The following is a 230,686-nucleotide window of genomic DNA, read 5'->3' as shown; positions in this document are numbered from 1 at the left end:
AGGGCCCTGCTTTGCAGGGTTTTTTTATTTGTCTACTTTTCATTTAAAAAGTGAGGTGGTACAGTAAAAGAAAGAGGAGGAAAAAATATGATTCAACGCTTTATAGAACTCGGAGAAGGCTACTCTGACTTATATGAATTACTTGAAATTGCCAAAACAAACCAAGAACGTGTAACACATATGTTACAATTCGAAACTGTAAAAAACGAAAAAAAAGTGTGTTCACTTGTTGTAATACTAAAACCGACAACTACTGGTGATTTCCAACCATTATACATATGTCGTGAAGGCATTCCTGTACTTGAAAATAAAAAAAGTAAACGTGTCGTTTTATTTGAAGAAATGGCGGAACAAATAGGGAAAAAAGTTACTCCCTTTACTGTAAAACCATCAACAACTTTCCCTGAAAAAGAACTATTTTTTAATCATCTAATCGGTATTTTACGAATGAACAATTTCATTCCTCCAATGAAATAACACGTTATTTCAAGTAAAAAAAATCCCCTGCTAAATTTAGCAGGGGATTTTTTTACTTAGCTATAATCGTATTCTTTTGCCCGATCAGGACGCGAATTTTCGAATTCCGTTTTTAAAAATGGGCGATACGACTGTTCTACTTTTTTTACAAAAGGAAGTTTATTCAATTTTTGCATCATATGCTCAATTTGTTCCATATCACAATATACAACGGCATATTTCAAACGTTTTGATATGTAATGAATGTTACCATATTTCCTTAAAATCTTGGCATGTTTCAATGAATGTAAATAAACAATCATACTTTGTCGTTGCCCGAACATAATCTTCTCCATCTTCTCCTTTTAAAAACTTATATTCTTATATTTTATGAAAACCAATCATAAATTTATGACATTAAAGAACAAACTCTGTATACGTTTTCTTCTATATTCTAAAAAACGGGGTAAATTACCCCGTTTTTTTACAACCACAACCGCCTCCGGTACCACAACCACCGCCACAGCCACCCGCATCAAAAAACGGATTTCCTGTTGGAACTTTAACGGAAGAAGATACCTCAGAACCAATTGCTACACTAACTTCATCTAATAACTTCTGTAAAGCTGTTTCTGCTCTTTTAAAAGTTGCAACCTTATCATGCATATCTACAGAACGCTTTAATTCCCTCATTTTCGTCGAAACGAAAGTATAATCAGGATGATATTTACCAAAACGTTGCACTTCTTCGTATCGCTCTTTCATCGCTGTAAATTGCTGAATTAGCGTCTGGACTTCTATATCTTCTTGTAAATCCTTATAATACTTACGGTAATCTTCTGCTATATCTGAACAGATGATCGCTTTTGCAAGCTGCTCTGCCTTATCTAAAATCAATACGCTTTCCAGCGTCGCTACAATCATGAGAGACACCTCCGAGTATTCATCATAACACATTTGGAACAGAACTACTAATTGAAGTGTCTCACCTAAAAGAAAGATATGATTCTAATTACTTTTCATACAATCTCCTTGCACTCTTATACACTAATATGCTCCGCAATATTATATTTAAGAACATCCCATTTCCCGCTATTCTCTTTCACGTAGCTAATACATGCGTTTTTTAACGGCGTTTTAAATGTAATTTCATTTGGTGCAATTGCGTGTAAAATAGCTTTTATTGCATGTGAATGCGCAACAATGATAATACGTTTATCTCCATGTGCTGCTGCAACCTGTTGTAAAGCCGTAAAACAGCGCTCTACGATTTCTTCATCCTGTTCCATTCCTTCTACATTACCTTCTGTAATTAACTCTCTAACGGCCGCAACTGGTTTCCCAGAAGCTTCCCCAAAATTACGTTCCATAAATCGCTCATCTAATAAAATAGATGGTAATCCAATAGCCCCAGCAATTTCCTTAGCTGTTTCTTGCGCTCTAATTAACGGGCTACTTATAATTATATCCCACGATTCCGCTTGCAAGGCAGCTGCACTTTGACTCGCTTGCTTCTTCCCAACTTCATTGAGTGGAATATCTTCGCGCCCTTGAATAATCTCTTGAAAGTTCCAATCAGTTTGTCCATGTCGTACTAAACAAATTTCCGTCATGCTGCAACTCCTTTTTTAAATAATCCGATTCTATTGTAACAAAAGTTTTGCATAACGGACATAGTTTTCCCTTCCAATTACGTCGTATTTTGCTGCTTCATATACTGGAACATATCAATCATAATTGAAGCAACGGCCAATTGATTTTGAAATTTTTCCACTTTATCTGGTATCGTTTTTTTGAAATGCTGCATGGCAGCTAACTCAAAAGCTTCTTTTTCTTCTGGGTTACGCGTCAATTTCCGGTACCAGTATGGCTGTTCCCGAATATAGCGAGCTAAATCCTCATCAGCTTTTATAAACTCCATAAGCTCTGCTCTCATTCTCTTTCCCCCTAATCCTTTTGAAAGAAAAAAGGATTATTTTCAGAAGTACTTTGTTCTTGCTGCGCACGGTTTCCTTGAAATTGTTGAATAACTTGTTGCACGCTACCAATCGCACTCGTTACATTTGCTAAATGATGTTGCATTTGTTCTACGTCTAGCTTTTTAAAGAAAGAAAGCATTTGCCCCATCACATCAGCAGTTTTTTCCTCTTCTGTTCGATTTTCTTTTTCTTCTTTATTTTCTTTTGCCGAAGAAAAAGCAGGTGCTCCATCAGGTCTATATGCTGTCCATATTTGATCTTCTTCACCAAGTAAGTACCATTCTTCATAAAATTGCTGCCAAGTTTTTTGACCACCTCTAACCTCATGAACCATTTTAGGGTGATGGTTTACAAACTCTTTAAACTGTTGAACCGATGGATGTAACGGCCCTTTTGTTGTTGGCATAATCCTCACCTCTTCATGTATATCTACTATATTGTAAGAAAAAAAAGGCACATGGTTCGCCTATTTTTAGACGATTCATGCACCTTTTTATCTTCCTATTTGTGGACAATTAAAGCCCGATTGGTGAAGACTAATAATCAATGAAGGATGCCCCGACTGATTAAAGTTTCATTTTATTTTCGGATAAAGTTTTGAGTATAAAATTTATCATATACCCCAACACCTAATCCAGTAAATTGTTCGTTTAATAAATTCTTTCTATGCCCCTCACTATTTAACCAACCCTGTACCGCCGCAATTCCATCACTATGTTGCGCCGCTATATTCTCACCAGCAAGTTGAAAAGCCACTTGCCCACGTTGCAAGCGATCTCCTAACGTACCAAAAGTAGGTGAATCGTGCGAAAAATAATTATTATCCTTCATATCTTTACTATGGCCAAATGCAACATCTGCAGTTTGTTGATCCAATGTTAACAACGGTAATTGATGACGACTCCGAATAATATTTGTTAAATCGAGAATTTGTTGCATATTTCCATTTTCTACTTGCTTCATTTTTTCTGGCGTCAGCGGCTGTTCCGCTATTAATTCACCTGAATAAACAAGTTGATATGGTCTTTGTCGTAATAACGTTTCATCATCCATATAACGAAGACCAACAAGCTCATGTGTAAAGTGATCAAAGTATAATTGTGCCCATCCATCTTCTACAGGTACTAGCGGTTGTTCCATTACTTCCGTATCAGATAACTCAAATTGATAACTATTCTTTCCTCTTTTTAATGAAATCTCATGTGAAAGTGGATTCTTTTTATATACCTCTTCATACTTTTCATTTATATAATAGGGAGCCACCTTAACTTGCTCACCAGCAACATACGCCGTTACAACTTTACGTTCAGCAACTCCAAATTGAACATACTGAGCTAAATCTTGATTATACACCCACCATTCATATCCATAAGCAGACGGCTCTATTCGAGATGGTTCGCCCCACTTCGCTAATAAATTCTCAGAGTCCCCGCCAAGCATATTTAAAACAGTGTCTGTGGATTCTTCATTTACTTGCTTCTTCTTTTTCACAATTTTATTTTCTTGCTTAGAGTGAGATGGGGTTAATATATATTGTGACACGAGTAACTTCCCGTATAAATCAACAGCTAAAATTAAAAATGTAATCATTACGATACGCAATAATTTCTTCAAACGATATACCTCCTGAACAAAGCATAAAATCGAGATATACACAAATCCTTTTATTTCCTTTTTTTGTGTGTACCGTACTCTTTTCACTATATCATATTTTCACGAAAAAAGTCTGGATTATCCCTTTTCTCGCAATACGAATTGCACTTTCTTATTATTCGTACTATTATAAAAATAATGAACTAACATTAAAATAAGGAGGTATTCTATGCAATTTACAAATACAAACTTTACTGATGCAGTCGTTGATCTAACTCTTTTAACTGAGATTATGGAAAACAATCATTTTGTACTTGCCGGACAATGGGATTACGAACGCGTTACATATGATTATAAATTTGAAATATTAAAGGATATTTATTATTTACGTGTACAAGGATTTGCTGTTGAAGGTGACATCGGCGGCAGACACGCTCAAGTAAAACTATTGCCACCCTTATTAGGAAAACATTATTATCCTCATGGCGTTGAATATGGCGATGATGAGATTTTCCCAACGAATGTACTTCAAAAAAGCGAACAACTCCTACAAAATATTGAAAAAGAGTTGAAAGAATTTCAAATTATTGAGTAAATAGAACAAGCGCATCATATCGATGCGCTTGTTCTATTTCTCTTACCTAAGAATGAATCGTCTTTTTGACTGGATACCCATAAATGGATCCATCTTTTACTTTAATCTCATCTTCCCAAGGAACCTTATATTTACCTTCAGCTAAATCTTTTACAAACGTATACGGGTTTTCTTTCACCCCACCAGGAGTCGCTACATATCCCCTTGAACCTAAATTATATATATTATTTTCGAGACCCCATCCTAATCTAGCCTGATCTGCTAGCTCCGGATATACTTCGGCAGTAACAATCTCCCAAGGGTTTCGGTGTCCCTGCACTAAAGTAGTCCCATCAAAATTACATACTTGTCCTTCACCAAAGTAATAAAATACACCATCATAACCCGCTAAGTTCACTGACAATGTATACATTAAATTTTGCCATGCATTTGAACGATTAGTTAACATCCATTGTTCACTAACTTGTGTGCTATATCCGGAAATACGAATCAAGACATTTGCACCTTTATAGGCCGCTTCACGGGCTACTTCAGGGAACATACCATCATGACAAATACAAACAGCTAATTTACTTCCTCCAGGTCCATCACAAACAGGTAAGCCTAAATCTCCAGCTTTCCAAGGCTCGACTGGCACCCAAGGATTTAACTTACGATACTTCAAAATCATTTCACCCTGTGGATCAATAATAATTGCTGTATTATACGGTTCTCCACCATCAGGATTTCTTTCCATTATAGAAAAAACACCATATACTTCAGATTCTTTACATGCCTCAGCAAATAAGTCTGTTTCTGGTCCAGGAACTGTACATAAAAACTCTTCTGTAGTCCATTTTTTTGTATTGAGCCCCTGTGTACTATATTCGGGAAATACTATCAATTCTAATCCAGGATAACCTGATTTCGTTGAATGAATTGTTTTTATGATCTGTTTAATTTGTTTATCAATGTCTGCACGCGACTCTACTACCGGTACTGGATATTGAATTAACGCTGTTAAAAAACCACTAATCGGCTTTACCATGCTTCCACTACTACCCATTTAAATTCCCCCTTAAAATAGTTCATGTTTATTAAAGATAACAATATAAAGTGAAACTTTAATCAGTGGGGGTTTTGTCCATCCCCCACTGATTATTAGCCTACACCAATCGGGCTTTTACGGGGAGTTGATCTCCCGCCTAACTCCCTCGCAGTCGCCAAATTTCGAGGTGGGAGTCTTACTGCCCCTTAATGCGGGATAAATTTGTAATTCTCTAAAAAACTTGCACTACATATGGAATTATTACGTATTAAAGCTAGTAGTAAGTTTTATATCCACTTTAGTACATGCCTACACTAACTTAACATGAAAAGTTTGAAAATTCAATCTTTTATAATTAGCTAAAACCAAAGAAGAAAAAAGTGTATGGAATCCCACACACTTTTTTACTTAGTCTGTAAATACGGCGGCAATTGTTGCAACTGCTCTTTATCCTTTTCACGCTCTCTACGTGCCCATTTAAAGAACACATAACCGATAATCGTACCGTACACTATTTCCTGGACAATTTTCATAATGATACCGCCTGTTTGTTGGTCTTCTACTACCGGCATCCAATGTAAAAATTCTGGTCCAGTTATATTTAAATCTGATAAAGTCCCCGCCGGTACACAGAGCTCCATTGCCTTCATCCAAGCGGCCGGATCTGTATATGTTGCAAATAATGGTGCAGTCGCAAAAATTATTAACGCACAAGCTGGCGTTAATAAAATACCATTAGCAAACATATAACCAAGCTTCTTAATATCACTTAAAGTTTGATATTCTGGTAGCGGATTTAACATCGGCCACCACATCATCATTGCTGCAAAAAACAATATAGCAAGGCAAATAGGATGCGCTATTTGACTTTGTTTTACTGTATCAAAAACAACTGGCAAATGATAAAAGGAAAACAGACCGTTAAATACCAACAACGCAATAAGTGGCTTTCCAAAAACCTTTAGCACAATTTGAACGAACTTAAAAGAAGTAATATATTGATATAACCATACGGGTATACCAAGCAGTAATAACGGAGGCACCGCAATATACATTACTGCCATCTCAAGCATATGTGCACTAAATATAATATGACCAATTAAATCAATAGGTCCTCCCTTTACAAAATACAAAAGAACAATCCCGGTCGTAAAATAAAAAATTTGCTTCTTACTTACCTTCGTCGCATTTTCAAATCGCGTTCTATATGGTCCAATAACTAAAAAATAACTAATAAGAATCGAGATCATAAATAATAAAAAAATCGGACTCCATAAAGCTTGAAAACCAAATACCCATAAGTTTTCCATTTCCACACCTACCTTTTCAAAATCCTTATATTTCATATACAAAGAGGGCTATGATAAATCAGAGCCCCCTACTATCACTGTTTAAATCCACACAATTGTCATAAAGGCTAATATTGTTAATAAACCAATTAACAATCCAGAGTATAAGAAGAAACTCGCCGCTTCATGCCCTTTATGACTCATATGCATGAAATAATATAACTGAAATATAACTTGAATGACTGCTAACAATAATATAAATGGAACCGAAAAAATCGGGCTAAATGTTTTCGGATATGCCACCGCTGCAAATGCAACTAATGTTAAAAAAATCATTAGTGAAAATGTAACAACTTGGTGCTTCATTTCCTCTGCACTTTTTCTCTTCCGATAAACAAGATCCACCTTAGGATTATTCGTTTGCTTAACCGCCATTGTTTATCCCACCATTCCCATCAAATATACTACAGTGAAAATAAACACCCAAACTACGTCAATAAAGTGCCAATAAATTGATGCAACATAAAACTTTGGTGCGTTGTATAAATTCAAGCCTCTCTTCGCGTTTCTAAAGATTAATGTTAAAATCCAACATAATCCAAACAACACGTGGAGCCCGTGTGTACCAACAAGAGCATAAAATGCAGAACCAAACGCACTACTTCTCATAGTATGCTTAAATTCATGCGTATAATGATAAAACTCATATATTTCAAACCCCAAAAATCCTAAGCCAAGCAACACTGTTATAAGTAACCAAAGTTGCATTTTCTTAAAGTTAAAATTTTTCATATGATACATTGCGTATACACTCGTTAAACTACTTGTTAACAAAAGCATCGTCATAATGAAAACGAGTGGCATTTGAAACATCTCTTGAGATGTTGGTCCACCATTTGTAGAGTTCTTTAACGCTAAATATGTGCCAAATAATGAAGCGAACAACACTGTTTCGCCTCCAAGAAATAACCAAAAACCAACAAACTTATTTTTCCCCTCAAGGGTTGCTTTTTCAGGCTCTGCTGGAAATGTTTCATTCGTTAATTTCTCATCTACATGCATTACGCCTTGCCCCCCTTATCATCTAAATCTTCCTTATGAATATGATATCCATGATCATCAATTACTGAACGAAGGAACATTGTACCAAACGTAATGATTAAACCGATAATCGCTACTAATAACCAAAATTTATCTTTGCCACCCTGCATATACATCGCACCAAAAGCAGCTATAAATAGACCTAGAGAAATAATAAACGGTGAAAATGAAGAATTTGGCATATGGATATCACCGACCGGTTCCGCTGCTGTCATCTCTTTATTACCCTCACGCTTTTCAATCCAAAACGGATCTAATCCACGAACAAATGGTAACTGTTTGAAATTATATTCCGGTGTAGGTGCTGGCATTGTCCACTCTAATGTACGTCCATCCCACGGATCACGACCAGCCTTCTCTTTTGATACCGTTGTTTTTATTACATTGAATAAAAGAACAATCGTTCCAAGAGCCATAAACACTGCTCCAATAGAACTAATCATATTCCCCATTTCCAATCCTTGCCCCTCTAGATATGTGTAGTAACGACGCGGCATACCGATTAGACCTAGGAAATGCTGAATAAAGAACGTTAAATGGAAACCGATAAAGAATAACCAAAATGTTATCTTTCCTAACGTTTCATTTAATACTTTATTAAACATAAGTGGCCAATAATAATGCGCACCTGCAAGTAAACCAAATACAACACCACCAACAATTACATAATGAAAGTGTGCTACTACGAAATAATTATCATGAAACTGATAATCAGCTGGTGCAGAAGCAAGCATAACACCTGTAACTCCACCCATAACGAAGGATGGAATAAAAGCTACCGCCCACATCATTGGTGTTGTAAACCTAATACTTCCACCCCACATTGTAAAGAGCCAGTTAAATATTTTAATACCCGTTGGAACTGCAATCGCCATTGTTGCAACCGAGAAGATAGCATTTGCAACAGGCCCAAGACCAACAGTAAACATATGATGCGCCCATACCATAAATCCTAAAAACCCTATTAATACTGTCGCGAACACCATAGAAGAATAACCGAATAATCGTTTTTTCGAAAATGTGGCGAAGATTTCTGAGAATATTCCGAAAGCTGGGAGTATAAGAATGTATACTTCCGGATGACCGAAGATCCAGAATAAATGCTCCCATATAATCGTGTTCCCACCTAGTGCCGGATTAAAGAAACTTGTGCCAAATAAACGATCTAACATTAAAAGTCCTAATCCTACAGTTAATGGTGGAAATGCAAATAAAATAAGTGAAGATGTTACAAATGTTGTCCATGTAAACATCGGCATGCGCATGTACGTCATCCCTGGCGCACGCATATTAATAATTGTAACAAGGAAGTTAATACCTCCAATTAATGTACCAATACCTGATATTTGCAAGCCGAGTACATAAAAATCAACACCATGTCCTTTAGAGGCTAAAGCTAAAGATGCATATGATGTCCACCCTGCATCAGGCGCTCCTCCTAAAAACCAACTTAAATTTAAAAATAATCCACCAAAGAAAAATAACCAAAATCCGAGCGAATTCAAAAACGGGAACGCCACATCACGTGCTCCAATTTGAAGTGGTACAGCGGCGTTCATAAATGCAAACACGAGTGGCATAGCTGCGAGGAAAATCATTGTTGTACCGTGCATCGTTAATACTTGATTATAAGCATCCCCAACAAGAAAAGCATTGTTAGGAATCGCTAACTGCAGGCGAATAAATAGTGCTTCTATTCCACCTATTACAAAAAACAATCCACCTGCAATTAAATAGAGAATGGCAATCTTTTTATGGTCTACTGTCGTTAAATAATCCCATATGACAGCACCCATCCCCTGTTTTTTTGCTACAGAACTCACGTTTTCAACCTCCCCTTCGCAAATGATCCCTCTTTATTTTTCAATCTTTAACGTTTGTAAATATGCATTTAATGCATTAATTTGATCATCCGTTAAGTTGCCATATTTACCAGTCATTTTATTACCTGGTTTCATATTTTCAGGATCTTTGAGCCATTTTTTTAAGTTCTCTTCATTATTTTCGGCAATACCAGCAACCATATCGCGATCTGCAAAGTTTGCTAAGTTCGGTGCGATACGAGCAGAAGGTGGTCTACTATCATTTGATCCAACTGCATGACAACCAATACAGCTTTTATTAAATATTTCTTGACCCTCTTGCGCCTTTGTAGAAGCTACTTCTTTTTTTCCATCAATCTTCTTCATGTCAGCAAGCCACTTTTTGTACTCGCTTTCATCCAGAGCTTTCACTTTGAACTGCATTAAAGAATGTGATGGGCCACAAAATTCTGTACAAAAACCATTATAAGTGCCCGATTTATCTGCCTTTAACCACATTTTGTTTACATTATCTGTATTTGTATCCATTTTCCCAGCTAAAGATGGAACCCAAAACGAATGTTTAATATCGGCACCCTTCAAATTCAAATACACTTTCTTACCTGTGGGGATAACTAAATCTTGAGAAGTTACTATTTTTTCTGATTTATAAGAAAATTCCCACCAATAAAGATTCGCTGTTACATCAACAACGATAGTATCTTTATCAATATTCTTTTTCTCCATCGCACTTACATCAGCAAGCTTGAATGTATATGTAACAGTCGGAACAGCCAAGATTAACAAAAGAATAATCGGAATGACTGTCCATATAATTTCTAGTTTGTGATTTCCTTCAACTTGCTCTGGAATATAATCTTCCTCACCCTTTTTTTGTCGGAAACGCACAATTACATATAAGAAAATAATAGTAACTACAAGTACTACTCCTACCATGATTGCACTCGCTAGTAAGAGCAAATCATATTGCATTTTTGCTACTTCCCCTTGCGGAATTAAAGTAGACTGAAAAGCTTTACCGCATCCCCCTAACAGTAAAGCCAGCAGTGAAACGAACGAAAGCAGTCGCCACTGTTTCTTCATACAAACAACCCCCACTTTCTTTGTGAATTAGATTGTACTTTATAGTTAAGTAAAGTAAATCTCAACGTAAAGAAATCCAATCATGTCGTTGTCTTAGAAGAATGTAACTACAATCATTGACACAAATAAGATTGTTAAGTAATTCAGGGAATAAACAAACATTTTTACGGACCACTTGATGTCATCTTGCTGACGGAAGCCATAAAGCCCTAATGCGATCCATCCGATGTTAAGCAATGTTGCAATTACCATGAATGTTATTCCAAGTCCACTCATATAAAATGGTAGTGGTAATAAACATACTGTCCAAATCATAATCTGACGTTTCGTAATATCAAATCCCTGTACAACAGGAAGCATTGGGATTCCTGCATTTCGATATTCATCAACACGCTTCATCGCTAATGCGAGGAAATGTGGGATTTGCCAAATAAACATAATTAAAAATAACATCCAAGCAATTGGATGATTTAAAGACGGATCAATTGCCGCCCATCCAATTAAAGGTGGAACTGCTCCTGATATACTACCTACAACAGTATTTAACGTATATTTTCTCTTCGTCCATAACGTATATAAAACAACATATGTGAAGGCACCAATAAATGAGATTAACACTGCCATCGGTGTAGTAAGTAATAAAAATACAAAGCCAAGAAGTAAAATTACAAGTCCAAATGCAAGTGCAAAGCCAGGTTTATATTTACCTGTTACCGTTGGACGGTTTTTTGTTCTTTCCATTAATGGATCGATATCTCGGTCAATGTAGTTATTTAAACAACATACCCCTGCCATAATTAATGCCGAACCAACGATTGTGAAAAATAACTTATCTAGATTGTCCATAACACTCAATCCATTAAAATGTAAAGCCAACCAAAATCCTGTAAATACAGTAAGTGTATTTGAGTTTACAATCCCCATTTTAACGAGCGCTGATAAATCTTGTAACCGAGTTGTTTCCGGTACAATTGAAACAGCTGACTCATCATGCAGCTCACTTGTTGCATGGTTCATCACTTTAACCCCCTCTTAAACCTATCATCTTTCTAAGCATATATTTCATGTGAAATATTCCGCTTCTATATAGCAATATTATTACAGTAGAAATATTGTTAACCCATTCTACTACTAATCTACGCCCATACTCCAATATATTAAATCACATTTCCCGAACATTTTGTGAAGAAAACATGAACTTTTTGTGTCGAACGTTAAAAAACTTTATTCTAATTTATCCTTATCATAACATGATGTTATCTTCTATAATAAACTATTTTGTCATATTTAGCATGTATTCTCCCCATTTCTTTTCAAAATAGCCCGAATTCCTCCTAAAATATGTATTTTGAATCCCATTTTTTTCTTTATAATACGTACGTTGTCCTCGCCCTCCATTTCTTTGCTATTTTATTATTTTTTATATATCATAGGACTGTAGCACGTTTTATTCTATACATAATGGAATGAAAATATTTCGCAATAACTTCATAGCAGAAAGATGGTGAAAGAGATTGCAACGCTTTATTAAATGGTTAGCAGTCATTACAAGTCTCGATTTATTAGTAGTTTTACTAGGAGGCGCTTTAGTTACAAAAACGGGTTCAGGCCAAGGATGCGGCAAATCATGGCCTCTTTGTAACGGTGAATTTGTTCCATCTAATTTATCAATGGAGACTATTATTGAGCTAAGTCACCGCTTAACATCTGGATCAGCAGGAATCCTTGTTACTCTTCTTTGTATCTTGTCCTGGAAATATTATAAACATGTGCGCGAAACAAAGACGTTAGCAATTTTATCCTTCGTATTTTTAGTTGCACAAGCATTAATGGGGGCGGCGGCGGTTGTTTGGGGTCAAATGCCTGCTGTATTAGCTATTCATTTCGGTATTTCCTTAATTTCATTTGCTTCTGTCATCTTGTTAACGTGTCTTATTTTTGAAATTGATCAGAAATTTGATGCACGTTCACTTATTATGGACAAAAAAATGAAATTTCATATTTATGGTGTAACAATTTACAGTTATATCGTTGTCTACACAGGAGCTTTAGTACGTCACGAACGAGCTACCTTAGCCTGTCCAGACTTCCCTTTATGTAGCAAAAATAGACCTATGCCAACTCAACTACATGAGTGGGTTCAAATGGGGCATAGAGTTGCAGCGATGTTAATTTTCGCTTGGATACTATATGCGATGATTATCGCTATTCGCCATTACAAGCAGCAGCGTGTAGTATACTGGGGATGGATTATTTCATTTATCCTTGTTACACTTCAAGCTATAGTAGGGATTTTAGTCGTATTTACAAATGCTAGTTTAGCAATGGCATTATTACATTCGCTCTTCATTTCTTGCCTGTTTGCTGTACTATGCTATTTAGTTATGATAGGTACAAGAAGTACAGTCAATGCAAAAGAAACTGAATCAACTTCTAAGCAAACAAAATAAAGTAAAACTTTAATACCTTGCCAATTCGGCAAGGTATTATTTACACACAAAAAAGAGCTGCTTTCGCACAGCTCTTTTTCTTTATTTTAATGATCTAATTCAATGAGTAAATCTCCCGTTTGAATTGCATCCCCATCATTTACATATACTTTTTTCACTTTACCACTAAATGGCGCTTGAACCGTCGTTTCCATTTTCATAGCTTCTGTAATTGCCATGGAATCACCTTTTTTCACTTCATCGCCTTCTTTTACAACTACTTTAATAACAGTTCCCGGCATCGTTGCGCTAATATGATTTGGATTTTCACGATTCCCCTTCACACGCTGTGCAACAGTTGATTTCACGCTTTCATCTTTCACTACGATTTCACGCGGTTGTCCATTAAACTCCAGGTAAAGCACACGATTTCCATCTGGCTGTGGCTCCCCAATGGAAACTAGTTTAACCATCAATGTTTTACCTTGCTCGATTTCCACATCAATTTCTTCACCAAGTCTCATACCATAGAAGAATGTCGGTGTATCAAGCACAGATACATTTCCATAAATCCCGGCAACTTTTTCGTAGTCCATAAATACTTTTGGATACAATGCATATGCGACTACATCAAAAATTGTTACTTCGCGTCCAAGTTTGTGGAATAACTCTTCTTTTAAAGCATCGAAATCTACTGGTTCTAATAATTCACCCGGTCTTACTGTTAATGGCTCTTTCCCTTTTAAAATAATTTTTTGTAATTCTTTCGGGAAACCACCATATGGTTGTCCTAAATCTCCAGAGAACATTTCAACAACAGATCCTGGGAAGTCCATAGCATGTCCACGTTCTAAAATATCTTGTTCTGTTAGGTGATTTTGAACCATAAATAATGCCATATCACCGACAACTTTAGATGATGGTGTTACTTTTACAATATCGCCAAACATATCATTAACACGGCGATACATCACTTTAACTTCATCAAAGCGATCTCCTAAGCCAACTGCTTTTGCTTGTTGTTGAAGATTACTATACTGTCCACCCGGCATTTCATGCATATATACCTCTGTGTGAGGAGCATTCATACCACTTTCAAATGGAGCATAGTATTTACGTACATCTTCCCAATAATGAGATAGTTTTTCTAATGAGTCTATATTAACATCTGGCTGTCTTTCGTTTCCACCCAACGCATAGTATAGTGTATTCGCACTTGGTTGTGACGTTTGACCAGCCATTGAACTCACCGCTACATCGACAATATCAACACCTGCTTCAATTGCCTTTGTATACGTTAAAATACCATTTCCGCTCGTATCGTGTGTGTGCAGGTGAATTGGAATCGACACCGTCTCTTTTAATGCTGAAACTAAATCATATGCTGCGTTTGGCTTTAGTAAGCCCGCCATATCTTTAATTCCTAAAATGTGAGCTCCTGATGCTTCCAACTCTTTTGCTAAGTTTTTATAATAATTTAAATCGTATTTACTACGTAACGGGTCATGAATATCTCCTGTGTAACACATTGTCGCTTCTGCAATTTTACCAGTATCTCGTACAGCATCAATTGCAACTCTCATGCCTTCTACCCAGTTTAAGCTATCAAAAATACGGAACACATCAATTCCAGCTTGAGCAGAACATTCCACAAATTTTTGAATTAAATTATCTGGATAGTTTTTGTAACCTACTGCGTTTGAAGAGCGAAGTAACATTTGGAATAAAACGTTTGGCATTTTCTCACGAAGATCTAGTAATCGTTCCCATGGATCTTCTTTCAAGAAACGATATGCAACATCAAACGTTGCACCGCCCCACATTTCCGCTGAGAATAAGTTTGGTAACATTCTCGCTGTCGGCTCTGCAATGTGATGTAAATCTTTTGTACGAACACGAGTTGCAAGTAATGACTGATGTGCATCACGGAATGTTGTATCAGTTAAAAGTACACGCTTTTGATCTTGTACCCACTTTACTAATCCATCCGCTCCACGCTCATCCAAAATTTGTTTCGTTCCATTTTGCATTGGCTCTGAGTGTATCACATTTGGTATACGAGCATCTGGGAAAATTGGTTTCTCTTTTTTCCCTACTCCTGGGAAGCCATTTACTGTTACTGTACCAATATAATTTAACATTTTTGTTCCGCGGTCTTTACGTTTCGGGAACAAGAATAGTTCAGGTGACGCGTCAATAAATGAAGTATCATACTCTCCCGATAAGAAGTTTCTATGTTTTACTACATTCTCTAAGAATGGAATATTTGTTTTAATACCACGAATACGGAATTCTTTTAAGTTACGTTCCATTTTTGCAGCGGCTTGTTCAAAAGTAAGTGCCCAAGTAGTAACTTTTACAAGTAAAGAATCGTAGTACGGTGTAATAACTGCACCTTGGAAACTATTACCTGTATCAAGACGAACACCAAAACCACCGCCTGATCGGTACGCCATAATTTTCCCTGTATCCGGCATGAAATTATTTAGTGGGTCTTCAGTCGTTACACGAGATTGGATTGCAAATCCATGCACAACCACTTCCTCTTGCTTAGGAACACCTACCATTTTGCTATGTAATGCATGTCCATCAGCTATTAAAATTTGCGATTGAACGATATCCACTCCTGTAATCATCTCTGTAATCGTATGTTCAACTTGAACACGTGGGTTTACTTCAATGAAGTAAAACTCATCACCTTTTACAAGGAATTCTACCGTTCCAGCATTTAAATAATTTACATTTTTCGTTAACTTTACTGCAGCATCACAAATACGCTGACGCAAATCATCTGAAAGCGACACGCTCGGTGCAATTTCAACTACTTTTTGATGGCGTCGTTGTACAGAGCAATCACGCTCATACAAATGAACAACATTACCTTCTTCATCTGCTAAAATTTGTACTTCTATATGTTTAGGTTTTTCAACGAATTTTTCAACGTACACTTCATCATTACCAAAGGCTGCTTTTGCTTCTGATTTCGCGCGATTATACGATTCTCTTAATTCTTCACTAGTACGTACAATACGCATACCGCGACCGCCGCCACCAAGGGATGCTTTAATAATAATCGGGTAATCATACTTTTCAGCAAACTCTTCAACTTCTTCTATTGAATTTACTGGACCATCACTACCAGGAATAATTGGAATTTGTGCTAGCTGCGCTTGTGTTCTTGCTTTAACTTTATCTCCAAACATGTCTAAATGCTTACTTTTTGGACCGATAAAGATAATCTCTTCTTCTTCACAACGTTTTGCAAATTGAATATTTTCTGACAAGAAACCATATCCAGGGTGGATTGCATCTACATGATTACTTTTCGCAATCTCAATAATGCCTTCAATATCTAGATAAGCATCAATTGGCTTTTTCCCTTCCCCAACTAAATAGGACTCATCGGCTTTATAGCGATGATAAGAACCGCTATCCTCTTTAGAATAAATCGCAACTGTGTTTAGTCCAAGTTCTGAACATGCTCGGAACACACGAATTGCTATCTCTCCACGGTTAGCTACCAATACTTTTTGAATACGTTGCAGCTTTGTCATGATTTTCCCCCTCTATTTTCCTACCACTCTAGAGATAAAATACATACACACTCTACAGAGCGTGAAGTTCTTCACTTTCTACATTATATTATACTTAGAAAGCTTCACTTTATTTTTATCCATCATACCTTATTTTTCAACAAATGATAAGTTTTCTGTTCAATTTGTTTCACAAAAATAGTATAGCATACCTCTTCCTTTTCTAACAACAATATTGTATATCACATTCACTTAAATGTAATATACTTTTTGTTTCAAGAGAATTAATATTGTATCACATTTAAAACCTAAAAAAATAAAAAACACATTGAACTCTAGAGCTCAATGCGTTTTTTATTTTACAACAACAAGATGCGGTCCACCTTGTTCTATTTCATTAGTCAACTCGTTTTGTTGTTTCTCTTGTCGTTTTACATAACTAGCAATATTTAACAGTATACCCATTGCAAGTAAATTAGCCAATAAAGAACTACCACCATAACTTACAAACGGTAATGGTACCCCTGTAAGCGGTATTAACCCAGACATACCACCAACATTTATAAAAGTTTGAACTCCAAACAAACTTGCAATTCCAATTGCTATTAAACTTCCAAACGGATCTTTGCACTTTTGTGCAATCCTAAATGCTCGAACAATAATAAGTAACAAACAGATTAAAATGACAGCTACACCTATAAAACCAAGCTCCTCAGATATAATTGCCATAATAAAATCTGTTTGCGGTTCTGGTAAGTATCCATATTTTTGCACACTGTTCCCTAACCCTCGACCATTTAGCCCTCCTGAAGCAATTCCAATAAAAGAATTTATTAATTGGAACCCATCATTTTGAGGATCGTTAAATGGATCAAGAAAAACTGAAAACCGTGCCTTTTGATATGGATTTAATGCATAATTACCGAGAATATATAGTGCCGGAACCCATACTATGGAAGTTAAAACAATTCGTTTAATCCATAAATTAATCCGCACTCCCGAACAAAGAAACATAATTCCTACTGTTCCTGCAATTAACAAATCGGTACCTAAATCATTTTGCTTTAAAATTAAAACCATGATTAAACCAACACCAAAAAGTACCGGTCCCGATCCTTTCAAAACAGGCGTATTCGTTTCTTGCCTTTTCGCAAAAAAATGAGCCAATACGAGGATAACAGTTATCTTCACAAATTCTGCAGGCTGTATTCCAAATATCCATCCATTTGCGCCGTTTACTGTCTTAGTGAAAAATGCAGCTGCCGCTAATAATGCAATGCTAATACCATAACTCCCCAATAAAAAAATTCGTTTCCTCCACACTTTATATGGGATAGTAGCGATAATTATTAATATGATTGTCCCAGCAGCCAAAGTCATTAATTGTCTTTTAAAAAAGAAATTTGCTGGTTTATCAAACCTCGAAATCGCAACAATGGAACTAGAACTATATACCATTATAACTCCCAGCACACATAAGATAACAAGAGGAAGTAATAAGGAATAATCCATCGATTTCCATACTTTTTTCATTTCATTTCCTCTTTCTGTTTCAATTTAATTATTGTTGTATTCCATATGTATATAGGTTCTTCCTTCTTTATTATACAAATAAAAAGCCCAAACTATTTCAGTTTGAGCCCCCTTATTTGAACCCGTTATTGTTGTTTGTTTGTAAATGCTTCATGAAGTGCAGACAACTCACGTTCGAGCTCTCCTAACATTGCTTTCCCTTGTTCTTCTCCAATAAGACCAAGGCGAACCGCAAAATCGACCTCGCGGGATAGTCCAAACATTTGTGTGTCTAAAACTTCTTCATATAATGGACATTGCGGCATTGTAAGATTGTCCATTTGTACCTTAATAAGTCTTAAAATCTTCTCTGCATCCGCTTGTAGAAGGGCTAGTGCCTTTTCCTGATGATTTGATACTGTCTCAGACGCCAAATTGATTCCCTCCGTTTCCGTCCTACTCTCTCATATCTATTAATATTAGCGATAGTTTTAATAAATTGCAATAGAAACATTTTTTGTGACAACAGTGCCTAATACTATTATACTGAAAAGTGGGAGTATAACACAAATGGGGGAACAACAATGAGCGAAATTTTATTTATTAATGGAAAAGTTCGTTTTCCAATCACTATCGATCCAACTGTATGGATTTTCGATGATCGAAAAATAGATTTGACAACTTACTTTGATGAAACTAGAGAAGACTCATCCGAATTAGAAACATACTTAAAACATACTTCAGAGCATTGGGATCGCGAAATCCGTGATGGTGCTGCCTTCCCGCCAATACAACAAAGTGTAAAGAAATATAAAAAAGAACAGCTTATTAACGGGACATTTGGCATACCACTTCATCCATTTCTAAAAAATGCTGAAATTTTAGAAGATGCTACTCATGTCGAAATAGAAACAACAGACAATACAATTACACTTCCGTTAGAAACAGCCCATAAAGCTATTCTCGGTTTTTCAAAAGAAGGTAAACCATTACGAGAAGACGGGCCTGTTCATCTATATTTCCATGATGGATCTAATAGACAAAATCCGATTCGTAACATCCGTAAATTTACAATCATTTAAATTGTATAATTAAAAGGCAAAAAAGGAGTGAGCTTAAGCTCACTCCTTTTTATAATAAATCCGCTGCTAGTTGTGCTAAATTAGAACGCTCTCCTTTAACAAACTTTACATGACCACTAATACGTTGTTCTTTAAACTTCTCTACGACATATGTTAAACCGTTATTATATTCATCTAAATACGGATGATCAATTTGCTGAGGATCCCCCATTAATACAATCTTACTTTTTTCGCCTACCCTTGTTAATATCGTCTTCACTTCATGCTTCGTTAAATTTTGTGCCTCGTCAATTATAATGAACTGGTCTGGAATACTTCTCCCGCGTATATAGGTAAGCGCTTCTACTTCAATCGAACCCATCCCAGCTAAAATAGCATCTAGCTCCCCAGGCTTTTTCGTGTTGAATAAATACTCTAGATTATCAAAAATCGGCTGCATCCACGGTCTTAATTTTTCCTCTTTCTCTCCTGGTAAATAACCTATATCTTTTCCTACCGGTACAATTGGTCTCGCGACAAGTAGTTTTTTATATAAACCTAAATCTTCCGTTTGCATTAGTCCCGAAGCTAATGCAAGTAACGTTTTTCCTGTACCTGCTTTTCCTGTTAACGTTACAAGTGGAATATCTTCCCGAAGTAGCAATTCTAATCCCATAATTTGCTGCACGTTTCGTGGGCGTATCCCCCACACTTGTTCATTGTGAAAAATAAGTTTTTTTACCTTCTTACCTAAATGATCCACAATCCCAAGTGCAGAACTAGAACCCCCTAGTGCATCTTTCATTACAACAAACTGATTTGGATAAAAAGGATGATTTGCGATTTCAGATAAAGGTAGTTCACCTTTTTCATAAAAATAATCTAACTGTTCTTTTGATATATACCCTTCTAAAAATCCTGAATATATATTTTCCACTTCGATTACTCGGTCACTTAAATAATCTTCGGCCTGCAATCCGATTGCATCAGCTTTTACCCTTACGAGTACATCTTTACTTACTAAAATAACTGATTTCCCGTCCTCTTTTTCTTGTTCTTCTAAAGAGAGGTTTTTCGCTACCGCTAAAATTCGATTATCATTTGTTTTTTCTACAAAAATATCTTGCAGTTGAACAAATGAGCGATGATTTAATTCAATACGAAATGTACCGCCGTTTTCTAACGGAATACTTTCATGCAGCTTTCCTATTTCGCGAAATTTGTCGATTAACTTAGATACATAGCGAGCATTTCGTCCTACTTCATCCATATAACGTTTTTTCGAATCAACCTCTTCTAATACAACTGCTGGAATCACTACTTCATTTGTTGCAAATGAAAAAATAGATAAAGGATCCTGCAAAAGTACATTCGTATCTAACACATAAATTTTATCCAACCTGTTACCCCCTGACTCCACTTTTAAATTTGTAGAACAAGGGTTTCATCCATAAAATATGGACGAACCATTGTTATAATTATATGTACCGTAAAAACGAGGTAGAATCGAAATTCATAGAAATTAAACCTTTTCTTTATTTTTTATTCATTTCTATTCAATATATTACTTTTTATTATAATTTTTCACATTAAATCACAATACTCACTTGTAAAAGTTTATGAACGATGTTCCTATTCATCTTCTTTATAATTCTTTCATTCCTACTAATACTTGGTTATCAAGCTTTTTAGCAGCTCGAAGATCATATGTTTTTTCATATGTTGGTTCAGTAGCAAGTTTCGCACCATAAAACATAACATCACGAACTTCTTGTACATTCACTTCTACTACCGTTAATTTTAGAGGAATCCCTTCCATTCTATCTGTTAAAATTTCACTTTCACCACTTATGGAAAATACGGATTCATTCGCCATTATAGTCAATACAACCCCTGCACTATGCCGTATATTCCCCACAATACGTGAGCGTTGATCTACCGCAAATCGAATACTAGTTTCACTCACTGCATATACCCAAGAAATAGCACTTACGTTAGGAATTTGTTTTTCGAAATCTGTTGTTGCTATCATAACGATACACTCTTTACGCAAAGATTGTACTAAATCACCTGTCAATGTAGGCTCAACTACATTCGCCATATTTCCACCTCCAAATATTATTTATATATCCTTATCATAACCTATTTTTCGAATTGCGAAAATATTATTTTTTCCCGCTATTATTCAAAAACATTATACTTCCATGATATACTTATACTGATAGAATTCGTATTGAGGTGACGAAATGAGAGTCAAATGTATGATTTGTGATAAAAAAGATATGTTAGATGACGAAAATCCTATGGCAAAAAAACTGCGTAATCGCCCTATTCATACATATATGTGCATGGAATGTACGGAACGAATTGCAGAGCGTACTACGGAACGCCATGCGAGTGGTAATTTCCGATTATATCGTGATAAAAAAGTAGAAGACGATTGGTAAACCGGAAATAAGTCCTTAATCATATAGATAAGGACTTATTTGTATTTTTCTGGTTCACGATTCATCTGATCCAAAAAACAATCAATGGCTTCTACCGGAAATCTTGCACACCTTATTTCTCCATCAATTTCATATGTAATCAAATACATTTCCTCGTTCTTTTCAACTTCTACATTTCGTAATTTATGCTCTTCATATATCATATTTTGAAATAATACATACGTTTCTTGTGCAGCTCTATCATCTGGACGTGCTTCCGCAACCGTTTTAATTGTTAACCAATTATATAATGCATCTTGTACTGAGCGCATGAAAGCCCCTCCTTTTTTCACCCTGTTTTTTGTTGTTTAGCTTGACGTAAACGCAGTCTATAAATTCCAAGTACAATTGCCGCTACAACGAGCCCCTCTCCAACGGGTAAAAAAACTGCAAAAAAAGTTAATACCGTGCATCCAATTGCTAAAGAAATATATATCACTATATTTTTTAGTACCGATAGCTTCCTTGCAAATCCTAAATTATATACAAGTGCACTTAATAAAATTATTGTTCCATAAAGCAACCACATCCCTAACTCTGGATTTTCATCAACTTTACAAAGTTTCGCGAAAAATGACATTCTTTCTAACACTATCTTTCACCCCTTCTCATGAAACAAATTCTCTTTATGTACTTAATACAAGAGTAACTCGCAAAAAAAATACTGTCCACAAAAAAGAGTAAATATTCTAAAAAAATAAACAAAAAACAAAAAAACAGCTACCTTCATAAAAGGTAGCTGTTCTATTATTTTATGCTTCAACAGATTTCTTTTTCTTAGCAGCTCTTTCGCGCTCACTCTTATCAAGAATCTTTTTACGTAGACGAATTGATTCTGGAGTTACTTCACAGAACTCATCATCGTTTAAGTACTCTAATGACTCTTCTAAAGTCATTAAGCGTGGTTTTTTCATTGATGAAGTTTGATCTTTCGTCGCAGAACGAATGTTAGTTTGTTGTTTCATTTTTACAACGTTAACTGTTAAATCATTCTCACGTGTATGTTCTCCAACGATCATACCAGCATATACTTCTGTACCTGGTTCAACGAAGATTACACCGCGATCTTCAACTTGCATAATACCATATTGTGATGCTTTTCCTGTGTCAAGTGAAACTAGAACACCTTGGCGACGTCCACCCACTTGTCCAGCATGTACTGGTTGGTAGCAATCAAATGTATGGTTTAAAATACCGTAACCACGAGTTAATGTTAGGAATTCTGTTGTGTAACCAATTAAACCACGTGCCGGAACCATGAAAGTAAGGCGAACTTGACCATTTCCATTATTCACCATATCTAACATTTCACCTTTACGTGCGCCCATTGATTCCATAATAGAACCAGTGTATTCTTCAGGCACATCGATTTGTACGCGCTCTACAGGCTCGCTTCTTACGCCATCAACATCTTTAATAATTACTTCTGGCTTAGATACTTGTAGTTCATAACCTTCACGACGCATGTTTTCAATTAAGATAGATAAATGTAACTCTCCGCGTCCAGATACGATCCATGCATCAGGAGAATCTGTATTATCTACACGTAAACTTACATCTGTCTCTAATTGTGAACGAAGACGCTCTTCAATTTTACGAGAAGTAATGAATTTACCTTCACGACCTGCAAACGGGCTATTATTTACAAGGAATGTCATTTGTAGTGTTGGCTCATCAATACGTAATAATGGTAAAGCCTCTTCATGCTCAACCGGACATACCGTTTCACCTACGTTAATGTCTTCCATACCTGAAACAGCTACTAAATCTCCAGCTTTTGCTTCTTCAATTTCTTGACGTTTTAATCCAATATAACCAAATAATTTAGTTACACGGAATTGTTTTACACTTCCGTCAACTTTCATTAATGCAACTTGTTGTCCTACTTTCATTGTACCACGGAATATGCGTCCAACCCCGATACGACCAACATAGTCATTGTAATCAAGAAGTGCTACTTGGAATTGAAGTGGCTCTTCGCTGTTATCAATTGGTGCTGGAATATGTTCAATAATTGTGTCAAACAATGATTTCATATTCTCTTCTTGATTTGCTGGATTTGAATCTAAGCTTGCTGTTCCGTTCATTGCTGATGCAAATACAACTGGGAACTCTAATTGATCTTCGTTTGCACCAAGTTCGATGAATAAGTCGACTACTTCATCAACTACTTCATCAGGGCGAGCGAAGTCACGGTCAATTTTGTTTACAACAACGATTGGAGTTAAGTTTTGCTCAAGAGCTTTCTTTAAAACAAATCGTGTTTGTGGCATACAACCTTCATATGCATCAACAACAAGTAGAACACCATCAACCATTTTCATGATACGTTCTACTTCTCCACCGAAGTCAGCGTGACCAGGTGTATCTAAAATGTTAATTCTTTTATCTTCATAGTGAATCGCAGTATTCTTCGCTAAAATTGTAATACCACGTTCTCTTTCTAGATCATTTGAGTCCATTGCGCGTTCTTCAATATGTTCATTCGCACGGAACGTCCCCGCTTGACGTAATAACTGGTCAACAAGTGTTGTTTTACCATGGTCAACGTGGGCAATAATTGCTATATTTCGTAAATCTTGTCGTTTTTTCAACATGTCCAACTCCTAATGTCTTTTTAATCCTTCTCTATTATAAGAGCGAAGGGGATACAATGGCAATCAAAATAAAATCAAGAATGAAAATATAGTTGTATTCTTACTTTTGTGAAAGTAAAATAAGATTGGAGGGTGAAGAAATGGAACACATTCAATATCGCTTTTTATTAACAGCAATTATCGGTGTTATCTTCTTAATTGGTATCGGAATTATGGTTGCTGAAAATAGTCCCATCGGCATTATTATTTGCATTATCGGCACATTTGTTACAGTTGGATACGGTTTTGTAACAAAAAGAAAAATGCGTAAATCGCAATAACATTAAAAAGTAAGAAGCTTCTTTATGCCTCTTACTTTTTTTCATTATTGCGATACAAATGGTAATAATTCTTCGTATACTCCTGGTTTTGCAACTAACACACTGCTTTTCTCTACAATAGAAAGAGGCGTTCCCAAGAACGTTGTCACTTTACCGCCAACTTCTTCTACAATAATCTGTCCCCCGCCAAAGTCCCATGGTGATAAGCGCGGTGTCACATATGCATCTAATCTTCCGGTTGCAACATATACCATTTCTAACGCTGCACAACCATATGACCTCGTACCTCTCGCCTTCTTAACGAGCATCATCATTTTTTCCATATTAAGCAATGGATTATCAGTAAGCCATATCGCATTCAAAGCTATAACTCCATGCTCTACCGTTCCTTTTTCCAACATGGGAATAGCTAAATCATTGCAAAAAGCCCCTTCTCCCTTTACCGCATGATATAGTTCGTCATGAACTGGATCATAAATAAGACCAATCTTTCCGATACCGTTCTCATAAATCCCGATTGAGATTGCGAAATTTCTTTTTTGATGAACAAAGTTCATCGTGCCGTCAATTGGATCAATTAACCAAACAACCCCATTAGAAGAGGTAATCTCATCTCCGTAGCCTTCTTCTCCTAAAATATTATGATGTGGGAATGTTTCTTTAATTTTCCCAATTAAAAACTGCTCCGTTTCTCGATCCATATTTGTTACTAGATCAGCTGCATTTGACTTTGTTTCTATAATAAGTGTTTTTTTCAGTGACGCCATTAAATGTTCTCCAGCTTCTCGAATCCACTGTTTCGCGTGTGTATCGATGTCTTTCCATACTTCTTGCATGTTTAAACACTCCGATCTATACTGTTCACAGAAAAAACGAACCCTTTATAAGGTTCGCACCAACTAATTATTTATACATATACTATTATTACGCTTCTAAACGGATCATTTCAAGTCTTAACACTTCTAATTTTTGTACGCACTCTTCTTTTTTCTGTTTGTCGTTATCCATCATCGCATCATATAAAGTTGCTAATTCATAATCTAGCTCCAAACGTAGTACCGGAATTCTCTTTTCAGCATCTGTTCTCTTTAACGCATTAATCACCTGTCTCATTTTTTTGCCTCCTCCCAATATTCGTCTGCCCTCGGACTAGAATTGATTCAATTTTCTGATTTTTTGTTTTATACTATACTATGTTGGATAAATCATCTATGCAACACAATTATATTTTTTTATTTAAATTTTTTTGTGCTGTTTTTTTTATGAATAGTACAAGCTATGCTAAAATTAAAACAAAATAGGAGTTGGAGGAACAATCATGACACTACAAACATTCACATCAACTGATTTTGAAGTCTTTACTGTTGATGGTCTTGAAGAACGAATGAGCGCAATTAAAACGAATATTCATCCTAAGCTAGAAGCTTTAGGGGAACAATTTGCAGAATATTTATCACAACAAACTGATGAAAACTTTTTCTACCATGTAGCAAAACATGCACGCCGCAAAGTCAATCCACCAAACGATACTTGGGTTGCTTTTTCAACAAATAAACGTGGATATAAAATGTTACCACACTTTCAAATTGGTTTATGGGGTACTCACGCCTTCATATACTTTGGTTTAATCTATGAGTGTCCACAAAAAGTGGAGACGGCTCACGCCTTCTTAGAACATTTAAATGATTTAAAAACAAATATTCCAAATGACTTCGTTTGGTCCATTGACCATACTAAACCAGGTGTAAAACTACATAAAACGCTTGAAACGGAAGACTTACAAAAGATGATTGAACGTTTAGCTACTGTGAAAAAAGCAGAGTTATTAGTCGGTATTCATATATCACCAGAGGAGTTTTCAGCAATGACCAACGAACAATTCCTTGCTAAGATTGAATCTACGATGCAACCACTCCTTCCTTTATATGCACTTTGTAATCGATAGTAGAAAACGGACAATTTATATTGTCCGTTTTTAGTTGTTATCACATTATAGCACTTCATATTTTATTTTTCAAAATATTTTTACATTTTAACAATCTTTTTTTCTGCTACTTCCTTTGCTTTTTGAATCGTACGATATATAGAATATCCACTTACTTCTTGAAATTCTTTATCAATTTTTTTCTCCGCTGCCTTCGATGGCACAATCTCTTTAAAACGACGATATAATTCCATCAAATCTTCTCTCAAAACTCCTTTTTCGTATACCTTTTCAATCGCTTCATAAAACTTTACAACTGCTACCATTTCTTCATTTGACCAATTGTAATCAAGTGGATATTGATATTCCATTTTTGCACCTCATTCAGTATTCTTTCTTTTTCCATTATGCTACCTTTAAGACAGCCTTTTATTCTTCACTATAACCACTCTGCATTATACACCATTTATCCATTTCAATGGAATTGTCTTCCTCTTTGCAGTATTTAAAATATAACTATTAAACATACTCACCTTGAAAATGCGATTTTTCTATACATCTATAATTATTGGTGATATAATGCTTTTGTTTTATAGAGAATAAAGTGAGACTACCATCCCCAAAAAGGCTTTTGCGAATGGCAGAAAAACAAGTCAAGTTCTAAAAGTTTGTCATCTTAATTTCCTTTTAGAATGAGATGAAATCATATAAAACAAACTCTAATAAATATTACGAAGAAGAAGGGGTGTATAGATTGTCCCAATACGAAACACCATTGTTTACCGCTTTAGTTGAGCACAGTAAGCGAAATCCAGTTCAATTCCATATTCCTGGTCATAAAAAAGGACAGGGCATGGATCCTACATTTCGCGAATTTATTGGGCATAATGCATTAGCAATTGATTTAATTAATATTGCACCGCTCGATGATTTACATCATCCAAAAGGTATGATTAAAGAAGCACAGGATTTAGCAGCCGCTGCTTTCGGTGCAGATCATACGTTCTTTTCTATTCAAGGTACAAGTGGTGCAATTATGACAATGGTGATGAGCGTGTGCGGTCCTGGGGATAAAATCCTCGTGCCACGGAATGTGCATAAATCAGTAATGTCCGCTATTATTTTCTCAGGTGCAAAACCAATTTTCATGCATCCTGAGATTGATCCGAAGCTCGGTATTTCACATGGGATCACAATTCAATCTGTCAAAAAGGCTCTTGAAGAGCACTCAGATGCGAAAGGCTTACTTGTTATAAATCCAACATATTTTGGGTTTGCTGCAGATTTAGAGCAGATTGTAGAATTAGCTCATTCTTACGATATTCCTGTACTTGTTGATGAGGCTCACGGTGTTCATATCCATTTTCATGATGAACTACCAATATCAGCTATGCAAGCAGGTGCAGATATGGCAGCAACAAGTGTTCACAAATTAGGTGGGTCTTTAACCCAAAGCTCTATTCTTAATGTAAAAGAAGGTCTTGTGAACGTAAAGCATGTCCAATCCATTATTAGCATGCTTACGACTACATCAACTTCTTACATTTTGTTAGCATCCCTTGATGTTGCTAGAAAACGTCTTGCTACAGAAGGAACAGCTCTCATAGGACAAACAATACAATTAGCTGAGCATGTTCGTGATGCTATAAATGTTATTGAGCATCTTTATTGTCCTGGAAAAGAAATGCTAGGAACAGATGCTACTTTTAACTATGATCCTACAAAGATAATTGTATCTGTAAAAGATTTAGGTATTACAGGCCATCAGGCTGAAGTATGGCTTAGAGAACATTACAACATTGAAGTAGAACTCTCTGATTTATATAACATACTTTGTCTTATCACATTTGGAGATACAGAAAGTGAAACAGATACACTTATTACAGCATTACAAGATTTAGCAGCAACATATAGAAATAGAGCAGACAAAGGTGTTCAAGTACAAGTAGAAATACCTGAAATACCTGTGCTAGCACTTTCTCCTAGAGATGCTTTTTATTCAGAAACAGAAGTCATTCCATTTGAAAACGCAGCAGGTCGTATTATAGCTGATTTTGTTATGGTTTATCCGCCAGGGATTCCAATCTTTACTCCGGGGGAAATTATTACACAAGATAACTTAGAGTATATTCTTAAAAATTTAGAAGCTGGGTTACCTGTACAAGGTCCTGAAGATATGACATTACAAACATTACGTGTTATTAAAGAGTACAAGCCTATCAGTTGATAGGCTTTTCTTTCACCTTTTTTCTCTTTTTTTCATACGATACTAAAGAATTTGACATTCCCACCCTAATGGGGCAAGCTGACTAACATCAGTGGGATTCTTGCTACCTAAGGCGAAATCCATTTCTGGTATCGCTGACGTGCAAGATTGCGGTGTGCCATCACCACTCTCACAACAGATCGTATAGGTTCGTGAGCTACGGTACTATACCATACCGTACAGATTCGTGTTCAGGTGTTTTAGCGTCTTGTTCTTGACGACACATATCATTTTACCGATAGCTTGAATTCGGCTATCGAACTCCCTATGCTATCTTTATTCAAAGAACACATTGGCGTTTTAAAGACTTGTACTTGTCTGTAGTTAAAGTCTACCAAAATATAAAGTGAAACTTTAATCAGTGGGGTTTTGTTCATCCCCACTGATTATTAGCCTTCACCAATCGGGCGTTTACGGGCAGCAGGGCTCCAGCCGAATTTTGAGGCGGAATTCTTACTGCCCGCAAATAGCGGGATAAATGTTTTTCTATGAAAAAGCGATACTTTCATCCTATGTCTAAAGGCGGACTAAAGTCCAATATAGGCTTTCCCGTATCGCGAAATCTGTAACGTATAGGTGGGGATACCATTATGATTGTGATAGGCCGTTCTATTGTACACCCTTATATCACAAATGAATATGAGCCATTTGCAGCTGAAAAACAACAGATTTTATCCATAATGGCGGGAAATCAAGAAGTTTATTCCTTCCGAACAGCCGATGAACTCAGCTTTGATCTTAATTTACGAGTTAATATTATTACTTCTGCGCTAGAACTTTTTCAAAGTGGATTTCAGTTTCGTACGTTTCAACAATCTTTTTGCAACCCTCAGTTTTGGGAAAGAACATCACTTGGCGGATTTCAACTACTCCCAAACATAGCCCCTTCCATTGCCATCCAAGATATTTTTAAAAACGGAAAACTATATGGAACTGAATGTGCCACCGCAATGATTATCATTTTTTACAAAGCATTACTATCATTATATGAGGAAAAAACTTTCAACCGTCTATTCGCAAACCTCTTACTTTATACATGGGACTACGATCGCGACTTAAAGCTCATAACAAAAACGAGTGGCGATATCGTTCCAGGTGACCTCGTTTACTTTAAAAACCCACAAGTTAATCCAGCTACGATTGAGTGGCAAGGAGAAAATACAATCTATCTAGGAAACTTCTTTTTTTACGGACATGGCGTAGGCGTAAAAACGAAAGAGGAAATTATTTATTCATTAAATGAACGAAGGATTCCTTATGCTTTTATTTCAGCTTATTTAACCGATTTTATTACTCGTATTGATAGCCGTATGATGAGTCAATACGCCCCTCCTAACACGCCACAAACATCAATAGGATTTATTCCTATTAGAGATGATGCAATCGTTGCAACAGTCGGACATACAACTACAATCTATTAAAAAAACGCCTACATGTGTAGGCGTTTTTTCTTAATTATTAAGCTTTTGTATGTTCTTTATGGTCACATTCGCAATGAGATCCACATTTCCCATAAAGTACTGTTGATTTTTCATCTTCAAAATGTGCGATTGTTCCTTCACAAACTTGGCATACGATTGTTCCCATCTTCATTTCCCCCTGAGTTTTAAGAATAATCTACTTATATATGATTAAGCTTTCGCATTGTCTCTACTAGCACAGTCACAATTGGAACCACATTTCCCATAAAGTACTGTCGTTTTCTCATCCTCAAAATGTCCGATTGTTCCTTCGCAAACTTGACATACGATTGTTCCCATTTTTCATTTCCCCCTAAGTTTATGGTCCTAAAAACTTTTAGCTGTCAATTTCCTATCAATTATTGGGCTTTTGTATGTTCTGTGTGATCACATCCGCAAGATCCACATTTCCCGTAAAGTACCGTTACTTTCTCATCCTCGAAGTGTGCAATTGTACCTTCACAATCTTGACATACGATTGTTCCCATTTTTCATTTCCCCCTAAGTTTATAATCCCAAAAACTTTTGTAACCGCTTAACTTTCTGTCTTCATTTTAATATGTTATACTTTTTACGTCAATAGGTTTTTAGTATAACACATTAAATATTTTAAAATTAAATTAGTATGCGATATTAACACAAAAAAACAGCCATATCTCATACGTACGACTGTTTCTTGTTAATTATTCTTCATACTCCGCATGCAAAGAAGTAGACGGAACAAGAAATTTAAAAAACTGAGCTAACTCCTCCGCCTCCTCTTCCGATCCTAACTTAAAAGTTTCCTGTATATATGGAACATTTTCTACATCATCTCTCCCAAGCAAAGTAGATCTCCCTGTTTGCATACAAACAATAAGTGGCTTTCCAAAAAACATATTTGTATAAATAACTCCAAAATCATAACGTGTATCATGCGTCATAAATCCTAAAAATCGTACCTTCACACTTTCATGCTCATCATACAATTTTTCAAACATGAGTTTCCACCTTTCTAAATAACACTTCCTACTCATTAATATATTAAACAAAAAAAGTAATACTCCTTTTAATTGTCAAAAAATTCAGTAGGATGTAGAATGATATTATTCTACTAAGTTAAGGGGGAATTTGTATGCAACACGCCTTTATCACACTTGTACCTAAATCCAATCAACAATCTGTTTCAATAGAAGATGTTAAACACCTTTTTCATAACTATAAAACCGTTACTTCCAAGACTGGTGATCAAATTAATTATGCTTATACAAATACAGCTTTTCCTTATGAAATATTAGATACATCAGCAACAACATTAAAACTCCAATCGAGTCACGATCGATATGATTCTATTTATGTTGGGATTGGAATAGAAAAGGAACAATCTTTTATTCAGGTTTCTTTGCCTACTACAGCAACATTTGGTGATAAAGGAAAAGCAAATGAATTTAGCCGTTTTCTAGCGAAGAAATTAGAAGGAGAGTTACAACTATTTAATGGAAGAACAATGTATTTCTATAAACGTTAATTTAAAAAATAGAGAATATGATTAAAAAAAGTATGCAATTTGAACACGTAAGGAATAACGCCTGCTTTCTTACGTGTAATACAAAACATGCAATCACATATGCCAAATAAAGAAATACGAAAAAGAGAATTACTTTATAATGAAACTTATCACCATTCGATAATGTTAATACAATGGAAAAACCACTCCATAATAGAAAATGATAAAATATAACATGTAATATTCTCATGGAACCTTCTCCTTTGACATGCTCTATTTTATTAATATATGGGATTAAGTTTGAATCAATTACATATTATATAACGGCATATATGCTAACGGTTCATTTAAAGTATTATATATTCATTCGACAAGTACATATAAAGACCTTGCAAGTCATTTCATGAAAATAAAAATACCCCATCTCTTTAAATAAGAGATGGGGTATTTACATTACTTAAATTATTTTACAATGTGAATTGGCATTCCAAGAGCAACTTCAGCTGCTTCCATTGTGATTTCACCTAATGTTGGGTGAGCATGGATTGTTTGAGCGATATCTTCAGCTGTCATTCCAGCTTCGATAGCTAAACCAATCTCAGAGATAATATCAGAAGCACCTGCACCTGCAACTTGTGCACCTACAAGAAGACCATCTTCTTTACGCGTTACAAGTTGTAAGAAACCTTCAGTGCTGTTTAATGATAACGCACGACCATTTGCAGCGAATGGGAACTTAGATACAGCTACTGTCATTCCTGCTTCTTCAGCTTGTTTCTTAGTGTAACCAACAGATGCTAATTCTGGATCAGTGAAGCATACTGCAGGAATTCCGATGTAATCGATTGCTGATGCATGGCCACTAATTACTTCAACAGCTACTTTACCTTCGTAAGAAGCTTTGTGAGCTAATGGTGGTCCAGGAACGATATCACCGATTGCATAGATGTTTGAAATATTTGTACGGCATTGCTCATCAATTTCGATAATGCCACGGTCAGTCATTTTAATTCCAACTTGCTCAAGACCGATTTCTTGAGTGTTTGGACGACGACCTACAGTTACTAATACGTAATCTGCTTCTACAGTTTGGATTTCACCGTTAACTTCAAAGCTAACTTTTACGCCAGTTTCTGTTTCTTCAACGCCTTTAGCCATAGCTTTTGTATGGATATTTACGTTACCTTTTTTCTGTAGAGCACGTTTAACAACAGAGCTCATAGCTTTTTCGAAACCAGCTAAGATTTCGTCGCCAGCTTCTACTACAGTAACTTCTGTACCGAAGTTAGCATATGCAGTACCTAATTCCATACCGATGTAACCGCCGCCGATTACAACAAGTTTTTTAGGAATTTCAGGTAAGCTTAAAGCGCCTGTAGAGTTGATAACACGTTTAGAGTATTTGAATCCTGGAATTTCGATTGGTGTAGAACCAGTTGCAAGAACAGCATTTTTAAACGTATAAGTTTGTGCTGCATCTTCAGTCATTACGCGTAATGTGTTAGCATCTACGAAGTAAGCTTCACCGCGAATGATTTCAACTTTGTTACCTTTAAGAAGGCCTTCAACACCGCCAGTTAATTTCTTAACTACGCCGTTTTTCCATTCTTGAACTTTTGTAAAGTCAACTTTTACGTTCTCTGCAGTGATACCCATGTCATCAGAATGCATTGCATTCTCATAACGATGACCTGCATTGATTAACGCTTTTGAAGGAATACATCCAACGTTTAAGCATACGCCACCAAGGTTAGATTTTTCAATAATCGCTACCTTTTGACCTAATTGTGCTGCACGAATTGCCGCAACGTATCCACCAGGACCTGCACCAACAACGACTGTATCTAATTCAATTGGGAAATCTCCTACTACCATTGTTATTACGCCTCCATTACTAATAATTGTGGGTCATTCAATAGACGTTTAATTTGGTTTAATGCTTTTTGAGCAGTTGCGCCGTCAATTAAACGATGGTCAAAGCTTAGAGATAATGCTAATACTGGAGCTGCAACGATTTCACCGTTTTTCACAACTGGTTTCTCAGCGATACGGCCGATACCAAGGATTGCTACTTCTGGGTGATTGATAACTGGAGTGAACCATTGTCCACCTGCAGAACCAATGTTTGTAATTGTGCAAGAAGCACCTTTCATTTCAGTTGGAGCTAAACGACCATCACGTGCTTTACCAGCAAGTTCATTGATCTCGTTAGAGATAGTAAAGATAGATTTACGATCTGTATCTTTAACAACTGGTACTAATAGACCTTTGTCTGTATCAGCTGCGATACCGATGTTGAAGTAATGTTTATGAACGATTTCTTGAGAAGCATCGTCTAAAGCAGTATTCAACATTGGGAATTCACGTAATGCAGATGTTAAAGCTTTTACAACGTATGGAAGGTAAGTTAATTTAATACCTTTGTCAGCTGCAACAGCTTTGAACTTCTTACGGTGAGCAACAAGTTCTGTTACATCTACTTCATCCATTAATGTTACGTGAGGAGCTGTATGCTTAGAGTTAACCATTGCTTTCGCAATCGCTTTACGGATACCACTCATTTTCTCACGAGTTTCTGGATATTCACCAGCTGGGATTGGTTGTGCTTTTGGTGCTTCTTCTTTCGCTGCTGCTGGAGTAGCTTCTACTGCTGCTGGAGCCTCAGTTGCTGCTACAGTTTGTCCACCATTTGCAAATGCCTCGATGTCAGTTTTCACAACACGGCCGTTCTTACCAGAACCAGCTACTTTATGAATATCTACACCTTTTTCACGAGCATATTTACGAACAGATGGCATAGCGATTACACGCTCATTTACTACTTCTGCAGTTGCTGCTGGAGTAGTTTCCGCTGCTGGAGCTTCTACTGCTGCTTCTTCAGCTTTTGGAGCTTCATCATGATCGTCACCTTTAAATTTAAGGTTTTCGTATCCAGGAGCATCAAATTTAATTAATGTATCTCCTACAATTGCAACTGTTCCTTCTTCTACAAGTACTTCAAGTACTTTACCTTTAACAGGAGAAGGGATTTCTACTACTGCTTTATCATTTTGTACTTCAAGAAGTACATCGTCTTCATTTACTTCATCGCCTGGTTTAATAAACCATTTTACGATTTCACCTTCGTGGATACCTTCACCGATATCTGGTAGTTTAAATTCAAATGCCACGGAATTCAGCCCCCTGATTCATTTCATTATTATGGAATATGTACAAAAGAAACCAGCATGTGCTGATTTCTTTTGCACATGAAAAACTAAAAATTAGAAGTTCATTACTTTGTTAACAGCTTCAACAATATCTTTATGGTTTGGTAACCATACGCTCTCAGCTTGAGAGAATGGGAATACTGTATCAGCAGCTGCAACACGTACAACTGGAGCTTCTAAGTTTAAGATTGCACGGTCGTTAATTTCCGCTACAACGTTAGCTGCAATACCAGCTTGTTTTTGAGCTTCTTGAACTACAACTACGCGGCCTGTTTTTTCAACAGAAGCGATGATTGTTTCGATATCTAATGGTTGAACTGTACGTAAGTCAACAACCTCTAAAGAGATACCTTCTTTTTCAAGTTCTTCAGCAGCTTTTAATGCAGCATGAACCATAGCACCATAAGCGATAACAGATACATCTGTACCTTCACGTTTGATGTCAGCTTTGCCTAAATCAATTGTGTAATCACCTTCTGGTACATCTTGACGGAATGAACGGTACAATTTCATATGCTCTAAGTAGATAACTGGATCGTTGTCACGAATCGCAGAGATTAAAAGACCTTTTGCATCGTATGGAGTAGATGGAATAACAACTTTTAGACCAGGTTGTTGTGCCACTAATCCTTCTAAGCTATCAGCATGTAGTTCAGGAGTATGAACACCACCACCGAATGGAGAACGAATTGTTACTGGAGCAGTCCAACGTCCACCAGAACGGTAACGCATACGAGCTAATTGACCAGAAACTGAATCCATTACTTCATAAATGAAACCGAAGAATTGGATTTCTGGAACTGGACGGAAGCCTTCAAGTGCAAGTCCAACTGCAAGTCCACCAATACCAGACTCTGCAAGTGGAGTATCCATTACACGATCTTCACCGAATTCAGCTTGTAAACCTTCAGTAGCACGGAATACTCCGCCGTTTACACCAACGTCTTCACCAAACACAAGTACGTTAGGATCATTTTTCATTTCAACGCGTAAAGCATCAGTGATTGCTTGAATCATTGTCATTTGAGCCATGGCTTACTTCGACTCCTTTTCTTTGTAAATTTCATATTGTTCAGCTAAGTTGTAAGGCATTTTTTCGTACATGATTTCCATTAAATCAGTAACTTTTTGTTTTGGAGCTTGGTCAGCCTTAGCAATTGCTTGTTTGATATCTTCTTTTGCTTCTTCGATAACTTTCTCTTCAACTTCTTGAGACCATAGGCCTTTGTTTTCTAAGAATGCACGGAAGCGTACGATTGGATCTTTTTGTTCCCATTCGTTTTCGATATCTTTTGTACGGTAACGAGTTGGGTCATCACCAGCCATTGTATGTGGACCATAACGGAATGTTAAAGTCTCGATTAAAGTAGGACCTTCGCCATTTACTGCGCGCTCACGAGCGAAAGCAGTTGCTGCGTATACAGCTAATGGATCCATACCGTCTACTTGAATTCCGTAAATACCTGCTGCTACTGCTTTTTGTGCTACAGTTTTAGCTGCAGATTGCTTTTCTACTGGAGTAGAGATTGCATAACGGTTGTTTTGTACAACGAAGATTGCTGGAGCTTTGAATGCACCCGCAAAGTTCATACCTTCGTAGAAGTCACCTTGTGAAGCACCACCGTCACCAGTGTAAGTAATTGCAACAGATTTTTTACCACGTAATTTCATACCTAACGCAACACCAGCAGTTTGGATGATTTGCGCACCGATAATGATTTGTGGAGCAAGTGCATTTACATTCTCAGGCATTTGGTTACCCATGAAATGTCCACGAGAGAATAAGAATGCTTGGTATAATGGTAGACCGTGCCACACTAATTGTGGAACGTCACGATATCCTGGTAAGATGAAATCTTCTGCTTCAAGTGCGAAATGACTTGCTAATTGAGAAGCCTCTTGTCCAGCAGTTGGTGCGTAGAAACCTAAACGTCCTTGACGGTTTAAAGAAATAGAACGTTGATCTAGTACGCGAGTATACACCATACGGCGCATTAATTCTTTTAATTGATCATCAGATAATTCAGGCATAGCTGCTTCATTCACAACTTCGCCTTTTTCATTTAAAATTTGTAATGTTTCAAATTGAGCTGCGATAGCTTTCATTTGCTCATCAACATTAAATAGGGTCTTTTTTGTTTTAGTACCCATTCCGTTCACCTCTTCCTCTCTTGAACCATATTCTGAAACGCTTTCACTATCTATTAGCTAGACTGAAAGCGCAACAATGTAAACCAACAAATTTGTTTGTCGGTTGAGAATAATTTTGTGTACCTAACAATCTGTACTAATGTTTTTTCAAAAACATATTAATACAATCTTGATCACGTTTTTTAGTTTACAACTATTCTAATTACGATGTCAATTACTTTGAATACGTTTTTTTATAAATAATATGCCGGTTTCCTCTACACAAACGTGTTTTTATTTTTCACATCTGTATTAGTAAGCAATAACCTGCTGTTATATTATTCCCTTTTTAACTTATTTTTTCTCTTAGAATAATATGTAAACGATTTAATTCTCCTTAGTTTTTCTCTCTTCTCAAGAAAATTATACAAACACTTCTTCCTTTTATAGGTAAATACCTATACATTTCTGATCATTCCTCCATACATTATAGTAACCGCAGTATTAGCGGGAAATGATAAAGGAGGTCATCTCATGTACGGATACTCATATTGCTATCCAACAACTTGTTCATATCCTTCCTACGGTTATGGCGGTTCTTGTGGCGGATCTGGAAGCGGCTTCGCCTTAATCGTTGTGTTGTTTATCCTTTTAATTATCGTTGGTGCTGCTTGCATTCGCTAATTAATGTAAAATGAAACAACTATGGAAAGAAACAGACGGCTTTGCCGTCTTTTCTTTTTATTACATAACTTATCTGTAGAAGATTTGTTTCCAAGTAGCTCTTCCTTACTTGCCGATGACTTTTTTTATCTCCTTTGGTAGACTAAAGGAGAAAGGAGAGATTACATATGCTTACAATGAATGAGGTAATTCGTGAAGGAAATCCTATTTTGCGCGACGTCGCAGAAGAGGTCTTCTTACCTGCTAGCGAGGAAGATACAAATACTCTTAAAGAAATGATTGAATTTGTAATAAATAGCCAGGACCCTGAAATGGCTGAAAAATATAATTTACGCCCCGGAATCGGATTAGCGGCTCCGCAAATCGGTATTTCAAAGAAAATGATTGCGGTTCATGTAACTGATACGAACGATACGTTATATAGCTACGCATTATTTAACCCAAAAATCATTAGTCATTCTGTTGAACGTACATATTTACAAAATGGTGAAGGCTGTCTATCTGTAGACCGTGAAGTACCTGGTTATGTCCCTCGTTACACGAGAATTACAGTAAAGGCAACAACGATTAACGGTGAAGACGTAAAACTGCGATTAAAAGGTTTACCAGCAATTGTATTCCAACATGAAATCGACCATTTAAACGGTGTTATGTTCTATGACCATATTAATAAAGACAATCCATTTGTGGCTCCCGATGATTCAAAACCTCTCGAGCGCTAATAGTAAAAAGGCGGAAGTTAACCTTCCGCCTTTTTATTATATGAAATGGGTTCCACACTTACTTATAACAAGCCAGCCCACTTTAATCCGTGATAAATACCGTCTTCATTAACATCTTTTGTCACATAATTAGCAAGTTTTTTCAAATCCTCATGACCATTCCCCATCACAATGCCCGTTCCTACTGCTTCAATCATTTCTAAATCATTTAATCCGTCCCCAAATGCATATACTTGTTCACGATTAAATCCTATTTTCTCAATAAACTTCTCAATCCCTTTTGCCTTAGAACCACCATTAGGAATAATATCCATTGAATATGCATGCCAGCGTATAAAATGAAAATCTGGATAATGATGAATAAACTTTTCTTCTTCGTTTACTTCACAAAAAAGAAGTGTTTGATAAATATCGCGTTTCTCATAAAAATCAGGTTCATATGCCGGATGCTCGAATTGTAAGCTTCCAAAACCTTCTTTTACATAATCATGATATTCCACTGACGCTCTCATTTCTTGATGGTCAAGATATACAAGTGGATATCCTTCTTGTTTTGCAAACTGAGTAAACTTATGTAGAGCATCCGGATGTAATGGATTATTAAATAATACCTCATCCTCAAATACAACATACTGCCCGTTAAAACTAACATAATTATGTATATTGAGTTCCTCACGAATATCTTCAAACATAAATGGCGCACGCCCTGTCGCAATCGCTACATGCACACCTTTTTCTTGTAAATCTCTTACTGCATCTCTTGTAGATTGCGGAATTTTCTTATCATGATCTAATAATGTTCCATCAATATCAAAAAAGACAATTTTATCATTCATTTGTCAAAATCCTTTCTGGCACTCTATATTCCTATTTTGATTATCACTTTTCAAATTTCAAAAAAAAGTATAACATATTAAACATCTGTGAAGAAAGCGTTCACTTTCTGACCTTATTTATGAAATGTGCATATACTATTAGTGAAAAAATGTGGATACTTGTTCGGATGAATTTTCTTTTCTATTCTTCCTCATACTATATCTATAACTAACGGCTACTAATCGTTACTACAAGATAACTTACACTATACTAAAAAGAACAAGATTCACTATTCACTTCTAATCTTCTTTCTTGTATGAGAGACGGAGTTATCATTAGTAATATGCATGTTTAAAATAAGGAAAGGAAGGAGTAATCATGCTGAAGAAGCTGAAGAAAAAGCTCAAGCGTTATTTAAACGATTTAGTCCGTAAGAAGACAATCGCTTAAATTGTGCCCATTTCGGGCTTTTTCTTCATTCTCATTCGAAAAAACATGAAAATCATGACTGTTTGCTTTATAATAAGTAACAGATAATGCAAAACATAGACAAGGAGAGGTTTTCCCAATGATTTTTAAAGTATTTTATCAAGAAAAATTAACTGAGGTCCCAGTACGTGAAAATACAAAAGTTTTATATTTAGAGGCTACGTCTCAAAAGGATGTTCGTAAAAAATTAAATAAGTTCGCATATAATATCGAGTTCGTTCAGTCTGTTACTGGTGCTCATCTTGAATATGAAAAACAAAACGCTGATTTAATATTAGCGGAGATCGTATAGTCATATGAAATTCCTAAAAAATGATCAAGCTGCCGTTTTTGCCCTCGGTGGTCTTGGTGAAATCGGTAAAAATACATATGCTGTTCAATTTCAAGATGAAATTATTATAATTGATGCTGGAATTAAATTTCCAGAAGACGAACTCCTAGGGATCGATTATGTAATACCAGATTACACTTATTTTGTGCGAAACGAAGATAAAATTAAAGGGTTATTCATTACACATGGTCACGAAGATCATATCGGTGGAATTCCCTATCTATTACGTCAAGTAAACATTCCAATTTACGGCGGAAAATTAGCAATTGCCCTAATAAAAAACAAATTAGAAGAGCACGGATTACTTCGTAAAGCAAAACTTTATGAAATTCAAGAAGATGATGTTATTAAATTTAAAAAGACATCTGTTTCCTTCTTCCGTACAACTCACAGTATTCCGGATTCATACGGAGTTGTTGTGAAAACACCTCAAGGACAAGTCGTTCATACAGGTGATTTCAAATTTGATTTCACACCAGTAGGTGAGCCAGCAGATTTAACAAAAATGGCCGAAATCGGAAAAGACGGTGTACTTTGTCTCTTATCTGATAGTACAAACAGTGAAGTGCCAAACTTTACGATGTCTGAGCGCCGCGTTGGTGATAGTATTCAAGATATATTCCGCAAAGTAGACGGTCGTATTATATTCGCAACCTTTGCATCGAATATCCATCGCTTACAACAAGTTGTTGAGGCTGCTGTTGAAAACAATCGTAAAGTAGCTGTATTCGGTCGAAGTATGGAAGCGGCTATTGAAATCGGACAAAACCTTGGTTATATCCGGTGTCCAAAGGATACATTCATAGACACAGCTCAGCTAAACCGCCTACCAGCTAATAAAGTTGTTATGTTATGTACAGGTAGTCAAGGGGAGCCGATGGCAGCACTTTCACGTATTGCCAATGGTACACATCGTCAAATTCAAATTATCCCTGGCGATACAGTTGTTTTCTCTTCTTCACCAATCCCAGGCAATACAATTAGTGTAAGTCGTACAATTAACATGTTGTACCGCGCTGGTGCTGATGTAATCCATGGTAAACTCTCAAATATTCATACGAGTGGACACGGTGGACAAGAAGAACAAAAGTTAATGCTACGTCTTATTAAGCCGAAATATTTCATGCCAATTCATGGTGAATATCGTATGCAACGTATGCATATGAAATTAGCGAATGATTGTGGTATTCCAGAAGAAAATTGTTTCATTATGGATAATGGAGATGTTCTTGCTTTACGTTCTGATGAAGCAAGTGTAGCTGGGAAAATCCCATCTGGCTCTGTCTATATCGATGGAAATGGTATTGGAGATATCGGTAATATCGTATTACGTGATCGTCGCATTCTTTCTGAAGAAGGACTTGTTATTGTAGTTGTAAGCATTGATATGAAAGAATTTAAAGTTGCAGCAGGACCTGATATCATCTCGCGTGGTTTCGTTTATATGCGTGAAAGCAGCGATTTAATCAACGATGCTCAAACATTAATTACAACACATTTAGAAAAAGTAATGGAGCGAAAAACAACACAATGGTCTGAAATTAAAAATGAGATTACAGACACATTAGCACCATTCCTATACGAAAAAACGAAACGTCGTCCAATGATTTTACCAATCATTATGGAAATATAAGAAAAAGGACAATGCCTCCTCGGCATTGTCCTTTTCTCTTATCTTAAAAAATGCTTAAAACGATCTACTTCATCGTCATGACCAATTACAATTAATATATCTCCCGCCTGAACGTTTTCTGTAGCTCGAGGAGATACGATAACTTCTTTTCCACGTTTAATTGCTACAATGTTCAAACCAAACTTCGCACGAATATCTAATTCAATTAAAGAGTGCCCATCAATTTTTTTATTTGCGATAATCTCTACAATACTATGCTCATCTGAAAGCTCTAGGTAATCTAACACATTACTTGATGCGATATTATTAGCAATCCTTTTTCCCATATCTCGTTCTGGATGCACAATATGATCTGCCCCTATTTTACTTAACACTTTTTCATGATAGTCATTTTGAGCTTTTACAGTAATATTTTTCACACCTAATTCTTTCAAAATTAACGTTGTTAAAATACTTGAATTCAAATTATCTCCAATAGCAACGACTACATGATCAAAATTACGAATACCAAGACTTTTTAATACCATCTCATCTGTTGAATCTGCAATTACAGCATGCGAAGCTATATTTGCAAACTCATTAATTTTATCCTCATCTGAGTCAATTGCCATTACTTCCATACCTAATTGAGCTAATTCACGGCAAATACTTCCACCAAAACGGCCAAGCCCAATAACAGCAAATTCTTTCTCTTTTTCGCCCACAGGAATTCCTCCAATAACATCAAATACTATGTACTTTTATTGTAACATACTTTAAATTCGCTACAAAAACCTGTATATACTTCTTATTTTTGTTTTTGCATATAAAAATACTGTTGTAAATAAAACGCGATACCGAAAATTAACATACCAAATACAAATATATTTCCAAATGAACTAAATGTTTCAAAAACGAACAATAGCGTTTCTTGTCCGAAAAAAGCAAATAAAAGTTGTGTAAATGCGAATAACAGTGCCAATATGTAATGATGTTGATGGAATAAATAATGTGTTGCGCCTAAAAAAGCTACAAGCGAAACAATGAAGATCCACCAAGTTTCTAAAAACAATTGCCAATTAGTAAATTGATATCCATTTACTAATATCGCAATAATTCCTATAACTGCCATCGTCGGCACACTCCATAATAATGCACGCCCTCTAAAGAAGTGCGCACCTTTTGCATCTCCTTTTTCATTTGCGATGTATGTTAGCACGACAGTACTTATATACAAAACAGAGAGGATTGTTAAAACAATGATAAGCCAAAAATGTAATTGATAATATTCATGTTCTATATTCGTCACAATTGCAGCTAACATACATGGAATAAACATCCCTGTCCAACCATCTATTTTTCTTTCGTTCCAAAACACCGTATTACCAATCCGAATTCCTAATAGCATAAAAATAATGATACCTAGTACAAATAACGTAGTCTTATTCCCTACTAAACTCGTTGAGAAAGCAATTAATCCAATAAATAAAAAAAGAACAAATCCATTCATAATTTCTAGTACAGGTGACAAATATCTTTTCACCCATTTGTATGTTTCTTCATATTCACTATTATTTGCTAAACGATAGGCGTAAAAACTTATCCCAAAATAAACCGCCGCAATAATAACATATGCATATAAGACGAAACATAAAATCGCACTGCTAATTTGCACGTAATTCCCCACCCTTTTTTCTATGTATCACATTGATTTTACACACTTTTCATACTAAAAGTAAACATATATAGGGTAGTTAAATAATTATCTTCCCTATTAGCAATAATTAATAATGAGCAGTGGCTAAAAAACCCCTGCTCATTATTAAGACGTCAAATTTAACTTTACTCATTTGTATGAAGATGTCTAACACTAACGAATACGAAAGATGTTTTCGTCTCTGAACTAAGAAGTCCCCACTCTAAACTATTGCACAATTAGCGAGTAAGTTCACTTTCTATTTCCCTTCCACTTCACATATTGATTTAAAAATACAATTGCTTTCTCAATAACCTCTTCGTCTGGTTTTAATTTCGCATGATGTAAACCATATTCTGAATTTACTCCAAGCCAAAACATAAATCCAGGTATCTCTCGAAGCATATAACCAAAGTCTTCACCTGTCATTGCCTCCGTACACGTAATTACGTCCATAGTCGTTTGTTCACGTGTAAATTGCATAAACTCTCTCGTTAGCTCCTCATGGTTATACACTTGATGATACATCGCTCCGTAGTCAATAACAGCTTCACATTGAAAAGAAGCTTCTATTCCCGCAACAATTGCCTCAATTCGGCTTTTAACACGTTTCATTGATTCCACTGATAGCGTTCGAATTGTTCCTTCTAAACGAGACTTTTCTGCGATAATGTTTTGAACTGTACCACCTGTAATTTTCCCAATTGTAATTACCGCACTGTCAAGAGGGTTCACATTACGACTAATAACTGATTGAAGTTGTGTAACGAGATGACTCGCTGCAACAATCATATCATTTGCTGTATGCGGATATGCAGCATGTCCACCTTTTCCTTTTAAATCAACGTATAGCTCTGATGTATTCGCAAATAATAAACCTTCTTTTGTCGCAATTGTTCCCACAGAGTATTCAGGCGCAATATGAAGTCCAAGAATCATATTCGGCTTCCATTCTTTTAACTCATCGCTTTCTAACATAGGAAGTGCACCACCTGGACCTTCTTCAGCTGGTTGGAATATAAACACAAGATCATCATCTATTCTTTCGCTTACAGCCGCTGTTAGAAGTCCTAAACCGATTGTTGCATGCAAATCATGTCCACATGCATGCATCATTCCTTCATGGACAGAAGAGAATTCATATCCAGTTTCCTCTGTAATTGGTAGACCGTCTATATCTGCACGATAACCTATTATTTTTTCTGGATTTTTTCCATTTACTTTAACAATTACACCTGTTTTCCATGTTTTCACTTCCAAATATTCATTAGGAAGCGTTCCTATATAATCTAAAATATACTGTTGTGTTTTCCACTCTTTAAATCCGATCTCCGGAATTTTATGTAAATCTCTACGAACTTGGACAAATTTGCTTACTGTCATTTTTGCACCTCTATCTATAAAAAGCGTAAGAGCACATTCATGCTCTTACGCTTTTTATTTTTTATTTCTCTGGGTTTAATTGACGAAGCTCTTGTTTAATTTCAGTTTTTGCTTTTGTCTTCTCATCAATTTCTTTAATTACACGTGCCGGAGTCCCCGCAACAACTGTATATGGAGGCACATCTTCTGTTACAACAGCTCCTGCTGCTACAACTGCACCTTTACCTACTGTAACGCCTTCTAGAACAACTACATTTGCACCAATTACAACATCATCTTCAACGATAACTGGTTTTGCAGAAGGTGGCTCAATAACACCGGCAAGTACAGCACCTGCACCTACGTGACAGTTCTTACCAACTGTTGCACGTCCACCAAGCACTGCATTCATGTCGATCATAGTACCTTCACCAATTACAGCACCGATGTTAATTGTTGCATTCATCATGATAACAGCGTTGTCACCAATTTCTACATGGTCACGAATAATCGCGCCTGGCTCAATACGAGCTTTAATACCTTTTAAATCAAGCATTGGAATTGCAGAATTACGACGGTCATTCTCAACTACATAGTCAACAATGTGCTTGTTATTTTCATCAAGAATTGTCTTAATTTCAGACCATTCTCCGAATAATACACCAGATTTTTTATTTACAAATGCTTGTACTGTTTCAGGGAATGTTACCTCTTTTAGATCCCCTTTTATGTATACCTTTACAGGAGTTTTCTTTTCACTGTTTTGAATAAACGAAATAATTTCGTTAGCGTCCATCATTTTCATTCTTGTTGCCTCCTAAATCCATTTATAATGTTACTCTACCAAACGATAGAGCCAGTAGCAAGACAATAATCTTATTTTTCCATTTGAATTTCTTCTATAATTTCTAAAAATGCTTGTACTTGCTTCAACTGCCTTGCCGAGTCACTCGTCAATAACCATGTTTCTCTCGTTAATTGAACAGGTGTTTTATACATATTTTCCTGCACTTCTTTTAAAACAGTCGAAGGTAAAAGAGCATAACCTATTCCATTTAAAACAAGCTGTTTGCACGTTTCAATTTGGTCAACTACAATCGTTCGCTTAGGTGGATTTGAAAATAATCCATACCACCAATTTTGTATTTGTCCATAGTAGGTCGAATCACTTTTAAATTGAATAAATGGTCTATTTGTCTCTTTTAACATCGAAATATCTTTTATTTCTTTATCGACTAAATATAATTCATCTTCAAATAATTGTTGTTTCTGCCCTTTGTATTCTTGTGATCCTCTCAGTATAGCAACATGAACGTCTCCTTCATAAAATTGCTTTTGCACTTCACTACTCCAGCCAGTAAACAGAGATATCTTCACAGAAGGATACTTATGCACAAATTTTTTCAAAACAGGTGGAAGCCAATATTGCCCAATGACTGATGCAACAGCTATTTTTAACGTACCGTATGTTTCGGTTCTAAAAAGAGCCAGTTCACTTTTAATACCCTCTTCCCGTTGTAACATTTCTTTTGCATAATTTGCAACTTTTTCCCCTTCAGGTGTAATTGTTAATCCTTTTTGTGAACGAATAAAAAATTTCATTCCCCATTGTTTCTCCATAGATTGTAATCGTTGACTAAGCGCAGGTTGGGAAACAAATAAACGTTCCGCCGCTTTTCTCATATTTGATTCCTGAGCTAACACAACCATCATTTGAAAATCATCAATTTGCAACTTTCTCCCTCTTTCCTTAGCTTCCATACACCTAATTTTAATAAGCATTTCATCCTTAATTTAATTGCATACTTTTATACATTAGAACGGTTTGTTAGTTCAAACTTTTCTTATGCTTTATGTCTTTTTAAATATAATACATACACAACTGATATGCACGAAAAAAAGTGACTTCGCCTTTTCTGTGAAGTCACTTTCCCTACGTTATCGATTATGCTGTCTCACTTTTTTATTCAACAATTTTAAAATAGCCCGCCGTGTTAAAATACCCTCGAAGTAACCTTCTTCATTGACAGCGCAAATAAAAGGATGATCAATTGTCATTTCTAAAGCTTTTGCAAAAGAATCTTCTAACATAAGAACTGGAATCTCTTCCTTCATCACTTGTTCCACTTTCATATTCTCAAGCCTTTCAAACTCAATGCGCTCTAATCCTAAAATACCATCTAAAATCATAGCAGTACTAATTAACCCATGTAGTTTATACATAGGGTCTAAAACAGGAATCGCCGAATATCCAGATTTCACAAGAACGAGTAAAGCATGTTCTAGACCATTCCCTATTTGTACATGTGCTACTTTATCTGATGAAATCATTAAATCCTTCACAAGAATTTGTTGAAACTCGTCTTTCGGAATACTAATCATGTTACATCCCCCATTTTCCCTTTTTCCTGCTAATATTCTCCGATCCTATTCACATTTTATGATAGCGTTTTCATATTATTATTTTGTCCTGACATTCTTCTAATAAAAATAAAAATACATAACTATTTTAGCATATAACATAAAAAAAAGACTACCATTCCGGTAGTGCTTAATACCCTTTATTTTTTAATCGGTAAAACAATCTTGTGATTTTTTTATATTGCGTCACATCTGTCTGTTTTAAACCATTCTCAATGTCTGTAAGCTCCACCGCTAAAATTTCGCTCGCGTAATTTTGCTGAAACAGAATATCCAACAATAAATTTTCTTCTTCTCTTGTTAAAACAAATTCCTTTTCCATATGCTCCTCTCCTTGCACTCGCATCATCACTCTCATTATATAAATTTTTCAGTCTATTTAACAGATGTAATATTCAGTTTTTGTTAGAAACACTTAACGACTGCGAATATATAGACATCATTTCACATTATTTTGTATATCTGTTTGCGTAACTAAATGCCGCATAAGCATCTGGTTTAATTTTTGCTGTTAATCCCATTGCTTGAATTTTCATCGTCATATCTAAAATAAATTCTTTTGTTAAACCATCATTCCCGATATCTAAATGAATTTCCATTATGAATCCTGCTCCATCTTGAGCGTATGGGTGCAATAAATCCCATATCGCTTGTATATGATTGGGAGTAAATAGATAGGCGATTTCTTGACTAAACTGTGTTTCTAAATATATTTTCTCTCGCAACGTTGCTGGCTTATTTTTCACTGATTTATGATGCAAACATCCCCATGCTCCTTTTCCAACACGATGAATATGTATCGCTGTAATAAACCTCGTATCCTTTTGATGCGCTTGTGAGTCTGTCCCAATAGATAATCGATATAAATTTCGCGGATCCTTTTCAATGAAACTACAAATACGGTTAAATACCATATCAAAATTCAAATGTCTCTCTGAAACATTATAAAATGTATACTCACCGTCCACATAGTCACGTCCTTTCAATTAGACAGACTTTTCGTATTCTCATTGTATGGGACAAAAACAAAAATTATAACTTACTACCCTTTATTCGTTTCAATATTTCGAATTACATAATTACAAAACCTACATGTATAAATTACATTTTGATTAGACTGGGCGGTTAATACGTGATTAATTTCAGCATGACTGTGACAATTAGGACAAATAACAATCGGTAAGCGTTCCATCCTTTGCACCTCCTATTAATATTTACTATCATTGTAGGAAAAATAAAAAATTCCTATACATATACATTTGTAAAAACTCTTTTATTTAATCGTGACTTAAATTACAACTTCTACTACTTATATAGCCCATTAATTAATATAACTAAAAAAGGTACCGCCATTTGGCAGTACCTTTTTTATATGTATCAAGAAATGATATCGTAAATCTCAATTGCAACCATATCGATGTTATCGAATTGATACACTTGAGGTTTTTCACCTTGTTGATACACTTCTAACTCATACATTTCACTTTTATCGAAAAATTTCACGCTACATTTGCGCTCACCGTTCACTTCAAAATAGCGTTGTGCTACTTCACCGCTTTCAGCTTGTTCTTGTAGACTAACAAGTCGAGTTAAAATTCCTTGGAGTAGAGACATGAAATCTCTCCTTTCTCTGATCTTCCTACCAATAGGTTTTACAGCTATACTCATTCTATCCGTCATAACAGAAAAAACGTTCCACAATCTAGGATAAAGGTTCTTGGCAAGAAACTCAACTAAAATTTGTCGAAATAAGAAGTAAAAAGATGAAAGAGCATCTTTTTACTTCTTTATTGCGCTTTTTATACTGGCAGAATATAATAAACAACAGAAAAAGGGAGGAATTACAATGAAAAAAATTGAGGTTTATACACAACCTGATTGTCCACCTTGTACCATTGTAAAAGAATTTTTAAAACATAATAACGTTGTATATGAAGAATTTGACATAAAAAAAGACGCTGCTGCACGCAATCGTCTTTTATATGACTATGAATCCTATTCAACTCCAACAGTTGTAATTGACGAAGAAGTTGTGGCAGGTTTTCAAATTGAAAAATTACAACAGCTACTCGGTATAGAATAGGAATAGGCGACACCTATTCCTATTCTCATAATTGTTGTAACCTTTTTATTTCAGTCAACAGTTCCTGACTTTCATGATACCCTGCTAATTTCCATTTTCCATTATCCTTTTGCAATGTCACAATTTGATATTGTCCACTCTTTGTCCGCTCATAGACATATAAATTTTTATGTTCTTCATCATAAGACATTTTTGTTTCTGAATTAAAAGAAAACGGAGCTTCTTTTGCTGGAAGTAAATATTCACCACTTTGTTTTTCATTTCTACTGTTTTCATCTGTAAAAACTTGAAGGAAATTATTTGTAAAATATGGTGATAACGTCTCTATCATCTTATTCATAGGTATTTGCTTCCCGCGGATTGAAAATTGCGTCTCATAACCTTTTTGTATCGTTGTAAACACTTCTTTCCGATCCACCTTCACTTCTTCTTTTCCTAAAACAGTTGTGACACTATAGCCAACTAGAAAGGCAACACATATAAATAGAACAAACCATATTCCATATTTCTTCATTTTTTCACCTTCCTTTTAAAAGAGCTTGTCTTTGTAGTATTCATTGTAACAATGATTATGCAAAGAAAGGGATGATTTCGTTCGTAAAATCTTTACAACGATAGACAGCATTTTCATCATCATTTTCACTATTACCAATTTATGATAAAAACAAACAAAAAAATACACGAATCTCTTCGTGCATTAAAATAAAACATCTTCTTCATATAAATATTCGTACGATAAATCTATAAATAAAAAGTTTTCATCATCAATCGGGAATGAAAATGTTCGTACCATTTCACCAGTTTCGATATCAGCATATAAATCTGAAAGTCTTGCCTTATTCTCAAAACGCATTTTCATTATATTTTCTAGAAAATACGGGCGCCAGCTCCAGTTCTTCATATAATACTCTGGCATAATGATCCATCCACCATCTTTTTTCATAACATTACCCGATTGTTGAAAACCATCTTCATTACAAATAAATATCCGAAAACTATATTGTGATATGCTTTGGCTAAATTGTAATAACCAATCATTTATATCTTCATTCTTTTTTTGTTTTGACAGAACATCACCAATTCGATCACGTAACATCTCTGTTAAATTATAAATTTTTTGCAACTTCTTCTTCTCATGCAGAATAAATTGATGACATTCATTACCAAGTCGCTCTTTTAAAACATTCGTTTCAATAAAATCAGGTAAACATTCTTTCAAATAATTACCTTGATAATATCTACCACCGTTTTTCCAAGCATATTGTAGTTGATAAAAAGCATCAATTTCTTCATATAACAATGTCGCACCAATTCTTCTAGCAAGTAAAGATAAGGAATATAAAATATCTTGATAAGATTGTAAAAGTGCAGTTTGCCTTAAATTTGTTAAATCTACTTTTAAAATATCCGGTGCTAACACGCTAATACGCTCTAAATTACTTGTACCCGTTCCGACTTTATTAATCGAAATTTGAATACCATATGTACGATAATACATGAGTAAATGATTAAATTGTTCTATATCTTCTTTACATTCATGTTCTGTTATTTCCAGAACAATGCGTTGTAAGTTCAAACCTTGTTCTTCATACATCAGCAAAAGTTGAAGTAAACTTTCATCTTCATCATTCATTAATACATTAGCATTCCGATGTATAAATAATAATAATTTTTGATCCGTTTCTAAATACCTATTTAACGCTTTTTCTACGATGATGTTATCCGCTTCAAGTTGGAACTCACTCGGAATAGAATCATCATGGAAGAAAGATGCTAAACTTTGTATGCCCTCTTCTGTTTGAATACGTCCTACAACTTCATATCCAATTACTGTATGCTCATCAGCACTAAAAATAGCTTGATAATAAGGAAGGACTTTATCCAAGTTACTCATTACATCTAATGCATCTATCAACGTGCTTCCCTCCCTTTACTTTTCAAAAATTATAACACGATATTTACGGAAAAATAATAAAAAATCCCTTCAGTTTTCCTGAAGGGATTAGAGGGGTAAAATGCTAAGGGGAATTAGCAATTCTACTATGAAGAAAAAAGAGGTCTTAAATATAACGTATATATCCCCTCTTGTAAACACATTTCTTTTAAGTGTCACAATTTCGTCATATTTTACCACAAAGAAATGAATAAATCATTCGTTTTTTCATCCCTTTTAAAATGGATATTGATGCAAATGCTGGCCACCATCCATTGTCATACAAGTTCCATTTATGTATGCAGCTTCATCTGAACATAAATAATAAGCTAGACCCGCAATTTCTTCTGGTGTACCCATTCTACCAAGTGGAACACTTTGCAATGTACGCTTAGCCATTTCTTCTGAAATCCATAATTTATCGGCACCACCTGTACGTTCAATTGGTCCTGGTGCGATAGCGTTAACTCGTATTCCATATTTACGTCCCCACTCAACAGCAAGAGTTTTTGTCATCGCTAATACACCAGCTTTAGCTGCTGCCGAATGGATAACCCCTGGGCCTGCATCCCATGCATATGTTGCCACCATGTTAATAATATTTCCTTTTATACCTTTCCCAATCCAATATTTCCCAATAGCCTGACTACAATAAAATGTACCATTTAATACAATATTAATTACCGAATTCCAGCCATTCACAGATAAGTCCTCTGCTGGACAAATAAAGTTTCCAGCTGCATTATTTATTAAAATATCAATTCTTCCAAACTTCTCATCAATATGTTCAATCATTTTTTGAATATCATCAGTATTTCGTACATCCATTTGTACAGATAATACTTGCCCTGGAAACTGTTCAATTTCTAACTTTGCTTCTTCTAGCTTTTCTTTTGTACGCCCTGTAATAACAACACGTGCCCCTTCTTTCGCAAAACGAATCGCCATCCCTTTTCCCATTCCACTTGATCCACCTGTTATAATAACTACCTTCTCTTTCACATACATCCCCTCCAAAAAAATGAATACACATTCATTTTATCACTTTATTTGATAGAAATCTTTATATTTTTCAATTTTTCTGATATTTTAACGTAAAGGGGTTTCTTTTCGTTCATTTTTTTCGTAATCTATACTACTTTTTTAGTATTTAAAATATATTTTAAAAAAACTGAAGGGAGATTTGAGTAACCTGTATATGAAGAAAATTACAAGAAGAAATTTTTTGAAATCTGGAATACGCACTTGTCTATATTCATTTATAACCGCAAGTATCGGCTATTATTATGCTAAATATATAGAGCCCTATTTGCTTTCTTTTACGCAACACACACTTAAATCACCGCTCATACCAAAAGGTTTTCATGGTATGAAGATCCTTCAATTTAGCGATTTACATCTAGGATACTATTTCTCTCTCCAACATTTATCTCAAATCGTTTCCAAGATTAATGCTGAAAATCCAGATATTGTCCTTTTTACTGGTGATCTCATTGATGATTACCAAACATATACCGAGGCTTCTTTTGTTGCATCCATTTTAAAGAATATACAGGCACCCTTCGGTAAATTTTCTATTTATGGTAACCACGACCATGGCGGATATGGAACTGAATACTATGATCACATCATGCGCGAATCTGGATTTGAACTTTTGCAAAATAGCGAAAAGCGAATTCGTTTACTGGATAATAGTGAAATTTCTATTTTCGGACTCGATGATATGCTACTGGGTAAACCAAAAATAGCGGAAACTTTACAACATGCAAAACAAAATATTTATACAATTGTTCTCGTTCACGAACCAGATATCGCGCCACAAATCGCTACATATCCAATCAATCTTCAACTTTCTGGTCATAGCCATGGCGGACAAGTACAAATTCCTTTTTTAGGTGCTATTATTACCCCGTCGCTTGCAAAAGAATACATTGAAGGTTTCTATAACATTCAAGGTTTGACTCTCTATGTCAATCGAGGTATTGGAAGAACACGTGTCCCATTCCGCTTTATGTCAAAACCTGAAATTACACTCTTCATCCTACAACATTCGTAACAATTCGCCTATTTCCTTACATATCCTTCCTTGTACGCGCTCATCCACGCTTGGTCCACCATATGATAAAAATGAGTCCAGTAAAGGAGGTTTGTTCATGTATCCATATTATCAACCGATCCCAGTTCGTTCAGCACCTTTTGGCCCAGCAGGCGACTCACGCTTCTTTCCATTTTTCGGTGTTCCATTTCTAGCTGGAATTGCTGGAGGATTGCTAGGCGGAGCATTAGCTTTCGGGCCTAGACCGTTTTATCCGCCTTATCCACCGCCTTTCCCACCACCAGCACCTTTTCCTTGTTACGGAGGGCCTTGTCAACAACCATACTATTATTAATTTAAACCAACCATTCTTCTAACGTTTTTCTCTCAACGAACCGACTCATCACACGCCTATAATAAAAACTATTCTCTCTACTCATCCTTCCATTTTGAGAATATATGAGTAGAGAAAAAAAGTAAAAACCTCTTAAATTCAATAAGAGGTTTTTACTTTTTTCACACTATTCAGCGTCTGTATTTTGATACGCCATCTTAAATAAATTCACTTGGCTATCAATTTCTTCTATACTACTATTAATTATATAATAATAGTCACCATCTTTATTTTGTTCACGTGTTTTCACATTATCAGCTAAAACCAGCTGTAAAATTGCCTTTATTCTCGCTTTCATTTCAATATCTAAAATTGGGAAAGATATTTCTACTCGTTTTTCCATATTTCGCGTCATCAAATCAGCTGAAGATAAATATATTTTTTCATCTCCATTATGATGGAAATAATAAATACGACTATGTTCTAAATATCTTCCAACAACACTAACTACACGAATATTTTCACTTACATTCGGAATCCCAGGTCTTAAACAACATGTCCCTCTAACGATGAGCTCTACCCTTACCCCAGCTTGTGATGCTTCATACATTTTTTTTATTAACGGTTTATCTGTTAACGAATTCATTTTAGCGATAATATATCCATTTCCATATTGTCTATGATAACGGATTTCCTCATCTATTAACTCCATAAACTGCTCTCTTATATCAAACGGAGCAACAGATAAATGATGAAAATGCGGTTTTTTTGTATAACCACTCAAATAATTAAAGAAATTTGTTGCATCTACACCAAAGTCTTTTCGCGATGTAATATATCCAAAATCGGTATACAACTTCGCTGTTGCATCATTATAATTTCCGGTTCCAAGATGTACAAACCTTTCAATTTTTCCGTTTCTTCTTCTTACAACTAACGTAATTTTACTATGCGTTTTCAAGTGACTTACTCCGTAAATAACGTGACATCCGGCCTGTTCCAATTCTTTAGCCCAATGAACATTATTCTCTTCATCAAACCTTGCCTTTAACTCAACCAATACCGTCACTTGTTTTCCTTTTTCAGCTGCTACCTTCAGCGCCTGAATTATTGGAGAATCTCCACTTACACGATATAATGTTTGTTTGATCGCAAGTACATTCGAGTCATCTGCCGCATCACGGACAAAATCAACGACTGGCTGAAACGACTCAAAGGGATGGTGTAATAAAATATCATGTTCTATCGCTTTTTCAAATACATCTTCCTCATCACCTAAATCTTGAGGAGGTTGAGGAATAAGAGCCGGATATACTAGATGTTCATATAAAGGCGCTAATTTTTTATATAAGGAGAATAAACATGTTAAATCTAACGGTCCATCCATCATGTACACATCTTCATCTTTTACTTCTAACACATCATACAATAACGCTAACACTCTTTCATCAATGTGTTCTTTACCAACTTCTAAACGAACGGCAGCTCCCCACTTACGCTTTTTCAATTCTTTTTCAATTACTTTTAATAAATCGCGTGCACCTTCTTCATGGATCGTTAAATCCGCATTACGTGTAATACGGAAACGAGTAACAGGTGATACGTTATATCCTGTGAATAGTTTATGAGTAAAACCACTAATTACATCTTCTAATAAAATAAATTTATGTTTTTGCCCTTCACTCGGTAAAAATATGAAACGCTCCAGTAATGAAGGCACTTGTACAATTCCTAACTTCGTACGATTTTCTTCCTCCGCCTGTTGCTCATCATATAAAATAGTAGCTAAATTCAAACTTTTATTTAATAACATTGGAAATGGACGATACGCATCAATAGATACAGGGGTTAAAACCGGAAATATTTGTTCATCAAAATACTCCTCGATAAATTCCCTTTGCTCTTTCGTCAAATCATGGAATGTTAAACGCTCAATCCCCTCTAGTTCAAGCGCTGGCAATACATAATTTTTAAACGTTTCATACTGCACAGTCATCAACTCATGCGATTTTATCGCAATCTTATTTAACTGTTTCTTTGGTGTTAAACCTGCTTTATTTTCTGGCTGATTAAATCCCGCACTTACTTGATCTTTCAAACCTGCTACGCGCACCATAAAAAATTCATCTAAATTCGAACTAAAAATACTAATAAACTTTAGTCTTTCTAATAGTGGATTATTTTCATCTTGCGCTTCTTGTAGTACACGTTCATTAAATGCTAGCCAGCTTAATTCACGATTATTATAATACGCTGTATCATTTAAATTTACTAAATTCCCCTTTAGTAATTCCATTCGCTTCACACTTCCCTTTGAAACTTTTTTAATATAATTTAATTACTTTTATTTTATCAAATTACAATATTCCAAAGTGTTAATTTTTTGTAAAGACATCCGTACAACCTAACATTTCAATTCGAATACTAAGTTAATATTCGTTTTTAATACTCTTTCAAGTTGTTTTTTTTGTTTTTCCGCTTGAACTTTTTCCGCCAATGCCGATTCTTCACATAAAATCCTGAATGTTAAACCTTCTTTACTTTCCGTTATATATATTGTTTCAACAAGCGATCTTTGTCGTATATTTAAAGCAGCCGAAAATTGTAATACAGCCCCTAATAATCGAATTTTCTTTTGTTCACTTTTATCAAACCATCCTTCAAACAGTGCCAAATGTTGTTTAAATAACATTTTTGATTTATAAGAAGCTATAAGCGCTAATCTAACTCGATCTTTATGCATCATACCATCAATTGTTTTGTTCGCTAGTAAGTAAAATGTATGTAAGCGGCTCGCTTCTTCATCTATATATTTTCCAATATTAAATACTTTCGCTGCTTGATGGAATATTCTCCAGTCTTTCGCTGACATAGAAATGAGTCCAGCTCCTTCAAGTTGTTTGCAGATTAATGTCCCTTGTTTAATAAGTTGAATGACAAATCCCATGTCTAATTCGTATTCATATGACAATAAATGCAAACTCTCTTCTACTACGTTCGGATAATATGAGATCCCCAAATCTTTCGTTAATTCTTCATAGAAAACACCTTCTCTTAATCCTTTTTTACTCAATACAAAAGCCGATGCCTCTATAACGTTAACAAGCATATGAAATACTTCGACCGCTGGGATAATTGTGTCTGCTCGATCTTTTGCTAACCCTTCTAATTTTTGAAGGTCTATGAATGATAATTGTTTTAATTCATCTTTTACATTTTTAATATCGTCTTCTTTCATTTTGTATAAGTGTAATCCAGCTATAGGATAACAAATTAAATTTTGGTGGATTTTCGCCATGTTCCTCGCACTACCCCCAATTGCGATAAGAGGCAATTTTTTATCAATTAACCATGGTAGCGTTCGGAATTGATACCATAAATACCTTCTAATCTCATCTAACTCCTCTGTAGTAGGAATATCATCTTGAATAAATTGTTGCTTTAAAGAAAGTGCTCCAAAAGGAAAGCTATAGTATTCTAAAATTTCTCTATTTCGAAAGTATGTAACTTCTGTACTCCCCCCACCAATATCAACTGTAATTCCTTCTGAAAATGAAGTGGAATTCATAACTGCTAAATAACCGTAACGTGCTTCTTCATATTCTGATAAAACTCTAAGAGTAAAATCTGTTTGCCCTTCAACAAGTTTTTTAATTTCCTCTTGATTCTCAGCCTGTCTAATTGTTGCCGTTGCAACACAAAGTACATGATGCAGCTTATGGAATCGTGTACTTTCTTGAAATTGAAATAATGTTTGTAATAATACTTCTATTCCTTCTTCACTTAATACACCATTTACTAAATAATTTCTTAACCTAGCGACCACTTTCGTATTTTCAATCTCTTTATAAAAACCCCCGCTTTGTTTTTCATAAATAACTAAGCGCATTGTATTAGAACCAATGTCTATAATGGCATATTGTAGTTTTAATATTTCTTTCAAACTTCTCACTCTTTCATTATCAAATTTCTGAAACATATTCTATCACTATTATACAAAATAGTTGTTTTTTATAACAATATTGCTTTAATATTGAAAATATATACAATTACTTTTTGCATATAATAAAAACCCATTTTATTTATGCTATAATAAGGAAAAATTGAAAGGAGATTCAATATGAAACCTTCACAACCCCAATCTCAATTACATAATCAACATTCTATTAATAGACTAGCTCAATCTATTTTCGTTGTGAATCGTCATGCTAAAGCTGCAACTAACCCTAAGTACTTATATTGGTTAAAAAAGACTGCTCTAGAACGCTTAATTACTGAAAAAAAGGCTATCAAAGAAGGATTACATTTTTCTAGAAATCCACGTTTTAGTCAACAACAATCCGATGTTCTTATACGTTTAGGTGATTATTTTTTCCATATCCCTCCTACGAAAGATGATTTTCGCACCCTACCGCATCTTGGTCACCTTGAATCCTCCTATCGAAATCCGAAAACAACCTTATCTTTAACAATAGCAAAAAAAACACTTCAAGATTATATTGGTCCTGAAGCATTAAAACAAGAAAAAAAATTAAGCGAAGCAGTTCCATGGTATAGCCGTACCTATACAAAAAAATAAAACAGTTTGGCCCATATTAGGCCAAACTGTTTTATTTTTTATCTTCCTTAATTTTAATATTCGCTTGTTTATAGAATGCAACTTTTTCTGTATTATATGATTTCGTATATTCATTAAACTTATCTTTTTCTGTCTCAATATCTTTATATGCTTGGTTTACTAACTTTACTTTCTCGCTAATATCTTTTAATTTTGTACCTTTATCTTGTAGCATTGTATATAATTCTTTTTCTTGCTTTAAAGATTTATTATAGCTATCGTACATCTTTTGGAATGAATCATGTCGTTTCTCATAAGTACTCTTTACTTTATCCGCCTGGTCTTTTAATTTATTATCTTCAATTTTCTTCACATGCTTATCGGCTGACTTCACTTCTTCTTGCGCTTTATTTAACGCCTCTTTTTCTTTAATAATAACTTTTTCTCGCTCAGCTGTATTTTTCACCGCTTGATCAAGCTTATCCTTAACAGCCTGATTATTATCTTTTCCTTCTTGGACAATTTGATTATATAATACTTGCCCCTCTTTCTCTAATGACTCTAATTTTTTCGCATCTTCAAACATTGTTTTTTCTTGCTTGGCAGCATTTTCAAATGCAACATATAGCTCCTCTTCTGGTTTTGGGCCGAAACAACCAGCTAGTAAAGTCATTGATAATGCAGTTACAATTGCTAATTTATTATATTTCAACATCTTTTCCTCCTATTAATAAACGACCATCGTGCCAAAAATCCCATGAAAAACATGTAACTTCTTTATCTATTTCACGCTCGCATCTTTTTTACGAAGATCATCAATAATTATTTATACTGCTTGTACAATTTTCGCACTTGAAATTATGTAATGTCTTAAAACATAAAGGTATTTACCTTAATCTTACCTACTGCAAGAAACACTATAATGTTTCACCTGATAAAAGATGATCGTTGACCTCTCACGTCTATCATTCCCTTTCTCACTTTCTATCAAATAACCTCTTTGTCCATTTTACATATTGCAAAGGGGACCTCGCAACTCTTACAAAGATTCTTTTAATTTCTTAAAAAGGAAAAGTGTAGAGCATGTTTTCCTCTACACTTTTAAACTGAAAACATTGTGCAAAATGCATTGACACATCCACACACAATTATATGCTGATTTCATATATTTTTAAAGACTTTTGTTACAAAAAAAAGTTTTCTTGTAACAAAAGACAAAAAAATGTTACAAAAAATTCTTTATATCATACTTCTTCAAATCAAAGTTTCATTCATGACTTTGCAAGTTTCTATAATTATACAATTGATTTTGTGCCTTTCTAAACAAATCTTCAAAAGTTTTCCCTTCTATAGGACAACTTGCAGCCCCAAATAATAGTGTGACACTTAATAAATCATTCGCTATTTCATTTTGAATATTTTTGATCAATCGACTTGTTATTGTTGACTTTTCATAGCCATTATCAACAGCTACGATAACATATTTATTTTCATCCCACCTCGTAACTACATCACCTTTTCGAACTGTCTTTACAATTGTACGTTCTACTCTTTGGACTAGCTCATCTAACTTTTTTTCTTGCACTGTGTCTTTTAATACATCCCATTCTTTTACGGAAAGAATATACACTGTAATATTACGAGAATCTCTTTCTGATAAAGCAGCTACTTTTCCAAAAAAATCAACGACAAAATCGTTATTTGTCATTCCTCCTATTTCAATATTTACACGCGTATTCGTTCTTTTATCGTACCAATGTCCAAAATAATAGCTTAGTATCATTTGCAATATATAAATAATAAAGACGGTTAAAAATGATCGCGAATCTAGCTTAGCAATTACATCCTGAAGTGCAATCCATTCTGTAACCGCAACTGTGTTCCCAAGTAATAATCCACTAATTTTCCCTTTATGTTTCATACTCTCCCCCTTTTATACCAATATATGTTTCTATAACAATAATGTTTTTCTATAAAATAAAAAATGTACATATTTAATGTACATTTCTACTTAAGCTTGTATACCTTTTCTATTTTATTTCATATATATACTATATATCGTTTTTAGGAAGGAGTGACCTATATGCCTCAAAAAGAAAATCTATTAGATATTATGCGCTTACTAGCTGGCTTTTTGTTATCATTAAAATTACTATTTAACTCTTTCGGAATAAACTTCATTACAAACGATCAAATTGACGCTATAGTAAATGTTATTTCATTTCTATTCATTCTATATTTTGGATACAAAAATAACTATATTGGAAAAAAGGGAGTGGAACAAAAGAAATTACTCAAGAAGCACAATCTTCATTAAAGAAGGAACCTTTCGCACAGGTTCCTTCTTATCATTTTCTCACAACCACTTCATTTGTTTGTAGCGGTCCATATGATACACCTTTATATTGAAATGTATATGTAGCCTGAAATAATGAATTGGGAGGAGCTTTATCTTTATTTGCTTTTATTTGACAAATTAATTCTACCTTTTCATTCGGTGATAAATTATCGATTCGCCACCTTACAAGCTGAAATAAAAACTCACTTATTCCCTTATCTGCTTTTAAAGAGTTTGGGATATACGCGAAATAATCACGAATCATATGACTTACAACTACTCGCGAAATCATTTCAACGCCTTTATTTTCAACTTCAAGTCGAATAATTAGTATGTCATTAACATCATAGATCATCTCATACGAAAATTTTTCTTTATACATACTACGGATTTGCAATGTGACTGCTACATCGGATGCTTCCGTGTCCTTTTTAGAACCATCAATCCACAAAACCGGCTGTAACGGTATAGAATACCTTCCTTGATCCGAAATTCGTTTCCATATTTTCATAATATATTCACCTCATTCCAGATATATCATCTATACAACTGTATTCTGCCTCTCGATGCAATAAACTACACTTAGAAAAAATATTTAGCTTGTTACAAACCATATTAAATTTTTCTTTTCCTTTTATCCTATTCGACAATATAAAGAAAAAACCATTTTTAATAGGTTGACACAGGTTATACTTTATTAAATATTTTTTTACAATTTCCTTCCTTGACTACATAACAAAATAAAGTCTTACCTCTCTCTTTTGGTCAATATAATAAAGTGAAACTTTAATCAGTGGGGTGTCCATCCCCCACTGATTATTAGCTTTCACCAATCGGGCTTTAACGGGCAGTTAAAGCGGGATAAAATAATTTGGCGATAGAAAACATTTGCCTTATAGTCAAATTTGACTATAATATAATCTATGATTTCCATTCTTTATATCATGTAGGCTCAATTTTTATAAATAAAGAGGAAATGAAACAAACTACACACAAAGATTTTTCATGCACTGCATCTAAAAACTTAAGTTAGTGTAATTTTTATTAAAGGAGGGCTACTTTTGGAAGCACAACTATCAAAAAACGAAGCAAGTAAAACAAAATTTGTTGTTGCTGGTTTACTACTTGGTATTCTCATGGCAGCAATGGATAACACAATAGTCGCAACTGCGATGGCAACAATCGTTGGAGACTTAGGAGGGTTCGACAAATTCGTTTGGGTCACATCTGCATATATGGTAGCAACAATGGCCGGTATGCCTATTTTCGGTAAGCTATCTGATATGTACGGACGGAAACGCTTTTTTATTGGTGGACTAATTCTTTTCTTATTCGGTTCTGCACTTTGCGGGACAGCAACAAGTATTGAACAACTAAGTATTTATAGAGCCATTCAAGGAATTGGCGGTGGCGCTCTGATGCCTATCGCATTTACAATTATGTATGATATATTCCCACCTGAAAAACGAGGGAAAATGACAGGTCTATTTGGTGCTGTTTTCGGAACATCCAGTGTTTTCGGGCCTTTATTAGGTGCTTACATTACAGATTATATAAGCTGGCACTGGGTCTTCTATATTAATATTCCATTAGGACTTATTTCCTTCTTCTTCATTACTAAATACTACAACGAGTCTCTAGAATACCGAAAACAAAAAATTGACTGGGCTGGTGCTATTACACTTGTCGTTAGTATCGTTTGCTTAATGTTTGCCCTGGAACTTGGCGGTAAAGAATATGCATGGGACTCTAATGTGATTATTGGTTTATTTTCAACTGTTGTTACTACGCTTATTATCTTCTTCTTCGTAGAAAGAAACGCAACAGAGCCTATTATTTCTTTCCATTTATTTAAAAAACCTTTATTTGCAGCTAGCCAAGGTGTTGCCTTTTTCTATGGCGCCGCTTTTATCATCTGTACAGTTTATATTCCAATCTTCGTTCAAGGTGTTCTCGGTGGTTCAGCCTCAAATGCTGGATTGATTTTGACACCTATGATGGTAGGATCTGTAATCGGAAGTCAAGCTGGCGGACAATTAGCTTCACGAACAAGTTATCGTAACATCATGATAGCATCCGGAGTGTTCTTCGTTCTTGGTATTTATTTACTAAGTACTTTAACAATGGAAACACCTCGTACACTTGTAACAACGTTTATGGTGCTTGCTGGACTTGGAGTTGGATTCTCCTTCTCAGTTTTAAGTATGGCATCTATCCACAAACTAGAAATGAGAGATCGCGGTTCTGCTACATCAACGAACTCATTCTTCCGTTCACTTGGAATGACCCTTGGTGTAACGATTTTCGGTACAATTCAAAATCATGTTTTCACTGATAAATTAAAAGCAGTTTTCCCACCTGAACTAGCAAAAATGGCTCCTAAAGGTGGAGACACAAGCTTTTTATTATCACCAAATGCCGCTGACAAACTACCTCCTGAAGTACTGAGTGGTATTAAGGATGCTCTTGCAACATCTATTGCCAATACATTTTTCTGGGCCCTTATCCCAGCTGTACTAAGTATAATTTGTATTTTATTTATGGGAAATGAACGTCTTTTAACAGGTCCGAAAACGAAGCAAAAACAAAAACAAGTAAGCTAATATAGAAAAATGAAACGGTATATCCCTTTATGAAAGAGGATATACCGTTTATAATATATATAAAGTTTCTATATACAGGAGTTGAGACAGCATGAGCATGAAGTTAGTCATTCTCGGCTTGTTACTCGAAGGAGATAAGCATCCATATGAAGTTCAACATATAATGAAAGAACGACAAATGGATTGTTATATTAAATATGCCAAAGGATCGCTATACTATGCCTTCGAGCAATTAGAAAAACAAGGTGCGATTAGCGTTACCCATATTGTTCGAGATACGAATAGACCAGATAAAAAAATCTTCCATATAACAGGAGAAGGAAAAGCCCTTTTCCACACTTTATTATTAAAACAATTTGAAGCGAAAAATCAAATATATAAACCTATTTATTCTGCGCTCTCTTTCGCTCACTTTAGCGACGAACAAGAACTAGTTCCTATTTTGGAAAAAAAGAGAGATGATACAATGCTATATTTACATACAATGCAAACGATATACGATCATAACAAACAACTAGTCCCTCGTGCTCAACTATATATTCTACAAAGCGTAATTGAGCATATTAACGTTGAGTTACGTTGGCTAAACACACTCTTACAAGATGCTGCTGTAGGTCGTCTTTCAGAAATAGGTGTAGATAATGATTAAGTTTTTCTAGAAGAGGTGCCTCCTCTTCTAGAAAAACTTAACACTATAATTATTCCTCGCAACTCAAAATACCCTCATTTTAATAATAAATAAACACCAAAAAAACTTAATCTTCCGAATAAAAAGAAATAAAAACTTTAGAATTTTCTTATTTTAAAACAGTGGACAAAATTCCGAAAATTGTGTTAGAATTTGTTTCAATATCATATCGCTTGTTAAATTCCTTTCAAAAGGAAAATAGGTACACGAATATTTCACTTCGTGTTTAAAAGGGAAGTTTGGTGAAACTCCAACACGGTCCCGCCACTGTAAATGCTGAGATTTCTTTTTTGTGCCACTGTGAAAACGGGAAGGTGAAAGAAATTATATGAAGCATAAGTCAGGATACCTGCCTATTTTAACAACACTGATAGACTCACGGATGATGATGAGGTGTTAAGAACAAAAAGGAAGGCTTATTTTTCTATGCCTTTATGCTTTTTGTTATAGGTATTTCCGAGTAAACGGAAATGCTTACTTTCAATTAGGGAGGAATTTAAAATGGCAATTCAAACAAGTAACTTAGGTTATCCACGTATCGGACTACAACGAGAGTGGAAAAAAACATTGGAAGCTTTTTGGTCCAATAAAATTGATGAAGAACAATTTTTAACGACAATGAAAGAAATTCGCCTTCAACACGTCAAAGTACAGCAAGAAAAGGGAATTGAATTAATTCCAGTTGGCGATTTTACATATTATGACCACGTTCTGGATACGGCCTACATGTTAGGATTCATCCCGTCACGTTTTTCAGAGTTTACCTCTTACCTTGATGTATATTTTGCAATGGCACGCGGCTCTAAAGATCACGTTGCTTCTGAAATGACAAAATGGTTTAACACAAACTATCATTACATTGTTCCTGAATATGAAGAAGGATTACAAATCTCTTTAAAAGACAATCGTCCTCTTCGTTTATATGAAGAAGCGAAAAAAGAGTTAGGCGTTGATGGAAAACCAGTTATTTTAGGCCCTTATACATTCCTAAAACTAGCAAAAGGTTATAACGAAGAGCAATTTTCCACTATTTTAAAAGAGCTAGTTGCACCTTATGTACAACTATTCTCTGAATTACACGCAGCTGGAGCACAAATTATTCAAGTTGACGAACCAATCTTCGCATCTTTAACAAAAGATGAAATTAATCAAGCGAAAGAACTTTACGAAGCTATTCATAAAGAGGTTCCAAATGCTAATCTTCTTCTACAAACATATTTTGATAGTGTAGAAGAGAACTATGAAGAAATTATTACATTCCCTGTTTCCGGTATTGGATTAGACTTTGTTCATGGCAAAGAAGGTAATGTAAATGCTATTTCAAAATACGGATTCCCAGCTGATAAAATTTTAGCTATCGGTTGTATAGATGGCCGTAACATTTGGAGAGCTGATCTTGATGATGTACTTTCTTTATTTACAACATTACAAAATCAAATCACAGCAAAAGGTTTAATTGTTCAACCTTCTTGTAGCTTATTGCATACTCCAATTGATAAAACGGAAGAAACGCACTTAACAAGTGAATTATTTGATGCACTTGCATTTGCTAATCAAAAATTAGAAGAACTAGTCCTTATCCATTCTGCTCTTACTAAAGGTGTAGAAAGCATCAGTAGCGATTTAACAACATATCGTAATGCACATCATGCAATCCGCTCATCAGCTGCACGTAATCGTGAAGATGTAAAAGTGGCACGTACATCACTTAAAGAAGATGATTTCTCACGTCCTCTTCCATTTGAAAAACGATATGAACTACAGCAAGTAGCTTTACAATTACCGTTGTTACCAACAACAACTATTGGTAGCTTCCCGCAAACATCTGAAGTTCGTCAAACACGTAAACAGTGGCGTAACGGCGATATTACAAATGAACAATATAATCAATTCATTGAAAAAGAAACTGCAAAGTGGATTCGTTACCAAGAAGATATTGGTCTTGATGTACTAGTACATGGTGAATTCGAAAGAACTGACATGGTGGAATATTTTGGAGAAAGACTTGCTGGTTTCTCCTTTACTAAAAACGGATGGGTACAATCATACGGTTCTCGTTGCGTAAAACCACCTGTTATTTATGGTGATGTTGCCTTTATAAGTGGAATGACTATTAAAGAAACTGTATATGCACAAAGCTTAACAGAGAAAGTAGTAAAAGGTATGCTAACTGGACCTGTCACTATTTTAAATTGGTCATTCGTTCGAAATGATATTTCAAGAAAAGAAGTTTCATATCAAATTGCATTAGCACTTCGTCATGAAATTGAATTACTTGAATCTTCCGGAATTAGAGTAATCCAAGTCGATGAACCTGCACTTCGTGAAGGTATGCCGTTAAAAGAAAAAGATTGGGATGCATACATTACATGGGCAGTTCAATCTTTCCTTTTAGCAACATCTTCTGTAGAAAATGAAACACAAATTCATACTCATATGTGTTATAGTAACTTCGAAGATATTGTAGATGCAATCCGAGCGTTAGACGCAGATGTTATTTCTATCGAAACATCAAGAAGTCATGGAGAATTTATTAATACATTAAAGCATACAACATATGAAAAAGGAATTGGTCTAGGGGTATATGATATTCATAGCCCACGTGTCCCAAGTAAAGATGAAATGTTCACAATCGTAGAACAATCTTTACAAGTATGTGACCCTAAATATTTCTGGATTAATCCAGACTGTGGTTTAAAAACACGAAGAACTGAGGAAGTTATACCTGCTTTAGAGCACATGGTTCAGGCAGCAAAAGACGCTCGTTCTCTCCTAAAAACAAACGCATAATAAAAAAACGTGTTATCCTTCAAAAAGGATAACACGTTTTTTTATTCTACACTCTCAAAATAGAAGTCGTATTGTACTTTATACAATTCATCGTCTGATGGCTCTTCAAGAGGAGTTGCCTGCAAGACTATCATATATTCCCCGTTCGGAATAGGAATATGATATTTATTAGAAAGAATACTTGTTATATATACTTCTTCATTCTTCACTGTGAAAGGAACTGATATCGTTCTAACCACTTCTTCTTTCTCAATATGATTTCCACAAGTAACTTCCACTTCACAAGTATAGTCAGAGATTGCTTCAAAAATAATAGCTCCATCCACCTCAGCATAGCCTCTTTCAAAATCTTCAGGAGTCCAATCTACATAAGGCTGCTGACCATCATAGTTCATTATCATTAATTGCGAATATGAAATTGTTAATTCCATAACTATCCCTCTCCTCCACTATGAAATGTATGCCAATTACTATTTCACTTCAAATTTCACACGCGTACCATCTGGATATTTGTCTAGCTTATTCCCTACCCAAGAACCTGCACCGCGGTTATCTGCTGGACTTATATATTCAATATGAGCTCCTTTTCCGCCTTCCTTACACATCGCCATCGGCCATTCATCACGATCATAACCTTTCTTCGTCGGATATGGCGCTAACGATAATTTCCTTCTATCCGCTGCACCATTACGATCAATTGTACACATTTCCGAATGTCCTTCTTTTATAGCATCCGTTATATGTTTCCCGGTCTCTGGATATCGTTCTTTCGGGAACTCTAGAATTTGATCATACGTAGTTGTTTTTTTAGTACTTGTCTCCTCTGGCACAAGTACTTCATATACCGCTACCAAAAGAGAAAGAATTGCAATAATTGAAATGATAATACCTTTAAATTGCTTCATGTGTACCTCCGTGTTCCTACCAATTTCTTTTCCTCAGTTATTATAACAAACTTCTTCTATGTATGTTTTCAGACATTATTTTAGCTCTTCCTCTCCATTCCGCCAAAAACATTCATTTTTCTTCATCTTTTCACTAATGCTGTAGAAAACTAATAACCTTCCGACATTCTTTTTCAAAGGAAGTCCTCATAAAAGGTTGAAATGATATATACGATACTTTTTGGGGAGGAACTATCATGGAAGCTATTTATAAAACGAAAGATGTTACAAATAAAACAGGTATCCCAAAACATATAGTCCGAAAATATAGCCAACTCTTAGAGGAACACGGTTATATCATTTCAAAAACAGCTGATGCTCGTATTTATAAATTGGATGATTTAAAACTATTGAAATCTATACATGAAAGAGCTGCTACATTACAAGAGGACATTTCAGAAACAATACCTATTATTTTAAAAGAAAAAGAAGCCCCACCTGTACCTGTTATTCAAGATAAACAAGAAGTGCAACCAAAAGAAGATGGGCGTAACTTTGAGGAGTTCATGCTAAAACTTGAAATGCTTGCTCAATTAAATGAAGCAATTATTCATCAAAACTCTACTCTCATTACACAAAATCGTTTAAAAGACGAGAAATTAGATGAACTAATGCAACAAGTTTATGTAAAAGAAGGCTCACAAGAAAAAATGTTACAAGATCTAGTTGTTCACGCCGCTCAAACAGATGCACTCCAAAAAGAAAAGATGGACTTATTAATGAATCATATGTATAAGCGAGAATCCAAACAAGAAGAAAAAATGAATAAACTTGTCAATCAAATTTACAATAAAGACAGCAACCGTGATACACAACTTATGCAAGTTATTCGTGAAATTCAAGAAACAAAAAGATTAGTCGCCGCCTCAAAAGAGCAAAGCTTCTTTCAATCATTTAAAAGTTTATTCGTTCGAACAAAACAAGAAAAAATAAATGAATGAAATTTTGTATCTTTTTCTAATGCACGATAAAATAAAAAGTTACCTTCTATCGGTAACTTTTATTCCTTATATCGTACAGCTGGCAATATAATAATAGCTTCAGTTCCTTTTCCGCTTTCACTTTTATATTCCAATGTACCATTATGCGCTTGTAAAATACTAAATGTTACCATAAGGCCTAATCCTGTTCCTTTTTCTTTTAAAGAATAATACGGTTGTCCAAGCCTTACTAACTGTTCTTTTGTCATTCCAACACCACTATCTTTAACTCTTATTATTATCAATTCATCTTTTTGAATAGCTGTTACTTTTAAATACCCTTTGTTTCCTTGAATTGCTTCAATACCGTTTTTAACAACATTCATAATAGCTTGCTTCAATTTCGTCTTATCACCGATAGTATAAAGGCTCTCAGAAATCTCAACTTGCAAATAAACGCCCTGCATCGCTGCAAATGACGACATAAGAGTTGTCATTTCAATTAATTGTGCTGATAAACAAATATGTTCTTTTTTTTCAATTTGAGGCCTTGCTAAATTTAAATAATCTGAAATAATCTGTTCAGCACGATCCAGCTCAGCTAATACGAGACGCATATAATCTTTGTTTTTTACGTCTTCCGTACTCTCTAACAATTGAATAAACCCTCGTACAACAGTGAGAGGGTTTCGAACTTCATGTGCGACACTTGCAGCTAACTCACTTACAATATTAAGTTTTTCTGATTTTTGCATTTCTGTACGCAATAATGCATTTTCGTTTAAATACTCAGTCAAATACACTTGAAATACCATTGTCATAACCATAATAAGTGATGCAAATATATACCCACTATATAGATTAGATATGTACGGTGTAAAACCTGTTTCTAAAAGGACATTCAACATCCCGACTACTAATGAAACAAGAACATAAAATGATGCAATCATAAAAGCTAATATTAGCTTCTTATCTCTTGAAAAAAGAGACCATTTCTTTGACAAAAATAATGGAATTATCGAAAGAAATATAACTTCTACCATAGGCAACCAACTAAGCCCCTTAAAAATCCATTCATATGCAACATAAATAATGGCAGGGATGAGCCCAACAATCCCACCATATAAAAAACCACTAACAATTGGGACTGGATGAAAATTGTATCCGCAAACGGTACCAAAACAAATAGAGTATGTCATGGAGAGAACGAGTGTAACGCTAGATAAAAACATAATAAAGTAGCGATTAGGCTTCGGAAGCATTCCTTGATAACGATTTAAACGAATCGCTTCATATAAAAATAGTGGTAAAATAATGATGGCAATTTGGATCATTAAATCACGAATCAGCTCCATAGCCTCTCATCCCCTATATGTATTTTGATATGATTATATCATTTTATAAGTCTATTTGTTTCAAAATTTTGATTTTTCTTAACATCTTTGTTAATTATTTGTTAACAACTAATAATAAATGTTACAAATTTCCGAAATGATTGTAAACCCTGTACCAAATTTCCTTCGTGCAGTATACAATGAATACGGATTACAAAGAAAATAAAAAACACTTCACTAGACGGACAACTATCGCAAAATACAGCATATAATCCATACTATCTATGTTTACAAATAAGTGATCATTACTTTAGTAGGAGGAAGATAAATATGGCGGGTACTACGCTTGTTTTAAAAGAAGAAAATTTGGTTGTGCTAGAAAACGTTGAAAAATCAGTATACGAAGAATTGCAACATAAAGCAGGGGACGAAGACTGTACATGTGCTGTAAATGAATCCGTTGTCCATCTTGGCAAAGTATCTTCCGTACTTTGGAACGAAGATGAAATAGATTGGGAATACGGTTATTAAAAAGTCGCTTGCAGCGGCTTTTTTTGTGTTTATGCTTAAGTGAAACTTTAATTAACTCACACAGCTTATACTCTTATAGACCTTTGAACCCTCACATAATTTCTTACTTCCACTGAATTTTAAGATGCGATTCTTATCTTTCACAAATAGCGGGGGAAATTTTATAAACAAAGCGTAATAGTTGAAAATATGATAAAATGGACTTAATTTTCAAACGGAAGAAAGGGAGATACAATGGAACAATTCATTAATCCTAGAGTGAAGGACATCCAAATTTCTGGAATCCGTCAGTTCTCTAATATGATTCAAAACTATGATAATCTTATCTCTTTAACAATTGGGCAACCCGATTTCCCTACACCTTCTCTAGTAAAAGAAGCAGCTAAACGGGCCATTACAGAAAATTATACAAGCTATACACATAACGCTGGTTTACTAGAATTACGCAAGGCAGCTTGTAACTTTGTAAAGGACAACTACAATTTACATTATTCACCTGAAAACGAAACCATTGTTACAATCGGTGCTAGTGAAGCGATCGATGTTGCATTCCGAACTATATTAGAACCAGGAACGGAAGTAATTTTACCTGCTCCTATTTACCCTGGTTACGAGCCGATTATTCGACTATGTGGTGCAACTCCTATTTTTATAGATGTTCGCGAAACAGGATTTCGTTTAACAGCTGAAGCATTGCAACATGCAATTACAGAACGAACAAGATGCGTCGTTTTACCGTATCCTTCTAATCCAACTGGTGTTACCTTATCAAAAGAAGAATTAGAAGATATTGTATCTATCTTAAAAGATAAAAATATTTTCGTTCTTTCTGATGAAATTTATAGTGAACTTGTATATGAAGAAAAACACACATCTATCGCTCATTTCCCAGAAATGCGTGATAAGACGATTGTCATTAACGGCTTATCCAAATCACATTCTATGACCGGCTGGCGTATCGGACTTTTATTTGCTCCAGAATATTTAGCAAAACACATATTAAAAGTTCATCAATACAATGTTACATGTGCTACTTCAATCGCTCAGTATGCTGCAATCGAAGCTTTAACAGCTGCTAAAGATGCCCCGAAGATGATGCGCTATCAATACAAAAAACGCCGTGATTACGTGTATAATAGACTCATTCAAATGGGTTTAACGGTTGAGAAGCCAACAGGTGCATTTTATTTATTCCCATATGTTGGACATTTAACATCTTCATCATTTGATTTTGCACTTGATCTTGTAAAAGAAGCTGGGCTAGCCGTTGTTCCTGGAACCGCATTTTCCGAATACGGTGAAGGCTACCTTCGCCTTTCCTATGCTTACAGTATCGAAACTTTAAAAGAAGGCTGTGACCGTTTAGAAGCCTTTCTAAAGAAAAAAGCTAAGAGTTAAACTCTTAGCTTTTTGTTGCATAATGATCACAAGTTTGACGCTTCAATAATTTATGCGGAATAATAATGCATTTTGAAGTAGATTCAGAATGCTCCACCTTATCAACTAAAGCTTTTGCCGCTTCATACCCTAATTGATAAATATTCACATCAACTGTCGAAAGTGGTGGACTAGCAATTTCTGATAATAAAGCATTGTTAAAGCTTACAATCGAAACATCTTTCGGTACAACAAATCCTTTTTTAGAAAGCGCACTTAACACGCCAAGTCCAATTAAATCATCCGTTGCCATAATTGCCGTCGGTGGTTGCTTTAGTCCCATTAATTCCTCAACAGCCTGTTGACCACTCTCTCTTGAAAAATCAAAGTGTAAAATATACTCTTTCGGCAATAGAATATCTGCTAGTTTCAAAGCATCACTCATCCCCGCCAAACGATCTCTCGTTACAAGTAAATCTGATCCACCGCCGATGAATGCGATTTGTTTATGGCCTAATGAAATCAAATATTCCGCTACTTCTCTTGCAGCTGTATAATTGTCATTATCTACATATGTAATTTCATCTTTTCGATCATATGGTTTTCCAATTAAAACAAACGGGAAGTTTTGGTCATGCAAGTATTGAATAATCCGATCGTTCTCTCTTGAATATAAAAGAATAATACCACCGATTTGACGCCCTTGTACCATTTTTACAACACCATTAAAAATTTCATCTTCCGTTTCACCAGTCGACATATAAAGCGCATACCCTTCCACATGTGCAAATGAACTAATTCCTCTTATAACTTCTGGGAAAAACGGATTTTGAAAAGCTTTACTTGCAGAACTCGGCATAACAAGACCAAGTGTCTTCGTCGTTTGGTTCGCAAGGTTTCTTGCATTTAAATTTGGATGATACCCTAATTCACTCATTACTTTTCGAACACGGCGCTTTGTCTTTTCACTTATACTTGGATTATCAGCAATTACACGAGAAACAGTTGATGGTGCTACGTTCGCCTTCTTCGCCACATCTTTAATTGTAACTGTCATAAAAATCCCCTCCTTTCACTTCTCTGCCATTTTCATATATTTTATCTTGCACCCGTTGCAAGTCATAGGAGAAGTCATAAACTGTCATTTATTTATTCTATCTTGCAAAACTTATCATATTCTCCCTCTCCATGTATTGTAAGGGATATAGCTCTTTTTTCCTATACTATAATATACTATTTATTTCACTTCTTTTCATATGCGATGTCAAATCTCTTTTCATCTCTCTATAATTTTTTTATAGAGAGATGAAAAGAAAAATGGGACATAATGTCCCATTTCTCATCCTTTCGTACCTCCAGCTGTTAAACCAGAAATAAAGTATTTTTGTAGTGATAAGAATAAAATCGAAATCGGGATTGCAATTAATACTGAACCCGCTGCAAACGTCGTAAATTCATTACCAAATTTTTTCGCTACCATTTCATATAATCCAACTGCTAAAGTGTAATTTTCCGGCGTGCGTAAAATAATACTTGCTAAAATGAAATCTGTAAATGGACCGATGAAAGTGAATAATGCTACAACCGCTACGATTGGCTTTGCAAGCGGCATAATGATTTGCCAAAAAATACGGAAGTGTCCTGCTCCATCCATGCGGGCTGACTCATCCAACTCTTTCGGAATCGTATCAAAATACCCTTTCATAAGCCAAGTATTCATTGGAATTGCTCCACCTACATAAATTAAAATTAATGCAAGATGTGTATCAATTAATCCTGTTAACTGCGCTAATACATATAGTGCGATTAACGCTGCAAAGTTCGGAATCATTTGTAGAATTAAAAATGTTAATAAACCATTTTTTCTTCCGACAAAACGATATCTCGAAAATGCATAAGCAGTAAAGCTAATTGCTAACACCGAAAAAATCATCGTCATAACACTAACTTTTAACGTATTTTTATACCAAAGTAAGTAATTACTTGAATCAAGATCAAGTAGCTTACGATAATGATCTAACGTAGCATTTTTTGGAATAATGCTAGAACCAGACAAACTATCTCCTGGATTAAACGATGAACCAATAATCCATAGTAATGGATAGAAAATAATCGCACACATTATGAAGATAACCAAATAACTTAATGAAAGACGTAACATCTTTTGTCGTTTAATATTCATTTACATCATATCCTCTTCTTGGAATGATTTTGTTCTCTTAAATTGCCATAACGCAACTGTAATAACGATTAACGATAAAATCATTGTAAGAGCTGCTGCTTTTCCGTACTGCGCTGAAGTCATCGTTAACTTATAAATCCATGAAATTAAAATATCCGTTCCACCTGCATCTTGCCCCGCTACAGCAGGACCTCCGCCGTTAAATAGATAAATGATACTAAAGTTATTAAAGTTAAACGTATATTGTGTAATTAAAATTGGTGCTGTTGCGTATAAAACAAGTGGCAATGTAATTTTGCGGAACTGTTGCCAAGCAGTTGCTCCATCTACTGTAGCAGCTTCATATAATTCTCCTGGAATCGATTGCAATATACCTGTTGTCATTGCAAAGACGAATGGGAAACCGAGCCACGTTTGGATCATAATTAAAGCAATCTTCGCCCAAAACGGATCTGTCATCCAAGCAATCTTTTCAATCCCGAATAAAGCTAATACTTGATTATTAATTGCTCCAAATGTTTCATTAAACATACCCGAGAAGACAAGAATAGATACGAATGCTGGAACAGCCCACGGTAAAATGAAGATTGTTCGAATAATTGCCTTACCTTTAATACCAGGCTGATTTACGATAATTGCTAAGAAAATACCTAGTGCAACTTGTAATGTTGTTGCAACAAATGTCCAAATGACAGTCCAAGAAAATACACTTAAAAATGTCTCTCTCCACATTGGTAATGTGAAAATATCAATAAAGTTTTTAAAGCCCACCCAATCTACTAATTTAGCTGGAGGAGAGTGATATAAGTCATAATTCGTAAATCCAATTAAAATTACAAAAATGATTGGAAATACAACTACAAAGATAAGTAATAGAAATCCTGGTGAAACCATTAAATATGGAAAACCTTGATCTAATAAGTTACGGTATTGCTCTTTTACTGAGTTTAATGGTGTTCCTATATCACGTTTCTTCCCATTTTGGTATGCATCATATAAGTTAAATCCATATATTCCTAGTCCAAACACTATGACGATAAGTGCCAAAATTCCTTCTACTAATAGAAAGACAGAATGGTCACGTGGAACTTCTGTACCGAGTGTTACAATTCCCCATAATCCCATATTTAATAAATCAGCAAATGCTACAATAAATGAACCTGTTAATACTAGAAAAATAAGGCCTTTTACAAATTGTTTATTATACATTTGGCCTATGCCTGGAATGATTGATAACATGGTTGCCATTTTCCTATGTTTTGAACCTTTTAAGCCGTTTGCTGGTTCCATAGATGTTTGCATGTTCCTTCCCCCTTTTTTCTGGGAGAGAATTCGTGCCTCTTATAGTAGAGGCACGAATTTCACCTTATTTTTTATTACTATGATTTGCCTCAATATTTCCTTTAATTTGTTTCACTGCACTATCAAGAGCGGATTTTGGTGCCTCTTTATCTGTAACAACTAACTGAAGCGCGTCTCCAGCTGGTTTCCATACTTCTTGCATTTCTGGAATATTCGGCATTGGAATTCCATTTTCTGATTGAGTTGCAACTGCTTTTGCAGCTTCATTATCTTTAATAATTGGATCTTCCATTACTGATTTTACTGGAGGAATCTCTTTTGTCTTCTCAAATCTAATTTTTGCGTTTTCTTCATTTGTTACCCACTCAGTGAATTTTGTAGCTAAATCATTTTGTTTAGAGAAGCTTGTTACATGCCATCCTTTTACCCCAACAAATGTTTTCATCGGTTGACCATTTGGTAATTTTGGCATTGGAGCAACACCATAATCAATTCCGTTCTTTTCCATCGCTTGGAACGCCCACGGTCCGTTCATAATAGATGCTGCTTTTCCTTCATTGAATAATCCATCAGCAGCAGGGCCACCAGACTCACCGATAATACCTTTCGGGAATAACTTTTCTTTGTACCATTTTTGAAGATATTCAGCCCCTTGTACTGCTCCGCTATTATTTAATCCAACATCACTTGCATTTGGCTTTCCGTCTTTCTCACCAAATACATATCCGCCCATACCTGCCATAAACGCGTTAGCAAAGTAGAAGTTATCTCCTAATGTTAAAAATCCGTACTTGCCATCCTTCGTAAAGTCTTTTGAGAAGTTAAATAGCTCGTCCATCGTTTCTGGAGCTTTTTGCATTAATTTTTTATTGTAAATAAAAATTGGTGTTTCAATTGCTTTTGGTAAACCATATAATTTCCCGTTGTATGTTTGTGCCTTTATTGATAAGTCAGTAAATTTACTCTTCACAGCATCATCTGCTTTTACTTCAGAAAGTAAGCCTTCTGTTACTGCATTTCCGATTTGATCGTGTGGCAATGTTACAACATCTGGTCCCGTCCCCGCTGGTCCATCAAGACGTAACTTTTTCACTTGATCTGTCATTTGCATTTCAACAACTTTTACTTTTACTTTATATTTTTCCTCAAAGCTTTTCACTGCTGGTTCTAAACCAACACCTTTTTTATCATCTTCCCAAACGAGAAGATCATAATCTTTCTTCTCTTTACTTGCTTCTTTTTTCCCTGAATCTTTCGGTCCACATGCAGATAACATACCGATTGACAATGCTGAAATCGTTAATAGTGATAATGCTTTCTTCATCCCAAAAAACCTCCCTAAATTGTCTATGTACTCCAGAAGTTGAAAACGTTTGCATTGAATGGTTTAATAGAAGCGCAAACAATATCTCAATCTATGAAAACGTTTGCGCTATTTGTCTATCATTATACATTCTTTTATTCATTTTGCAAATATTAATTTTCAAAATAATCTCCTCATACTCTTTATTCATTGACTTTACATAAAATGAATACTACTCTTATAAGCAATATTAAAGTTATGTTAAAGGAAATCGTTTGCAACATAATCTTTATTATTTCATTTTAGGTAACAATATATAGAGAGATATTAAAGGGGGATTTTCTATATGCTTAAAGAAGCGATCTATCATAGGCCAAAAGATAATTATGCATACGCTTACAACGAAAAAATAATTCACATCCGAATACACACAAAAAGAGATGATGTTCACAGCGCCGCCCTCATCTACGGTGATCCGTATGAATGGCAAGATGGGAAATGGATTACTGCGAGTACACCTATGAAAAAAACCGGATCTACTGATTTATTTGATTATTGGTCGGTTTCAATCGAGCCGAAATTTAAACGCTTACGATATGGATTCGAATTAAAAAACGACGTAGACACTCTTATTTATACAGAAAGAGGATTTTTTTCTAACATTCCAAATGACGATGTCGGTAACTTTTTCTGCTTTCCATTCATTCATGCAAAAGACGTTTTCAGAGCACCATCCTGGATTAAAGACACAGTATGGTATCAAATTTTCCCGGAACGATTCGCTAACGGGGATAACACATTAAATCCGGCAAACACCCTCCCTTGGGGAAGTACCGAACCAACTCCAACTAATTTTTTCGGCGGAGATTTTGCTGGTATTATTCAAAACCTTGATTACCTTGTGAAGCTTGGAATTTCCGGAATATATTTCACTCCTATTTTCAAAGCTCATTCGAATCATAAATATGACACAATTGATTACATGGAAATCGACCCACAATTTGGGACGAAAGAAACTTTCAAAGAACTCGTTCAGGCGTGTCATAAACATGGTATAAAAGTAATGCTCGACGCTGTTTTTAATCATAGCGGGTACTTCTTTGATAAATTTCAAGACGTGCTGGAACAAGGTGAAAATTCCGCCTATAAAGATTGGTTCCATATTCATGAATTTCCAATTATAACCGAGCCACTTCCTAACTATGATACTTTCGCATTTACACCATATATGCCTAAATTAAATACGGCACATCCAGATGTAAAAGAATATTTACTTGAAGTAGGTCGTTATTGGGTAAGGGAATTCCATATAGATGGTTGGCGCCTTGATGTAGCAAATGAAGTCGATCACAGTTTTTGGAGAGAATTCCGAAGTGAAATAAAAGCATTGAATCCTGAAGTATATATTTTAGGCGAAATTTGGCACGATGCACTCCCATGGCTACAAGGTGATCAATTTGATGCTGTAATGAGCTATCCGGTTACAAACGCTCTACTTTCTTACTTTGCTAACGAGTCCATTAATTCAAGTGAATTTATGAAACAAATTACAGATTCTCTACATTCCTACTCTATGAATGTAAATGAAGCAGCATTTCATTTATTAGACAGTCATGACACACCTAGAATTTTAGCAACATGTAATGGGGATAAAAATAAGTTAAAGTTACTCTATGTATTTCACCTTTCTTTCATCGGTTCTCCTTGTATTTATTACGGCGATGAAATCGGTATGGATGGTGGAATGGACCCTGGCTGTCGCAAATGCATGATATGGGATGAAAAAGAACAGGATACTCTTTTATTTACACATATACAAACATTAATTTCATTACGGAAACAACATAAAGCATTTGGAGGAAACGGTATTTTTCAATTCATTGAGGCAAATGATGAACATAATTATATTTCTTATACAAAAACATATGAAGATGAAACTATCTTTTTCGTTTTAAATCCTACTAACAGTGAAGTTACAACTTCACTCCCTCTTCATATTACCAGGAAGAAAATAATTAACATTTATACAAACGAAGAATTTTCAGCGGAAGCAAGTGTATTACAAGTTACACTTCCACCGTATGGATTCTCTATTTTAAAATGGTAATAGTAAAAGCCTTATGCCAGGGTGGCATAAGGCTTTTCTTATTTCAATTTAAATACCATTGCTTCATACGGTCGTAATGTAATGTTTTCTATCAATACATTTTCTACATCATAATTGTGTATTAATAACTCTGCTTCACTATAAATAATGTCCTCAGGCAATTCAAATACACATTCCTCTGCAGTAAAGTTTGCAATCACCAGAAGCTTTTCTTCTCCATATGTTCTTACATAAGCAAAAATAGAAGGGTTATTTTCTAGTATTAAATCATATGTTCCATACACAACTATTTCATTGTTTTTACGTAACTCAATCAATTTTTTATAGTAATAAAAAATTGATTCTTCGTCTTGGATCGCCTGTTTCACATTAATCTCTTTGTAGTTAGGATTTACCGCAATCCAAGGCTCACCCGTTGTGAATCCAGCATGTTCTCTATCATCCCACTGCATCGGAGTTCTAGCATTATCTCGGCCCTTTATATATATAGACTGCATCACTTTATCTATATCTTCGCCGCGCTCTATAACTTTTTCTTTATACATATTTAGTGTTTCAATATCTCGGTATTCATCAATTGATTCAAACCGAACATTGGTCATTCCGATTTCTTCTCCTTGATAAATATATGGTGTCCCTTTCATCATATGAAGTACTGTCGCTAACATTTTCGCTGATTCAGTATGATAAGCTCCATCATTACCAAAACGAGATACAACGCGAGGCTGGTCATGGTTATTCCAATAAAGGCTATTCCATCCTGTTTGTTCTAATGCTTTTTGCCACTTTGTTAAATTTTGTTTCAAAGTAAGAAGTGAGCATGGTTTTACATCCCATTTCCCGCCTTCTCCGGAATCTAAATCCATATGTTCAAATTGGAATACCATTTGCAGTTCTTTTCTAGCTTCCCCTGTATACAATTTAGCCTCTTCTGTCGTTACACCAGGCATTTCCCCAACCGTCATAATGTCATACTGAGACAATACGTCTTCATTCATTTCATGCAAATACTTATGAATATTCGGACCGTTCATAAAATGTTTATGCCCTGAAACATATCCTTCTTCATCCGTTTCAACAGATGGTAGGCCATCTTCTTTAGAAATAAAATTAATAACATCCATACGGAACCCATCAATTCCTTTTTCTAACCAAAACTTCATCATGTCATAAACATCTTGTCTTACCTTTTCATTATCCCAGTTTAAATCTGGCTGTTTTTTAGAAAACAGATGCAAATAATATTCATCTGTCATTTCATCATATTGCCATGCAGAGCCACTAAATGCTGCTCCCCAGTTATTCGGCTCTTTCCCTTCATTTCCAGGACGCCATATATAATAGTCTCTATATTTATTATCTTTCGATTTACATGATTCAATAAACCAATTATGTTCATCTGAAGTATGATTAACAACTAAGTCCATCATAAGTTTCATATTACGTTTATGCATTTCATGTAATAGTTCATCCCAATCTTCCATTGTTCCGAACTCATTCATAATTTTACAATAATCACTTATATCGTAACCATTATCATCGTTTGGAGATTCATAGACTGGTGATAACCAAATTACATCAATACCTAATTCTTTTAAGTAATCTAGCTTCGCAAGAATACCACGAAGATCACCTATACCATCACCGTTACTATCCATAAAACTACGAGGATAAATTTGATATACTACACTTTCTTTCCACCATTGTTTTTCCATTATGCTACCCCATTTCATCTATACTATTGATTCTTTTTTCTTTTTTTAAGGCGCAAACGTTTTCATTACTGAATGATAACAGATTCTATCCAAATTTAAAATAGCGCTTACAATATTTATTTTCTTTTTCTAATAAAACATGTGGAACTTATTATATATTCATAGGAATAATGAAAACGTTTTATTTTTTTATAGTGTTTTTATTTCTTTTTTGAATCTATTCGTTTATAATAAATTCAAAGAAAACGTTTGCATAAACTTTCTAGGGGGAAATATCATGGCAGAACTTAAATTAGAAAATATTTATAAAATATATGATAATAACGTAACAGCCGTAACAGATTTTAATTTACACATTCAAGATAAAGAATTTATCGTATTCGTTGGTCCTTCTGGCTGCGGAAAATCTACAACACTACGAATGGTAGCTGGGCTTGAAGATATTTCAAAAGGAGAATTTTCAATTGATGGTAAGCTAATGAACGATGTTCCTCCAAAAGATCGAGATATCGCAATGGTCTTCCAAAACTACGCTCTTTATCCACATATGAGTGTGTATGATAATATGGCATTTGGATTAAAACTTCGAAAAATACCAAAAGATGAAATCGACCGTCGAGTGAAACATGCAGCTCAAATTTTAGGGCTTGAACAATATTTAGATAGAAAACCGAAAGCTTTATCAGGTGGACAACGTCAACGTGTTGCATTAGGTAGAGCAATTGTTCGAGACGCAAAAGTCTTCTTAATGGATGAACCATTATCAAACTTAGACGCTAAACTACGTGTTGCAATGCGATCAGAAATTTCCAAATTACACCACCGCCTTGGCACAACGACAATTTATGTAACACATGATCAAACTGAGGCAATGACAATGGCTTCACGCCTTGTTGTTATGAAAGACGGCAAAATCCAACAAATTGGAACTCCAAAAGAAGTATATGAAACACCTGAAAATATTTTCGTTGGTGGTTTTATCGGTTCACCCGCAATGAATTTCTTCCGTGGAAAATTAACTGAAACCGATTTCGTTATAGACAGTTCACTAAAGTTTAAAGTATCTGAAGGAAAAATGAAGTTATTACGCGAACAAGGCTATGTAAATAAAGAAATTGTTTTAGGTATTCGTCCAGAAGATATTCATGATGAACTATTATTTTTAGAAGCTTCACAATCTACTACTTTCACAACGAAAATTGAAGTTGCAGAGTTGTTAGGGGCTGAATCCATTTTATATATGAAACTTGGAGATCAAGATTTTGCAGCACGTGTTGATGCAAGACATGCATTTTCACCTGGAGATCAAATTAAACTAGCATTTGATATGAATAAAGCGCATTTCTTTGATAGTCAAACTGAACAACGTATTCGCTAAGTATACATGCAAATACAACACTTTCTTTTTTAGGTAGAAAAGAGAACCTAGCCATGCATAGAAACGGTCAGATCCTCTTCCTACCCCGTGCCAAATTAAAACAAAAAAATAGTGGGTACGAAATCACTTGTATTCTGTATAGTTGCTACTTATACGATAAGAAATTAGAATGGCTGAAAATACACACAAAAAAACCGTCCACATATTTTGAGGGCGGTTTTCATTATTATACGAGGGCTTCTACTGTATGAAATGATTGTCCTTTCGTGCCAATAATACCGAAAATCGGTAAGTCACTCAGCACCACTTCTTCTTGCTGTTTCATAAAAGATGACGTTAATTGTTTTATCTCTATCCAAACGTCATTAATACAAAGTACATTGGAATCGTTCTCTTGTTGGCGAGAAAAAATAGAATCTATTTTATATAAACCAGCATTTTGAAAAAGCATATCAATGCGACTAAATGCATTCAAAGTAATACTGATAACGCGTTGCCAATCTCCTTGCTTTCCCATATCATAGGATACAAAAAGTGCTTCTCCGCCTAGATTCGTAATTTCCTCCACTGTTGCTTGTCCACTTTCTTGATCAATGTCCGTCACAATTACTTTTGCGCCTTGTTTAGCCAACAAAAGAGCTGTATTACGTCCAATACCGATGCCACCGCCAGTTACGATAGCAACTTTCCCTGCAAGCTTCATTTTCATTACCCCTTCTATAAGTCTTACCGTCATTCAGTATACTCTTTTATTATATTAGTCCGCAAGCAGGAAAAGTTTACTCTACAACTTGTAAGCGATTACTTTTCTGTTTCTTTTTTTTTCTTACTATTATATTGATCGAAGGTTAAACCAATAAAAATAAGAATCCCCCAAAATATTAAGCTACCTCCAGTCATTCTAAATCCCCCTTTGTTATATAACGATATTATTTATATCCATTATACCATTCTCTTAATTTTCAATCTATTTAAAACGAAAATAGGATGTTTGAATTAGCTACAGCTTCTTTAAACATCCATCAATAATATGGAGGGTATTATATAGGAAATATCCGCCCTATATCAATTCCATTTATCTAATTTTCCAAAAAAAAGATAATGATGAAATTTTTCACGAAATTAAAAATAAGACTTTTTATATACAAATGATAAAAAGTCTTATTTCATTAGTAGCACGTATAATCTAAATATTAATTATACAAGACTCATCACTTTCGTCTTTGCAATTAAATCATGGAAGCCACAATTATCTTTGCGGAATAACATCATATATACATTGCATATTAATGGAACTCCAAGTAATAATATGCTTGGTAATAATAATACCAAAAATCGTATTATTAATGTTTGTAACGTTAGTTTTTCACTTGTTAACGAGATTATTTTTGTTCTTGTTACCTTTTTACCAAGTGTAGAACCGTTCCAAAGAAAAGGTAACACAATAAAATTTATAGCCATTAATACGAAAACAAGTGTAAGGTCATATCTATAGTCACCTAAACTTATATTAAAACGATTGAAAATAGCACTATAGTTTCCGGTAATAATAGCTACTACTGCACCGTACGTAACCGAGATTAAAAACATGTCAATAAGGGAAGCACCTATGCGATTCATTACAAGCGCTGGACGATGCATCTTTAACTTCATTTTGTGTCGACTCCTTCATATCCTTCTTTACCCGTCTCATCGTACCACTTCTAAAAAACATTGTAAACTGGCGTTTCGCTTACTTTTCTTGTACAATGTGTTACAACAGCACTGTAAAGGAGGTTCCCATATTGAAAAGATGGATAATCCTATTTGCCGCACTCTTATTAACAGGTTGTACAGGCAATACAAACCATTTGACCTATACAATTAACGATGAATATGAACTCATACATACTTCTGGAGATGCATTTGAACTTTTCCCATCGCAGGATGCTGTATATGCTACACAATACATCCCTGCAAAAATTACAGAAATTGCTTGGGACGATAAATACATTATCACAAAGCAAATTGAGGAAAAATCAGATCCAAATAATCCTGACGCAGCAATTACAAATAAAAAAAGTGAACATTATTGGATCATCGATGTAAAGCATAATAAACGATTTGGTCCTTATAATGAAAAACAATTTAACGAGCAAAAAGATGCTTTTAAAATTACAGTGCCTTTTCAAAGTGTAGATTCATATGTGAAAGAGCTAAAAAAACAGTCAGCATAACTTTTTATGCTGACTGTTTTTGCTTAAATTATTATAAAGACACTTTATTTAGAGAGTGAAATATTAAAAGTTTGCGGTTCTTTAACAGCTTCATTTGTGTCTCCTGCTGCTAAATCATCTGTCGTAAACTTAATATCCTTTACTTTTTCTTTTCCATCATCAAGTATTAAACCGATAATTCCTTCTCGTGTCTCACCAGGCCTATAATCTTCCCTTGAAACACTCTTTGTACCAACGAGCGTATCTTCATCATATAAAAAGTTTTGAGTCGCTACATTAAAATGTTGTTTGTCATTTATAGCAACATCATTCATAGAGAAAAATTGCATGTTCTTATCTCCACTATTCTCTACCTTATATGTAATTTCAACATACCGAATCGTATCGCTAATCTCTGTTCCACTTAACGATGCATATAATTCAGCATCTTCTTGACTCACTTTATCTCCCAATCTACGCTTTACTTCTTCAGGAGTTAATGCAGTATACACTTTCAATGTATTTTTTGCCTCTTTGCTCATTTGTGATAATGAGATAACTTTAACGTCTTGTACGTGAATTTTCATTGGGGCTACTTCAAATGTCTGATTCACAGAATGAATCTGTTCTAATTCAAATGTCCCCCACCCTTTTTCTTTCACTTTTTGTCCTACTTTTTTAAGCTCACGCCCACCATACTCTTTTGTTTCTGGAATAGATTCTTTCTTTTTAGGTTCTGCCTTCTTTTCTTCTTGCTGGAAGCAACCACTTAACATAAGAAGAAAACTGCATAAAACAAAAATACTTTTCCATGCTTTCATCATTTAATTTCTCCTAACACTATCATTCATTAATATAAATTAGTCCCTTGATTTGTAAACTATAGAAACAATAAGAAGTCCACAAAACAAACTTGTCAGTCCAGATACTATTATACCTCCTATTTAGAAAATATGAAAATAGGGGTCTAATAACGCGTGAACGATAAATATAATAATCGCCACAACGATAGATGAAGCCCAATATTTCTTTTTTTCCGAAGTTAAACTAGTATCTTGATCAGTTTCCCTCCTATATTTCCATAGTACATATATTAGTAATAGTAGACCAAAACACGTACTCCCATGCTGTAAAAATTTATAAATCGGAATACTATATACTTCTTGCTGTAACAGCGGTATTTTCATAACAAAATAGCCTGTCTTATGAGTAAAAGCATCCCAAACGACATGCGTCACCATACCGAATAAAGCAGAATAGCAAAATACAAAAAAGTCCTTCCAAGTATATAGCCCCCACTTCGCATCTACTACATATTTATAGTAATTAGCAAAAGGCTTAGGTAAATGTGTTATAAACGGTCCTTTTAAAATACGATGATATGCATATGCTAATAAAAAAACGAGTGGTAAATTCAAATAGAAGAAACCAGCCCATGTATGGCCAATAATACCGTATGGCCTAAAATATAAAAAATATTCAAAATCAGGTGCCATACTACCCAATATAAGAGCCGTCACCGAAATATAACTAGAATGTTTCTTAGCAAAAGGGAGAACAGCTGCTGGATGTGCAAATGTAAACGGCATATTTTAACTCCTTTTCATATTTCCAATAGAATACATATTATCATAACGATATGAACAATCTCTATGCAATATTTATTTTCACATTGGAATATGATAGTTTAAATGTTATAATCCACATAAAATATTCAGAAAATAGGAGGAGTTCACGTGTCGTTAACACTTGTATTTTTTCTTGTTCTGTCTACCTTGTTTTTAAGTACATACATCGGCTTCTTTCTATGGAAGCACTTGAAAATTATAAAATATATGCCTGCTCTCTTTGGCTTTATGAGCGTTCTTTTCATTTTCATATGGAAGAGAATGACTTTCAGCTGGGAAGGGCTTGGTTTTGGCGCACTTCAATATACAATATTACTAGCAAGTTGTATTACACTTGTATTCGCTGCTTTTTTAGAAACAAAATCCGTTATGAATTGAGGTTTATATATTGATTGAAACACCCTTTTTAAAAAGCGTCTCATTACAAAAAGAAAATATCCCTAGCTTTTCCGCATATCCATACTGCTTACCGGCTATACGAACATTACAATCACTCCTTTTCCATCCGAATGTAACATTCATCATTGGAGAAAACGGAACGGGTAAATCAACATTACTCGAAGCGATTGCAGTTGCTTTAGGTTTTAATGCAGAAGGTGGAACGAAGAACTTCCGTTTCAACACGTACGATTCACATTCGTCTTTACATGAATACATTCGAATTTCAAAAAGTTTCAATACACCAAAAGACGGTTTCTTTCTTCGCGCTGAATCATTTTATAACGTTGCTTCTTATATCGATGAAATAGATGCTATAAAATCTTATGGCGGCGTTTCACTTCACGAACAATCACACGGCGAATCCTTCTTCTCATTATTTATGAATCGTTTTTCAGGACAAGGTTTATACATTTTAGATGAGCCTGAGGCAGCTTTATCCCCAATGAGACAACTTTCAATGCTCATTCGCATGCACGAACTAGCTGAACAAGGTTCACAATTTGTTATCGCAACGCATTCTCCCATTTTAATGGCTTATCCTGAATCTACTATATACTCTTTAACTCAAGAAGGGATTCACGAATCGACATTAGAAGAAACGGAGCATTACCAAACGACGAAACTTTTCTTTGAAAATCGCGATCGATTATTTCATCACTTATTTGAGTCATAAAAAAAGAGGCAGCAATCGCTGCCTCTTTTTTATAATGCTTCTATAAATAAAGCTACTCCAATACCGCCTCCAACGCATAGAGAGGCAATACCTTTTTCTAATCCACGTCGTTTTAATTCGTGAATTAAACTTACCGTAATACGAGCTCCTGTACAACCGATTGGATGTCCAAGTCCTACACCACTACCGTTTACATTCACTTTCTCACGGTCTAACCCTAACTCTTTCTCTACAGCTAGGTATTGTGCAGCGAAAGCTTCATTAATTTCAAGTAAATCTGCATCTTCTAATGACCAATCTACTTTTTCTAACCCTTTGCGAATTGCTGGTGCTGGTCCAATACCCATAATTTTCGGATCTACACCTGCTACTGAATATCCAACAATTCGAGCTAACGGTTGTAAGCCTTTTTCTTTCGCCTTTTCTTCACTCATTAATACTAAAACGGCACTTCCGTCATTAAGACCAGATGAATTCCCTGCAGTTACTGATCCATCTTTACGGAAAGCTGGTTTTAATCCTGCTAATTTTTCAGCTGTAATATCTGCACGTGGATGTTCATCCTTTGCAAATACAACTTCTTTTCTACGTTCTTTTATTGTAATAGGAACAATTTGGTCGTCAAAGTATCCAGACTCCATCGCTTGCAGCGCTAATGTATGACTACGAAGCGCAACTTCATCTTGTTCCTCTCTTGTAATTTCATATTGTTCAACTAAATTTTCCGCTGTTTCACCCATCATAATATGGTGAATCGGATCTTCTAAAACTTCCCACACCGTATCACGAATTTCTCCGTGCTGTAGACGTTGTCCCCAGCGGTGTTGTTTTAATGCATAAGGGCTCGAGCTCATTGCTTCTACTCCACCTGCAACAACAATATCACTTACACCTAATTGGATTTGCATTGCAGCAGACATAATTGCTTGCATACCTGAAGAACATTGACGTTGAATTGTATAACCAGTAACTGTGTCAGGAAATCCTGCCGCTAATGCAGCTGTTCTTGCTGTATTTGCTTCATCAGTTCTTTGAATACAATGACCTAAAATTACTTCATCAACTTCATGTGGCTCTACTCCGCCTCTTTTTACAGCTTCCTGAAGTACAGGAACAGCTAATTCTACTGGTGTTATATTTTTTAGTGCTCCTCCGAAAGTTCCAATAGGTGAACGAACTGCAGCTGTAATGACAACATTATGCATTTTGTACTTGCCCCTCTCTTATGTACCCTAGTAAGTTTTTAGGTGAAATCCCATAAGTTGTATGTCTAAAATTATCATACTATAAACATACCAAAAAATCAAAATATTTAATATAATAAAAATAGAAGGAATTAACCTTCTATTCTGTCAATGCGCATAAGAATTTTTGTAATATCTTCTCTGTCGTTTCATTCAATTTTGGTAACTTATCTACTGGAAAATATTGAAGTTGTAACCCTTCATGATCGAGCTTTAATTCTCCGCTTACATGATGTGCCTGATACAGATGAATCACATTAAAAATTTCATCTCCATTTGGATAACGGAAATAAACTTCCTTTCCTGAAAGAACGCCAAGAAATTGCATAATTTTCGCGTTTAGTCCCGTCTCCTCGAATAATTCTCTACGAGCAGTTTCTTCTGTCGTTTCTCCCAGTTCCATTGCCCCACCAGGTACGCCCCAATCATATGTATCTGAACGATATTGAAGCAATACTTCTTGATTATCATTTAATATAATAATTGCTGATCCTACTAAAATAAGTGGTCTCGTACCAACTACTTTGCGTAACTCTTCAATATACCCCAATATGTAAACTCCCCTTTCCTCACCCTTCCTTATCATAACAAAATTCTCTTTCTTTTGTTGCTGTAATTTTCAATAAAAAAGGAAGCTTCCACTTCCTTTTTTTACCGTTATCCTGTTATTTGCGGGCGGTAAGACCCCTACCTCAAAATTCAGCGAAAGTAAAGAAGTTAGGTGGGGATCGGGCTGCCCATAAAAGCCCGATTGGTGAGGGCTGATAATCAGTGGGCGATGAACAAAACCCCCACTGATTAAAGTTTCACTTTATTTCTTAAAGCTTTCGTATTTTACAACTTCAAAAGCTTCTTCAATTTCCTCATTATGATAATGGACATATGTAAAACGCCCTAATTCTACTAACCTAGCTATTTCTTGCAATGCTTTATGCTGATCATATGTTTCTTCAATTGTAATATGTACATAAAACTTCATTAATGGATGTTCATATAAAGGTTCTCCCACCTCTACATATACATCTTCAACCCCTTGCACAACTCTTACATAGCTCGCAAATTGATAAAGAGCTTCTCTGTCTGAAACGATTTTTAATGTATACATATATTCTCCCCCTTTTCTTTACTATATCAAAAAGCAGACCATACTACGTTATAGAACTATGAAATTTTTTCGACTTGTATTATATATATTCGTGCGATAAACAAGGCGTTTATCCATACATAGAATCTTTTCCCACATATATTATAGGAAGAATTTGTTCATTTGAGGTGTTCCTTATGGATTCATACGTTAATATATGTGTTTGCATTACTCCAGGCGCCGATATTTCTGACGACCGTATTGCAAAAGATTTAGCAGTTGCAGAATCAATTTGGCATCCCATTACATTTCAAATTAAAGAAGTAATTGTACTAAACGAGCTTTTCCGTTTTTCTAATCGGGAAATTAGTTATAAAAACTCCATTCAAAGTCAGGAAAAATTATCATCCTTTTTTCAAACTTGTGTTAACGAAGCTCCTGAATGCGACCTTTATATTTGTTATATTGGTAGTGATTATTTCAAAGAAACCGCAGTAATCGCTTGCGCTTACTCTCTAGCGAAACAACAGCAACTTACTGGTTACATCGTTTTAACAAACTCAGCTGCTCCAATGAAAAATATATACACCCTCGCTCACGAAATTGGTCATATTTTATTTACAAGACGAATTCATGGAAAACTTACTCATGCAGATCCTCATTCTCCAACTGGATCGGAGCACCACCCTTCTCCAACAAATCTTATGTATCCTATCGTACCTCGTCCTGAAAACGTCCATATTCATTCCTTATTAACAAACGAACAAAAGGAACTCTCCTTACAAAGTTCTTTATTACAAAGAAAAAAACAGTAACGATCTTGTTACTGTTTACAACAATTTATTCCAATTAACAAACGATATACCGGCTGCAAAGGATACACTATACACCTAAAACGAATCCCTCTAAAAATCAAAATATAGTATTTCTTTGGAAATAATTTTTTGTATATCCAGAGCAGCCACTTTTCTATTAATTTAAAAAGATACATTCAGACTTATCCCCTAATAAAATATTAAAATAGTCATCATGTATTTTTTTCATGAAAACAGTATAGTTGATCCTAGAAATCAAATCCCTCATATACATATAAATAACTACCCCTCTTGTTTATTCGTATACTTCTTTTTTTTCTAATTTTATATGAATTTTTAAAAGCATATAAATAACAATGAAAAGGATTATTTGTTGTACATACATTCCAATAATACTCGATACATCTATCATTACAAATACATATTCTAATACAATTGGAACTAGTAAATACGACAAAGTAAACCAACCACCAAATTTAATATTTGTAACAGCCGCTAAAAGAACTACTATACCAACAAGAATGAAGCTTTCTGTACTAGTAAACTTAATAAATGTTGTACCATAAAACTTATTTAATAATGCAATACTAAAAATTAATAAAAACCATATCGCACCACTTATATACATAATTAAAAATTCAGTTCTTTTACGCTTAAATGATGCCGTTCTCATCCCCCATATTAATACAATAATTCCTACAAAAATCATAATCGGATAGCCAATTAACTCAATTAAAGAATAAGACAAACGACGGTCGGCTGCACTAAAGAATACGCTCTTCATCATCGTGAAAGCCAATAAATTTACAATAAAGTAAAGTAATAATTTATAATTACCTTTTCTATCTATATCCATCTCTTCCGCAAGTTGATTAGCATATTCTTTTGGAGCATGACCAAATATATCACTTACCGTCTTTCCCTTCTTCTCACCTTCTATTAAATGTAGTTCTACATCTTCTAAAAAGAATTTAATATCCTTCTCACTTATTCCTTTTACTCTTAAATAGGCTCCTGTGTTTTCCAAAAAAGTTCGTGACTCATGAGAAAGCATCGCATTCCCTCCTTCCAAACTACTAGTTTACACTTTTTCTCTCTTCAATTTTTAAAGACCATCTCATTAACCCATATATACTTCCATACATAAGTAATATCTTTGCAATTCCCCAAAATACATTTTTTTCTTCTAATCCTTTAAATATAAACATAATCGCTAAAGGAACAATTAGCACCAAAACACCCATCCAACCAAGGACATACACTTCTCCAACGAAAAGTAATAAAAAGATACTTGCTGCTAATATATATGTTTGCATTGTCGACAATTGCAAAATAGGTGTACCGTACCATTTATCAACAAACATCAATAATACTAATAATAAAATGGGAACCATTACTATTATGTAAATAATCCCGAACTCTACAAATTTATTTTTAAAAGAAGACATTCTAAACGCAACAATGGTTCCAATAATCGTAATGATTAAGACGATAGGATAGCCAATTAACTGTATATTCGTTAGTGTAAATTGCTGATTTGGATTATTAAATAAAATATGAGTTAATATCCAATACCCGCCAATACCAATTATCATCGCAAGAATACTCTTTATACTCCCGCCTTTATCCTTCTCCATCTCTTTCGCTAATTCTTCTGCATATTCTTTTGGCGAATCACCAAATATATCACTTACCGTCTTTCCTTTTTTCTCACCTTCTATTAAATGTAGCTCTGCATCCTCTAGAAAAGCATCTACATCTTCTTCTTTAATTCCCTTCGTAATTAAATACACTTTCGTATCGATTAAAAACTTTTCCCCTTCTTTAGAAACTTGCATTAGAATCCCTCCCTTATTTAACCGTTTCTCTTCTATTCGCCTTCATCATAATTTCAAGGAAGATTAAAATAAACAAACTTCCGTATAAACAAATAATTTGAAATAACATTGGCACGAGATCTTCCGATGTGAACGTTTTAAAAACTAACATAATAGAAAGCGGAATAATTAAATATAAATTTTTAAACCATCCTTCAAAATATATATTTATAGCTACCGTGAGGATAAAGATCCCTCCAGCTAATATATAACTTTGGACTAGAGTCAACGTAAACATCGTTGTAGGATATATCACATCTAATATCGTAACTGCTCCTAATAAAAACATTGGCGCAATCATGACTAAAAACCACATAGAAAACCACGTTTTTGTAAAACTTGTTACAAATGTCATTTTACGAAGCAGAAAATTAGGACCCATTACAGCTACGATCAATGTAAAACTATAGCCAATACACTGAATAAGTGAAATCTGTAGAATTCCGTTATTCACTATTAAGATAGAAGCAATAATCCAAAACGATACGATATTCATTACCGTAAACCCAATTTGCTTCCAATTTTCCTGTCTATCCCTTTCCATTACTTTTACAAGTTCATTTGCATATTCTTTCGGTGAGCTTCCGAAAATATCTTCTACACTTTTCCCTTCACCCTCACCTTCTATTAAATGCAACTCTGCATCTTCTAAAAAGCTTTCAATATCGCTTTCTTTCACACTCTTTGCAGTTAAAAATAATCTCATATCTAATAAAAAATTTCGCGCTTCATTTGATAACATTATTTTTTTCTCCCCTTCCCTTCAAGTAGACGCTCTACACTACTTTGCATCGCTTCCCAGCGATCCATAAATTCATTAAGTGCTTCCTCGCCTTTTTCTGTTAATGTATAATATTTTCGCTTTGGGCCAGATGGAGATTCCTTCATTACACTTGTTATTAATCCTTCCTTTTGCATTCGTATTAATAACGGATAAATACTTCCCTCACTCGCCATTGTAAAACCATACTTCGCTAATCTTTCACTCATTTCATAACCGTATATTTCACCTTCAGAAATAATAGCAAGTAAGCATCCTTCTAAAATCCCTTTCAGCATTTGACTTGTCGACATAATTAAAATCCTCCTACTATCTTGTTTTACAAGATAGATAAGCGTAAGTATCTTGCTTTACAAAATAGTATAGCAAACGCTACTTTGCAAAACAAGATAGCTAGCAATATTTTTCCAAATGTTTGCAGGAATTTTATTATCACCTCTCTAAATAGAGCAATAAGAGAACTTTTATTATGAAGGAGTGTTTTTCATCATGGTTACAAATCGAGTTGTCTTTTTAACAGGTGCTGCGAGCGGTATTGGTTATGAAATGGGAAGTGCTTTTGCCAAAGAGGGTGCTAAAGTTGTGATTAGTGATCGTCTTGAAGAACGTGCGAAAGAAGCTGCTGAACAATTGCAAAAAGAAGGCTATCAAGCCATTGGTTTAAAATGTGACGTTACATCTGAAGAAGAAATTACAGCAGCAATTTCTCAAACAGTTACTCACTTCGGCTCATTAGATGTATTAATTAACAACGCAGGAATGCAACATGTTTCACCGATTGAAGATTTTCCAACTGATAAATTCGAGCTTCTTATTAAAATTATGCAAATCGCTCCATTTATCGCCATCAAACATGCTTTTCCGGTTATGAAAAAGCAAAAATATGGTCGTATTATTAATGTTGCTTCGATTAACGGACTTGTTGGATTCGCTGGAAAAGCTGCCTATAATAGCGCGAAACATGGCGTAATTGGATTAACAAAAGTTGCTGCTTTAGAAGGCGCTACTCACGGAATTACTGTTAATGCGCTTTGTCCTGGTTATGTCGATACTCCCCTTGTACGTAATCAATTACAAGATTTAGCCACTACAAGAAATGTACCACTTGAAAATGTTTTAGAAGATGTCATTTATCCTCTTGTACCACAGAAACGTTTGCTACAAGTACAAGAAATTGCTGATTATGCTATATTTTTAGCAAGTGAAAAAGCAAAAGGCATAACTGGTCAAGCTGTCGTTATCGATGGTGGATATACTGCTCAATAAAAAAATAAAGTTTGCTCTTCGCGAGCAAACTTTATTTTACTTTTTATCGCGAGGATCTTTCTACTTTAGTAATTGTTTAGGGAGTTTCTCAATTGCAACAATCACTCCGTCTAATTTACTTTCAATCCGATGGAGTAAATATAATGTTACAACAATTGGAAAGCCCACATTACCTATCATCCTAATCCACTCTTCCATCTTTCTCTCCTCCCTTCATTACATAAATAAGAGGAAAGGAAGACTTAAGGCATAAAAAACAAGCTATTTTTTATTAGCTTGTTTTTTAACTACTCAGCCATACATTTCATTTTTCAGCATATAGATTGCTACCATGAAGATATAAGTGGTCCTACACCTTGCTACCTTTCTTTGTTTTAAAACGTTGCGCGTGGTAGGAACAGGCACTTACCGCTCCTATACATAGCCAGTCCCTCTCGACCATTTAAAAACATGCTTTTCCACCGTTTTTTTATATAGCGACTGAGCAGTTAGCTTATTTTTTCAAATAATGATGTAATTTCTTGCTTATAATCTCCACGTAAAATACCTTTCTCAGTAATAATCCCCGTAATTAATTCATGCGGTGTTACATCAAATGCAGGGTTAAATACAGGCGTTCCAAGTGGCGCCACTTGTTTCCCAAAAATTTTCGTAACTTCTGTTTCATCTCTTTCTTCAATGACAATTTCAGCACCTATTTGTTTCGTAGTATCAAATGTAGATAACGGTGCTGCAACGTAAAATGGGATACCGAAATACTTTGCTAATATAGCTAAATTTAATGTTCCTATTTTATTAGCAGTATCACCGTTTTCAACGATTCGATCTGCCCCTACGATAATCGCATTAATTTCTTTCGTTCGAATTGCATGTGCTGCAGTATTATCCGTAATAAGCGTTACATCAATGTCTGCTTGTTTCAATTCCCATGTCGTTAAACGACCACCTTGTAAAACCGGCCTCGTTTCACACGCATACGCATGTAAACGCACACCCTTCTCTTTCCCAATATAAAATGGGGCTAATGCTGTTCCATATCTAGCAGTTGCAATACTTCCAGCGTTACAAATTGTTAAAATTTTATCACCGTCTCTAAAACATGTTAAAGCATGTTCTCCAATACTTCGGCACACCATTTCATCCTCTTGCTGAATATGAAGCGCTTCTTCTTCTAATATTTTTTGAGCTTCTTTTATTGTAGTAATCTCTTGAATAGATTCTCTCATACGATCGATTGCCCAAAATAAATTGACTGCTGTCGGGCGTGATGTTCCTAAATAGTTACAATCTCTATTAAACTTCTTTTGAAACTCATAGATATTTATAGCATCGTATTTCTTTGCCGCAAGCGCCAAACCAAACGCAGCTACAATTCCAATTGCAGGCGCTCCTCGTACTTCTAACATAATGATACTTTTCCATACATCTTCAACATTCGTTAATGTTTTGTATTCAGTGACATGCGGCAACTTTGTTTGATTTAATACTGCAATTGTATCGCCTTTCCAACTTACAGATCTCGGAATAGTAATAATTGTACTCATGCTTTTACGCCTCCAACTGTCTGTTGAAATAATGTTCGAAACAGTTGAATATCAGCACACTTAGCTTCATATTTTATTAGTTCTCTACCTAAGGATAACGCTTGTTTTTTAGCTTGAATTCTTTTTTCTTTATTTGCTATCCCATCTAAATCCGCTGCATGAGCTAAGCCAATTGTTCTACGAATCAGTTCACATCCGGCAAACCCGACGGCATCAGTAAAGATATTTTGCAAAATAATTGGTAACCATTGTTTTTCTTTCGTATATGCTTCTACACCTTCTCCAATCCATAACTTCGTAAAGTTTTCTACAAAATAACTCCATGTCTTTTCTATATGGAAAAATAGTACACTTCTCTTTTCTTCTTCTCTAGATAAAGCATTTAATAATAGATTTGCAATAAATTGACCGATATCAAATCCAAATGGACCGTACGTTGCAAATTCTGGATCAATCACTTTCGTTTCAGAAGGTGATGAAAAAATACTACCAGTATGTAAATCACCATGAATAAGCGCTTCTTTTCTCGTTAAAAACTTATATTTATATTGTGCTACTTTTAGCTTTAAAGTTTTGTCACTCCAAAGTTCATCAATCACTGACTGTAAATCTGACTCATAATCATTCGTATCATAATGTCCAAACGGATCCGTAAAAACTAAATCTTCTGTAATTTTACTAAGGTCTGGATTTACAAATGTACCTTCTAGTACCCTTTTCTCTTCTGACTGTAAACCGAAATCTGAAGTATAAAACAAAACATGTGCTAGAAAACGACCGATATGCTGGGATAAAAGTGGATATCCTTCTCCATCTATTAATCCTTTTCTTGTAATTGTTAGTCTTGATAAGTCTTCTATTACTGTAACTGCTAACTCTTCATCATGACTGTACACTACCGGAACATAATCTGGCACATACTTCGCAAAAATTTGTAATGCTTTACTTTCAATCGTCGCTCTTTTTATAGACAGTGGCCAGCTCTCACCAACTACTTTCGCATATGGCAGTGCTTGTTTTATTATAATAGACTTCTCTCCATCATCTAATTTGAACACGTAATTTAAATTTCCATCTCCAATTTCATGACAAACTACATTTGCTTTCTTTTCAAAATAACCGTGTTCTTTCGCATATTGTATAGCTGTTGTTTCAGTTAATGAATAATATCCCATCGTCTTCTCCTCCTTTTCATTCAGAGGTTTTTCTAAAATAGAAAAACCCCTTTCCACAAAGAAAGAGGTTTGAAGTTTATCTTCTCCCCTCTTATCTGCCAGAAAGTTTACTTCCTGCTGGAATTAGCACCGTGCCTTTTGGCGTCATAAACGCCCCATTTCACAATGGTATTACGGTCGGTTGCTGGGCTTCATCGGGCCAAATCCCTCCACCTGCTCTTGATAAGAGTTGCATATTTTTTTGAATTTTTAACTTTATGATGAAGACTATACCAAGAATAAAAATCACTTGTCAACATTTTATTTATATAATTCTGGACGGCGATCTGCAAAAACTGGGATTCCTTTACGTACCTCTTTAATCTTCTCGAATGTAAGCTCTCCAAATAAAATAGATTCCTCTTCATTTGCCTCTACCACAACCTCACCCCACGGATCGACAATTAAAGAATGACCTGCAAACTCATTATTCGGATCCTTTCCAGCCCTATTACATGCTACAACGTAACACTGATTTTCAACTGCTCTTGCTTGTAATAGCAAGCGCCAATGTGCCAAACGAACTAATGGCCATTCTGCTACAACGAATAAAACTTTTGCACCTTTAACTGTATGAACACGCATCCACTCCGGAAAACGAATATCATAACAAATTGTTCCAGCGCACTTTACATCATCTAGCGTAAATTCACCTGTCTCATTACCAGCAACTAAATATTTATGTTCATCCATAAGCTGAAATAAATGCACTTTACTATATTCATTTACTTGCTGCCCTTCGCGGCTTACAACATACATCGTATTTGTAACACCTTGCTCTGTTTGCTTTGCTACGGAACCACCAACAATATGTACACCATATTGTTTCGACCATTCTTTCAACATTTCTTGCGTTTTCAATCCATCCCTATCTGCAATCTCAGAAAGCCTTGTTAAATCATATCCCGTTGTCCATAGTTCTGGTAAGACGACAACGTCTGGTTTCTCCTTCATCGCTTCGCTTATTTTATTTTTAGCGCTCTCAATATTTTTTTCTACATTTCCAAAAGCAATATCCATTTGAATACATGCGACTTTCATTTTGTCATCCCCATTCTTAATTTTTTTCTTTACAAAATACTGGAAAGATTATATCATTTGTCACTAGAATTGTAACAACTTTCAAAAGAGGTGGAAAGTATGAAATTATTTCAACCTTCTGAGATAGTAACATCATTGCCAACACAATTTTTCGCTTCACTTGTTGCAAAAGTTAACAAAGTCGTTGCAGCTGGTCACGATGTTATTAATCTAGGACAAGGTAATCCAGATCAACCAACACCGCAGCATATCGTAAAAGCTTTACAAGATGCTGCCGAAAAGACCATTCATCATAAATATCCGCCATTTCGCGGACATGAAAGCTTAAAAGAAGCCGTGGCAACATTCTATAAACGTGAATACGGCGTAGAATTAAATCCCAAAACTGAAGTTGCTATTTTGTTTGGCGGAAAAGCTGGATTAGTAGAATTACCACTTTGTTTTACAAACCCTGGCGATACCATTCTCGTTCCAGATCCAGGTTATCCAGATTATTTATCCGGAGTTGCTTTAGCAAAAGCGCACTTTGAAACAATGCCGCTTATTGCAGAAAATAATTTTTTACCAGATTATACAAAAATTGATGACTCTATTGCCAAGAAAGCAAAGTTAATGTTTTTAAACTATCCTAATAATCCTACCGGTGCTACAGCATCAAAAGATTTCTTTGATGCAACAATTCATTTTGCTAATAAACATAATATATTAGTTGTTCATGATTTTGCTTACGGCGCTATCGGATTTGATGGTCAAAAGCCTGTTAGTTTCTTGCAAGCAGACGGTGCCAAAGATACAGGAATTGAAATTTACACTTTATCGAAAACTTTCAATATGGCTGGATGGCGTATTGCTTTTGCAGTAGGGAATGAAAGTGTCATCGAAACAATTAACCTATTGCAAGATCATATGTATGTTAGTATTTTCGGTGCAGTTCAAGACGCAGCACGCGAAGCACTATTAGGCTCGCAGTCTTGTGTAGTAGAACTTGTTAATAGTTATGAATCTCGCAGAAATGCTCTTATAGAAGCTTGTCATGCAATCGGTTGGAATGTTGATATTCCAAAAGGATCATTCTTTGCTTGGCTCCCTGTACCTGAAGGCTATACATCTGAGCAATTTTCTAATATTTTACTAGAAAAAGCACACGTTGCAGTTGCTCCTGGCGTTGGATTTGGTGAGCACGGTGAAGGCTATGTCCGTGTTGGCCTCTTACATACAGAAGAACGATTACGTGAAGCAATTAATCGAATTGATAAATTAAAAATTTTCAAAAAGTCATTGACAACATGAAAAATATCTGACAAAATTCAGTTATCTTAAAAATTTAAACATTTCTAAATACTTCTTATCAAGAGCAGGTGGAGGGACGAGCCCGACGAAGCCCGGCAACCGATCTACATAATTGTAGACACGGTGCTAATTCTCGCAGCATTACGCTGACAGATAAGGAGCTGGTTGTAAAAAAACCTCTCCTTAGCTGAGAGGTTTTTTTATTTAACTAGGAGGGTATAACAATGAGCGGAATTATAGCGACGTATTTAATCCATGATGATTCACATAACTTAGAAAAAAGGGCCGAGCAAATTGCACTCGGTTTAACAATTGGCTCTTGGACTCATTTGCCACACTTATTGCAAGAGCAACTAAAACAGCATAAAGGTAACGTCATCCACGTTGAGGAATTAGCTGAACAAGAACATACCAATTTGTATTTACGTAAAAAAGTAAAGCGCGGGATTATTAAAATCGAATATCCGTTATTAAACTTCAGTCCAGATTTACCAGCGATTTTAACAACTACATTCGGAAAGCTATCACTTGATGGCGAAGTGAAATTAATTGACTTAACATTTTCAGACGACTTAAAACAGTATTTCCCTGGTCCAAAATTCGGGATAGATGGTATTCGAAATCTTTTACAAGTGCATGATCGTCCCCTTTTAATGAGTATTTTTAAAGGCATGATTGGACGAAATATTGGGTATTTGAAAACGCAATTACGCGATCAAGCAAGTGGTGGTGTAGATATAGTAAAAGATGATGAAATATTATTTGAGAATACATTAACACCACTTACGAAACGCATTGTATCTGGAAAAGAAGTTTTACAATCAGTATATGAAACATACGGACATAAAACGTTATATGCCGTAAATTTAACAGGACGCACTTTTGATTTAAAAGAAAATGCGAAACGCGCAGTGCAAGCTGGGGCTGATATTCTATTATTTAACGTATTTGCTTACGGACTAGATGTACTACAATCACTTGCAGAAGATGATGAAATCCCAGTTCCCATTATGGCACACCCTGCTGTAAGTGGTGCTTATTCCGCATCGAAGTTATATGGAATCTCGTCTCCATTATTACTTGGAAAGCTACTTCGCTATGCTGGGGCTGACTTTTCATTATTCCCATCTCCATACGGAAGTGTTGCGTTAGAAAAAGAAGAAGCTCTCAACATTTCAAAACATTTAACTGAAGACGATGCATTTTTCAAGAAAAGTTTTGTTGTTCCATCTGCTGGTATTCACCCTGGTTTCGTTCCCTTTATTCTACGAGATTTTGGCAAAGATGTTGTTATTAATGCTGGCGGCGGGATACACGGACATCCGAATGGCGCGCAGGGCGGCGGTAAAGCTTTCCGTACTGCAATTGATGCTACTTTACAAAATAAACCACTCCATGAGGTAGATGAAGTGAATTTACATAGCGCACTACAAATATGGGGAAATCCTTCTCATGAGGTGAAATTATGAGTATTCAAGTATTTTGTGATTTCGATGGTACGATTACAAATAACGATAATATCATGTCCATTATGGAAAAGTTCGCACCACCAGAAGCAGAGGAAATAAAGCAAAAAATTTTATCGCAAGAACTTTCTATTCAAGAAGGTGTTTCTCAATTATTTCGATTAATACCTATTAATCTACACGATGATATTATTCAGTTTTTACAAGAAACTGCTGAAATCCGTACAGGTTTTCATGAATTCATACAATTTATTAATGAAAATAACATTTCCTTTTACGTTATATCAGGTGGAATGGATTTCTTCGTCTATCCACTCTTACAAGGAATCATTCCAAAAGAGCAAATTTACTGTAATGCAACTGACTTTTCAGGAGAATTTGTTGAAGTTAAATGGCCGCACCCTTGTGACGAGCAATGTCAGCATAGTTGCGGTCTCTGTAAATCATCATTAATTCGTAAACTAAGCTCTAAAGATGATTTTCATATTGTGATAGGAGATTCCATTACTGACTTACAAGCAGCAAAACAAGCAGATAAAGTATTCGCCCGTGACTTCCTTATTACAAAATGTGAAGAAAATCATATTGCTTATACATCCTTTAACACATTTCACGATATTCAAGTCGAATTACAACATTTGTTGGAGGTGAAATCATGAAACAACTTTTTCGTCAATGGTATGACTTAAGTGAAATAAAAAAAGAATTAACAACTCGGAATTGGTTTCCAGCAACGAGTGGAAATATTTCTATAAAAGTCAGTCATGATCCACTTACTTTTCTTATTACAGCAAGTGGTAAAGATAAAACAAAAACTACTCCAGATGATTTTCTATTAGTAGATCATCTAGGGGTTCCCGTATTAGAGACTGAATTACGCCCTTCAGCAGAAACAATATTGCATACACATATTTATAACATTACGAATGCCGGGTGTGTACTTCATGTTCATACAACTGATAATAATGTCATCACAAATTTATATAGTGATGCAGTCACCCTTCAAAATCAAGAAATTATTAAAGCTCTCGATATTTGGGAAGAAGGTGCAACGATTAACATTCCTATTATAGAAAATGATGCCCATATCCCAACGCTTGGAGAAAACTTCCGAAAGCATATACAAGGAGATTCGGGAGCAGTATTAATCCGTAACCATGGTATTACCGTATGGGGCCGAGATAGCTTTGATGCAAAGAAAAGATTAGAAGCTTATGAGTTTTTATTCCAATTTCATATAAAACTATTATCAATTCAAGGAGGCGTTTCTAATGGCGCAAATTCGTATTCATGAAGTAAATACTCGTATCGAAAATGAAGTGGAAGTATCTAAATTCCTACAAGAGGAAGGCGTTTTATATGAGAAATGGAACATCTCTAAGCTTCCTACTCATTTAAATGAAAATTATTCGTTAGCAGATGAAAACAAGGCTGAAATATTAGCTGTGTTTTCAAAAGAAATCGCTGATGTTTCAGCGCGCCGAGGTTATAAAGCTCATGATGTAATTTCACTTTCAAATGGCACACCTAACCTTGATGAATTATTAATTAATTTCCAAAAAGAACACCATCATACTGACGATGAAGTTCGCTTTATTGTCAGCGGTCATGGCATCTTCGCTATTGAAGGAAAAGATGGTCGATTCTTTGACGTTGAACTTGAGCCTGGTGATCTTATATCTGTGCCTGAAAATGCAAGACACTATTTCACCTTACAAGATGATCGCCAAGTTGTAGCTATTCGTATTTTTGTTACAACAGAAGGTTGGGTTCCAATTTATTAAGGTAGCTAGTTGAATAAAAGAACTTGGAACCCCTTTTCCAACCTTTTATTCACTCTACATATATACATCCTCCTATGGAACAGGCTTATTTCATAACATTGAAGTAAGCCTGATTTTTTATTTACTAAAATGATTTGTCCCTTTCGTTTGTTCAAATCAAATATATCGAATCACAATCCCACTTTATCAAGTACATTTCGGAATATTTTTTGAACATTTATTGAACTTTTTTTGAATTTTTTCTGAAAATTCTGTTTTGTGTATGATATACTACAACTAATAAGAAGGAAAAGAATATTGCAAGCAGAGGGGGATAATCATGAGTTTACTTATCGCACTTATACTAGGGGTTTCATGCGGAGCTATTCCTGTTATTTTAGGGGCTATTATGGAAGAATTAGAAGTTGGTGTTTTAGGTTTTGTCGCATCTTGTGTAAGCGCTTTATTTTTCGGTTTGTACGGTGCTATTCCTATTTCTATCCTGTGCGCATTTTATATAGTACGCCATGCTCGTGCGAAACAGTTTGGTCCTAATCACATTGCACAAGTTATTCCATTCCCAATTGAACGATGCCGCCGAGCTTCCAGCCTATAAATTATCCAGCTTAAATATTATGCCTGCCTAAATAAATAAAAAGTCCTCAAATGAGGACTTTTTATTTATTTTCTTCTAGAAATTGAAACAATTCTTGCAAATGAAGTGCATCTTCACTGTAGCTAACGGATACATGACATGTCCCTTCAATCTCAGCATGCATATAAAGGACAATTCCATCTCGATCATATTTCAATGCCAAATAAAACTCCATTTCCTCTAACATCTTTTTCGAGCTTCGGATAACATAATGCCCTTTCTCATCTCTTCCATATTCAAAATCTGGTCCAAAATCGTATTTTTGTTTAAAAGCTTCTTTTTGCTTATCATTAATCTGTACACAAGTTGCTCGCTGCACAGCATCAATCATCTCGTCAAACTTTTGGAGATCCATTCCATTTACCCCCTTATATACTTTTTGTATAATACTTGTGTTCCGCTATTCTCTTTTCCATCTGCGATTAGCTCTTCATACAATTCCTTCGCTAGGGTTAAACCCGGTACTGGTAATTGTAATTTTTCAGCTTCATCTAAAGCAATCTTCATATCTTTCATAAAATGCTTTACATAAAAGCCAGGTTCAAAATCTCCTTTTAACATTCGAGGAGCTAAATTACTTAATGACCAGCTACCTGCTGCTCCTGTCGAAATACTCTCTAATACTTTATCTGCATTAAGTCCAGCCTTTTTCGCATATGCTACCGCTTCACATACTCCTATCATGTTAGAAGCAATTGCTATTTGATTGCACATTTTTGTATGTTGTCCACTCCCAGCAGGGCCTTGCAACTGAATATTTGTTCCTAGTTTTTCAAATAGAGGTAAGCAAATATCATATATTCTGTTCTCTCCACCGACCATAATTGCTAGTCTTGCTTCTTTAGCCCCAATGTCCCCGCCAGATACTGGTGCATCTAAAGTATATATATTCTTGCTTTTCGCAACTTCATTAATACGTTTTGCCAATGTTGGTGTAGATGTTGTAAAGTCAATTGCTATCGTACCTTCATTTGCATGTTCTAAAATTCCATCTACCCCAAAGTACACTTCTTCTACATCATGAGGATAACCAACCATCGTCATAACAACATCAACTTGCTTTACTAACGCTTTCGGTGTATCACACCAAGTCGCACCCTCTTGCACTAAAGAATCCGCTTTTTCTTTCGTTCTATTATATACATATACTTTATGACCGCCTTGCATTAAATGATGTACCATACTTTTTCCCATTACACCAATACCGATGAAACCTATTGATAAATTTTTATTCTCCATCTTCTCATCCCCTTTGTTCTAATAAATCATTTACCATCTTTCGGAACTCTTTATTAAAATCATCATCCATACTATTTTTCACATTTGAAAATAAAATAACAAAAGTTCCTTTTTCTTTATTAAAATTATTGAAAGTGTTCCAACCAGATAGTACACCATGGTTATGGAAATAATCTGGATATATGTAAAAGCTAAATGCATATTTTCTTTCTTGTGAAGGTGTAAACATCGCTTGTATACTTTGTTCAGAAAGAAGCTTCCCATTTATAATCGCTTCATCTAATTTTTTCATATCCCCTACTGTCGTATACATCTCACCCGATCCATATAACCAGTCCATTCCTAATTTTTGTGCTGGTACAAGATCTTGGTCTTTCTTCACATAACCCTTCGTGAAGTTTTTATCTCCAGGCACCATATTTCCCATACCTGATTCATGCATCTCGGCCTTTGTAAATATATTTTCTTTTACATAGTCTCCTAAAGGCTTTTTCGTTATATTTTCTATAATATAAGCGAGCACCATATAATTATAATCCGTATACTTCCAACCTGTTCCTGGTGGAAACTCTAATTTTTGACTTCCAATCCAAGTTACTAAATTTATACGTGAAGCTACATTAACCTTCCCTTTCCCATTTTCCGGTAAACCAGATGTATGCGTTAATAAGTGATATAACGTGATGTGTTTATCTGCTGGAAATGAAGGAATGTATTTATTTACATTATCTTGGATATTTAACTTCCCTTGTTCTTGTAACTGTAGAATGGATGTAGCAACAACTGTTTTCGTAATAGAACCGATACGATATTTTGTTTGAGGCGTATTTTCTATTTTATTTTGAACATCAGCATATCCATATCCTTTATTCAATATAACATGCTCTTTATCTGTCACCAAAACTGTCCCATTAAATTGCTTTCCTACTAAATACTGATCTAACTTTTGAGATATACTAGCATAATCAATTTTTTGTACTTCTTCTATATTATCCTGTACCTCTGACTCAATAGCAGGAGTTACCTTTGTTGTTAATACTGCTTGTTCCTTTGAATCGGGACTATAGAGAAAATAGTATACTCCGCCGCAAACTACAGCAGACAATGAAGCCATAACCATTATTTTTTTTATCATATTGTTCCTCCGTAATTACTTCATGTGAACTACCCACCACTTAGTCTCTCTTGCGAGCTTACTTGAAGTGGGAGCTTCTCGGTTAAAATGGTCCCCCATATTCTATTATCAAGTAATAAAAAAAAATCGCAACAATTTGTTGCGAAAAATCACATTTTTTCTTTTCTATATATACATACTTGATTTTTTCCATTTTTTTTCGCTTCATATAACGCAATATCCGCTCTTTGCATTAACTCTTCTCTTGTAATCCCTTGCTCATATAACGCAACTCCAAAACTCGCTGTTAATTTCGAAATTCCAGAGAAATGCTTTGTTTCAATGAAAAATCGCAATGATTCCGCAACTTGAAACGCTTCTTTTTCTACCGTATTTGTCACTAATATTATAAATTCCTCTCCTCCCCATCTTGCAAATACATGTTGATCTTCAACTTTAGATTTCATAAGATCTGCAAGTTGTACTAATGCTAAATCGCCAAAATCATGACCATATGTGTCATTTACTGATTTAAAATTATCTATATCAAACAAAATAAGTGCAACTTTTTCATCATTACGTAATACATTCTCCCACTCTGTCTCCAATATTTGTTGGAATTTCAAGCGATTATATATTTCTGTCAATGAATCTATCATAGCCAATCTTTCTTGCTCTTGATAGATTTCATCTAATTCTGTAATCTCTGTGCATTTTACTATAAATCGTGATAAGTCTTCTGGTAATGGTGTCGCACGTAATAGAAAAGTAAATGCTTCTCCTTCATAATTGTACATTTTAATTCTTCTTCCATTTGATAAAGTATCATCCAGCCATGTTATATCGTGAGTCGTCGAATAATATCCGTTCTCTCTAATAAGATGTTCTGCAAACACTAAATGTTGTTCACGATACGTAAATAAATTATCATGTCCGAAGAATTGTAAAAAATTCGTATTACAATCAACAATCTCATCATCTTCTACTATAAATAATAAATCATTTTGAAAATCAAACATCGTTTGAAGCAATTCTTGTTGTAAACCTACTTGCCGCACTAAAGTAAGTTGATATAAACTCTTATTCACTTCCTCTAGTACCACTTGTGGAGTTACTGGTGCTATAACAATATTACGTATTCCTAACAGTAGTAAATCTGCAAACTCATTGTTTATCTGTTGATCCCAAATGATAATGAATGTACTCCGTGAATCATATATATTCTTTATATATTTTATTTGAGCAAAATCTGTTACATACATAATTACAATATGTGGTCTAGTTCTATGAAACAATATTTCTCCTTCTTCAAAACTATTTGCTATAAACATACATTTTGGATGGACGTTTTCTATCGTTTGTTGATGTGTACATCCATCTTCTATATAAAGGACATTCAACTGAAGATCTTGTAATACATTTTGGAAAACAGTATTCTCTAATAAAAAATGTAGTATGTTCATCACTAGTCTTCACTCACTTCATATATCTTGTTCTACTGAATTCCTCACAATCATTTTATAAAGAATTATGAGGAACTCATATTAACAAGCTAATTGAGAATGTTATCTTCGCTTATCTGCTCTGGAAATTCCTTTTTTAGTGTATGATTATATGAATTGTATCGTTTGTATGAATGCCCTGCCTTACTATTTAAAACTTGACAATTAAAATAAAGGTATTATATTCTTAAATTCAATAACTTACAAAATGTAAGTAGAGTATATTACATTTATTTTATATTAAGTTGATATGTAATTTGGAGGATATATAATGACAAACAATGACTTTTTTAACGTTTTATATGAACGCACATCTACACGTGCATTCAACCCTGAAAAAGAAATTTCATCTACAGAGTTACATGAAATTTTAAAAGCAGCTGCGCAAGCACCTTCTGCTTGGAACTTGCAACACTGGAAATTCCTTGTTTTCCAAGGCGAAGATGTACAAAAACGATTACACCCAATTGCCTATAACCAACAACAAATTCTTGATGCTTCTGCCGTAGTCGCTATTTTAGGTGATTTAGAAGCTTACAAAAATGTTGAACCTGTTTACGGTCCAATTGTAGAACAAGGATTTATGAATGAAGAAGCAAAAGAGCGCTTAGCTAAAAACATTGAATCTGCATATACTCGGGAGCAATACCCACGAGATGCTGCCTTTTCAAATGCTGCTTTAGCAGCAATGCAACTTATGCTTGCTGCTAAAGCAACTGGCTGGGATACTTGCGCTATTGGTGGCTTCAACCCACAAGCATTAATGGAAGAATTCAATGTTTCATCTCGTTACGTACCAATTATGCTTATTACAATTGGTGAATCAACTTTAAAAGGTCACCCTGCACCGCGCATGAGCGTAGAACAAGTGAGTGAATGGGCAAAATAATAAAAAAACGAAGGTAATTTCATTACCTTCGTTTTTTTATATTTTGTCACACATCCGTAATATTACAATGTATTATGCGACACCTATACATAGAAAAATCGTAATTTTCATGCTATCCCCATAAACAAATATGACGTTTTGTGTCGAAATTTGTTAAAGTATCGGAATATAACCGTGTATTTTTGTTACAATTGTGATACAATGATAACAAATAGATAACAAGAGAGGGATTTTCATTGAGTTCATACGGAAGCTTTATCGCACTTTTAAGTTACATAGTAACTGTACTACTGCTATATTTTATTGGCGATGCTGCAAACATATCAGTGTTACAATTCCCTAAAGAAGAAGCGTTACAATTAGAAGCAGAAAAACATACTGCACGATCCATTGCACCACTACTCTTAGCTCTTCCTGTATATATCATCGTTTTATATAAAAGTAAAAAAGTGTAAAGGCTACCTATTTCATTCATTTCGGTGGTCTTTACATTTTTTTGTGACATTTCCCCTATTTTAAACATCATTCCATACTAAATACCCATCTAGTCATTTAAAATGAGAAAATCCCCTAGAAAAATTTCCATTATCTGTCCAGTCACCGACTGCCGAACTTACATAGATTATAAGTGTGAAGGGGGTGATGAGGATTATGTTTGGATCATTTGGATGCTGTGATAACTTTAGAGAATGTCATCATCGTGAAAGAGAGTGTGACCATCGCGACCATCGCGAGAAAGAGAGAGAAGAAGTTAGACCACACCGACCTGCTGTATGTAACGTACTTGCTACTATTTCAGTTGGAACAGAAATTTCTCTTTTAAGCATTAGAGGCCATCAATCATTCCGCAATGTAATTTTTGAAGGATTCTGTAACGGTGTTGCTCTTTTCTCTGCTTTAGCTCGTAATAATAACGACAAAGATAATAATAATAATAAAGACGATAAGAACAATCAAAATACTTTTACTGGCATTTTACGTGTATGCCCGACTGATATTATCGCAGTCGCTATCTAATTCTGTTCTTTATCCTCTATAGTAACAAAATAAGATTTACTTTTCTTATAGAAAAAACCTGAGATCGATTTCGAATCGACTCAGGTTTTTTTACTATTATATGCTTTTAACTAATTCAACAACTTCTTCAGCAGTTGACATTGTTAATGCTTTTTCTGCTAATGTTTCCATTTCTGCTTTTGACAACTTGCTTAGTTGTGTTCTTGCAGGAAGAATAGATGTTGCACTCATACTGAACTCATCTAAACCTAAGCCTAATAATAATGGGATAGCAAGTGAATCTCCCGCCATCTCACCACACATACCAGCCCATTTGCCTTCTTTATGAGCAGCATCGATAACCATTTTTACAAGACGTAAAATAGATGGGTTATATGGTTGGTATAAGTAAGCTACACGTTCGTTCATACGGTCTGCAGCCATTGTGTATTGGATTAAGTCATTTGTTCCGATAGAGAAGAAATCAACTTCTTTTGCGAACTGATCTGCTAATACCGCTGAAGCTGGAATTTCAACCATCATACCAACTTCAATAGAATCAGAAACAGTTGTACCCGCTTGAACAAGTCTTTCTTTCTCTTCTAATAAGATTGCTTTCGCTTGACGGAACTCATCAAGAGTTGCAATCATTGGGAACATAATTTTCAAGTTACCGTATACGCTAGCACGAAGTAATGCACGAAGTTGTGTACGGAACACATCTTGCTCATCAAGACATAAGCGAATTGCACGGTATCCTAAGAATGGGTTCATTTCTTTTGGTAAATGTAAGTATGGAAGCTCTTTATCTCCACCGATGTCAAGTGTACGAACAACGACTGGTTGATCTTCTTTTACACCTTCAAGAACTGCTTTATACGCTTCGAACTGCTCTTCTTCTGTTGGAAGATTGTCACGGCCCATGTATAAGAATTCTGTACGGTATAAACCAACGCCTTCTCCGCCATTATCGATAATACCTTGTACATCATTTGGTGTTCCAATATTAGCAACAAGCTCAACGTGATGTCCATCACTTGTTACAGTTGCTTGGTCTTTTAATTTTGCCCATACGACTTTTTGCTCTTCAAATTTCGCTTTCTTTTCTTCAAAAGAACGAAGAGTTTCTTCAGATGGGTTTACAATTACTTCTCCATCTAAACCGTCAATGATTACGATATCGCCGTTTTGGATTTTCTCCATAACAACTTTCGTACCAACAACAGCTGGAATTTCCATAGAACGAGCCATAATTGCAGAGTGAGATGTACGTCCACCGATATCAGTTGTGAAACCTTTTGCATACTTACGGTTTAACTGAGCTGTATCAGATGGTGTTAAATCTTCAGCAATGATGATTACTTCTTCAGAAATTGTACCAGGGTTTGAGAAGTTAATTCCTAGTAAATGTGCAAGGACACGTTTTGTTACGTCGCGAATATCCGCAGCACGTTCTTTCATATATTCGTTATCCATGTTTTCAAACATAGAAATAAACATTGATGCAACTTCATCCATTGCAAATTCAGCATTTACTTTTTCGCCATTTACTTTATCTTTTACTGGATTCACTAATTCTGGATCATTTAATACTAATAAATGTGCTTCAAAGATAGCAGCTTTATCAGCACCTAGCTCAGCAAAAGCATGGTCCTTAATAGCTTCTAGTTCAGATTTTGCTTTCTCAAGCGCAGCGTCTAAGCGTGCAATTTCAGCAGCTTCGTCTGTAATTGATTTCTTTTCAATGTTAAATTCAGGATTCTCAAGTCTGAAAGCCTTTGCAATAGCAATCCCACTTGATGCAGCGATCCCTTGAATGTTAAGAGTCATTATTCTCCTAATCCTTCGTTTTTCATAGTTTCTTCGATAGCTGCTAGTGCTTGAGCTGCATCATCACCATTTGCAGTGACCTTAATTTCCGCGCCTTGTTGAATTCCTAAAGACATAACACCCATGATTGATTTTAAGTTAACGTTTTTTCCGTTATACTCTAAGTTAATGTCAGAACCAAATTTGCTTGCAGTGTTTACAAGTAGAGTTGCTGGACGAGCATGAATTCCTGAGTCGCTAGTTACTTTAAAGATTTTTTCCATGATAATTTATCTCCTTCAAATACAGTATTTTTTTAGTTGTATAGACGTGAGTACTACATCATCTATTGTATATAATAGGCGATGTTCGGTCAACCACATCGCCTATTATAATTATAAACATTTTGCGTCAAATTCCTACTGAATGTCAATAATAGCGTTTTCGCCCTTCTTAACATTTCCATCTTTTTTCAATTCGACTTGTTGTCCTTGTTGTAAATTCGTAAAGACGATTGGTGTAATAATAGATGGTGCATTTTCTTTTACAAATGCAAGATCTACTTTTAATAATGGTTGTCCTTGCTTCACTTTATCACCTTGTGCTACAAGCGCTTCAAAGCCTTCACCATTTAATTTTACAGTATCAATACCGAAGTGGATTAAAATTTCTTTTCCGCCTTCAGACTGAATACCAATCGCATGTTTTGTAGGGAATACATTTACAATCTCACCATTAACCGGAGAAACTACTGTTCCTTCTGTTGGCTCAATCGCAAATCCATCTCCCATCATTTTCCCTGAGAATACTTGGTCAGGTACTTCTGTAATCGGTAAGATTTTTCCTTCAATTGGTGAAACGATTGTTTCATTTTCATCAACCTGTTGAGGAGCTTCTTCCACTTTTACAGGCGCTTCTTTTTCAACATGAGGTGTACGACCTGACATAATATCATGAATTTGTGATTTTAATGTGTCAGATTTCGGTCCGAAAATAGCTTGAATGTTATTTCCAACTTCAAGTACACCGGCTGCTCCAAGCTCTTTTAAGCGGTCTTTATTTACATTTTTTTGTTCGTTAACTTGAACGCGTAAACGAGTAATACAAGCATCTAACGAAGCAATATTTTCTTTACCACCAAGTGCTACTAATACTTCACGTGGAAGTTCTCCTGCTTCTGTTTTCCCTGCGCCTTCATTAGCATTCGCTACTTCACGACCAGGTGTTTTTAAGTTCCATTTACGGATTGCGAAACGGAATCCGAAGTAGTAAATAACTGCTAGTACAAGACCAACAATAATTACCCACCACCATGCCGTACGACCTGGTAGTACACCGAATAATATGAAGTCAATTAAACCACCAGAGAATGTCATACCAATTTTAACACCTAAAATTTGCATTGTCATAAATGATAGACCAGCGAATACTGCATGAATTCCGAATAATACTGGTGCTACGAATAAGAATGAAAATTCAAGCGGTTCTGTAATACCTGTTAAGAAAGATGTTAATGCAGCAGATCCTAAAATACCAGCTGCTAATTTTTTATTTTCTGGACGTGCTTCATGGTACATTGCTAAAGCTGCTGCTGGAAGACCGAACATCATGAACGGATACTTACCAGTTGTAAATGTACCTGCTGTTAATTCTACGCCGTCTTTTAACTGTGCCATAAAGATTTTTTGGTCACCACGGATTAATTCGCCAGCTGCATTTGTATACTGACCGAATTCGAACCAGAACGGTGAATAGAAAATATGATGTAATCCAAATGGAATTAATGAACGTTCGATTAAACCGAATATAAATGCTGCTATCGTTCTATTTGCATCAATCATTTGATGTGAGAACGTATTTAAGCCACCCTGAATGTATGGCCAAATGAAGCACATGATAATACCTACCACTAAAGAGAATGTTGCAGTTGCGATTGGTACGAAACGCTTACCTGCAAAGAAACCTAAGTATGATGGTAATTCAATGTTGAAGTATTTATTATAACAATATGCCGCTACTATCCCGACGATAATACCACCAAACACTCCTGTTTGCAGCGTTGGAATTCCTAATACGTTTGCATATGCTGGATCTGAAAATCCAATTTTTACTGGGTCTGTTCCAGTGCTTGTTACTTTCACTAGTTTATCTACTTCTAAGAACACACTCATCGTTTTGTTCATAATTAAGTATCCGACGAACGCTGCTAAACCAGCTACTCCGTCTCCACCAGCTAAACCGATCGCTACCCCAACTGCGAATAATAGCGCAAGGTTAGCGAAAATAATATCGCCAGATTGTTCCATAATTTTTGCAACCATTACGAACCAATCTGCTTTTAAAGCAGGGATAACATTTGTTAATTGTGGATTTTGAAATGCATTACCAAATCCAAGTAAAATACCTGCTGCCGGTAAAATCGCTACTGGAAGCATAAGCGCTTTTCCGACTTTTTGAAGAACACCAAAGATCTTCTTAAACATGGAAACCCTTCCTCTCTTATCTATATTGATACTTTTCGACAAACGCCAAAAAGGCATGAGGAAAAAAAAGATAGAACGATAGCTATACAAAGGGTAGTATGTCCCTTTCTTTAGCTTACATTCCCAACTTTTCTCCACTCATGCCTGATCGAATCAGTAACACGTGTCAAAAATAGGATTACGTATAAGTTCACTATAATTAAAGCAAACGTTTTCGTTATTTACCTTAATGTGTTTGTCGAATTTTGTATAACTTTGCAATAGTTATTATACATAACTATTGTAAGCGATTCAATCATTTTTTTTAACGTTTTCATTTTAGACAAAAATATATGTCTTTTTACACATGTTCTACTTTCACTAATCGTTGTAAATGCATCGTTAAATAAATACTCTCCGCTTCATATACAGGAAGTTGTAATTCTTTCTGCATTACTTTGACTAGTTTCCACGCCAAATTATAACAAACTGGATATTCCAACTTTAATAAATCAGCAAAACTCTGTGCTTCTTCTACTTTTTCTCCTTTTTTCACCCGCTCAATAGCATATTGTAAATGGCGAATAAGGCGTAAATAATGAATGCTTTCTTGGTCTAATGTAATTTGTAGGCTTGTCTCAATTAAAGACACAAGTTGTGCAATAAGACGAGAATTTTGATTAACAGAAGATAAATCAGAGTTTGTAAGCGAGCTATAAATATGGAGTGCGATAAAGCCAACTTCTCCTTCTGGCAATGTAATTTGCAAACGAGAATTTAAAAGTTTCACAACTCCTTCAGCAATTTTATATTCCTCTGGATATAGCATTTTCGTTTCAACTAAAAAAGGATTATCTATTGTAAGTCCTTGTTTCAGCCTTTTAATTGCAAAAGAAATATGATCTGTTAAAGCGATATGAATATGTTCATTTAATGGAGACTCCGCTTTTTCTTGAATGTATAACATAATATCATTCATCAATTCAATTAGCTTTTCACTCACATGTGGTACTAAAAGTTTGTATTGTTCTCGATCACGTTCATTTTTTAAAACAAACATTTTCTCAATTTGTTCTTGCTCCAACACATCTTCAGCCTTTTTCCCAAATCCGATTCCTTTACCGATCACTACTACTTCCTCGTGTTCAGGATGGCTAGCAATGATGACATTATTATTTAAAACTTTTTTAATTTCTAGATAATTACTCATATAACACCACCCTCGTACTTAAATAGCCTACTTTTATGTTACAGAACATTCTTCTTTTTCGTCAATATAAAACATCTACCATTTAATAAAAATTCATTTTTTAGACATGTTTGTATATGATGCGTATAATGTAAGGGCAACTGTACATAGAAAGGAGATAGCAACATGATTAAAATGTTTGTAAGTGATATTGACGGTACAATGATGCAGCATGGAGGTCTGATTGATGAACAGGATGTTGCGGCACTTCGCAGTCTTGCTGAGCAAAATGTTATTCTTTGCTTCGCTTCTGGACGACTTGATAATGAAATCGCAGACTTAATGAAAGCTGTAAATACAAATTTCCATCGTATTAGTGTAAACGGTGTGTTTGTATACACTAATGAAAATAAGCAACTATTATCCGCAAATTTTGATTCCAGCATTCTTCCTGATTTACTAGCTATGACAAATCAAGACCCTTATTTCCGTTATGTAAGTGATGAGCATAATTACTATATTGAAGAAAAGACACCTTTTATTCATGAACTCGAAAAACAAGTAGCAATGACTTCTGTTGAAGAACCAAATTTATTACAGAAAATCGATGATACAATTTTTCCAAATAAAATTTCTATCGGTGGAACAAAGGAAAACTTACAACTCCTTCAAAAAAAGATTGATGAAAAATTCCATGGAAAAGTTAGTACTTTCATTTCAGCTGAACAATGTTTAGATGTAATGCCACCAAATATTAGTAAAGGTTCTGCTATTTCTATTTTATTAAAAGAATTTCAAATACAACCAGAGGAAATTGCTTGCATAGGGGATTCTTATAATGATATTCCAATGTTCTCTTTAACTCCTCACAGTTTTGCTATGTCTCAAGCAGATGACGCAGTAAAAGAGCACGCTCACTATGTAGTAAATACGGTTAAAGATGCTGTTAACCACGTAATTGCTCATAATAAAAATACGACTCACTCCTTATAAGGATGAGTCGTATTTTTATTTCTTTACATGTTAAACACTTTAAAATTCACTGTACTTTACAAACTGAAATATATTATTTGTTACGTGCGATGTTTGTAATAAATTTATAACGATCCCCACGATAAATACATTTCACATACTCTAACGGTATCTCACCTTCTGAATATGACCATTGGCGCATTACAAGTACAGGCGCCTTTTTAGGAATATGCAGATGTTCAGCTTCATTATCCGTTGCAATTGAAGCTTCAATTGATTGAGTAGCGCGAACAAGCTTAAAGCCCAGTTTTTTCTCTAAATGTTCATATAAAGATTGTTGCAATATTTCTTCGTTAATATCTTTCACAAGAGTTGGCGACAAATATGTCGTCTCAAATGCAATCGGTTCGTCATCAGCTAAGCGCGTACGCCTCACTTCATAAACCGATTCTCCCTCTTGTATTCTCAGCCGGTCTGCTATTTTAGCAGTAGCTGGAACTAGGCGGAAACTTAATAACTGGCTGCTCGGTTTCATACCACGAGAAATCATATCTTCTGTGAATCCCGTCATTCCTTGCAACTTTTGCTCCACTTTCGGAAGTTGGACGAACGTTCCAATCCCACGTTTCCGGTATAAATAACCTTGTTCCACTAAGTTATTAATCGCCTGTCTGATTGTCATACGACTCACTTCGAACTTATCACAAAGTTCATTCTCAGATGGAATTTTATCTCCCGGCTTCCATTCGCCTTCCTCAATTAGCTGTTTCACCCACTCTTGAATCTGATAATAGATCGGAAATGGTGAATACTTGTCGATGTTCATCAGCAATCGCCTCACTGCATAAAGATAGAGCTTCTGGATCTGCGATTACGGTTACATTCGGATGACGTTGTAAAACTGTAGCAGGACACGCCTCACTATATTCACCTTGCAATAATTCTTTAATAGCTTCTGCCTTTTTAGATCCCATAGCAACAAGTAGAATTTGTTTCGCTTTCATAATACTTCCAATTCCCATTGTAATCGCATGAGTCGGCACATCTTCTTCATTTTCAAAGAAGCGAAGGTTTGCTTGGCGTGTAGATTCTGTTAATTCTACAATGTTAGTTGGAGAATTAAATGGTGTTCCTGGCTCATTAAATCCGATGTGACCGTTTTCACCGATTCCAAGAATCTGTAAGTCAACTGGGTTAGCTACTAGAATGCCTTCATAACGCTTGCACTCTTCCTCTAAATCACTTGCCATCCCATTCGGTACATAAGTTTGTTTAAATGGAAGATGATCAAACAACTGTTCTTGCATGAAATAGTGATAGCTGTTTTTATCTTCGTGTGGTAAATTTACGTACTCATCTAAGTTTACAGTGGTTGCATGACTTGTATCAAGTTTATTTTTTCGCATTTCTGCATAAATACCTAATGGAGAGCTTCCTGTAGCCATTCCTAAAGTTGGATTTTCTTTTGATTTTACAACCTCTTTAATTAACTTATAACCTGCTTCTGCTAATTCTTCTGGAGTTTTTACAACAAGAATATTCATCTAATTACTTCCCTTCCTTCATATGAATTCCTAAACGAACCGTATCATATACATGTAATTCTTCAGTCATAACAACAAAGTCTGCATCTTTACCTACCGCTAACGCGCCTTTATTATTTAATCCAAATTCTTCTGCTTGGTTAACTGATGTCATTAACACTGCCTCCTCGATTGAACATCCTGTAAATTCAATTACATTTCGGAAAGCTTGATCCATTTTTAAAATACTACCAGCTAACGTTCCATCTTCTAATCGGGCACTGCCATCTTTTACATGTACTGGCTGTCCGCCAAGCTCATATAATCCTTCTTCAAGACCTTTTGCACGCATTGCATCTGTAATGACACTTACTTTTTTCGGTCCTTTTAATTTATATGCTAATTTCACCATATCAGGGTGAATGTGAATACCATCTGTAATTACTTCAACCATTACATCTGGATTTAATAACACATGACCAACAACACCTGGTTCACGATGATGTAATCCACGCATTTGGTTGTATAAATGTGTTGCATGTGTAATTTTTCTATTTTTCAGTTGTGCATCAATCGCATCTGTATGCCCCATTGTGCCAACAACACCTGTTTCAGCAAGATACTGTTCAAACTCTAACGCACCTTCTTCTTCCGGTGCATATGTTACTAATTTAATTAGATTACCGCTTGCTTCCTGCCATTGTTTAAATTGCTCGATACTCGCAGGAACAATATGTTCAAGTGGTTGTGCACCCGCACGTTTTTTTGAAACATATGGTCCTTCTAAGTGAATATATTCGAAATGTGCTCCTTTGTCTTTCGCTTCCTTCGCAGCACTTAGCGCCGCTTCAATCGCTTCTGGAGCTTGTGTCATTGTTGTTGGGAAGTAAGTTGTAACTCCTTCTTTTAACATTTCTTTACCAAGAGTTACTAATCCATCGCTATTTGCATCCATCGCATCAATATCGTATCCACCATGAATATGAACATCAATCATACCTGGAATCACAATCTTTCCTGCCACATCTAACACAGTTTCATTTTCTTGTGATACATATTGAGCCATCAAACCAATTTCTTTAACTGTTTCTGTGTAACGAATAAATCCGTTTCCCACTACTTCTTTACCTGTATAAATTTCGGCATTGATGACAACTTGCGTTTTCATTTTCATCGACCCTTTCCCATGAAATACCTACTTATTATTATTACCTTATTCGCCTAATTCCATCTTAATATACACACAAGTAGTTGTCTATACATTCTAATGAAATTTCCTCTTCGTTCAGCGAAAAAAGGAAATTGATTTCTTTTTCATTCTAATATATATTATCCATTTTTATCAAAATGGATAATAACCTCTTATATAATTAGTTACTTAAGTAATGGCATAAGACCGCTTGCCCCCATAGTAATATGTTCACCATCTGTTTCTATTTCCACAGTTCGCTTGTTTGTTCCATATATCATTATACCACGCTGTTTTAATCGTCTTACTACACTTTGATGAGGATGCCCATACGGATTTCTACTCCCGTACGAAAGAATAGCGAATTGTGGATCCACTTTTTTTAAGAATGTTTCACTCGTTGAAGTATACGAGCCATGATGCCCAACTTTTAATACATCTGCATGTACATCAAATTGCTTTAATATTTCATTTTCCGTCCGTATATCAGCATCACCCATTAATAAAAAGTCCGCTTTACCATATCGAATCTTTAACACAATTGAGGACTCGTTATTCTCGTCTTTCGATTTACCATTGTTTAATACTTGTATAGCAACATGTGGATCTAACGGTATATATTGTCCTTCCTTCACTGAAATGAAAGGTATGCCCCTTTTTTTAATATTATTCCGATACGTATGATAAGTAAATGAACTATATGTTTTTCCACTATCTAATACGAGTGAAACCGGCATTTGTTCTACAATTGGAATAAGCCCCCCTATATGGTCCATATCAGGATGAGTACTTACAATCACATCTAAATGATTAATTCCTTTTTCAATTAGTTTTTGAATAATAACCTCTCCTGCTTCATAAGGGCCCCCATCTATTAACATCGTTTGACCATTTGGCAATGTAATAAGTGTCGCATCACCTTGTCCAACTTTTAAAAAACTCACTTTCATTTTACCAAAATGTTGCCGATGCATATGTATAGAAGACGCAGTATGAATAGACATCATATATCTTTTAGCCGATGCGCTGTTTAACGAAAAACATAATAAAACAGAAACCAACAATAGAATACTCCGTACACCTTTCATAACTCGTCTCCTTTTTTCATTTAGTATGGCACGCTCTGTAATTGATATACAAAAAAGCTTAGCAAAATGCTAAGCTTTTATTTTGATAATTCCTGTAAAGAACCAAAGAATAAATCTGCTTCATTCATTTGTTCATTTTCTTCCGAAAGAGGTGGTAAATCATCTAATGTTTTCAATCCAAACGTATCTAAAAATTCTTTCGTCGTTCCGTATAAAATAGGGCGCCCTGGTCCTTCCGCTCTTCCCGTTTCTTTTATAAGTAAGTGTGAAACTAACGTTTGTAATGCCTTATCTGTTTTCACTCCTCGAATCTCTTCCATTTCTGTTCTTGTAATCGGTTGACGGTACGCAACGATTGCCAACGTTTCAAGAGCTGCTTGAGACAGTGAAGCCGTTGTTGGGGTATTTATTAATTTTTGATAGTATGCAGCATGTTCTTTCTTTGTTGCAAAACGATACACTTTTGCATATTGTACAATTTGCAGCCCTCGATTCGATCCTTCACATTCTTTTTGCATTTCCTCTATACTGTTTATTACTTCTTCCACTTCAACTTCCAGAACTTTAGCTATCTGTTCCGGATAAATCCCTTCGTCACCTGCAACAAATAAAAGTCCTTCAATAATCGCTTTTTGTTCTTTTCTATCCATTTTACGAACTCCTTCCTCCTATTTTTCATAAAAATACACATAAAAAAACCGAATCACAGTAAATGCGTTCGGTTCAATATTTCTTCTCTCGTTCCAAACGATACATTAAAACCTAACATAAGATAAAATATTTCTATCCCATTTTCACATACCAACTCTATACGGATTTATTAGAGCTTAACACGAAAATTTCATCAAAATTATGTTCTTGCTCAATTATGATTTGTTGATTTTTCATTAGCTCAAGAACCGCTAAAAATGTTACAACCATTATTTCACGTTCTTCATCAGCAAACAAATCATAAAAGCTTTGACGACCGCCTTTTACTTCTAACTGTTGTATAATATCAGTCATTCGCTGTGCAATTGGTATTTCTTGGCGAGTAATTCGCGTTGTTACGGGGGTCTTTGCTTTTTTACGACGCATTAGCTTTTGAAATGCCGCTAACATATCATATAACGTAACATCAAGAGGTAAGCTTGTCTCCTCTTCTTGTTGAAATGATGTAAAATCAATTGGCGGACGTGTATATAGCTGTGCTCTTTCTTGTTCTCTTTCTTTTAACTCAGTAGCAACTTGCTTATATTTCTTATATTCAATTAACCTCTCCATCAATTCTTGACGAGGGTCATCTATAAAGTCTTCACCGTTATCAGGTACATCTTCTTCTTGTTTCGGTAACAACATTTTACTTTTAATTTGCAATAACGTTGCAGCCATTACTAAATACTCACTGGCAACATCTAATTGTAATTCTTTCATCGTATGGACATAAGATAGATATTGCTCTGTAATTTCCGCTACAGGAATATTATATATATCAATTTCGTAACGATGTATTAAGTGTAACAATAGATCTAAAGGCCCTTCAAAAGCCTCTACTTTAAAATTATACTGCACAAAGCATCCCACCACATTTTTTCTATAACAACATAAGTATAGAGCATACTCATGTTCTATCCAACCTTTTTAAGAAATTTAATTAAAAATAGACCTATGCCCATGTCATAATGCCCACCGCTTCATATGATAACAATGTAGTAAGAACAATGTAGGAGGTCAAAAAACTATGGGTCACGTTGATTGCGGTTTTAGCGGTGGGTTCGCATTACTTGTTGTACTGTTCATTTTACTAATCATTGTAGGAGCAGCTTGCTTCTGCTAATAGGACGCAATAAAGCGACTAGGGATATTTCCCTAGTCGCTTATTGTTAATATTTCTATGATAAACTGTACATATAACCGTTAGACAGGAGCGAAAAAAATGTATCCTACCGAGTACATACAATTTTTAATTCATTTTCACGGAGACTATGATTATTTTGAATGTCATGAAATATTAGAAGAGTATTGGAAATTAAAACCTAGAGGAGAACGCGACAATTACTTAGTCGGTCTCATTCAAATTGCTGTTTCCTTATACCATCACAGACGATCCAACTGGAATGGTGCAGAGAAGATGATAAAAAGCGCAATAGCACTTTTAGAAAAGAACAGTACATCTTTACATCAATTAGGAATAGATCATAAACAGCTTATCTTCTTATTAAATGAACGATTACACTCTATCCACAAAAAGGAAATTTCCACGCCGTTATTTTTACCCTTATTAGACGTATCGTTAGAAAAACAATGCATACAGTTATGTAAGAAACAAAACCTCTCTTGGAAAGATGTGAACGTCATTCCTGATGAATACATCATAAATAAGCACACATTGCGTGATCGAACAGAAGTCATTTCTGAACGACACGAGCAACTACAAAAAAGAAAGCAGAGATAATAAACACTTATCCCTGCTTTCATGAATGTATATTTTGTTCAAGCTCTTTACACTTTTTGCAAAAACTTGCTGTTTGCTCATTTCCGCAAATTGTAAACTCAAGAAATTTACTCTTAAGCTCTTGAACCATCTTCGTCCCAATCCCCATATGACGGTGAGACGGATTCACGCTCAAATGCTGAATTTCCAATACCTGATCTTCTTTTTTTATAATCCCCATTATCCCAACAAAATCTTCATTTTGTTTCCACAAATACAATTGCCAATCCTCTTTCGCTTCATATTCTTTCATTGTCAATTGTAATGTTTTTACATCTTTTTCAGTTGGCATAAATGAAAGAAGCCCCATTGCAATTTTTTCATAACTTTTTTTAAAACGAATTAACATAACCCTTATCCCTTCTTACAAAAGTTACAAACTATTTATCCCCTCAATCACTCTTTTCATATCACATTCATTCTACAATATTTTTACAAGAGTGAGAAGAGGCTGAAACAACTTGATAATCATACAAAGCGTTAAGAAGAAAGTCAAATATATGTTTCCACGCTATTTCTTTCTATTACACCGCTCAAAAAAGAGACAATACTATATAGGAACTATAAGGAAAATCCCTTTCTCATCACATTTCACTTATTAACCACTTTTGAACAAAGTAGTTCTACTAAAAGCAATATGTTAAGAGAAATACATTTATTGAAGCATATAATTCGTACTCCATTCTATGTATTTTGTTAAAAGTGTGTTCTCATGAACAATATAATTTAACGTTAGTAGCCGTCCTATTTGTGTCATATACTTTAAAATATATACCAATCCCTGTTTATAGGAAATAAAAAAAGAGAGCAAAATCGCTCTCCTTTTCTCGTAACTTATTCTTCCCAAACTTTAACTTCTTTCATTACATCGCCTTGACGCATGTTTAATACTGTTTCAATACCGCTTGTTGCTTTACCGAATACAGTATGTACGCCATCTAAATGCGGTTGTGGCTCATGAACAACAAAGAATTGGCTACCACCTGTGTTACGGCCAGCATGTGCCATAGAAAGTGAGCCAACAAGATGTCTATGAGGATTTCCATCAGTTTCACATGGGATAGAGTAACCTGGGCCACCTGCTCCTGTGCCTGTTGGGTCTCCACCTTGGCTTACGAAGCCAGGAATAACGCGGTGGAATGTCACACCATCATAAAATCCTTGCTCTGCTAATTTTTTAAAGTTTTCTACTGTTTTTGGTGCCTCTTCTGGGAAAAATTCTAAATCGATTTTTTCGCCATTTTCCATTAATATGTATCCTAAAGTTTTCATATGTATATGTCTCCTTTCAACTATCTCAGCACTATATTACCATATTCATGACGAGAAACAAAAAGAATCCGACAATCTGCATACTTCTTTTTTGAAATGTGGAAGAAGCTAGGTGACAAATAAGAAAAATATACTATAATAACTGTGTTGCCCGAAAATTTAAGAAAGAGAAAGGGAGCGATTTTTCGTGAAAACGAAATTACTAGCTCTGCTATTAGCTGTAGCCGTATTTATTATGCCAACAGCTTCATTTGCAGACATCATTGAGGGAGAATCAATTGTTACACTAGGAGAAAACTTATCTGAACAACAGAAACAAGATCTTTTGAAAGAAATGAAAGCACCAAAAGATGCACAAATTATTACTGTATCTAATGCGGAAGAACATAAATTTCTAGAGGGCATCGTTCCAAAAGCGCAAATTGGTACGAGAGCTATTTCCTCTTCTATGATTACATACACAAAACCAGGGTCAGGTCTCATTGTACGCTCAAAAAACATTAATTCGATAACAGATGCAATGTACACAAATGCACTTATTACAGCAGGTGTGAAAGATGCAGAGATTCAAATTACTGCACCATTTAAAGTTTCAGGAACTGCTGCTTTAACAGGTTTAATGAAGGCCTATGAAACAACATCAAACAAAGCCATTCCTGAAGAAGTAAAAAAAGTAGCCAATGAAGAAATGGTACAAACAGCCCAGCTTGGTGATAAAATCGGCGAAGAAAAAGCAGTTCAACTTGTTGCAAAAATTAAAGAAGAAATTGCAAAAGAACAGCCAAAAACAACTGAAGATTTACGTACATTAATTAAAAAAATTGCTGATCAACTCGGTATTACATTAACAGATGAACAGCTGGATAGCCTAGTAGCGTTATTTGATAAAATGAAAAATCTTAATATCGATTGGAACCAAGTTGGTAGCCAATTAGAGAAAGCAAAAGACCATGTGTCTGCCTTCTTAGGATCTGAAGAGGGGCAAAGTTTCCTAGATAAAGTAAAAGATTTCTTCTCTAGTATCATTGATTTCGTTAAATCTTTATTCAAGTAAAAAAAGAAGCTCGCCAGTGACGAGCTTCTTTTTTATACAAGTAACGGTAATTTCATAATAGCTTCTTCAACCGAACGGACAACATGATTTGCTTTCTCCTTCACATACGGATGAGCATGATGGAGGGTGAAGGAGTGCGGGGTTACTTCAAACATAGAAATATCATTGAAAGAATCTCCAATACATGCAACTTCATTTGCTTCAATTTGTAAATGTTCCATTAATCGCTTCAGAGCGCTTCCTTTACTCACACCTCTTGGCATAATGTCAACATATCGCTTACCCGATATAAAGACTTCCGCTTCGCTATGAAATGTATCTCTCAACTCTTGATCTAATGCTACAATTTTTTCTTCTTCGCCAAAAACAAATAATTTCGCAGGATGTACAGTCTTCCCAAATTCCTCTTCTAACTCTTCGATTTCAGCAATATGCACTCCCATATACTCTTCAAAAGTATGGTGATGTTCATTCTTCCTTTTTGTATATCGCTGCTCATTTGCACAAACAATATCTGCTAGTCCCTTTTTATGTATATATCGATATATTTCCTGGGCAACCCCATCTTCAAAACTCGATTCATGAAATACTTTTCCATCCGGTAGTATCATTGTCGCTCCATTTAAACTAGTTGTGTAATACGGGAACGAAAACCTTTTTACCGCCTCATCAATTCGGTGAGTAAAACGACCAGAGGCAAAACAAATATTTGTCCCGTTTTCAGCTAGCCAACAAAGCGCTCGTTCATCTTCTTTTTGCATATCATTCATATTGTAAACGAGTGTATCATCTAAATCACTTACAAATAGTTTAATCATGTCCTCTTCCCCTTCCATACACAATATCTACTCTAATTGTACAAAAAAAATGTTTGATTTTTGTTAAAAAAACAATAAATTTTCAATAAAAAATAAGCGGAGCATAATCCCGCTTATTTTTGTCTTCGCACATTTTGAGGTCTTACAATACTTGGACGAACCTTTAAACTAGACATAGTTGGACGAAGTAAAATTTTCGTTAACGCGCCCCAATCAAACGGTAAAAACGGCCATAAATACGGTGTTTGCAAACTTCTTATAGATGTTAAAAACAGAATCAACATCGTCATTCCAATGACAAATCCCATTTCATGAAATATGCCTGTTAAAATAATGACAAACAATTTTCCGACCTTATTTCCAAGTCCAAGTTCATAACTCGGCGTTGCAAATGACCCAATCATAGAAACGGCTACGTATAAAATAACTTCTGGTACAAACAAACCTACATCAATTGCAATTTGACCAATTAATATGGCAGAAATTAATCCTGCTGCCGACGACAATGATGTCGGTGTATGAATGGCGGCCATTCTTAAAAATTCGAGTCCGACTTCCGCCATCAAAATTTGTAATAAAATCGGTAAATGCGTCATCTTATTTGGTCCAATGAAAGCAAGGCTTTCCGGTAAAAGAGTCGGATCAAAAACAAAAACTAGCCAAAATGGCAGTAAAAATAGCGAAAATATAACACCTAAAAAACGTACCCAACGTAAAAATGTACCTACAGCTGGATTTTGTCTAAACTCTTCTGCATGCTGTAAATGGTGAAAATATGTTGTTGGAGTGATCATAGCACTTGGTGATGTATCAACGAGTACTAACACATGTCCTTCTAACAGATGATTTGCTGCTACATCTGGTCTCTCTGTGTATCGGATAAGCGGGAATGGATTATAACCTTGTTTCACTACAAATTCTTCTACCGTTTTATCCGCCATCGTAATCCCATCTACTTCAATATTATTTAATTCTTGTTTTATAATCTTAACTAAATCCGGATTTGCAACATCTTGTACATATGTAATACAAATATCCGTTTGCGATCTATCCCCTACTCGAATCATTTCATTTCGAAGACGTGGATCGCGTATTCTTCTACGAATTAACGCTGTATTTACAACGATATTTTCAACAAATCCATCCCTTGCACCACGCACTACCTTTTCTGTATCTGGTTCTGTGGGTGTCCGGCCCGGATAACTACGAACATCTATTGCGAACGCTTCAGTTTCACCTTCCACAAATATAACAATGAGTCCTGATAATACTTGGAGCATTACATCATCCATCGTTTTTACTTTACTTACTTGTTGATGAATTAAACGATTCTCTAAAAGCTTTACTGTATCTTCTTCTACATCCCTTATTTCATTTGTATCCACCGCTTCTTCTAAAATAGGGATAATATAATTCGTATCACAAAGTCCATTTACAAATAACACACCAATTTCTTTATTTAAAATTTGAAATTTACGAATGCCAACATCGTATGTAACACCAAGCCCAACTGTTTGCTTTAAATAATTTTCATTATCACTTAAAAAAGATGAAATCGGGATATTCACTTTTTTAGGCTTCGTCATAAAAGCCACTCCTTTCCAAAATTAATTGAATCGCTTTTCTAGTAATAGGTGATCCTCTCTCCCATTCATCATTTCCGCACATCTTGCCAATATCACCGACCCCCACTATGACAGGAACATTCAGACCATCTAAACAATAAATCGTATCCCCACTAATCCTGCCAATTTCACCATCTGGGAGTCCAAATTTATCAACGCCATATTCTGTCAAATTCCCATTCCGATCTACACTTACATCTACACGCGCCCATTCCCAATGATGTGTATTAGATGCTACTGCTAAAATACCGAGTACATCAACTTGTTTATGTGTTGCGACATACTTTAACGCCTTTTCACCAGATCCTTCTCCTATAAATCCGCTGTCATCAAACATGACAAATACAGGGTCATATGGCGTTTGCATAATAAGCTCAACAACTTTCTTCCCTGTCAATTTGGTCGGATTACTTTGCGATGCTGAAATACACCTCCCCCCAAATTCCTTTGTTAACAGCTCAATTGTCCGCTTTGCATATTCATCTCCATCTGTGACCAAAACAACCCTTCGTCTCATTTGATTTATCCTTTCGGTTTACATATAAGTGCAACAAAAAATGAAAATAATATCGCTGCTGAAATCCCCGCAGACGTTAAGCTAAACATGCCGATTCCAATTCCTAAATATCCATGTTTTTCTGCTGCATGCATTGCCCCGTGCAATAGTGAGTGTCCAAAACTTGTAATAGGGACTGTTGCCCCAGCACCTGCAAATTTTATGAGCTGATCGTACAATCCGAATCCGTCTAAAATAGCTCCGGCGACTACAAAAGTTGCCATTAAATGTGCCGGTGTTAACTTTGCGAAATCTAGCAACACTTGTCCAATTACACAAATAGCTCCTCCTACAAGAAATGCATATATAAAATCCACAATTCACTCTCCTTTAACGCTTTCAAACACAACACCATGCGCAATCGTTGGAATCGTTTCCTTCTGTTGCATCATCATGGGGCTTAATAGAGCTCCAGTTGCAACAACAAAAATTCTTTGTAAATTCCCTTTTTGCATTTCACGCAATAAATGGCCGTATGTTACAACAGCTGAACAAGCACAACCACTGCCCCCTGCAAACACTTCTTCTTGATTTGAATTGTAAATCATTAATCCACAATCATTGTATACATTCCCCAAATCATACCCTTCCTCAAGTAAAAGTTGTTTCGCAATTGGTGTCCCAACAGCCGATAAATCACCAGTAACAATAAGATCATAATCAGCTGCACTTCTTCTCAAATCTTCAAAATGTTGTTGAATTGTATGAGCAGCAGCTGGTGCCATCGCTGATCCCATATCTAAAGGATTAGCAATTCCTAAATCTTGCACTTTACCAATTGTTGCTGCTGTTATTTTAATTGCACTCTCCTCATTGCTAATTAATATTGACCCTGCTCCGGTAACAGTTGAGTTTGCTGTCCCTGGCTTTTGTCCTCCGTATTCTGTTGGGGAACGAAATTGTCTTTCAGCCGTCGCATTATGACTACTTACTGTAGCTAAAATACGATTCGCAAATCCACCATCTATAAAAGCTGATCCAATCGCCAAAGTTTCCATTGACGTCGCACAAGCGCTGAACATCCCTAAAAAAGGAATACCATACTCACGAGCAACATAATTTGCTGTCACTGTTTGGTTTAATAAATCTCCCGCTAAAAAGAAATCAATTTGCGATTTTTTTATATTCCCTTTTTGCATCGCTTGTTGAATTGAGTCTGACATTAACCTTCGTTCAGCAAGTTCCCAGTTTTCCTCTCCGCAATGTAAGTCAGAATATGAAATATCAAAATCCTTTCCAAGAGGGCCTTCAGCTTCTTTCGGACCGACAGCAGTACCAGTTGCATTCACGAAGATATCATTTTGAAATACCCACGTTTGTTTTCCTGTCAATCTCATACCCACCCCTCCTTTAAGACATTAAAATTTGAAATGTATATCTTATTAACCCAATAATGTATGCACCGACGACTCCAAATACAATGACACTTCCTGCAAGCTTAAACATGTTAGTAGCGATTCCTAGAACAATCCCTTCACTCCTATGCTCTAGTGCGGCACTCGCCATAGAATTCGCAAACCCAGTAACTGGTACAGCTGATCCCGCTCCAGAAAACTGCCCGATTTTATCATATACACCACACCCTGTTAAAATCGCCGACAATAAAACAAGCGTTGCAACTGTCGGATTTCCCGCCTCTTGTTCACTAAAGTGAAAATAATGTATATAAAATTTCATCAATATTTCTCCGACTGTACAAATGAGTCCACCAACAAGAAATGCCTTCACACAATTTATGAAATAGTTCGATTTTGGATGGTACTCCTTCACTTTATTTATGTAATCGTCCTTCAATTTTCGCCCTGCCATATATATTGCCTCCTACTTTACGAAATAAATCCAGTGAAACAACGAGCCTATTACTTTCCCAAGTACAAGAGCAACGAGTAAAACAATAATTTTCTCCTCTACCCTTACTCGTTTCGCTAAAATAGGTAAAACGTTTAACACTTCCGTTAACGCCGCAGCGAGCATTCCAATGAATGTGCCACAAAATATCCCTAATATAACAAGCCAATATTGTGACGTTTGAAATGTAATATTTTTCAAACTACACCAAGCCCCTGTTAAAGTACCTGCAATGACCGCCCACTCAAAGTATTGAATATGCTTTCCACTTCTCGTTAATTGAGCTAAACGAGGGATTATACCAAGTACAGCTAAAAACGCGACATATCCGCTACCTACTGCAATCCCTCCAGCTAAGCCAATTAATACAACAAATGCACACTCAATCATCAGCAATCTGTTTCATATTATCCTTGTTTTCATGAACAATTACATATTGATCAAGCGACTGCTGATATTGAAACATCTCAACTTCTAACGGGCTCGGCTCTTCATTAATTCTCTTTTGAAATACATGATTAAAAAATAAGACCATACCTAATCCAAGACCTAATGAATAAGGAATTTGAAATAAAAGTGGTTGCGCCTTAAATTCTCCAGTAATCATGTAATATAACCGTTGGTGTACTTGTTGCATACTTACATCTTCATGGAAATAAATGATTGCAAGGGCCGCTCCAATGAAAAGTAACAACCATACAAGTCCGAAGAAAACCGGATGCACTTTCTTTTTTTCGTATATAATTTCAACAAGAGTTTGTCCAGAACCAAGTAAATTAATTTGTATGTGAGCCGCTTTTTGCCTAATAATCTCAATCACTTTCATAACATCAATTACAACATGTGTTTTATCATGCGCTGTTATTTTGTAGACTATTTCATTTTGTAACAACTCAACTACAAAAGAATCTCCGGCAAGTTGAGCAACATCGCTCAGCTTTACTTCATACGTAGGAGACACTTTTAAGCGATTGCGCATTTTAATATAAATCGTTTGTTCCAATTTTCATTCACCCCTTCACTCTTCCTCGTAGTTGTAGTATGGTTATTGGAATTTTTTCTAATACAATTTTTTCATAAAAAAAACATCTGTACCATTTCGGTACAGATGTTTTTAGCTTATGCCTTTTTCTTAAATAAATTTGCAATACTTAATGCAAGTCCTCCCCAAATGACTACCATACCTATAACCATCATCATAATCGCTGATCCACTCATCATGAAACACCTCGGTCCTTCCATTCTTTTTCAAGCTGGACAGAGTCTGAATGTATTTGTGCATTCCATTTCTTCAGACTAATGACTAGTGCAACTATAAGAAACGCTGCCGCTATCGACCAACCATACGTTACAACAAACTCTGTTGGATAACCTCCGTAGTTCTTTTTAATGTTTTGGATTGTACCATCAATTAACATATACCCTAACATAAGTGGAGTAATAACGAGTAAACTCACTCTCCAAAACGTTCCTAACTTTATATCAGATACAAAGTTTGCATGATTTTGATAAACTGGTAAACGGCGCAAGATTAGTCCTATTGTAACTACTTCCACGAGTGCAATTGTAATCAATCCAAAATTGTTAGCGAAGTAATCAACAACATCTAGGAACATAAGTCCACCACGTGTTGCAAAAACAAGAGAAACTAATACTAATAGCGTTCCCATAATTCCAATCGTCTTTTGACGACTCAAACTGAATTTTTCAGAAACAGCGGCAAAGCATACTTCTGCAAGTGAAATGAGTGATGTAATTCCAGCAACAGTTAGAGATAAGAAGAATAATACACCAAATAACGGCGACATCGGTAACTCATTAATAATTTGCGGGAATACTACAAATGCAAGTCCTACACCAGCACTAGCTACTTTATCAACCGGTACCCCCATGTTATTCGCCATAAATCCAAGAGCTGCAAAGACACCAATACCTGCCAATAATTCAAATCCTGAATTTGCAAATCCTGTAATAAAAGCATTATTTGTTGTATCTGAGTTTTTCGGTAAATAACTAGAATACGTAATCATAATTCCGAATGCTAAAGATAAACTAAAGAAAATTTGACCGTAAGCAGCAAGCCATACTTTCCCATCAAAAATACGACTCCAATCTGGTTTAAAGAATGCATCTAGCCCCTGCATCGCACCTTCCATCGTCACTGCACGAACAACGATAATAAGGAACATAACAACTAGTAAAGGAATAAAAATGCGGTTAACAACTTCGATTCCTTTTTTAACTCCTTTAAACGCAACACCAAGCACAATAATCCAAACGAGAGCTAACGGAATTAATACTTCTGGTACGAGCCCCCCGAATTGTCCTGGCTTATCTGCAACATGTAAATATTCTTTAAATAAAAATGATTGCGTGTCTTTCCCCCATGCTCCAGTAATTGCAAAGTACGTATACGAAATAGACCAAGCAATGATTACAGCGTAATATGTTGAAACAATAAATGTCACACACATTTGCCACCATCCAATAAATTCAGCACGTCGATGAATACGGAAGAATGTAAGTGGCGCCGAACCACGATGACGATGCCCAAGAGCAAACTCGAAAGCTAACAATGAAATACCAGTCGTTAATAATGCAAATAAGTACGGTAAAAAGAATGCGCCTCCCCCGTTTTCATACGCTGTATAAGGAAAACGCCATATATTCCCTAGTCCAACAGCGGAACCGATTGCTGCAAAAATAAATCCAGCCCTAGTTCCCCATTGTTGCCTCGTTTCCATGTTTCCTTCCCCCTTTGTGACAAGTTCATACTTGGATTATAGTTTAAATTAACTAAATTATCAATAAATTCTGTTAATTTTTTATCGATAGTTGGAATCTTCTCCTTTTCGTGACAATAAAAAAAATCGAATAGATAGCTATTCATCTATTCGATCTTTCATCTGCTTTAATATTTTCTTTTCAAGTCTTGAAACTTGTACTTGCGAAATGCCTATGCGCTCCGCTACTTCTGATTGGGTTTGGTCTTTATAATAGCGCAAATACACAATTAGCCTTTCTCGTTCATCCAATTCTCTAATTGCTTCTTTTAAAGCAATTTTATCAAACCATTTCGTTTCCGATTGATCTGCAATTTGATCTAAAATAGTAATTGGATCTCCATCGTTTTCATACACAGTTTCATGTATCGACGAAGGAGGACGACTCGCTTCTTGCGCCAGAACAACTTCCTCCGGCGTTAGTTCAAGAGCCTGTGCTACCTCATTAATCGTTGGAGCCCTTCCAAATTCTTTCGAAAGCTCGTCTCTCATCTTTCGGACTTTGTTTCCTGTTTCTTTTAAAGATCTACTTACTTTCACTGATCCATCGTCACGTAAAAATCGTTGTATTTCACCGATAATCATTGGAACTGCATATGTTGAAAATTTCACGTCGAAAGATAAATCAAATTTATCTACCGATTTTAAGAGTCCAATACATCCAATTTGAAATAAATCGTCTGGTTCGTATCCTCGATTAAGAAATCGCTGTACAACCGACCATACGAGACGCATATTACTTTGAACGATTGTATCTCTCGCTTGTTGATCTCCATCTTGACTTTTTTGAATTAACGCTTTTAGCTCGTGGTCCTTTAACTGAGGTTTCTTCTTCTCATTTCTGACCTCTATGTCCATTGGCTATTCTCCTTAATTGCATAGAGCGTTACTATTTGATAAGTATTTTGTCAAATGGATTGTTGTCCCGAAAGATTCGTTTGAAATAACTTCTACTTCATCCATAAAATTTTCCATGATAGTAAATCCCATTCCGGAACGCTCTAATTCAGGTTTAGTTGTAAAAAGGGGTTGTCTTGCTTCATCTAAGTTAAAGATACCAATCCCTTCATCTCGAATCGTGAGTTTCACCATCGCTTCTTCCAAAATCACTGAAATATAAACAACACCTTCTGCATTTCCTTCATACCCATGAATAATTGCATTTGTAACCGCTTCTGACACAACTGTTTTAATCTCTGTTAGTTCTTCCATCGTCGGGTCTAATTGCGCAATAAAAGCAGCTACCGTAACACGAGCGAATGATTCATTCTGACTTAACGCTGAAAATTGAAGGTTCATTTCATTTCTCATCTACGCCACCCCCAACGTCGCGAGCGCATGCGCTTCACTTTCTTCTAAACGAACAATTTTGAATAGACCTGACATTTCAAATAAACGTTTAACGGGCGGTGAAATTGCACAGACAACCATCTCTCCACCTAATCCCTTTACATGTTTATATCGGCCTAATATAACGCCTAAACCAGAACTATCCATAAATGTTAAGTTCTCTAGGCTCAAAACAATATGATGAACACCATGTGTCTCAATCATATCTGTGACTTTCGTTCGCAACTCTTCAGCAGTATGATGATCTAACTCGCCCTCTAGCCTCACACATAAGACGTCACGTTTTACTTCTAAATGCATGGAAAGACTCACACGATTTCCTCCTTATGCTCAAACTTTACTCATTAACATAAGATTTTCGTGATATAAAATCAGAATCCTTCCTACTGACAAAAGAAGAACTATTTCGTCATAAAGTGAAACCTTTCAGCAATTATTTCAGTAAATACGAACAGAAAAACATCAAAATTCCCGCCGCTATTTTGATGTTGAAAACATCCCAAAACTTCTTTTAAATAACTCCCACCAGCTCGCTGCCTCAACATCTTCTTTCGCTACAATTGTTTGTTTTAATAAAACATCTTTATCTCTTTTAATAACAAGTGTGCCAAGTGCATCACCTTTTTTAATCGGTGCCTTCACTTTCTTTTCAGCAATCACTTCTTGTTTAACTTTGTCCATATTTTCGCCCTTCTTCATAAGAAGAGACACATTGTCTGACGCAACTAAATCTACTTTTTCTTCCTTACCTTTCCCTACTTGTACAGTCTTAATTTTCTCACCACGTGTATATAATTTCTTTGTCATGTATTGTCCAAATGCATAATCAAGAAGCTTCGTTACTTGATTGTTGCGCTCTTTTGATGTAGGTGCTCCCATTACAACTGAAATAACACGCATACCATTTTTCTCAGCCGATGCCGTTAAACAATATTTTGCTTCTGTCGTAAAGCCTGTTTTCACTCCATCTACTCCAGGATAAAAACGTACTAGCTTATTCGTATTAACAAGCCAAAACTTCTTATCCGTATTTTCACGTAAATAGTCTTCATATTTACCTGTGTATTTTCGAATAAGTGGATACTTCATCAACTCTTTCGCCATAATAGCCATATCATTCGCTGTGGAATAATGATCTTTGGCCGGGAGACCTGTTGGATTTTGAAAATGGGTATTTTTCAGTCCTAGATCTTTCGCTTTTTTGTTCATCATATTTACGAATCCTTCTTCCGAACCAGCGATATGCTCGGCTACTGCAACAGATGCATCATTTCCAGATGCAATGGCAATGCCCTTTAGCATTTCATTTACGGTCATCTCTTCCCCAGGTTCTAAAAAGATTTGTGATCCACCCATTGAAGCTGCGTGTTCACTCGCTCTAACTTTATCGGTCAGTTTTAGTTTTCCTTTTTCAACTTGTTCCATAATTAATAGCATTGTCATAATCTTTGTCATACTAGCTGGTGGCAACTTTTCATTCGGATTTTTATCAAATAAAACTTTACCTGTATCTTGCTCAATTACGATTGCTGACGACGCTTGTTCCGCTAACTTCGGCGCTGTTTCTTCTGTTTTCTCCTGCTTCGTCTTCTCAGATTGTGCGAAACTAACTGAAGTACCAGAAAGCAATAACATGAAACAAACAAGTATTCCAAAAACTCGCTTCATGACTAACCCTCCATTCTATATCAGACCTATTTTTTCCAATTTATTATTTTTTAATACCATATTTTTCTAATATTTTCAGTTGACAAATACATTCATCACCTATATTGTATTAAGTGTATTACACACAGTAGTACACTTAATACACGCCAGAAAGGAGACATTGCTCTTGCATATTCAACTTGATCCAAGAAGCAACACTCCGATATGGGAACAAATTGTTCAAAATATAAAAGAACTCGTATTGAAGAACATGTTAGCTCCAAGTGACAAACTACCTTCTGTACGCGAACTCGCTTCTTTACTCGTTATAAATCCAAACACAGTGAGTAAAGCCTACCAAGAGTTAGAGCGACAAGGGATTATTGAAACATTACGAGGAAAAGGAACATTTGTATCCCAATCGATTACCCCAACATTAGACGAAAGGAAAATCGCTATGGTTGAAAAGCAATTTCATCAATTACTATTAGAAGCCTCTTATCTTGGTGTTACGAAAGATAAAATTCATGATTGGATAGATTCATACTACAAAGAGATTGGAGGAAATGCGGATGCTGAAAGTGACAAGCTTGAAGAAAAAAATTGATAATCAAACGATTTTAGATGATGTTTCTTTCACATTACAAAGAGGAAGTATCATCGGATTACTCGGAAGAAACGGTGCGGGGAAAACAACTTTATTACGAACGATGGTCGGTATTTTAGACCCTGATGCCGGGACTGTTACATATGAAGATACAAACATTCATCGGTGTCCTGAAATAAAGCAAAAAATTGTATATGTCCCTGATTCTACTAACATACTGAACGGATATACGGTAAAAGAAATTGTAAAGTTTTATAAAGAAGTTTATACCGCATTTGATGAAGCGTATTTCTATGAACTGTTAGAACGTTTTAATTTACCAAACAAACGAATTCGTAGCTATTCAAAAGGAATGAAAGCACTGCTTGCCATCATTTTAGCCGTTTCTACAAAAGCAGAATATATCATTTTAGATGAACCGACAAACGGACTCGATCCTATCGTTAAACGGCAGATCCTCCAATTTCTCGTTGGAGAAGTTGCAGATAAGGAGATTACCATTTTCATCTCAACTCACCATTTAGATGAAGTGGAACAAATTGCAGATACAATTATTATATTAAAAGGTCATACCGTGGCATCTATTACATCACTTGATGATGCAAAATCACGATTTGCAAAAATACAAGTAGCTTACGAACGGTCATTACCTCAAAAACTAGAAAACTTAAGCAATATTAAAATATTAAATCAAACAGGAAAAGTATTTACAATCTTAATTGAGGGAAATGTAGCTACAACACTGGAGAAGTTTTATAAAGAACAACCTATACTCATTGAAGAATTAACAATGTCACTTGAAGATGTCTTCGTTACGACACTGGAGGAGGATGGGTATGTTTCATAAGGCGTTGTGGATGTGGAATTGGAAACGCGGGAAATATGCTGTGTTACTATTCTTCTTTAGTTCGCTTTACTTGTTACCTTTTGGCTACTATAGAAGTGCTCAGAGACAACTTGATGTGTATTACGAATTACAAGAAAAAGGGAAACATTATTATTATTTTTATACCTTTTCTTCAGGAGAAAGTAATAGTTTTTGGTTAACTATTCTTATCATTGCTTTAGCCTGCTTATTAATAGGATGGGAACGTAGCAACCAATCTAATACACTACTTATGACAATGCCATTTAAAAGAAAAGATGTTTTCTTATCTAAATGGACTTTCGGTTCCTTTTGTATTGTGATCTCGTTACTTGTAAATTGGATTCTTATGTATGTTATTTATAGAACAACTATTCATTTTGATTATCAATCATTTAGTCCATTTCACCGATACTTTCTTTATGCAATTGTTTCTTATATCGCAGTCTATACAGCTGCACTATGCATCGGTACTTTTACTGGCAGTGTTGTTTCACAGATTGTTTTTTGTATTCCGTGGTTACTAGCAGGGGTTACATTTATTACATTACTATACACTTTTACAACAAACCATTTGTACGCTGCAGATATTAAAAATGAAAACTTATATCGACAACTTTATGAAATCAATCAAAAAACAAATATAGTTGCACCAATTAATCACTTTTCTATCAATTATTACTATGATCCGGAATCCCGTAAGATCGAGAACAATCCAACTGCTTTAAGAGATCCAGCATCTCATATATATTATTCAGCCAAGTCAATGTTAGTCCCTATTTTCTATACGATATTTTATTTACTACTTGGGACATATTTATATACACGATCGCCAAATGAAAACGGTCAAAAGATATTTATTTTCCAAAAGCATTTAAAAATATGGATATGGGGGACAACCATTTACTTTGCATTACTAGGCGGCTATAAAATAAACAATTTTAATTTCTTACCTAGCTACTATATCGGTTTGTTTCTAACTGGAATCATTACTTATGTTATATTATCACGCCTAACAAATTATAAAGTTTTTTAAAGGAGAGATCCTATGTTTCAAAAAGCACTGTGGCTAAGAACGTATCAACAAAGTAAATATGTTGTATGGTTATTTTGGCTCGTCAGCTTCTATACTTTTTCATATAAATACTACATGACTTCTATTCAAGAGCAACAATTTCTAAATGACATTAAAAAGTGGAACTATGTATATCATTACCACTTTGATTTAACACTTCTAGATCCTGTCATGCTGTTAGGTAGCGTACTGATCGTCCTAGCTTGTACGTTAATTGGATGGGAAAGACAAAATAACGCTAGCGACTTGTTATGGTCTATGCCATTTAAACGTTCACACCTCTATATAACAAAGTGGTTGTTTGGAGTCTGTAATATTGCCGCTGTTGTCATTTTAAACTGGGGGCTATTTGCTATTATGAAAAAGGTAACTTTTCATAATAAATATCAAGTATTTTCCCCTTTTCATAGTTATTTTATATACATGTTAATTGTATTAATCACTATTTATACACTTACCTTATGTGTAGGTACAATTGCAGGGAATATTATATCGCAAGGATTTCTCACTGCAGTTATATTAATCTTCCCTGCTTTACTTCCATCACTTATCTCAGGAGTCATCGCTGTTCACTCAAACACTGAATTTCATGAGGACACTGGCCTTATACATGATGTGATGAAAAGCATACGTATTTCTAGTCCAGCAGAAGATTTTACTATTAACTTTAATTATGATCCACAAAGCGCTTATACCGATCAAAATGGAGTACGTCATAACGAACCAAACTTTACAAAGATTCCACCGGCAAAAACATTGATTGGACCTATCGCACATATCATTATTTTATTACCACTCGGTATATATTTATATGCCCGTTCAGTCAATGAGCGAAATGGTAACTACTTATTATATCCGAAACTACAAAAAGTAGTTATGGGTTGTGCGATTTTCTTTGGTGGAATCGTTGGAGGTTTAATGCTGAGTCGTGCGCAGTCATTGTCCAGCTTTTACATCGGATTTTTAGTGACTAGTTTCATTATGTATTTCTTCCTACCTAAAATATTAAAATGGAAAGTCTCTTGGAATTTTAAATAAAATAACCTCCTTCAAAAGGAGGTTATTTCACATTCTCTCTCCTATCCCCATACACCCTCTCTTCTTTCATCCCAAATCCATCACCGTTTTTCACAATTTGCTCTGTCGGCGCGACTACACTTTCAGCAATTTTCCATTCGCCGCGCTCTTTCACAAATACTTGCAGAAAATAGTTCATACCATTTAATTGATAAGCATTTTCTTTTTTCACATTATAGTGCACCGCAATGTAGTGCACTTGAATATTTTCTTTCCCTGCTTTTGATACGTATTGCGATAATCTTGGAATGTACATTGATGCTTTCTTAAATGGTAATTGCTTCGCTTTAACGAGCGATGAACTTGTTACATTACGCAAAGTGTCCTGATTACGAACATTATCACTATGATGAAATAATACTGCGTTTTGCATAGAACGAACCCATAATTTCGAATACAGGACAGTATTATCGTTTTCAATGTACTTCACTTCTTTTTGCACCACTTGGATAGGGGTATCAGCGTACATGAATGTATGAAAGCAGAAAAAACTTCCAAGTAAAATGGTAAGTGCAGCAATATATTTCATAATCTTTCCTCCAATCTGTTTAATTAAAGTATCGGAGTTTCAAAATATTTTTATTCAAAAGAAAAAGGATAGGAAAGCTCTCGCTTCCTATCCTCATTTATTATAATACGCGGCCAAATAGTTCTAAAACCATTTCTATCTCTTGGTCGCTCCAACCTTTAAATTTCTCTTTATAATATTCTTTACGCACAGCTTCAAGCTTTTCAGTTACTTCTCGTCCGTTTTCAGTAATTTCTAAGTATACGATACGACGGTCCGAATTTGAACGTTTTCTTTCAACAAACCCTTTTCGCACGAGACGATCTGTTACAGCTGTAATATGACTGGAGGTTACGTTTACTTCACTCGCAATTTGCGAAGCCATCTGTGGACTTTTTAAAAATAACGCACGTAATACAGAGAATTCATTATATGGCATATGCTCTGAAAAACGTGTATTAATATCATTTTGTAATAAACGTATCATCTTTCGAAATGATGCAGATAAATCTAAAATCAGTGTTTCTCTATTTTCGTTCACTAGCCTCGTCCCTTTTTTATCATATTTACACATATTATAATCTATAAATACCTATATTGTATATGCTTTCTTCCCTCAACATTCTCATTTATGTAACTTTTTTCATAAGATTTTCTTTTTTGTTCACACATATACATATAAAAAAGGATGGTGAGCATAAATGCAAAGTGGAATGAATCCGTATTTACATAATATCCGTACGACAAATACTGGTAAAGAAGCTACTATTACTGTACAAGGAGAAGGCATTATAAAGGCAAAACCAAATGTTGTCATATTAACACTGGGCATTCGAACAGATAGTAAAAATGTAAAACAGGCGCAAGAAGAAAATGCAGTGCAATCGAAACAATTGCTTGATGCACTCAAACAGCTAGGTATTGCCGATAAAGATATAGAAACCATTTCTTATACAATTACTCCTCAATACGAATATGTAAATGATAAAGCATTACTACAAGGCTACCGTGTGGAGCATTTGTATGAAATTACCGTTTTAAATGTGCAAAAAGCAGGGGAAGTATATGATATAGCCGTTACAAATGGGGCAAACGTAGCAAAAGGCTTACGTTTTCGAATATCTCATCCAAATAAATATTATGAGCAAGCTCTCATTCAAGCTCTGCAACAAGCAGTAGACAAAGCTCGTACAATTGCGAGTACCTACAATTTAAATATTAATCCTGTTCCCCTCTCACTCGTTGAAGAATCTGCCCAATTACCACGGGAGATCGCATCATATGCTACTTTGCATGCGCAAGCAGCTCCGCCCATTCAATCAGGAGAACTAGAAATCATTTCATCTATCCGGGCAATTTTTACGTATTTATAAATAAACTCATTTATAAGTAACCGTTATCATTTTCGTTGTTGTAAAAACATGATGTTCTGATATAATAAAGGACGGTGAGCTCTTACATAAGAGATATCACGGGTGGGAGAGGGATATGAAAAAGAAGGTTTAACATGAAAGGAATACTTGAAAGAACATTTAAATTAGACTTACACCAAACATCACCAAAACAAGAAGTTTTAGCTGGAGTCACGTCATTTTTCACAATTGTTTATATTATGATTGTAAATGCGTCAATCTTATCAGATGCCGGCATTCCTCTTGAGGCAGGAATTTTGGCAACTGTTTTTAGTTCATTTGTCGGATGTCTACTCATGGCATTTTGGGCAAATGCACCTGCTATTCTTGTCCCTGGTATGGGTGTAAATGCATTCTTCACGTACACTGCTGTGCATACGCTCGGTTTAACTTGGCAAGAAGCATTGGCAGCTGTTTTTATCGCCGGTATTATTTTTGCAATTGCTGCTTTTACACCGATTGCTCGCGTGCTTTCGGTATCGATTCCAAAGTCATTAAAGGAAGCGATCACTGTCGGTATCGGGTTGTTTTTAGCTTTCATCGGCTTGCAAAAAGGTGGTTTAGTCGTTTCGCATCCTAATACTGCTGTTGCAATGGGAAAATTAAGTAGTCCTGTCGTTCTTGCCACACTACTTACTCTTATTGTCGCACTTGTACTATTTGCGCGTAACGTACGTGGAAGCTTTTTATGGACGATTGCAATTGGAACTGGTATTGCATGGCTGTTTGGTCTTGTTGATACGAGTCAAATGGGAAATAGTTCGTTTTCATTCGCTAATTATGGCGATGTGTTTGGAGCTATGTCATTTGGGAAACTTTCTTCCTTGCCATTTTGGATTGCAACATTCTCCTTAAGCATGGTGCTTATTTTTGAGAACATGGGACTTTTACATGGTTTATTAGAAGATGATCGTAAATTCCCACGTGCTTACCAAGCAAATGCAATTTCAGCAATGACATGTGGTCTATTTGGCACAAGCCCTACCGTTTCAACAGTAGAGAGTGCCGCAGGTATTACTGCAGGCGGAAAGACAGGTCTGACGTCTATCGTTACAGGGTTGTTATTCTTCGCATCACTGTTTGCGCTTCCGTTTGTCAAAATAATTCCTGACAGCGCCATTGCACCAATCTTAATTATTATTGGCGGTCTGATGATTACAAGCATTCAACAAATTCCTCTGAACGACTTTTCAGAAGGATTTCCAGCGTTTTTAATTATCGTTATGATCCCGCTCACATATAGTATCGCTGATGGCATTGCGTTCGGATTTATTGCTTATCCTATCTTGAAAGTTGCACTTGGAAAGCGTAAAGAAGTCGCACCGTCCATGTATATTATTACATGCTTATTCTTAGCCATGTTCGTATTACACGCTATTGGCTAAGAAAAAAACACCGAGGAAATCCTCGGTGTTTTTTTACTTAAACCAACCTTTTTTATAAAACCAAGCCATCATTCCGCCGCCAATTAATGCCATTAAAATTAAGCAAATAAAATAACTATACTTCCCGCCAAGCTCTGGCATATGTGCAAAGTTCATGCCGTATACCCCTGCAATAAATGTTAACGGCATGAAAATAGTTGAGAAAACAGTTAATGTTTTCATAATATTGTTCATATGGTGGGAATTCAACGAAAAGTAACTATCTCGAATATCTGCTGTTAATTCACGGCTCGCTTCAATCATCTCTGTCAGTTTAAGCAAATGATCATGTATATCTTTAAAATAAATTTCATGATCGCTTATACCGTAAAAACGTGTTGAATTTAATATACGATACAATAAATCACGCATCGGAATAATCGTACGCCTTAGCTTAGATAAATCTGCACGAATATCAAATACTTCTTCTAGCACACTTCCTGCTGTCTCACCCGTTAAATTATCATCAATTGCATTTAAATGGTCTTCAATGTAATAAACAGGTGCGAAATAATCATCTACAATTTGGTCAATAATTGTATGTGCTACATGCAAAGGGCTCTTCTTAATACGTTTCTTTTCACCGAGCGTTTTCCATACTCTTTCAATCGCATTGTTATGAGAGAAATGGAAAGAGACTATATATCGATCACTAATAAATAAATCGATTTCATGCGGTTCTAATCCGTCTTCTCCGAATGCATGAAGAACTAAAAAGTTATATCCATCATAAAAATCTACCTTTGGTCTCTGTACATACTCTACACAATCTTCAATTGCAAGGGGATGGAACTTGAAGTGATCTTGTAAAATATATGTATACTCCTCTTTCGTTGGCTTATATAAATCAAGCCAATACCATATGATGTTCTCTTTTTTCGTTTCTTCTAGCGAAACATCATATAAAACTTCATTTTTTTTCGTTATTGCACAAATTCTAATCATAATTTCACCCATTACTATTATAAACAAAAAATAGTAAAAAAAGCCAAGGAGAAATCTCCTCAGCTTTTTTTATCCCGCTATTTGCGGGCAGTAAGACCCCTACCTCAAAATTCAGCGAAAGCAAAGAAGTTAGGTCTGGGTCGGGCTGCCCGTAAATGCCCGATTGGTGAAGGCTAATAATCAGTGGGGATAAAGCCCCCACTGATTAAAGTTTCACTTTATTACTTCGTTACAATACCGTGTACTAAAGTTGGTGCATCTACGTGATCTTTAGCGATTTTCATGTTCTCATAAATTTTCGCTTTTACGTCTTCAACATTTTCGCGGTTTGCGTAAATTGTAACAAGAGAGTCACCTTTTTTCACGCTATCGCCTACTTTTTTGCGAAGCATTAGACCAACTGCTAAATCAATTTCAGACTCTTTCGTTGCACGCCCTGCTCCTAAAAGCATTGCTGCTGTTCCGATTTCATCTGCAACGATTTCCGATACGTAACCGTCTTCTTTCGCTTCCACTTCAATTTTAAATTGTGCTTGTGGCAATTTAGAAGGATCATCAACAACAGATGCATCGCCGCCTTGCGCGGATAAGAACGTTTTAAATGATTCTAGCGCTTTACCATTGTTCATTACTTCAATTAACTTTTCACGTGCATCTTCTAAAGATGAAGCTTGTCCAGCAAGGTACACCATCTGGCTTCCAAGTGTTAAACATAACTCTTCTAAATCTTTCGGTCCCTTACCTTGTAATGTATCAATTGCTTCTTGTACTTCTAATGCATTACCAATTGCTTCACCAAGCGGCTGACTCATATCAGAAATAACCGCCATCGTATTACGACCAACATTATTACCGATGCGTACCATTGCTTCTGCTAAACGCTTTGCATCTTCATCCGTTTTCATAAACGCGCCTGCTCCAGTTTTTACATCAAGAACAATTGCATCTGCACCAGCAGCAATTTTTTTACTCATAATCGAGCTTGCAATAAGCGGAATTGAGTTTACTGTTGCCGTTACATCACGAAGTGCATACAATTTTTTATCAGCCGGTGTTAAGTTTCCACTTTGACCGATAACAGCAATTTTATTTTCATTTACAAGACGCATGAATTCATCATTTTCAATTTCCACATGGAATCCTGGAACTGCTTCTAATTTATCAATTGTGCCACCAGTATGTCCTAGACCTCGTCCAGACATTTTCGCAACTGGTACACCTAAAGCAGCTACTAATGGACCTAATACAAGTGTCGTTGTATCACCAACTCCACCCGTTGAATGCTTATCTACTTTTACACCTTCAATGGCTGATAAGTCAATTGTATCACCGCTATTTACCATTGCCATCGTTAAATCTGCACGTTCTTGATCATTCATATCTTGGAAGAAAATTGCCATTGCAAGTGAACTCATTTGATAATCTGGAATACTACCATTTGTGTATCCTTCAACGATAAAGTTAATTTCTTCTGTCGTTAATGCATGTCCATCACGTTTTTTTGCAATTAGGTCCACCATTCTCATTGTGAAGTCACCCCTTCATTTGTTTTACAATTGCTTTTACTAATGCTAAGAAATTAGCTTTAACACGTTCTGTCGTTTCAATTACTTCATCGTGGTGAAGTGGTTGATCTAAAATACCAGCTGCCATATTTGAAATACAAGAAATACCTAGTACTTTCATACCTGCATGACGAGCTACAATTACTTCTGGTACTGTTGACATACCAACTGCATCTCCGCCAAGTGTACGAAGCATACGAATTTCAGCAGGTGTTTCATATACAGGACCTGTCATTCCAACATATACACCTTCTTGTACTTTAATATTTAAATCTGCTGCAACTTGTTTCGCCATTTCGCGAAGTTCTGGCGTATATGATGTAGACATATCAGGGAAACGTACACCCATTTCAGAATCATTTGGTCCGATTAATGGGTTCGTACCCATGAAGTTAATATGGTCTGAAATTAACATAAGATCACCTGGTTCAAATGATGTATTTACACCACCAGCTGCGTTCGTTACAACAACTGTTTCTACACCTAGTTCTTTCATAACACGAACTGGGAATGTTACTTTTTGCATATCGTATCCTTCGTAGAAATGGAAACGTCCTTGCATTGCTACTACTGTTACACCTTGAAGTGTACCGAATACAAGTTGACCTGCATGTCCTTCTACAGTTGAAACCGGGAATTCAGGGATTTCACTGTATGGTACTGTTACTGCGTTCTCGATTTCATCTGCTAATACACCTAGTCCAGATCCAAGGATTAGTCCTACTTGTGGTGTCTCTTGAAATTTCTCTTTTAAGTATGAAGCTGATTTTGTAATTAGTTCACGATTCATCTGTTTATCCCCCTATTTCTTTAGCTCATTTAAGAAGCTTGTTCCATGTTCTGGCATTTTAACATTAAAGTTTTCTGCTACAGTTGCACCAATATCAGCAAATGTTTGACGAAGTGATAACTCTTGTCCGCCTTCTTTCATGCTTGGGCTATATGCTAATAACGGTACATATTCACGTGTATGATCAGTACCAGGATGTACTGGATCATTACCATGGTCTGCTGTAATTAATAATAGATCATCTTCTTTTAGTTTTTCGAATACTTCTGGAAGACGTGCGTCATATTCTTGCAATGCTTCTCCGTACCCTTGTGGGTCACGACGATGACCAAATAAGGCATCAAAGTCAACTAAGTTTAAGAAGCTAATACCTGTAAAGTCCATATTTAATGTATCTACAAGCTTGTCCATTCCATCCATATTTGATTTCGTACGAAGTGATTCAGTTACACCTTCTCCATCATAAATGTCAGCAATTTTACCAATAGCAATTACATCATAATCGCTATCTTTAAGTTCATTCATTACTGTGCGACCAAATGGTTTTAACGCATAGTCATGACGATTTGGTGTACGTGTGAAGTTTCCTGGCTCTCCAACGAACGGACGAGCAATAACACGCCCTACCATATACTTCTCATCTAATGTTAATTCACGTGCGATTTTACAAATTTTATATAGCTCTTCAAGTGGTACTACTTCTTCATGAGCTGCGATCTGTAATACACTATCAGCAGAAGTGTAAACAATTAAAGAACCTGTTTCCATTTGTTCTTGACCAAGCTCAACAAGTACCTCTGTTCCAGAAGCTGGTTTATTACCGATAATTTTACGACCTGTCTTTTCTTCTAATTCATCAAGTAATTCTTTCGGGAATCCTTCAGGAAACACTTGGAATGGTGTATCAATGTAAAGGCCCATGATTTCCCAGTGACCTGTCATTGTATCTTTACCTGTAGACTTCTCTTGCATTTTTGTATAATATCCAAGCGGTTTCTCTACTTTAGAGATTCCTTTCATTTCACGAATATTACCAAGGCCTAATTTCACCATGTTTGGCATGTGTAATCCATTCATATGTTCAGCGATATGACCAATTGTATCAGAACCTAAATCACCAAACTGCTCAGCATCCGGTGCTTCACCGATTCCCACAGAGTCCATTACGACTAGGAAAATACGTTTATATTTATTCATAACTGCAACCTCCTATATGTTCAGTTCTACTTCTTGTAGTATGTTCAAAACGCTATAAAGTGAAACTGTTATCAATGGGAATTATCTTTCGTCCTCATTATTAAACAGTACTGCTTTAAATCATTCTCTAACTTTTTCGTTTTACTTTCAAACGAATAAAAAACATTTCTAGGTTTTTCTAAGTCAGATGTCAGACATCTGATATTGATATCATAACATGTTTACGCTTTCTTTTTAATACATTTTCGTAGAATTCCTCATTTTCTTTACCCTTCTATTGTAATCCATTCTGCAAAGAAGTGCTAATCATTTTATAACATATTTCCTAATATAAAAATAAAAAGCAGCTCTAAAGAGCTACTTTTTATTTTACTTCTACTGTTTCTTCTTTATGTTCATGTAGTTCACCTTTTCTTACATGAACTTTCACTTTATAAGCACCGTTCTCTTTGAAAGTATGTTTACTTTCATACTCCCCTTTATTCCCTTCTTTCGCCGGAATAAATTCGTGTTTTTCAACGCCGTCTTTCCAAATCTCAAGTTGTACTTCAGCACCAGTTAACGCTTCTTCTTTTTGTTTTAAATGAACCTTCATTGTTGACTCAGCATTTGCTTTAATATCACCAGCCATAAGATGTATCATCGTATCACTTTTATGATCCCCATGGCCTTCTTCTTTTTTCGCATCTTCTACTTTCGCATTCCCTACAGTAACTTTTTCTTCTGGCATAGTGTGCATATCACGTGCATTTGTATGAGGAATAATATGATATACTCCATCAGTTTCAAATGTTTTCTCTACTGCATAAACACCTTTTCCTTTATGCTTACCATCTAACATCTCGTGTTTCTCGTCGCCATCTTTCCAAATCTCAAACTTTACGTCATCAGCATCCGTTACTCTTTCTTTTCCTTGTGTAACAAGTGCTTGTACTTCTGTTTTTTCACCAGGTTTAATTTCTTTCGGATTCGTTTGAACCGCTACTTTTATAGCTTCAAGTTTCTTTTCTTTTTTCGGTTCTTCTTTGTTTGTATTACAGCCAGCCAATGCTAGCATCGCGATAAATAATGTAATAATAAGTTTTTTCATCTTCATTTCCTCCTTCATACTTTCCTTAGTATAGAGGAAATACATTGTAATATTCTAGTCTTCTGCTGAAAACAATGTACGAAATGTTTGTGAAGTTTCTGTGAAATGGTTCACTCTTCTTAATCTATGAAAAAAGAGCATAGTGACTATGCTCTCGGATGAAACTGTTTATATACATCTTTTAATCTAGTTTTTGAAACGTGCGTATAAATTTGTGTCGTCGAAATATCTGCATGTCCAAGCATTTCCTGTACAGCACGTAAGTCTGCCCCATTTTCTAATAGATGCGTAGCAAAAGAGTGACGCAACGTATGCGGTGTAAGCTCTTTTGCAATATTTGCTTCTTTCGCTAGCCGTTTTAAAATTTTCCAAAATCCCTGTCTCGATAATCGATTACCATGATGGTTTAAAAAGAGCGCATCTACTGCTTTTTTACCCATCAATTCTCTTCTTCCTTTTTCAATATACTTTTGAATCGCTTCTGTCGCTAAGCTTCCTAGTGGAATAATTCTTTCTTTGTTCCCTTTCCCGATACAGCGAACAAATCCCATCGTTAAGTGCACATCTTCTAAATTTAATGCAATTAATTCTGAAACACGAAGTCCTGTTGCATACAACAACTCTAACATTGCCTTATCACGAATCCCAAAAGCACTTGCCGTTTTCGGTGTTTGAAGCAATGCTTCCACTTCGTCGATTGATAATACTTTTGGTAATTTTCGTTCCCCTTGTGGCGTTTCAATATGTACCGATGGGTCATGCTCCACCGCTCGTTCACGAAGTAAAAATTGATGAAACGAACGAATCGATGCAATATGACGCGCCAATGTTTTTGAAGATTTCCCGTTTTCTTTTAAATGCTGCAAAAAGTTAACAATATGCAAGCGTGTCACTTCATGAAACGTCTTCGTTTGTTCTACATTTTGCAAATACTTCACATAGCTTTTTAAATCGCGTTCATAAGATACAACTGTATTTTTCGCTAAACCTTTTTCAACAATCATATAATGAATAAAATCTTTTAATTGATCTTCCAATCTACACTACTCCCCATTTTCATAGAAAAACATCATTCTATTTACGAAAGCATCCTTTTCCGGCTCCTCATTCCCTGATACTTTTTCTACAGTCTCTTCTTTTGGCTTTTCATAACGATGGTAACTTTCATATTCTTCATTTATCCATAGTATAGCGAAATAAAACAAAATCGTACAACTTGTAAATAATAAAAATACTTTCATCCCATCAAAAGTTAATTTTAAAGCTCGGCGCATTGTAAATTCCTCCAAAATATAAGTTATTACAACATATGCCAAGCTTTCACCAATTTATACCTTATTCAAATAAAAAACCTCTTCCTAGTTAAATAGGAAAAGGTTATTTTTCATCCGTTTCATTTTCTTGACAATTTTTACAAATCCCATGGAATGTTAAACGATGATCTTTCACCTTAAAGCTCCAGTCTCGTTCCACTTTATTCTCCACTTCACCAAGTAAATCTTCTTGTATTTCTTGTACAGCACCGCATTGTGTACAGATTAAATGATGATGGAAACGCTGTGCACCTTCTTGGCGTAAGTCATAACGCGAAACACCGTCTCCAAAGTTAATTTTATCGACAACTTTCAACTCTGACAATAACTCTAAAGTTCGATAAACGGTTGCTAATCCGATCTCTGGCGACTTTTCTTTTACAAGGAGGTATACATCTTCTGCGCTTAAATGATCTTCTTCATTTTCTAGCAGCACACGAACTGTTGCTTCACGTTGTGGTGTCAATTTATAGCTCGCTGCATGTAATTGCTTCTTAATTCGTTCAATTCTTTCTTCCATTCGGTACTACTCCCTCCTCGCCACTCTTACACCATTATATCAGAAGAAGGGCTCCTGTCAAAAGAAAAACAATAAAAACAAATTGATAATTATTCTCAAAAAGTATTTATTGTTTGTTAATAGCCTCCACAACTTCTTTCATTAAAACTGGTGATGCATACACTTCGACACTGGAAGCAATAGCTAATACCGCTCCAATCACGAGAAAAAAGCATGTATAGCGAATTAATAACGGTAATAGTGGCTCAGTTATTTTCCGAATAAATTGATGCCTAATCATGCGTAAGGAAAAGCTTGCAGCAATTGTTGTCATTACGAGAAATACAGGAATTATAATTAAATTTTGTGGCAATACAGATACAAATGCTAATAATAGTCCATTCCATCCGTGCTGACTTACTAAAAAACCTACTGTAAATCCAACAACTACCCCTTTTAAAAATAGTAAGATAAAAATGAGCGGCAACCCAATAATTGAAATCCCCAAAATCCAAATAAAGCCGATATATTTTAATTGCGAAAAGTAACTTTCTCGGAACATTTCGCCTGCGACAGCAAATTCTCCTTTAGAAACTTGTCCAAAAAAACGCTGTAAATAAAATGATAAATCTTGCTTTTGGTTTATTTGTAAACTATTCACAAGAATCGCTCCAAATATTACTCCCATCAGTAATAAAACCGCATTAAATATATATAGTGAAGAATTTTCCTGTATGTGAGACATTACACGGTCTTGCCACGTTTTTCGCCACATTTTCCTTCCCTCCGTTCACACTCTTACTAAAAATGTATGAAAGAAAGAAAAAAAGTATGACGAATTAGCATTGAAATTCCGCTCTACTTTGCTAAACTAAAAAGTAGAGAATAGGAGGGATTTCTCTTGAAACCATTATTATTAGATTTTCCAACATTATTTCAAACTGAGCGCTTGCAAGTACGTAAGCCGTTTCCAGGTGATGGAACAGAGGTATATGAAGCAATCCAAGCTTCGCTAGAAGACTTATTACCATGGATGCCAATTACAGCTGAAACAGAAGAACGTGCTGAAGAAATTGTTCGCGAAGCTCACGGACAGTTTTTACTTCGTGAAACACTTGATTTCCACTTATACGATAAAGTATCTGGTACATTCATCGGAGCTATTACGCTCAAGCCTGAAAACTGGGATATTCCAAAGTTTTCACTTCACTTTTGGCTACATAGCGCTTATACAAAGCATGGCTATATGACAGAAGCCATTAAAGGTGCGATTCAATTTGCATTTGATAAACTAGGTGCTAGAAGAATTGAAATTCGTACTGATGCAACAAATATAAACGCATGTAACTTAGCAGAACGTCTAGAATTTATTTTAGAAGGTACAATGGAAAATGATTTCCTAGCACCCGATGGCAGCTTACGCGATGCACGTGTATATGCAAAAATCAACTAAAAACACTCGCCTTAGGCGAGTGTTTATTTTTGTAATTGTAAATATTGTACTGCAAACATCGTCTTAGCATCATGTATGCGAAGGTCTTTCATAAGATCAATCGCTTCTTCTAATGACACTTCCATTAATTCCACAAATTCATCTTCATCTAAAGCTGCTTTATTTTCTTTTTGTTTTAATCCTGTCGCTTTATATACATATAAAATCTCATCTGCAAAACCAGGTGATGTATAGAAAGATGTAATAAGCTCCATATTTTCACATACATATCCTGTTTCTTCTTCTAATTCACGAACTGCTGTTACCTCTGGCTTTTCCCCAGGTTCTAACTTCCCAGCAGGAATTTCCACAATTGCCTTTTCGAGAGCTTTACGATACTGCTCAACGAGTACAATTTTCCCCTCATCAGTAATAGCAATAATAGCAACTGCCCCAGGGTGATTTACGATTTCACGTTTACTCATTTCTCCATTTGGTAATACTACATCATCAACACGAACTTTTATAACTCTACCATCAAAAATCGGTTCAGTTTTTACTGTTCTTTCTGCAAGATTACTCATACTACTTCATCTCCCTGTTCTATTTCCTAATCGTTCTTCATACATTTTACCACATTGAAAGGAGCGTGATAGAAATGAAAGTTTACATTTTACCAAATCGCGTCACTTTAGTCGGCAAAGCATGGCAAATTCGTCATAAGCTAAAACAATATGGCAAAGAGTATAAAACTGTACAAGAGTGGATTACAGCAAATAAAAAGTAAACGTTTGTCAACCTCCTTCCCCTTTCGTACAATAAAGGTAAGGAGGTTGACCTATGAAAAAACGTCAATTAGGAAACTCAGATTTATATGTTACGGAAATTGGATTTGGCTGTATGTCTCTCGGTGCATCTGAGGCTGAAGCTATGCGTATTATCGATGAGGCAATCGATTTAGGAATTAATTTTTTTGATACAGCGGACTTATACGATTATGGATTAAATGAAGAATTTGTTGGAAAAGCTCTGAAAGGAAAACGCGACCAAATTGTTCTTACAACAAAGGTTGGAAATCGATGGACAGAAGAAAAAAACGGTTGGTCTTGGGATCCTTCTAAAGCTTATATAAAGGCCGAAGTAAAAGAGAGTTTACGTAGACTTCAAACAGATTATATTGATTTATATCAACTGCATGGCGGGACGATTGAAGATCCTATAGATGAAACAGTTGAAGCCTTTGAAGAATTAAAAAAAGAAGGGATTATTCGTCATTATGGTATCTCTTCTATACGTCCAAATGTCATTCGTGAGTATGCAAAACGATCAAATATCGTTAGCATATTAATGGAATACAGCCTTTTAAATCGTCGCCCTGAAGAATGGTTCCCGCTTCTTAATGAACAGCAAATTAGCGTTATTGCTCGCGGACCACTTGCAAAAGGGATTTTAACTAACAATAATGCAAGAAAGATAGAAAGAGTAAAAGAAAAAGATTACCTCTCTTATTCTTACGATGAGTTATATTCGACACTCGCGAGTGTAAAAGAAATAATCGGGGAAAGCTCTTTAACAGGAACAGCTATTCAATATTGCTTACATAACGAAACTGTTGCAGCTGTTATACCTGGTGCAAGCTCTATTCAACAATTGCAAGAAAATATACAAGCTAGCCAACAGTTATCTTTAACAAAAGAAGAATATGTACAACTTCAAAAGATTGTTAAGTATGATTCATATGCTTTGCATCGCTAAAATATTGATACCGATAAAAGCAAAAGACTGCCCCCCAACACTAGGCGGCAGTCTTTTTTTATAACGTATCATATTTATCAGGATTCGTTCCTACATGTAAATTACGATTTAACGTATTAATTTGATCCATCTCTTCTTCAGTTAATGAGAAATCAAAAATAGTAAAGTTCTCTTTAATACGAGATGGCGTAACAGATTTAGGAATAGTCACAATCCCACTTTGAATATCCCACCTTAATATAACTTGTGCAGGTGACTTTTCATATTTTTTAGAAATATCCTGAATAATTGGATGCTGGAATACTTCGCCGCCTCTCATTAAAGGACTCCACGCTTCCATCTGAATTTGCTCACCTTGACAGAAATCACGCAATTCAAATTGCGCTAACATTGGATGAAGTTCAACTTGGTTGACCATCGGCTTCACTTTACAATTTGGTAATAACAGTTCTAAATGATGTTTATGAAAATTAGAAACACCAATCGCGCGCACCTTACCTTCTTCATATAGCTTTTCTAAAGCACGGTACGTATCAACATACTTCCCTCTTATCGGCCAATGGATTAAATATAAATCTACATACTCCATTTGTAATTTCTTTAAACTTTTTTCAAACGCCTCAAGCGTCTCCTCGTACCCTTGATCGTCGTTCCAAACTTTTGTTGTAATAAACAAGTCTTCTCGCGGGATTCCAGATTCACGAACCGCTTCTCCGACACCGCTTTCATTTTCATATACAGTTGCTGTATCAATCGAACGGTATCCAACTTCTAACGCTGTTTTTACTGCTTGTTTAACTTCGTCGCCTTCTTTCGCTTTATAAACGCCTAGACCAATCATCGGCATTTTCACGCCATTATGAAGTGTAGTTGTTGGAATATGCACAGTCGTTCTCCCTTTCAATGTTACATTTTTTATAAACCACCACTTTATTTCAACAAGATTTATTCAAAATGTCAAAACATACGTACAGTTTACATAATAATTTTATACCCCTTTAGAAAATAACATGAACTCAGTCGTTCACGTAACTTTCTATCCATTTCTTCGCTTTTTCATCAACATTACGTACAAATTCATTTTTTCCTTCTGTATACAACGTGCCATCATATGTATATTTTTCAGCTAGTTCTTTCTTTAAAGTCGCATACGCTTCTGCTTCTTCACAATGAGCCATCATATAATCACGAAATGCTAAATGCCTTACTATCTCAGGATTTCCTTTTTCAAATACGTGTAAGTGATACGAGCGTTTTTCCTCAGTTCCATGAATAAAAAAACGACGACCTGAAATACCATTTTCCCCTTTCACGATGTAACCAAGCTCTTTAAATCGTTCATTCCAATGATCTACTCTGTCGATACTTTCTACTTCCATGATCATATCAATAATAGGTTTAGCTGCTAGTCCTGGCACTGACGTACTTCCAATATGATGGATTTTTACCGTTTCTGGCATCGCCGATTTTAATCTTTCGGCCTCCATTTGAAATTTCTCACTCCAATGATTTTCATACGGAACGACTACAATTTTCCTCATTCTAACTCCCCTTTTCTTATAAACTCGTCAAAAAAATGATCAGTGGCATTTCACTGATCATCTTTTTATTATTTAAAGTCTTTCCAAGTAAGGCTACTTTCACTTAACAGTTCTTCAAATGATTTATTCTTTTCACGTTCTTTTTGTTCTTTACGCTTTCTTTCTTGTTCTGCTGCCTCTTTTTTCTCTTCTCTCGCTTGCAACTCTTTTTTCTTATTCTTTAATTGTTGCATTAACGAATCGTTCAATTGATCACCTAGTGTAAGTGATTCTTTCTCTGGTTGATTCATTTGAGAGTGTCTTTGTGTTTGTCTTTGCTTCTTTTTCTTCATACTATTCACCTTTTACTTTTTTCTCCATTATAGAGGATACACGGCGAAATCGACAATAAAAAAGGTTCCCTACTCTATTATTTATCTTTTGTAAATATGTTAATTTTTCGAAAAAACTAAATTTTTATATGGATATAATCCTAGTAATCTATTAAAATTATGTCGTATGATGTCAGATTATAAAAAAAGGAGAAATTAATTATGTGGAAAAAAATTATTCCTGCTGTTGCTGTTTTAAGTACTATTACTTTTTCAAGCGTATTCGCCGCTCCTCCATCTCAGACTCCTGCCGAACAAAACCGATACATAGACGTACAAATGCTTGGTATTAATGATTTACATGGTCAACTAGATACTGTAAAAAAAGTTAACAATAAAGAAGCTGGTGGCGCTGATTATTTAGCTACTTATTTAAAAGAACGCAAAAAACAAAACCCTAATACACTTCTCGTACATGCCGGTGATATTGTCGGAGCCAGCCCACCAGTTTCCGCATTATTACAAGACGAACCAACAATTGAATTTTTAAATGACTTAAAGTTTGATGTTGGTACAATCGGAAACCATGAATTTGATGAAGGTATCGATGAAATGAAACGCCTCATTTACGGTGGATATCACGAAAAAACAGGGAATTTCAAAGGAGCAAACTTCCCTTATGTCGCTGCAAACTTCTATAATAAATCAACTGGCCGCTTATTTTTACCACCATTCACTGTAAAAATGGTTGACGGAGTTCCTGTAGGGTTCATTGGAGTTGTTACAACGGATACACCAAATGTCGTTATGCCTACTATGCTTAAAAATGTAGAAATCACTGATGAAGTAGAGGCTATTAATAAATCCACACAACAATTAAAGCGTCTCGGCGTTAAATCTATCGTAGTCCTTGCACATGTCGGCGGAACAACTGATGAGTCTGGTGTAACAAATGGAGACCTCACTCGAATTGCAAATGAAACAGATCCAGAAGTTGATGTTATTTTCGGTGGACATAGTCATACGTACGTAAATGGTACTGTAAATAATAAACTTATCGTGCAGGCGAACTCTTACGGGATGGCTTTCTCTGATGTAGATGTAACGATTGATAGAAAAACAAAAGATATTGTGAAGAAAAAAGCTGAAGTTATTACAACGTACCATGAAGGTGTAGAGCCTGATAAACAAGTAAAACAAAAGTTAGATCAATATAAAGAAAAAATCGCACCTCTTGTAAATGAAGTAGTCGGAAAATCTACAGCACCTATCGACCGTAAACAAAACGATGCTGGTGAATCTACACTTGGAAATTTAGTTGCGGATGCCCAGCGCCAAACTATGCAAACACAAATCGCTCTTATGAATCCTGGTGGAATTCGTAATGATCTAGACGCTGGAGATATTACATGGGGCGAATTATACGGCATTCAGCCTTTCGGAAACCAATTAATTAAAGTAGATCTAACAGGTCAAGATATTCGTGATATATTAAATCAACAATGGCAAAAAGGAGCAACGAGAATGCTTCAAATTTCAGGTATTCAATACACTTGGGATGCAAATAAACCAAATAACGAAAAGGTTACGAATATCCGTTTAACAAATGGTGAAGAATTAGTTCCCTCTAAAACGTATAGCGTAGTTGCAAATGCTTTCCTAGCTTCTGGCGGTGATGGATTCGTATCCTTTAAAAATGGAAAAAATGCTGAAACTGGTCCAAACGATTTTGAAGCATTAGTCGATTATGTAAAACAAGTGAAAGAACCAATTCAGCCGATTATTGATGGACGTATTCAAAAAAACAATTAAATACTATTCAAACTAGTGCGTGACACTCGAAAGAAGAAGCTCCTTTTATATGCAAGGAGCTTCTTCTTTTAGAGTCATACGTATTGTCATTCTTCTAGTGCAGTAAAGGATACGCACATAGCCCCTTGTTTCTTCGTAGTATATAGAAAACTATAATGGGAAGATTTGTATGTATTTTCATCAAACAATGACGATACATTGTATCGACAAAACGACAAACACATTCGTAGTATTGAGAAAGCAATTAACGGAGAATATAGCGCCATTCATTTTTATGCTAGATTAGCTACTTTAGCTCCAGACATAAATGAACGAACTCAAATCCTTGAAATTCGGCAAGATGAGCAACGAACAGTTGATTTTTACTTAGAAATTGCTGACGAAACGACAAATCAACAAGTGAAAGAAACATTTCGGCGCGCAGCAGCTGATGAACAAAATCATGCCGTTTGGTTCCTATATTACTTTTCGAAACAAAACAAAAAATGAAATAAAAGAAAGGATACACGCTCTTATATGGAACATAGTATCCTTTCTTTTATTTCTCTGGATACGTTTCATGATTAACATCATACCGTTGCAAAAATTCCTGTAGTGCTTCTTCTACAATTTTAGACTTTTGAATCCCTTTTGATTCCGATATAACATCTAGTCTTGCTAATACTTCTATATTAATCGAAAAGGTTCGTTTCTTTTTCTCTGTGCTCTTACTTATAATTTGAACACTTACTTCTTCTCTTTTTCTTAGCAATTCATAAATGCTTTGTAATTGTTCATAAATTAGTAATTGATAGTCTGTTTTTGCATATTGAAGGGCAGTAGCTTCTTGGATTTGCAAATGACGTGGCTCTTCACCATCACCTATAAAGATACGTTTTTTCTGCTCTCCATCATATTCATATCCAATCACCCTTAATTTCTTTGATAATGTATATGGGCTCATTTCAAGCCGTTTCGCTATAATAGCGATTGATTCGCGTCTATTTAAAGAATCAATAATTTCTCCAATCGTCACATTCTCCCTCCTCTCTTAATCGCCTAAACTTGAAATCAAACCAGTATGTTATGATACAATGATTTTCTAGTAGTATATGCAAAAGAAAGAGCCTGTGCGATTCATACCATTTAAGAAAAGGAGGTTTACATATGCTTTTTCGTAGCCATACCCCTCGGTTTTACAACGAAAAGAAGCAACTAATCCCTAACAGTATCGCTACGATAGAAAGCGTTATGATTAATGACCGGAAACAATCTCTCCTTATACGCGGCCAAAACGTGGAACAGCCTATTTTATTATGCTGTCACGGCGGTCCTGGTATGGCACAAATCGGCTTTATTCGCCATTTTCAAAAAGAGTTAGAAAAGCACTTTATCGTTATTAATTGGGATCAGCGAGGGGCAGGTAAATCCTTTTTATGGCGGGACATCCAAACAAATCTTACGATTGATCAATTTTTTTCAGATGCAAAAAAGGTTATTCAATATCTTCTCAAACGCTTTAATAAGCAAAAACTATTTCTCGCTGGTCATTCTTGGGGAAGTATTATCGGACTACAAATCGCTAATCAATGTCCCGAATATATAGAAGCATACATCGGCATCGGTCAAATCGTACATATGAAGCAAAATGAAGAATTACTATATCAACATTTAATTAGCTCTGCCAAAAAACATGACCATAAAAAGGCATTAGCTTCTCTTTTAAAATTAGGGAAACCACCCTTTTTAGATACGAGACGCCTCATTATTCAAAGAAAGTGGCTTGGTACATTCGGAGGAGCAATCCAAAATGGATCTTCCTTTTCTTTCATACGAAAAGGCTTCTTTTCTCCTGAATATACGCTATTAGATTGGTTCAAATTTCTCGCAGGAAATTTAAAATCCGGAGTTTTATGGGAAGAGATGCTGACAATCGATTTCTTTTCATCTATTTCAAGTTTATCTGTTCCTGTTTATTTTTGTTCTGGTCGCTATGATTATCAAACTCCTTATGCACTCGTTCAACAATATTGCGATATCATTCAAGCTCCTATTAAAAAGATGATTTGGTTTCCAAACTCGGCACATTCTCCAGATTTAGAAGAGCCTGAGTTATTCGCTAAATCTTTACAATCAATTAAACAAGAACTATCTTTTCAACATTAATAACAAAAGGCGCTTTTACATTTCATAGAAAACATTTTATAATGATATGTCGCAAGTAGATGTCACTACAAACACTTGCTTGCCTTAACAGAATAAAAATTAGGGAGATTACATTTATTATGAACGCTGTACTCATCGCAGTAGCAGTCATGCTACTGCTTAGTTTGTTACGTGTCCAAGTCATTGTCGCCATTATCGTTGGAGCTTTAACAGGCGGACTTATCGGCGGACTCGGTATTTCAGAAACAATTAGTACTTTTACAGCCGGTCTTGGGAACAGTGCTCCTATCGCATTAAGCTACGCAATGCTCGGTGGATTTGCTATTTCCCTTTCAAAAACAGGACTTCCTGATGCAATGATCCAATCAGCTTTAAAATGGATCGGCAACGAACAAGACACGAAAAAACAAGTCTATTCTAAAATACTTATATTATTTATCATTTTAACAATGGCTTGCTTCTCACAAAATATTATCCCTGTTCATATCGCCTTCATCCCAATCTTAATTCCAGCACTTTTAAAAGTATTAAATGAGCTGAGGGTGGATCGTAGGCTTGTAACATGTCTTATTACATTTGGGTTAATTACCCCTTACATGTGGGTTCCAGCAGGGTTCGGAAAAATTTATCATGACGTATTGCAAACAAATGCTGCGCAAAGCGGTCTTACATTTGATGTCGCACTTATTCCAAAAGCGATGACTATTCCAGCAATCGGTATGATTATCGGATTATGTGTAGCGGTTTTCATTACATACCGAAAACCACGTACATATGAAACAGAACAAATTCATTCTGCACAGAATGAAATCGTCCCCTATACGAAAAGAAGCATTACTTTGGGTTTATTATCAATACTCGCTACATTAACTGTGCAATTAGCAACAGAATCAATGATTTTTGGTGCTTTAGCAGGTATTATTGTCTTATCAGTTAGCGGTAGCCTCCCTCTTAAAGAAGCCGATGCTATTTTAACGAGTGGAATGCGTATGATGTCCTTTATCGGATTTGTTATGATTTCTGCCGCTGGATTTGGCGCTGTTCTTCGAAAAACTGGACATGTTGAATCTCTTGTGCAAACGAGTGCACATATAATCGGAAATAATAAACCGCTTGCTGCATTTCTTATGCTCATTATTGGACTTCTCGTTACGATGGGAATTGGCTCTTCCTTTTCAACCATCCCAATCTTAACAACAATTTTCGTACCGTTATGCGTCCAGCTCGGATTTAGTCCCATGGCTACAATCGCAATTATCGGTACAGCTGGTGCACTTGGTGATGCAGGTTCTCCAGCATCTGATAGTACACTTGGACCAACGTCCGGTTTAAATGCTGATGGTCAGCACCATCATATATGGGATACATGTGTCCCAACATTTCTACACTATAATATACCGTTACTTATATTCGGCTTTATTGCCGCAATTACACTATAAAAGGTGCGTTTTAAAAACGCACCTTTTACTTTGTTGTTTCTCTCTCAATGCACCTAAATTCTGTTTCCGCTTCTTCTTGTCGCACTTGTTTTTTCTTTATTTTTCCTATTAACTGTTGAAAAGCTATTTCCCCATTTTCTTCGATATAACTTCCAATCGTCGTTAATGATGGACTTATCCATTCACCCTCTACACTCCCGTTAAATCCAATAATTTGTAACTTACCTGGTATATGAATATTAAGAGTTTTCGCCGCCCTGATTAGCTCAATAGCGACCTTATCACTTGAAGCTACAACCCCATCTATGTATGGATGCTTTTGTAACAATTCAAGAAACTGTTGATTCGTATACCCTTGTACAATTTCCTCTCGATAAGAAAGTCCTTCTTTCCAAGCAGTATCTAGAAATCCTGCCACATGCTCTTCCATTTCTTCACTCTCTACTTCCTCACCGATATAAGCAAGAAACTGGCAGCCTTTCTCTTTTAATAAAGAAACAGCTTTCTGTCCACTTTCATAATAGCTCATAAGAGATTGTCGTTCTTCAAGCACAGCGAAAGGAAGTGAGATTTCTCCTATACTTCGAAAAACAGATTTCGTCATTATAACGCCTGCAATGTTATTTTGCGCCAACATATCTATGTATCTATTCTTATTTTCTATATTACAAACTATTACTTGATACCCTTCTTTGTATGCTATTTCCTCAACGAAACGGAGCAAAGTGATGTATGATGGATTATGCAAATTATCTACAAGTAATGCAATCACCGTTGAAGGCTGTTTAAATAAAGGCTTTGCTGTAGCATTCGGTCTATAATGTAATTCTTCAATTGCTTTTTTTACTTGTTTCACCGTATCTTCATGGACATATCCTTTTTCGTTAATGACTCTTGAAACGGTTGCGACTGAAACACCGGCCAATTTTGCAACATCACGTATAGTTGCCACATCGTCACCCCTTAATATGGTAATAGATTACAATTTTAAATTAAACCAAAATATAACATTCGTCAAGGTTATTGTTTTATATTTCTGAAAATTGTTACACAATTTCCACTCTACTCATAAAGTGAAACTTTAATCAGTGGGGGTTTTGTTCATCCCCCACTGATTATTAGCCTTCACCAATCGGGCGTTTACGGGCAGTGGATCTCCCACCTAACTTCTTTGCTCCAACTGAATTTTGAGGTAGGAGTTTTACTGCCCGTTAATGCGGGAGAAAATATAATCCAGCTGAATTTCATGTGAAATCGCGATATTATCATAACCAATAAATGGAATTTCTTTCTTTATTTTTCGTGCTTCCTTTACCGCATCAATATATAAGTTCGTCATCATGAAGTTACGTTTTTGATAAAAACGAAGTGCGTTCATATTATCATTCGTCGTAATAAGCCACACTTTTTTACATTCGTTCTCTTTTGCCACTCGCAATACACAATCCACCAGTTTTGTACCAATCCCCTTCCCTTCCTCAAAACTATTTAACGATACAATTTCACACATGTTTTCTATCACTTTATATGTTAAAATTCCTACTATTCTGTTATTTCTAAGTGCAATAAAACCAGGTAATTCTTCTAATTGATGTACTCTGCCTCGCGAGACCATCATTGAGCTTCCCCAGTTTTCACACATAAAATCCTGAATTGCTTCTTTCATTTCTGGTGTGATTTTTTGTATATGAACCATACACGATTTCTCCCCTTTTCACATCATTGTGATACAATGTTAGTGTATCACATGTAGAGGTATTTGGAGGATGAGGTAAAGTATGAAACGTTTTTTTACAGCATTGTTTACTATACTAGGCGCACTAACTGCGATTGGGATTTTCTTTACAAATAAAGTTATGTACTTGAAGAAAAAAACAGAGGAAGAAGTTTTAGAACGCGAAACGAAAAAGCATTTTCATTTGGACGATTTTAAGGCTATTCAAAAAGAAGAGGTTCACATCCCTTCTCAATTCGGATACGAACTTCACGGATATTACATGCCAGCTGGTCATTCCAATAAATTTATGATTTTTTGCCACGGTGTGACTGTAAATAAAATGAATTCCGTTAAATATGCAAACTTATTTTTAAATAGAGGATATAACGTATTTATTTATGATCATCGCCGTCATGGTAAAACCGGTGGTAAAACAACAAGTTATGGCTATTATGAAAAACATGATTTAAAGTCAGTAGTTGACTGGCTAAAAGATCGTTTCGGAACGAATATTACACTCGGAATTCATGGTGAATCTATGGGTGCTGCAACTCTTCTTCAATATGCAGGACTTGTAGAAGATGGTGCTGATTTTTATATTGCTGATTGTCCTTTCTCTGATTTTTATGGACAGTTACAACATCGTTTGAAAGTTGAGTTTCATTTGCCAAAATGGCCTTTATTACCTTTAGCAAATGCCTTTTTAAAAGTTCGTGATGGCTATACAATTCGTGAAGTTTCACCAATTGATTGTATAAAAAATATTAACAATCCGGTTCTCTTTATTCATAGTAAAGATGATGACTATATTTTATCTGATATGACGAAATCACTTTATGAAGCGAAAGAAAATAATAAACAGCTTTATATTGCAGAACATGGTGCACACGCTTGCTCTTATAATGAAAATAAAGAAGAGTACGAAGATGCCATCGATCAATTTTTAAACACATATGTAAAAGAAACAAAAAACAGGCTTGCATAAGCCTGTTTTTTTACTGCGCTAAAACGTCTGTAACTTGTTCCATATTTTCAGAAATCCACTTTACTGCCTCGTCTAGCGTTGGGAATTCCGTCGTTTGAAAAGTTACCTCATCTTGAAGTAACCAAACATCTTTCGGTTCTTGTCCTACACCTGCGATTGACCAATGAAGTAAACTATATGGATGATTATCATTCAAAAATGATGCCCATGTGCGCTCATTTGCAATATTTTGTAGTGTGTGTAATTTTTTATCCATCTTTCGTCACCTTACTCTAGTCAGTTATAAAAACTATTATAACACTCTCTTCTCTCTCAAACAAAGTGCTCTTTTTATATTGTCAAGTACTCTCCCTAATTATATGATGAGAGTAAGCGTTTGGAAAGGAGGGATAACGTTGGCAAAAGTACAAATTAAAGTGAATGATAATGGCTCTTTTCGCGTTACAGGGGACGTGGAATTAGTTGACTCACAAGGGAATGTATTCCCAGCAAAACCAGCATTTTCTTTATGTCGTTGTGGTTTATCAAAAAACATGCCTTATTGCGATGCTTCGCATAAAGGAAAATTCGAGTCTGTTGTTAGAGCACCAGAGGCAGAATAAATATTTAAAGAGCATGCACATTTATTTGTGTATGTTTTTTCTTTTGATCAAAGCCTATACAGCCCTTCCCCTTTCAACATTTCTATTACTTCCGTCCCCATTCAAATCGGCATATATTTTCACACAATTCTTCACATTCGAATATTTTCCACTTTGCTTTTTTCTTTTTTGTGCTATAATGTGAGCAAACAACATCCTTCGGGGTCGGGTGAAATTCCCAACCGGCGGTGATGAAGCGATAGCTTCTAAGTCCGTGACCCGTTTTCAACGCGAAAACGGTGGATCTAGTGAAACTCTAGGGCCGACAGTATAGTCTGGATGGGAGAAGGATATGTTTTCTAGTAATTTTATATAGCGAATACACTTTTATTTCAGTATGCATATTTTTAAAGTTTCATTTTGAATCTTTATATATGTTTTATTTTGTATACTTATGTTTCTATACTGAAATAAAAAGATACGACTAGCGTTGAAAGAATTTGATATTTTGCTAGGTTTTTTCCTTATGCCAAAATATCAGTCATCGTTAGGTTTCTTTCCTATACTTTCGTATTCGAACTATATTTCTAGAAATCACGTCTCCCAAACCCCAAGGATATAAAATCCTTGGGGTTTTTTGATTTTTTCAGGAGAGGTGAAAAGAATGACAGATCAAGAATATATGAGGATTGCCTTGCAGTTAGCACAAGGAACATCGGGACAAACAAGCCCAAATCCTATGGTTGGTGCTGTTGTTGTAAAAGATGGAAACATCATAGGAATGGGAGCTCACTTGCGTGCTGGTGAAGAACATGCCGAAGTTCATGCACTTCATATGGCTGGTGAAAAAGCAAAAGGTGCTACTGTTTATGTAACACTTGAACCGTGTAGCCATTTTGGAAAAACACCACCTTGCTGTGAATTACTCATTGAAAAAGGAGTTCAGCGTGTTGTAATTGCTACTCTTGATTGCAATCCACTCGTTTCCGGAAATGGAAAAAGGAGATTAGAAGAAGTTGGAATCGAGGTAACTACTGGTGTTCTTGAGGCGGAAGCCACTTTATTAAATCGATACTTTTTTCACTATATGAAAACGAAACGTCCCTTTGTAACAATAAAAACAGCAATGAGCTTAGATGGAAAAACAGCAACTGTAACCGGTGAAAGTAAGTGGATTACAGGCGAAGAAGCACGCGCTGACGTTCACCAATATCGTCATATACATGATGCTATTCTAGTCGGTGTGAATACAGTTCTAACTGATAATCCACACTTAACAACACGAATTTCAAACGGAGGTAAACATCCTATACGCGTTATTTTAGATACCCACTTACGAACGCCGCCATCTTCTCATGTCATAACAGATGGCTTAACTCCGACATGGATTATTGTCGGTAAGGATGTAAACAAAGAGAAAATAGCGTCTTATGAATCTAACAATATAGCTGTATTCCAAATGAAAACACAGCAAATTGAAATACAAGATGTCCTATCCCTGCTCGGTGAGAAACAAATTCTTTCTCTGTTCGTTGAAGGTGGTCAAACGGTGCATGCAAACTTCTTAAAAACAAATAGTTTTAATGAAATCGTGACCTATATAAGCCCGAAATTAATTGGTGGAAAAGATGCACCCACCTTATTTGGCGGAGCTGGTTTTTCGAAGTTACAAGATGCACTTTCCTTAACAATTCAAGAGATGAAACAAATCGGTAATGACATAAAAATTGTTGCAACCTTAAAAAGCGAGGTGACGGAATGTTTACAGGAATCGTAGAAGAGTTAGGAACGATATCAAGCATGACTCAAAGTGGTGAAGCAATGAAGCTAACTATTAGCGCGAATCAAATTTTATCCGATGTCAAATTAGGTGATAGTATCGCGGTTAACGGCATTTGCTTAACAGTAACTACTTTTACGACTACTTCATTCACTGTCGACGCAATGCCTGAAACAATGAAAGCAACATCACTTCGTATGCTAAAGCCAAGTGCCAAAGTGAATTTAGAACGGGCGATGGCTGCAAACGGACGATTCGGTGGACATTTCGTCACCGGACATATCGATGGCATCGGTACGATTTTAACTAAAAAACAACATTACAATGCCATCTATTACAAAATAGCAATTTCTGATGAATTACTACGCTATTGTTTGCATAAAGGATCCGTTGCTGTTGATGGCACTAGCTTAACAATATTTGATATAGACGAATCTTCAATTACAATTTCACTCATCCCCCACACAGTAAGCGATTCTATAATCGGAGAAAAAAAAGCCGGGGACATCGTAAACATTGAGTGTGACATGATTGGAAAATATATTGAACGCTTTATCTCAAAGCCCGCAAAAAGAACTGGTTCAATGACCGAAAGCTTTTTACAAGAAAACGGATTTCTATAAGGAGGAAGCACAATGTTTCATCGTATTGAAGAAGCTCTAGAAGATTTAAAACAAGGAAAGGTCGTTATCGTATGTGATGATGAAAACCGAGAAAATGAAGGCGATTTTATTGCTTTAGCAGAGTACATTACACCAGAAACGATTAATTTTATGATCACACACGGTCGTGGTCTCGTTTGCGTACCGATTACGGAAGGGTACGCAGGACGTCTACAGTTAGAACCAATGGTATCTCATAATACAGATTCACATCATACTGCTTTTACAGTGAGCATCGATCACGTTTCTACAACAACAGGCATTAGTGCTCATGAGCGTGCTACAACAATACAGGAATTATTAAATCCCGCATCTAAAGGAACTGATTTTAACCGCCCTGGACATATCTTTCCATTAATTGCGAAAGAAGGTGGCGTCCTTCGCCGCGCAGGTCATACAGAAGCTGCTGTTGATTTAGCAAAACTTTGCGGAGCTGAGCCCGCCGGCGTCATTTGCGAGATTATAAATGAAGATGGGACGATGGCACGTGTACCTGATTTACTAGAGTGCGCAAAACAATTTGATATAAAAATGATTACAATTGAAGATTTAATTGCTTATCGCCGCCACCACGAAACACTTGTGACGAGAGAAGTGGCAATTACATTACCTACAGATTTCGGTAATTTCCATGCAATTGGCTATTCTAACTCATTAGATATGAAAGAACATATCGCGCTCGTAAAAGGTGATATTTCAACAGGCGAACCTGTACTTGTACGCGTTCATTCAGAATGCTTAACAGGAGATGTATTTGGTTCGTGCCGCTGTGATTGCGGGCCACAGCTACATGCTGCACTTGCTCAAATTGAGCGTGAAGGAAAAGGTGTTCTTCTCTATATGAGACAAGAAGGACGAGGCATTGGTCTTCTGAATAAGCTTCGCGCTTATAAGTTACAAGAAGAAGGGTTAGATACTGTAGAAGCAAATGAAAAACTTGGGTTCCCAGCTGATCTTCGTGATTACGGTATTGGTGCTCAAATTTTAAAAGATTTAGGCTTACAAAGTTTACGATTATTAACGAATAATCCACGAAAAATTGCTGGCTTACAAGGTTACGATTTAGAAGTAACCGAGCGTGTACCGTTGCAAATGCCAACAAAAGAAGAAAACAAAACGTATTTACAAACGAAAGTAAGCAAATTAGGACATTTACTAAACTTATAATTAAGGGAGAGATACATTATGGTATTCGAAGGTCATTTAGTTGGTACAGGATTAAAAGTTGGGGTTGTTGTTGGACGTTTTAATGAGTTTATTACAAGTAAGTTACTTGGCGGAGCTTTAGATGGATTAAAGCGTCACGGTGTAGAAGAAAACGATATTGATGTTGCATGGGTTCCTGGTGCATTTGAAATTCCTTTAATCGCTAAAAAGATGGCCAATAGCGGAAAATATGATGCTGTTATTACATTAGGTACAGTAATTCGCGGTGCTACAACACATTACGATTACGTTTGTAATGAAGTAGCAAAAGGTGTTGCATCTTTATCACTACAAATGGACATTCCAGTTATTTTCGGTGTATTAACGACAGAAACAATTGAACAAGCAATTGAACGTGCAGGTACAAAAGCTGGTAATAAAGGATATGAATCGGCAGTTGCTGCGATCGAAATGGCTCATTTATCAAAACAATGGGCTTAAAAAAGAGGCTACGGCCTCTTTTTTATTTTCTCACCTTTTTTCGTACATCTTCTATTAATTCATCCATCGTTTTTCCTTCTGTTTTTATACGAAGAGCTTGTGCTGTTCTCCACACATTTTCTCTCTTTTCCGCTTCTTCTATAATAGAAATTTCCTTCCTCACTTCTTTTAAATCTTTCCCTTCTGTTTCAAGCCCAAAATGTTCAGCTTTCGTTCGAAAATGCTGTTCGATTCTTTGTTGCATTTCTTTTTGTTCAGGATTTTCAGCCGCCTTAACTGGATCAGCACTTATCGCTTTTATTAAAATCAGACAGGTCATAATAGTTAATATGTATTTGTACATGTAAAATCCTCCAACCCGATATAAATTACATTTTTACTATGTACAATTAGGGCTTGGAAAATTCGTCCACCAAAATTCTTTTTTTCGCTCAAAAACCAATAGTATCAAGCATTAACAACTATTTATTACATTTTATTTACAAAAAAGCAAACTCTTTTACAAGTTTGCTTTTCATCTATCTTATAGCGCACATTCTTCAATCTCAAATCCTAAATCTTCAATCATACCCCAGTCCGCAGTCGGCTCTTGTCCAGCTGTTGTTAAATAGTCCCCGACAAAGATAGAGTTTGCTGCAAATAAACCAAGTGGCTGTACAGAACGTAAATTAAGTTCTCGACCACCTGAAATACGAATTTCTTTTGTTGGATTTACAAAACGCATCATCGCCAGCACTTTTAAACATTCTACAGGTGTTAATTCTTTTTGTCCTTCAAGCGGAGTACCCTTTACAGCAACAAGGAAATTACATGGAATAGAATCCGCATCTAAACGTTGTAATTCAAATGCAATTTCAGCGCGCTGTTCAATCGTTTCTCCCATTCCGAAAATTGCTCCAGAGCATGGAGAAATACCGGCTTGCTTCGCTTTTTGGACTGTATCAACACGATCGTCATACGTATGCGTTGAACAAATGCTATCATAATTGTTGGCATGCGTATTTAAATTGTGATTATAACGATGCACACCAGCTTCTGCTAACTGACCTGCTTGATCTTCATTTAAAAATCCTAAACAACAGCAAATTTTTAAATCTGTCGTTTCACGAATTTCCTTAACTGCTCCAATAACGTGATTTACTTCTTTATTCGTCGGACGACGACCAGATGCAACAATACAATATGTACCTGCTTTACGACGAATTGCTTCGTGCGCTCCTTCAACAATTTTCTCTTGTGTTAACCATGCATACTTATCAATCGGTGCTTCTGAAATAATAGACTGTGAACAATACCCGCAATCTTCAGGACATAATCCAGATTTCGTATTTATAATCATGTTCAACTTTACTTTCTTACCAAAATGATGATGGCGAATGATGTAAGCTGCATTCATAATTTCTAAAACCTCTGTATCATCAGCTTCTAATATTGCAATTGCATCTTCTTTCGTAATCATTTTCTCTTCTACTACGTCGTATGCAAGTTTTTTCCAATCTCTTTTTGTTTGTACTTGTTTCATTTCATCTCTTCCCCTCTTTTGTTATATACGTAAATAAAGCATGATATGTTGCCATTATCCCTTCTTTTCCCGTGAAGTCTCTTTCGTATATACGAAGCATCGTACGAAAGAGTGAAGGGCTTTGACAGTAAGACTCTTCATTACTATTGGTTGCCCCTACTTTTCGAATAGAATGTAGAAACTCCCTAACTTCTGTAAAGCTTTCTATGTAACACGTTTCAGAAACATGTACATTTCCTAATGGATTTTTGCATATATTCACTAACTGTTCTTTCGAAACGAATCGTTGTCCTATTGAAGTACAATTGTGTATCCCCTTTTCTTTCTTAGCACGCTGAAAAGACGTATGCAATTCTTGAAAAGTCGTATTACCAAACGTGGAAAATAATAATATTCCTTCTTCAGACAAATAGTTAAATAAATTTTTCACTGTCTCTTTTAAATCATTAAGCCATTGAAATGTAGCATTTGAAATGATGACATCATATGAATTTTCTAATTTTAATTGTTCAATATCTTCACATCGAAACATCACATTTCCCAAACTTTTTCTAGTTTTCGCGACTGCAATCATCTCATCAGCAAAATCCACAGCTGTAATATGAGCTTTCGGAAATAAATTTGATAATTGCTCTGTTACGTATCCTGTCCCGCATCCAAGTTCTAAAATACGTATCGATGATGTTTCACTATATCGTTCCTTCAATGTAGAAAGTAACGAATACGCCATCTTTTTTTGTACATTTGCATATTGATCGTAGGATACAGCCGCCCCGTTAAACCGTTTTTGCAGTAACGTTTTGTTGATCATGTCGTATCCCCTCTACAAATTGAATAATTTCATTTGCGCAATATTCGAAATTCGTTACACATAATGCATGCCCAGCACCGCTTACTACTTTTAGGTTGGCATTCGTATTATTCGCCATACTATGGGCTGCAGACAATGGACATATTACATCCTGCTCTCCATGAAGGAGTAACAGCGGGGCTTTCATATCTATTACTTCATTTCTCATATCTGTTTCTATTAAATAATCTAAGCCTAATTGTAAAGACTGAATCGAGTCTCCTTTAAACTTCTGCGCAATCTCTTCAAAACTCGTATTCTCCCTCAGCTCACTTTTTGTAAACATATTTTCATAGAAACGCTTCAAAGTATCTTCTTTTTTTCTCGTTAAATTCTTTTTCATACGTTCTACATGCAAGGAATTCCATCCACTTGTATAGTCACTTGTATTGGTAAATTTAGCGGTACCACCAATTAGTACCATACCTTGGGCCTTAATCTTTTTATAAGCTTGTACTGCCGCTAACGCTCCTAGTGACCATCCAACTAAAATTACATTTTCATCCTGCGCTACATCTATTATTCGCCCTGCAAATTCACTTTGTTCTTTCACGTTACGCCAATCTATACATTGAACAGAATATCCTGTAAAATACGGCAGAACCAAAGTCCAAACACCTTCTTCCATTCCCCATCCTGGAATAAAAATAAGCTTTAGCTCTTTCATACTAAAAACCCCTCTTCTTTACCAATGCGTATAATATGCTGAATAGCCCATTTTAAATCGGCTATTGTATGTTGTGACGTAACTGCAAAACGGACTCGAGAACTACCAACGGGAACAGTCGGCGGACGAATTGCAATGGCTGCGATACCTACCTCTTGTAACCTTTCACTAAACCGTAAAGTATTTTCATTTGATCCAACTACAATCGGTACAATATGAGTTGAGCTATTCCCAATATCAAAACCAGCTTCTTGTAAATGCGTCCTGAAATATGCACCATTCTCTATAAGTCGCTCTCTTCTTTCGTTACCTTCTTTCACAATTTCAATTGCTTTTCGGATCGCCCCTAATGTTCCTGGTGGTAAAGCTGTAGTAAAAATCAAGCTTCTCATCATATTTTGTAAATACTCTATATAAATGGAATCACCCGTTAAATACGCACCATAACACCCTAAAGCCTTACTAAACGTCCCCATATGTATATCAATTTTTTGAGCAATATCTTTTTCTACATGAGATAATCCGGCTCCACCGATTCCATATATTCCACTTGCATGTGCTTCATCAACTATAATGATTGCCCCGTATTTCTCTTTCAGCTGAACTAAGCCTCTCAAATATGCAATATCTCCATCCATACTAAAAATCGTATCTGTTACGATTAATTTTCTCTTTTCTGGTGACGCTATTTGCAACATCTTTTCTAAATGATCCAAATCATTATGACGATATCTTTTATGCTCTGCTCCGCTTAATACGATTCCATCAACGATACTTGCATGATTTAATTTGTCACTAAAAACAATATCGTGGCGACCAACTAACGAAGAAATCGCCCCAACATTCGCGGTATATCCACTATTTACAATTAAAGCTTTTTCAGTGCCTTTCCAATCGCATATACTTCTCTCAACCTCTTCATACAGTGGATAATTTCCTACAACGAGACGAGATGCTGTCGCTCCAGTTCCATATTTTTTTGTGCAGACAATAGCAGCTTCTTTCAACCTTTCATCTCCAGCTAACCCTAAATAATTATTTGATGCTAAATTTAGCATCCTTTTCTCATTTCGAATAAGCCATGTCTCTTCCGCTTTCTCTGTTACATGTAAATTACGATACTGCCCTTGCTCCTTTAATTGTTCTACTTTAGATTGAAGATGCGTGCGCCACATTTGATTCATTTTGGATGAGCTCCTCTAATTTTGAAATCATAATATGTTCTTTTGCCGATTCCAATAATTCTTCCCTTGTAAACTCACCTTCAAGGAATGGTAATAACCCTAAAACCGGCACGCCACTTAACTCCTCAATCATTATTTTATTTTCTTGCACTCTTTCTTTTTCATATCCTTTACATCCAGATAAAATTACACCTGCTACTTTTAATCCATGTGCTTTTGCATAAGAAATTGTTAAAATAGTATGATTAACTGTCCCAAGCGTAGGACGCGCTACTACAATAAGAGGAAGCTGTAATTCTTTTGCAAAATCAATCACTAAAGCATCTTCTGTATATGGAACTGCAAGCCCACCAGCTCCTTCTACAAATAGGCTATTAAACTTTTTTAGTAGTTCATTATAGTGATCAGTAATTTCTTTTAACGTTACTGTCCTTCCAGCTCTTTTCATGGCAAGTCTCGGAGCAAGTGGTTCGTCAATGGAATAAGGACAAATTTCATCCTCTTCTGTCGGTACACCCGATAATGCTTTTAACCTTGCTGCATCACCCTCAGGATTTGATGCAACATGTCCACTTTGCAACGGTTTATATACACCAACATTATGTCCACGCTCTCGAAATATACCTGCCAATGCTCCTGTCACTACCGTTTTGCCAACTTCTGTATCCGTTGCTGTTATAAAGAAACCACTCATTACTCTCCCTCCGTAACATCCGAAATTGCTTTATATAAAATGCGTAACATCTCATCAATCTCAGCCACCGTAGATGCAAGAGGAGGCATAAATACAATCGTATTACCGAGTGGTCGCAAAATCATGCCCAGCTCTCTTGAGCGTTTACACACTTGAACACCGACTCTTTCTGTCCATTCAAACGATTCTTTCATTCCCTTATTCTTCACAAGTTCAATACCAACCATTAGCCCACACTGACGAATATCTCCTACGTGCTTATATTCATTAAGAGCTTCTAATTGTGCCGCTACATATTCTGCTTTATGCGCAACATCTTCTATTAAATTAGTTTTTTCATATAGTTCTAAATTTGCAATTGCTACGGCACAACCTAACGGATTCCCTGTATAACTATGACCATGGAAAAACGTTTTTTGTTCTTCATAGCCTCCTAAAAAGGCATTATAAATTTCATCTGTCGTTACCGTAATTGCCACCGGTAAATAACCACCTGTTAAACCTTTTCCGGCTGTTAAAATGTCTGGCGTCACATCCTCGTGTTCACATGCAAACATTTTCCCGGTACGCCCAAATCCAGTCGCTACCTCGTCTGTAATAAATAATACATTGTATTTTGTACATAAATCGCGAAGCCCTTTTAAGTATCCTTTTGGCATTGTAATCATCCCACCAGCACCTTGCATTAATGGCTCCACAATAATAGCTGCTACTTCTTCATGTTTTTCTTGTAGCATTTCTTCCATTTCTTCTAAATGTTTCTTTACAATTTGTTCCTTATTATCTCCATAAGGAGAACGATATGTATATGGATACGGCATTTTAATTGCCTCAAATAATAGTGAACTATACACTTGGTGAAACAAGTCTATTGCCCCCACTGAAACAGCACCTATCGTGTCACCGTGATATGCTTCTTTTAATGTAACAAATCTTTGTTTTTTCGGTTTTCCTTTATGCTGCCAATATTGAAAGGCCATCTTAATTGCAATTTCAACGGCGCTAGAACCAGAGTCTGAATAGAATACTTTCTTCAAACCTTCTGGTACAACTTCAATTATTTTTTCTGCTAATAAAATAGATGGAACGTTAGCAAGTCCTAGCATAGTAGAATGAGCAATTTTATTTAATTGCTCGCGAATTGCCTCATCTAGTTCTGGTACTTGATGCCCATGAACATTTAACCAAATAGATGAAACACCGTCCCAATATTCATTTCCATTTACATCGTATAGCTTTCTTCCCTCTCCACGTTCAATAATGACAGGATCTTCTTCTAAATAATCTTTCATTTGTGTAAATGGGTGCCATACGTAATCTTTATTCTTCTTCGATAATTCTTCATATGTATAAGACGATTTTTCACTCGTGTTACTATTAACAGCCACAATTGTCACCCCTAATGTTAACTTGTTTATAAATAAAGTTAACATTAAAAATAAATGACTGTCAATTATTTTTAAATCAAATAATTCTTAAAAAAGAACAACTTATCATACGATAAGTTGTTCTACTTTCCATGTTGTATCTTTCCAATTTCTAAAATAATCTCTTCATCTTTTTTTCCTTCTGTATCAATTCCAAGTTGCTTAGCATGCTCAATTAACAAATCATGGCGCTGCTCAAATCTAGCGGTATCTACTTCTTTTGTAACCTCTTCTTTTGTTTTCCCCTCAGTAGAAACTCCTAGTTTCACAGCTGCTTTTTCCATCGATTTCTTCTCTTCAATTTCTTTCACTTTCTTCACTTCTGACTGCTGTATTTGCTTTTGTTTCGACTGCTCTGATTCAGCTGCAAAAGCTGTGTAAATTCCAGCACTTCCGCCAACGACTAGTAAGGTGGTAAAAAGAATTATTTTTTTCTTCACTCTTTCCTCCCCTTTCAAATTCATTATAACGCACACTTTTACAGTATTAAAAACATTTCTCCTTTATTTCCCTAAAAAAATATCGAATGTTTTTATTGACATGTATGATGAATATATGATAAAAATTTAACTAACATCATATGAATCGGCGTTGATAGGATTTAGTAGTATTTCGTTTTCTGATTTCAGAGAGCTGGTGGTCGGTGCGAACCAGTACAGAGCGATTTATGAATTACCCCCTGGAGCTTCTTTTACGAAACGTGAGGAGTAGTGAAAGACGGTTTAGACCGTTATGTCTAAAGAGTGGTGAAACGAAACTGTTTCACAATTTAGGGTGGTACCGCGAATTTTTCGTCCCTGCATATATTGCAGGGGCGTTTTTATTTTATTAGCGCATATCATATGACCCTTTATTTTGTGATACATTCCTTTCACAAGCTAGGGTGGTACCGCGATTTCTTCGTCCCTGCATAATTATATGCAGGGGCGTTTTTTTATCCAATCATTTCCGTATCATATTGAGATGTTGACAATTACCGGTAATTTGTCACAAAATTCTAAATTTTAGAAGGAAATATACAATATTGGCGAATTTTATATAAAAAAGAGCTATTTTAAATTACTTAGGAGGGGAAAACAATGGTTTCAAAAATTGAATCTGTTCTTTTAACAATTTTTATTTTTTTCTGTATTGGCTTTAGTGTTATCAAATTAGAAGTTTCACCACACATCCCAATTTTATTTGGTATCGTTCTTTTATTAGCATTTGGATTTATGAAAAAAATTTCTTGGTCTACTATGGAAAAAGGAATGATAAGTAGTGTTTCAGCTGGTATTCCATCTATTTTTATTTTCTTACTTGTAGGCGTATTAATTAGTGTTTGGATCGCAGCTGGAACAATTCCAACTTTAATGGTATACGGATTCCAACTTGTATCTCCAAAAATTTTCGTTCCTACTGTTTTTGTTGTTTGTGCAATTGTTGGAACGAGTATCGGTAGTGCATTTACAACTGCAGCAACAGTAGGGCTTGCCTTTATGGGAATGGGTAGTGCTCTCGGATACGATCCAGCTCTGATCGCTGGTGCAATTATTTCTGGTGCATTCTTTGGAGATAAAATGTCTCCTTTATCTGATACAACAAACTTAGCTCCTGCTGTAACAGGTGTAGATTTATTTGAGCATATTCGTAACATGCTTTGGACAACAGTTCCTGCTTTTATTATCGCTTTTATCGCATTTTTCATTTTAGGAAGCGGTACTAGTGGAGACGTTGACTTCACAAACTTTATTAGCACGTTAGAACAAAACACAACGATTTCTATCGTTACACTTATTCCAATTTTATTACTGTTCCTATTCGCATTTAAAAAAGTTCCAGCAGTTCCAACATTACTTGCAGGAATTGTGGTAGGAATTATTATTCTCTTTATTTTTAAACCTAGCACTTCTTTAGCTGATTTAATGAAAATTATGCAAGACGGCTACGTTTCTAAAACTGGTATTAAAGACATTGATAGCTTACTATCTCGCGGTGGTCTACAAAGTATGATGATGTCGATTGCTCTTATTTTCCTAGCTCTTTGTATGGGAGGATTACTACAAGGAATGGGCATTATCACGCAGCTGATGAATATTATCTCTAGCTTTGTAAAAAATAGCACACGCTTAATTATTTCTACTGCTTCAACTGCAATTGGTGTAAACTTCTTACTTGGTGAACAGTACTTATCCATCGTTTTAACAGGACAAGCATTCGCTAACAAATACGATGAAGTCGGTTTAGAACGTCGTAATTTATCACGAGTATTAGAAGATGCAGGTACAGTTATTAACCCGCTCGTACCATGGGGAGTAAGTGGCGTATTCTTATCGAATGTCCTTGGCGTTCCGACATTTGATTACGTTCCATTCGCAATCTTCTGTTTAGCTTGCCCGGTCTTAACAATTATTGTTGGTTTCACTGGATTTGGTCTTTCATGGAAGAAAGAAAAAACAGTACCAGTTTCATAATATATACGAAAAAAAGGATTACCGATTACGGTAATCCTTTTTACAATACTGTACTATCTATTCGCTTTCTTTCTTCTAAATAACATAAGTAATCCCGCTCCAACAAACGCCAGACCTGCTCCAATTGTAGAAGCAACACTTGTACCTGTTTTCGGTAAATCACGTTCTTCTTTACCTTCACTTACTTTCGTTGTTTCTTTTTCATTTTGATTATCTGTTGTAGTTTGTCCAGATCCCGCGTTGTTTCCATCTTGTTTTGGTTCATTAACAGTATTACCTTCATCCGTTGGTGGTGTCGTTGGATTTCCTCCGTTATTGCCTTCACCTGTTGGCGGTGCCGTTGGATTCTCTCCATTATTACCTTCACCTGTTGGTGGTGTCGTTGGATTTCCTCCGTTATTGCCTTCACCTGTTGGTGGTGTCGTTGGATTTCCTCCGTTATTGCCTTCACCTGTTGGCGGTGTCGTTGGATTCTCTCCATTATTGCCTTCACCTGTTGGCGGTGTCGTTGGATTCTCTCCACCAGTTTCCTTATCATCATTCTTCTTCGTTATATCAATTGCATATTTAGCGAATTCATTTTCAGATGGTCCAACATATGATATTTTTCCATCTTTCTTTATATATTTTTGTGCATTTGGTGAAGAATCAAATGTTGTATTTAATTTATCTGCAATAATCGGTTTAAACGCCCAATTTTGATCTGCTGTTGGATTAATAACTGGTGTTTCCTGCATGTACTTCACAATAATTTGACGCGTTTCATCTTGTGATTGGTATACAACTTCGCCTTTACTTACACCAGGGAACGTTTGGCTACTTCCACGATAGTTGTTTGTAGCCACAATAAACTCTTGATTGTCAGCTACAGGCTTACCTTCATACGTCATATTTACAATACGATTCGTATTTTCATTTACAACTTTGCCATCTTTATCGTATTTCGCTGGTTGCGTTACGTCAATTTCGTATTTTAGGCCATCTAAAATATCAAAGTTATATGTAGGATAACCTATATTTACTAATGGTTGTTCTTCTGTTTTCTTTGAATCAATTTGATTAAATTGACCAGCAGACATTTCAAGCCATTCTTTCACTTGTGCCCCGTTTACTTTTACAGCATATAACGTATTTGGATATACATATAAATCCGCTACGTTTTTAATTGCTAATGTGCCTGCTGGAATATCCGTATAATATGTAGCACCGTTTCGGCCACCCGCTTTAAATGGTGCTCCTGCAGATAATACTGGAATTCCTTTATATTTACTATATTGTCCGTTTTCAGCGAATAGCTTTTCTACGTACCATTTTTGTGCATTTGTCACAAGTTGTACAGAAGGATCATCTTGTACTAATGAGAAATAACTATTAATTGGCGCTGTCGTTTTTCCTACAGCTGTATTCACATAATCAATTGTCGCTTGATGATCATCCTTAATTTCATTAACTAATCTTTGATCAGATTGTACTAATGGGTTCCCTTTACTATCAGCAATCGGACGAAGTTGCGGCTTCGATTGCTCTTTTTGTACTTCCCATTTTCCGTTTACCTTTTTCAATTGCATATCAATAATACCCAGGTTACTTCCAAAGACACCAGGCATTACAACAGGAACACCATTAAATACATCCTTCACTTCAGTATGTGAATGTCCCATTAATACTGCATCTACACCAGGAACCTCTGTTAAATAATACGAAGCATTTTCCATTTTTGGGCTACGGCCGCTCTTATCGACACCTGAATGGGCTAATGCAACAATAACGTCCGCACCTTGCGCCTTCATTTCTGGAACTAACTTTTCCGCTGTATCAACAATATCTTTCGCTTTTACTTTTCCTTCTAAATTTGCTTTATCCCAGTTCATAACTTGAGGTGGAACAAATCCCATTACACCAATTTTCACCTTTTGTTTTTGACCAGATTCATCCTCTACTTCTTTTTCAAAAATATGATATGGTTTATCAAAGTAATGCTTGTCATTCTCATCATTACCATCATGATCATCTATATAAACATTTGAGTTAATAACAGGGAACTTAGTTTTTTTAATCACTGACTTTAAATAATCTAAACCGTAGTTAAATTCATGATTCCCAAGAGAGATGACGTCATACTTCATTAAATTCATTACACGATATAATGGATGAACATAGTTAGGATCAACAGAATTCTCCTTCTCCTGATCTTTTATTTTATTCGCTACATAATCTCCAAGCGGTGTCCCTTGTAATGCATCTCCATCATCAAATAGGACAGAGTTTTTCGCTTCTTCACGTGCTTTATTAACAAGTGTTGCAGTTTGCACGAGACCTACTTTATTATCTGTTTTCGTTTGATAATAATCGTAATTCATTAAGTTAACGTGAATATCTGATGTTTCTAAAATTCGTAAGTTAACTGTACTCTCCCCAGCTTTTTCCTCTGCATGAGCTGTTGTTGGCAACACTTGTGGCGCTATAACACCAATAGCAAGAGTTGCTCCAGCTAGCATTTTTTTTGACTTTTTCACAAAAAATCCCCCTTATACAATTACCAGAAATAATGAAATGAACCCCTATCTGTCTCTAACCACATACCTTTTTTCCTCTATTAGAGACACGATTTTCATTTCATCTTGCGCTAACGAGTAGTCCCCTTAAACGCCCGATTGATGAAAACTAACAATTAACGGGAGATAAAGCTCCCACTAAGTAGAATTTCACCTTATCTGACATTATCATATATAAAGTTCTTTCGTATCGTCAATATTTTTTGACAAACTTCAACAAATTTTCTGTAAAGTTATTATAAACTTTTCATAAACATATAATATGCCCTTACATTGCTAATACTGCTGAATATGATACAATTACCAATTACAAGGAGGATGAATTTATGAAAAAAGTCATCTTAACAATTGTTTGTCTCCTCCTTCTGATCATTTCTTATTCTAATTTTGAAAAGAACGATGAGACAAAACAAAAAGAAACTGAAGGAAAAGCAGAAAAAACATCTGCTCCGAGTTGGATTGATAAGCAAACGAACGACTCCTTTTATCATCTCGTATTAGGTGATTCACTCGCCAAAGGATATGGATCTACACAAGGGGGATTTGCCGAATTAGCTTCTAAGCAAATAGAAGGACAAATTCATAAACCAATTACGGTAGAAAATCTTGGTGTAAATGGCCTTACTACAGATCGTCTCGCTAAAAAAGTTCAGTCCGAAGAAGTTCAACAAAAAATTAGGGAAGCAAATATAATTACTATTAATATTGGGGGAAATAATTTATTTCGCTTAAATCGTGATGTAGGTGTTATAGATGGTATTAAAATGCTAAATAAAGAAAAAGCTCGTTTTGAAACGGATGTAAAAACTATTGTAAAGACCGTTCGAGATCAAAATCCGAATGCTTTACTCATTCTCTCTGAACTCTATAACCCTTTACAACTCGATGACTCCATTGCCAGTTATGCAGATATGTTTTTAGATGGTTGGAATGATTCTATTTATGCTATTTCAAAAGCGAATCAGCCATCTATCGTTTTACCAATTCGCAAATTAATATCGAAGGATAAAAAAGATTTACTATTTGACCAAGTACACCCAAATGATAACGGTTATACGATTATTGCCAATACATTTACAAAGCAAGTGTTATCCTACAAATATTAAGGCTACCATGAAACAATTCTATTTTTATACCTTGTCTTTTTTGTTACAATGATAGTGGAAGGGGGCCGTTATATGGAATCACGCGAGTGGGAACGTATTGTTGATCATCTTCTTTCGCTAGTGCCTCTTTTTTATCGCAAATTTATGCTTCCTGGAGAGTTTTCTTCTCAAAGACATATGCCGCCATCACATACGCAAGTGTTACTGCTTTTGCATGAAAATGGTACATTAGCAGTTTCAGAAATTGGCAAGCGGCTAGCGATTTCACGGCCTAACATGACCCCTCTATTAAACAAACTTATTCAAGAAGAGCTAATAGAGCGTCATTATAGCGAAAAAGATCGAAGGGTCATTTTAATTTCCCTAACAACTGAAGGGAAAATGTTAGTAAGTCAGTATCAGCAATTCATTTTAGGCAAACTAAAAGAAAATTTTCAAACATTATCTGAGGAAGAGCGTGAAAAGCTCATTTATTCTCTTAAAACCATTCAAAATTTAATTTTGAAAACAAACGCATAAAGCTGCTTCTAAATAGAAGCAGCTTTATGATTCGTAATAATTACCATAGTATACATTTGAATACGGCCATGTCATTAAATACGGTTTTCGTTCTTGAACAGGTTGCTGCTCAGGCTGTTGCATCTGTTGCATCTGTTGTATTTGTTGCATTTGTTGCTGCGGATATACTCCGAATTGCTGTCTCACTCCAGTTACAGGATAATAATTTGTATATGGATATACTTGAGGTACGTAGTAATAATACATTCATTCTCTCCCCCTTTTTCTTAAACATATTCAAAGGAGAAAATGAATGTGACATTCTTTATATTTGAACAAGTGGTTCTCTCACTTGTTTCTTTCTTTTCTTCAAACGTAACTTACGATTCTTTTCATATAAATAATGCACAACGAAATATGAAATTACCCCAAACACAATTCCTATTATCGTCATACCAATTAATACATATACTTCACTCTGTAATAAGCTCTTTAACATCGTAAAAATATGGCTCGAAAACAAATCTGATATCGTAAATGGTTCATGATGTATTTTCTGTACATGAAATGGGTAAATCATTTTTCCTAGCGCATAAGCAAACGGAAATAAAAATACTGGGAGAAACGATATTTTCCCAATAATATTACCAATGACTGCGGCTGGAAAAGATCCCTTTGCTAACCTGACAATTGGATAAAATATTAAATATACGAGCGATGCCGTATAAATCACCAACATTTCTAAACCAAATCCAATAGCAAAACCTAGTGACACTTTCTTTGCTCCTTCTGGCGATCGAAGCAACTTAAAATATTGAAACTTTAATATTCTCCACATCCGCTGAAAAAACGAATATGTTTTCTTAGTTGTTTTCAAATTCATCATCTCTTTAACTATATTTTTTTATCTAGTATGTCCTTACATGATATGAAAAACAAATTTAGTTTTCTCTTTTTATTATAAATGATATAGAGATAATTAACTAAATATACATCCGACATTTCAATATAAAAAAACCTCCCTTTTAGGAAGGCTCTTCTATATTTTTAAATAAACTCACTAATAAAGCTTTTTGCGCGTGCAACCTGTTACCAGCTTGCTCAAAAACGATAGACTGTGGCCCATCTATAATCTCTCCAGTTACTTCTTCTTCACGATGAGCAGGCAGGCAGTGCAGGAAACGATATGTTTGCTTTGCATGTATAACAAGCTCTTTATTTACTTGGAAAGGCTGGAATAAAGTATATTTTTCTGCTTCTCCTTCTTGGCCCATACTCATCCAAACGTCAGTATAAATAAAATCTGCTCCACTTACCGCTAATTCAGGATTATGCAAAATCTCAATTTCAGCCCCTGTTTCATCAGCAATCGCTAATGCTTTTTTAACAATTTCTTCATTCGGCTCATACCCCACAGGCGTTGCCACAGTCATATTCATTCCGACTTTTGCACTCGCTAGCAATAGTGAATGACATACATTATTCCCATCACCTACATAAGCTAATTTAACTCCTTTAAACGTATGAGCTTCTTCATATATCGTCATTAAATCTGCCAACGCTTGGCAAGGATGATGATCATCAGTTAAACCGTTAATAACTGGGATACTGGACTCTTTTGCAAGCTCCTCTACATCCGCATGAGAAAATGTGCGTATCATAATTCCATCAATATAATGAGATAGTACTTTCGCAGTATCTGACACCGTTTCTCCTCTGCCAATTTGCATCTCTTTTCCACTTAAAAACATTCCATGTCCTCCGAGCTGTACCATTCCTGCTTCAAAAGAAACGCGCGTACGGGTTGAATGTTTATCAAAAATGAGACCTAATATTTTCCCTTGTAATAAAGGCTCCTGCTTGTTCTTTTTTAAATATATAGCGAACTCAATTAAAGAAATGATTTCTTCTTGCGTCAATTCTTCTAACGTTAAAAGATCTTTCGTATTTAATTTCGGTACTTGTACAGTTGACATGAAATTTCCCCCTTATATTATTGATGCATTTTTTGTACAAACCACTCTTTTTATCATATATATTGCCTGTTCTAGCTCTTCATTCGTTACAATAAGTGGTGGTAATAGTCTTATAACATTAGGCCCTGCTTGTAATACGAGAAGTCCTGCTTTTTCTAGTTGTTCTATGACATTTGCAACCTCATGCTTACATTCGATTCCAATCATAAGTCCCTTACCACGAATATTTTGAACACATTCAACGTGTCGTAATTCTTCTTGCAATTTCTTTAATACGTACTCGCCCTTTTCCTGTACCTCTTTAAAAAACGATTGTTCCTTAATGAATTGCAATACTTCTTTCGCTGCAGTCATAGCAATATAATTCCCACCGAAAGTTGAACCGTGTGACCCGGCAGTAAAAGAAGAACCTAGTTCTTTCCGGCCAATCATCGCTCCAACTGGAATACCATTCCCAAGCGCCTTTGCGATGGTAACGATATCAGGAACTATTCCCATTTGCTCATAAGCGAATAGTGTTCCTGTTCTGCCTATTCCAGTTTGTACTTCATCTATAATAAAAAGAGCATTGTACTCATTACATAGTTTTTCAATTTCCTTCAAAAAGGATGGATCAGCTAATATTACTCCTCCTTCCCCTTGAATAACTTCTACCATTACCGCCGCAACTTCTTCATTCATTACTTCCTCTAATGCTCGTATGTCGTTAAATGGTATATGTAAAAAAGACGGAAGTAATGGACCGAATCCTTCTTTCACTTTATCTTGCCCTGTTGCACTCATCGTTCCAAATGTTCTCCCGTGGAAAGATTGCTCACATGTTACTACGAGAGATTTTCCAGTATGCTTACGTGCTAGCTTTAAAGCCGCTTCATTTGCCTCCGCCCCGCTATTACAAAAAAACACATGATCTAATGCTGTATCTTCTGTTAATAATGATGCGACCTCTTCTTGTAAGGAGTTCGTAAATAAGTTAGATATATGCCATATATTTCTAAGTTGCTTTTCTACTGCCTTTACAACCTTAGGATGACAATGTCCTAAGTTACATACTCCAATACCAGAAGTAAAATCTAAATATTGCTCACCACTTTTATCAATAACTTTCGCCCCATTGCCCTTTACAAAGTCAATAGTTCTTCTCCCATACGTTTGAAAAAGATGACTTGTCATACGATACTCACTCCTTTTGTTACCGTAGTTCCAACACACTCTCCTGTAACCTCAGTAAAATCCTTTGTACCATTTACGATACTAGCCTTTTTCACTCCCATTTTTAACGATGTAAGTGCCGCCTGTACTTTCGGAATCATTCCACCTGTAATGACGCCTTGTTCTATAAAAGTAAGAATTTCATATTCATCCGTTTTCTTTACCAATCTTCCTTCGTGTAATACTCCATCTACGTCCGTTATAAAAATGAGCTCTTTTGCGGATAGTGCATATGCTATTCCAGCTGCAGCGGTATCTGCATTTATGTTATAAACCTCATTACCATTTATCCCAATTGGGGCAATGACAGGAATATAATTCATATCTATCAACCCTTTTAGTAAGGCTGTTTCTACATAACTTACTTCTCCTACATATCCTATCGCTTCGCCAACAGGTTGAACTTGAAGTAAATTACCGTCACATCCAGAAAGCCCCACCGCAAGTAAATCATGTTTTTGTAAATTCATTACGAATTTTTTATTCGTACTTCCGCATAGCACCATTTGAACAACATCCATAACCTCTTTCGGCGTTACTCTTAATCCATCTTTCTTTTCTATCTCGATATTAGAGTCTTCTAACTTGGCATCAATTTCTGGGCCACCGCCATGGACAATAACAACCTTATACTTATTTTGCAATTTCTTTATACAATCAAAAAAGACACTATTTAATCGATTCAACATGCTACCGCCACATTTAACTACAATATAATCACTCATCTTCTCTCTCCTTATGTACGATAACAAGCATTTATTTTCACATATTCATAACTTAAGTCGCAGCCCCAAGCTGATCCCGTTGCATCTCCTAAATGTAAACACACATCAATTTTTATTTCATGTTCTTGTAATTTCTTTGTCATTTCCTCTTCAGAAAACATTTGAGGCTCACTATTTTTTAATACGGCAATAGATTGAAGAGTGATATCAATTGTATTTGGGTTAATAATTACTTCACTCTGTCCAGTACTACTAATAATTCGTCCCCAATTTGGGTCCTCACCGTATATCGCTGTTTTCACAAGACTGGAACCGACTATTTGTTTTGCAATTTTCTTTGCTTCTTCATTTGTTCTAGCCCCTAACACGTTCACTTCTATTAACTTCGTAGCACCTTCACCATCTTGTGCAATTTTTTTCGCTAAATCTTCACATACCTTTTGTAAAGCAACTACGAAAGTTTCCCAGTCTTCATGTTCCATATTCATCGTTTTCGTTTCTGATAATCCACTTGCCATAGCGATGACCATATCATTTGTAGAAGTATCTCCGTCCACCGTAATTTGATTAAACGTATGATTCGTAATTTGTGATAATGCTGTTTGCAATACTTCATGCTCTATATTGGCGTCTGTTGTAATAAAACTAAGCATCGTTGCCATATTCGGTTTGATCATCCCTGAACCTTTTGCGACCCCAGCAATGATCACTGCTTCCCCATCAATTATCATCTCATAGCAAGTTTCTTTCGTTATAAGATCTGTCGTTAAAATTGCTTCACAAAAAGAATAAGCTTCACTTACTTCCTTTGTTGGCACAAGAGATTCAATTCCCTTTCGAATGATATCCATCGGTAAAGGTACTCCAATTACACCTGTTGAAGCGACTGCGACGTACTTTTCTTTTACTCCAAAGTGTTCCGCTCCTAATGTTCGCATCTCATAAGCATCTTGCAACCCTTTCATCCCCGTACAAGCATTTGCATTGCCGCTATTTACAACAATTGCTTGTAATTTCCCTTCTGCTGCTATGCTATCCTTCGTTACTTGCAACGGCGCTGCTTGTATTTGATTTGTTGTATACACAGCGGCACATGATGCTGGCACCTCACAAACGATTGCACCCATATCCTTTTTCACCTTTTTCAGACCATTTGCAGTACCGATTGCCAAAAAGCCTTTTGGTGTAACAATTGAACCATTTGCTAATTTTGTAATAGACGATGCTTTAATCATAATTTCCCCCTTATGGATAAAGCGGCATATGCTGTAAACCCGTTGTCTCTTCTAGTCCCGCTAATAAATTTGCATTTTGAACTGCTTGCCCTGCCGCACCTTTCATCATATTGTCTATAACAGAAACGACCGTAACTCTTTCTGTTCTTTCATCGTAAGCTATCCCAATATCACAATAATTTGAGCCCCTTACTTCTTTCGGACTTGGAAATTCTCCTTGCGAGCGAACTCGAACGAAAGCTGAGTATTCATACGTTTCTTCATACAACTTTTGAAGTTGCTCTATTTTCATTTCCTCTTTCACTTTCGCATAAAGTGTAATCATAATCCCTCGTGATATCGGTATTAAATGTGTACTAAACGTGATTGGCTTCGTTTCACGATTCCACTCTGCAAGCATTTGCTCAATCTCAGGAACATGCTGATGCTGATTAACTTTATAAATGTGTAAGTTATCGTATAACTCAGGAAAGTGAGTCATTGTTGTTGGCGTTTTGCCCGCTCCAGATACTCCTGATTTCGCATCAATAATAATCGAAGCTTCTTCAATCATGCCGCTACGTACTAACGGCGCTACCGCTAATAATGCAGCTGTAGCAAAACATCCTGGGTTTGCAATTAAATTTGCATTTTGGATCTCAGGCCTTTTCCATTCACTTAATCCATATACTGCTTTCCTAAGAAGTTCTTCCTGTGCAGCTGGCCTTTTATACCACAATTCATATGACGAGGGATCTATCATACGAAAGTCTCCAGATAGGTCAATTACTTTTAAACCTACTGCCAATAATTTTGGTGTTAACTCTGCCGATACTCCCGCTGGAGTTGCTAAAAATACAATTTCAGCTTCCTTCTCTATTTTCTCCGCATCAATTTCTTGTAACGTATGGACAAGAACATTTCGAAAATGCGGGTATACATTTGTTATAAATTCACCAACTTGTGAAAAAGAATGGAGAGATGCTATCGAAAAATATGGATGTTGCTCTAATAACCGAATTAACTCAATACCTCCATATCCAGTTGCTCCAATAATTGCGACTTTCATAAGCTCCTCCTCATATCTATTCTTTAAATTAAGTTTGATTATAATATTGCATAATTATAAAGTCAATTAAATATTTATAATTTTTAAAAACTTCAAAATATTACCCTCACTATAAAAGCGATATATATAAGTGGATTTTTATGCAAAAATAGTGCATAGTAGTATTTTTATTTCACTTCAAGTACAATAAAACAATACATGTATACATACAGGCGGGGAAAACATGAATAAAAAATTAATTGAGAAAATGATTATAAAAAGTTTTCGGCAATATCAATGTAATCCTGTTTCAAAAGAGGATCAGGCAATGCTAATTAAACATATTCAAATGATAATTCATTCAAATACTGAAATTGATGTATACGAAGCTGTTGAGGATATCGTTTACGATTATGTGACTGGAAAATAAAAAATAGGAGATTTCCATATGGAAATCTCCTATTTTTTACTTAATGATTTGCCTGCAATGCGTTCAAATAAACCTGGGAATAATGCGTAGAGCTTTGGCCCCATTCCCATCCACTTCGGCAAGTTTACTTCACGTTTTTTCGTTTGCATCGCCTTTACGATTTGTTCTGCTACATATGTTGGTTTTAACATGTAACGTCCCATATTTTTCACATATGTACCTGATTGATCGGCTATTTCAAAAAAGTTCGTATCTATCGGTCCTGGGTTAATTGCTGTTACATACACATTTGTGTTAGATAGCTCCATACGTAAACTATTCGTAAATCCTAATACAGCGTGTTTTGTCGCTGCATAAGCACTCGACTTCGGAGTTGCAATTTTTCCAGCCAATGAAGCAATATTAATAATTTGTCCTTCGTTCCTTTTTACCATATTAGGTAATACCGCTTTCGTACAAGCTACTAATCCAAATACATTTACTTGAAACATATCCTTTACTTCATCCATTGAAGCATCTTCAAACGTTTTAAAAATACCAAACCCAGCATTATTTACCAATATATCAATACGTCCTACTTCTTGTAATACCTTTGAAAAAACAGATTGTACTTTCGCTTCTTCACTTACATCTAATACATAGTAATAGCAAGGCGTATTATAAGTTACTTTAATTTTGTCTGCTAATGCTTGTAGCTTCTCTTCTGTTCGAGCCATTAATACCGGCGTCGCCCCTTGCTCTGCAACCTGCATTGCAACTTGCTCTCCAATTCCACTAGAAGCACCTGTAATGACGATTACTTTTTCTTGTAAACGTCCCGTCATTGCTGTCACCTACTTTGCATAATAAATCAATTGTTGTGAAGATTCATCAATCATCACTTGTTGATTATATGCTAAAAAGTCTAATTGTCCAACAGTTTCTGAGATAGTAAGTGGCAATTGCTCTTTATATAATACCGGAAATAGTTTTACACACACTTCAAATGCTGTCATTGGCTTTTCCTTTAATAGTTCAAGCACTTTAAAAGCACGTGTCTCTTGCTTTTGTAATCTTGTTTCAATAAGTTGTTTCACATTCAGAACATCTTCCCCATGCCCTGATAAAATCCGTGAAATATTCATTTCACTTAAACGTTTTAACGTTTGATTGTACTGCAATAAAGGATGCGCTCTTTCTGTTTGCCCTTCATATGGTGGTTCTAATATTGGATTTGAAGAAATATGACTAATGAGAGCATCCCCACCAATTAATATTCCATCAGATTCTCTATATAATGAAATATGAGTGGAAGCATGACCCGGGGTTTCAATCACTATAAATCCAGGTAACGAATCTATACGATCTCCCTCTCTCACGGTATGTGTTAACGATCTATTACAAGAATATTTAAGTGTCTTCGTCGTCAATAACGCCTCACCATTCAGAAATACTGCTGGAACGCCGAACTGCAAGGCTGTCTCTTTAAAAAATTCATGATACCTCTTTAAAAATTCAGCATTCTGTGTAATCCACGGTTCATTCCAAGGATGTCCGATAATCTTTACTTTTTCAGAAAATGTATTTAAAAGTCCGCAATGATCCGCATGGTGATGCGTAATCACTACCGTTTCAATATCTTCTATCTTATATCCTAATGCACCTAATTGACTTTCTAGTGCTTTCTTTGCTTCTTCTGTATTTGTCCCTGTATCAATTAACGTTAATGTTTCTCCCTCAACTAAAAACACATTCACTGTCTCAACTGCAAATGGAACAGGAATCTCCATTCGATGAATCGCCGTCATGCTTAGCCCCCCCTGTCTTTTTCCGGTTCAAAAATGAATACCTCTTCAGTTTACAACTTCCCTATAAATTTGTCATTATTTTCAGATAAAAAGAGGTCTTTTCCATAAAAAAACGAATGTATGTACATTTATAAGTATTTCTAACCAAATTTAAAGGAGGCACATCATGTCTATGCAAAACATTTCCTTTCTCGGTGCAGGCTCTATTGCCGAAGCGATTATTGGTGGCTTATTAAACGCAAATGTTGTTAAGGGAGAACACGTCACTGTAAGTAATCGTTCTAACGAGACAAGATTACAGGAGTTACATAAAAAATACGGTGTCAAAGGTACACATAATAAAAAGGAATTACTTGCTGATGCAAATATTCTTTTTCTAGCTATGAAGCCAAAAGATGTCGCAGAAGCGGTTATTCCTCTTAAAGAATACATAAATAATGACTTGCTTATTATTTCGTTATTAGCAGGTGTTTCTACTCATTCAATTAGAAACCTACTTCAAAAAGACGTTCCGATTATTCGTGCAATGCCAAATACATCTGCAGCCATTTTAAAATCCGCTACCGCTATCTCACCTTCAGAACACACAACAGAGGAACATATTCGCACTGCAACATCTTTATTTGAAACGATTGGTCTCGTCTCTGTAGTAGAAGAAGAAGATATGCATGCTATCACTGCATTATCCGGAAGTGGGCCAGCTTATATTTATTACGTGGTAGAAGCACTGGAAGAGGCAGCAAAAAAAATTGGTTTAAAAGAAGATGTTGCAAAATCTCTTATTCTTCAGACGATGATTGGTTCTGCTGAAATGCTAAAAGCAAGCGAAAAACACCCTTCTATTTTGCGAAAAGAAATTACTTCTCCTGGCGGAACAACTGAAGCAGGTATTGAAGTATTACAGGAGCATAATTTTCAACAAGCATTAATCTCATGTATTACACAAGCAACGAAACGATCACACGATCTTGGAAAAACATTAGAAGAAATAGCAAAAGAAAAATAAAAAACGGAGCTCAACTTTATTTGAGCTCCGTTTTTACTTTAATCATATGATATGCTTTTAGTTATTACTCTTACCAAAAATCTCTTCTTGCAAACGACGACCTGTCGGTGTTGCTGCAAGGCCACCTTCTGCTGTTTCACGAAGTGCTACTGGCATCGTTTGTCCAATTCTAAACATCGCCTCAATAACTTCATCACATGGAATTGTACTAGTTACACCAGCTAATGATAAATCAGCTGAAATCATGGCATTCGCAGCTCCTGCTGCATTACGTTTTACACAAGGTACTTCTACAAGCCCTGCAACAGGATCACATACTAAACCAAGCATATTCTTTAACGAAATCGCCATCGCTGTAGCTGCTTGATCTTGTGTTCCACCAGCCATCTCAACTGCTGCTGCAGCTGCCATTCCACTTGCTGAACCTACTTCAGCTTGGCAACCTCCTGCCGCGCCAGAAATACAAGCATTATTCGCAACAACCATACCGAAAGCTCCTGCTGTAAATAAAAATTCAATCATTTCTTCGCGTGTCGGCTGTAATTTTTCTTGCAGTGCAAACAGTACACCTGGCACTGTTCCAGCAGACCCTGCTGTTGGTGTTGCACAAATAATTCCCATCGCCGCATTTACTTCATTTGTCGCAACAGCTTTACTCACTGCGTCCAAAATCGTATCTCCAGATAAGCCTTTTCCACTCTGCATATACGCTTGGACTTTCACAGCATCCCCGCCAGTTAAACCAGTCGGTGATTTTACACCACGAATACCGCGTTCTACTGCTTGTTCCATCACGACTAAGTTCTTTTCCATTCCAGCAATTACTTCTTCACGTGAGATATTTCTTGTTTGCATTTCACATTGAATCATAATTTCTGCGATTTTTACATTTTGCTCTTTAGCTTGCGCCACTAGTTCCGCTGCGTTCCGAAACATGGTGTGTCCCCCCTGCAATTAATCCATAATAGTTACTTGACAAATATTTTGTTGCCCATTTATTTCCGCAATTACTTCATCTGCTAATAATTCATCTGTTTCAATGACCATAAGCGCTCTTCTTCCTTTTTCTTTACGAGAAACACTCATTGTACTTATGTTAATCTCATGCTTAGCAAGGATTGAAGCTACAGCTGCGATAGCACCAAAGCGATCGTTATTTACAATAAGTAGTGCTGGACTCGTGCCTGTTAATTGAAGATCGAATCCGTTTAATTCTACAACTTCAATTTTACCGCCACCAATTGAGCAAGCAACAACTTCAATTTCCTCTTCACCTTTATACAGACGAATTTTCGCTGTATTTGGGTGCGGAGCATTTGCATCTTCTTCAATGAATTCCACTTCAATCCCGCGTTCTTTTGCAATATCTAACGCACTTGGAATACGTAAATCATCTGTTTCAAATCCTAGTATTCCACCGATTAGCGCTACATCCGTACCGTGACCACGGTATGTTTTTGCAAATGAACCATATAATGAAATGCTAACTCTCTCTGGTTCATGACGAAACAGCTGACGAGCAACTTGCCCCATTCTTGCCGCGCCTGCTGTATGTGAACTTGATGGACCAATCATAACCGGACCAATAATATCAAACACTGAGCGATACTTCATCATAACTCCCCCTAAACCTCTATGAAAAAATTATTTACTATTCTATTAAGCTACCGAATCGGTTGCTGTTCCAGTCGTACCACGAATTTGTTCCGCTGTAAGAATTGGATAGTTTTTGAATAACAGTGAAGCAATATATCCTGAAATAATACCAGTTATAATAATAAATAAGAAACTTAGCATTACCTGCATTTAAAAATAATATAAGATAGTCCACAATAAAGTCTGGTAGCAATCCAAAGTTTAACACAGAACCCCTTACAAGCATAGCATAAACAAGTGAAACTCCCATTGCTTTCATACCTTTTGATATTTTAAAGCTAAAAAGTGAAAAAAGACTTAGTACAAATAATAGTAATATCCTTCCTATTATAATTTCCATGTTGCTCTCTCACGATTTAGTCAACTTCACTTGTTATGACAAATGGCTAAAACGCATGTAGCCTACAATAAAGTGAAACTTTAATCAGTGGGGGTTTTGTCCATCCCCCACTGATTATTAGCCCACACCAATCGGGCTTTTACGGGCAGTTATCTCCCACCTAACTTCCTCGCATTCGCCGAATTCTGAGGTGGGAGTCTTACTGTCCGCAAATAGCGGGATAAATTATAATCTGCCCTCATTATAGCTTGTTTTTAATAAAACGCTTACTTTTAATGAATTTTAAAAGTTCTGAATAAAAATCCATTTTTGCTACTTGTACCACTCGTATGTCGTCTGACTTATATAACAGTTTTTCTAAATAATCGGTATTATGTATTTTTACCCTATATCTTCACATCATTAAAACTTTCTGTTTCATCCTATATAAAAATAAAATGATAACAGTTTTATTTTTAATTTTTTTTAGAAATAAAAAAAATGGCAACCTATCGTCACCATTTTTTCACAACATTATTATCTGTCTACTGGAAATGATTTTAAATCCGTAGCTATTTCTGTATTAGAAAATAGCTCTCTTGCCTCTTTCAATAATTCCTTATATGTATCTCCTTGATAACGAGAACTAATATGAGTCAATATTAAGCGTTTTGCATTTGCCTGAAGTGCAATACTCGCAGCTTGCTTAGATGTGGAATGAAAATAATCATACGCTTGTTGTTCATCTTCTGCCGCAAAAGTTGCTTCATGAACAAGTACGTCAGCATCTTGCGCAAGCTCTCTACTCGCTTCGCAATATCGTGTATCGCCTAAAATTGTAATAACTCTTCCTTTTTGAGGCGGGCCAATAAAATCTTTTCCATCTAACACTGTGCCATTCTCTAATTCAACTACTTCACCATCTTTTAAGCGTTTAAAAACTGGACCAGGTTTCACACCCATTCCCAGTAACTTATCCACTAAAAGAGCTCCCTGTATATCTTTCTCTACAATTCGATATCCGAAACATTCAATTCCATGTGATAACCTTTTTGTTTCTACACAAAATTCATTATCCTCAAACACAATACCTTCTTCCGTAATCTCAACGATTTCAAGCGGATATTTAACATGTGTCGTACTTACTGATAATGCCACTTCAATAAATTGTTTAATTCCTTTTGGTCCATACACTGTTAAAGGTGTAGTCCCTCCTTGAAACGAACGGCTTCCTAATAAACCAGGCAACCCAAAAATATGATCACCATGTAAATGCGTAATAAATATTTTTTCAATGCGGCGTGGACGTACTGATGTATGTAATATTTGATGTTGCGTCGCCTCGCCACAATCAAATAACCAAGTCTGTCCTCGTTCTTCTAGCAATTGCAGAGCAATTGCTGAAACATTCCTTCCTTTCGAAGGAACACCTGCACCAGTTCCTAAAAATACAAATTCCACTTTCTTTCCTCCAGCTCTTTATATAATCTATCTTTCATCTTACGGAATGTTATTTCAAATGGCAAATCGAATTTACATAACCAATCATCTAGACAACTATATAACACGAACGTTATAATCAAAAAACTTAGTAATTGTTCGTGTTTTATGTTAAAATGATTATACTACATTTTAAGGGAGCGTTTTATTATGAAAGAAGCATTTCGTTTACAAACTGATTTTTCATCTTCATTTGATCGCTGGGTAAGTTCTTTCGTTTCTGATCACCCAGCACAATTAGAATGGACGACTTTAAAAGAATTAATCCATGAATATACAACAACACATACAAATGATTCGTTACCAACATATATTTCCTCAGCTTTAACATATTACGCACAACGCGTTTCAACAACAAACAGTTCAGAAATTGTTATTTTTGAAAATGCTACAATCTCATAATCTAAAATAAAAAAGCACTGATTACAGTGCTTTTTATTTATGTTCATTAAAGTATTTATTTTCCCGCCTTATTTCAAAAACTCCGCTTATTTCCTACTATATAGCCATCATAAATCTATTTGATTTTTCGAAAAAATAGATTAAAAAGATATTGACACTACGATTTTACAGTGCTAACATTCAACTTGTAATTGAATATGGTCTCTGTTAGGTGAGGCTCCTGTATAGAGAAACGCTGCTGCCCAAAAATGTCGAGAGACGCCAATGGGTCAACAGGAAAGGTCGGAATGAAGGCCTTTCTTAACGTAGCTGGTTTCAGTACCTATGCTATACAGTGCTAAAACTCAACGAGGGAGAGGTGCGTATGTTTTGTCATACACAAAAACTGTTTTTATCTATGCTTACTAACAGTCTTTGTTGTTGACTCTTTTTGACTACGAATTCAGACCTTTACTCGTTTTGAGTAAAGGTCTTTTTTATGTCTTTATGCACCTTACTATGAAACAAACATAGCATATTCAGAAACTACTAATTGTACGGAGGTGAGGAACAGTGGCAAGTGATGATTCGGCCCAGATACCCATATGTTTTACGTTAATATTTCACCATGTAGGTAGGAAAGAAGCTGTTCCTCCCAATTTTAAATAGTCGAGTAACAGATTGTTTCCTCCTTCATGAAAGAGGAGGAACTACCAATGTTAAATTTACAAAGACAAGAAACAAAGCATGCTTACGATCAAGATAGCATGAAAGCAAATAACGAATTATTAGTGGAAGTTGCAACACAGGATGTAAACTCTGCGTTAAAACTCTTAGAAACAACACAAGATGGTCTCTCTAAACAAGAAGCGTCTCGTAGACTTTCTTTATACGGTCCGAACGAAATTGCTCATAATAAAACATTGCCATGGTATATTCAATTTCTGCTGGCATTTAAAAATCCATTTATTTTTGTTTTGTTAGCTCTTGGAGCACTCTCTTTTTTCACAGATGATATACAAGGAACAATTGTCGTATCTGTAATGGTACTGCTAAGTGCAACGATTCGCTTTTTACAAGAATTCCGCTCTCAGAAAGCGGCGGATAAGTTAAAGGCTATGGTTCGAACAACTGCGAGTGTCTTTAGAATAGATGGATTTGTACACGAAACAAAAAACGTAACAAATTTAAATCGAAATTACACAACAGAAATTCCAATTGAAGAACTTGTACCTGGCGATATTATTTCACTTTCAGCTGGTGATATCGTGCCAGCTGATGTGCGTATTTTATCCGCAAAAGATTTATTTGTTAATCAGTCTTCTTTAACCGGGGAAGCACTTCCTGTAGAAAAATACGAAAACTGCTACCATACGGAAAATAAACATATATTACCGAAAAACATGAAAAAAAATTACAATCCGCTCGATATGGAAAACCTTTGCTTTATGGGTACAAATATTGTTAGCGGTAGCGCAAAAGCTGTTGTTGTTTCAACTAGTACGGATACGTATTTCGGCTCTTTAGCAAAAAAGGTTATCGGAAAACGTGCAGAAACAAGCTTTGATAAAGGCGTAAACAAAGTAAGTTGGCTCTTAATCACATTCATGCTTATTATGGCACCCATTGTCCTTCTCATTAATGGATTCACAAAAGGAGATTGGCAAGAAGCTTTCTTCTTTGCTATTGCTGTTGCAGTTGGTCTTACACCTGAAATGCTGCCAATGATTGTAACTGCTAATTTAGCTAAAGGTGCCGTTAACATGTCTAAACAAAAAGTAATTGTAAAACAGCTCAACTCTATTCAAAACTTAGGTGCTATGAACATTCTTTGCACAGATAAAACTGGAACTTTAACAGAAGATAAAGTTGTCCTAGTTCGTCATTTAGATCCTAACGGAAATGAATGCGATCGTGTATTACACTTTGCCTATTTAAATAGCTTCTATCAAACGGGATTGAAAAATTTAATAGATAAAGCTGTTATTGAACATACAGAGGAAAACCATAAATTTGATCCATCAGCTTTTCAAAAGCTAGATGAAATTCCATTCGATTTTGCTCGTCGTCGTATGTCTGTCATCGTGAAAGATATTTCAGGTGAACATACAATGGTTTGTAAAGGTGCCGTAGAAGAAATTTTATCAATCTGTAATTACACTGAAGTTGATGGACAAATTGTCCCTCTCACTGAAGAAATGAGAGCAAATGTAAAACATCTTAGCGAAACTTTAAATAGTGAAGGAATGCGTGTCATCGCTGTAGCATACAAGAAAGATAACAAACCTTATCATAAAGCTTATGCAGTACAAGATGAATCCGCTATGATCCTTACTGGATATATCGGCTTTTTAGATCCACCAAAACCATCTGCTGCTTCTGCAATTCAAGCATTGCAAAAACACGGCGTACAAGTGAAAATCTTAACTGGTGATAACGAAATTGTTACAAGAAAGGTTTGTAAAGACGTTGGATTAAATATAGGAGAGCCTGTCCTCGGTTACGAAATCGATTCTTTACCAGATAAAGCATTAGCAAAACTGGCAGAAGAAACAACAGTGTTCGCAAAACTAAATCCAATGCAAAAATCTCGTATTATTCACGTATTACAAGGTAATGGTCATACTGTAGGTTACATGGGTGATGGCATTAACGATGCCGTGGCATTACGTGAAGCTGACGTTGGAATATCTGTTGATACCGCTACCGATATCGCAAAAGAATCTTCTGATATTATTTTACTCGAAAAAAGTTTAACTATATTAGAAGCAGGTATTTTAGAGGGACGTACTACGTTCGGCAATATTTTAAAATATATCAAAATGACGGCGAGCTCTAACTTCGGAAATGTATTTAGTGTATTAATAGCAAGTGCTTTCATTCCATTTTTACCGATGCTTGCAATTCATCTCTTAATTCAAAACTTACTTTATGATATTTCACAGCTTTCAATTCCATGGGATAAAATGGATAAGGAATTTCTAGAGAAGCCTAGAAAATGGGATACTGCAAACTTGCGTAACTTCATTATTTGCATCGGTCCAATTAGCTCTATATTCGATATTATCACATTCGTTGTCATGTGGAATGTATTCGGTGCAAATACACCTGGAGAACAATCACTATTCCAATCTGGTTGGTTTGTCGTCGGGTTACTAACTCAAACATTAATTGTCCATATGATCAGAACACAGAAAATTCCGTTTATTAAAAGTACAGCATCAATACCAGTTCTTGTATTAACCGCTTGTATTATGGCAATCGGAATTTACATTCCATTCTCACCACTTGGTGCAGCAATTGGTTTACAAGCATTACCACTAAGCTATTTCCCGTGGCTCATAGGAATATTATTAGGTTATGCTTTCTTAACACAATTCCTGAAAAAGCTTTATATTAAAAAATTCCATAGCTGGTTGTAAAAATGAGAATGAGTGGGTATTTCTCACTCATTCTCAAAAAATATAACATGTACTTATATGTATGGAGGTGACCATGATGATATGGTATGACATCGTATTAAGGTTATTTATAGCAATTATTGTAGGAGCTTGCATCGGAATGGAAAGACAATGGAGACATCGAATGGCTGGTTTGCGGACAAATGCTCTCGTATCACTTGGCGCCTGTATATTTGTTTTATTATCCGTCATGCTTGATCATGATGCTAGTCCATCACGCATCGCCGCTCAAGTTGTTAGTGGTATTGGCTTTTTAGGAGGCGGTGTTATTATTCGTGACGGTTTTAGTATTAGAGGGTTAAATACAGCGGCAACTTTATGGTGTGCAGCTGCTGTTGGTACTCTTACAGGTGCTGGCTTCCTCGTTGCAGCTATGCTAGGTGCAGCCGGCGTCTTACTAGCAAATATACTACTACGCCCAATCGCTCTATTTATGAATAATAAATCAAAAGAAGATTTACCCGAGCAAACAAACTACTTACTTTCTCTTACTTGTTCAGAAGAAAATGAAGCACATATTCGTTTTCTTCTCATGCACATGGTAAGTTCTGAAGGTATCGGTTTAAAAGAATTGTACAGTGAAGACGTTGATTCTAACCAAAAAGTATGTATACAAGCTACATTACATTGCAATACAAATGCAGCTGTCTTAATTGAAAAAATAGTAAGTAGAATGCTTTTAGAATCTGGTGTTACTGCCGCGGGGTGGAAGACAACACTAGACTTAGAAGCAAGTTAAATCATAAAGGTGTCATGAATAAAACAGAAGGTTTAATATTCATGACACCTTCTGTTTTATTTTCAAGTTATTAGCAACTGCTAGGAATAACTAAAAGTAATCCATACTCATTCAATCTTTTTGTTTCAACTTAGTACGGGGCTAAAAAAGAAGGGTTTAAATCTCTAAAACCTTCTACATAAACTTATTTTCTAATTTTTGCTGAAACGACTTTTCTTGCTTACGCAATAATTGACTACCTCTCTGTAAAAGAGGTGTTCCATACTTTTCATTAATTTGATCAATAACAGCAAGTAACGGCTCTTCTTTCGCATCTTCTTCGAATGAAAACAAATCTAACTGTTTCACTGATTCTGTCTTCCACTCTAATTCAGTAGCTGTAACACCTAACAGACGAACAGAATCACCATCCCAGTGTTGCTTCCATAAACGTGATGCTGATTGGAAAATAACCCGTTCTTCCCATATTGCATTTTTCAATTGTTTACTCCGTGTTACCGTGCGACGATCATGGTATTTAATCATAATTTGAATGTTATAACTAACGAGAGTTCGTTTTTGTAGCCTTTTGCTTACTGATTTCGATAATCTTTCTAACATATCAAGTAATTCTTTTTCTTCGTCCATATCCTTTGAGAAAGTCATCGAATTTCCAACGCTTTTATGTTGTCCCATTTGATTCGGATCAACTTCCCTGTCATCCATACCTTTTGCACGTTTTTGTAAATCAACACCGTGCTTTCCAATTTTAGCGCGAATGATATGCTCGTCTCCTTTTGCTAACTGTTCAATTGTATGTATATGAATGTCTTTTAGTTTTTCAGCAGTTTTCTCTCCGATTCCATGCATCTCTGCAACTGATCGTGGCCAAATAATTTCTGGGATATCACGTTTTCGAAGTACTGTAATTCCAAGAGGTTTTTTCATATCTGAAGCAGTCTTTGCTAGGAAAAGGTTTGGGGCAATCCCAATGCTACATGGAAGCTGTAACTCTGTTAGTAACGCTTGTTGAATCATCTTCGCTATTTCAAGAGGCGAACCGAGCGCATAGCAATCTGTAATATCTAAATACCCTTCATCTATAGAAAACGGTTGTATTTTTTCTGTAAAACGGGAAAGAATTTGAAACATTTGAAATGAAGCTTCTCGATATAATGTAAAATTAGGGTGCCTCACAACTAATTGCGGGCATAATCGCTTCGCTTCCCATAGAGGCATCGTCGTACGTATTCCATATTCTCTCGCCTCATAACTACATGTTATGATAATCCCTTTTCTCTCTTTTTCATTCCCCGCAATCGCTAATGGCTTTCCTTGTAATGATGGGTCATGAGCAATTTCAACAGATGCGAAAAAGCAATTCATATCTACATGTAAAATGACACGACCATTTTTCGGATACATTTCTCGCATACTACTCACCCCTAAAAGAACATTTGTTCCTTCATTATATCAAATTTCTTTACACTTTATAATAATTATTGGCTTTTCTCTATCTATTTTTTGCTATACTGTACGTAACAAATGGATATTATTGTAAAGGAGATGAGTCGTTATGAAACAACATAATAAACTCAATTATGTATTTATTATTATTATAGTAATCCTTGCGATTAATTATTTGTTACTTCCCCTTTTTAACATTAACATTTACGCTTTAGGAATCTTCTCTCATTTCATACGTTTTACAACAACTTATGTACTTCCGTGGGTCTTCTTATATTGGCTTATCCGCCTTGTGAAAGCAATTGAATCAAAATAAAAAAAAGACGTGTAAACCATAATTGGTTCACGCGTCTTTTTTTATTACTTACTTCGCTACTTCTTCAATAATAGCTACAACTAATTCTGCTGTTTTCGCTAATTCTTCAACAGGAATTTTTTCATTTGTTGTATGAATTTCTTCATAACCAACTGCTAAGTTAACTGTTGGGATACCATGTCCTGCGATTACGTTCGCATCACTTCCGCCACCACTTTGGTGAAGAGAAGGCGTACGACCAATGTTTTCAGCTGCACGTTTCGCAACTTCTACAACGTGATCGCCAGCAGCAAACTTAAATCCTGGATACATAACGTTTACTTCAACGTCTGCATGACCACCCATTTCTTTTGCAGTTGTTTCAAATGCTTCTTTCATTTTTGCAACTTGTGCTTCCATTTTCTCATTTATTAAAGAACGAGCTTCTGCAAAGATTTGAACATGATCGCAAACGATATTTGTTTGTGTACCACCTTCAAAACGTCCAATATTTGCAGTTGTTTCAGAATCGATACGACCAAGTGGCATCTTTGCGATTGCTTTTGCTGCGATAGTAATTGCAGATACACCTTTTTCTGGTGCTACGCCAGCATGAGCTGTTTTCCCGCGAATAATCGCATTCACTTTCGCTTGTGTTGGCGCTGCAACTACAATTTCACCAACTTTTCCATCACTATCTAATGCATAACCATATTTTGCTGTAATGCGCTCGCGGTCTAACGCTTTTGCGCCAATAAGACCAGATTCTTCTCCAACTGTAATAATAAATTCAATTTTACCATGAGGAATGTTTTTCTCTTTTAAGACACGAATCGCTTCAAACATAGATGCTAATCCAGCTTTGTCATCGGCTCCTAAAATTGTAGTACCATCTGATACGATATATCCATCTTTAATAGAAGGCTTAATTCCATTACCAGGAACTACTGTATCCATATGAGAAGTGAAATAAATTGTATCAACACCGTCTTTTGTTGCTGGTAAAGTACAAATTAAGTTACCTGCACCATGACCAGTCACACCCATCGTGTCATCCTCAAATACTTCTACACCTAAAGCAGTAAATTTCTCTGTTAACACTTTGCAAATTTCTGCTTCAAATTTCGTTTCAGAATCTACTTGTACTAACTCCATAAATTCATTTACTAAACGTTCTTGATTAATCATAAGACTGCGCCTCCTGCACTACCATTATGTATGTAACAACATTAATTATAACAGAATTTCGCAAAAGTTTCGAAATACAAGACAAAAAACAGATGGTTAACACATCTAGATACCCATCTGCCTTCTATTACTCGTTTAACAATACCCAGCGCATATGATCTTCCCAGATGCCATTTACCATTAGCATTTTTCGAGATACACCTTCATATTGAAATCCTATCTTCGTCACTACTTGTATAGATGCTAAATTTCGTGGCATAATTGGTGCTTCTATACGATGTAAATGAAATTCTTCAAAGGTAACTTGAATTGCTTTTCTAAGCGCTTCTGTTGTGTAACCTTTATTCAATTCTTCCTTATCTAATTTATAACCGAGTACACAAGATTGATAAATTCCGCGAACAATTAGATTAAATGAAATACATCCAATAATTTTTGTATCATCACCCTTTTTAAAAATCCAAAGCCTGATAATCTTGCCTTCCGCGAACTCTTTTCTATCCTTTTGTAACTTTTTCTTTTGATAATCTAACGTGAAAAAACCCTCCGGTCTATACTCTTCCCACGCTTTTAAAAATTCACGATTTTTGTCGTAATATTGAAGAACTTTTTCCGCATACGACTCATCAATTTCTCTTAAATGTAAACGATCTGTCTCGTATATTTTCATCATTGTATCTCCATTCTTCAGCTTGCATAACAAAAAATTAATAATCTATCTTTTAACATATTCTCTACGTATGCTCAAATTCCCTGTAATATTTTGCACCCCCTTCCCGAATTTTGTCATTTCTCTCCCCTTGTCCACAATTTCATTTCTCGTTACAATGAAATTGTACTGATTTGCAAGGAGGTTTAACGATGCATAAAAAAGCTCAAAAAATTATGGTTTATATAATGTTAATTTCTATGCTTGTAACAACATTACTTACTGGCGCAAGTATGTTTTGGTAAAAAGGACGATTCACTCGTCCTTTTTTTACTGCTTACACATACAAAATAGACCATCTCGAAATCGAGATAGTCTATCTTGTAATGAACATTTTATTTTATATATATTACAATTGCTACAATGCTAAAGGAAAAGGCCATTACAAGTGCTATTACAAAACTTGTATATTGTTTCTGCTGAAATGCCCCAATAACAAAAGTAAGATTGAGTAATGCCATAAATACAATCGCTACAACGTAAGAACATATATTAAAAGTTGCCAATATGAATGTAATAACAAATAGAAAACCAACACAAAACTGCATGTAAGAAATTTTTGGATTTAAATACATATGAGCAACCCCTTTACTCAATTATCTTTATATATTCTCATTAACGCATGGTTATGTACACATGTCAAGACAACTTATAATAAAAGAAAAAGCCAACCGTTTCGTTGACTTTTCCAAATACTATGGCCCCTTTTTCCTTCGCCAATTGCTGAAATGTTTTTTTCGATTTCACAATCGATACTTTTGTTCCAATTGGAATACGATCAAACAAATATTCCACATCATGTTTCTTCATTCTTATACATCCTTGCGAAATATATTTTCCAATTGAACTAGGCTGGTTTGTCCCGTGTATCCCATACTTACTTCCATCCGTTCCTCTTGCATTAAATCCCATCCACCTCGATCCAAGTGGATTTTTTGGAGAGCCCCCAGGAATATCCTTCGCAATATAATAGGGATCCTTCGCCTTCAATACAATGTCAAAGGTTCCTTCTGGGGTTAATTCATTTGTTTTTCCTGTCGCTACTGGAAAAACCTTTTGGATCTTCCCATCATCAATGTAAGCTAGTTTATTCGTTGCTTTATTTACAATTATAAAAGGATCTCCAGCACGTGGGTTATCACCAAGAGGCCAGATCGGTGATAGAGAAAGACATAATAATAAAGAAAGAAGATACGGCATATATAGTTCCTACCTTCTAAATAAGTTCTTTTATATTATCCTTTCCCCTAAAACGACTTTTAATGAGTAAATATTGCTCCATCTCATAAACAAGTTGAACAAGTTTTGCACGTATTTCAAATTCTTCTCGCGAGACTGGTAAAGGCATTTCTCTAAATACTTCTCGCATTTCTTGAAGTTGTCTTAACGAAATGACCCCTGTACTTTCAGGTCGAATAGAATTCCCTATATTTTCAATTACGTCTGCAATCATATCAGCTTGTTCATACGTCCAAGATAGTGATGCAGCTAATGGTATCATGCGCTCCAAAATTTCAAATTGTTGCATACGCATATCAAAATACCGATAATAATAGTCATCTTCACGCATAAATTCATTCTCAAGTTTTTTAAATGATAAATCTTTCGCTTCTTTCAGCATCATTTCTGTTTCAATTAATTCGGCCCCACTCCAATTACTATCTCGATTCCGTAAATAAACGACCATTTCAAACAAAATCGTTCTGAAATGCTCTTCTATTTTTCCTTGATACTCTTTCAGTTTATTCTCACTGCTTGGCATGTACATGTTTACTAATAAAGCAACACTAATTCCAATCGTTAATATAGCAATTTCATTACCAACTATAGACCATGTAATTTGCTTTAATGAATACAGATGCATAACGATAACCGAGCTCGTGACAATCCCTTCTTGAATTTTGCACATAACTGCAGTTGGAATAAAGGTAAGCAGTAATACGCTAATCGCTAGTGGTGTATAACCAATCGTTTCAAAAATACAAAACGCAAATACCATTGATAATACACAAGCTAAAAAACGGTGCAACGATACTTGAACTGATTTTCGTTTCGTATTTTGCACGCATAAAATGACTAAAATACCAGCTGAACTATAAAATTCTAATCCTAATAGCTGAGCAATAAAAACTGCAGCACCCGTTCCAAGCGCTGTTTTCACTGTTCTATATCCAATTTTAAGCATATCATTACTCCTATATGTATAAACGTATTTAAAAATAGTATAAAAAAAGGATGACGCAATGTCATCCTTTTCTACCTATTATTCACGTACCCTTCACATATTACAATATCTTTTGCAAAAATTCTTTTGCACGGTCACTTTTTGGTGCTGTAAAAAACTCTTCCGGATTACCATCTTCTACGAGCTTTCCACCATCTAAAAAGAGAACACGGTCTGCTACTTCTTTTGCAAATCCCATTTCATGTGTAACGATTGCCATCGTCATTCCTGTCGTAACTAATGATTTCATAACTTCTAACACTTCTTTCACCATTTCTGGATCTAGCGCAGAGGTCGGTTCATCAAATAACATAACTTCCGGTTCCATCGCTAACGCTCTTGCAATTGCTACACGTTGCTTTTGTCCTCCTGAAAGACGATTTGGATATGAATCTTTCTTATCAAGCAGTCCTACTTTATCCAAAAGTTCCTGAGCCTTTTTCTCAGCCACTTGCTTCGTTACTCCTTTTACATTGATAGGAGCATACGTAATATTTTCTAATACAGTCATATGAGGGAATAAGTGAAAATGTTGAAATACCATTCCGACATTTTCACGAACATGCATAATATTCGTTTTCGGATTCGTTACTTCTTCCGTTCCAATCCAAATTTGACCATTTGTCGGTGCTTCTAGTACATTCATACAGCGTAAAAACGTTGACTTTCCAGATCCAGACGGTCCGATAATTGCAACAACTTCTCCTTTTTCAATCGTTGTTGTAATTCCTTTTAATACTTCATTTTTTCCAAATGACTTATGAAGGTTTTCAACTTTAATCACTTTTCTTCATTCTCCCTTCAATGGCTTTCCCGACTAATGTAAGAATAATGACTAACATATAATAAATAAGTCCAACAAACAGTAATGGTTCAAGATATTTAAACGTTTCACCGCCTACAATATAAGCACGGCGCATTAAATCTGTGGCTCCAATTACAGTTACTACAGCCGATTCTTTCGTAAGAGTCGCAAATTCATTTACAAGTGCTGGTAATATATTTTTTAAAGCTTGAGGAAAAATAATATTTTTCATCATTTTCCCGTAAGGAATCCCTAAAGCCATAGCTGCTTCTGTTTGTCCTTTATCAACCGCTTGAATGCCGGCACGAATTACTTCTGACATATATGCACCTGAATTTAAACTAAATGCAAGTACAGCTGCTAAAAAGGCTGGTATCTCATATCCAATCATTTGCGGAACACCGAAATAAATAATCATTAATTGTAATACTAGTGGTGTACCACGAAATATTGAAGTATATATATCTGCTGCAATATTTAATGCTCGTATTCTAGCAATTTTGCAAAGTGCTAATAACGTCCCTAAAATAAATCCTGCTAAAGCTGATGCAGCTACAATTTTTAATGTAACTTCTAAGCCCTTTAATATATATGGTATTGAAGGCGTAATTGCCGAAAAATCCAAATTCATCCTTTTCATTCCCCTCACAGAAAAGTGAAAGGCAGCTTATTTTCCGCTGCCAAACCATTTCTTAACTAATTTATCCATCTCTCCATTTTCTTGCATTTTCTTAATTACTTTATTAAATTCTCCTGTTTTATCACTATTTTTTGAAAGAGCAATTGCTGCCCCTACTTCTTCTGGTGCTTCTTGAATTTCAATTCCTTGTAGTTCTTTCATTTTTTCTAAATAATTTTTTGCAACCGTGTCTTCTATAATTGCAGCGTCAAAACGACCAGCTTTAATTTCTTGTACGATTTCTGGTATACGGTCACGTCCCTCAGCTTTGAAATCGACTTGTTTCTGAAATTCTTTTGCCTTTTCTTCTTGAATTGACCCTGTTTGTACCCCTACTTTTTTCCCTTTTAAATCTTCTAACGATTTAATATTAGAGCCCTTTTTTGAAACGATCATATTTTTAGCAACAAAATATATATCTGTGAAATCAGCATTATTTTTACGCTCTGCAGTTGGCGTCATACCTGCCATAACGAAATCAACTTTTCCTGAATTAAGAGATGCTAATAATCCGCCAAAATCCATATCTTTCACTTTTACTTCATATCCAAGTTCTTTTCCGATATATTTTGCAATATCAACATCAAAGCCGATAATTTCATCACTTTTTGAAGCTTCCACGTATTCATACGGTTTATAGTCTGCTGAAGTCCCCATAACGAGTACTTTTTTATTTTTGCCATTCGCCTTTTCTTCCCCATTACTACAAGCACTGAACATACTTACAATTAAAATAAGTGCAAATGATATTGATAATAACTTCTTCATCTTTCTTCCCCCTAATAATGTATATTTAAAAGTTTAATAGAATATTTATTCGATGTTTGTATTGTATCAGCACTTTCATTTTTATGCAATATTTAAAATAAAAATAAATAAAAAAACAGCATTAAAGCTGTTGTAAATGCATAAAAACATGCATAAAACAACAACTTCCTGCATGTTTAATTATTTTAAAAACTAAATAAAAAAGGCGGTACACCCACTTGATTGTGGACGTACCGCCTTTTTCTCTTCCTTATAGTTCTTCGCAATTATCTTCGAAATAAGATTGTAGTTTTGCAATTACTTGCATTGGTTCATGACCTTCAATTTCATGACGTTCTACCATCGTTACAATTTTTCCATCTTTCAATAACGCAAATGATGGAGATGAAGGTGGATATCCTTCAAAATATTCACGAGCTCTTGCTGTTGCTTCTTTATCTTGACCCGCAAATACTGTTACAAGGTGGTTAGGGCGTTTATCATAATGTACGGAATGTGCAGCAGCAGGACGAGCAATGCCACCTGCACAACCACATACAGAGTTTACCATTACAAGTGTTGTACCATTTCTTTTAAATGCTTCTTCGACTGCTTCTGGTGTCGTCAATTCTGTATATCCCGCAGAGACAATCTCTTCACGCGCTTGACGGACAACATCATTCATAAAAAAGTTAAAGTTAATCAATCTTTTCCCTCCTCTAATTCTACCTATTTGTATCTTACCAGTTAATGTTTATGAAATACAAGTAAGTTTACTTGTATTTAGGCATAGAAAAGGTGTTAGAGCCCTTGCTCTAACACCTTTTTTTAATGGCCACGATGCTTTTGCTTTGCTTTTTGTACTTTAATTAAACGCCTTCTTTGTTTTTCAGCTTCTCGCTTCTCTTTAGACTGCACTTTCTTTTCTTGTTTATACAATTCATAAGATAAACTAATCGCTTCTTGTGCCTTAGTAAAACGTTTTACATTTACTTCTTTTGCCGCTTGTCGTATGATACGTTTTATATTTTTGGGACGCTGTTTTTCTTTCACTTCCACACCGCATTTTGCAACGTGCTGGAAATATGCTAACATTGGACCATTCACAAATATAAGTACTTCTTCATCTGAAGGTTCCATTCCAAAAATATACCTTGCTCCATACAATTTTCCTTTTTCTTTATGCGTAATAATTCCTACGAAAAATTGACCATCGTGATATACTGTCAAATCCATTGACAGCCCCTCCTTTAAAAAAATTAGAAATACTGGACATCCCGGAGGGGAAGGTTACTGACATGAAATCATGCGTCTGGACTACCGACCAGAACTGTGTTTTTGTATCTCTTTCATTATATTATATCTTATTTCCCATAGCCTTTATATACTCCGTAATCATTTTTTTATGCGATCCTACAATATAATCAGGTAGCTCTGTTACCGGGAAGAATTTAAGCTGAACCGCTTCTTCTTTATTCATAACAAAATTCCCTTCGTATTCATCGGTATAATAGGCTGTCGTTACGGATTGAAACTCATCACCGTTTGTTAATTTTGAAAAATAGTTCGCTCCAGAAAATACATTGATTAATCGGAGGTTCTTTACTTCTATTCCTGTCTCTTCATATACTTCACGGTAAGCTGTTTCTTCTGGTGATTCACCAAGCTCCATTAGCCCGCCAGGCAACCCCCATTTTCCGTACGGCTCTGTTCTTTGCTGTAATAATACATATCCACTTTCATTTATAACGAGTACAACAGCACCAACTAAAATTAAAGGGCGATGACCAACTACTTTTCGTAATTCCTCTACATATCCCATCGTATCCCTCCTTTTTCGTTGTCCACACTATTGTATCATATGTATGAAACGACAAAATGCGTATATTTTTCATTTTTTTAACAAAACATTTATTTTATGCGCTTCATCTACTGTAGCTAACATAATGGATTCGATTTCTGCACTCTTCTCTAAACACTCTTTCGCCCACTCTTCTGTTTTTCCTACTAAAGCTAGAACATCTTGCTGAATCCTCCCATCCTTTACTAATACAAAAGAAACTGGAGATCTTCTTCCCGCCACTTTCAGATCAAGCCGCGAAACTGCTTCATATTCTGGATACTGAAATATAGAAACAACACCATTCGCTTCCCACAATGCTAATTTAATCGTTTGAATATCGCTCACATTTCGCATACGAATTTCCGAAAATAAATATTCCACCGTAATTCTCGCTTTTTTCAAATTGCTAAAATCAATGGAACCATTGTGTATAAGAATAATAGGTGCTGGCTCTAAAAATCGTCTCCATCTATCCCATTTCAACATTAAGACTGAGCTTATAATGTGAAGTACAACGAGTATGAACGTTGTAATCATCGAGCCGAGTAACCCCACTTTTTCATCAGATAATGCGTTAGAAATATTCCCACCAAGCAATAATACTAATACGACATCTAAAAAACGAAGTTGTGCGATGGACCTTTGTCCCATCGCTTTCGCAACTAATATTAAAAATATGTATGCTATGATAGCTCGAATAACCCATTCACCATTAGATAGATGCCGTGCTCCTTCAAAAATATGCATATGCATCACTTTGCACTCCTTACCCGTCTCAAACTGCTATTCTGTCTTAGTTTGCAACGTTTAAGGGCATATATGTAAAAAAGCTAGTTCGTTTTTACACGAACTAGCTTTTTTACTTAACTGAAAACATATATTTTTTATACGTTTTCCGTACCGATAATATGAGCCCCATCATAATCATATTCGAAAATAAGGAACTTCCCCCATATGATAAGAAAGGTAATGCGATACCTTTTACAGGCATTAATCCAACGATCATACCGATGTTTTGGAATATTTGAACCGTTAGTATTCCTATTGATCCAGCACATAATAATGTACCAAATAAATTATCAGCAGAATAACCGATAATAATTGTTCGATATAGTAGTAATAGGAACAAGAACACAACTAACGCCGCTACTATAAATCCACCTTCTTCGGCAATTGTAGCGAAAATAAAGTCAGTGTGTTTCTCTGGAATATAGACGTTCCCTTCACCGAATCCTTTCCCTTCCATACCTCCACTACCTACAGCTAAAATCGATTGCTGTGTTTGATAGCCTTCATTTGCATTCTCAAATGGATTTAGCCAACCTATAATACGTGATTGTTGGTGAGGTTTTAACAAAGTAACTAATTTATTAAAGAAGAAATCTGGATATTTTACAAATATAAATATTAATGTAGACAATATGGTCACCGGAATGACTGTACATAACGCAATTAATTTCTTTTGAATTCCTGACATAAATAAAATACATGCGATAGCTGCTGCATATAAGAACACCATACCTGTATCCGGTTGGCTATATACAACGGCCATAGGCGGGAGGGATACTAGCATAATTTTACCTACTAATTTTAAATCCGTTTGGAATGTCCTTGCCATATACTGTGCATTATGCTTCACTGCTATACTTGCTACTACAAGAAGCAATGCGATTTTGAAAAACTCGGATGGCTGAATTTGTCCAAGTACTGGAAAAACGAACCACCTTTTTGCCCCTAACTTTTCAGGTGTGAAACCTGATGCTGGTAATACTTTCAAAAGAATAAGTGAAGCAAACCCAGCAATATAAAGCGGCCAAGACAATTTTTGCAACTGATCTAAGTCGATGCTAGCAACAAGAAGTAACAATACAACCCCAATTATGTAGTTAACTCCCTGCTTCATAGCAAAGTTTGCATCTCCATACTGTCCGGTTTGCTGACTGCTATATATAGCAGTTATACTTATAACACAAAATGCACACAAAATTAAAATTAATTTTACATCTAAACTTTTTAGAAACTCGGTACTTCTTTTCATGACATCCTCCTGAAACATTGTTACAGCAAAATAAAAAACCAGGAGTCAACATTCTTCATGTTTTGACGACTGATTACACATTATCTATAAAACACTTATATAGAATAACTCTCTTTTTCATACAATACAATATATTATACTACAGTTTCATCAGTAAGATTTGCCAAAAAAATTATTCTTTTCTTATTTTATATCTATATACCATATATCAGCAATGTATTTTCGTAAATTTCTAATACATAATCGTTCATTGTAAGATTACTGGGAAAAGTTTTGTACATATAGTAGGATGCAGATGAAGAAATAAGATGATAAAAAGCTCGCATAAGCGAGCTTTTTATTAATATACAGATGTATTATTTTCTGACGTATTTTCTAAAATTTCTTTTACACGTCCTAAGAACTTACCACAAATTAGGCCATCTAGTACACGGTGGTCAAGTGATAAACATAAGTTAACCATGTCGCGAGCACCGAACATACCGTTATCCATAATTACTGGGCGTTTTACAATTGATTCAACTTGTAAAATAGCCGCTTGTGGGTAATTAATAATACCCATAGATTGAACAGAACCGAATGATCCTGTGTTATTAATTGTAAATGTTCCGCCTTGCATTTCGTCCGCTTTTAACGATTTCGTACGTACTTTTCCTGCAAGCTCTGTAATTTCACGAGCGATACCTTTAATCGTCTTCTCGTCCGCGTGTTTAATTACTGGTACAAATAGTTCATCCTCTGTTGCAACAGCGATAGAAAGGTTAATATCTTTCTTCTGAACGATCTTATCGCCAGCCCACATTGAGTTAATTTGAGGATACTCTTTTAACGCTTGTGCTACTGCTTTTACGAAGAAAGCAAAGAACGTTAAGTTAAAGCCTTCACGCTTTTTGAAATCGCCTTTAATTGAGTTACGGTATGATACAAGGTTTGTCACATCTACTTCAATCATCATCCAAGCATGAGGTGCCTCATGTTTACTGCGTAACATATTTGCTGCAATTGCTTTACGCACACCTGTTACCGGAATCTCGATATCTCCAGGCATTGTCGGCACAGAAACTGGTTTTGCAGCTTCTACTTTTTGCGCTACCGGTGCTACTGCCGCTGATTTTGGTGCTTCTGGACGCTCTGCTACTGCAACAACTTCCTCTTTCTTGGCACCTGCTTGCGGAATATTTCCAGATTCCACTAGCTTTAAAATATCTTTACGAGTAATACGGCCATTTGCTCCCGTACCTTCTACTAAATCTAAATCAACATTATGCTCACCCGCAAGTTTTAAAACAGCTGGTGAAAAACGTGGTTTTCCATCAGTTGGTTGTTTTGCTTTCGGTGCTTTTTCAGGCGTAGCTACTTCTGCCTTTGGTTCTTCTTTCGTTTTTTCCTCAACAGCTGTCGCTGCTACTTCATCTGCGCCTTCTACTTGAATGACACAAACTACTTCACCTACAGCTAACGTCTCACCTTCGCCAGCTATTAGCTCTTTCACAATACCAGTGAAAGAAGATGGTACTTCAGCATTTACTTTATCAGTCATTACTTCTGCAAGCGGATCATACTTGTTTACGTGATCGCCAACATTAACGAGCCATTTACTAATTGTACCCTCTGTAACGCTCTCCCCGAGCTGAGGCATTGTAATATTTTCTACAGCCATGTATAGTCCCCCCGATTAAAATTCCGCAAGTTCACGCATTGCTTTTTCAACTTTATCTGGATTTACCATAAAGAATTTTTCCATTGTTGGTGCATATGGCATCGCTGGAACGTCTGGACCTGCAAGACGTGCGATTGGCGCATCTAAATCAAACAGACAGTTTTCAGCAATAATTGCTGCCACTTCACTTATAATACTTCCTTCTTTATTGTCTTCTGTTACAAGAAGAACTTTACCTGTTTTAGAAGCCGCTTCAATAATCGCTTCTTTATCTAACGGATATACCGTTCTTAAATCAAGAATGTGTGCAGAGATTCCATCTTGTGCTAACTTCTCAGCTGCTTGAAGAGCAAAGTGAACACATAATCCGTAAGTGATAACAGTAATATCATCACCTTCGCGTTTTACATCTGCTTTTCCGATTGGTAATACATAGTCATCTTCTGGCACTTCACCTTTAATTAAGCGATATGCACGCTTATGCTCAAAGAATAATACTGGATCTTCATCACGAATTGCAGCTTTTAATAAGCCTTTTGCATCATATGGTGTAGAAGGGATAACAATTTTTAAACCTGGTTGGTTTGCAAACATCGCTTCTACAGATTGTGAATGATACAATGCACCGTGAACACCGCCGCCGAATGGTGCACGAATTGTAACTGGACAAGTCCAATCGTTGTTAGAACGATAACGAATTTTTGCTGCCTCAGAAACAATTTGGTTTACTGCTGGCATGATGAAATCAGCAAACTGCATTTCAGCGATTGGACGCATACCATACATTGCCGCACCAATTGCTACCCCAGCAATTGCAGATTCTGCAAGCGGTGCATCAAGCGCACGATCTTCACCAAATTGATCATACAAACCGTGTGTCGCTTTAAACACGCCACCTTTTTTACCAACATCTTCTCCTAAAACGAATACTTTCTCATCGCGTTCCATTTCTTCGCGCATTGCTAATGTAATAGCATCAATATAAGACATTACAGCCATGAAACGTTCCCCCCTATTCTGCGTATACGTGCTTCAATGCATCTTCAGGTGCTGCATACGGAGCATTTTCTGCATATTCTGTTGCTTCATTTACGATATGCATAATTTCGTCTAGCATTTGTTTTTCAAATTCCTCAGTTAACACACCAACTTCTTTTAAATAAGCTGCAAATGTTATAATTGAATCTTTTTTCTTCGCTTCTTCTACCTCTTCTTTATCACGATAAACACGATCATCGTCGTCACTAGAATGTGCTGTTAAACGATATGATACTGCTTCAATTAAAGTGGGACCTTCACCACGACGACCGCGGTCTGCTGCTTCTTTTACAGCTTTATATACTGCAAGCGGATCGTTTCCGTCTATTGTATATCCAGGCATGCCGTAACCAATTGCACGATCTGATACGTTTTTACATGCTAATTGTTTTTCAACTGGAATAGAGATTGCATATTTGTTATTTTCACACATGAAAATAACAGGTAGTTTGTGTACACCAGCAAAGTTTGCTCCTTCATGGAAGTCACCTTGGTTTGAAGAGCCTTCTCCGAATGTAACGAACGTTACTAAATCTTTCTTCTCCATTTTTCCAGCTAGTGCAATACCAACTGCATGTGGTACTTGCGTTGTTACTGGTGATGATCCTGTAACAATACGATTTTTCTTTTGACCGAAGTGACCAGGCATTTGACGACCACCAGAGTTTGGATCTCCAGCTTTTGCGAAAGCAGACAACATAAGCTCTTTAGCTGTCATACCAAACGCTAGTACAACACCCATATCACGGTAGTATGGTAATGCATAATCTTTCTCTCTATCAAGAGCGAACGCCGCTCCAACTTGTGCAGCCTCTTGTCCTTGACAAGAAATTACGAATGGAATTTTACCTGCACGGTTTAATAACCACATACGTTCGTCAATTTTACGTGCAAGTAACATCGTACGGAACATTTCTAATACTTGCTCATCACTTAAGCCAAGCTCTTCATGGCGCTTTTCTTTTACTTCTGCCATTTTTCATAACCTCCTAAATCCACATTTTTATGCGTGTAACGCTCTTCCATCTACAGCAAGTGCAGCTTCACCAATCGCCTCAGATAATGATGGATGCGGATGAATTGTATGTGCCACTTCCCAAGGTGTTGCATCAAGTACTCTTGCAAGACCAGCTTCAGAAATCATATCTGTTACATGTGGTCCGATCATATGAACACCGAGAATGTCATTTGTTTCTTCATCAACTACAAGTTTTACAAAACCGTCTGATTCTCCGTATACAAGTGCCTTTCCGATTGCACGGAATGAGAACTTACCTACTTTTAACTTATAGCCTTTTTCTTTTGCTTCTTGTTCTGTTAAGCCGACAGAAGCAACTTCTGGACTACTATATACGCATTTTGATACCATAGAATAATCAATTGGTGTAACTTCTTTACCAGCGATATGTTCTACTGCAACAATTCCTTCATGAGAAGCAACGTGAGCAAGTTGCAAGCCACCGATTACATCTCCAATTGCGTAAATATGAGATTCCTTCGTTTGATAAAACTCATTTGTTTGAATGTATCCTTTTTCCACAACAATATCTGTGTTCTCTAAGCCCATATTTTGCGTATTCGCTTGTCTTCCTACAGATACAAGCATTTTTTCTGCTTTAAATGCTTTGTTCTCACCGTTATGTTCAGCTTGAATTGTTACTCCATTATCTTTTACCAATGTTTCTGGTAATACTTTTGCACCAGTTACCACTTTAATACCTTTTTTCTTGAATAGACGTTGCATTTCTTTTGAAACGTCATTATCTTCTAGTGGTAATATGTTTTTCGCATATTCTAATACAGTAACTTCTACACCGAAGTCAGCAAGCATAGATGCCCACTCAATACCAATTACACCACCACCAACGATAATGATTGAGCTAGGAAGCGTTTCCATTTTTAGGGCATGATCCGAAGACATTACATACTCTCCGTCTAACTCTAATCCTGGTAATGAATTTGGGCGAGAACCTGTTGCAACAAGTACATTTTTTGGAATTAACATTTCATTCTCTTCTCCACTTGCAAGTTCAACTGAAATTGTACCTGGCATTGGAGAGAAAATAGATGGGCCAAGAATACGGCCAATACCTTCAAACACATCAATTTTACCTTGTTTCATTAAATGCTGAACGCCTTTATGAAGCTGCGTTACAATCTTCTCTTTACGCTCTTGTACTTTAGCAAAGTTTAGTTCTACATTACTTGCAATAACTCCGAACTCTTCTCCTTTTTTAGCAGTTGCGTATACTTCCGCACTACGTAAAAGAGCTTTACTAGGAATACATCCTTTGTGTAAACAAGTACCACCAAGATTTTCTTTTTCAACAAGTGCAGTTTTTAACCCTAGTTGTGATGCACGAATAGCAGCAACATATCCACCAGTACCGCCGCCAACGATGACTAAATCATATTCTCTTGCCATTATCTCAACCCCTAGCTACTGTTTGTTTTTCTCGTACAATATATTCTTTTGGAGCTTCTTCTTCACGTAATACACGAAGTGCTCCTTCTGCTAACGCTTGTAATTCATCTTCTCCTGGATGTACGATAACATCTGCAATCCAGTGAACACGTTCTTTTATTTCATCGACAAGAATTTTACTGTACGCAAGTCCACCAGTTAATACGATTGCATCGATTTTCCCGTGAAGTACAGCACTAGCTCCGCCAATCTCTTTTGCAACTTGATACGCCATTGCTTTATAAATAAGTGTTGCTTCAGGATCACCTTTTTCAACCATTTGTTCTACTTTAATTGCATCGTTTGTACCGATAAGACTTACAAGTCCACCTTGTCCGACAAGTTTTTTAACCATTTCGTCTCGGTAATACTCACCAGAAAAACACATTTCAACTAATTGTCCTACTGGTACTGTACCAGCACGCTCTGGACTAAATGGTCCTTCTCCGTTTAAGCCATTATTCACATCGATAACTTTTCCTTTTTTATGAGCACCAACTGTAATACCGCCGCCCATATGTGTAACTAATAAATTTAAATCCTCATATTTGTGATTTAATTCATCTGCTACTTTACGAGCAACCGCTTTTTGGTTTAATGCATGGAAAATACTTTTACGTTCCATACCAGCAATACCGCTAATACGAGCAATTGGCTCCATTTCATCTACAACGACAGGATCCACAATGAATGCAGGAATGTTTAATCCAGAAGCAATTTCATATGCTAAAATGCCTCCAAGGTTTGAAGCGTGATGACCGCTAAACCCATTTTTTAAATCTTCTAACATCGCATCGTTTACTGTATACGTACCGCCTTCGATTGGACGAAGTAATCCACCACGCCCACAAACAGCGTTTAATTTTGAAATGTTAATACCATGAGAATGTAGAACTTCTAAAATCGTTTCTTTACGAAACTCATATTGGTCGATAATTCGCTTATATTTTCCAATCTGTTCTACGTCATGACGAATAGTTTCTTCTAGAACGGGTCTTTCATTATCAAAAACACCAATCTTTGTGGATGTACTACCTGGGTTAATAACAAGAATTCGATTTACAGACAATGTTGCTACCTCCACTAATAAATTTAAAAGGAAGTGGAAACCTCATAAGAGGTAACCACACCTTTTGTAAAAGTTATATATGAATGATTAGCGACGGCTAATAATGTCGTGACCGTTGCGTAAGTATGTGCTACGAGAGTTTTTCAAGCTTGCAATGCGCTCTTCAGCTAGACGATCTGCTGCTACATAAGTTGCTATGCCATCGCGTTTTGAAATTTCGATTACTTTTGCAATTGTGTCATAAATAGACTCAACACGTTTTAATGCACGTTCTCTATTGTATCCATATAATTCGTCTGCTACGTTAATTACGCCACCTGCATTAATAACATAGTCTGGTGCGTATACAATACCCATTTCATGAATAAGGTCGCCGTGACGATCTTCTTTTAATTGGTTATTTGCAGAACCTGCGATTACTTTTGCTTTAAGTTGTGGAATAGTTTCATCATTAACTGTTGCGCCTAATGCACATGGTGCGTAAATATCACATTCAACACCGTAAATTTCATTTGGCTCAACTGCTGTTGCACCGAATTCTTCTACTGCACGTTGTACAGCTTCTTTATTAATATCTGTAACGATTAATTTTGCTCCTTCAGCGTGTAAATGTTTGCATAGGTGATACGCTACGTTACCAACACCTTGAATAGAAATTACTCTTCCTTCTAGGTTATCTGTACCAAATGCTTCTTTTGCAGCTGCTTTCATACCACGGTAAACACCGTATGCAGTTACTGGAGATGGGTTACCAGAAGAACCGAATGATGGTGAAATCCCTGTTACAAAATCAGTTTCCTCATGGATAATATCCATATCATCTACTGTTGTACCAACATCTTCAGCTGTAATGTAACGTCCGTTTAGCCCTTGAATGTAGCGTCCTAATGCACGGAACATCGCTTCGCTTTTATCTTTACGTGGATCACCGATAATTACTGTTTTTGCACCACCTAAGTTTAAACCAGCTGCTGCATTTTTGTATGTCATCCCTTTTGCAAGACGCAATGCATCTTCAATCGCCGCTTCTTCAGAATCATATGTCCACATTCTTGTTCCACCAAGAGCTGGTCCAAGTGTTGTATCATGGATTGCAATGATTGCTTTTAAACCAGATTCTTTATCTTGACAAAATACCACTTGCTCATAATCATATTTTTCTAAGTATTCGAAGATTTCTAATGTCATTGTCGTTTCCCCCTAATTGTTTTACCCTATTTGGTTTATTTTGAAGCAGTCGCAACTGCCAATGCTAATGAATATACTTTTGTTTCTGCTGAATCCGCACGTGATGTTAAAACAATCGGTGCTTTAGCGCCAGCAATCATCGCTCCTACCTTTGCATTTGCAAAATAGACGAGTGATTTATATAGCACATTTCCAGCTTCAATCGTTGGGACGAGTAAAATGTCTGCCTTACCTGCTACATCACTTACTATGCCTTTATGTTCTGCTGCAATTTGTGATACTGCATTATCTAAAGCAAGTGGTCCATCAACGACACAATTTTTAATTTGTCCGCGGCGATTCATTTGAGTTAACATCGCTGCATCAATTGTCGCTTGCATCGCAGGATTAACAACCTCTACCGCTGCAATTGGCGCTACCTTCGGCAAATCAATTCCTATTGCCTGGGCAACTTCTACAGTATTTTGTATAATAGCAGCTTTTTGTGTTACATCAGGTGCAATGTTCATCGCTGCGTCTGTAACAAAAATAAGACGATCGTAATTTGGAACTTCAAACGCTGCAACATGTGAAAGCACGCTGCCCTTACGAAGTCCCCACTCTTTATTTAATACAGCTTTCAAAATATTTGCTGTTGGGATGTTCCCCTTCATTAGCACATCTGCTTCGCCATTGCTTACAGATTTAACAGAAAGTTCTGCAGCCTCAGCACTTGACGCTGCTGCAATCACTTCAATATGTTCTGAAGTTTGTAACCCATGCTCTTGTAGCATCCCTATTATTTTCTCTTGATTTCCATATAGACGAAATTGAGCTAGCTGTAACTTGATTGCTTTCGCTACAGCTTCAATTACTTCATGATCTTCAGCTACTGCTACAGCCACAGTTTTTTTAGGCTGTCCTGCTGCTTGATCAATTAAGTGTTCTAACTTCATATTTTGTAATCAACCCTTTCCGTCGTCCCTCGTCTATTCATTAAGCAAATACCGTGCCAACTTTTAAAAGTGGTCTTACCAATAATGAAAACGCATTCAAAATGCAGTAAAATCAATACTTTGGAAAACAACGGAATATTCTGTCTCGTTTTGTCGCTTTTTGTATACCGTGCAATAAATTGCGCGGTACGCAATTTATTGCATGCTATTTTTTGCACAGTTATACTTTTCTAGCTTGTAATATAAGTTTCGAACTGAAATTCCTAACGCTTTTGCAGTCTTCGTTTTGTTCCCATCAAATTTCTCTAAATATTCACGGATAATATTCCCCTCAAATTCTGTCACTAGGTGTTCAAGGGCCTTCTCTTCTAATTCAGGTAATAAATTATTTTGTTTCGTCTCTACTTGTTCTTCTTTATGTAAAGGCGGTAAATGATGTACATCAATATATATCTCGTTATAATTCATAAAGATAATAGCTCGTCCTAAAATATTTTCAAGTTCCCTAACATTCCCTGGCCATTCATATGATTGTAAATACGAAACGGCTGAATCGGTGAGTCCTTCTACATTACGACCATAGTCTTGATTAATTTTTTGAATTAACCTTTCTGCAATCGCTGGTATATCTCCTTTACGCTGACGAAGGGAAGGAATTTGAATCGGGATTTTATTTAAACGATAATATAAGTCCTCTCTGAAATTCCCTTCTAAAATAGCTTTTTCTAAATTCACATGCGTCGCAGCGATCACTCGAACATTAATAGGTATCGCTTTCGTTCCCCCTACTTTCACAATTTCCTTTTCTTGTAGCACACGAAGGAGCTTCGCTTGCGTATTTGCAGATAACTCTCCGATTTCATCTAAAAAAACACTTCCATTATTCGCTTCTTCAAAGAACCCTCGTTTCCCGCCTCTTTTCGCTCCAGAAAACGCACCTTCCTCATAACCGAATAATTCACTTTCTAATAAGGTCTCAGAAATAGCAGCACAGTTTACTCGTACAAACTTATTGTATTTTCGATTACTACTGTTATGAATAGCGTGTGCAAATAACTCTTTCCCCGTACCAGATTCCCCTCTAAGCAATACTGTTGCCGGTGTATTCGCTCCAAGTTTTGCTTGTTCAATAGCTGCCGTCGTTTCATCTGAATCACCAACAATATCATCAAATGAATATTTTGCTTCTAACGTTCGAATAATTTGTCTTGCCCTATTCAATTCATTTGTTAACTTTTGAATTTCTGATACATCGCGAATTACCCCGACGCTCCCTTTCAATATTCCATCGACAATAACCGGTGCTACGTTTACAATTACATCTCGCTTTTTTTGCCCAATCTTCATATGTATTCCTCGTACCGCTCGGCGCGTCCGAAGTACTTTCATATGCATACTTTCACCTTCCACAATATCAGTTGTAGCCGGCTTCCCAATAATTTCTTCTTCAGTCAAACCCGTTAACTTCGTATAAGCAGGGTTTATAACTAGTCCTCTTCCTTTCTCATCAACAACCGAAATTGCTTCCTCAGATGAGTTAATAATCGCCTCAAGTAGCGTTTGAATTTCTTTTAAGTCTGTAACTTCTTCCGCTAAATCTACAACTTCTGTAATGTCTTTAAAAATCGCAAATGCCCCTTGAACCTCTCCACCTTCTTTTAATATCGGAATACGCGTTGTAATAATCTTTTTTTCATTCTCTAACGTCAGTTCATGATTCACTTCTATTTTTTTCGTGCGTATAATACGAAGCAACTTACTCGTTGGAATAACTTCTAAAATATATTTCCCTATTGCTTCCTCTTTTTTATATCCAGTAATACGCTCTGCGCTTTTATTAAACAGACGAACTTGTCCCTCTTGGTCTATAACAATCATACCGTCATGCGTTGAATTTAAAATTAAATTCCCTTGTTGCGTCTGTTCTTCTAGCTTTCCAATTAAACTTTCCTTCTCATGCGCTAGTCTCGTAACAATTTTTGCAATATCCCCTGGTATAAGAAGAGTATCTTTATGCTTACTTCCCAATAACACTTTATGTAAATCATAATCACCTGTCATATCAAACATTACATCAATATGCATAGAAAGAAACGGAGTTACACTATCACCAATCGGAACTCCATGTTCCTTTGCGATTTGTAATCCTTTCGCAATTGGATTAATATCAATAACCCCTATAATTTGAAATATATTCGAATTTTGCAACAGACTCAGCAGTGTACTCCCACCTTCACCTGCTCCAACAATTAACACATTTTGTTTCATACATTACACTCCCTCTCGAAGTATCTCTGCAAAATTTTTCACATTCTTATCTTACTCGTTCAGCAACCTCTTGACAAACCCCCATTCCATATAACATCATTAAAATACACAAAATAATCTGAAAAGGAGCGTTATGTATGCAGCGTTACCTCGCTCTATCATTAGCACTCATCCCAATTTCATTAGCCGTGCTTGGTATTAAACTAATGAGAGATACTGTATTTGGGATTTTATTCTCCCCAATCCCTATATTATGGTTACAATTTTTAATCGGCGCTCTTTGCTTTGCACTCGGGTTTTATATTTTCGGCGGCTTCGTCTTACACAGAGATCGTAAGAGAAATAAAGTGCAAGCTCGCTTCAGAAGATAGAACAAAGTTTTCACATACCGATAAAAAAATGAGACCATTATATTAGGTCTCATTTTTTTATCGGTAATAAAGTTCTTGCTGTTTCAGGATGATCAGTAATAATCGCTGATATATCCATATCAAAATATTTACGCATAAGCGTTTCTTCATTTATTGTGTAAGGACGAACCTCCACACCACTTTCCATCGTTAATTCAGCGATAGCATCTTGAAGATAACGATAATTCGGATGTACTGCAGTAGCACCCATCTTTTTTGCATATGCCCATGGGCTATGCAAACCTTCACGATACAAAATAGCTGTTTGAATATCAGGAGCCATCAAATGACATTTTTTCATACTGTAGTGATTAAACGAAGAAAATATAACACGATCCTCTAGACTAAACTTACGTACAAGCGTTATAACCTCTTCTTCTAAACCTCTGTATGGAATTTTATTATTTTTCAGTTCAATATTGAGTAGCAATTTCGTTTTTGCGAGCCATTCTAACACCTCTTCTAGAAGAGGTGTTTTGCAAAAACCTACTTTGTCACCGAATTTATAACTCGCATCCAACTTACATAAATCCTCATATAAATAATTTCGAACCGCACCTTTTCCATTTGTTGTCCGATCCACCGTTTCATCATGAATAACGACAACTTTTCCATCTTTCGTGAATTGAACATCGAGTTCAATTCCATCTGCCCCGAAAGCCTCCGCCGCTTCAAATGAAATCATTGTATTTTCCGGATACGTTCCCGCTGCACCACGATGTGCAAATATAAGAGTCATCCTCACTCCCCCAATCTTATGCTATACTATACGAAAAAGGAGGTACTTCTATGAGACCATTACAAATTTCTCCAGACACTGCAGTCCGCCTATCAAAAGCGTTAGGTGTTCCACTTGAACAACTTATGCATATGCCACAGCATATTTTAATACAAAAGTTAGTTGAATTAGAAAAACAAAATAAAGACGAAGAATAATATAGTCCTGTTTTTCAGGGCTTTTTATTATCACCTATTATATCACGGATAACTTACCCACTAAAATTATGAATGTGGGAAACAAAATAAAAGATCAACGAGTGTTTTAAACTCATTGATCTTTTATAAAAATATTTATTTTGAATATACTAATCTCAACTAGCCTTATGTTCAAGTCTTAGCTTATCCGCAACCATTGCGATGAACTCGGAATTCGTAGGTTTTGCTTTTGACATGGATACTGTATAACCAAATAAGGACGAAATAGAATCAATATTCCCACGGCTCCAAGCTACTTCAATTGCGTGACGGATTGCGCGCTCAACACGGCTTGCTGTTGTATTATATTTCTTTGCAATATCTGGATATAATACTTTCGTAATAGATCCTAGTAATTCGATATCATTGTACACCATAGAGATTGCTTCTCGTAAGTACATGTACCCTTTAATATGAGCGGGTACACCAATTTCATGAATGATACTTGTAATACTCGCATCTAAGTTTTTCGGTTTTCCATCGATCGTTGTTGCTGATCGGAAAGATGGTAATGGACGTTTAATAGTAGCACTTTCCTTACCACTAACTTGACGAATATGACTTGTTAAATTCTCCATATCAAATGGTTTTAATATGAAATATGATGCTCCTAAATCAACCGCTTTTTTCGTCACATCTTCTTGTCCGAATGCTGTCAACATAATAACGCTAGGTTGTCTTAATCTTTCAATATGTCGCATTTTCTCTAGCACAGCTAGACCATCTAAATGTGGCATAATAATGTCTAAAACGAGTATATCAGGCTGCTTTTCTTTCAATAAGTTTAAACATTCTTGACCATTGTAAGCAATTCCGATAACTTCCATATCATCTTGGGCAGCAACATAACTCTCTAGCATCGATACCAATTCTTTATTATCATCCACAAGACATACTTTAATTTTCTCCACAGTTTTTCCTCCCTTACCGAATCGATTCTTCCGACATGTGTAAGCTTCTAGGCTACATGAATTGTTCGACAATTGTGTGAAAATTCCCTTTAAAGTTTCTTACTTTCCGATAAAATCACAAAAAAATATGTTTATCGTTCATTTTTTTACTTTCGCAACACATTCCATCATAGAATTACAGCGAAACGTTCAACCCTTTGCTTATATCTTACAACAAAAAACAGCTCTTGCGGAGCTTTTACAAAATTTCAACGAATTTTTCAAAAGAAAAGCGAGCTAATATGTATTAGCTCGCTTTTTTCTCTTGATCATAAATATTAATTCCAGCCTCATGTAACATCCATTCAATATGAACACCGTATCCTGACGTTGGATCATTTACAAATACATGTGTAACCGCACCAATTACTTTCCCATTTTGTACAATCGGACTTCCACTCATTCCTTGTACAATACCACCCGTTTTTGCTAGTAAACGTTTATCTGTCACTTTTATAACCATACCTTTTGTAGCTGGGAACTTTTGTGGTACCGTACTAACAACTTCAATATCAAACGCTTCCACCTTATCTTGATCAATAACTGTTAATATTTTCGCTGGCCCTTCTTTTACTTGATGGGATAATGCGATAGGCATTGCTTTATCCATTATGCCGTTTGTCATATCTGTATTTAATTTCCCAAAAATACCATACGGGCTATTTATTGTAATATTACCAATCACTTCACGATCCGGTGAAAATCTTGCTAATTTTTCTCCCGGGTTCCCGTGACTTCCTCTTTCAATAGACGTTACTGTCGAACGCATAATTTGTCCATCTTCTACTTGAATTGGCTTTTTTGTATCATTATCGGAAATTACATGACCAAGCGCTCCATATTTCATAGAATCTGGATGTACAAATGTCATCGTTCCGATACCAGCTGCTGAATCACGAATATACAGTCCAATTCGGTAAGAGGATTCACCATTGTCTTTTTGTGGTGTTAGCTTAGCACGAATATATTTTCCATCTCTTAATAAAACAAGATTAAGCGGTTCACCTGTTTCTCCACTATTATGAATAAATGGTGCTACATCACTCATTCTTTCAATTGTTTTACCATTGATTTCAGTAATCATATCTCCAATCTGTACACCAGCTGTTTCACCAGGAGATACTTTACCCTTTTCAGTTTGAATTAAATGATGGCCTACAACAAGTACACCTTTTGTGTTCAATTTTACACCAATCGATTGTCCACCTGGAATAACTTTAAAATCTTTTAATACTTTCACATTTACTTTTTTCACTGGAAAACCAGCAAGTTGAAACACCATATCAGCTTCACCATTTTGGTGAGAATTTACCATAAGTTCTTGTTCATTTGAACTTACAGTAAACACATTACGATTTGTAGATGCAGCCTTAAAAACTGGTAATGATGCTATTTCTGATTGTTGTCCTTCAAAAACAACAAGTTGCTTCGGCGATGAAATAAACGTTCGAAGCGGTTTAAAACATCCAATAAAAACTAGAGAAACAAGGAGACAAAGACCTATTATTTTTCGAAATCTTTCTAATTTCAATTTGTTCACTCTCCTCGCTCCTACCCCACATTCAGCCTCTTGGCTTCACTTTTTAATCTCTCCTTGCAGCGCTTTATTTATAACCGGAAGAATTAAGAAATCGTCATTTGAGAAAAAAAAGCTATCCATTACTGGATAGCCTCTGCTGTCTGTTTGAAATGATGCGCTTGCGTAAGTAACTCTTTCGCATGCTCTGTCGTTAAATCTGTAATTTCAACACCAGAAATCATTCGAGCAATTTCTGTTACTTTTTCATCCGTACTTAACACAGTAACCGATGTAATCGTACGATCATTCGCCACTTGTTTTCTAATAAATAAATGAGAGTCCGCCATTGAAGCTACTTGAGGTAAGTGCGTAATACAAAGTACTTGCGAGTTTACTGATACACGATAAATTTTTTCCGCAATAGCCTGTGCAACCCGACCACTCACACCCGTATCCACTTCATCAAAAATAACAGATGCAACACCTTGATGCTTAGAAAAAATGCTTTTTAAAGCTAAAATAATACGAGATAACTCTCCGCCAGAAGCGACCTTTGAAAGTGGCTTTAACGGTTCACCCGGATTCGTTGAAATATAAAATTCCACATGATCGTAGCCATCAGCCGTAAGTTTTACCGGTGTTCCTTCCACGAGAGGTTCTTCTACATTTCCTACCCTCTTCATAATTCTCACTTCAAATTTCGTTTTTTCCATATATAGTTCTTTTAATTCTTGATGAATAGCGCTTGTAAGATGATCTGCAAGCTCATGACGCATAGTACTTAACAACGTTGCTTCTTTTACAATAACACCTTCTAATTTCGTTAACTGCTTTCTCGTCGTTTCAATATGTACGTCTTTATTTTCAATCGTAAAAATTTCTTGTTCAATTTTATCAGCATACGCTAAAATCTCTTCTACAGTATTTCCATACTTTCTCTTTAACATACGGATTTCATTCAAACGTGTTTCAATTTCATCTAGACGTTTCGGATCGTATTCCATCATGTCTAATTTTTCTCTAAGCTGGTATGCAACTTCTTCTAATAAGTAATAACTATTTGCAATAGAATCATGATTTTCTTGATACGCTTCATCTAAGTGCGTAATACTCTCCATTTGTCCCATTGCATTTCTTACGTGATCCAATCCCTGTCCGTCTCCACTTAACGAACGATACGCATCTCCTAATGCTTTATAAATCTTTTCAAAATTGGAGATTTTTAATCGTTCCTCAGTCAATTCATATTCTTCATCCATTTTTAAATCCGCCTTACGAATTTCTTCATGTTGGAATTGAATTAAATCTAGACGATGGGCCATTTGTTGTTCATTTTCACTTAAAGATTTCAGCTGTTTTTTTAACTTCTCATAGTCTGTATATACATTTTGATATATGCCCAATTGTTTAACAATGCGATTTCCATCAAAATGATCAAGCATAAACATATGACGCTCTTCATTCATTAAATCTTGTGTTTCATGCTGTCCATGAATATCAACTAGCGTTTTTCCAATCTCTTTTAATATGCTGAGTGTAACAAGTTTCCCATTTACACGACAGACACTTTTTCCGTTCGCAGCGATGTCACGCTTCAAAATAATCATGCCATCTTCTATTTCTATATCTAACTCTTCTGCCTTTGCGATACATGGATGTTTGTCATCTTCTACATAGAATAAGCCTTCTATCTCAGCCTTTTCTGTTCCATATCGAACAAATTCTGCTGAACCACGGCCACCAACAAGCAAACTAATTGCATCAATAATAATGGATTTTCCAGCTCCTGTTTCACCACTTAAAACGGTTAAACCTTTTTGAAAAGAAATATTTAATGCCTCAATAATAGCAAAGTTTCTGATCGATAATTCCGATAACAATGCCCCATTCACCTCGTTATAAACTAATCCCCTATTAAGGGCTTTTCTCAGTATTCTTCATTCAAATAGTTATACTATATGTTTGTATGTATAAATTACTCTTCTAACCCGCTCCATTGTACCAAACATTCGTTTTACGGGTCAATCCACCTATTTTCTAACTTCATTCAAAAAAAATAATGTATTGTATTTGAAAATCCGTATTTTTCGCCAATAAAAATATCTTGTTTACTTTCCACTTTACAGAGGAAAGTAAACAAGATTTTTCTGTTAAAGCATATTTAAGAAACGATCAGAGACAACACCTGTATCTTCAGGTGTACGGCAAATAATTAAGCAAGTATCATCACCACAAATGGTTCCGACGATCTCATCCCACTCTAAATGATCAATGAGTGCCCCAAGTGAATGAGCGTTACCAGGCAATGTTTTTAGCACAAGCATATGTCCTGCCGTGTCTAATTTTACAAATGAATCCACTAGATTTCGTTTTAATTTTTGCAACGGATTAAATCGTTGATCTGCTGGCAAGCTATATTTATAGCGGCCATCATGTAATGGCACCTTCACTAAGTGCAGTTCTTTAATATCGCGCGATACTGTTGCTTGCGTTACATTAAACCCCACATTACGTAAAATATCAACTAGTTCATCTTGTGTTTCAATTTCTTTGTTAGCAATAATTTCCCTGATTTTAATATGGCGCTGACCTTTATTCATACATTTGCACCTCACACTATCTCTTACCATAGTTTAAACATTGGTATACTTCATTTATTTATGTTACCGTATAATCCATTACTTGTACACAATTGTTTTTACAATCATTGTACGATTACAACAAAAAGAGGAACAACATATGTTATTCCCCTTTCCCTTTTTGTTTTAGAACATCATGTGCTTCTGTAACAACTTGCTCAATAGAAACCGGAGAATGATTTTCGCCATTCTCACGCTCACCGTGCCACTTTAGATGAATTAAAAATTCAATATTTCCATCCCCGCCTGTAATTGGTGAGAATGTTAAACCTTCGATATTATAGCCTTCCTTAAGAGCAAAATCGACAATCATTTCCACGACAGCTTCATGTACTTTTCTATCACGAACAATGCCTTTTTTCCCGACTTGTTCTCGTCCAGCTTCAAACTGAGGTTTAATCAATGCAGCTACATCACCATTTGGCATAAGCATTGTTTTTAAAACCGGCAATATAAGCCTTAATGATATAAATGAAACATCAATACTTGCAAACTGCGGTAAACCACGCTCTAAATCTGCCGGTGTCACGTAACGGAAGTTCGTTCGTTCCATCACAACAACACGCTCATCTTGACGCAATTTCCACGCAAGTTGATTATATCCTACATCTAATGCGTAGGATAACTTCGCCCCATTTTGAAGCGCACAGTCTGTAAAACCACCAGTTGATGAACCAATATCTATCATAACCTTATCTTGTAAATCAAGTTGAAATGTTTCTAATGCCTTTTCAAGCTTATAACCACCACGGCTTACATACGGCATGACTTGCCCTTTCACCGTAATCTCCGTATCTTGCGAGATTTTCTCCCCTGGCTTATCGAGTCTCATTTCATTCGCATATACAAGACCTGCCATAACAGCACGTTTAGCCTTCTCACGCGTTTCTATAAGCCCTCGCTCTACTAATAGTACATCTACTCTTTCTTTTTTTACGCTCATTTGTTACGCCCTTTTTTGTTTTGATGGAATCATTGTATGAATACGGTCTACAACAGCATCTGTCGTTAAACCAATTTCTTCTAACAGTTTTGTTACACTACCATGCTCTATGAAGCGATCAGGAATACCCATTCGTTCAATTAAAGCACTATGGTATCCGTTCTCAGAAGCAAATTCAACTACTCCCGTTCCAAAGCCACCGATTAAACAAGCCTCTTCAATCGTTAAAATCGGTATATTTTTCCCTAAAAGCTCATGTAAATATGCTTCGTCCATCGGCTTAATAAAGCGAGCATTCACTACTTTCACTGATACTCCAGCTTGTTCAAGACGCTCAGCTGCTTCCATTGCCATCGGGATTGTCGTACCAAACGTTAAAATTGCTGCTTGTGTGCCTTCTTTTAACGTTTCCCATGTACCGATTGGAATCGCCTTTAATTCTTCATCCATTTGAACGCCAAGTCCATTTCCGCGTGCATAACGTAAAGCAATCGGTCCATCTTCGTATTGCATCGCTGTATATACTAAATGTTGACCTTCATTTTCATCTTTCGGCATCATAAGCACCATATTCGGCAAGTGACGTAAAAACGCGATGTCAAATACACCTTGATGCGTTTCACCGTCTGCTCCTACTAATCCAGAGCGATCTATTCCAATGAAAACATTTAAATTTTGGCGACAAATATCATGAACAACTTGGTCATATGCTCTTTGTAAAAATGTTGAATAAATTGCTAAGAACGGCTTCATCCCTTGTGTTGCCATACCAGCTGCCATTGTTGTAGCATGCTGCTCTGCAATACCTACATCAATCATGCGATCCGGAAATTCTTTTTGGAATTTCTCAAGTTTCGATCCAACAGGCATTGCAGGCGTAATTGCAACGATACGTTCATCCGTTCTCGCTAGCTTAAGCACTGTTTCACTAACAACAGCACTCCATGCTGGTGCAACTTCTTTCGGTTTAACGAAGTCACCTGACTCAATTTTATACGGTCCTGTTCCGTGCCAAGTTCCAATAACGTCACTTTCAGCTGGTTTATAACCTTTTCCTTTTTTCGTAATAACATGAACAAGTACTGGGCCTTTTGTTTTCTTTGCATATTGCAACGTTTCGAATAACTTTTCATAATCATGCCCATCGACCGGACCTAAATATGTAAAGCCTAATTCTTCAAAAAAGACGCCTGATACTAGTAAATATTTTAGACTATCTTTTATTTTCTCTGCTGTCGCAGCAACTTTCCCGCCGACTGCTGGGATTTTCTTCAATATATACTCTAGTTCATCTTTTACCCAATGGTACTTCCCTGCGGTACGTAAACGACCAAGTACATTATGAAGTGCACCGACGTTTGGTGCAATTGACATTTCATTGTCATTCAAAATAACAATCATGTCCGTTTTTTCATGCCCAATGTGGTTCAATGCCTCTAAAGCCATTCCGCCTGTTAATGCACCATCGCCAATGATTGGTATAACGTATTCTTCCGTTTTCTTTAAATCACGTGCTAGAGCCATTCCCATTGCAGCAGATAACGACGTTGAACTATGACCAGTTTCCCAAACATCATGCTCACTCTCACAGCGTTTTGGAAAACCACATAGACCTTGGTATTGCCTTAATGTGCCGAATTCTTTCGCACGCCCTGTTAAAATTTTATGTACATAGGATTGATGTCCTACGTCCCATAAAAACTTATCTTTCGGACTATCAAATAATTTATGCAGAGCAATTGTGAGTTCTACTACACCTAAATTAGGTGCAATATGTCCACCTGTTTGAGAGAGCTCTTCAATTAAAAACTTACGAATATCCTCACTCAACCCCTCTAGTTCACTGATAGACATATCTTTCAAAAAACTAGGGTTTTGAATTTGCGTTAGATCCACATGGATCACTCACTTTCATTTCATAATCTGTCAACATGTCAAATATTATAAGAAACATTTACACAACACAAGAAATTATCTTTTCTATTCTTTTTATCTTGTCCTGCTTTCAGAAAACACTTCCATTTTTTCACTTATCATATTATACATCATATTTCTTTACGTGATGAAAAAAATAGCCGCTAACACGAAGTGATAACGGCAATGTAATCTACATATATTTTTGCCAATAACAAGAAAAGAAAAACCTTTTCCTACATTTATATCATAAAATGATGAATGACTCAACAAATGGAAACGCTGTTATATTAGTTATTACGTTTTGCGATTAAATCACAAATAGATAGTAAATATTCATCTTGTAATTGTAAGGAGCTAATAGAATCTTTTGCTTTTGCAATTTTCTCCTCTAAAATAGATTTTGCTCTATCTACAGTAAATAACGTCGTATATGTGCTCTTCTCGTTGGAAGCATCACTACCAATCGGTTTTCCAATCTCTTCTTCTGTTCCTTCTACATCCAAAATATCATCTCTAATTTGGAAAGCTAGACCGATATATTTCGCAAATGCAAGTAACTTCTCTTCTTGCTCTTCTGTAGCATCAGAAAGTATCGCTCCTGCAAGTACAGCAAACTCAAGCAGTTTACCTGTCTTATGATTATGGATGTACTCTAATTCATTAATTGTAAGTCGTTTTCCTTCAGCTTCCATATCTGCCACTTGTCCAGCAACCATTCCTTCAGGTCCTGCTGCTTTCGCAAGCTCAAGTACAAGTCTTACTTTTTTTTCAGCAGAGATTTCTTTTTGCTCATATGCCATAATAACTTGAAAAGCATATGTCAACAAACCATCTCCCGCTAAAACTGCCATTGCTTCACCAAATACTTTATGATTTGTAGGCTTTCCTCGTCTTAGATCATCATCATCCATACAAGGTAAATCATCATGAATTAACGAATATGTATGAATCATTTCAAGGGCACAAGCTGCACCCACTCCAAGATTTCTTTCTTTCCCAAACGCTTGTAACGTTGCAAATAAAAGTAACGGGCGGAGACGTTTCCCACCCGCTTCCAAAGAATATGCCATCGCTTCACGAAGCACATTTGGACATTGTAATTCATTTGCATAGCTTACAAGCTTTTCTTCTACGAAAGTTTTACTCTCTTTCAAAAAAGCATCAAAAGCTATATGTGTCACTATGCTTCATCTCCTAAAGCAGTAAACGGTTTAAGCTCTCCATCTTCCCCAAGGATAACTGCCATTTGTTCTTGTACATCTTTCAATTTCTCATCACAAAGCTTAGATAATTCCATGCCTTCCTTAAAATAAGAAATTGCTTCTTCTAAAGGTACATCACCTTGTTCAAGCTTAGAAACGAGATGCTCAAGCTGCGAAATTGCTTCTTCAAAGCTTAACTTATTTTCCATTATTCAATTCACGCTCCTCTATGCTTGATACGCTACAATCTAGTATTCCATCTTGTAATTGAACCGAAACAGCATCTCCAAGGCTAACATCTTTCACGCTTTTTAATACTTGTTTCTCTTCATCGTATACAAGCCCATACCCTCTCATCATTACTTTAAGCGGGCTTAATACCTCAAGCTTTTGAGCCGCTCTCACAAATACGAACTCCTTCGTTTGAAGTAATGTTTGCATTTCACGTTGCAACTGCTTTTGCAACGTTTCAATTGCCGTTTTCGTTTGTATAATTTTTTGAGATGGGTGGTGCTTTTCTAAATAAAATGAAAGTTGCTTTAATTGATTTACTTTTTTATCTATATAACGCTCTTTCGCTAAAACAAGTTGTTCAAGAGCCCTGTCTAACTGCTCTTCTTTTTGCTCGT

Annotated in this window: 254 protein-coding genes, 2 pseudogenes, 5 riboswitches and 1 other annotated feature (1 of these 262 running past the window's edge); of the genes and pseudogenes, 76 read left to right on the top strand and 180 right to left on the bottom strand. The window is 35.8% G+C overall.

All coding sequences use genetic code 11. The annotated features are described in order from the left end of the window. Window positions 1-87 precede the first annotated feature (87 nt). Window positions 88-477 (top strand): DUF7147 family protein, encoded by a 390-nt coding sequence (locus MR155_RS03075; protein WP_002014762.1) that lies wholly within the window; start codon window positions 88-90, stop codon window positions 475-477. A gap of 56 nt (window positions 478-533) precedes the next feature. Here the strand turns inward: MR155_RS03075 and MR155_RS03070 are convergent, their stop codons facing one another. From MR155_RS03070 to MR155_RS03045, 6 genes are all read right to left on the bottom strand, one after another. After that, on the bottom strand, window positions 534-800 hold the full coding sequence (locus MR155_RS03070; protein WP_002088292.1) for a YlbG family protein: 267 nt from the start codon (window positions 798-800) through the stop codon (window positions 534-536). 127 nt (window positions 801-927) lie between these two features. Then, window positions 928-1,380 (bottom strand): YlbF/YmcA family competence regulator, encoded by a 453-nt coding sequence (locus tag MR155_RS03065; protein WP_002014765.1) that lies wholly within the window; start codon window positions 1,378-1,380, stop codon window positions 928-930. Window positions 1,381-1,496: 116 nt separating this feature from the next. Next, the gene (locus tag MR155_RS03060; protein ID WP_002014767.1) at window positions 1,497-2,069 is read right to left on the bottom strand and encodes a histidine phosphatase family protein; all 573 of its coding nucleotides are present in this window, start codon (window positions 2,067-2,069) and stop codon (window positions 1,497-1,499) included. A gap of 77 nt (window positions 2,070-2,146) precedes the next feature. Next, a complete protein-coding gene (locus tag MR155_RS03055) occupies window positions 2,147-2,392 on the bottom strand; it encodes a YlbE-like family protein (RefSeq protein WP_002014770.1) in 246 nt (81 codons plus the stop codon). Window positions 2,393-2,403: 11 nt separating this feature from the next. Beyond that, window positions 2,404-2,841, bottom strand: a complete 438-nt coding sequence (gene ylbD, locus MR155_RS03050; protein ID WP_242307866.1) for a YlbD family protein — start codon at window positions 2,839-2,841, stop codon at window positions 2,404-2,406. A gap of 173 nt (window positions 2,842-3,014) precedes the next feature. Continuing rightward, window positions 3,015-4,049, bottom strand: coding sequence for a CAP domain-containing protein (locus tag MR155_RS03045; RefSeq protein ID WP_002142956.1), 1,035 nt, complete (start codon window positions 4,047-4,049; stop codon window positions 3,015-3,017). A 208-nt stretch (window positions 4,050-4,257) separates the two neighbouring features. Here MR155_RS03045 and MR155_RS03040 point away from each other — a divergent pair, with 208 nt between their 5' ends. Then, a complete protein-coding gene (locus MR155_RS03040; protein ID WP_002014773.1) occupies window positions 4,258-4,623 on the top strand; it encodes a YugN family protein in 366 nt (121 codons plus the stop codon). 46 nt (window positions 4,624-4,669) lie between these two features. Here MR155_RS03040 and MR155_RS03035 read toward each other — a convergent pair whose 3' ends face one another. From MR155_RS03035 to cyoE, 7 genes are all read right to left on the bottom strand, one after another. Then, window positions 4,670-5,668 (bottom strand): formamidase, encoded by a 999-nt coding sequence (locus tag MR155_RS03035; protein WP_000535796.1) that lies wholly within the window; start codon window positions 5,666-5,668, stop codon window positions 4,670-4,672. Window positions 5,669-6,054: 386 nt separating this feature from the next. Beyond that, window positions 6,055-6,960 carry a cytochrome c oxidase assembly factor CtaG gene (gene ctaG / locus MR155_RS03025; protein WP_002146015.1) on the bottom strand — a complete coding sequence of 302 codons (906 nt, stop codon included), beginning with the start codon at window positions 6,958-6,960 and terminating at the stop codon, window positions 6,055-6,057. 81 nt (window positions 6,961-7,041) lie between these two features. Continuing rightward, entirely contained in the window at window positions 7,042-7,374 is a 333-nt protein-coding gene (gene ctaF / locus MR155_RS03020) for a cytochrome c oxidase subunit IVB (protein ID WP_002014776.1), read from the bottom strand. A 3-nt stretch (window positions 7,375-7,377) separates the two neighbouring features. Beyond that, window positions 7,378-8,001, bottom strand: coding sequence for a cytochrome c oxidase subunit III (gene ctaE / locus MR155_RS03015; protein WP_002121963.1), 624 nt, complete (start codon window positions 7,999-8,001; stop codon window positions 7,378-7,380). After that, window positions 8,001-9,836: a cytochrome c oxidase subunit I gene (ctaD, locus tag MR155_RS03010; RefSeq protein WP_181777920.1), complete on the bottom strand. Its 1,836-nt coding sequence runs from the start codon at window positions 9,834-9,836 to the stop codon at window positions 8,001-8,003. Before ctaD ends, ctaE begins: the two co-directional genes overlap by 1 nt. Before the next feature lie 60 nt (window positions 9,837-9,896). After that, window positions 9,897-10,946 carry a cytochrome c oxidase subunit II gene (coxB, locus tag MR155_RS03005; RefSeq protein ID WP_002088304.1) on the bottom strand — a complete coding sequence of 350 codons (1,050 nt, stop codon included), beginning with the start codon at window positions 10,944-10,946 and terminating at the stop codon, window positions 9,897-9,899. Window positions 10,947-11,039: 93 nt separating this feature from the next. Next, the gene (gene cyoE / locus MR155_RS03000; RefSeq protein ID WP_002142959.1) at window positions 11,040-11,963 is read right to left on the bottom strand and encodes a heme o synthase; all 924 of its coding nucleotides are present in this window, start codon (window positions 11,961-11,963) and stop codon (window positions 11,040-11,042) included. Window positions 11,964-12,460: 497 nt separating this feature from the next. On the opposite strand from cyoE, the gene ctaA reads away from it, so the two are divergent. Beyond that, a complete protein-coding gene (ctaA, locus tag MR155_RS02995; RefSeq protein WP_002014781.1) occupies window positions 12,461-13,396 on the top strand; it encodes a heme A synthase in 936 nt (311 codons plus the stop codon). An 86-nt stretch (window positions 13,397-13,482) separates the two neighbouring features. Here ctaA and pyc read toward each other — a convergent pair whose 3' ends face one another. From pyc to MR155_RS02980, 3 genes are all read right to left on the bottom strand, one after another. Beyond that, a complete protein-coding gene (gene pyc, locus MR155_RS02990; RefSeq protein WP_219303443.1) occupies window positions 13,483-16,929 on the bottom strand; it encodes a pyruvate carboxylase in 3,447 nt (1,148 codons plus the stop codon). Between the two features lie 333 nt (window positions 16,930-17,262). After that, entirely contained in the window at window positions 17,263-18,441 is a 1,179-nt protein-coding gene (locus tag MR155_RS02985; protein WP_113937187.1) for an FtsW/RodA/SpoVE family cell cycle protein, read from the bottom strand. Window positions 18,442-18,566: 125 nt separating this feature from the next. Then, window positions 18,567-18,854 (bottom strand): Fpa/YlaN family protein, encoded by a 288-nt coding sequence (locus tag MR155_RS02980; protein ID WP_002088314.1) that lies wholly within the window; start codon window positions 18,852-18,854, stop codon window positions 18,567-18,569. A gap of 150 nt (window positions 18,855-19,004) precedes the next feature. On the opposite strand from MR155_RS02980, the gene MR155_RS02975 reads away from it, so the two are divergent. Continuing rightward, window positions 19,005-19,502, top strand: coding sequence for a molybdopterin-binding protein (locus MR155_RS02975; RefSeq protein WP_002088315.1), 498 nt, complete (start codon window positions 19,005-19,007; stop codon window positions 19,500-19,502). Between the two features lie 49 nt (window positions 19,503-19,551). Here the strand turns inward: MR155_RS02975 and MR155_RS02970 are convergent, their stop codons facing one another. Next, entirely contained in the window at window positions 19,552-20,880 is a 1,329-nt protein-coding gene (locus MR155_RS02970; protein WP_002088317.1) for a PhoH family protein, read from the bottom strand. Between the two features lie 246 nt (window positions 20,881-21,126). Continuing rightward, window positions 21,127-21,582 (bottom strand): PNPOx family protein, encoded by a 456-nt coding sequence (locus tag MR155_RS02965; protein ID WP_002014791.1) that lies wholly within the window; start codon window positions 21,580-21,582, stop codon window positions 21,127-21,129. Between the two features lie 145 nt (window positions 21,583-21,727). Between MR155_RS02965 and MR155_RS02960 the strand changes: the two genes are divergently transcribed. Further along, complete coding sequence (locus MR155_RS02960; protein WP_002088318.1) at window positions 21,728-21,928, top strand: YlaI family protein; 201 nt, start codon at window positions 21,728-21,730, stop codon at window positions 21,926-21,928. 35 nt (window positions 21,929-21,963) lie between these two features. Here the strand turns inward: MR155_RS02960 and MR155_RS02955 are convergent, their stop codons facing one another. The 3 genes from MR155_RS02955 to typA form a co-directional block, all read right to left on the bottom strand. Then, window positions 21,964-22,239 (bottom strand): hypothetical protein, encoded by a 276-nt coding sequence (locus tag MR155_RS02955; RefSeq protein WP_002014793.1) that lies wholly within the window; start codon window positions 22,237-22,239, stop codon window positions 21,964-21,966. 17 nt (window positions 22,240-22,256) lie between these two features. After that, window positions 22,257-22,559: a YlaH-like family protein gene (locus tag MR155_RS02950; protein ID WP_002014795.1), complete on the bottom strand. Its 303-nt coding sequence runs from the start codon at window positions 22,557-22,559 to the stop codon at window positions 22,257-22,259. A gap of 160 nt (window positions 22,560-22,719) precedes the next feature. Continuing rightward, the gene (gene typA / locus MR155_RS02945) at window positions 22,720-24,564 is read right to left on the bottom strand and encodes a translational GTPase TypA (protein ID WP_002066916.1); all 1,845 of its coding nucleotides are present in this window, start codon (window positions 24,562-24,564) and stop codon (window positions 22,720-22,722) included. Window positions 24,565-24,704: 140 nt separating this feature from the next. On the opposite strand from typA, the gene MR155_RS02940 reads away from it, so the two are divergent. Beyond that, the gene (locus MR155_RS02940; protein WP_000400129.1) at window positions 24,705-24,884 is read left to right on the top strand and encodes a DUF5325 family protein; all 180 of its coding nucleotides are present in this window, start codon (window positions 24,705-24,707) and stop codon (window positions 24,882-24,884) included. 44 nt (window positions 24,885-24,928) lie between these two features. Here MR155_RS02940 and MR155_RS02935 read toward each other — a convergent pair whose 3' ends face one another. Both MR155_RS02935 and MR155_RS02930 read right to left on the bottom strand, forming a co-directional pair. After that, on the bottom strand, window positions 24,929-25,720 hold the full coding sequence (locus MR155_RS02935; protein ID WP_002138115.1) for an inositol monophosphatase family protein: 792 nt from the start codon (window positions 25,718-25,720) through the stop codon (window positions 24,929-24,931). A gap of 88 nt (window positions 25,721-25,808) precedes the next feature. Further along, complete coding sequence (locus MR155_RS02930) at window positions 25,809-25,997, bottom strand: hypothetical protein (RefSeq protein WP_002121995.1); 189 nt, start codon at window positions 25,995-25,997, stop codon at window positions 25,809-25,811. A 205-nt stretch (window positions 25,998-26,202) separates the two neighbouring features. On the opposite strand from MR155_RS02930, the gene MR155_RS02925 reads away from it, so the two are divergent. Then, window positions 26,203-26,829, top strand: a complete 627-nt coding sequence (locus MR155_RS02925; RefSeq protein ID WP_002014864.1) for a YktB family protein — start codon at window positions 26,203-26,205, stop codon at window positions 26,827-26,829. An 80-nt stretch (window positions 26,830-26,909) separates the two neighbouring features. Here MR155_RS02925 and MR155_RS02920 read toward each other — a convergent pair whose 3' ends face one another. Then, window positions 26,910-27,179, bottom strand: coding sequence for a UPF0223 family protein (locus tag MR155_RS02920; protein WP_002066915.1), 270 nt, complete (start codon window positions 27,177-27,179; stop codon window positions 26,910-26,912). Window positions 27,180-27,562: 383 nt separating this feature from the next. On the opposite strand from MR155_RS02920, the gene speA reads away from it, so the two are divergent. Together speA and MR155_RS02910 are read left to right on the top strand one after the other, a co-directional pair. After that, window positions 27,563-29,035: an arginine decarboxylase gene (gene speA, locus MR155_RS02915; RefSeq protein WP_219303444.1), complete on the top strand. Its 1,473-nt coding sequence runs from the start codon at window positions 27,563-27,565 to the stop codon at window positions 29,033-29,035. 629 nt (window positions 29,036-29,664) lie between these two features. Further along, the gene (locus MR155_RS02910) at window positions 29,665-30,495 is read left to right on the top strand and encodes a protein-glutamine gamma-glutamyltransferase (RefSeq protein WP_002066931.1); all 831 of its coding nucleotides are present in this window, start codon (window positions 29,665-29,667) and stop codon (window positions 30,493-30,495) included. A gap of 37 nt (window positions 30,496-30,532) precedes the next feature. Here the strand turns inward: MR155_RS02910 and MR155_RS02905 are convergent, their stop codons facing one another. The 4 genes from MR155_RS02905 to MR155_RS02890 all read right to left on the bottom strand — a co-directional run bounded on the left by MR155_RS02905 (window position 30,533) and on the right by MR155_RS02890 (window position 31,514). Beyond that, window positions 30,533-30,661 (bottom strand): GapA-binding peptide SR1P, encoded by a 129-nt coding sequence (locus tag MR155_RS02905; protein ID WP_000536785.1) that lies wholly within the window; start codon window positions 30,659-30,661, stop codon window positions 30,533-30,535. A 44-nt stretch (window positions 30,662-30,705) separates the two neighbouring features. Beyond that, complete coding sequence (locus MR155_RS02900) at window positions 30,706-30,834, bottom strand: GapA-binding peptide SR1P (protein ID WP_002033839.1); 129 nt, start codon at window positions 30,832-30,834, stop codon at window positions 30,706-30,708. A 59-nt stretch (window positions 30,835-30,893) separates the two neighbouring features. Further along, entirely contained in the window at window positions 30,894-31,022 is a 129-nt protein-coding gene (locus MR155_RS02895) for a GapA-binding peptide SR1P (protein WP_000536778.1), read from the bottom strand. 195 nt (window positions 31,023-31,217) lie between these two features. Next, complete coding sequence (locus MR155_RS02890; protein ID WP_000462037.1) at window positions 31,218-31,514, bottom strand: DUF3055 domain-containing protein; 297 nt, start codon at window positions 31,512-31,514, stop codon at window positions 31,218-31,220. Between the two features lie 134 nt (window positions 31,515-31,648). On the opposite strand from MR155_RS02890, the gene MR155_RS02885 reads away from it, so the two are divergent. Continuing rightward, the gene (locus MR155_RS02885; protein WP_002014853.1) at window positions 31,649-32,041 is read left to right on the top strand and encodes a DUF1885 family protein; all 393 of its coding nucleotides are present in this window, start codon (window positions 31,649-31,651) and stop codon (window positions 32,039-32,041) included. 1 nt (window position 32,042) lies between these two features. Here the strand turns inward: MR155_RS02885 and MR155_RS02880 are convergent, their stop codons facing one another. The 5 genes from MR155_RS02880 to pdhA all read right to left on the bottom strand — a co-directional run bounded on the left by MR155_RS02880 (window position 32,043) and on the right by pdhA (window position 37,380). Next, window positions 32,043-32,270, bottom strand: coding sequence for a hypothetical protein (locus MR155_RS02880; RefSeq protein ID WP_002088334.1), 228 nt, complete (start codon window positions 32,268-32,270; stop codon window positions 32,043-32,045). A gap of 212 nt (window positions 32,271-32,482) precedes the next feature. After that, on the bottom strand, window positions 32,483-33,895 hold the full coding sequence (gene lpdA, locus MR155_RS02875; protein WP_242307863.1) for a dihydrolipoyl dehydrogenase: 1,413 nt from the start codon (window positions 33,893-33,895) through the stop codon (window positions 32,483-32,485). Window positions 33,896-33,900: 5 nt separating this feature from the next. After that, window positions 33,901-35,190 (bottom strand): pyruvate dehydrogenase complex dihydrolipoyllysine-residue acetyltransferase, encoded by a 1,290-nt coding sequence (gene pdhC / locus MR155_RS02870; RefSeq protein WP_113937181.1) that lies wholly within the window; start codon window positions 35,188-35,190, stop codon window positions 33,901-33,903. A gap of 93 nt (window positions 35,191-35,283) precedes the next feature. Next, window positions 35,284-36,261, bottom strand: a complete 978-nt coding sequence (pdhB, locus tag MR155_RS02865; RefSeq protein ID WP_000068162.1) for a pyruvate dehydrogenase complex E1 component subunit beta — start codon at window positions 36,259-36,261, stop codon at window positions 35,284-35,286. A gap of 3 nt (window positions 36,262-36,264) precedes the next feature. Then, entirely contained in the window at window positions 36,265-37,380 is a 1,116-nt protein-coding gene (gene pdhA / locus MR155_RS02860; protein WP_000536893.1) for a pyruvate dehydrogenase E1 component subunit alpha, read from the bottom strand. Window positions 37,381-37,893: 513 nt separating this feature from the next. On the opposite strand from pdhA, the gene MR155_RS02855 reads away from it, so the two are divergent. Continuing rightward, on the top strand, window positions 37,894-38,043 hold the full coding sequence (locus MR155_RS02855; RefSeq protein ID WP_002014847.1) for a YjcZ family sporulation protein: 150 nt from the start codon (window positions 37,894-37,896) through the stop codon (window positions 38,041-38,043). Between the two features lie 167 nt (window positions 38,044-38,210). Beyond that, window positions 38,211-38,765 carry a peptide deformylase gene (def, locus tag MR155_RS02850; protein WP_242307860.1) on the top strand — a complete coding sequence of 185 codons (555 nt, stop codon included), beginning with the start codon at window positions 38,211-38,213 and terminating at the stop codon, window positions 38,763-38,765. Between the two features lie 62 nt (window positions 38,766-38,827). Here the strand turns inward: def and MR155_RS02845 are convergent, their stop codons facing one another. Continuing rightward, entirely contained in the window at window positions 38,828-39,601 is a 774-nt protein-coding gene (locus MR155_RS02845; RefSeq protein WP_002014845.1) for a Cof-type HAD-IIB family hydrolase, read from the bottom strand. Window positions 39,602-40,149: 548 nt separating this feature from the next. Here MR155_RS02845 and MR155_RS02840 point away from each other — a divergent pair. Together MR155_RS02840 and rnjA are read left to right on the top strand one after the other, a co-directional pair. Beyond that, window positions 40,150-40,362 (top strand): DNA-dependent RNA polymerase subunit epsilon, encoded by a 213-nt coding sequence (locus tag MR155_RS02840; RefSeq protein ID WP_000576436.1) that lies wholly within the window; start codon window positions 40,150-40,152, stop codon window positions 40,360-40,362. 4 nt (window positions 40,363-40,366) lie between these two features. Then, window positions 40,367-42,034: a ribonuclease J1 gene (gene rnjA / locus MR155_RS02835; RefSeq protein ID WP_002033834.1), complete on the top strand. Its 1,668-nt coding sequence runs from the start codon at window positions 40,367-40,369 to the stop codon at window positions 42,032-42,034. Window positions 42,035-42,072: 38 nt separating this feature from the next. Here rnjA and MR155_RS02830 read toward each other — a convergent pair whose 3' ends face one another. From MR155_RS02830 to MR155_RS02785, 10 genes are all read right to left on the bottom strand, one after another. Beyond that, window positions 42,073-42,738, bottom strand: a complete 666-nt coding sequence (locus MR155_RS02830) for a potassium channel family protein (protein ID WP_000504033.1) — start codon at window positions 42,736-42,738, stop codon at window positions 42,073-42,075. Window positions 42,739-42,821: 83 nt separating this feature from the next. After that, window positions 42,822-43,688, bottom strand: a complete 867-nt coding sequence (locus MR155_RS02825) for a hypothetical protein (protein WP_002014843.1) — start codon at window positions 43,686-43,688, stop codon at window positions 42,822-42,824. A 273-nt stretch (window positions 43,689-43,961) separates the two neighbouring features. After that, on the bottom strand, window positions 43,962-45,092 hold the full coding sequence (locus tag MR155_RS02820) for an N-acetyldiaminopimelate deacetylase (RefSeq protein WP_002033831.1): 1,131 nt from the start codon (window positions 45,090-45,092) through the stop codon (window positions 43,962-43,964). Between the two features lie 61 nt (window positions 45,093-45,153). After that, the gene (dapD, locus tag MR155_RS02815; RefSeq protein WP_002014841.1) at window positions 45,154-45,876 is read right to left on the bottom strand and encodes a 2,3,4,5-tetrahydropyridine-2,6-dicarboxylate N-acetyltransferase; all 723 of its coding nucleotides are present in this window, start codon (window positions 45,874-45,876) and stop codon (window positions 45,154-45,156) included. A gap of 71 nt (window positions 45,877-45,947) precedes the next feature. Continuing rightward, the gene (locus MR155_RS02810; protein ID WP_002014840.1) at window positions 45,948-46,832 is read right to left on the bottom strand and encodes a LysR family transcriptional regulator; all 885 of its coding nucleotides are present in this window, start codon (window positions 46,830-46,832) and stop codon (window positions 45,948-45,950) included. 177 nt (window positions 46,833-47,009) lie between these two features. Further along, window positions 47,010-47,453 carry a cyclic-di-AMP-binding protein CbpB gene (cbpB, locus tag MR155_RS02805; protein WP_002066926.1) on the bottom strand — a complete coding sequence of 148 codons (444 nt, stop codon included), beginning with the start codon at window positions 47,451-47,453 and terminating at the stop codon, window positions 47,010-47,012. 169 nt (window positions 47,454-47,622) lie between these two features. Further along, window positions 47,623-47,814 (bottom strand): antirepressor AbbA, encoded by a 192-nt coding sequence (gene abbA / locus MR155_RS02800; RefSeq protein WP_002145987.1) that lies wholly within the window; start codon window positions 47,812-47,814, stop codon window positions 47,623-47,625. 127 nt (window positions 47,815-47,941) lie between these two features. Beyond that, window positions 47,942-48,460 (bottom strand): ribonuclease H-like YkuK family protein, encoded by a 519-nt coding sequence (locus MR155_RS02795; protein WP_002088343.1) that lies wholly within the window; start codon window positions 48,458-48,460, stop codon window positions 47,942-47,944. A 74-nt stretch (window positions 48,461-48,534) separates the two neighbouring features. Then, window positions 48,535-48,684: a hypothetical protein gene (locus MR155_RS02790; protein WP_002033828.1), complete on the bottom strand. Its 150-nt coding sequence runs from the start codon at window positions 48,682-48,684 to the stop codon at window positions 48,535-48,537. Between the two features lie 185 nt (window positions 48,685-48,869). Further along, window positions 48,870-49,106 (bottom strand): YkuJ family protein, encoded by a 237-nt coding sequence (locus tag MR155_RS02785; RefSeq protein ID WP_000055151.1) that lies wholly within the window; start codon window positions 49,104-49,106, stop codon window positions 48,870-48,872. 232 nt (window positions 49,107-49,338) lie between these two features. Between MR155_RS02785 and MR155_RS02780 the strand changes: the two genes are divergently transcribed. Further along, window positions 49,339-49,575: a glutaredoxin domain-containing protein gene (locus MR155_RS02780; protein WP_002014835.1), complete on the top strand. Its 237-nt coding sequence runs from the start codon at window positions 49,339-49,341 to the stop codon at window positions 49,573-49,575. Between the two features lie 25 nt (window positions 49,576-49,600). Here MR155_RS02780 and MR155_RS02775 read toward each other — a convergent pair whose 3' ends face one another. The 3 genes from MR155_RS02775 to fadH form a co-directional block, all read right to left on the bottom strand. Beyond that, window positions 49,601-50,089 (bottom strand): DUF3993 domain-containing protein, encoded by a 489-nt coding sequence (locus MR155_RS02775; protein ID WP_002014834.1) that lies wholly within the window; start codon window positions 50,087-50,089, stop codon window positions 49,601-49,603. A 183-nt stretch (window positions 50,090-50,272) separates the two neighbouring features. Beyond that, window positions 50,273-51,490, bottom strand: coding sequence for an EAL domain-containing protein (locus tag MR155_RS02770; RefSeq protein WP_002066923.1), 1,218 nt, complete (start codon window positions 51,488-51,490; stop codon window positions 50,273-50,275). Between the two features lie 255 nt (window positions 51,491-51,745). Continuing rightward, window positions 51,746-52,510 (bottom strand): 2,4-dienoyl-CoA reductase, encoded by a 765-nt coding sequence (gene fadH, locus MR155_RS02765; RefSeq protein ID WP_033707150.1) that lies wholly within the window; start codon window positions 52,508-52,510, stop codon window positions 51,746-51,748. A 196-nt stretch (window positions 52,511-52,706) separates the two neighbouring features. Here fadH and MR155_RS02760 point away from each other — a divergent pair, with 196 nt between their 5' ends. Together MR155_RS02760 and MR155_RS02755 are read left to right on the top strand one after the other, a co-directional pair. After that, the gene (locus tag MR155_RS02760; RefSeq protein ID WP_219303448.1) at window positions 52,707-53,564 is read left to right on the top strand and encodes a metallophosphoesterase; all 858 of its coding nucleotides are present in this window, start codon (window positions 52,707-52,709) and stop codon (window positions 53,562-53,564) included. 97 nt (window positions 53,565-53,661) lie between these two features. Next, entirely contained in the window at window positions 53,662-53,898 is a 237-nt protein-coding gene (locus tag MR155_RS02755; RefSeq protein WP_002014830.1) for a hypothetical protein, read from the top strand. 166 nt (window positions 53,899-54,064) lie between these two features. Here the strand turns inward: MR155_RS02755 and MR155_RS02750 are convergent, their stop codons facing one another. Together MR155_RS02750 and MR155_RS02745 are read right to left on the bottom strand one after the other, a co-directional pair. Beyond that, window positions 54,065-56,173: a polyphosphate kinase gene (locus MR155_RS02750; RefSeq protein ID WP_002014829.1), complete on the bottom strand. Its 2,109-nt coding sequence runs from the start codon at window positions 56,171-56,173 to the stop codon at window positions 54,065-54,067. A 108-nt stretch (window positions 56,174-56,281) separates the two neighbouring features. Next, window positions 56,282-57,856, bottom strand: a complete 1,575-nt coding sequence (locus MR155_RS02745; protein WP_113937176.1) for a Ppx/GppA family phosphatase — start codon at window positions 57,854-57,856, stop codon at window positions 56,282-56,284. A gap of 141 nt (window positions 57,857-57,997) precedes the next feature. On the opposite strand from MR155_RS02745, the gene MR155_RS02740 reads away from it, so the two are divergent. Beyond that, the gene (locus tag MR155_RS02740; RefSeq protein ID WP_002066920.1) at window positions 57,998-58,456 is read left to right on the top strand and encodes a YkyB family protein; all 459 of its coding nucleotides are present in this window, start codon (window positions 57,998-58,000) and stop codon (window positions 58,454-58,456) included. A gap of 31 nt (window positions 58,457-58,487) precedes the next feature. Here the strand turns inward: MR155_RS02740 and MR155_RS02735 are convergent, their stop codons facing one another. Beyond that, complete coding sequence (locus MR155_RS02735) at window positions 58,488-59,150, bottom strand: YkyA family protein (protein WP_113937175.1); 663 nt, start codon at window positions 59,148-59,150, stop codon at window positions 58,488-58,490. 552 nt (window positions 59,151-59,702) lie between these two features. Beyond that, window positions 59,703-60,356 carry a diguanylate cyclase domain-containing protein gene (locus MR155_RS02730; RefSeq protein WP_242307857.1) on the bottom strand — a complete coding sequence of 218 codons (654 nt, stop codon included), beginning with the start codon at window positions 60,354-60,356 and terminating at the stop codon, window positions 59,703-59,705. A gap of 162 nt (window positions 60,357-60,518) precedes the next feature. Here MR155_RS02730 and MR155_RS02725 point away from each other — a divergent pair, with 162 nt between their 5' ends. Then, on the top strand, window positions 60,519-60,752 hold the full coding sequence (locus MR155_RS02725; RefSeq protein ID WP_002014824.1) for a phage holin: 234 nt from the start codon (window positions 60,519-60,521) through the stop codon (window positions 60,750-60,752). 31 nt (window positions 60,753-60,783) lie between these two features. Here MR155_RS02725 and MR155_RS02720 read toward each other — a convergent pair whose 3' ends face one another. Continuing rightward, window positions 60,784-61,284, bottom strand: a complete 501-nt coding sequence (locus tag MR155_RS02720) for a hypothetical protein (protein ID WP_002033821.1) — start codon at window positions 61,282-61,284, stop codon at window positions 60,784-60,786. A gap of 550 nt (window positions 61,285-61,834) precedes the next feature. Here MR155_RS02720 and MR155_RS02715 point away from each other — a divergent pair. The 3 genes from MR155_RS02715 to metE all read left to right on the top strand — a co-directional run bounded on the left by MR155_RS02715 (window position 61,835) and on the right by metE (window position 66,854). Beyond that, on the top strand, window positions 61,835-63,376 hold the full coding sequence (locus tag MR155_RS02715) for an MDR family MFS transporter (RefSeq protein WP_219303452.1): 1,542 nt from the start codon (window positions 61,835-61,837) through the stop codon (window positions 63,374-63,376). A 91-nt stretch (window positions 63,377-63,467) separates the two neighbouring features. Beyond that, complete coding sequence (locus MR155_RS02710) at window positions 63,468-64,025, top strand: PadR family transcriptional regulator (RefSeq protein ID WP_113937171.1); 558 nt, start codon at window positions 63,468-63,470, stop codon at window positions 64,023-64,025. A gap of 222 nt (window positions 64,026-64,247) precedes the next feature. Further along, a riboswitch (cobalamin riboswitch) is annotated at window positions 64,248-64,435 on the top strand. Between the two features lie 130 nt (window positions 64,436-64,565). Then, window positions 64,566-66,854: a 5-methyltetrahydropteroyltriglutamate--homocysteine S-methyltransferase gene (gene metE / locus MR155_RS02705; RefSeq protein WP_242307844.1), complete on the top strand. Its 2,289-nt coding sequence runs from the start codon at window positions 64,566-64,568 to the stop codon at window positions 66,852-66,854. A gap of 41 nt (window positions 66,855-66,895) precedes the next feature. Here the strand turns inward: metE and comJ are convergent, their stop codons facing one another. Together comJ and nucA are read right to left on the bottom strand one after the other, a co-directional pair. Then, window positions 66,896-67,285 (bottom strand): competence protein ComJ, encoded by a 390-nt coding sequence (gene comJ, locus MR155_RS02700; RefSeq protein ID WP_002088359.1) that lies wholly within the window; start codon window positions 67,283-67,285, stop codon window positions 66,896-66,898. A 39-nt stretch (window positions 67,286-67,324) separates the two neighbouring features. Beyond that, complete coding sequence (nucA, locus tag MR155_RS02695) at window positions 67,325-67,759, bottom strand: DNA-entry nuclease (protein WP_002014817.1); 435 nt, start codon at window positions 67,757-67,759, stop codon at window positions 67,325-67,327. A gap of 236 nt (window positions 67,760-67,995) precedes the next feature. On the opposite strand from nucA, the gene MR155_RS02690 reads away from it, so the two are divergent. Continuing rightward, on the top strand, window positions 67,996-68,739 hold the full coding sequence (locus tag MR155_RS02690; protein ID WP_002014816.1) for a DUF3967 domain-containing protein: 744 nt from the start codon (window positions 67,996-67,998) through the stop codon (window positions 68,737-68,739). 59 nt (window positions 68,740-68,798) lie between these two features. On the opposite strand, the gene MR155_RS02685 is transcribed toward MR155_RS02690, so the two are convergent. Further along, entirely contained in the window at window positions 68,799-70,073 is a 1,275-nt protein-coding gene (locus MR155_RS02685; protein WP_002014814.1) for a sensor histidine kinase, read from the bottom strand. Window positions 70,074-70,382: 309 nt separating this feature from the next. On the opposite strand from MR155_RS02685, the gene MR155_RS02680 reads away from it, so the two are divergent. Together MR155_RS02680 and MR155_RS02675 are read left to right on the top strand one after the other, a co-directional pair. Further along, the gene (locus tag MR155_RS02680; RefSeq protein ID WP_000929276.1) at window positions 70,383-70,583 is read left to right on the top strand and encodes a hypothetical protein; all 201 of its coding nucleotides are present in this window, start codon (window positions 70,383-70,385) and stop codon (window positions 70,581-70,583) included. Between the two features lie 234 nt (window positions 70,584-70,817). Continuing rightward, window positions 70,818-71,981, top strand: a complete 1,164-nt coding sequence (locus tag MR155_RS02675; RefSeq protein ID WP_219303456.1) for an aminotransferase A — start codon at window positions 70,818-70,820, stop codon at window positions 71,979-71,981. A gap of 4 nt (window positions 71,982-71,985) precedes the next feature. Here MR155_RS02675 and malR read toward each other — a convergent pair whose 3' ends face one another. The 4 genes from malR to MR155_RS02655 form a co-directional block, all read right to left on the bottom strand. Then, entirely contained in the window at window positions 71,986-73,017 is a 1,032-nt protein-coding gene (gene malR / locus MR155_RS02670; protein WP_002014809.1) for a maltose operon transcriptional repressor MalR, read from the bottom strand. Between the two features lie 282 nt (window positions 73,018-73,299). Then, window positions 73,300-74,142 (bottom strand): maltosaccharide ABC transporter permease MalD, encoded by an 843-nt coding sequence (malD, locus tag MR155_RS02665; protein WP_002088365.1) that lies wholly within the window; start codon window positions 74,140-74,142, stop codon window positions 73,300-73,302. After that, window positions 74,143-75,444, bottom strand: a complete 1,302-nt coding sequence (gene malC / locus MR155_RS02660; RefSeq protein ID WP_113937166.1) for a maltosaccharide ABC transporter permease MalC — start codon at window positions 75,442-75,444, stop codon at window positions 74,143-74,145. Between the two features lie 64 nt (window positions 75,445-75,508). Continuing rightward, window positions 75,509-76,768: an extracellular solute-binding protein gene (locus MR155_RS02655; protein WP_242307834.1), complete on the bottom strand. Its 1,260-nt coding sequence runs from the start codon at window positions 76,766-76,768 to the stop codon at window positions 75,509-75,511. Window positions 76,769-77,093: 325 nt separating this feature from the next. On the opposite strand from MR155_RS02655, the gene MR155_RS02650 reads away from it, so the two are divergent. Beyond that, on the top strand, window positions 77,094-78,854 hold the full coding sequence (locus tag MR155_RS02650; RefSeq protein ID WP_242307832.1) for an alpha-glycosidase: 1,761 nt from the start codon (window positions 77,094-77,096) through the stop codon (window positions 78,852-78,854). A 38-nt stretch (window positions 78,855-78,892) separates the two neighbouring features. Here MR155_RS02650 and malL read toward each other — a convergent pair whose 3' ends face one another. Further along, window positions 78,893-80,569 carry an oligo-1,6-glucosidase gene (malL, locus tag MR155_RS02645; protein WP_242307831.1) on the bottom strand — a complete coding sequence of 559 codons (1,677 nt, stop codon included), beginning with the start codon at window positions 80,567-80,569 and terminating at the stop codon, window positions 78,893-78,895. Window positions 80,570-80,846: 277 nt separating this feature from the next. On the opposite strand from malL, the gene MR155_RS02640 reads away from it, so the two are divergent. Continuing rightward, window positions 80,847-81,947 carry an ABC transporter ATP-binding protein gene (locus tag MR155_RS02640; protein WP_113937162.1) on the top strand — a complete coding sequence of 367 codons (1,101 nt, stop codon included), beginning with the start codon at window positions 80,847-80,849 and terminating at the stop codon, window positions 81,945-81,947. 226 nt (window positions 81,948-82,173) lie between these two features. Here MR155_RS02640 and MR155_RS02635 read toward each other — a convergent pair whose 3' ends face one another. The 3 genes from MR155_RS02635 to MR155_RS02625 all read right to left on the bottom strand — a co-directional run bounded on the left by MR155_RS02635 (window position 82,174) and on the right by MR155_RS02625 (window position 83,600). Next, the gene (locus tag MR155_RS02635; RefSeq protein WP_000218424.1) at window positions 82,174-82,683 is read right to left on the bottom strand and encodes an SDR family NAD(P)-dependent oxidoreductase; all 510 of its coding nucleotides are present in this window, start codon (window positions 82,681-82,683) and stop codon (window positions 82,174-82,176) included. 65 nt (window positions 82,684-82,748) lie between these two features. Further along, the gene (locus tag MR155_RS02630) at window positions 82,749-82,847 is read right to left on the bottom strand and encodes a hypothetical protein (protein WP_002142992.1); all 99 of its coding nucleotides are present in this window, start codon (window positions 82,845-82,847) and stop codon (window positions 82,749-82,751) included. Window positions 82,848-83,144: 297 nt separating this feature from the next. Then, window positions 83,145-83,600 carry an RDD family protein gene (locus MR155_RS02625; protein WP_002014800.1) on the bottom strand — a complete coding sequence of 152 codons (456 nt, stop codon included), beginning with the start codon at window positions 83,598-83,600 and terminating at the stop codon, window positions 83,145-83,147. Between the two features lie 131 nt (window positions 83,601-83,731). Between MR155_RS02625 and MR155_RS02620 the strand changes: the two genes are divergently transcribed. Continuing rightward, the gene (locus MR155_RS02620) at window positions 83,732-84,163 is read left to right on the top strand and encodes a DUF3997 domain-containing protein (RefSeq protein WP_002033805.1); all 432 of its coding nucleotides are present in this window, start codon (window positions 83,732-83,734) and stop codon (window positions 84,161-84,163) included. A gap of 44 nt (window positions 84,164-84,207) precedes the next feature. On the opposite strand, the gene MR155_RS02615 is transcribed toward MR155_RS02620, so the two are convergent. Together MR155_RS02615 and MR155_RS02610 are read right to left on the bottom strand one after the other, a co-directional pair. Then, window positions 84,208-84,966, bottom strand: coding sequence for a hypothetical protein (locus MR155_RS02615; RefSeq protein WP_002066932.1), 759 nt, complete (start codon window positions 84,964-84,966; stop codon window positions 84,208-84,210). A 36-nt stretch (window positions 84,967-85,002) separates the two neighbouring features. Beyond that, window positions 85,003-85,731, bottom strand: a pseudogene (locus MR155_RS02610) (DUF4184 family protein). A 147-nt stretch (window positions 85,732-85,878) separates the two neighbouring features. Between MR155_RS02610 and MR155_RS02605 the strand changes: the two are divergent. Together MR155_RS02605 and MR155_RS02600 are read left to right on the top strand one after the other, a co-directional pair. Then, window positions 85,879-86,148, top strand: coding sequence for a hypothetical protein (locus MR155_RS02605; protein ID WP_242246960.1), 270 nt, complete (start codon window positions 85,879-85,881; stop codon window positions 86,146-86,148). 10 nt (window positions 86,149-86,158) lie between these two features. Further along, entirely contained in the window at window positions 86,159-86,884 is a 726-nt protein-coding gene (locus tag MR155_RS02600; protein ID WP_002190550.1) for an AAA family ATPase, read from the top strand. 29 nt (window positions 86,885-86,913) lie between these two features. Here MR155_RS02600 and MR155_RS02595 read toward each other — a convergent pair whose 3' ends face one another. The 3 genes from MR155_RS02595 to MR155_RS02585 all read right to left on the bottom strand — a co-directional run bounded on the left by MR155_RS02595 (window position 86,914) and on the right by MR155_RS02585 (window position 89,233). Continuing rightward, window positions 86,914-88,089, bottom strand: a complete 1,176-nt coding sequence (locus tag MR155_RS02595; protein WP_002128911.1) for an acetyl-CoA C-acetyltransferase — start codon at window positions 88,087-88,089, stop codon at window positions 86,914-86,916. Window positions 88,090-88,228: 139 nt separating this feature from the next. Next, complete coding sequence (locus MR155_RS02590; RefSeq protein ID WP_242307828.1) at window positions 88,229-88,678, bottom strand: NUDIX hydrolase; 450 nt, start codon at window positions 88,676-88,678, stop codon at window positions 88,229-88,231. A 261-nt stretch (window positions 88,679-88,939) separates the two neighbouring features. Further along, window positions 88,940-89,233 carry a DUF3928 family protein gene (locus MR155_RS02585; RefSeq protein ID WP_002088390.1) on the bottom strand — a complete coding sequence of 98 codons (294 nt, stop codon included), beginning with the start codon at window positions 89,231-89,233 and terminating at the stop codon, window positions 88,940-88,942. A gap of 176 nt (window positions 89,234-89,409) precedes the next feature. Here MR155_RS02585 and MR155_RS02580 point away from each other — a divergent pair, with 176 nt between their 5' ends. Further along, the gene (locus MR155_RS02580; protein WP_113937160.1) at window positions 89,410-90,027 is read left to right on the top strand and encodes an ImmA/IrrE family metallo-endopeptidase; all 618 of its coding nucleotides are present in this window, start codon (window positions 89,410-89,412) and stop codon (window positions 90,025-90,027) included. Window positions 90,028-90,042: 15 nt separating this feature from the next. Here MR155_RS02580 and MR155_RS02575 read toward each other — a convergent pair. The 5 genes and pseudogenes from MR155_RS02575 to MR155_RS02555 all read right to left on the bottom strand — a co-directional run bounded on the left by MR155_RS02575 (window position 90,043) and on the right by MR155_RS02555 (window position 92,978). Then, window positions 90,043-90,301 (bottom strand): annotated as a pseudogene (locus tag MR155_RS02575) (DNA-binding protein). Window positions 90,302-90,322: 21 nt separating this feature from the next. Beyond that, window positions 90,323-91,081: a DUF1129 domain-containing protein gene (locus MR155_RS02570; RefSeq protein ID WP_242307825.1), complete on the bottom strand. Its 759-nt coding sequence runs from the start codon at window positions 91,079-91,081 to the stop codon at window positions 90,323-90,325. A 22-nt stretch (window positions 91,082-91,103) separates the two neighbouring features. After that, window positions 91,104-91,865 carry a DUF1129 domain-containing protein gene (locus MR155_RS02565; RefSeq protein WP_219303461.1) on the bottom strand — a complete coding sequence of 254 codons (762 nt, stop codon included), beginning with the start codon at window positions 91,863-91,865 and terminating at the stop codon, window positions 91,104-91,106. A gap of 13 nt (window positions 91,866-91,878) precedes the next feature. After that, window positions 91,879-92,646, bottom strand: a complete 768-nt coding sequence (locus MR155_RS02560) for a DUF1129 domain-containing protein (RefSeq protein ID WP_242307822.1) — start codon at window positions 92,644-92,646, stop codon at window positions 91,879-91,881. Further along, window positions 92,646-92,978, bottom strand: a complete 333-nt coding sequence (locus tag MR155_RS02555) for a PadR family transcriptional regulator (RefSeq protein ID WP_002033935.1) — start codon at window positions 92,976-92,978, stop codon at window positions 92,646-92,648. Before MR155_RS02555 ends, MR155_RS02560 begins: the two co-directional genes overlap by 1 nt. 196 nt (window positions 92,979-93,174) lie before the next feature. Between MR155_RS02555 and MR155_RS02550 the strand changes: the two genes are divergently transcribed. Further along, complete coding sequence (locus tag MR155_RS02550) at window positions 93,175-93,951, top strand: 3-hydroxybutyrate dehydrogenase (RefSeq protein WP_219303463.1); 777 nt, start codon at window positions 93,175-93,177, stop codon at window positions 93,949-93,951. Window positions 93,952-94,011: 60 nt separating this feature from the next. Here MR155_RS02550 and MR155_RS02545 read toward each other — a convergent pair whose 3' ends face one another. The 4 genes from MR155_RS02545 to MR155_RS02530 form a co-directional block, all read right to left on the bottom strand. Then, window positions 94,012-94,149: a YvrJ family protein gene (locus MR155_RS02545; protein ID WP_000393342.1), complete on the bottom strand. Its 138-nt coding sequence runs from the start codon at window positions 94,147-94,149 to the stop codon at window positions 94,012-94,014. 290 nt (window positions 94,150-94,439) lie between these two features. Next, window positions 94,440-95,495 (bottom strand): S-methyl-5-thioribose-1-phosphate isomerase, encoded by a 1,056-nt coding sequence (mtnA, locus tag MR155_RS02540; protein WP_242307804.1) that lies wholly within the window; start codon window positions 95,493-95,495, stop codon window positions 94,440-94,442. Beyond that, window positions 95,492-96,670, bottom strand: coding sequence for an S-methyl-5-thioribose kinase (gene mtnK / locus MR155_RS02535; protein WP_219303465.1), 1,179 nt, complete (start codon window positions 96,668-96,670; stop codon window positions 95,492-95,494). The genes mtnA and mtnK overlap by 4 nt, the downstream gene beginning before the upstream one ends. A gap of 88 nt (window positions 96,671-96,758) precedes the next feature. Continuing rightward, window positions 96,759-96,899: riboswitch (SAM riboswitch) on the bottom strand. A gap of 71 nt (window positions 96,900-96,970) precedes the next feature. Further along, window positions 96,971-97,750 (bottom strand): carbon-nitrogen family hydrolase, encoded by a 780-nt coding sequence (locus MR155_RS02530; RefSeq protein ID WP_219303466.1) that lies wholly within the window; start codon window positions 97,748-97,750, stop codon window positions 96,971-96,973. 99 nt (window positions 97,751-97,849) lie between these two features. Here MR155_RS02530 and MR155_RS02525 point away from each other — a divergent pair, with 99 nt between their 5' ends. The 6 genes from MR155_RS02525 to MR155_RS02500 all read left to right on the top strand — a co-directional run bounded on the left by MR155_RS02525 (window position 97,850) and on the right by MR155_RS02500 (window position 102,885). Continuing rightward, complete coding sequence (locus MR155_RS02525) at window positions 97,850-99,040, top strand: pyridoxal phosphate-dependent aminotransferase (RefSeq protein ID WP_219303467.1); 1,191 nt, start codon at window positions 97,850-97,852, stop codon at window positions 99,038-99,040. A gap of 52 nt (window positions 99,041-99,092) precedes the next feature. Beyond that, a riboswitch (SAM riboswitch) is annotated at window positions 99,093-99,200 on the top strand. Window positions 99,201-99,264: 64 nt separating this feature from the next. After that, the gene (gene mtnW / locus MR155_RS02520) at window positions 99,265-100,509 is read left to right on the top strand and encodes a 2,3-diketo-5-methylthiopentyl-1-phosphate enolase (protein WP_044442769.1); all 1,245 of its coding nucleotides are present in this window, start codon (window positions 99,265-99,267) and stop codon (window positions 100,507-100,509) included. Further along, complete coding sequence (locus MR155_RS02515; protein WP_044442768.1) at window positions 100,506-101,165, top strand: 2-hydroxy-3-keto-5-methylthiopentenyl-1-phosphate phosphatase; 660 nt, start codon at window positions 100,506-100,508, stop codon at window positions 101,163-101,165. Before mtnW ends, MR155_RS02515 begins: the two co-directional genes overlap by 4 nt. After that, window positions 101,162-101,800: a methylthioribulose 1-phosphate dehydratase gene (locus MR155_RS02510; protein ID WP_113937152.1), complete on the top strand. Its 639-nt coding sequence runs from the start codon at window positions 101,162-101,164 to the stop codon at window positions 101,798-101,800. Before MR155_RS02515 ends, MR155_RS02510 begins: the two co-directional genes overlap by 4 nt. Beyond that, window positions 101,778-102,290 carry a 1,2-dihydroxy-3-keto-5-methylthiopentene dioxygenase gene (locus MR155_RS02505; RefSeq protein WP_002165123.1) on the top strand — a complete coding sequence of 171 codons (513 nt, stop codon included), beginning with the start codon at window positions 101,778-101,780 and terminating at the stop codon, window positions 102,288-102,290. The genes MR155_RS02510 and MR155_RS02505 overlap by 23 nt, the downstream gene beginning before the upstream one ends. Window positions 102,291-102,609: 319 nt before the next feature. Beyond that, the gene (locus MR155_RS02500; RefSeq protein WP_002165122.1) at window positions 102,610-102,885 is read left to right on the top strand and encodes a hypothetical protein; all 276 of its coding nucleotides are present in this window, start codon (window positions 102,610-102,612) and stop codon (window positions 102,883-102,885) included. A 61-nt stretch (window positions 102,886-102,946) separates the two neighbouring features. Here MR155_RS02500 and MR155_RS02495 read toward each other — a convergent pair whose 3' ends face one another. The 4 genes from MR155_RS02495 to MR155_RS02480 form a co-directional block, all read right to left on the bottom strand. Continuing rightward, entirely contained in the window at window positions 102,947-103,279 is a 333-nt protein-coding gene (locus MR155_RS02495; RefSeq protein WP_002014892.1) for a DUF3909 family protein, read from the bottom strand. A 5-nt stretch (window positions 103,280-103,284) separates the two neighbouring features. Beyond that, entirely contained in the window at window positions 103,285-104,163 is an 879-nt protein-coding gene (locus MR155_RS02490) for an NAD(P)-dependent oxidoreductase (RefSeq protein WP_242307803.1), read from the bottom strand. 4 nt (window positions 104,164-104,167) lie between these two features. Next, complete coding sequence (locus tag MR155_RS02485; protein WP_219303469.1) at window positions 104,168-105,298, bottom strand: serine hydrolase domain-containing protein; 1,131 nt, start codon at window positions 105,296-105,298, stop codon at window positions 104,168-104,170. A 149-nt stretch (window positions 105,299-105,447) separates the two neighbouring features. After that, the gene (locus MR155_RS02480; RefSeq protein WP_113937149.1) at window positions 105,448-106,740 is read right to left on the bottom strand and encodes a GGDEF domain-containing protein; all 1,293 of its coding nucleotides are present in this window, start codon (window positions 106,738-106,740) and stop codon (window positions 105,448-105,450) included. Window positions 106,741-107,050: 310 nt separating this feature from the next. Here MR155_RS02480 and MR155_RS02475 point away from each other — a divergent pair, with 310 nt between their 5' ends. The 3 genes from MR155_RS02475 to MR155_RS02465 all read left to right on the top strand — a co-directional run bounded on the left by MR155_RS02475 (window position 107,051) and on the right by MR155_RS02465 (window position 108,685). After that, window positions 107,051-107,668, top strand: a complete 618-nt coding sequence (locus MR155_RS02475) for a nitroreductase family protein (RefSeq protein WP_002192616.1) — start codon at window positions 107,051-107,053, stop codon at window positions 107,666-107,668. 236 nt (window positions 107,669-107,904) lie between these two features. Beyond that, window positions 107,905-108,123, top strand: coding sequence for a hypothetical protein (locus MR155_RS02470; protein ID WP_002088422.1), 219 nt, complete (start codon window positions 107,905-107,907; stop codon window positions 108,121-108,123). 196 nt (window positions 108,124-108,319) lie between these two features. Further along, complete coding sequence (locus MR155_RS02465) at window positions 108,320-108,685, top strand: DUF3915 domain-containing protein (protein ID WP_113937148.1); 366 nt, start codon at window positions 108,320-108,322, stop codon at window positions 108,683-108,685. A 96-nt stretch (window positions 108,686-108,781) separates the two neighbouring features. Here MR155_RS02465 and ptsP read toward each other — a convergent pair whose 3' ends face one another. The 4 genes from ptsP to glcT all read right to left on the bottom strand — a co-directional run bounded on the left by ptsP (window position 108,782) and on the right by glcT (window position 114,145). Beyond that, entirely contained in the window at window positions 108,782-110,494 is a 1,713-nt protein-coding gene (gene ptsP / locus MR155_RS02460; RefSeq protein ID WP_002066976.1) for a phosphoenolpyruvate--protein phosphotransferase, read from the bottom strand. Next, on the bottom strand, window positions 110,494-110,757 hold the full coding sequence (ptsH, locus tag MR155_RS02455; protein ID WP_002033915.1) for a phosphocarrier protein HPr: 264 nt from the start codon (window positions 110,755-110,757) through the stop codon (window positions 110,494-110,496). The genes ptsP and ptsH overlap by 1 nt, the downstream gene beginning before the upstream one ends. A 135-nt stretch (window positions 110,758-110,892) precedes the next feature. Beyond that, on the bottom strand, window positions 110,893-112,956 hold the full coding sequence (ptsG, locus tag MR155_RS02450; protein ID WP_002014901.1) for a PTS glucose transporter subunit IIABC: 2,064 nt from the start codon (window positions 112,954-112,956) through the stop codon (window positions 110,893-110,895). Window positions 112,957-113,296: 340 nt separating this feature from the next. Then, window positions 113,297-114,145, bottom strand: a complete 849-nt coding sequence (gene glcT, locus MR155_RS02445; protein ID WP_002088428.1) for a glucose PTS transporter transcription antiterminator GlcT — start codon at window positions 114,143-114,145, stop codon at window positions 113,297-113,299. Between the two features lie 165 nt (window positions 114,146-114,310). Here glcT and MR155_RS02440 point away from each other — a divergent pair, with 165 nt between their 5' ends. Next, window positions 114,311-115,117 (top strand): Cof-type HAD-IIB family hydrolase, encoded by an 807-nt coding sequence (locus tag MR155_RS02440; RefSeq protein ID WP_002088430.1) that lies wholly within the window; start codon window positions 114,311-114,313, stop codon window positions 115,115-115,117. 73 nt (window positions 115,118-115,190) lie between these two features. Here the strand turns inward: MR155_RS02440 and phnF are convergent, their stop codons facing one another. The 6 genes from phnF to MR155_RS02410 all read right to left on the bottom strand — a co-directional run bounded on the left by phnF (window position 115,191) and on the right by MR155_RS02410 (window position 120,447). Continuing rightward, a complete protein-coding gene (gene phnF, locus MR155_RS02435) occupies window positions 115,191-115,922 on the bottom strand; it encodes a phosphonate metabolism transcriptional regulator PhnF (protein ID WP_277958602.1) in 732 nt (243 codons plus the stop codon). Further along, window positions 115,852-116,640, bottom strand: a complete 789-nt coding sequence (nagB, locus tag MR155_RS02430; protein ID WP_002033913.1) for a glucosamine-6-phosphate deaminase — start codon at window positions 116,638-116,640, stop codon at window positions 115,852-115,854. Before nagB ends, phnF begins: the two co-directional genes overlap by 71 nt. A 4-nt stretch (window positions 116,641-116,644) precedes the next feature. Beyond that, window positions 116,645-117,787, bottom strand: a complete 1,143-nt coding sequence (gene nagA / locus MR155_RS02425) for an N-acetylglucosamine-6-phosphate deacetylase (protein WP_242308270.1) — start codon at window positions 117,785-117,787, stop codon at window positions 116,645-116,647. A 206-nt stretch (window positions 117,788-117,993) separates the two neighbouring features. Further along, complete coding sequence (locus MR155_RS02420) at window positions 117,994-118,896, bottom strand: ComEC/Rec2 family competence protein (protein ID WP_113937144.1); 903 nt, start codon at window positions 118,894-118,896, stop codon at window positions 117,994-117,996. Between the two features lie 77 nt (window positions 118,897-118,973). Next, window positions 118,974-119,546: an SMC-Scp complex subunit ScpB gene (gene scpB, locus MR155_RS02415; protein ID WP_002088435.1), complete on the bottom strand. Its 573-nt coding sequence runs from the start codon at window positions 119,544-119,546 to the stop codon at window positions 118,974-118,976. A gap of 157 nt (window positions 119,547-119,703) precedes the next feature. Beyond that, the gene (locus MR155_RS02410; RefSeq protein ID WP_113937143.1) at window positions 119,704-120,447 is read right to left on the bottom strand and encodes a segregation/condensation protein A; all 744 of its coding nucleotides are present in this window, start codon (window positions 120,445-120,447) and stop codon (window positions 119,704-119,706) included. A 169-nt stretch (window positions 120,448-120,616) separates the two neighbouring features. On the opposite strand from MR155_RS02410, the gene MR155_RS02405 reads away from it, so the two are divergent. Continuing rightward, window positions 120,617-120,712 (top strand): YjcZ family sporulation protein, encoded by a 96-nt coding sequence (locus MR155_RS02405; RefSeq protein ID WP_000510194.1) that lies wholly within the window; start codon window positions 120,617-120,619, stop codon window positions 120,710-120,712. A 99-nt stretch (window positions 120,713-120,811) separates the two neighbouring features. Further along, the gene (locus tag MR155_RS02400) at window positions 120,812-121,330 is read left to right on the top strand and encodes a DUF309 domain-containing protein (protein ID WP_242307785.1); all 519 of its coding nucleotides are present in this window, start codon (window positions 120,812-120,814) and stop codon (window positions 121,328-121,330) included. Between the two features lie 19 nt (window positions 121,331-121,349). Here MR155_RS02400 and ribT read toward each other — a convergent pair whose 3' ends face one another. After that, on the bottom strand, window positions 121,350-121,718 hold the full coding sequence (gene ribT / locus MR155_RS02395; RefSeq protein WP_000908403.1) for a GNAT family N-acetyltransferase RibT: 369 nt from the start codon (window positions 121,716-121,718) through the stop codon (window positions 121,350-121,352). A 485-nt stretch (window positions 121,719-122,203) separates the two neighbouring features. Further along, window positions 122,204-122,641 carry a peptidylprolyl isomerase gene (locus MR155_RS02390; RefSeq protein WP_000853785.1) on the bottom strand — a complete coding sequence of 146 codons (438 nt, stop codon included), beginning with the start codon at window positions 122,639-122,641 and terminating at the stop codon, window positions 122,204-122,206. Window positions 122,642-122,828: 187 nt separating this feature from the next. On the opposite strand from MR155_RS02390, the gene MR155_RS02385 reads away from it, so the two are divergent. Further along, entirely contained in the window at window positions 122,829-123,695 is an 867-nt protein-coding gene (locus MR155_RS02385; protein ID WP_002014912.1) for a DUF1002 domain-containing protein, read from the top strand. Between the two features lie 32 nt (window positions 123,696-123,727). On the opposite strand, the gene MR155_RS02380 is transcribed toward MR155_RS02385, so the two are convergent. The 14 genes from MR155_RS02380 to dacF form a co-directional block, all read right to left on the bottom strand. After that, the gene (locus MR155_RS02380; RefSeq protein WP_002067045.1) at window positions 123,728-124,531 is read right to left on the bottom strand and encodes a Cof-type HAD-IIB family hydrolase; all 804 of its coding nucleotides are present in this window, start codon (window positions 124,529-124,531) and stop codon (window positions 123,728-123,730) included. Window positions 124,532-124,626: 95 nt separating this feature from the next. After that, the gene (gene spoVAF / locus MR155_RS02375) at window positions 124,627-126,099 is read right to left on the bottom strand and encodes a spore germination protein SpoVAF (protein WP_113937141.1); all 1,473 of its coding nucleotides are present in this window, start codon (window positions 126,097-126,099) and stop codon (window positions 124,627-124,629) included. Continuing rightward, window positions 126,086-126,655, bottom strand: a complete 570-nt coding sequence (spoVAEA, locus tag MR155_RS02370; RefSeq protein ID WP_002088445.1) for a stage V sporulation protein SpoVABEA — start codon at window positions 126,653-126,655, stop codon at window positions 126,086-126,088. Before spoVAEA ends, spoVAF begins: the two co-directional genes overlap by 14 nt. Window positions 126,656-126,660: 5 nt before the next feature. After that, on the bottom strand, window positions 126,661-127,011 hold the full coding sequence (gene spoVAE, locus MR155_RS02365) for a stage V sporulation protein AE (protein WP_113937140.1): 351 nt from the start codon (window positions 127,009-127,011) through the stop codon (window positions 126,661-126,663). A 3-nt stretch (window positions 127,012-127,014) separates the two neighbouring features. Further along, window positions 127,015-128,031 carry a stage V sporulation protein AD gene (gene spoVAD / locus MR155_RS02360; protein ID WP_002088448.1) on the bottom strand — a complete coding sequence of 339 codons (1,017 nt, stop codon included), beginning with the start codon at window positions 128,029-128,031 and terminating at the stop codon, window positions 127,015-127,017. 13 nt (window positions 128,032-128,044) lie between these two features. After that, window positions 128,045-128,503: a stage V sporulation protein AC gene (spoVAC, locus tag MR155_RS02355; protein ID WP_113937139.1), complete on the bottom strand. Its 459-nt coding sequence runs from the start codon at window positions 128,501-128,503 to the stop codon at window positions 128,045-128,047. A 12-nt stretch (window positions 128,504-128,515) separates the two neighbouring features. Further along, window positions 128,516-128,932 carry a stage V sporulation protein SpoVAB gene (gene spoVAB, locus MR155_RS02350; RefSeq protein WP_016092269.1) on the bottom strand — a complete coding sequence of 139 codons (417 nt, stop codon included), beginning with the start codon at window positions 128,930-128,932 and terminating at the stop codon, window positions 128,516-128,518. After that, on the bottom strand, window positions 128,925-129,545 hold the full coding sequence (locus tag MR155_RS02345; protein ID WP_219303474.1) for a stage V sporulation protein AA: 621 nt from the start codon (window positions 129,543-129,545) through the stop codon (window positions 128,925-128,927). The genes spoVAB and MR155_RS02345 overlap by 8 nt, the downstream gene beginning before the upstream one ends. Before the next feature lie 116 nt (window positions 129,546-129,661). Then, window positions 129,662-129,760, bottom strand: a complete 99-nt coding sequence (locus MR155_RS02340) for a methionine/alanine import family NSS transporter small subunit (RefSeq protein ID WP_000016829.1) — start codon at window positions 129,758-129,760, stop codon at window positions 129,662-129,664. Continuing rightward, window positions 129,760-131,286 (bottom strand): sodium-dependent transporter, encoded by a 1,527-nt coding sequence (locus tag MR155_RS02335; RefSeq protein WP_002014921.1) that lies wholly within the window; start codon window positions 131,284-131,286, stop codon window positions 129,760-129,762. The genes MR155_RS02340 and MR155_RS02335 overlap by 1 nt, the downstream gene beginning before the upstream one ends. A 138-nt stretch (window positions 131,287-131,424) precedes the next feature. Next, window positions 131,425-132,183 carry an RNA polymerase sporulation sigma factor SigF gene (gene sigF / locus MR155_RS02330; protein WP_002088458.1) on the bottom strand — a complete coding sequence of 253 codons (759 nt, stop codon included), beginning with the start codon at window positions 132,181-132,183 and terminating at the stop codon, window positions 131,425-131,427. Between the two features lie 12 nt (window positions 132,184-132,195). Beyond that, window positions 132,196-132,636 (bottom strand): anti-sigma F factor, encoded by a 441-nt coding sequence (gene spoIIAB / locus MR155_RS02325; RefSeq protein WP_001243400.1) that lies wholly within the window; start codon window positions 132,634-132,636, stop codon window positions 132,196-132,198. Beyond that, window positions 132,637-132,987, bottom strand: a complete 351-nt coding sequence (gene spoIIAA, locus MR155_RS02320; protein WP_002088460.1) for an anti-sigma F factor antagonist — start codon at window positions 132,985-132,987, stop codon at window positions 132,637-132,639. It lies immediately after the preceding gene. Window positions 132,988-133,152: 165 nt separating this feature from the next. Continuing rightward, a complete protein-coding gene (dacF, locus tag MR155_RS02315; protein WP_002111620.1) occupies window positions 133,153-134,343 on the bottom strand; it encodes a serine-type D-Ala-D-Ala carboxypeptidase DacF in 1,191 nt (396 codons plus the stop codon). Between the two features lie 166 nt (window positions 134,344-134,509). Here dacF and MR155_RS02310 point away from each other — a divergent pair, with 166 nt between their 5' ends. The 4 genes from MR155_RS02310 to MR155_RS02295 are packed head-to-tail and all read left to right on the top strand — an operon-like array spanning window position 134,510 to window position 137,907. Beyond that, a complete protein-coding gene (locus MR155_RS02310) occupies window positions 134,510-134,929 on the top strand; it encodes a GntR family transcriptional regulator (protein ID WP_242307774.1) in 420 nt (139 codons plus the stop codon). After that, the gene (locus MR155_RS02305) at window positions 134,895-135,776 is read left to right on the top strand and encodes an ABC transporter ATP-binding protein (protein ID WP_242307771.1); all 882 of its coding nucleotides are present in this window, start codon (window positions 134,895-134,897) and stop codon (window positions 135,774-135,776) included. Before MR155_RS02310 ends, MR155_RS02305 begins: the two co-directional genes overlap by 35 nt. Further along, complete coding sequence (locus tag MR155_RS02300) at window positions 135,766-136,830, top strand: ABC transporter permease subunit (RefSeq protein ID WP_098635977.1); 1,065 nt, start codon at window positions 135,766-135,768, stop codon at window positions 136,828-136,830. The genes MR155_RS02305 and MR155_RS02300 overlap by 11 nt, the downstream gene beginning before the upstream one ends. Window positions 136,831-136,842: 12 nt before the next feature. Next, window positions 136,843-137,907 (top strand): ABC-2 transporter permease, encoded by a 1,065-nt coding sequence (locus MR155_RS02295; RefSeq protein ID WP_098635976.1) that lies wholly within the window; start codon window positions 136,843-136,845, stop codon window positions 137,905-137,907. 22 nt (window positions 137,908-137,929) lie between these two features. Here MR155_RS02295 and MR155_RS02290 read toward each other — a convergent pair whose 3' ends face one another. Together MR155_RS02290 and MR155_RS02285 are read right to left on the bottom strand one after the other, a co-directional pair. Further along, window positions 137,930-138,475, bottom strand: coding sequence for a hypothetical protein (locus MR155_RS02290; RefSeq protein WP_193662394.1), 546 nt, complete (start codon window positions 138,473-138,475; stop codon window positions 137,930-137,932). A 100-nt stretch (window positions 138,476-138,575) separates the two neighbouring features. After that, on the bottom strand, window positions 138,576-138,995 hold the full coding sequence (locus MR155_RS02285) for a MarR family winged helix-turn-helix transcriptional regulator (protein ID WP_002088468.1): 420 nt from the start codon (window positions 138,993-138,995) through the stop codon (window positions 138,576-138,578). A 160-nt stretch (window positions 138,996-139,155) separates the two neighbouring features. Between MR155_RS02285 and MR155_RS02280 the strand changes: the two genes are divergently transcribed. Then, window positions 139,156-139,827 carry an SIMPL domain-containing protein gene (locus MR155_RS02280; protein WP_002138209.1) on the top strand — a complete coding sequence of 224 codons (672 nt, stop codon included), beginning with the start codon at window positions 139,156-139,158 and terminating at the stop codon, window positions 139,825-139,827. 134 nt (window positions 139,828-139,961) lie between these two features. Continuing rightward, window positions 139,962-141,251 carry an NCS2 family permease gene (locus MR155_RS02275; RefSeq protein ID WP_002033892.1) on the top strand — a complete coding sequence of 430 codons (1,290 nt, stop codon included), beginning with the start codon at window positions 139,962-139,964 and terminating at the stop codon, window positions 141,249-141,251. 33 nt (window positions 141,252-141,284) lie between these two features. Here MR155_RS02275 and corA read toward each other — a convergent pair whose 3' ends face one another. The 9 genes from corA to spoIIM form a co-directional block, all read right to left on the bottom strand. Beyond that, on the bottom strand, window positions 141,285-142,247 hold the full coding sequence (gene corA / locus MR155_RS02270; RefSeq protein ID WP_002067031.1) for a magnesium/cobalt transporter CorA: 963 nt from the start codon (window positions 142,245-142,247) through the stop codon (window positions 141,285-141,287). Between the two features lie 209 nt (window positions 142,248-142,456). Then, window positions 142,457-143,761, bottom strand: coding sequence for a pyrimidine-nucleoside phosphorylase (locus MR155_RS02265; protein ID WP_002067030.1), 1,305 nt, complete (start codon window positions 143,759-143,761; stop codon window positions 142,457-142,459). 7 nt (window positions 143,762-143,768) lie between these two features. Continuing rightward, window positions 143,769-144,590 (bottom strand): purine-nucleoside phosphorylase, encoded by an 822-nt coding sequence (locus tag MR155_RS02260; protein WP_001078443.1) that lies wholly within the window; start codon window positions 144,588-144,590, stop codon window positions 143,769-143,771. A 12-nt stretch (window positions 144,591-144,602) separates the two neighbouring features. Further along, on the bottom strand, window positions 144,603-145,787 hold the full coding sequence (gene deoB, locus MR155_RS02255) for a phosphopentomutase (protein WP_002014935.1): 1,185 nt from the start codon (window positions 145,785-145,787) through the stop codon (window positions 144,603-144,605). A 364-nt stretch (window positions 145,788-146,151) separates the two neighbouring features. Further along, entirely contained in the window at window positions 146,152-146,877 is a 726-nt protein-coding gene (locus MR155_RS02250) for a FixH family protein (RefSeq protein WP_061674471.1), read from the bottom strand. 146 nt (window positions 146,878-147,023) lie between these two features. Beyond that, complete coding sequence (gene xerD / locus MR155_RS02245; RefSeq protein ID WP_002067028.1) at window positions 147,024-147,914, bottom strand: site-specific tyrosine recombinase XerD; 891 nt, start codon at window positions 147,912-147,914, stop codon at window positions 147,024-147,026. A 6-nt stretch (window positions 147,915-147,920) separates the two neighbouring features. Then, window positions 147,921-148,151, bottom strand: a complete 231-nt coding sequence (locus MR155_RS02240; RefSeq protein ID WP_002088473.1) for a YqzK family protein — start codon at window positions 148,149-148,151, stop codon at window positions 147,921-147,923. Between the two features lie 103 nt (window positions 148,152-148,254). Next, window positions 148,255-148,710, bottom strand: a complete 456-nt coding sequence (gene fur, locus MR155_RS02235) for a ferric iron uptake transcriptional regulator (RefSeq protein WP_000392654.1) — start codon at window positions 148,708-148,710, stop codon at window positions 148,255-148,257. A 106-nt stretch (window positions 148,711-148,816) separates the two neighbouring features. After that, on the bottom strand, window positions 148,817-149,464 hold the full coding sequence (gene spoIIM, locus MR155_RS02230; RefSeq protein WP_002014939.1) for a stage II sporulation protein M: 648 nt from the start codon (window positions 149,462-149,464) through the stop codon (window positions 148,817-148,819). Between the two features lie 126 nt (window positions 149,465-149,590). Here spoIIM and MR155_RS02225 point away from each other — a divergent pair, with 126 nt between their 5' ends. Continuing rightward, window positions 149,591-150,142: a GNAT family N-acetyltransferase gene (locus MR155_RS02225; RefSeq protein ID WP_002033881.1), complete on the top strand. Its 552-nt coding sequence runs from the start codon at window positions 149,591-149,593 to the stop codon at window positions 150,140-150,142. A 23-nt stretch (window positions 150,143-150,165) separates the two neighbouring features. On the opposite strand, the gene MR155_RS02220 is transcribed toward MR155_RS02225, so the two are convergent. Next, window positions 150,166-150,705: an NUDIX domain-containing protein gene (locus MR155_RS02220; RefSeq protein ID WP_002014941.1), complete on the bottom strand. Its 540-nt coding sequence runs from the start codon at window positions 150,703-150,705 to the stop codon at window positions 150,166-150,168. A 74-nt stretch (window positions 150,706-150,779) separates the two neighbouring features. On the opposite strand from MR155_RS02220, the gene mciZ reads away from it, so the two are divergent. Both mciZ and MR155_RS02210 read left to right on the top strand, forming a co-directional pair. Continuing rightward, complete coding sequence (mciZ, locus tag MR155_RS02215; RefSeq protein WP_219303483.1) at window positions 150,780-150,908, top strand: Z-ring formation inhibitor MciZ; 129 nt, start codon at window positions 150,780-150,782, stop codon at window positions 150,906-150,908. Window positions 150,909-150,961: 53 nt separating this feature from the next. Next, window positions 150,962-151,876, top strand: a complete 915-nt coding sequence (locus MR155_RS02210) for an aldo/keto reductase (RefSeq protein ID WP_002088476.1) — start codon at window positions 150,962-150,964, stop codon at window positions 151,874-151,876. Window positions 151,877-151,934: 58 nt separating this feature from the next. Here the strand turns inward: MR155_RS02210 and MR155_RS02205 are convergent, their stop codons facing one another. The 3 genes from MR155_RS02205 to MR155_RS02195 form a co-directional block, all read right to left on the bottom strand. Beyond that, a complete protein-coding gene (locus tag MR155_RS02205) occupies window positions 151,935-152,762 on the bottom strand; it encodes an aldo/keto reductase (protein WP_002165107.1) in 828 nt (275 codons plus the stop codon). Between the two features lie 130 nt (window positions 152,763-152,892). Then, window positions 152,893-153,417 (bottom strand): GrpB family protein, encoded by a 525-nt coding sequence (locus tag MR155_RS02200; RefSeq protein ID WP_219303484.1) that lies wholly within the window; start codon window positions 153,415-153,417, stop codon window positions 152,893-152,895. A 68-nt stretch (window positions 153,418-153,485) separates the two neighbouring features. Next, complete coding sequence (locus MR155_RS02195) at window positions 153,486-153,749, bottom strand: YqkE family protein (RefSeq protein WP_219303485.1); 264 nt, start codon at window positions 153,747-153,749, stop codon at window positions 153,486-153,488. A gap of 201 nt (window positions 153,750-153,950) precedes the next feature. On the opposite strand from MR155_RS02195, the gene MR155_RS02190 reads away from it, so the two are divergent. Together MR155_RS02190 and MR155_RS02185 are read left to right on the top strand one after the other, a co-directional pair. Next, a complete protein-coding gene (locus tag MR155_RS02190) occupies window positions 153,951-155,540 on the top strand; it encodes a bifunctional metallophosphatase/5'-nucleotidase (protein WP_113937127.1) in 1,590 nt (529 codons plus the stop codon). Window positions 155,541-155,705: 165 nt separating this feature from the next. Further along, window positions 155,706-156,029 carry a ferritin-like domain-containing protein gene (locus MR155_RS02185; protein ID WP_219303486.1) on the top strand — a complete coding sequence of 108 codons (324 nt, stop codon included), beginning with the start codon at window positions 155,706-155,708 and terminating at the stop codon, window positions 156,027-156,029. 49 nt (window positions 156,030-156,078) lie between these two features. On the opposite strand, the gene MR155_RS02180 is transcribed toward MR155_RS02185, so the two are convergent. Further along, window positions 156,079-156,555 carry a ribbon-helix-helix domain-containing protein gene (locus MR155_RS02180; protein ID WP_002014948.1) on the bottom strand — a complete coding sequence of 159 codons (477 nt, stop codon included), beginning with the start codon at window positions 156,553-156,555 and terminating at the stop codon, window positions 156,079-156,081. A 131-nt stretch (window positions 156,556-156,686) separates the two neighbouring features. On the opposite strand from MR155_RS02180, the gene MR155_RS02175 reads away from it, so the two are divergent. Together MR155_RS02175 and MR155_RS02170 are read left to right on the top strand one after the other, a co-directional pair. Further along, on the top strand, window positions 156,687-157,685 hold the full coding sequence (locus MR155_RS02175; protein WP_219303487.1) for an alpha/beta fold hydrolase: 999 nt from the start codon (window positions 156,687-156,689) through the stop codon (window positions 157,683-157,685). Window positions 157,686-157,804: 119 nt separating this feature from the next. Continuing rightward, window positions 157,805-159,124 (top strand): Na+/H+ antiporter family protein, encoded by a 1,320-nt coding sequence (locus MR155_RS02170; protein ID WP_002014950.1) that lies wholly within the window; start codon window positions 157,805-157,807, stop codon window positions 159,122-159,124. 25 nt (window positions 159,125-159,149) lie between these two features. Here the strand turns inward: MR155_RS02170 and MR155_RS02165 are convergent, their stop codons facing one another. Together MR155_RS02165 and MR155_RS02160 are read right to left on the bottom strand one after the other, a co-directional pair. Then, window positions 159,150-160,076: a LacI family DNA-binding transcriptional regulator gene (locus tag MR155_RS02165; RefSeq protein WP_242307767.1), complete on the bottom strand. Its 927-nt coding sequence runs from the start codon at window positions 160,074-160,076 to the stop codon at window positions 159,150-159,152. Between the two features lie 249 nt (window positions 160,077-160,325). Further along, on the bottom strand, window positions 160,326-160,820 hold the full coding sequence (locus MR155_RS02160) for a GNAT family N-acetyltransferase (RefSeq protein WP_242307764.1): 495 nt from the start codon (window positions 160,818-160,820) through the stop codon (window positions 160,326-160,328). Window positions 160,821-160,902: 82 nt separating this feature from the next. On the opposite strand from MR155_RS02160, the gene MR155_RS02155 reads away from it, so the two are divergent. Then, window positions 160,903-161,826: an alpha/beta hydrolase gene (locus MR155_RS02155; protein ID WP_002014993.1), complete on the top strand. Its 924-nt coding sequence runs from the start codon at window positions 160,903-160,905 to the stop codon at window positions 161,824-161,826. Window positions 161,827-161,836: 10 nt separating this feature from the next. Here MR155_RS02155 and MR155_RS02150 read toward each other — a convergent pair whose 3' ends face one another. Beyond that, window positions 161,837-162,082, bottom strand: a complete 246-nt coding sequence (locus tag MR155_RS02150; protein WP_002014992.1) for a DUF2552 family protein — start codon at window positions 162,080-162,082, stop codon at window positions 161,837-161,839. A 139-nt stretch (window positions 162,083-162,221) separates the two neighbouring features. On the opposite strand from MR155_RS02150, the gene MR155_RS02145 reads away from it, so the two are divergent. The 5 genes from MR155_RS02145 (at window position 162,222) to ribH (ending at window position 166,496) form a co-directional block, all read left to right on the top strand. After that, complete coding sequence (locus MR155_RS02145) at window positions 162,222-162,428, top strand: CDGSH iron-sulfur domain-containing protein (RefSeq protein WP_001151582.1); 207 nt, start codon at window positions 162,222-162,224, stop codon at window positions 162,426-162,428. A gap of 190 nt (window positions 162,429-162,618) precedes the next feature. After that, window positions 162,619-162,762, top strand: a riboswitch (FMN riboswitch). Window positions 162,763-163,071: 309 nt separating this feature from the next. Next, window positions 163,072-164,184 carry a bifunctional diaminohydroxyphosphoribosylaminopyrimidine deaminase/5-amino-6-(5-phosphoribosylamino)uracil reductase RibD gene (ribD, locus tag MR155_RS02140; protein ID WP_242307760.1) on the top strand — a complete coding sequence of 371 codons (1,113 nt, stop codon included), beginning with the start codon at window positions 163,072-163,074 and terminating at the stop codon, window positions 164,182-164,184. Then, a complete protein-coding gene (gene ribE, locus MR155_RS02135) occupies window positions 164,166-164,810 on the top strand; it encodes a riboflavin synthase (protein WP_242307757.1) in 645 nt (214 codons plus the stop codon). The genes ribD and ribE overlap by 19 nt, the downstream gene beginning before the upstream one ends. Before the next feature lie 12 nt (window positions 164,811-164,822). Continuing rightward, on the top strand, window positions 164,823-166,016 hold the full coding sequence (gene ribBA / locus MR155_RS02130) for a bifunctional 3,4-dihydroxy-2-butanone 4-phosphate synthase/GTP cyclohydrolase II (protein ID WP_242307750.1): 1,194 nt from the start codon (window positions 164,823-164,825) through the stop codon (window positions 166,014-166,016). Between the two features lie 18 nt (window positions 166,017-166,034). Continuing rightward, the gene (ribH, locus tag MR155_RS02125) at window positions 166,035-166,496 is read left to right on the top strand and encodes a 6,7-dimethyl-8-ribityllumazine synthase (RefSeq protein ID WP_002122292.1); all 462 of its coding nucleotides are present in this window, start codon (window positions 166,035-166,037) and stop codon (window positions 166,494-166,496) included. 22 nt (window positions 166,497-166,518) lie between these two features. Here ribH and MR155_RS02120 read toward each other — a convergent pair whose 3' ends face one another. The 8 genes from MR155_RS02120 to MR155_RS02085 all read right to left on the bottom strand — a co-directional run bounded on the left by MR155_RS02120 (window position 166,519) and on the right by MR155_RS02085 (window position 173,280). Beyond that, on the bottom strand, window positions 166,519-166,839 hold the full coding sequence (locus MR155_RS02120) for a hypothetical protein (RefSeq protein WP_002088493.1): 321 nt from the start codon (window positions 166,837-166,839) through the stop codon (window positions 166,519-166,521). 180 nt (window positions 166,840-167,019) lie between these two features. Beyond that, the gene (gene bioB, locus MR155_RS02115) at window positions 167,020-168,018 is read right to left on the bottom strand and encodes a biotin synthase (RefSeq protein WP_002014986.1); all 999 of its coding nucleotides are present in this window, start codon (window positions 168,016-168,018) and stop codon (window positions 167,020-167,022) included. 1 nt (window position 168,019) lies between these two features. Beyond that, window positions 168,020-168,829: a malonyl-ACP O-methyltransferase BioC gene (gene bioC / locus MR155_RS02110; RefSeq protein WP_242307739.1), complete on the bottom strand. Its 810-nt coding sequence runs from the start codon at window positions 168,827-168,829 to the stop codon at window positions 168,020-168,022. Beyond that, a complete protein-coding gene (locus tag MR155_RS02105; RefSeq protein ID WP_242307733.1) occupies window positions 168,795-169,535 on the bottom strand; it encodes an alpha/beta fold hydrolase in 741 nt (246 codons plus the stop codon). The genes bioC and MR155_RS02105 overlap by 35 nt, the downstream gene beginning before the upstream one ends. After that, entirely contained in the window at window positions 169,532-170,719 is a 1,188-nt protein-coding gene (gene bioF, locus MR155_RS02100; protein ID WP_242307732.1) for an 8-amino-7-oxononanoate synthase, read from the bottom strand. The genes MR155_RS02105 and bioF overlap by 4 nt, the downstream gene beginning before the upstream one ends. Continuing rightward, on the bottom strand, window positions 170,685-171,413 hold the full coding sequence (gene bioD / locus MR155_RS02095; RefSeq protein ID WP_242247048.1) for a dethiobiotin synthase: 729 nt from the start codon (window positions 171,411-171,413) through the stop codon (window positions 170,685-170,687). Before bioD ends, bioF begins: the two co-directional genes overlap by 35 nt. Next, window positions 171,413-172,846 carry an adenosylmethionine--8-amino-7-oxononanoate transaminase gene (gene bioA / locus MR155_RS02090; protein ID WP_242307731.1) on the bottom strand — a complete coding sequence of 478 codons (1,434 nt, stop codon included), beginning with the start codon at window positions 172,844-172,846 and terminating at the stop codon, window positions 171,413-171,415. Before bioA ends, bioD begins: the two co-directional genes overlap by 1 nt. Before the next feature lie 77 nt (window positions 172,847-172,923). Then, a complete protein-coding gene (locus MR155_RS02085; protein ID WP_242307729.1) occupies window positions 172,924-173,280 on the bottom strand; it encodes a hypothetical protein in 357 nt (118 codons plus the stop codon). Window positions 173,281-173,422: 142 nt separating this feature from the next. Next, window positions 173,423-173,642: a binding site (T-box leader), on the top strand. 277 nt (window positions 173,643-173,919) lie between these two features. Here MR155_RS02085 and nhaC point away from each other — a divergent pair. Then, entirely contained in the window at window positions 173,920-175,293 is a 1,374-nt protein-coding gene (gene nhaC, locus MR155_RS02080; RefSeq protein ID WP_219303500.1) for a Na+/H+ antiporter NhaC, read from the top strand. A gap of 53 nt (window positions 175,294-175,346) precedes the next feature. On the opposite strand, the gene cpdB is transcribed toward nhaC, so the two are convergent. Then, window positions 175,347-177,809 (bottom strand): bifunctional 2',3'-cyclic-nucleotide 2'-phosphodiesterase/3'-nucleotidase, encoded by a 2,463-nt coding sequence (gene cpdB, locus MR155_RS02075; RefSeq protein WP_242307727.1) that lies wholly within the window; start codon window positions 177,807-177,809, stop codon window positions 175,347-175,349. A 365-nt stretch (window positions 177,810-178,174) separates the two neighbouring features. On the opposite strand from cpdB, the gene MR155_RS02070 reads away from it, so the two are divergent. Beyond that, window positions 178,175-178,954: a GDSL-type esterase/lipase family protein gene (locus tag MR155_RS02070; RefSeq protein WP_242307725.1), complete on the top strand. Its 780-nt coding sequence runs from the start codon at window positions 178,175-178,177 to the stop codon at window positions 178,952-178,954. 72 nt (window positions 178,955-179,026) lie between these two features. After that, entirely contained in the window at window positions 179,027-179,473 is a 447-nt protein-coding gene (locus tag MR155_RS02065; protein ID WP_002088507.1) for a MarR family winged helix-turn-helix transcriptional regulator, read from the top strand. Window positions 179,474-179,497: 24 nt separating this feature from the next. On the opposite strand, the gene MR155_RS02060 is transcribed toward MR155_RS02065, so the two are convergent. The 7 genes from MR155_RS02060 to argC form a co-directional block, all read right to left on the bottom strand. Beyond that, window positions 179,498-179,719, bottom strand: a complete 222-nt coding sequence (locus MR155_RS02060; RefSeq protein WP_242307723.1) for a hypothetical protein — start codon at window positions 179,717-179,719, stop codon at window positions 179,498-179,500. A gap of 58 nt (window positions 179,720-179,777) precedes the next feature. Further along, window positions 179,778-180,329, bottom strand: a complete 552-nt coding sequence (locus MR155_RS02055; protein WP_002088510.1) for a DUF2062 domain-containing protein — start codon at window positions 180,327-180,329, stop codon at window positions 179,778-179,780. Window positions 180,330-180,477: 148 nt separating this feature from the next. Continuing rightward, window positions 180,478-181,428 (bottom strand): ornithine carbamoyltransferase, encoded by a 951-nt coding sequence (argF, locus tag MR155_RS02050; RefSeq protein WP_219303503.1) that lies wholly within the window; start codon window positions 181,426-181,428, stop codon window positions 180,478-180,480. Window positions 181,429-181,440: 12 nt separating this feature from the next. Continuing rightward, complete coding sequence (locus MR155_RS02045; RefSeq protein ID WP_219303504.1) at window positions 181,441-182,601, bottom strand: acetylornithine transaminase; 1,161 nt, start codon at window positions 182,599-182,601, stop codon at window positions 181,441-181,443. Further along, window positions 182,598-183,365, bottom strand: coding sequence for an acetylglutamate kinase (gene argB / locus MR155_RS02040; protein WP_016096141.1), 768 nt, complete (start codon window positions 183,363-183,365; stop codon window positions 182,598-182,600). The genes MR155_RS02045 and argB overlap by 4 nt, the downstream gene beginning before the upstream one ends. Window positions 183,366-183,376: 11 nt before the next feature. Beyond that, window positions 183,377-184,600 (bottom strand): bifunctional glutamate N-acetyltransferase/amino-acid acetyltransferase ArgJ, encoded by a 1,224-nt coding sequence (gene argJ / locus MR155_RS02035; RefSeq protein WP_219303506.1) that lies wholly within the window; start codon window positions 184,598-184,600, stop codon window positions 183,377-183,379. 10 nt (window positions 184,601-184,610) lie between these two features. Then, window positions 184,611-185,648, bottom strand: a complete 1,038-nt coding sequence (gene argC, locus MR155_RS02030; RefSeq protein ID WP_002066994.1) for an N-acetyl-gamma-glutamyl-phosphate reductase — start codon at window positions 185,646-185,648, stop codon at window positions 184,611-184,613. Window positions 185,649-185,871: 223 nt separating this feature from the next. Between argC and MR155_RS02025 the strand changes: the two genes are divergently transcribed. Further along, window positions 185,872-186,057 (top strand): YqzH family protein, encoded by a 186-nt coding sequence (locus MR155_RS02025; RefSeq protein WP_242307720.1) that lies wholly within the window; start codon window positions 185,872-185,874, stop codon window positions 186,055-186,057. Between the two features lie 29 nt (window positions 186,058-186,086). Here MR155_RS02025 and MR155_RS02020 read toward each other — a convergent pair whose 3' ends face one another. Together MR155_RS02020 and MR155_RS02015 are read right to left on the bottom strand one after the other, a co-directional pair. Next, window positions 186,087-186,881, bottom strand: coding sequence for an SDR family oxidoreductase (locus MR155_RS02020; protein ID WP_242307719.1), 795 nt, complete (start codon window positions 186,879-186,881; stop codon window positions 186,087-186,089). Between the two features lie 9 nt (window positions 186,882-186,890). Further along, on the bottom strand, window positions 186,891-187,844 hold the full coding sequence (locus MR155_RS02015; RefSeq protein ID WP_113937107.1) for an MBL fold metallo-hydrolase: 954 nt from the start codon (window positions 187,842-187,844) through the stop codon (window positions 186,891-186,893). A 166-nt stretch (window positions 187,845-188,010) separates the two neighbouring features. Here MR155_RS02015 and proI point away from each other — a divergent pair, with 166 nt between their 5' ends. After that, entirely contained in the window at window positions 188,011-188,850 is an 840-nt protein-coding gene (proI, locus tag MR155_RS02010; protein ID WP_002129014.1) for a pyrroline-5-carboxylate reductase ProI, read from the top strand. A 57-nt stretch (window positions 188,851-188,907) separates the two neighbouring features. Here the strand turns inward: proI and sdaAA are convergent, their stop codons facing one another. From sdaAA to rnz, 4 genes are all read right to left on the bottom strand, one after another. Then, window positions 188,908-189,786, bottom strand: a complete 879-nt coding sequence (gene sdaAA / locus MR155_RS02005; protein ID WP_002033842.1) for an L-serine ammonia-lyase, iron-sulfur-dependent, subunit alpha — start codon at window positions 189,784-189,786, stop codon at window positions 188,908-188,910. Window positions 189,787-189,804: 18 nt separating this feature from the next. Beyond that, window positions 189,805-190,464 carry an L-serine ammonia-lyase, iron-sulfur-dependent subunit beta gene (sdaAB, locus tag MR155_RS02000; RefSeq protein WP_002088527.1) on the bottom strand — a complete coding sequence of 220 codons (660 nt, stop codon included), beginning with the start codon at window positions 190,462-190,464 and terminating at the stop codon, window positions 189,805-189,807. 45 nt (window positions 190,465-190,509) lie between these two features. Further along, the gene (locus MR155_RS01995; protein WP_158080567.1) at window positions 190,510-190,656 is read right to left on the bottom strand and encodes a hypothetical protein; all 147 of its coding nucleotides are present in this window, start codon (window positions 190,654-190,656) and stop codon (window positions 190,510-190,512) included. 706 nt (window positions 190,657-191,362) lie between these two features. Further along, window positions 191,363-192,286, bottom strand: coding sequence for a ribonuclease Z (gene rnz / locus MR155_RS01990; protein ID WP_113937105.1), 924 nt, complete (start codon window positions 192,284-192,286; stop codon window positions 191,363-191,365). Between the two features lie 189 nt (window positions 192,287-192,475). Here rnz and MR155_RS01985 point away from each other — a divergent pair, with 189 nt between their 5' ends. From MR155_RS01985 to MR155_RS01975, 3 genes are all read left to right on the top strand, one after another. Continuing rightward, entirely contained in the window at window positions 192,476-192,727 is a 252-nt protein-coding gene (locus MR155_RS01985) for a DUF3932 family protein (RefSeq protein ID WP_000656495.1), read from the top strand. Window positions 192,728-192,923: 196 nt separating this feature from the next. Next, a riboswitch (M-box (ykoK) riboswitch) is annotated at window positions 192,924-193,091 on the top strand. 331 nt (window positions 193,092-193,422) lie between these two features. Continuing rightward, window positions 193,423-196,128, top strand: coding sequence for a magnesium-translocating P-type ATPase (mgtA, locus tag MR155_RS01980; RefSeq protein WP_242307716.1), 2,706 nt, complete (start codon window positions 193,423-193,425; stop codon window positions 196,126-196,128). A 76-nt stretch (window positions 196,129-196,204) separates the two neighbouring features. Next, window positions 196,205-196,906 (top strand): MgtC/SapB family protein, encoded by a 702-nt coding sequence (locus MR155_RS01975; RefSeq protein WP_016096135.1) that lies wholly within the window; start codon window positions 196,205-196,207, stop codon window positions 196,904-196,906. 174 nt (window positions 196,907-197,080) lie between these two features. Here MR155_RS01975 and MR155_RS01970 read toward each other — a convergent pair whose 3' ends face one another. Next, window positions 197,081-198,319 carry a DNA polymerase IV gene (locus MR155_RS01970; RefSeq protein ID WP_219303511.1) on the bottom strand — a complete coding sequence of 413 codons (1,239 nt, stop codon included), beginning with the start codon at window positions 198,317-198,319 and terminating at the stop codon, window positions 197,081-197,083. A gap of 142 nt (window positions 198,320-198,461) precedes the next feature. On the opposite strand from MR155_RS01970, the gene MR155_RS01965 reads away from it, so the two are divergent. Then, the gene (locus MR155_RS01965) at window positions 198,462-198,668 is read left to right on the top strand and encodes a hypothetical protein (protein WP_000809197.1); all 207 of its coding nucleotides are present in this window, start codon (window positions 198,462-198,464) and stop codon (window positions 198,666-198,668) included. A gap of 48 nt (window positions 198,669-198,716) precedes the next feature. On the opposite strand, the gene MR155_RS01960 is transcribed toward MR155_RS01965, so the two are convergent. Together MR155_RS01960 and MR155_RS01955 are read right to left on the bottom strand one after the other, a co-directional pair. Beyond that, complete coding sequence (locus tag MR155_RS01960; RefSeq protein ID WP_002015107.1) at window positions 198,717-199,835, bottom strand: tripeptidase T; 1,119 nt, start codon at window positions 199,833-199,835, stop codon at window positions 198,717-198,719. A gap of 127 nt (window positions 199,836-199,962) precedes the next feature. Beyond that, entirely contained in the window at window positions 199,963-200,508 is a 546-nt protein-coding gene (locus MR155_RS01955) for a GNAT family N-acetyltransferase (RefSeq protein ID WP_002015105.1), read from the bottom strand. Between the two features lie 188 nt (window positions 200,509-200,696). On the opposite strand from MR155_RS01955, the gene prli42 reads away from it, so the two are divergent. Further along, window positions 200,697-200,789, top strand: a complete 93-nt coding sequence (prli42, locus tag MR155_RS01950) for a stressosome-associated protein Prli42 (protein ID WP_000549036.1) — start codon at window positions 200,697-200,699, stop codon at window positions 200,787-200,789. A 90-nt stretch (window positions 200,790-200,879) separates the two neighbouring features. Here prli42 and MR155_RS01945 read toward each other — a convergent pair whose 3' ends face one another. From MR155_RS01945 to MR155_RS01855, 19 genes are all read right to left on the bottom strand, one after another. Then, window positions 200,880-201,119, bottom strand: a complete 240-nt coding sequence (locus tag MR155_RS01945) for a DUF3894 domain-containing protein (protein ID WP_002088543.1) — start codon at window positions 201,117-201,119, stop codon at window positions 200,880-200,882. Window positions 201,120-201,183: 64 nt separating this feature from the next. Beyond that, window positions 201,184-201,744, bottom strand: a complete 561-nt coding sequence (locus MR155_RS01940) for a L,D-transpeptidase (RefSeq protein ID WP_002015103.1) — start codon at window positions 201,742-201,744, stop codon at window positions 201,184-201,186. Window positions 201,745-201,760: 16 nt separating this feature from the next. Further along, complete coding sequence (locus MR155_RS01935) at window positions 201,761-202,729, bottom strand: aromatic acid exporter family protein (protein WP_113937101.1); 969 nt, start codon at window positions 202,727-202,729, stop codon at window positions 201,761-201,763. A 100-nt stretch (window positions 202,730-202,829) separates the two neighbouring features. Beyond that, entirely contained in the window at window positions 202,830-203,552 is a 723-nt protein-coding gene (locus MR155_RS01930; RefSeq protein WP_242307713.1) for an amino acid ABC transporter ATP-binding protein, read from the bottom strand. Further along, complete coding sequence (locus MR155_RS01925) at window positions 203,545-204,204, bottom strand: amino acid ABC transporter permease (protein WP_002015099.1); 660 nt, start codon at window positions 204,202-204,204, stop codon at window positions 203,545-203,547. Before MR155_RS01925 ends, MR155_RS01930 begins: the two co-directional genes overlap by 8 nt. A 36-nt stretch (window positions 204,205-204,240) precedes the next feature. Further along, entirely contained in the window at window positions 204,241-205,020 is a 780-nt protein-coding gene (locus MR155_RS01920; RefSeq protein ID WP_242307711.1) for a transporter substrate-binding domain-containing protein, read from the bottom strand. A gap of 250 nt (window positions 205,021-205,270) precedes the next feature. Beyond that, on the bottom strand, window positions 205,271-205,684 hold the full coding sequence (locus tag MR155_RS01915) for a BrxA/BrxB family bacilliredoxin (RefSeq protein ID WP_002015097.1): 414 nt from the start codon (window positions 205,682-205,684) through the stop codon (window positions 205,271-205,273). Window positions 205,685-205,827: 143 nt separating this feature from the next. After that, complete coding sequence (locus tag MR155_RS01910; protein WP_002015096.1) at window positions 205,828-206,235, bottom strand: YjdF family protein; 408 nt, start codon at window positions 206,233-206,235, stop codon at window positions 205,828-205,830. Window positions 206,236-206,356: 121 nt separating this feature from the next. Next, window positions 206,357-206,821, bottom strand: coding sequence for an NUDIX hydrolase (locus tag MR155_RS01905; protein WP_113937099.1), 465 nt, complete (start codon window positions 206,819-206,821; stop codon window positions 206,357-206,359). Between the two features lie 69 nt (window positions 206,822-206,890). Continuing rightward, window positions 206,891-207,595, bottom strand: a complete 705-nt coding sequence (locus MR155_RS01900) for a DUF421 domain-containing protein (RefSeq protein WP_113937098.1) — start codon at window positions 207,593-207,595, stop codon at window positions 206,891-206,893. Window positions 207,596-207,701: 106 nt separating this feature from the next. Further along, window positions 207,702-208,880: an FtsW/RodA/SpoVE family cell cycle protein gene (locus MR155_RS01895; protein WP_113937097.1), complete on the bottom strand. Its 1,179-nt coding sequence runs from the start codon at window positions 208,878-208,880 to the stop codon at window positions 207,702-207,704. A gap of 340 nt (window positions 208,881-209,220) precedes the next feature. Then, a complete protein-coding gene (locus tag MR155_RS01890) occupies window positions 209,221-210,540 on the bottom strand; it encodes a dihydrolipoamide acetyltransferase family protein (protein ID WP_193662436.1) in 1,320 nt (439 codons plus the stop codon). Between the two features lie 15 nt (window positions 210,541-210,555). After that, on the bottom strand, window positions 210,556-211,539 hold the full coding sequence (gene bfmBAB / locus MR155_RS01885; protein WP_000290070.1) for a 3-methyl-2-oxobutanoate dehydrogenase subunit beta: 984 nt from the start codon (window positions 211,537-211,539) through the stop codon (window positions 210,556-210,558). 13 nt (window positions 211,540-211,552) lie between these two features. Continuing rightward, window positions 211,553-212,554: a 3-methyl-2-oxobutanoate dehydrogenase subunit alpha gene (gene bfmBAA / locus MR155_RS01880; protein WP_002033961.1), complete on the bottom strand. Its 1,002-nt coding sequence runs from the start codon at window positions 212,552-212,554 to the stop codon at window positions 211,553-211,555. Between the two features lie 27 nt (window positions 212,555-212,581). Beyond that, window positions 212,582-214,003: a dihydrolipoyl dehydrogenase gene (gene lpdA, locus MR155_RS01875; protein WP_002033960.1), complete on the bottom strand. Its 1,422-nt coding sequence runs from the start codon at window positions 214,001-214,003 to the stop codon at window positions 212,582-212,584. Between the two features lie 4 nt (window positions 214,004-214,007). Further along, a complete protein-coding gene (buk, locus tag MR155_RS01870; RefSeq protein WP_002088555.1) occupies window positions 214,008-215,111 on the bottom strand; it encodes a butyrate kinase in 1,104 nt (367 codons plus the stop codon). 87 nt (window positions 215,112-215,198) lie between these two features. Further along, on the bottom strand, window positions 215,199-216,299 hold the full coding sequence (locus tag MR155_RS01865) for a leucine dehydrogenase (protein ID WP_002015088.1): 1,101 nt from the start codon (window positions 216,297-216,299) through the stop codon (window positions 215,199-215,201). Between the two features lie 35 nt (window positions 216,300-216,334). Beyond that, window positions 216,335-217,234, bottom strand: coding sequence for a phosphate butyryltransferase (gene yqiS / locus MR155_RS01860; RefSeq protein ID WP_002033959.1), 900 nt, complete (start codon window positions 217,232-217,234; stop codon window positions 216,335-216,337). 195 nt (window positions 217,235-217,429) lie between these two features. After that, window positions 217,430-219,502, bottom strand: a complete 2,073-nt coding sequence (locus MR155_RS01855) for a sigma-54 interaction domain-containing protein (RefSeq protein ID WP_242307709.1) — start codon at window positions 219,500-219,502, stop codon at window positions 217,430-217,432. Window positions 219,503-219,639: 137 nt separating this feature from the next. Here MR155_RS01855 and MR155_RS01850 point away from each other — a divergent pair, with 137 nt between their 5' ends. Further along, a complete protein-coding gene (locus MR155_RS01850; RefSeq protein ID WP_002111735.1) occupies window positions 219,640-219,873 on the top strand; it encodes a DUF2627 domain-containing protein in 234 nt (77 codons plus the stop codon). Between the two features lie 49 nt (window positions 219,874-219,922). Here MR155_RS01850 and MR155_RS01845 read toward each other — a convergent pair whose 3' ends face one another. Next, the gene (locus MR155_RS01845) at window positions 219,923-220,651 is read right to left on the bottom strand and encodes a glycerophosphodiester phosphodiesterase (RefSeq protein ID WP_242307701.1); all 729 of its coding nucleotides are present in this window, start codon (window positions 220,649-220,651) and stop codon (window positions 219,923-219,925) included. Window positions 220,652-220,701: 50 nt separating this feature from the next. Between MR155_RS01845 and MR155_RS01840 the strand changes: the two genes are divergently transcribed. Continuing rightward, complete coding sequence (locus MR155_RS01840) at window positions 220,702-220,848, top strand: YycC family protein (RefSeq protein ID WP_001247671.1); 147 nt, start codon at window positions 220,702-220,704, stop codon at window positions 220,846-220,848. Window positions 220,849-221,003: 155 nt separating this feature from the next. Here MR155_RS01840 and spo0A read toward each other — a convergent pair whose 3' ends face one another. The 9 genes from spo0A to xseA all read right to left on the bottom strand — a co-directional run. Next, complete coding sequence (spo0A, locus tag MR155_RS01835) at window positions 221,004-221,798, bottom strand: sporulation transcription factor Spo0A (protein WP_002015081.1); 795 nt, start codon at window positions 221,796-221,798, stop codon at window positions 221,004-221,006. A gap of 286 nt (window positions 221,799-222,084) precedes the next feature. After that, window positions 222,085-223,377 carry a SpoIVB peptidase gene (gene spoIVB, locus MR155_RS01830; protein ID WP_002015079.1) on the bottom strand — a complete coding sequence of 431 codons (1,293 nt, stop codon included), beginning with the start codon at window positions 223,375-223,377 and terminating at the stop codon, window positions 222,085-222,087. A 119-nt stretch (window positions 223,378-223,496) separates the two neighbouring features. Beyond that, the gene (gene recN / locus MR155_RS01825; RefSeq protein WP_002088564.1) at window positions 223,497-225,236 is read right to left on the bottom strand and encodes a DNA repair protein RecN; all 1,740 of its coding nucleotides are present in this window, start codon (window positions 225,234-225,236) and stop codon (window positions 223,497-223,499) included. A 270-nt stretch (window positions 225,237-225,506) separates the two neighbouring features. Beyond that, a complete protein-coding gene (gene argR, locus MR155_RS01820) occupies window positions 225,507-225,956 on the bottom strand; it encodes an arginine repressor ArgR (RefSeq protein ID WP_002015076.1) in 450 nt (149 codons plus the stop codon). 142 nt (window positions 225,957-226,098) lie between these two features. After that, on the bottom strand, window positions 226,099-226,938 hold the full coding sequence (locus MR155_RS01815; protein WP_002015074.1) for a TlyA family RNA methyltransferase: 840 nt from the start codon (window positions 226,936-226,938) through the stop codon (window positions 226,099-226,101). 3 nt (window positions 226,939-226,941) lie between these two features. Further along, window positions 226,942-228,834: a 1-deoxy-D-xylulose-5-phosphate synthase gene (gene dxs, locus MR155_RS01810; RefSeq protein ID WP_002067083.1), complete on the bottom strand. Its 1,893-nt coding sequence runs from the start codon at window positions 228,832-228,834 to the stop codon at window positions 226,942-226,944. 308 nt (window positions 228,835-229,142) lie between these two features. Beyond that, a complete protein-coding gene (ispA, locus tag MR155_RS01805; RefSeq protein WP_002015072.1) occupies window positions 229,143-230,036 on the bottom strand; it encodes a (2E,6E)-farnesyl diphosphate synthase in 894 nt (297 codons plus the stop codon). Then, the gene (gene xseB / locus MR155_RS01800; RefSeq protein ID WP_000428422.1) at window positions 230,036-230,266 is read right to left on the bottom strand and encodes an exodeoxyribonuclease VII small subunit; all 231 of its coding nucleotides are present in this window, start codon (window positions 230,264-230,266) and stop codon (window positions 230,036-230,038) included. The genes ispA and xseB overlap by 1 nt, the downstream gene beginning before the upstream one ends. Beyond that, window positions 230,256-230,686, bottom strand: partial view of an exodeoxyribonuclease VII large subunit gene (gene xseA / locus MR155_RS01795; RefSeq protein WP_002192510.1) — the 3' portion only. 928 nt of this gene lie beyond the right edge of the window; the window shows 431 of its 1,359 coding nt (coding positions 929-1,359); its start codon lies beyond the right edge, outside the window; it ends in the stop codon at window positions 230,256-230,258. Before xseA ends, xseB begins: the two co-directional genes overlap by 11 nt.

The sequence above is a fragment of the Bacillus cereus group sp. BfR-BA-01331 genome, from assembly GCF_022663915.1.
In the GTDB taxonomy this organism is placed as follows: Bacteria; Bacillota; Bacilli; order Bacillales; family Bacillaceae_G; genus Bacillus_A; species Bacillus_A mycoides.
This window is presented reverse-complemented; position numbering and strand designations above follow the sequence as displayed.

Excerpts from the sequence above, each read along its gene's own strand:
- MR155_RS03075 (WP_002014762.1), top strand. The coding sequence starts at position 88 with ATGATTCAACGCTTTATAGAACTCGGAGAAGGCTACTCTGACTTATAT.
- MR155_RS03070 (WP_002088292.1), bottom strand. The coding sequence starts at position 800 with ATGTTCGGGCAACGACAAAGTATGATTGTTTATTTACATTCATTGAAA.
- MR155_RS03065 (WP_002014765.1), bottom strand. The coding sequence starts at position 1,380 with ATGATTGTAGCGACGCTGGAAAGCGTATTGATTTTAGATAAGGCAGAG.
- MR155_RS03060 (WP_002014767.1), bottom strand. The coding sequence starts at position 2,069 with ATGACGGAAATTTGTTTAGTACGACATGGACAAACTGATTGGAACTTT.
- MR155_RS03055 (WP_002014770.1), bottom strand. The coding sequence starts at position 2,392 with ATGAGAGCAGAGCTTATGGAGTTTATAAAAGCTGATGAGGATTTAGCT.
- ylbD (WP_242307866.1), bottom strand. The coding sequence starts at position 2,841 with ATGCCAACAACAAAAGGGCCGTTACATCCATCGGTTCAACAGTTTAAA.
- MR155_RS03040 (WP_002014773.1), top strand. The coding sequence starts at position 4,258 with ATGCAATTTACAAATACAAACTTTACTGATGCAGTCGTTGATCTAACT.
- MR155_RS03035 (WP_000535796.1), bottom strand. The coding sequence starts at position 5,668 with ATGGGTAGTAGTGGAAGCATGGTAAAGCCGATTAGTGGTTTTTTAACA.
- ctaG (WP_002146015.1), bottom strand. The coding sequence starts at position 6,960 with ATGGAAAACTTATGGGTATTTGGTTTTCAAGCTTTATGGAGTCCGATT.
- ctaF (WP_002014776.1), bottom strand. The coding sequence starts at position 7,374 with ATGGCGGTTAAGCAAACGAATAATCCTAAGGTGGATCTTGTTTATCGG.
- ctaE (WP_002121963.1), bottom strand. The coding sequence starts at position 8,001 with ATGCATGTAGATGAGAAATTAACGAATGAAACATTTCCAGCAGAGCCT.
- ctaD (WP_181777920.1), bottom strand. The coding sequence starts at position 9,836 with ATGGGTGCTGTCATATGGGATTATTTAACGACAGTAGACCATAAAAAG.
- coxB (WP_002088304.1), bottom strand. The coding sequence starts at position 10,946 with ATGAAGAAACAGTGGCGACTGCTTTCGTTCGTTTCACTGCTGGCTTTA.
- cyoE (WP_002142959.1), bottom strand. The coding sequence starts at position 11,963 with ATGAACCATGCAACAAGTGAGCTGCATGATGAGTCAGCTGTTTCAATT.
- pyc (WP_219303443.1), bottom strand. The coding sequence starts at position 16,929 with ATGACAAAGCTGCAACGTATTCAAAAAGTATTGGTAGCTAACCGTGGA.
- MR155_RS02985 (WP_113937187.1), bottom strand. The coding sequence starts at position 18,441 with ATGAAAAAAGTATGGAAATCGATGGATTATTCCTTATTACTTCCTCTT.
- MR155_RS02975 (WP_002088315.1), top strand. The coding sequence starts at position 19,005 with ATGAGCGAAATTTTATTTATTAATGGAAAAGTTCGTTTTCCAATCACT.
- MR155_RS02965 (WP_002014791.1), bottom strand. The coding sequence starts at position 21,582 with ATGGCGAATGTAGTTGAGCCTACATTGACAGGTGATTTAGTACAATCT.
- MR155_RS02960 (WP_002088318.1), top strand. The coding sequence starts at position 21,728 with ATGAGAGTCAAATGTATGATTTGTGATAAAAAAGATATGTTAGATGAC.
- MR155_RS02955 (WP_002014793.1), bottom strand. The coding sequence starts at position 22,239 with ATGCGCTCAGTACAAGATGCATTATATAATTGGTTAACAATTAAAACG.
- typA (WP_002066916.1), bottom strand. The coding sequence starts at position 24,564 with ATGTTGAAAAAACGACAAGATTTACGAAATATAGCAATTATTGCCCAC.
- MR155_RS02940 (WP_000400129.1), top strand. The coding sequence starts at position 24,705 with ATGGAACACATTCAATATCGCTTTTTATTAACAGCAATTATCGGTGTT.
- MR155_RS02935 (WP_002138115.1), bottom strand. The coding sequence starts at position 25,720 with ATGCAAGAAGTATGGAAAGACATCGATACACACGCGAAACAGTGGATT.
- MR155_RS02930 (WP_002121995.1), bottom strand. The coding sequence starts at position 25,997 with ATGAGACAGGTGATTAATGCGTTAAAGAGAACAGATGCTGAAAAGAGA.
- MR155_RS02925 (WP_002014864.1), top strand. The coding sequence starts at position 26,203 with ATGACACTACAAACATTCACATCAACTGATTTTGAAGTCTTTACTGTT.
- MR155_RS02920 (WP_002066915.1), bottom strand. The coding sequence starts at position 27,179 with ATGGAATATCAATATCCACTTGATTACAATTGGTCAAATGAAGAAATG.
- MR155_RS02910 (WP_002066931.1), top strand. The coding sequence starts at position 29,665 with ATGATTGTGATAGGCCGTTCTATTGTACACCCTTATATCACAAATGAA.
- MR155_RS02905 (WP_000536785.1), bottom strand. The coding sequence starts at position 30,661 with ATGGGAACAATCGTATGCCAAGTTTGTGAAGGAACAATCGCACATTTT.
- MR155_RS02900 (WP_002033839.1), bottom strand. The coding sequence starts at position 30,834 with ATGGGAACAATCGTATGTCAAGTTTGCGAAGGAACAATCGGACATTTT.
- MR155_RS02895 (WP_000536778.1), bottom strand. The coding sequence starts at position 31,022 with ATGGGAACAATCGTATGTCAAGATTGTGAAGGTACAATTGCACACTTC.
- MR155_RS02890 (WP_000462037.1), bottom strand. The coding sequence starts at position 31,514 with ATGTTTGAAAAATTGTATGATGAGCATGAAAGTGTGAAGGTACGATTT.
- MR155_RS02885 (WP_002014853.1), top strand. The coding sequence starts at position 31,649 with ATGCAACACGCCTTTATCACACTTGTACCTAAATCCAATCAACAATCT.
- MR155_RS02880 (WP_002088334.1), bottom strand. The coding sequence starts at position 32,270 with ATGAGAATATTACATGTTATATTTTATCATTTTCTATTATGGAGTGGT.
- lpdA (WP_242307863.1), bottom strand. The coding sequence starts at position 33,895 with ATGGTAGTAGGAGATTTCCCAATTGAATTAGATACAGTCGTTGTTGGT.
- pdhB (WP_000068162.1), bottom strand. The coding sequence starts at position 36,261 with ATGGCTCAAATGACAATGATTCAAGCAATCACTGATGCTTTACGCGTT.
- pdhA (WP_000536893.1), bottom strand. The coding sequence starts at position 37,380 with ATGGGTACTAAAACAAAAAAGACCCTATTTAATGTTGATGAGCAAATG.
- MR155_RS02855 (WP_002014847.1), top strand. The coding sequence starts at position 37,894 with ATGTACGGATACTCATATTGCTATCCAACAACTTGTTCATATCCTTCC.
- def (WP_242307860.1), top strand. The coding sequence starts at position 38,211 with ATGCTTACAATGAATGAGGTAATTCGTGAAGGAAATCCTATTTTGCGC.
- MR155_RS02845 (WP_002014845.1), bottom strand. The coding sequence starts at position 39,601 with ATGAATGATAAAATTGTCTTTTTTGATATTGATGGAACATTATTAGAT.
- MR155_RS02840 (WP_000576436.1), top strand. The coding sequence starts at position 40,150 with ATGATTTTTAAAGTATTTTATCAAGAAAAATTAACTGAGGTCCCAGTA.
- rnjA (WP_002033834.1), top strand. The coding sequence starts at position 40,367 with ATGAAATTCCTAAAAAATGATCAAGCTGCCGTTTTTGCCCTCGGTGGT.
- MR155_RS02820 (WP_002033831.1), bottom strand. The coding sequence starts at position 45,092 with ATGACAGTAAGCAAATTTGTCCAAGTTCGTAGAGATTTACATAAAATT.
- dapD (WP_002014841.1), bottom strand. The coding sequence starts at position 45,876 with ATGAAAATGATGGACGCTAACGAAATTATTTCGTTTATTCAAAACAGT.
- MR155_RS02810 (WP_002014840.1), bottom strand. The coding sequence starts at position 46,832 with ATGGAAGCTAAGGAAAGAGGGAGAAAGTTGCAAATTGATGATTTTCAA.
- cbpB (WP_002066926.1), bottom strand. The coding sequence starts at position 47,453 with ATGATTAGTATTCCGAAAGACGAGTTTCAACAAATTCTTGTGAAGGAT.
- abbA (WP_002145987.1), bottom strand. The coding sequence starts at position 47,814 with ATGGAAAAGGAATTTGTTTTAACAAGAGAAGAAGAAAATTTATTGTTG.
- MR155_RS02790 (WP_002033828.1), bottom strand. The coding sequence starts at position 48,684 with ATGGAACGCTTACCGATTGTTATTTGTCCTAATTGTCACAGTCATGCT.
- MR155_RS02785 (WP_000055151.1), bottom strand. The coding sequence starts at position 49,106 with ATGTCTCTACTCCAAGGAATTTTAACTCGACTTGTTAGTCTACAAGAA.
- MR155_RS02780 (WP_002014835.1), top strand. The coding sequence starts at position 49,339 with ATGAAAAAAATTGAGGTTTATACACAACCTGATTGTCCACCTTGTACC.
- MR155_RS02775 (WP_002014834.1), bottom strand. The coding sequence starts at position 50,089 with ATGAAGAAATATGGAATATGGTTTGTTCTATTTATATGTGTTGCCTTT.
- MR155_RS02760 (WP_219303448.1), top strand. The coding sequence starts at position 52,707 with ATGAAGAAAATTACAAGAAGAAATTTTTTGAAATCTGGAATACGCACT.
- MR155_RS02755 (WP_002014830.1), top strand. The coding sequence starts at position 53,662 with ATGTATCCATATTATCAACCGATCCCAGTTCGTTCAGCACCTTTTGGC.
- MR155_RS02750 (WP_002014829.1), bottom strand. The coding sequence starts at position 56,173 with ATGGAATTACTAAAGGGGAATTTAGTAAATTTAAATGATACAGCGTAT.
- MR155_RS02745 (WP_113937176.1), bottom strand. The coding sequence starts at position 57,856 with ATGTTTCAGAAATTTGATAATGAAAGAGTGAGAAGTTTGAAAGAAATA.
- MR155_RS02740 (WP_002066920.1), top strand. The coding sequence starts at position 57,998 with ATGAAACCTTCACAACCCCAATCTCAATTACATAATCAACATTCTATT.
- MR155_RS02735 (WP_113937175.1), bottom strand. The coding sequence starts at position 59,150 with ATGTTGAAATATAATAAATTAGCAATTGTAACTGCATTATCAATGACT.
- MR155_RS02730 (WP_242307857.1), bottom strand. The coding sequence starts at position 60,356 with ATGAAACATAAAGGGAAAATTAGTGGATTATTACTTGGGAACACAGTT.
- MR155_RS02725 (WP_002014824.1), top strand. The coding sequence starts at position 60,519 with ATGCCTCAAAAAGAAAATCTATTAGATATTATGCGCTTACTAGCTGGC.
- MR155_RS02720 (WP_002033821.1), bottom strand. The coding sequence starts at position 61,284 with ATGAAAATATGGAAACGAATTTCGGATCAAGGAAGGTATTCTATACCG.
- MR155_RS02710 (WP_113937171.1), top strand. The coding sequence starts at position 63,468 with ATGAGCATGAAGTTAGTCATTCTCGGCTTGTTACTCGAAGGAGATAAG.
- metE (WP_242307844.1), top strand. The coding sequence starts at position 64,566 with ATGGCAATTCAAACAAGTAACTTAGGTTATCCACGTATCGGACTACAA.
- comJ (WP_002088359.1), bottom strand. The coding sequence starts at position 67,285 with ATGGAATTAACAATTTCATATTCGCAATTAATGATAATGAACTATGAT.
- nucA (WP_002014817.1), bottom strand. The coding sequence starts at position 67,759 with ATGAAGCAATTTAAAGGTATTATCATTTCAATTATTGCAATTCTTTCT.
- MR155_RS02690 (WP_002014816.1), top strand. The coding sequence starts at position 67,996 with ATGGAAGCTATTTATAAAACGAAAGATGTTACAAATAAAACAGGTATC.
- MR155_RS02685 (WP_002014814.1), bottom strand. The coding sequence starts at position 70,073 with ATGGAGCTGATTCGTGATTTAATGATCCAAATTGCCATCATTATTTTA.
- MR155_RS02680 (WP_000929276.1), top strand. The coding sequence starts at position 70,383 with ATGGCGGGTACTACGCTTGTTTTAAAAGAAGAAAATTTGGTTGTGCTA.
- MR155_RS02675 (WP_219303456.1), top strand. The coding sequence starts at position 70,818 with ATGGAACAATTCATTAATCCTAGAGTGAAGGACATCCAAATTTCTGGA.
- malR (WP_002014809.1), bottom strand. The coding sequence starts at position 73,017 with ATGACAGTTACAATTAAAGATGTGGCGAAGAAGGCGAACGTAGCACCA.
- malD (WP_002088365.1), bottom strand. The coding sequence starts at position 74,142 with ATGAATATTAAACGACAAAAGATGTTACGTCTTTCATTAAGTTATTTG.
- malC (WP_113937166.1), bottom strand. The coding sequence starts at position 75,444 with ATGCAAACATCTATGGAACCAGCAAACGGCTTAAAAGGTTCAAAACAT.
- MR155_RS02655 (WP_242307834.1), bottom strand. The coding sequence starts at position 76,768 with ATGAAGAAAGCATTATCACTATTAACGATTTCAGCATTGTCAATCGGT.
- MR155_RS02650 (WP_242307832.1), top strand. The coding sequence starts at position 77,094 with ATGCTTAAAGAAGCGATCTATCATAGGCCAAAAGATAATTATGCATAC.
- malL (WP_242307831.1), bottom strand. The coding sequence starts at position 80,569 with ATGGAAAAACAATGGTGGAAAGAAAGTGTAGTATATCAAATTTATCCT.
- MR155_RS02640 (WP_113937162.1), top strand. The coding sequence starts at position 80,847 with ATGGCAGAACTTAAATTAGAAAATATTTATAAAATATATGATAATAAC.
- MR155_RS02635 (WP_000218424.1), bottom strand. The coding sequence starts at position 82,683 with ATGACGGTAAGACTTATAGAAGGGGTAATGAAAATGAAGCTTGCAGGG.
- MR155_RS02630 (WP_002142992.1), bottom strand. The coding sequence starts at position 82,847 with ATGACTGGAGGTAGCTTAATATTTTGGGGGATTCTTATTTTTATTGGT.
- MR155_RS02625 (WP_002014800.1), bottom strand. The coding sequence starts at position 83,600 with ATGAAGTTAAAGATGCATCGTCCAGCGCTTGTAATGAATCGCATAGGT.
- MR155_RS02615 (WP_002066932.1), bottom strand. The coding sequence starts at position 84,966 with ATGATGAAAGCATGGAAAAGTATTTTTGTTTTATGCAGTTTTCTTCTT.
- MR155_RS02595 (WP_002128911.1), bottom strand. The coding sequence starts at position 88,089 with ATGCATAATGTTGTCATTACAGCTGCAGTTCGTTCACCTATTGGAACT.
- MR155_RS02585 (WP_002088390.1), bottom strand. The coding sequence starts at position 89,233 with ATGTATACATTAAAAATCGTTTCAGACAGAGAAGCTCTTTATCAATTT.
- MR155_RS02580 (WP_113937160.1), top strand. The coding sequence starts at position 89,410 with ATGGATTCATACGTTAATATATGTGTTTGCATTACTCCAGGCGCCGAT.
- MR155_RS02570 (WP_242307825.1), bottom strand. The coding sequence starts at position 91,081 with ATGCTTTCTCATGAGTCACGAACTTTTTTGGAAAACACAGGAGCCTAT.
- MR155_RS02565 (WP_219303461.1), bottom strand. The coding sequence starts at position 91,865 with ATGCAAGTTTCTAAAGAAGGGGAAAAGTTTTTAATCGATACGAAAGTG.
- MR155_RS02560 (WP_242307822.1), bottom strand. The coding sequence starts at position 92,646 with ATGTTATCAAATGAAGCGCGAAATTTTTTATTAGATATGAGATTATTT.
- MR155_RS02555 (WP_002033935.1), bottom strand. The coding sequence starts at position 92,978 with ATGTCGACAAGTCAAATGCTGAAAGGGATTTTAGAAGGATGCTTACTT.
- MR155_RS02550 (WP_219303463.1), top strand. The coding sequence starts at position 93,175 with ATGGTTACAAATCGAGTTGTCTTTTTAACAGGTGCTGCGAGCGGTATT.
- MR155_RS02545 (WP_000393342.1), bottom strand. The coding sequence starts at position 94,149 with ATGGAAGAGTGGATTAGGATGATAGGTAATGTGGGCTTTCCAATTGTT.
- mtnA (WP_242307804.1), bottom strand. The coding sequence starts at position 95,495 with ATGAGTACAATTATTACTATTCCGAGATCTGTAAGTTGGAAAGGCGAT.
- mtnK (WP_219303465.1), bottom strand. The coding sequence starts at position 96,670 with ATGGGATATTATTCATTAACTGAAACAACAGCTATACAATATGCGAAA.
- MR155_RS02530 (WP_219303466.1), bottom strand. The coding sequence starts at position 97,750 with ATGAAAGTCGCATGTATTCAAATGGATATTGCTTTTGGAAATGTAGAA.
- MR155_RS02525 (WP_219303467.1), top strand. The coding sequence starts at position 97,850 with ATGAAATTATTTCAACCTTCTGAGATAGTAACATCATTGCCAACACAA.
- mtnW (WP_044442769.1), top strand. The coding sequence starts at position 99,265 with ATGAGCGGAATTATAGCGACGTATTTAATCCATGATGATTCACATAAC.
- MR155_RS02515 (WP_044442768.1), top strand. The coding sequence starts at position 100,506 with ATGAGTATTCAAGTATTTTGTGATTTCGATGGTACGATTACAAATAAC.
- MR155_RS02510 (WP_113937152.1), top strand. The coding sequence starts at position 101,162 with ATGAAACAACTTTTTCGTCAATGGTATGACTTAAGTGAAATAAAAAAA.
- MR155_RS02505 (WP_002165123.1), top strand. The coding sequence starts at position 101,778 with ATGGCGCAAATTCGTATTCATGAAGTAAATACTCGTATCGAAAATGAA.
- MR155_RS02500 (WP_002165122.1), top strand. The coding sequence starts at position 102,610 with ATGAGTTTACTTATCGCACTTATACTAGGGGTTTCATGCGGAGCTATT.
- MR155_RS02495 (WP_002014892.1), bottom strand. The coding sequence starts at position 103,279 with ATGGATCTCCAAAAGTTTGACGAGATGATTGATGCTGTGCAGCGAGCA.
- MR155_RS02490 (WP_242307803.1), bottom strand. The coding sequence starts at position 104,163 with ATGGAGAATAAAAATTTATCAATAGGTTTCATCGGTATTGGTGTAATG.
- MR155_RS02485 (WP_219303469.1), bottom strand. The coding sequence starts at position 105,298 with ATGATAAAAAAAATAATGGTTATGGCTTCATTGTCTGCTGTAGTTTGC.
- MR155_RS02480 (WP_113937149.1), bottom strand. The coding sequence starts at position 106,740 with ATGAACATACTACATTTTTTATTAGAGAATACTGTTTTCCAAAATGTA.
- MR155_RS02475 (WP_002192616.1), top strand. The coding sequence starts at position 107,051 with ATGACAAACAATGACTTTTTTAACGTTTTATATGAACGCACATCTACA.
- MR155_RS02465 (WP_113937148.1), top strand. The coding sequence starts at position 108,320 with ATGTTTGGATCATTTGGATGCTGTGATAACTTTAGAGAATGTCATCAT.
- ptsP (WP_002066976.1), bottom strand. The coding sequence starts at position 110,494 with ATGACTCTTAACATTCAAGGGATCGCTGCATCAAGTGGGATTGCTATT.
- ptsH (WP_002033915.1), bottom strand. The coding sequence starts at position 110,757 with ATGGAAAAAATCTTTAAAGTAACTAGCGACTCAGGAATTCATGCTCGT.
- ptsG (WP_002014901.1), bottom strand. The coding sequence starts at position 112,956 with ATGTTTAAGAAGATCTTTGGTGTTCTTCAAAAAGTCGGAAAAGCGCTT.
- glcT (WP_002088428.1), bottom strand. The coding sequence starts at position 114,145 with ATGAGTAATTATCTAGAAATTAAAAAAGTTTTAAATAATAATGTCATC.
- MR155_RS02440 (WP_002088430.1), top strand. The coding sequence starts at position 114,311 with ATGATTAAAATGTTTGTAAGTGATATTGACGGTACAATGATGCAGCAT.
- phnF (WP_277958602.1), bottom strand. The coding sequence starts at position 115,922 with ATGAACATCGACAAGTATTCACCATTTCCGATCTATTATCAGATTCAA.
- nagB (WP_002033913.1), bottom strand. The coding sequence starts at position 116,640 with ATGAATATTCTTGTTGTAAAAACTCCAGAAGAATTAGCAGAAGCAGGT.
- nagA (WP_242308270.1), bottom strand. The coding sequence starts at position 117,787 with ATGAAAACGCAAGTTGTCATCAATGCCGAAATTTATACAGGTAAAGAA.
- MR155_RS02420 (WP_113937144.1), bottom strand. The coding sequence starts at position 118,896 with ATGAAAGGTGTACGGAGTATTCTATTGTTGGTTTCTGTTTTATTATGT.
- scpB (WP_002088435.1), bottom strand. The coding sequence starts at position 119,546 with ATGGATAGAAAAGAACAAAAAGCGATTATTGAAGGACTTTTATTTGTT.
- MR155_RS02405 (WP_000510194.1), top strand. The coding sequence starts at position 120,617 with ATGGGTCACGTTGATTGCGGTTTTAGCGGTGGGTTCGCATTACTTGTT.
- MR155_RS02400 (WP_242307785.1), top strand. The coding sequence starts at position 120,812 with ATGTATCCTACCGAGTACATACAATTTTTAATTCATTTTCACGGAGAC.
- ribT (WP_000908403.1), bottom strand. The coding sequence starts at position 121,718 with ATGTTAATTCGTTTTAAAAAAAGTTATGAAAAAATTGCAATGGGGCTT.
- MR155_RS02390 (WP_000853785.1), bottom strand. The coding sequence starts at position 122,641 with ATGAAAACTTTAGGATACATATTAATGGAAAATGGCGAAAAAATCGAT.
- MR155_RS02380 (WP_002067045.1), bottom strand. The coding sequence starts at position 124,531 with ATGGAAGGGGAAGAGGACATGATTAAACTATTTGTAAGTGATTTAGAT.
- spoVAF (WP_113937141.1), bottom strand. The coding sequence starts at position 126,099 with ATGACGAAGCCTAAAAAAGTGAATATCCCGATTTCATCTTTTTTAAGT.
- spoVAEA (WP_002088445.1), bottom strand. The coding sequence starts at position 126,655 with ATGAGACGAAGGGTTGTTTTGGTCACAGATGGAGATGAATATGCAAAG.
- spoVAD (WP_002088448.1), bottom strand. The coding sequence starts at position 128,031 with ATGAGATTGACAGGAAAACAAACGTGGGTATTTCAAAATGATATCTTC.
- spoVAC (WP_113937139.1), bottom strand. The coding sequence starts at position 128,503 with ATGGCAGGGCGAAAATTGAAGGACGATTACATAAATAAAGTGAAGGAG.
- spoVAB (WP_016092269.1), bottom strand. The coding sequence starts at position 128,932 with ATGATTGAGTGTGCATTTGTTGTATTAATTGGCTTAGCTGGAGGGATT.
- MR155_RS02340 (WP_000016829.1), bottom strand. The coding sequence starts at position 129,760 with ATGAGTGGATCAGCGATTATGATGATGGTTATAGGTATGGTAGTCATT.
- MR155_RS02335 (WP_002014921.1), bottom strand. The coding sequence starts at position 131,286 with ATGGAAACGAGGCAACAATGGGGAACTAGGGCTGGATTTATTTTTGCA.
- sigF (WP_002088458.1), bottom strand. The coding sequence starts at position 132,183 with ATGGACATAGAGGTCAGAAATGAGAAGAAGAAACCTCAGTTAAAGGAC.
- spoIIAB (WP_001243400.1), bottom strand. The coding sequence starts at position 132,636 with ATGAGAAATGAAATGAACCTTCAATTTTCAGCGTTAAGTCAGAATGAA.
- dacF (WP_002111620.1), bottom strand. The coding sequence starts at position 134,343 with ATGAAGCGAGTTTTTGGAATACTTGTTTGTTTCATGTTATTGCTTTCT.
- MR155_RS02305 (WP_242307771.1), top strand. The coding sequence starts at position 134,895 with ATGCTGAAAGTGACAAGCTTGAAGAAAAAAATTGATAATCAAACGATT.
- MR155_RS02300 (WP_098635977.1), top strand. The coding sequence starts at position 135,766 with ATGTTTCATAAGGCGTTGTGGATGTGGAATTGGAAACGCGGGAAATAT.
- MR155_RS02295 (WP_098635976.1), top strand. The coding sequence starts at position 136,843 with ATGTTTCAAAAAGCACTGTGGCTAAGAACGTATCAACAAAGTAAATAT.
- MR155_RS02290 (WP_193662394.1), bottom strand. The coding sequence starts at position 138,475 with ATGAAATATATTGCTGCACTTACCATTTTACTTGGAAGTTTTTTCTGC.
- MR155_RS02280 (WP_002138209.1), top strand. The coding sequence starts at position 139,156 with ATGCAAAGTGGAATGAATCCGTATTTACATAATATCCGTACGACAAAT.
- MR155_RS02275 (WP_002033892.1), top strand. The coding sequence starts at position 139,962 with ATGAAAGGAATACTTGAAAGAACATTTAAATTAGACTTACACCAAACA.
- corA (WP_002067031.1), bottom strand. The coding sequence starts at position 142,247 with ATGGGTGAAATTATGATTAGAATTTGTGCAATAACGAAAAAAAATGAA.
- MR155_RS02265 (WP_002067030.1), bottom strand. The coding sequence starts at position 143,761 with ATGAGAATGGTGGACCTAATTGCAAAAAAACGTGATGGACATGCATTA.
- MR155_RS02260 (WP_001078443.1), bottom strand. The coding sequence starts at position 144,590 with ATGAATCGTGAACTAATTACAAAATCAGCTTCATACTTAAAAGAGAAA.
- deoB (WP_002014935.1), bottom strand. The coding sequence starts at position 145,787 with ATGAATAAATATAAACGTATTTTCCTAGTCGTAATGGACTCTGTGGGA.
- MR155_RS02250 (WP_061674471.1), bottom strand. The coding sequence starts at position 146,877 with ATGAAAAAACTTATTATTACATTATTTATCGCGATGCTAGCATTGGCT.
- MR155_RS02240 (WP_002088473.1), bottom strand. The coding sequence starts at position 148,151 with ATGCGCCGAGCTTTAAAATTAACTTTTGATGGGATGAAAGTATTTTTA.
- fur (WP_000392654.1), bottom strand. The coding sequence starts at position 148,710 with ATGGAAGAAAGAATTGAACGAATTAAGAAGCAATTACATGCAGCGAGC.
- spoIIM (WP_002014939.1), bottom strand. The coding sequence starts at position 149,464 with ATGTGGCGAAAAACGTGGCAAGACCGTGTAATGTCTCACATACAGGAA.
- MR155_RS02220 (WP_002014941.1), bottom strand. The coding sequence starts at position 150,705 with ATGAGTAATCTTGCAGAAAGAACAGTAAAAACTGAACCGATTTTTGAT.
- mciZ (WP_219303483.1), top strand. The coding sequence starts at position 150,780 with ATGAAAGTTTACATTTTACCAAATCGCGTCACTTTAGTCGGCAAAGCA.
- MR155_RS02210 (WP_002088476.1), top strand. The coding sequence starts at position 150,962 with ATGAAAAAACGTCAATTAGGAAACTCAGATTTATATGTTACGGAAATT.
- MR155_RS02200 (WP_219303484.1), bottom strand. The coding sequence starts at position 153,417 with ATGAGGAAAATTGTAGTCGTTCCGTATGAAAATCATTGGAGTGAGAAA.
- MR155_RS02195 (WP_219303485.1), bottom strand. The coding sequence starts at position 153,749 with ATGAAGAAAAAGAAGCAAAGACAAACACAAAGACACTCTCAAATGAAT.
- MR155_RS02190 (WP_113937127.1), top strand. The coding sequence starts at position 153,951 with ATGTGGAAAAAAATTATTCCTGCTGTTGCTGTTTTAAGTACTATTACT.
- MR155_RS02175 (WP_219303487.1), top strand. The coding sequence starts at position 156,687 with ATGCTTTTTCGTAGCCATACCCCTCGGTTTTACAACGAAAAGAAGCAA.
- MR155_RS02170 (WP_002014950.1), top strand. The coding sequence starts at position 157,805 with ATGAACGCTGTACTCATCGCAGTAGCAGTCATGCTACTGCTTAGTTTG.
- MR155_RS02160 (WP_242307764.1), bottom strand. The coding sequence starts at position 160,820 with ATGGTTCATATACAAAAAATCACACCAGAAATGAAAGAAGCAATTCAG.
- MR155_RS02155 (WP_002014993.1), top strand. The coding sequence starts at position 160,903 with ATGAAACGTTTTTTTACAGCATTGTTTACTATACTAGGCGCACTAACT.
- MR155_RS02150 (WP_002014992.1), bottom strand. The coding sequence starts at position 162,082 with ATGGATAAAAAATTACACACACTACAAAATATTGCAAATGAGCGCACA.
- ribD (WP_242307760.1), top strand. The coding sequence starts at position 163,072 with ATGACAGATCAAGAATATATGAGGATTGCCTTGCAGTTAGCACAAGGA.
- ribE (WP_242307757.1), top strand. The coding sequence starts at position 164,166 with ATGTTTACAGGAATCGTAGAAGAGTTAGGAACGATATCAAGCATGACT.
- ribBA (WP_242307750.1), top strand. The coding sequence starts at position 164,823 with ATGTTTCATCGTATTGAAGAAGCTCTAGAAGATTTAAAACAAGGAAAG.
- ribH (WP_002122292.1), top strand. The coding sequence starts at position 166,035 with ATGGTATTCGAAGGTCATTTAGTTGGTACAGGATTAAAAGTTGGGGTT.
- MR155_RS02120 (WP_002088493.1), bottom strand. The coding sequence starts at position 166,839 with ATGTACAAATACATATTAACTATTATGACCTGTCTGATTTTAATAAAA.
- bioB (WP_002014986.1), bottom strand. The coding sequence starts at position 168,018 with ATGAAACAAGTACAAACAAAAAGAGATTGGAAAAAACTTGCATACGAC.
- bioC (WP_242307739.1), bottom strand. The coding sequence starts at position 168,829 with ATGATCAACAAAACGTTACTGCAAAAACGGTTTAACGGGGCGGCTGTA.
- MR155_RS02105 (WP_242307733.1), bottom strand. The coding sequence starts at position 169,535 with ATGAAAGAGCTAAAGCTTATTTTTATTCCAGGATGGGGAATGGAAGAA.
- bioF (WP_242307732.1), bottom strand. The coding sequence starts at position 170,719 with ATGAATCAAATGTGGCGCACGCATCTTCAATCTAAAGTAGAACAATTA.
- bioD (WP_242247048.1), bottom strand. The coding sequence starts at position 171,413 with ATGAGTGGTTTCTTTATAACAGCAACGGATACAGAAGTTGGCAAAACG.
- bioA (WP_242307731.1), bottom strand. The coding sequence starts at position 172,846 with ATGTTAACTTTATTTATAAACAAGTTAACATTAGGGGTGACAATTGTG.
- nhaC (WP_219303500.1), top strand. The coding sequence starts at position 173,920 with ATGGTTTCAAAAATTGAATCTGTTCTTTTAACAATTTTTATTTTTTTC.
- MR155_RS02070 (WP_242307725.1), top strand. The coding sequence starts at position 178,175 with ATGAAAAAAGTCATCTTAACAATTGTTTGTCTCCTCCTTCTGATCATT.
- MR155_RS02065 (WP_002088507.1), top strand. The coding sequence starts at position 179,027 with ATGGAATCACGCGAGTGGGAACGTATTGTTGATCATCTTCTTTCGCTA.
- MR155_RS02060 (WP_242307723.1), bottom strand. The coding sequence starts at position 179,719 with ATGTATTATTACTACGTACCTCAAGTATATCCATATACAAATTATTAT.
- argF (WP_219303503.1), bottom strand. The coding sequence starts at position 181,428 with ATGTCAACTGTACAAGTACCGAAATTAAATACGAAAGATCTTTTAACG.
- MR155_RS02045 (WP_219303504.1), bottom strand. The coding sequence starts at position 182,601 with ATGACAAGTCATCTTTTTCAAACGTATGGGAGAAGAACTATTGACTTT.
- argB (WP_016096141.1), bottom strand. The coding sequence starts at position 183,365 with ATGAGTGATTATATTGTAGTTAAATGTGGCGGTAGCATGTTGAATCGA.
- argJ (WP_219303506.1), bottom strand. The coding sequence starts at position 184,600 with ATGATTAAAGCATCGTCTATTACAAAATTAGCAAATGGTTCAATTGTT.
- argC (WP_002066994.1), bottom strand. The coding sequence starts at position 185,648 with ATGAAAGTCGCAATTATTGGAGCAACTGGATATGGAGGTATTGAGTTA.
- MR155_RS02025 (WP_242307720.1), top strand. The coding sequence starts at position 185,872 with ATGAATAAAAAATTAATTGAGAAAATGATTATAAAAAGTTTTCGGCAA.
- MR155_RS02020 (WP_242307719.1), bottom strand. The coding sequence starts at position 186,881 with ATGACGGGACGTTTACAAGAAAAAGTAATCGTCATTACAGGTGCTTCT.
- MR155_RS02015 (WP_113937107.1), bottom strand. The coding sequence starts at position 187,844 with ATGACGGCGATTCATCGAATGGAGATTCCTGTTCCATTTGCAGTTGAG.
- proI (WP_002129014.1), top strand. The coding sequence starts at position 188,011 with ATGTCTATGCAAAACATTTCCTTTCTCGGTGCAGGCTCTATTGCCGAA.
- sdaAA (WP_002033842.1), bottom strand. The coding sequence starts at position 189,786 with ATGTTTCGGAACGCAGCGGAACTAGTGGCGCAAGCTAAAGAGCAAAAT.
- sdaAB (WP_002088527.1), bottom strand. The coding sequence starts at position 190,464 with ATGAAGTATCGCTCAGTGTTTGATATTATTGGTCCGGTTATGATTGGT.
- MR155_RS01995 (WP_158080567.1), bottom strand. The coding sequence starts at position 190,656 with ATGCAGGTAATGCTAAGTTTCTTATTTATTATTATAACTGGTATTATT.
- MR155_RS01985 (WP_000656495.1), top strand. The coding sequence starts at position 192,476 with ATGAAAGAAGCATTTCGTTTACAAACTGATTTTTCATCTTCATTTGAT.
- mgtA (WP_242307716.1), top strand. The coding sequence starts at position 193,423 with ATGTTAAATTTACAAAGACAAGAAACAAAGCATGCTTACGATCAAGAT.
- MR155_RS01975 (WP_016096135.1), top strand. The coding sequence starts at position 196,205 with ATGATATGGTATGACATCGTATTAAGGTTATTTATAGCAATTATTGTA.
- MR155_RS01970 (WP_219303511.1), bottom strand. The coding sequence starts at position 198,319 with ATGCGAGAAATGTATCCGAAAAATGGTCGTGTCATTTTACATGTAGAT.
- MR155_RS01965 (WP_000809197.1), top strand. The coding sequence starts at position 198,462 with ATGAAACAACATAATAAACTCAATTATGTATTTATTATTATTATAGTA.
- MR155_RS01960 (WP_002015107.1), bottom strand. The coding sequence starts at position 199,835 with ATGATTAATCAAGAACGTTTAGTAAATGAATTTATGGAGTTAGTACAA.
- MR155_RS01955 (WP_002015105.1), bottom strand. The coding sequence starts at position 200,508 with ATGATGAAAATATACGAGACAGATCGTTTACATTTAAGAGAAATTGAT.
- prli42 (WP_000549036.1), top strand. The coding sequence starts at position 200,697 with ATGCATAAAAAAGCTCAAAAAATTATGGTTTATATAATGTTAATTTCT.
- MR155_RS01945 (WP_002088543.1), bottom strand. The coding sequence starts at position 201,119 with ATGTATTTAAATCCAAAAATTTCTTACATGCAGTTTTGTGTTGGTTTT.
- MR155_RS01940 (WP_002015103.1), bottom strand. The coding sequence starts at position 201,744 with ATGCCGTATCTTCTTTCTTTATTATTATGTCTTTCTCTATCACCGATC.
- MR155_RS01935 (WP_113937101.1), bottom strand. The coding sequence starts at position 202,729 with ATGCTTAAAATTGGATATAGAACAGTGAAAACAGCGCTTGGAACGGGT.
- MR155_RS01925 (WP_002015099.1), bottom strand. The coding sequence starts at position 204,204 with ATGAATTTGGATTTTTCGGCAATTACGCCTTCAATACCATATATATTA.
- MR155_RS01920 (WP_242307711.1), bottom strand. The coding sequence starts at position 205,020 with ATGAAGAAGTTATTATCAATATCATTTGCACTTATTTTAATTGTAAGT.
- MR155_RS01915 (WP_002015097.1), bottom strand. The coding sequence starts at position 205,684 with ATGAATGATGTTGTCCGTCAAGCGCGTGAAGAGATTGTCTCTGCGGGA.
- MR155_RS01910 (WP_002015096.1), bottom strand. The coding sequence starts at position 206,235 with ATGGATTTGACAGTATATCACGATGGTCAATTTTTCGTAGGAATTATT.
- MR155_RS01905 (WP_113937099.1), bottom strand. The coding sequence starts at position 206,821 with ATGGGATATGTAGAGGAATTACGAAAAGTAGTTGGTCATCGCCCTTTA.
- MR155_RS01900 (WP_113937098.1), bottom strand. The coding sequence starts at position 207,595 with ATGCATATGCATATTTTTGAAGGAGCACGGCATCTATCTAATGGTGAA.
- MR155_RS01895 (WP_113937097.1), bottom strand. The coding sequence starts at position 208,880 with ATGAAAAGAAGTACCGAGTTTCTAAAAAGTTTAGATGTAAAATTAATT.
- MR155_RS01890 (WP_193662436.1), bottom strand. The coding sequence starts at position 210,540 with ATGGCTGTAGAAAATATTACAATGCCTCAGCTCGGGGAGAGCGTTACA.
- bfmBAB (WP_000290070.1), bottom strand. The coding sequence starts at position 211,539 with ATGGCTGTAATGTCTTATATTGATGCTATTACATTAGCAATGCGCGAA.
- bfmBAA (WP_002033961.1), bottom strand. The coding sequence starts at position 212,554 with ATGGCAGAAGTAAAAGAAAAGCGCCATGAAGAGCTTGGCTTAAGTGAT.
- lpdA (WP_002033960.1), bottom strand. The coding sequence starts at position 214,003 with ATGGCAAGAGAATATGATTTAGTCATCGTTGGCGGCGGTACTGGTGGA.
- MR155_RS01865 (WP_002015088.1), bottom strand. The coding sequence starts at position 216,299 with ATGACATTAGAAATCTTCGAATACTTAGAAAAATATGATTATGAGCAA.
- yqiS (WP_002033959.1), bottom strand. The coding sequence starts at position 217,234 with ATGAAGTTAGAACACTTAATTGATCAAGCAGCAGGACAGCCTAAAAAA.
- MR155_RS01855 (WP_242307709.1), bottom strand. The coding sequence starts at position 219,502 with ATGAAACAAAATGTGTTAATTGTTGGAGCAGGTGAAGGTGGGAGTACA.
- MR155_RS01850 (WP_002111735.1), top strand. The coding sequence starts at position 219,640 with ATGCAGCGTTACCTCGCTCTATCATTAGCACTCATCCCAATTTCATTA.
- MR155_RS01845 (WP_242307701.1), bottom strand. The coding sequence starts at position 220,651 with ATGACTCTTATATTTGCACATCGTGGTGCAGCGGGAACGTATCCGGAA.
- MR155_RS01840 (WP_001247671.1), top strand. The coding sequence starts at position 220,702 with ATGAGACCATTACAAATTTCTCCAGACACTGCAGTCCGCCTATCAAAA.
- argR (WP_002015076.1), bottom strand. The coding sequence starts at position 225,956 with ATGAATAAAGGTCAGCGCCATATTAAAATCAGGGAAATTATTGCTAAC.
- MR155_RS01815 (WP_002015074.1), bottom strand. The coding sequence starts at position 226,938 with ATGAGCGTAAAAAAAGAAAGAGTAGATGTACTATTAGTAGAGCGAGGG.
- xseB (WP_000428422.1), bottom strand. The coding sequence starts at position 230,266 with ATGGAAAATAAGTTAAGCTTTGAAGAAGCAATTTCGCAGCTTGAGCAT.